203 protein-coding genes, 5 tRNA genes and 2 pseudogenes (1 of these 210 only partly in view) are annotated in these 229,338 nt (G+C 68.9%); 96 read left to right on the forward strand and 114 right to left on the reverse strand.

The genetic code is table 11. From position 1 onward, the window contains the following. The gene (locus GNT64_RS00005; protein WP_156677670.1) at positions 1-744 is read left to right on the forward strand and encodes an SDR family oxidoreductase; all 744 of its coding nucleotides are present in this window, start codon (positions 1-3) and stop codon (positions 742-744) included. 238 nt (positions 745-982) lie between these two features. Here GNT64_RS00005 and GNT64_RS00010 read toward each other — a convergent pair whose 3' ends face one another. Genes GNT64_RS00010 through GNT64_RS00020 form a run of 3 tightly spaced genes read right to left on the reverse strand, consistent with a single transcriptional unit; the run spans position 983 to position 4,769 of the window. Next, positions 983-3,136: a xanthine dehydrogenase family protein molybdopterin-binding subunit gene (locus GNT64_RS00010; RefSeq protein ID WP_156677671.1), complete on the reverse strand. Its 2,154-nt coding sequence runs from the start codon at positions 3,134-3,136 to the stop codon at positions 983-985. Continuing rightward, positions 3,133-4,152, reverse strand: coding sequence for an FAD binding domain-containing protein (locus tag GNT64_RS00015; protein WP_156677672.1), 1,020 nt, complete (start codon positions 4,150-4,152; stop codon positions 3,133-3,135). The genes GNT64_RS00010 and GNT64_RS00015 overlap by 4 nt, the downstream gene beginning before the upstream one ends. Continuing rightward, a complete protein-coding gene (locus tag GNT64_RS00020; protein WP_156677673.1) occupies positions 4,152-4,769 on the reverse strand; it encodes a (2Fe-2S)-binding protein in 618 nt (205 codons plus the stop codon). Before GNT64_RS00020 ends, GNT64_RS00015 begins: the two co-directional genes overlap by 1 nt. Before the next feature lie 398 nt (positions 4,770-5,167). Between GNT64_RS00020 and GNT64_RS00025 the strand changes: the two genes are divergently transcribed. From GNT64_RS00025 to GNT64_RS00040, 4 genes are read left to right on the forward strand one after another with little or no spacing between them, the layout of a single operon-like run. Next, on the forward strand, positions 5,168-6,898 hold the full coding sequence (locus tag GNT64_RS00025) for a tryptophan-rich sensory protein (RefSeq protein ID WP_231639149.1): 1,731 nt from the start codon (positions 5,168-5,170) through the stop codon (positions 6,896-6,898). Beyond that, positions 6,895-7,257 (forward strand): thiol-disulfide oxidoreductase DCC family protein, encoded by a 363-nt coding sequence (locus GNT64_RS00030; RefSeq protein WP_156677674.1) that lies wholly within the window; start codon positions 6,895-6,897, stop codon positions 7,255-7,257. Before GNT64_RS00025 ends, GNT64_RS00030 begins: the two co-directional genes overlap by 4 nt. Beyond that, the gene (locus tag GNT64_RS00035) at positions 7,254-7,748 is read left to right on the forward strand and encodes a DUF427 domain-containing protein (RefSeq protein ID WP_156677675.1); all 495 of its coding nucleotides are present in this window, start codon (positions 7,254-7,256) and stop codon (positions 7,746-7,748) included. The genes GNT64_RS00030 and GNT64_RS00035 overlap by 4 nt, the downstream gene beginning before the upstream one ends. Beyond that, positions 7,742-9,220 (forward strand): deoxyribodipyrimidine photo-lyase, encoded by a 1,479-nt coding sequence (locus GNT64_RS00040; RefSeq protein WP_156677676.1) that lies wholly within the window; start codon positions 7,742-7,744, stop codon positions 9,218-9,220. The genes GNT64_RS00035 and GNT64_RS00040 overlap by 7 nt, the downstream gene beginning before the upstream one ends. Positions 9,221-9,452: 232 nt before the next feature. On the opposite strand, the gene GNT64_RS22140 is transcribed toward GNT64_RS00040, so the two are convergent. Both GNT64_RS22140 and GNT64_RS00050 read right to left on the reverse strand, forming a co-directional pair. Beyond that, positions 9,453-9,587 (reverse strand): hypothetical protein, encoded by a 135-nt coding sequence (locus GNT64_RS22140; RefSeq protein ID WP_277873250.1) that lies wholly within the window; start codon positions 9,585-9,587, stop codon positions 9,453-9,455. 127 nt (positions 9,588-9,714) lie between these two features. Continuing rightward, positions 9,715-10,518, reverse strand: a complete 804-nt coding sequence (locus GNT64_RS00050) for a TetR/AcrR family transcriptional regulator (protein WP_156677677.1) — start codon at positions 10,516-10,518, stop codon at positions 9,715-9,717. A gap of 149 nt (positions 10,519-10,667) precedes the next feature. Here GNT64_RS00050 and GNT64_RS00055 point away from each other — a divergent pair, with 149 nt between their 5' ends. The 4 genes from GNT64_RS00055 to GNT64_RS00070 are packed head-to-tail and all read left to right on the forward strand — an operon-like array spanning position 10,668 to position 13,296. Continuing rightward, complete coding sequence (locus GNT64_RS00055; protein ID WP_156677678.1) at positions 10,668-11,279, forward strand: VOC family protein; 612 nt, start codon at positions 10,668-10,670, stop codon at positions 11,277-11,279. Between the two features lie 37 nt (positions 11,280-11,316). Continuing rightward, positions 11,317-12,660 carry an aromatic ring-hydroxylating oxygenase subunit alpha gene (locus GNT64_RS00060; protein ID WP_156677679.1) on the forward strand — a complete coding sequence of 448 codons (1,344 nt, stop codon included), beginning with the start codon at positions 11,317-11,319 and terminating at the stop codon, positions 12,658-12,660. Between the two features lie 32 nt (positions 12,661-12,692). Then, positions 12,693-13,145, forward strand: a complete 453-nt coding sequence (locus GNT64_RS00065; protein ID WP_156677680.1) for a nuclear transport factor 2 family protein — start codon at positions 12,693-12,695, stop codon at positions 13,143-13,145. A 7-nt stretch (positions 13,146-13,152) separates the two neighbouring features. Then, a complete protein-coding gene (locus GNT64_RS00070; RefSeq protein WP_156677681.1) occupies positions 13,153-13,296 on the forward strand; it encodes a hypothetical protein in 144 nt (47 codons plus the stop codon). Positions 13,297-13,343: 47 nt separating this feature from the next. Here GNT64_RS00070 and GNT64_RS00075 read toward each other — a convergent pair whose 3' ends face one another. The 14 genes from GNT64_RS00075 to GNT64_RS00130 all read right to left on the reverse strand — a co-directional run bounded on the left by GNT64_RS00075 (position 13,344) and on the right by GNT64_RS00130 (position 30,781). Continuing rightward, positions 13,344-13,949 carry a TetR/AcrR family transcriptional regulator gene (locus GNT64_RS00075; RefSeq protein WP_197277191.1) on the reverse strand — a complete coding sequence of 202 codons (606 nt, stop codon included), beginning with the start codon at positions 13,947-13,949 and terminating at the stop codon, positions 13,344-13,346. A gap of 118 nt (positions 13,950-14,067) precedes the next feature. Beyond that, positions 14,068-15,243 (reverse strand): FMN-dependent L-lactate dehydrogenase LldD, encoded by a 1,176-nt coding sequence (gene lldD / locus GNT64_RS00080; protein WP_156677683.1) that lies wholly within the window; start codon positions 15,241-15,243, stop codon positions 14,068-14,070. Between the two features lie 25 nt (positions 15,244-15,268). After that, on the reverse strand, positions 15,269-16,210 hold the full coding sequence (locus GNT64_RS00085; RefSeq protein ID WP_156677684.1) for a LysR family transcriptional regulator: 942 nt from the start codon (positions 16,208-16,210) through the stop codon (positions 15,269-15,271). Positions 16,211-16,307: 97 nt separating this feature from the next. Continuing rightward, positions 16,308-17,591 carry an MFS transporter gene (locus GNT64_RS00090; protein ID WP_156677685.1) on the reverse strand — a complete coding sequence of 428 codons (1,284 nt, stop codon included), beginning with the start codon at positions 17,589-17,591 and terminating at the stop codon, positions 16,308-16,310. Positions 17,592-17,604: 13 nt separating this feature from the next. Beyond that, positions 17,605-19,809 carry a TonB-dependent receptor gene (locus GNT64_RS00095; RefSeq protein ID WP_197277192.1) on the reverse strand — a complete coding sequence of 735 codons (2,205 nt, stop codon included), beginning with the start codon at positions 19,807-19,809 and terminating at the stop codon, positions 17,605-17,607. A 252-nt stretch (positions 19,810-20,061) separates the two neighbouring features. Next, on the reverse strand, positions 20,062-22,353 hold the full coding sequence (locus tag GNT64_RS00100) for a hydantoinase B/oxoprolinase family protein (protein WP_156677687.1): 2,292 nt from the start codon (positions 22,351-22,353) through the stop codon (positions 20,062-20,064). Then, positions 22,353-24,494, reverse strand: coding sequence for a hydantoinase/oxoprolinase family protein (locus tag GNT64_RS00105; RefSeq protein WP_156677688.1), 2,142 nt, complete (start codon positions 24,492-24,494; stop codon positions 22,353-22,355). Before GNT64_RS00105 ends, GNT64_RS00100 begins: the two co-directional genes overlap by 1 nt. Before the next feature lie 102 nt (positions 24,495-24,596). Then, a complete protein-coding gene (locus GNT64_RS00110) occupies positions 24,597-26,288 on the reverse strand; it encodes an AMP-binding protein (protein ID WP_197277193.1) in 1,692 nt (563 codons plus the stop codon). Then, entirely contained in the window at positions 26,285-26,737 is a 453-nt protein-coding gene (locus tag GNT64_RS21445; protein WP_197277194.1) for an acyl-CoA thioesterase, read from the reverse strand. The genes GNT64_RS00110 and GNT64_RS21445 overlap by 4 nt, the downstream gene beginning before the upstream one ends. After that, positions 26,734-27,879: an FAD-dependent monooxygenase gene (locus GNT64_RS00115; protein ID WP_156677690.1), complete on the reverse strand. Its 1,146-nt coding sequence runs from the start codon at positions 27,877-27,879 to the stop codon at positions 26,734-26,736. The genes GNT64_RS21445 and GNT64_RS00115 overlap by 4 nt, the downstream gene beginning before the upstream one ends. Then, complete coding sequence (locus tag GNT64_RS21450) at positions 27,876-28,139, reverse strand: hypothetical protein (RefSeq protein WP_197277195.1); 264 nt, start codon at positions 28,137-28,139, stop codon at positions 27,876-27,878. Before GNT64_RS21450 ends, GNT64_RS00115 begins: the two co-directional genes overlap by 4 nt. Position 28,140: 1 nt before the next feature. After that, the gene (locus tag GNT64_RS00120; RefSeq protein ID WP_197277196.1) at positions 28,141-28,728 is read right to left on the reverse strand and encodes a VOC family protein; all 588 of its coding nucleotides are present in this window, start codon (positions 28,726-28,728) and stop codon (positions 28,141-28,143) included. An 11-nt stretch (positions 28,729-28,739) separates the two neighbouring features. Next, positions 28,740-29,996, reverse strand: coding sequence for an alpha/beta hydrolase (locus GNT64_RS00125; protein ID WP_156677691.1), 1,257 nt, complete (start codon positions 29,994-29,996; stop codon positions 28,740-28,742). After that, positions 29,993-30,781 carry a maleate cis-trans isomerase family protein gene (locus GNT64_RS00130; protein ID WP_156677692.1) on the reverse strand — a complete coding sequence of 263 codons (789 nt, stop codon included), beginning with the start codon at positions 30,779-30,781 and terminating at the stop codon, positions 29,993-29,995. Before GNT64_RS00130 ends, GNT64_RS00125 begins: the two co-directional genes overlap by 4 nt. Before the next feature lie 145 nt (positions 30,782-30,926). On the opposite strand from GNT64_RS00130, the gene GNT64_RS00135 reads away from it, so the two are divergent. From GNT64_RS00135 to GNT64_RS00145, 3 genes are all read left to right on the forward strand, one after another. Further along, complete coding sequence (locus tag GNT64_RS00135; protein ID WP_197277197.1) at positions 30,927-31,658, forward strand: TetR/AcrR family transcriptional regulator; 732 nt, start codon at positions 30,927-30,929, stop codon at positions 31,656-31,658. 87 nt (positions 31,659-31,745) lie between these two features. Further along, the gene (dld, locus tag GNT64_RS00140) at positions 31,746-33,476 is read left to right on the forward strand and encodes a D-lactate dehydrogenase (RefSeq protein ID WP_156677694.1); all 1,731 of its coding nucleotides are present in this window, start codon (positions 31,746-31,748) and stop codon (positions 33,474-33,476) included. A gap of 100 nt (positions 33,477-33,576) precedes the next feature. Beyond that, complete coding sequence (locus GNT64_RS00145; RefSeq protein ID WP_231639150.1) at positions 33,577-34,644, forward strand: aromatic ring-hydroxylating oxygenase subunit alpha; 1,068 nt, start codon at positions 33,577-33,579, stop codon at positions 34,642-34,644. Between the two features lie 28 nt (positions 34,645-34,672). On the opposite strand, the gene GNT64_RS00150 is transcribed toward GNT64_RS00145, so the two are convergent. Both GNT64_RS00150 and GNT64_RS00155 read right to left on the reverse strand, forming a co-directional pair. Continuing rightward, positions 34,673-35,797, reverse strand: a complete 1,125-nt coding sequence (locus GNT64_RS00150; RefSeq protein WP_156677695.1) for an LLM class flavin-dependent oxidoreductase — start codon at positions 35,795-35,797, stop codon at positions 34,673-34,675. A gap of 28 nt (positions 35,798-35,825) precedes the next feature. After that, positions 35,826-37,490 carry an AMP-binding protein gene (locus GNT64_RS00155; RefSeq protein WP_231639151.1) on the reverse strand — a complete coding sequence of 555 codons (1,665 nt, stop codon included), beginning with the start codon at positions 37,488-37,490 and terminating at the stop codon, positions 35,826-35,828. A 177-nt stretch (positions 37,491-37,667) separates the two neighbouring features. Between GNT64_RS00155 and GNT64_RS00160 the strand changes: the two genes are divergently transcribed. Then, entirely contained in the window at positions 37,668-38,579 is a 912-nt protein-coding gene (locus tag GNT64_RS00160) for a LysR family transcriptional regulator (protein ID WP_231639152.1), read from the forward strand. A gap of 9 nt (positions 38,580-38,588) precedes the next feature. Here GNT64_RS00160 and hpaI read toward each other — a convergent pair whose 3' ends face one another. Together hpaI and hpaH (GNT64_RS00170) are read right to left on the reverse strand one after the other, a co-directional pair. Then, positions 38,589-39,383 (reverse strand): 4-hydroxy-2-oxoheptanedioate aldolase, encoded by a 795-nt coding sequence (hpaI, locus tag GNT64_RS00165; protein WP_156677697.1) that lies wholly within the window; start codon positions 39,381-39,383, stop codon positions 38,589-38,591. Next, positions 39,380-40,177 carry a 2-oxo-hept-4-ene-1,7-dioate hydratase gene (gene hpaH, locus GNT64_RS00170; protein WP_156677698.1) on the reverse strand — a complete coding sequence of 266 codons (798 nt, stop codon included), beginning with the start codon at positions 40,175-40,177 and terminating at the stop codon, positions 39,380-39,382. The genes hpaI and hpaH (GNT64_RS00170) overlap by 4 nt, the downstream gene beginning before the upstream one ends. A 275-nt stretch (positions 40,178-40,452) precedes the next feature. Between hpaH (GNT64_RS00170) and GNT64_RS00175 the strand changes: the two genes are divergently transcribed. Both GNT64_RS00175 and GNT64_RS00180 read left to right on the forward strand, forming a co-directional pair. Next, on the forward strand, positions 40,453-41,514 hold the full coding sequence (locus GNT64_RS00175; protein WP_197277198.1) for an aromatic ring-hydroxylating oxygenase subunit alpha: 1,062 nt from the start codon (positions 40,453-40,455) through the stop codon (positions 41,512-41,514). After that, entirely contained in the window at positions 41,507-42,199 is a 693-nt protein-coding gene (locus GNT64_RS00180; protein ID WP_156677700.1) for a TetR/AcrR family transcriptional regulator, read from the forward strand. Before GNT64_RS00175 ends, GNT64_RS00180 begins: the two co-directional genes overlap by 8 nt. Positions 42,200-42,202: 3 nt before the next feature. Here the strand turns inward: GNT64_RS00180 and GNT64_RS00185 are convergent, their stop codons facing one another. Further along, positions 42,203-43,588, reverse strand: a complete 1,386-nt coding sequence (locus GNT64_RS00185; RefSeq protein WP_156677701.1) for an LLM class flavin-dependent oxidoreductase — start codon at positions 43,586-43,588, stop codon at positions 42,203-42,205. A gap of 132 nt (positions 43,589-43,720) precedes the next feature. Between GNT64_RS00185 and GNT64_RS00190 the strand changes: the two genes are divergently transcribed. Next, positions 43,721-44,221, forward strand: a complete 501-nt coding sequence (locus GNT64_RS00190; protein ID WP_156677702.1) for a MarR family winged helix-turn-helix transcriptional regulator — start codon at positions 43,721-43,723, stop codon at positions 44,219-44,221. Positions 44,222-44,279: 58 nt separating this feature from the next. Here GNT64_RS00190 and GNT64_RS00195 read toward each other — a convergent pair whose 3' ends face one another. Both GNT64_RS00195 and GNT64_RS00200 read right to left on the reverse strand, forming a co-directional pair. After that, a complete protein-coding gene (locus GNT64_RS00195) occupies positions 44,280-45,398 on the reverse strand; it encodes a cupin domain-containing protein (RefSeq protein ID WP_197277199.1) in 1,119 nt (372 codons plus the stop codon). A gap of 151 nt (positions 45,399-45,549) precedes the next feature. Further along, a complete protein-coding gene (locus tag GNT64_RS00200; protein ID WP_156677703.1) occupies positions 45,550-45,723 on the reverse strand; it encodes a hypothetical protein in 174 nt (57 codons plus the stop codon). Between the two features lie 134 nt (positions 45,724-45,857). Here GNT64_RS00200 and GNT64_RS00205 point away from each other — a divergent pair, with 134 nt between their 5' ends. Further along, complete coding sequence (locus tag GNT64_RS00205; RefSeq protein WP_156681330.1) at positions 45,858-46,433, forward strand: flavin reductase family protein; 576 nt, start codon at positions 45,858-45,860, stop codon at positions 46,431-46,433. 69 nt (positions 46,434-46,502) lie between these two features. Here the strand turns inward: GNT64_RS00205 and GNT64_RS00210 are convergent, their stop codons facing one another. Continuing rightward, positions 46,503-48,077, reverse strand: a complete 1,575-nt coding sequence (locus GNT64_RS00210) for a carboxylesterase/lipase family protein (protein WP_156677704.1) — start codon at positions 48,075-48,077, stop codon at positions 46,503-46,505. Between the two features lie 73 nt (positions 48,078-48,150). Beyond that, entirely contained in the window at positions 48,151-49,293 is a 1,143-nt protein-coding gene (locus GNT64_RS00215; protein ID WP_156677705.1) for an LLM class flavin-dependent oxidoreductase, read from the reverse strand. A 314-nt stretch (positions 49,294-49,607) separates the two neighbouring features. On the opposite strand from GNT64_RS00215, the gene GNT64_RS00220 reads away from it, so the two are divergent. The 9 genes from GNT64_RS00220 (at position 49,608) to GNT64_RS00260 (ending at position 59,441) form a co-directional block, all read left to right on the forward strand. After that, positions 49,608-50,393, forward strand: a complete 786-nt coding sequence (locus GNT64_RS00220) for a fumarylacetoacetate hydrolase family protein (RefSeq protein ID WP_231639154.1) — start codon at positions 49,608-49,610, stop codon at positions 50,391-50,393. Continuing rightward, a complete protein-coding gene (locus GNT64_RS00225) occupies positions 50,390-51,397 on the forward strand; it encodes an ornithine cyclodeaminase family protein (protein WP_197277200.1) in 1,008 nt (335 codons plus the stop codon). Before GNT64_RS00220 ends, GNT64_RS00225 begins: the two co-directional genes overlap by 4 nt. A 25-nt stretch (positions 51,398-51,422) precedes the next feature. Continuing rightward, positions 51,423-52,529 carry a cupin domain-containing protein gene (locus GNT64_RS00230; protein ID WP_156677707.1) on the forward strand — a complete coding sequence of 369 codons (1,107 nt, stop codon included), beginning with the start codon at positions 51,423-51,425 and terminating at the stop codon, positions 52,527-52,529. Then, positions 52,529-53,080 carry a carboxymuconolactone decarboxylase family protein gene (locus tag GNT64_RS00235; protein WP_156677708.1) on the forward strand — a complete coding sequence of 184 codons (552 nt, stop codon included), beginning with the start codon at positions 52,529-52,531 and terminating at the stop codon, positions 53,078-53,080. The genes GNT64_RS00230 and GNT64_RS00235 overlap by 1 nt, the downstream gene beginning before the upstream one ends. Positions 53,081-53,291: 211 nt before the next feature. Continuing rightward, the gene (locus GNT64_RS00240; RefSeq protein ID WP_156677709.1) at positions 53,292-54,167 is read left to right on the forward strand and encodes a LysR family transcriptional regulator; all 876 of its coding nucleotides are present in this window, start codon (positions 53,292-53,294) and stop codon (positions 54,165-54,167) included. A gap of 91 nt (positions 54,168-54,258) precedes the next feature. After that, positions 54,259-54,729, forward strand: a complete 471-nt coding sequence (locus GNT64_RS00245; protein ID WP_156681332.1) for a formate dehydrogenase subunit gamma — start codon at positions 54,259-54,261, stop codon at positions 54,727-54,729. Next, complete coding sequence (locus GNT64_RS00250) at positions 54,726-56,285, forward strand: NADH-ubiquinone oxidoreductase-F iron-sulfur binding region domain-containing protein (protein WP_156677710.1); 1,560 nt, start codon at positions 54,726-54,728, stop codon at positions 56,283-56,285. The genes GNT64_RS00245 and GNT64_RS00250 overlap by 4 nt, the downstream gene beginning before the upstream one ends. Positions 56,286-56,290: 5 nt before the next feature. Next, positions 56,291-59,140, forward strand: a complete 2,850-nt coding sequence (gene fdhF, locus GNT64_RS00255) for a formate dehydrogenase subunit alpha (protein WP_156677711.1) — start codon at positions 56,291-56,293, stop codon at positions 59,138-59,140. Positions 59,141-59,150: 10 nt separating this feature from the next. Further along, complete coding sequence (locus GNT64_RS00260) at positions 59,151-59,441, forward strand: formate dehydrogenase subunit delta (RefSeq protein ID WP_231639155.1); 291 nt, start codon at positions 59,151-59,153, stop codon at positions 59,439-59,441. 21 nt (positions 59,442-59,462) lie between these two features. Here GNT64_RS00260 and ybaK read toward each other — a convergent pair whose 3' ends face one another. From ybaK to GNT64_RS00275, 3 genes are all read right to left on the reverse strand, one after another. Next, positions 59,463-59,936, reverse strand: a complete 474-nt coding sequence (gene ybaK / locus GNT64_RS00265) for a Cys-tRNA(Pro) deacylase (protein ID WP_156677713.1) — start codon at positions 59,934-59,936, stop codon at positions 59,463-59,465. 3 nt (positions 59,937-59,939) lie between these two features. Further along, a complete protein-coding gene (locus tag GNT64_RS00270) occupies positions 59,940-61,115 on the reverse strand; it encodes an acetyl-CoA C-acetyltransferase (protein ID WP_156677714.1) in 1,176 nt (391 codons plus the stop codon). A 71-nt stretch (positions 61,116-61,186) separates the two neighbouring features. Next, positions 61,187-62,143 (reverse strand): alpha/beta hydrolase, encoded by a 957-nt coding sequence (locus GNT64_RS00275; RefSeq protein ID WP_231639156.1) that lies wholly within the window; start codon positions 62,141-62,143, stop codon positions 61,187-61,189. Positions 62,144-62,273: 130 nt separating this feature from the next. Here GNT64_RS00275 and phaR point away from each other — a divergent pair, with 130 nt between their 5' ends. Beyond that, positions 62,274-62,837 carry a polyhydroxyalkanoate synthesis repressor PhaR gene (gene phaR, locus GNT64_RS00280; RefSeq protein WP_156677716.1) on the forward strand — a complete coding sequence of 188 codons (564 nt, stop codon included), beginning with the start codon at positions 62,274-62,276 and terminating at the stop codon, positions 62,835-62,837. A 24-nt stretch (positions 62,838-62,861) separates the two neighbouring features. Here phaR and GNT64_RS00285 read toward each other — a convergent pair whose 3' ends face one another. Further along, positions 62,862-63,671 (reverse strand): class I SAM-dependent methyltransferase, encoded by an 810-nt coding sequence (locus GNT64_RS00285; protein ID WP_156677717.1) that lies wholly within the window; start codon positions 63,669-63,671, stop codon positions 62,862-62,864. Positions 63,672-63,715: 44 nt separating this feature from the next. Between GNT64_RS00285 and GNT64_RS00290 the strand changes: the two genes are divergently transcribed. Next, positions 63,716-63,910 (forward strand): hypothetical protein, encoded by a 195-nt coding sequence (locus tag GNT64_RS00290; RefSeq protein ID WP_156677718.1) that lies wholly within the window; start codon positions 63,716-63,718, stop codon positions 63,908-63,910. Here the strand turns inward: GNT64_RS00290 and GNT64_RS00295 are convergent. The 9 genes from GNT64_RS00295 to GNT64_RS00335 all read right to left on the reverse strand — a co-directional run bounded on the left by GNT64_RS00295 (position 63,907) and on the right by GNT64_RS00335 (position 73,895). Further along, positions 63,907-65,412, reverse strand: a complete 1,506-nt coding sequence (locus GNT64_RS00295; RefSeq protein WP_156677719.1) for a TadA family conjugal transfer-associated ATPase — start codon at positions 65,410-65,412, stop codon at positions 63,907-63,909. The two genes, GNT64_RS00290 and GNT64_RS00295, sit on opposite strands and share 4 nt — an antisense overlap. A gap of 100 nt (positions 65,413-65,512) precedes the next feature. Continuing rightward, positions 65,513-65,773 carry an ATP synthase F1 subunit epsilon gene (locus tag GNT64_RS00300; RefSeq protein WP_156677720.1) on the reverse strand — a complete coding sequence of 87 codons (261 nt, stop codon included), beginning with the start codon at positions 65,771-65,773 and terminating at the stop codon, positions 65,513-65,515. A 7-nt stretch (positions 65,774-65,780) separates the two neighbouring features. Then, positions 65,781-66,050: a hypothetical protein gene (locus tag GNT64_RS00305; protein ID WP_156677721.1), complete on the reverse strand. Its 270-nt coding sequence runs from the start codon at positions 66,048-66,050 to the stop codon at positions 65,781-65,783. A gap of 36 nt (positions 66,051-66,086) precedes the next feature. After that, positions 66,087-67,538, reverse strand: coding sequence for a F0F1 ATP synthase subunit beta (atpD, locus tag GNT64_RS00310; RefSeq protein ID WP_156677722.1), 1,452 nt, complete (start codon positions 67,536-67,538; stop codon positions 66,087-66,089). 56 nt (positions 67,539-67,594) lie between these two features. Then, positions 67,595-68,476: a F0F1 ATP synthase subunit gamma gene (locus GNT64_RS00315; protein WP_156677723.1), complete on the reverse strand. Its 882-nt coding sequence runs from the start codon at positions 68,474-68,476 to the stop codon at positions 67,595-67,597. A 52-nt stretch (positions 68,477-68,528) separates the two neighbouring features. Next, positions 68,529-70,058 carry a F0F1 ATP synthase subunit alpha gene (gene atpA / locus GNT64_RS00320; protein ID WP_156677724.1) on the reverse strand — a complete coding sequence of 510 codons (1,530 nt, stop codon included), beginning with the start codon at positions 70,056-70,058 and terminating at the stop codon, positions 68,529-68,531. Between the two features lie 2 nt (positions 70,059-70,060). Next, entirely contained in the window at positions 70,061-70,615 is a 555-nt protein-coding gene (locus GNT64_RS00325) for a F0F1 ATP synthase subunit delta (RefSeq protein ID WP_156677725.1), read from the reverse strand. A gap of 182 nt (positions 70,616-70,797) precedes the next feature. Next, complete coding sequence (locus GNT64_RS00330) at positions 70,798-72,966, reverse strand: primosomal protein N' (RefSeq protein WP_156677726.1); 2,169 nt, start codon at positions 72,964-72,966, stop codon at positions 70,798-70,800. Between the two features lie 44 nt (positions 72,967-73,010). Then, on the reverse strand, positions 73,011-73,895 hold the full coding sequence (locus GNT64_RS00335) for an alpha/beta hydrolase family protein (protein WP_156677727.1): 885 nt from the start codon (positions 73,893-73,895) through the stop codon (positions 73,011-73,013). 131 nt (positions 73,896-74,026) lie between these two features. Here GNT64_RS00335 and GNT64_RS00340 point away from each other — a divergent pair. Next, positions 74,027-74,103 (forward strand) — tRNA-Arg (locus GNT64_RS00340). Further along, positions 74,096-75,442 (forward strand): TonB-dependent receptor, encoded by a 1,347-nt coding sequence (locus GNT64_RS00350; protein WP_197277201.1) that lies wholly within the window; start codon positions 74,096-74,098, stop codon positions 75,440-75,442. Before GNT64_RS00340 ends, GNT64_RS00350 begins: the two co-directional genes overlap by 8 nt. Before the next feature lie 142 nt (positions 75,443-75,584). Here GNT64_RS00350 and GNT64_RS00355 read toward each other — a convergent pair whose 3' ends face one another. The 4 genes from GNT64_RS00355 to GNT64_RS00370 form a co-directional block, all read right to left on the reverse strand. Then, positions 75,585-76,493, reverse strand: a complete 909-nt coding sequence (locus tag GNT64_RS00355; RefSeq protein WP_156677728.1) for an SDR family oxidoreductase — start codon at positions 76,491-76,493, stop codon at positions 75,585-75,587. A 13-nt stretch (positions 76,494-76,506) separates the two neighbouring features. After that, on the reverse strand, positions 76,507-77,244 hold the full coding sequence (locus GNT64_RS00360; protein WP_156677729.1) for an SDR family oxidoreductase: 738 nt from the start codon (positions 77,242-77,244) through the stop codon (positions 76,507-76,509). A gap of 110 nt (positions 77,245-77,354) precedes the next feature. Next, positions 77,355-78,239 (reverse strand): helix-turn-helix domain-containing protein, encoded by an 885-nt coding sequence (locus GNT64_RS00365; protein ID WP_197277202.1) that lies wholly within the window; start codon positions 78,237-78,239, stop codon positions 77,355-77,357. Positions 78,240-78,654: 415 nt separating this feature from the next. Then, positions 78,655-79,194, reverse strand: coding sequence for a hypothetical protein (locus GNT64_RS00370; protein WP_156677731.1), 540 nt, complete (start codon positions 79,192-79,194; stop codon positions 78,655-78,657). 245 nt (positions 79,195-79,439) lie between these two features. On the opposite strand from GNT64_RS00370, the gene GNT64_RS00375 reads away from it, so the two are divergent. Together GNT64_RS00375 and GNT64_RS00380 are read left to right on the forward strand one after the other, a co-directional pair. Beyond that, positions 79,440-82,454, forward strand: a complete 3,015-nt coding sequence (locus GNT64_RS00375; protein WP_156677732.1) for a TonB-dependent receptor domain-containing protein — start codon at positions 79,440-79,442, stop codon at positions 82,452-82,454. Between the two features lie 103 nt (positions 82,455-82,557). Next, a complete protein-coding gene (locus GNT64_RS00380) occupies positions 82,558-83,847 on the forward strand; it encodes an aspartyl/asparaginyl beta-hydroxylase domain-containing protein (protein WP_156677733.1) in 1,290 nt (429 codons plus the stop codon). A 335-nt stretch (positions 83,848-84,182) separates the two neighbouring features. Here GNT64_RS00380 and GNT64_RS00385 read toward each other — a convergent pair whose 3' ends face one another. Then, positions 84,183-85,274: a glycosyltransferase family 4 protein gene (locus tag GNT64_RS00385; RefSeq protein ID WP_156677734.1), complete on the reverse strand. Its 1,092-nt coding sequence runs from the start codon at positions 85,272-85,274 to the stop codon at positions 84,183-84,185. Next, the gene (locus tag GNT64_RS00390) at positions 85,271-86,221 is read right to left on the reverse strand and encodes a UDP-2,3-diacylglucosamine diphosphatase (RefSeq protein ID WP_231639157.1); all 951 of its coding nucleotides are present in this window, start codon (positions 86,219-86,221) and stop codon (positions 85,271-85,273) included. Before GNT64_RS00390 ends, GNT64_RS00385 begins: the two co-directional genes overlap by 4 nt. Positions 86,222-86,543: 322 nt before the next feature. On the opposite strand from GNT64_RS00390, the gene GNT64_RS00395 reads away from it, so the two are divergent. After that, complete coding sequence (locus tag GNT64_RS00395; protein WP_156677735.1) at positions 86,544-87,221, forward strand: class I SAM-dependent methyltransferase; 678 nt, start codon at positions 86,544-86,546, stop codon at positions 87,219-87,221. Between the two features lie 34 nt (positions 87,222-87,255). Next, on the forward strand, positions 87,256-87,858 hold the full coding sequence (locus tag GNT64_RS00400; protein ID WP_156677736.1) for a hypothetical protein: 603 nt from the start codon (positions 87,256-87,258) through the stop codon (positions 87,856-87,858). A gap of 153 nt (positions 87,859-88,011) precedes the next feature. On the opposite strand, the gene GNT64_RS00405 is transcribed toward GNT64_RS00400, so the two are convergent. Continuing rightward, positions 88,012-89,685, reverse strand: coding sequence for an aminotransferase class III-fold pyridoxal phosphate-dependent enzyme (locus GNT64_RS00405; protein WP_156677737.1), 1,674 nt, complete (start codon positions 89,683-89,685; stop codon positions 88,012-88,014). Positions 89,686-89,720: 35 nt separating this feature from the next. Here GNT64_RS00405 and asd point away from each other — a divergent pair, with 35 nt between their 5' ends. The 4 genes from asd (at position 89,721) to wrbA (ending at position 92,886) form a co-directional block, all read left to right on the forward strand. Beyond that, positions 89,721-90,614, forward strand: coding sequence for an archaetidylserine decarboxylase (gene asd / locus GNT64_RS00410; RefSeq protein ID WP_156677738.1), 894 nt, complete (start codon positions 89,721-89,723; stop codon positions 90,612-90,614). A gap of 67 nt (positions 90,615-90,681) precedes the next feature. Beyond that, complete coding sequence (locus tag GNT64_RS00415) at positions 90,682-91,872, forward strand: M4 family metallopeptidase (protein ID WP_156677739.1); 1,191 nt, start codon at positions 90,682-90,684, stop codon at positions 91,870-91,872. Between the two features lie 18 nt (positions 91,873-91,890). Next, positions 91,891-92,199: a protealysin inhibitor emfourin gene (locus tag GNT64_RS00420; RefSeq protein WP_156677740.1), complete on the forward strand. Its 309-nt coding sequence runs from the start codon at positions 91,891-91,893 to the stop codon at positions 92,197-92,199. A gap of 87 nt (positions 92,200-92,286) precedes the next feature. Next, positions 92,287-92,886 (forward strand): NAD(P)H:quinone oxidoreductase, encoded by a 600-nt coding sequence (gene wrbA, locus GNT64_RS00425; protein WP_156677741.1) that lies wholly within the window; start codon positions 92,287-92,289, stop codon positions 92,884-92,886. A 157-nt stretch (positions 92,887-93,043) separates the two neighbouring features. On the opposite strand, the gene GNT64_RS00430 is transcribed toward wrbA, so the two are convergent. The 6 genes from GNT64_RS00430 to GNT64_RS00455 form a co-directional block, all read right to left on the reverse strand. Continuing rightward, positions 93,044-93,541, reverse strand: a complete 498-nt coding sequence (locus tag GNT64_RS00430) for a hypothetical protein (RefSeq protein WP_156677742.1) — start codon at positions 93,539-93,541, stop codon at positions 93,044-93,046. Between the two features lie 44 nt (positions 93,542-93,585). Continuing rightward, positions 93,586-94,032, reverse strand: coding sequence for a c-type cytochrome (locus GNT64_RS00435; protein ID WP_197277203.1), 447 nt, complete (start codon positions 94,030-94,032; stop codon positions 93,586-93,588). A gap of 81 nt (positions 94,033-94,113) precedes the next feature. After that, positions 94,114-94,680 carry a methylamine dehydrogenase (amicyanin) small subunit gene (gene mauA, locus GNT64_RS00440; RefSeq protein ID WP_156677744.1) on the reverse strand — a complete coding sequence of 189 codons (567 nt, stop codon included), beginning with the start codon at positions 94,678-94,680 and terminating at the stop codon, positions 94,114-94,116. A gap of 25 nt (positions 94,681-94,705) precedes the next feature. Then, entirely contained in the window at positions 94,706-95,299 is a 594-nt protein-coding gene (gene mauD, locus GNT64_RS00445) for a methylamine dehydrogenase accessory protein MauD (RefSeq protein ID WP_156677745.1), read from the reverse strand. Position 95,300: 1 nt separating this feature from the next. Beyond that, on the reverse strand, positions 95,301-95,858 hold the full coding sequence (locus tag GNT64_RS00450) for a MauE/DoxX family redox-associated membrane protein (protein ID WP_231639158.1): 558 nt from the start codon (positions 95,856-95,858) through the stop codon (positions 95,301-95,303). A gap of 4 nt (positions 95,859-95,862) precedes the next feature. Further along, positions 95,863-97,098, reverse strand: coding sequence for an amine dehydrogenase large subunit (locus GNT64_RS00455; protein ID WP_197277204.1), 1,236 nt, complete (start codon positions 97,096-97,098; stop codon positions 95,863-95,865). A 216-nt stretch (positions 97,099-97,314) separates the two neighbouring features. Between GNT64_RS00455 and GNT64_RS00460 the strand changes: the two genes are divergently transcribed. The 9 genes from GNT64_RS00460 (at position 97,315) to GNT64_RS00500 (ending at position 107,008) form a co-directional block, all read left to right on the forward strand. Further along, entirely contained in the window at positions 97,315-98,181 is an 867-nt protein-coding gene (locus GNT64_RS00460; protein WP_156677747.1) for an urease accessory protein UreD, read from the forward strand. 1 nt (position 98,182) lies between these two features. After that, entirely contained in the window at positions 98,183-98,485 is a 303-nt protein-coding gene (locus GNT64_RS00465) for an urease subunit gamma (protein WP_156677748.1), read from the forward strand. Between the two features lie 10 nt (positions 98,486-98,495). Beyond that, on the forward strand, positions 98,496-98,801 hold the full coding sequence (locus tag GNT64_RS00470; protein ID WP_156677749.1) for an urease subunit beta: 306 nt from the start codon (positions 98,496-98,498) through the stop codon (positions 98,799-98,801). A 145-nt stretch (positions 98,802-98,946) separates the two neighbouring features. Continuing rightward, positions 98,947-100,671, forward strand: a complete 1,725-nt coding sequence (ureC, locus tag GNT64_RS00475) for an urease subunit alpha (protein ID WP_156681336.1) — start codon at positions 98,947-98,949, stop codon at positions 100,669-100,671. Next, positions 100,671-101,201 carry an urease accessory protein UreE gene (locus GNT64_RS00480; RefSeq protein ID WP_156677750.1) on the forward strand — a complete coding sequence of 177 codons (531 nt, stop codon included), beginning with the start codon at positions 100,671-100,673 and terminating at the stop codon, positions 101,199-101,201. Before ureC ends, GNT64_RS00480 begins: the two co-directional genes overlap by 1 nt. Further along, the gene (locus GNT64_RS00485) at positions 101,191-101,901 is read left to right on the forward strand and encodes an urease accessory protein UreF (RefSeq protein WP_156677751.1); all 711 of its coding nucleotides are present in this window, start codon (positions 101,191-101,193) and stop codon (positions 101,899-101,901) included. The genes GNT64_RS00480 and GNT64_RS00485 overlap by 11 nt, the downstream gene beginning before the upstream one ends. Further along, positions 101,898-102,527: an urease accessory protein UreG gene (gene ureG, locus GNT64_RS00490; protein WP_156677752.1), complete on the forward strand. Its 630-nt coding sequence runs from the start codon at positions 101,898-101,900 to the stop codon at positions 102,525-102,527. The genes GNT64_RS00485 and ureG overlap by 4 nt, the downstream gene beginning before the upstream one ends. A 160-nt stretch (positions 102,528-102,687) precedes the next feature. Then, positions 102,688-106,056 (forward strand): hybrid sensor histidine kinase/response regulator, encoded by a 3,369-nt coding sequence (locus GNT64_RS00495; RefSeq protein ID WP_156677753.1) that lies wholly within the window; start codon positions 102,688-102,690, stop codon positions 106,054-106,056. 70 nt (positions 106,057-106,126) lie between these two features. Beyond that, on the forward strand, positions 106,127-107,008 hold the full coding sequence (locus tag GNT64_RS00500; protein ID WP_231639610.1) for a response regulator transcription factor: 882 nt from the start codon (positions 106,127-106,129) through the stop codon (positions 107,006-107,008). A gap of 47 nt (positions 107,009-107,055) precedes the next feature. On the opposite strand, the gene GNT64_RS00505 is transcribed toward GNT64_RS00500, so the two are convergent. The 6 genes from GNT64_RS00505 to urtA all read right to left on the reverse strand — a co-directional run bounded on the left by GNT64_RS00505 (position 107,056) and on the right by urtA (position 114,270). Then, positions 107,056-109,470 carry a TonB-dependent receptor gene (locus tag GNT64_RS00505; RefSeq protein WP_156677754.1) on the reverse strand — a complete coding sequence of 805 codons (2,415 nt, stop codon included), beginning with the start codon at positions 109,468-109,470 and terminating at the stop codon, positions 107,056-107,058. Positions 109,471-109,610: 140 nt separating this feature from the next. Beyond that, the gene (urtE, locus tag GNT64_RS21730) at positions 109,611-110,312 is read right to left on the reverse strand and encodes an urea ABC transporter ATP-binding subunit UrtE (protein WP_156677755.1); all 702 of its coding nucleotides are present in this window, start codon (positions 110,310-110,312) and stop codon (positions 109,611-109,613) included. After that, positions 110,309-111,064, reverse strand: a complete 756-nt coding sequence (gene urtD, locus GNT64_RS21735) for an urea ABC transporter ATP-binding protein UrtD (RefSeq protein WP_231639159.1) — start codon at positions 111,062-111,064, stop codon at positions 110,309-110,311. The genes urtE and urtD overlap by 4 nt, the downstream gene beginning before the upstream one ends. Continuing rightward, on the reverse strand, positions 111,061-112,077 hold the full coding sequence (urtC, locus tag GNT64_RS00520; RefSeq protein WP_156677756.1) for an urea ABC transporter permease subunit UrtC: 1,017 nt from the start codon (positions 112,075-112,077) through the stop codon (positions 111,061-111,063). The genes urtD and urtC overlap by 4 nt, the downstream gene beginning before the upstream one ends. Further along, on the reverse strand, positions 112,070-112,960 hold the full coding sequence (gene urtB, locus GNT64_RS00525; protein WP_156677757.1) for an urea ABC transporter permease subunit UrtB: 891 nt from the start codon (positions 112,958-112,960) through the stop codon (positions 112,070-112,072). The genes urtC and urtB overlap by 8 nt, the downstream gene beginning before the upstream one ends. Positions 112,961-113,079: 119 nt before the next feature. After that, on the reverse strand, positions 113,080-114,270 hold the full coding sequence (gene urtA / locus GNT64_RS00530) for an urea ABC transporter substrate-binding protein (RefSeq protein WP_156677758.1): 1,191 nt from the start codon (positions 114,268-114,270) through the stop codon (positions 113,080-113,082). A 199-nt stretch (positions 114,271-114,469) separates the two neighbouring features. Between urtA and GNT64_RS00535 the strand changes: the two genes are divergently transcribed. The 4 genes from GNT64_RS00535 to GNT64_RS00550 are packed head-to-tail and all read left to right on the forward strand — an operon-like array spanning position 114,470 to position 119,360. Next, positions 114,470-115,933: an agmatinase family protein gene (locus GNT64_RS00535; RefSeq protein ID WP_197277206.1), complete on the forward strand. Its 1,464-nt coding sequence runs from the start codon at positions 114,470-114,472 to the stop codon at positions 115,931-115,933. After that, a complete protein-coding gene (locus GNT64_RS00540; protein WP_156677759.1) occupies positions 115,933-116,721 on the forward strand; it encodes a peptidyl-prolyl cis-trans isomerase in 789 nt (262 codons plus the stop codon). Before GNT64_RS00535 ends, GNT64_RS00540 begins: the two co-directional genes overlap by 1 nt. 43 nt (positions 116,722-116,764) lie before the next feature. Next, a complete protein-coding gene (locus GNT64_RS00545) occupies positions 116,765-117,763 on the forward strand; it encodes a HupE/UreJ family protein (RefSeq protein WP_231639160.1) in 999 nt (332 codons plus the stop codon). 13 nt (positions 117,764-117,776) lie between these two features. Further along, on the forward strand, positions 117,777-119,360 hold the full coding sequence (locus tag GNT64_RS00550) for a tetratricopeptide repeat-containing sulfotransferase family protein (RefSeq protein ID WP_156677761.1): 1,584 nt from the start codon (positions 117,777-117,779) through the stop codon (positions 119,358-119,360). A gap of 138 nt (positions 119,361-119,498) precedes the next feature. On the opposite strand, the gene GNT64_RS00555 is transcribed toward GNT64_RS00550, so the two are convergent. Then, a complete protein-coding gene (locus GNT64_RS00555; RefSeq protein ID WP_156677762.1) occupies positions 119,499-121,973 on the reverse strand; it encodes a TonB-dependent receptor in 2,475 nt (824 codons plus the stop codon). Between the two features lie 259 nt (positions 121,974-122,232). On the opposite strand from GNT64_RS00555, the gene GNT64_RS00560 reads away from it, so the two are divergent. Next, positions 122,233-122,586: a UrcA family protein gene (locus GNT64_RS00560; RefSeq protein ID WP_197277207.1), complete on the forward strand. Its 354-nt coding sequence runs from the start codon at positions 122,233-122,235 to the stop codon at positions 122,584-122,586. A gap of 40 nt (positions 122,587-122,626) precedes the next feature. On the opposite strand, the gene msrA is transcribed toward GNT64_RS00560, so the two are convergent. The 3 genes from msrA to pabB form a co-directional block, all read right to left on the reverse strand. Then, positions 122,627-123,334: a peptide-methionine (S)-S-oxide reductase MsrA gene (gene msrA / locus GNT64_RS00565; RefSeq protein ID WP_156677764.1), complete on the reverse strand. Its 708-nt coding sequence runs from the start codon at positions 123,332-123,334 to the stop codon at positions 122,627-122,629. 80 nt (positions 123,335-123,414) lie between these two features. After that, positions 123,415-124,617 carry a pyridoxal phosphate-dependent aminotransferase gene (locus tag GNT64_RS00570; RefSeq protein WP_156677765.1) on the reverse strand — a complete coding sequence of 401 codons (1,203 nt, stop codon included), beginning with the start codon at positions 124,615-124,617 and terminating at the stop codon, positions 123,415-123,417. Positions 124,618-124,672: 55 nt separating this feature from the next. After that, the gene (gene pabB, locus GNT64_RS00575) at positions 124,673-126,475 is read right to left on the reverse strand and encodes an aminodeoxychorismate synthase component I (RefSeq protein WP_156677766.1); all 1,803 of its coding nucleotides are present in this window, start codon (positions 126,473-126,475) and stop codon (positions 124,673-124,675) included. 80 nt (positions 126,476-126,555) lie between these two features. On the opposite strand from pabB, the gene GNT64_RS00580 reads away from it, so the two are divergent. Continuing rightward, positions 126,556-127,233 (forward strand): MBL fold metallo-hydrolase, encoded by a 678-nt coding sequence (locus tag GNT64_RS00580; RefSeq protein ID WP_156677767.1) that lies wholly within the window; start codon positions 126,556-126,558, stop codon positions 127,231-127,233. A gap of 67 nt (positions 127,234-127,300) precedes the next feature. On the opposite strand, the gene GNT64_RS00585 is transcribed toward GNT64_RS00580, so the two are convergent. Next, entirely contained in the window at positions 127,301-127,723 is a 423-nt protein-coding gene (locus GNT64_RS00585; RefSeq protein ID WP_156677768.1) for an MAPEG family protein, read from the reverse strand. A gap of 192 nt (positions 127,724-127,915) precedes the next feature. Between GNT64_RS00585 and rpmF the strand changes: the two genes are divergently transcribed. From rpmF to GNT64_RS00610, 5 genes are all read left to right on the forward strand, one after another. Further along, positions 127,916-128,095: a 50S ribosomal protein L32 gene (gene rpmF / locus GNT64_RS00590; RefSeq protein WP_156677769.1), complete on the forward strand. Its 180-nt coding sequence runs from the start codon at positions 127,916-127,918 to the stop codon at positions 128,093-128,095. A gap of 28 nt (positions 128,096-128,123) precedes the next feature. Further along, positions 128,124-129,173 (forward strand): phosphate acyltransferase PlsX, encoded by a 1,050-nt coding sequence (gene plsX, locus GNT64_RS00595; protein ID WP_156681339.1) that lies wholly within the window; start codon positions 128,124-128,126, stop codon positions 129,171-129,173. Beyond that, positions 129,170-130,159: a beta-ketoacyl-ACP synthase III gene (locus GNT64_RS00600; RefSeq protein ID WP_156677770.1), complete on the forward strand. Its 990-nt coding sequence runs from the start codon at positions 129,170-129,172 to the stop codon at positions 130,157-130,159. Before plsX ends, GNT64_RS00600 begins: the two co-directional genes overlap by 4 nt. Positions 130,160-130,230: 71 nt before the next feature. After that, entirely contained in the window at positions 130,231-130,545 is a 315-nt protein-coding gene (locus GNT64_RS00605) for an integration host factor subunit alpha (RefSeq protein WP_156677771.1), read from the forward strand. 7 nt (positions 130,546-130,552) lie between these two features. Beyond that, positions 130,553-130,909 carry a MerR family transcriptional regulator gene (locus tag GNT64_RS00610; protein WP_197277208.1) on the forward strand — a complete coding sequence of 119 codons (357 nt, stop codon included), beginning with the start codon at positions 130,553-130,555 and terminating at the stop codon, positions 130,907-130,909. A 65-nt stretch (positions 130,910-130,974) separates the two neighbouring features. Here GNT64_RS00610 and GNT64_RS00615 read toward each other — a convergent pair whose 3' ends face one another. Then, the gene (locus tag GNT64_RS00615; protein ID WP_156677773.1) at positions 130,975-132,285 is read right to left on the reverse strand and encodes an FAD-dependent oxidoreductase; all 1,311 of its coding nucleotides are present in this window, start codon (positions 132,283-132,285) and stop codon (positions 130,975-130,977) included. A 211-nt stretch (positions 132,286-132,496) separates the two neighbouring features. Then, entirely contained in the window at positions 132,497-133,456 is a 960-nt protein-coding gene (locus GNT64_RS00620; RefSeq protein WP_231639161.1) for a CsgG/HfaB family protein, read from the reverse strand. A gap of 255 nt (positions 133,457-133,711) precedes the next feature. Between GNT64_RS00620 and lepA the strand changes: the two genes are divergently transcribed. The 6 genes from lepA (at position 133,712) to GNT64_RS00645 (ending at position 141,457) form a co-directional block, all read left to right on the forward strand. Further along, positions 133,712-135,532 carry a translation elongation factor 4 gene (gene lepA / locus GNT64_RS00625; protein WP_156677774.1) on the forward strand — a complete coding sequence of 607 codons (1,821 nt, stop codon included), beginning with the start codon at positions 133,712-133,714 and terminating at the stop codon, positions 135,530-135,532. Positions 135,533-135,601: 69 nt separating this feature from the next. Next, entirely contained in the window at positions 135,602-135,844 is a 243-nt protein-coding gene (locus GNT64_RS00630) for a DUF2171 domain-containing protein (RefSeq protein ID WP_156677775.1), read from the forward strand. A gap of 452 nt (positions 135,845-136,296) precedes the next feature. Then, a complete protein-coding gene (locus GNT64_RS00635) occupies positions 136,297-137,241 on the forward strand; it encodes a histone deacetylase family protein (protein ID WP_156677776.1) in 945 nt (314 codons plus the stop codon). Between the two features lie 197 nt (positions 137,242-137,438). Further along, positions 137,439-137,564, forward strand: a complete 126-nt coding sequence (locus tag GNT64_RS22145) for a hypothetical protein (protein WP_277873252.1) — start codon at positions 137,439-137,441, stop codon at positions 137,562-137,564. Positions 137,565-137,739: 175 nt separating this feature from the next. Then, on the forward strand, positions 137,740-140,034 hold the full coding sequence (locus GNT64_RS00640) for a TonB-dependent receptor (protein WP_156677777.1): 2,295 nt from the start codon (positions 137,740-137,742) through the stop codon (positions 140,032-140,034). An 82-nt stretch (positions 140,035-140,116) separates the two neighbouring features. Next, positions 140,117-141,457, forward strand: coding sequence for a dicarboxylate/amino acid:cation symporter (locus GNT64_RS00645; RefSeq protein WP_156681341.1), 1,341 nt, complete (start codon positions 140,117-140,119; stop codon positions 141,455-141,457). A 17-nt stretch (positions 141,458-141,474) separates the two neighbouring features. On the opposite strand, the gene GNT64_RS00650 is transcribed toward GNT64_RS00645, so the two are convergent. Together GNT64_RS00650 and GNT64_RS00655 are read right to left on the reverse strand one after the other, a co-directional pair. Continuing rightward, entirely contained in the window at positions 141,475-143,334 is a 1,860-nt protein-coding gene (locus GNT64_RS00650; protein ID WP_156677778.1) for a glycosyltransferase family 4 protein, read from the reverse strand. An 11-nt stretch (positions 143,335-143,345) separates the two neighbouring features. After that, complete coding sequence (locus GNT64_RS00655; RefSeq protein ID WP_197277209.1) at positions 143,346-145,478, reverse strand: glycosyltransferase; 2,133 nt, start codon at positions 145,476-145,478, stop codon at positions 143,346-143,348. Positions 145,479-145,825: 347 nt separating this feature from the next. On the opposite strand from GNT64_RS00655, the gene GNT64_RS00660 reads away from it, so the two are divergent. The 6 genes from GNT64_RS00660 (at position 145,826) to GNT64_RS00685 (ending at position 151,435) form a co-directional block, all read left to right on the forward strand. Continuing rightward, positions 145,826-146,839, forward strand: coding sequence for a glycosyltransferase (locus tag GNT64_RS00660; RefSeq protein ID WP_156677780.1), 1,014 nt, complete (start codon positions 145,826-145,828; stop codon positions 146,837-146,839). Positions 146,840-146,932: 93 nt separating this feature from the next. Further along, positions 146,933-147,946 carry a GDP-mannose 4,6-dehydratase gene (gmd, locus tag GNT64_RS00665; RefSeq protein ID WP_156677781.1) on the forward strand — a complete coding sequence of 338 codons (1,014 nt, stop codon included), beginning with the start codon at positions 146,933-146,935 and terminating at the stop codon, positions 147,944-147,946. A gap of 1 nt (position 147,947) precedes the next feature. Continuing rightward, positions 147,948-148,961 (forward strand): GDP-mannose 4,6-dehydratase, encoded by a 1,014-nt coding sequence (locus GNT64_RS00670; RefSeq protein ID WP_156677782.1) that lies wholly within the window; start codon positions 147,948-147,950, stop codon positions 148,959-148,961. 67 nt (positions 148,962-149,028) lie between these two features. Continuing rightward, complete coding sequence (locus GNT64_RS00675) at positions 149,029-149,316, forward strand: hypothetical protein (protein WP_156677783.1); 288 nt, start codon at positions 149,029-149,031, stop codon at positions 149,314-149,316. 5 nt (positions 149,317-149,321) lie between these two features. Continuing rightward, on the forward strand, positions 149,322-150,233 hold the full coding sequence (locus GNT64_RS00680; protein WP_156677784.1) for a hypothetical protein: 912 nt from the start codon (positions 149,322-149,324) through the stop codon (positions 150,231-150,233). Further along, on the forward strand, positions 150,230-151,435 hold the full coding sequence (locus tag GNT64_RS00685) for a S41 family peptidase (protein WP_156677785.1): 1,206 nt from the start codon (positions 150,230-150,232) through the stop codon (positions 151,433-151,435). Before GNT64_RS00680 ends, GNT64_RS00685 begins: the two co-directional genes overlap by 4 nt. Here the strand turns inward: GNT64_RS00685 and GNT64_RS00690 are convergent. The 5 genes from GNT64_RS00690 to GNT64_RS00710 all read right to left on the reverse strand — a co-directional run bounded on the left by GNT64_RS00690 (position 151,387) and on the right by GNT64_RS00710 (position 158,911). Next, positions 151,387-152,916 carry an efflux transporter outer membrane subunit gene (locus GNT64_RS00690; protein WP_156677786.1) on the reverse strand — a complete coding sequence of 510 codons (1,530 nt, stop codon included), beginning with the start codon at positions 152,914-152,916 and terminating at the stop codon, positions 151,387-151,389. The genes GNT64_RS00685 and GNT64_RS00690 overlap by 49 nt on opposite strands. Then, the gene (locus tag GNT64_RS00695) at positions 152,913-156,137 is read right to left on the reverse strand and encodes an efflux RND transporter permease subunit (RefSeq protein WP_156677787.1); all 3,225 of its coding nucleotides are present in this window, start codon (positions 156,135-156,137) and stop codon (positions 152,913-152,915) included. Before GNT64_RS00695 ends, GNT64_RS00690 begins: the two co-directional genes overlap by 4 nt. A gap of 6 nt (positions 156,138-156,143) precedes the next feature. Further along, positions 156,144-157,295, reverse strand: coding sequence for an efflux RND transporter periplasmic adaptor subunit (locus tag GNT64_RS00700; protein WP_277873253.1), 1,152 nt, complete (start codon positions 157,293-157,295; stop codon positions 156,144-156,146). Positions 157,296-157,459: 164 nt separating this feature from the next. Next, positions 157,460-158,464: an NADP-dependent oxidoreductase gene (locus tag GNT64_RS00705; protein ID WP_156677789.1), complete on the reverse strand. Its 1,005-nt coding sequence runs from the start codon at positions 158,462-158,464 to the stop codon at positions 157,460-157,462. 21 nt (positions 158,465-158,485) lie between these two features. Beyond that, a complete protein-coding gene (locus GNT64_RS00710) occupies positions 158,486-158,911 on the reverse strand; it encodes a DUF983 domain-containing protein (RefSeq protein ID WP_156677790.1) in 426 nt (141 codons plus the stop codon). 86 nt (positions 158,912-158,997) lie between these two features. Between GNT64_RS00710 and GNT64_RS00715 the strand changes: the two genes are divergently transcribed. Continuing rightward, complete coding sequence (locus GNT64_RS00715) at positions 158,998-160,611, forward strand: GMC family oxidoreductase (RefSeq protein WP_156677791.1); 1,614 nt, start codon at positions 158,998-159,000, stop codon at positions 160,609-160,611. A 9-nt stretch (positions 160,612-160,620) separates the two neighbouring features. Here the strand turns inward: GNT64_RS00715 and GNT64_RS00720 are convergent, their stop codons facing one another. Continuing rightward, entirely contained in the window at positions 160,621-162,012 is a 1,392-nt protein-coding gene (locus GNT64_RS00720; protein ID WP_156677792.1) for a GntP family permease, read from the reverse strand. 112 nt (positions 162,013-162,124) lie between these two features. Continuing rightward, positions 162,125-162,427, reverse strand: coding sequence for a hypothetical protein (locus GNT64_RS00725; RefSeq protein WP_156677793.1), 303 nt, complete (start codon positions 162,425-162,427; stop codon positions 162,125-162,127). 220 nt (positions 162,428-162,647) lie between these two features. On the opposite strand from GNT64_RS00725, the gene GNT64_RS00730 reads away from it, so the two are divergent. The 5 genes from GNT64_RS00730 (at position 162,648) to GNT64_RS00750 (ending at position 168,151) form a co-directional block, all read left to right on the forward strand. After that, positions 162,648-163,358, forward strand: a complete 711-nt coding sequence (locus tag GNT64_RS00730; RefSeq protein WP_156677794.1) for a response regulator transcription factor — start codon at positions 162,648-162,650, stop codon at positions 163,356-163,358. 24 nt (positions 163,359-163,382) lie between these two features. Continuing rightward, entirely contained in the window at positions 163,383-164,696 is a 1,314-nt protein-coding gene (locus tag GNT64_RS00735) for an ATP-binding protein (RefSeq protein ID WP_231639162.1), read from the forward strand. Between the two features lie 128 nt (positions 164,697-164,824). After that, positions 164,825-165,520 carry a carbonic anhydrase gene (locus tag GNT64_RS00740; RefSeq protein ID WP_156677795.1) on the forward strand — a complete coding sequence of 232 codons (696 nt, stop codon included), beginning with the start codon at positions 164,825-164,827 and terminating at the stop codon, positions 165,518-165,520. Next, on the forward strand, positions 165,517-167,052 hold the full coding sequence (locus GNT64_RS00745; RefSeq protein ID WP_231639163.1) for a SulP family inorganic anion transporter: 1,536 nt from the start codon (positions 165,517-165,519) through the stop codon (positions 167,050-167,052). The genes GNT64_RS00740 and GNT64_RS00745 overlap by 4 nt, the downstream gene beginning before the upstream one ends. Positions 167,053-167,308: 256 nt before the next feature. Then, the gene (locus GNT64_RS00750) at positions 167,309-168,151 is read left to right on the forward strand and encodes a TorF family putative porin (protein WP_156677796.1); all 843 of its coding nucleotides are present in this window, start codon (positions 167,309-167,311) and stop codon (positions 168,149-168,151) included. On the opposite strand, the gene GNT64_RS00755 is transcribed toward GNT64_RS00750, so the two are convergent. Next, positions 168,135-169,625, reverse strand: a complete 1,491-nt coding sequence (locus GNT64_RS00755; RefSeq protein ID WP_156677797.1) for a hypothetical protein — start codon at positions 169,623-169,625, stop codon at positions 168,135-168,137. The two genes, GNT64_RS00750 and GNT64_RS00755, sit on opposite strands and share 17 nt — an antisense overlap. Before the next feature lie 224 nt (positions 169,626-169,849). On the opposite strand from GNT64_RS00755, the gene GNT64_RS00760 reads away from it, so the two are divergent. Continuing rightward, on the forward strand, positions 169,850-170,305 hold the full coding sequence (locus GNT64_RS00760; RefSeq protein ID WP_197277210.1) for a nuclear transport factor 2 family protein: 456 nt from the start codon (positions 169,850-169,852) through the stop codon (positions 170,303-170,305). 30 nt (positions 170,306-170,335) lie between these two features. Here GNT64_RS00760 and GNT64_RS00765 read toward each other — a convergent pair whose 3' ends face one another. The 6 genes from GNT64_RS00765 to GNT64_RS00785 all read right to left on the reverse strand — a co-directional run bounded on the left by GNT64_RS00765 (position 170,336) and on the right by GNT64_RS00785 (position 175,800). After that, positions 170,336-170,578: a hypothetical protein gene (locus GNT64_RS00765; protein ID WP_156677799.1), complete on the reverse strand. Its 243-nt coding sequence runs from the start codon at positions 170,576-170,578 to the stop codon at positions 170,336-170,338. A gap of 166 nt (positions 170,579-170,744) precedes the next feature. Then, entirely contained in the window at positions 170,745-172,052 is a 1,308-nt protein-coding gene (locus GNT64_RS00770) for an MFS transporter (RefSeq protein ID WP_231639164.1), read from the reverse strand. A gap of 177 nt (positions 172,053-172,229) precedes the next feature. After that, the gene (locus GNT64_RS00775; RefSeq protein WP_156677801.1) at positions 172,230-172,466 is read right to left on the reverse strand and encodes a tautomerase family protein; all 237 of its coding nucleotides are present in this window, start codon (positions 172,464-172,466) and stop codon (positions 172,230-172,232) included. A gap of 13 nt (positions 172,467-172,479) precedes the next feature. Next, complete coding sequence (locus GNT64_RS21460; RefSeq protein ID WP_231639165.1) at positions 172,480-173,586, reverse strand: cupin domain-containing protein; 1,107 nt, start codon at positions 173,584-173,586, stop codon at positions 172,480-172,482. A 43-nt stretch (positions 173,587-173,629) separates the two neighbouring features. Then, positions 173,630-175,060 carry an aldehyde dehydrogenase family protein gene (locus tag GNT64_RS00780; RefSeq protein ID WP_231639166.1) on the reverse strand — a complete coding sequence of 477 codons (1,431 nt, stop codon included), beginning with the start codon at positions 175,058-175,060 and terminating at the stop codon, positions 173,630-173,632. 11 nt (positions 175,061-175,071) lie between these two features. Further along, complete coding sequence (locus GNT64_RS00785) at positions 175,072-175,800, reverse strand: flavin reductase family protein (protein WP_156677802.1); 729 nt, start codon at positions 175,798-175,800, stop codon at positions 175,072-175,074. A gap of 294 nt (positions 175,801-176,094) precedes the next feature. Between GNT64_RS00785 and GNT64_RS00790 the strand changes: the two genes are divergently transcribed. The 5 genes from GNT64_RS00790 (at position 176,095) to GNT64_RS00810 (ending at position 183,212) form a co-directional block, all read left to right on the forward strand. Further along, a complete protein-coding gene (locus GNT64_RS00790) occupies positions 176,095-178,476 on the forward strand; it encodes a TonB-dependent receptor (protein ID WP_197277213.1) in 2,382 nt (793 codons plus the stop codon). A 239-nt stretch (positions 178,477-178,715) separates the two neighbouring features. Next, positions 178,716-179,735, forward strand: coding sequence for a LysR family transcriptional regulator (locus tag GNT64_RS00795; protein ID WP_197277214.1), 1,020 nt, complete (start codon positions 178,716-178,718; stop codon positions 179,733-179,735). Positions 179,736-179,920: 185 nt separating this feature from the next. Continuing rightward, positions 179,921-180,988, forward strand: a complete 1,068-nt coding sequence (locus GNT64_RS00800) for a MaoC family dehydratase (RefSeq protein ID WP_156677805.1) — start codon at positions 179,921-179,923, stop codon at positions 180,986-180,988. Then, on the forward strand, positions 180,985-181,974 hold the full coding sequence (locus tag GNT64_RS00805; RefSeq protein ID WP_156677806.1) for an HpcH/HpaI aldolase/citrate lyase family protein: 990 nt from the start codon (positions 180,985-180,987) through the stop codon (positions 181,972-181,974). Before GNT64_RS00800 ends, GNT64_RS00805 begins: the two co-directional genes overlap by 4 nt. Beyond that, a complete protein-coding gene (locus GNT64_RS00810) occupies positions 181,971-183,212 on the forward strand; it encodes a CaiB/BaiF CoA transferase family protein (protein ID WP_156677807.1) in 1,242 nt (413 codons plus the stop codon). The genes GNT64_RS00805 and GNT64_RS00810 overlap by 4 nt, the downstream gene beginning before the upstream one ends. On the opposite strand, the gene GNT64_RS00815 is transcribed toward GNT64_RS00810, so the two are convergent. After that, on the reverse strand, positions 183,209-184,003 hold the full coding sequence (locus GNT64_RS00815; RefSeq protein ID WP_197277215.1) for an aldolase/citrate lyase family protein: 795 nt from the start codon (positions 184,001-184,003) through the stop codon (positions 183,209-183,211). The genes GNT64_RS00810 and GNT64_RS00815 overlap by 4 nt on opposite strands. 8 nt (positions 184,004-184,011) lie before the next feature. Continuing rightward, positions 184,012-184,833 (reverse strand): 2-oxo-hept-4-ene-1,7-dioate hydratase, encoded by an 822-nt coding sequence (gene hpaH, locus GNT64_RS00820; protein ID WP_156681346.1) that lies wholly within the window; start codon positions 184,831-184,833, stop codon positions 184,012-184,014. A 155-nt stretch (positions 184,834-184,988) separates the two neighbouring features. Here hpaH (GNT64_RS00820) and GNT64_RS00825 point away from each other — a divergent pair, with 155 nt between their 5' ends. From GNT64_RS00825 to GNT64_RS00835, 3 genes are all read left to right on the forward strand, one after another. Next, the gene (locus GNT64_RS00825) at positions 184,989-186,104 is read left to right on the forward strand and encodes a fumarylacetoacetate hydrolase family protein (RefSeq protein ID WP_197277216.1); all 1,116 of its coding nucleotides are present in this window, start codon (positions 184,989-184,991) and stop codon (positions 186,102-186,104) included. Next, positions 186,101-187,756, forward strand: coding sequence for an acyl-CoA dehydrogenase family protein (locus tag GNT64_RS00830; protein WP_156677809.1), 1,656 nt, complete (start codon positions 186,101-186,103; stop codon positions 187,754-187,756). The genes GNT64_RS00825 and GNT64_RS00830 overlap by 4 nt, the downstream gene beginning before the upstream one ends. Before the next feature lie 275 nt (positions 187,757-188,031). Then, on the forward strand, positions 188,032-188,499 hold the full coding sequence (locus GNT64_RS00835; RefSeq protein ID WP_156677810.1) for a hypothetical protein: 468 nt from the start codon (positions 188,032-188,034) through the stop codon (positions 188,497-188,499). A gap of 517 nt (positions 188,500-189,016) precedes the next feature. Here the strand turns inward: GNT64_RS00835 and GNT64_RS00840 are convergent. The 3 genes from GNT64_RS00840 to folK form a co-directional block, all read right to left on the reverse strand. After that, a complete protein-coding gene (locus GNT64_RS00840; RefSeq protein ID WP_156677811.1) occupies positions 189,017-189,310 on the reverse strand; it encodes a hypothetical protein in 294 nt (97 codons plus the stop codon). A 137-nt stretch (positions 189,311-189,447) separates the two neighbouring features. After that, a complete protein-coding gene (locus tag GNT64_RS00845) occupies positions 189,448-190,989 on the reverse strand; it encodes a 2-isopropylmalate synthase (RefSeq protein WP_156677812.1) in 1,542 nt (513 codons plus the stop codon). 165 nt (positions 190,990-191,154) lie between these two features. Beyond that, positions 191,155-191,691 (reverse strand): 2-amino-4-hydroxy-6-hydroxymethyldihydropteridine diphosphokinase, encoded by a 537-nt coding sequence (folK, locus tag GNT64_RS00850; RefSeq protein WP_156677813.1) that lies wholly within the window; start codon positions 191,689-191,691, stop codon positions 191,155-191,157. Between the two features lie 29 nt (positions 191,692-191,720). Between folK and GNT64_RS00855 the strand changes: the two genes are divergently transcribed. Both GNT64_RS00855 and GNT64_RS00860 read left to right on the forward strand, forming a co-directional pair. Further along, positions 191,721-192,401 (forward strand): uracil-DNA glycosylase, encoded by a 681-nt coding sequence (locus GNT64_RS00855; RefSeq protein WP_156677814.1) that lies wholly within the window; start codon positions 191,721-191,723, stop codon positions 192,399-192,401. Positions 192,402-192,458: 57 nt separating this feature from the next. Beyond that, entirely contained in the window at positions 192,459-195,239 is a 2,781-nt protein-coding gene (locus GNT64_RS00860) for a TonB-dependent receptor (RefSeq protein ID WP_231639167.1), read from the forward strand. A gap of 90 nt (positions 195,240-195,329) precedes the next feature. Here the strand turns inward: GNT64_RS00860 and GNT64_RS00865 are convergent, their stop codons facing one another. The 3 genes from GNT64_RS00865 to GNT64_RS00875 form a co-directional block, all read right to left on the reverse strand. Beyond that, the gene (locus GNT64_RS00865) at positions 195,330-197,789 is read right to left on the reverse strand and encodes a TonB-dependent receptor (protein WP_156681348.1); all 2,460 of its coding nucleotides are present in this window, start codon (positions 197,787-197,789) and stop codon (positions 195,330-195,332) included. A 258-nt stretch (positions 197,790-198,047) separates the two neighbouring features. Then, positions 198,048-198,983 carry an NAD-dependent epimerase/dehydratase family protein gene (locus GNT64_RS00870; protein WP_156677815.1) on the reverse strand — a complete coding sequence of 312 codons (936 nt, stop codon included), beginning with the start codon at positions 198,981-198,983 and terminating at the stop codon, positions 198,048-198,050. Positions 198,984-199,022: 39 nt separating this feature from the next. Then, positions 199,023-201,872, reverse strand: a complete 2,850-nt coding sequence (locus tag GNT64_RS00875) for a rhamnan synthesis F family protein (RefSeq protein WP_156677816.1) — start codon at positions 201,870-201,872, stop codon at positions 199,023-199,025. 414 nt (positions 201,873-202,286) lie between these two features. On the opposite strand from GNT64_RS00875, the gene GNT64_RS00880 reads away from it, so the two are divergent. Together GNT64_RS00880 and GNT64_RS00885 are read left to right on the forward strand one after the other, a co-directional pair. Continuing rightward, entirely contained in the window at positions 202,287-205,385 is a 3,099-nt protein-coding gene (locus GNT64_RS00880) for a glycosyltransferase family 4 protein (protein WP_197277217.1), read from the forward strand. A 33-nt stretch (positions 205,386-205,418) separates the two neighbouring features. Further along, positions 205,419-206,399: a class I SAM-dependent methyltransferase gene (locus GNT64_RS00885; protein ID WP_156677818.1), complete on the forward strand. Its 981-nt coding sequence runs from the start codon at positions 205,419-205,421 to the stop codon at positions 206,397-206,399. Between the two features lie 37 nt (positions 206,400-206,436). Here GNT64_RS00885 and GNT64_RS00890 read toward each other — a convergent pair whose 3' ends face one another. Beyond that, positions 206,437-207,363 carry a hypothetical protein gene (locus GNT64_RS00890; RefSeq protein ID WP_156677819.1) on the reverse strand — a complete coding sequence of 309 codons (927 nt, stop codon included), beginning with the start codon at positions 207,361-207,363 and terminating at the stop codon, positions 206,437-206,439. 815 nt (positions 207,364-208,178) lie between these two features. Next, positions 208,179-208,529: an FRG domain-containing protein gene (locus tag GNT64_RS00895; protein ID WP_231639168.1), complete on the reverse strand. Its 351-nt coding sequence runs from the start codon at positions 208,527-208,529 to the stop codon at positions 208,179-208,181. Between GNT64_RS00895 and GNT64_RS22250 the strand changes: the two are divergent. Beyond that, positions 208,505-209,103 (forward strand): annotated as a pseudogene (locus tag GNT64_RS22250) (IS5 family transposase); the annotation flags it as partial. The gene GNT64_RS00895 and the pseudogene GNT64_RS22250 overlap by 25 nt on opposite strands. 365 nt (positions 209,104-209,468) lie before the next feature. Here GNT64_RS22250 and GNT64_RS00910 read toward each other — a convergent pair. Further along, positions 209,469-209,558: transfer RNA gene (locus tag GNT64_RS00910), tRNA-Ser, on the reverse strand. 163 nt (positions 209,559-209,721) lie between these two features. Between GNT64_RS00910 and GNT64_RS00915 the strand changes: the two genes are divergently transcribed. Then, positions 209,722-210,486 carry a DUF1134 domain-containing protein gene (locus tag GNT64_RS00915; RefSeq protein WP_156677822.1) on the forward strand — a complete coding sequence of 255 codons (765 nt, stop codon included), beginning with the start codon at positions 209,722-209,724 and terminating at the stop codon, positions 210,484-210,486. A gap of 62 nt (positions 210,487-210,548) precedes the next feature. Here the strand turns inward: GNT64_RS00915 and GNT64_RS00920 are convergent, their stop codons facing one another. Further along, positions 210,549-211,877 (reverse strand): dihydroorotase, encoded by a 1,329-nt coding sequence (locus GNT64_RS00920; RefSeq protein ID WP_156677823.1) that lies wholly within the window; start codon positions 211,875-211,877, stop codon positions 210,549-210,551. Between the two features lie 41 nt (positions 211,878-211,918). On the opposite strand from GNT64_RS00920, the gene ygfZ reads away from it, so the two are divergent. After that, on the forward strand, positions 211,919-212,626 hold the full coding sequence (ygfZ, locus tag GNT64_RS00925; RefSeq protein ID WP_156677824.1) for a CAF17-like 4Fe-4S cluster assembly/insertion protein YgfZ: 708 nt from the start codon (positions 211,919-211,921) through the stop codon (positions 212,624-212,626). A 13-nt stretch (positions 212,627-212,639) separates the two neighbouring features. Here the strand turns inward: ygfZ and GNT64_RS00930 are convergent, their stop codons facing one another. From GNT64_RS00930 to GNT64_RS00940, 3 genes are all read right to left on the reverse strand, one after another. Continuing rightward, positions 212,640-213,371, reverse strand: a complete 732-nt coding sequence (locus GNT64_RS00930; RefSeq protein WP_156677825.1) for a helix-turn-helix transcriptional regulator — start codon at positions 213,369-213,371, stop codon at positions 212,640-212,642. 303 nt (positions 213,372-213,674) lie between these two features. Further along, a tRNA-Gly gene (locus tag GNT64_RS00935) sits at positions 213,675-213,748 on the reverse strand. Between the two features lie 63 nt (positions 213,749-213,811). Beyond that, positions 213,812-213,888 (reverse strand) — tRNA-Arg (locus GNT64_RS00940). An 80-nt stretch (positions 213,889-213,968) separates the two neighbouring features. Here GNT64_RS00940 and GNT64_RS00945 point away from each other — a divergent pair. Then, positions 213,969-214,490, forward strand: a complete 522-nt coding sequence (locus GNT64_RS00945; protein WP_156677826.1) for a hypothetical protein — start codon at positions 213,969-213,971, stop codon at positions 214,488-214,490. Here GNT64_RS00945 and GNT64_RS00950 read toward each other — a convergent pair. From GNT64_RS00950 to fdhD, 4 genes are read right to left on the reverse strand one after another with little or no spacing between them, the layout of a single operon-like run. After that, positions 214,465-215,028, reverse strand: a complete 564-nt coding sequence (locus tag GNT64_RS00950; RefSeq protein WP_156677827.1) for a gamma carbonic anhydrase family protein — start codon at positions 215,026-215,028, stop codon at positions 214,465-214,467. The two genes, GNT64_RS00945 and GNT64_RS00950, sit on opposite strands and share 26 nt — an antisense overlap. Beyond that, on the reverse strand, positions 215,016-215,558 hold the full coding sequence (locus GNT64_RS00955) for a GNAT family N-acetyltransferase (protein ID WP_338420397.1): 543 nt from the start codon (positions 215,556-215,558) through the stop codon (positions 215,016-215,018). The genes GNT64_RS00950 and GNT64_RS00955 overlap by 13 nt, the downstream gene beginning before the upstream one ends. Further along, on the reverse strand, positions 215,555-216,541 hold the full coding sequence (gene hemB, locus GNT64_RS00960; protein ID WP_156677828.1) for a porphobilinogen synthase: 987 nt from the start codon (positions 216,539-216,541) through the stop codon (positions 215,555-215,557). Before hemB ends, GNT64_RS00955 begins: the two co-directional genes overlap by 4 nt. Positions 216,542-216,583: 42 nt before the next feature. After that, positions 216,584-217,372 carry a formate dehydrogenase accessory sulfurtransferase FdhD gene (gene fdhD, locus GNT64_RS00965; RefSeq protein WP_156677829.1) on the reverse strand — a complete coding sequence of 263 codons (789 nt, stop codon included), beginning with the start codon at positions 217,370-217,372 and terminating at the stop codon, positions 216,584-216,586. Between the two features lie 65 nt (positions 217,373-217,437). Here fdhD and GNT64_RS00970 point away from each other — a divergent pair. Next, a pseudogene (locus GNT64_RS00970) lies at positions 217,438-218,298 on the forward strand (diacylglycerol/lipid kinase family protein); the annotation flags it as partial. A 47-nt stretch (positions 218,299-218,345) separates the two neighbouring features. Here GNT64_RS00970 and GNT64_RS00975 read toward each other — a convergent pair. From GNT64_RS00975 to GNT64_RS00990, 4 genes are all read right to left on the reverse strand, one after another. Then, complete coding sequence (locus GNT64_RS00975) at positions 218,346-221,252, reverse strand: valine--tRNA ligase (RefSeq protein ID WP_156677830.1); 2,907 nt, start codon at positions 221,250-221,252, stop codon at positions 218,346-218,348. A gap of 124 nt (positions 221,253-221,376) precedes the next feature. Then, positions 221,377-221,898, reverse strand: a complete 522-nt coding sequence (locus tag GNT64_RS00980) for a PopZ family protein (protein WP_156677831.1) — start codon at positions 221,896-221,898, stop codon at positions 221,377-221,379. Between the two features lie 15 nt (positions 221,899-221,913). After that, positions 221,914-223,473 carry a TolC family outer membrane protein gene (locus GNT64_RS00985; protein ID WP_156677832.1) on the reverse strand — a complete coding sequence of 520 codons (1,560 nt, stop codon included), beginning with the start codon at positions 223,471-223,473 and terminating at the stop codon, positions 221,914-221,916. A 14-nt stretch (positions 223,474-223,487) separates the two neighbouring features. Beyond that, the gene (locus tag GNT64_RS00990) at positions 223,488-224,135 is read right to left on the reverse strand and encodes a protein-L-isoaspartate O-methyltransferase family protein (RefSeq protein ID WP_156677833.1); all 648 of its coding nucleotides are present in this window, start codon (positions 224,133-224,135) and stop codon (positions 223,488-223,490) included. 207 nt (positions 224,136-224,342) lie between these two features. On the opposite strand from GNT64_RS00990, the gene GNT64_RS00995 reads away from it, so the two are divergent. Next, a tRNA-Cys gene (locus GNT64_RS00995) sits at positions 224,343-224,416 on the forward strand. Positions 224,417-224,503: 87 nt separating this feature from the next. Here the strand turns inward: GNT64_RS00995 and GNT64_RS01000 are convergent. The 3 genes from GNT64_RS01000 to GNT64_RS01010 all read right to left on the reverse strand — a co-directional run bounded on the left by GNT64_RS01000 (position 224,504) and on the right by GNT64_RS01010 (position 225,933). Next, positions 224,504-225,244: a Crp/Fnr family transcriptional regulator gene (locus tag GNT64_RS01000; RefSeq protein WP_156677834.1), complete on the reverse strand. Its 741-nt coding sequence runs from the start codon at positions 225,242-225,244 to the stop codon at positions 224,504-224,506. Between the two features lie 84 nt (positions 225,245-225,328). Then, positions 225,329-225,586, reverse strand: coding sequence for a DUF6894 family protein (locus GNT64_RS01005; protein ID WP_422396613.1), 258 nt, complete (start codon positions 225,584-225,586; stop codon positions 225,329-225,331). A 104-nt stretch (positions 225,587-225,690) separates the two neighbouring features. After that, the gene (locus GNT64_RS01010; RefSeq protein WP_156677836.1) at positions 225,691-225,933 is read right to left on the reverse strand and encodes a DUF5818 domain-containing protein; all 243 of its coding nucleotides are present in this window, start codon (positions 225,931-225,933) and stop codon (positions 225,691-225,693) included. Positions 225,934-226,101: 168 nt separating this feature from the next. On the opposite strand from GNT64_RS01010, the gene GNT64_RS01015 reads away from it, so the two are divergent. After that, complete coding sequence (locus tag GNT64_RS01015) at positions 226,102-226,569, forward strand: EF-hand domain-containing protein (protein ID WP_156677837.1); 468 nt, start codon at positions 226,102-226,104, stop codon at positions 226,567-226,569. Positions 226,570-226,637: 68 nt separating this feature from the next. Here GNT64_RS01015 and rplI read toward each other — a convergent pair whose 3' ends face one another. The 5 genes from rplI to GNT64_RS01040 all read right to left on the reverse strand — a co-directional run. Next, positions 226,638-227,225 carry a 50S ribosomal protein L9 gene (gene rplI, locus GNT64_RS01020; RefSeq protein WP_156677838.1) on the reverse strand — a complete coding sequence of 196 codons (588 nt, stop codon included), beginning with the start codon at positions 227,223-227,225 and terminating at the stop codon, positions 226,638-226,640. A gap of 12 nt (positions 227,226-227,237) precedes the next feature. Continuing rightward, entirely contained in the window at positions 227,238-227,462 is a 225-nt protein-coding gene (gene rpsR, locus GNT64_RS01025; RefSeq protein WP_025292255.1) for a 30S ribosomal protein S18, read from the reverse strand. Positions 227,463-227,477: 15 nt separating this feature from the next. Further along, positions 227,478-227,939, reverse strand: coding sequence for a 30S ribosomal protein S6 (rpsF, locus tag GNT64_RS01030; RefSeq protein WP_156681351.1), 462 nt, complete (start codon positions 227,937-227,939; stop codon positions 227,478-227,480). A gap of 259 nt (positions 227,940-228,198) precedes the next feature. Continuing rightward, a complete protein-coding gene (locus tag GNT64_RS01035; protein ID WP_156677839.1) occupies positions 228,199-228,789 on the reverse strand; it encodes a carboxymuconolactone decarboxylase family protein in 591 nt (196 codons plus the stop codon). An 88-nt stretch (positions 228,790-228,877) separates the two neighbouring features. Further along, positions 228,878-229,338, reverse strand: the end of a protein-coding gene (locus tag GNT64_RS01040) for a M61 family metallopeptidase (RefSeq protein ID WP_156677840.1). 1,507 nt of this gene lie beyond the right edge of the window; the window shows 461 of its 1,968 coding nt (coding positions 1,508-1,968); its start codon lies beyond the right edge, outside the window; its stop codon occupies positions 228,878-228,880.

Below are 229,338 nucleotides of genomic sequence, written 5' to 3' on the forward strand. Positions count from 1 at the left end.
ATGACGACGAAGAGCATCGCTCTGGTTACGGGAGCGAATAAGGGGATCGGACGCGAGATCGCGCGCCAGCTGGGTGCGATGGGACACATGGTCTGGCTCGGCTGTCGCGACGAAGAGCGGGGCCGGAAAGCGGAGGCGGAATTGCGGGCCGAAGGGCATGACATCCGGTTCGTGCAACTCGACATCGCTGATGACGAGAGTGTCCAAGCCGCCTTCAGCACGGTCGAGGCGCAGTCCGCGCACCTCGATGTTCTCGTCAACAATGCCGGTATCGGCGGAGGGCTGGACACTCAGCCGAGCACCGAAGCCGTTGCCGACGTGCAGGCGATGTTCGACGTCAACTTCTTCGGCACGGTCCGTGCGACACAAGCCTTCCTGCCGCTGGTGCGCAAGTCTACCGCCGGACGCATCGTGATGATCAGCAGCGGTCTCGGGTCCATCACCCTGACGGCCGACATGAAGTCACCGACGTGGACTCTCGCGGCGATGGGCTATTCCGCCTCCAAGACAGCTCTCAACATGTTTACAGTGAAGCTCGCCAAGGAATTGCTGGCCGAGGGCGTCAAGGTGAACGCCGCTTGCCCCGGTTCGGTGGCAACGGACATGGGTGGTCCCATGGCACCGCGCTCGGTCGAGCAGGGCGCTGCGATCGCCATTCGGCTCGCCACGCTGGGTTGGATGGGGCCGACGGGGGGCTTCTACCATGATGGCGACGGGCCAAAGATCGAAGCCTACGGCTGGTAAGCAGCCCAGTCGGGGCAACGGCGACGTTGAATTCTGCTCTCGTCACCGTTGCCTCCTGTCGCTACAGCATCATTCGGCGCTCGCTTGGAGAGCGGATCGGCTCACACGATCGAGCATCTGAGGTCGGAAAGCCGAATGGCCGGCCACAATGGCGGATGACGGGTCCTGTGGCGTTCCATCCTCGGAAGGTCGGCGGTTCCGCTTTTCCCCTCACTCTCGTTCCGGTAGCCGGCTAGCGTTATAGCAGCGCCTCGATCCGGAAAGGCATTTCCCGCAATCGCCGGCCGGTGGCGTGATACACCGCGTTGGCGACAGCTGCCGCGCAGCCGGTCATCGCGACTTCGCCCAGCCCCTTTGCGCCGAGCGCGTTGAACAGGTCGTCGGGTCGGTCGACGAAGCCGACGTCGATCTCGCCGATGTCCGCGTTCACCGCGACGACATAGTCGGCGAGGTCGTTGTTGAGCCAGCCGCCGTAGCGCGGGTCGACCTCGGTCGCCTCGCGCAGGCACGCGCTGATCCCCCAGACGACGCCGCCGCGCACCTGGCTCGCGGCAGTGCGCGGCGAGATCACGCGCCCGCAGTCGGCGACGCTGACGACGCGCGGCACGCGGATGCGTCGCGTCCGCGGCTCGACGTGCACCTCGACGAAATGCGCGATGTAGCTGAAGCTGGTGAACTGCGGATAGGCGGGGCCGGAGACCGCCATGCCGCCCTGACGCAGCCGCGCCACCTCCTTCTCGCCCTGTCCGGGACCGACCGTCGTGACCTCGACCTGTACCGACGGACGGCGGACCGCGGCGAGCTGGCGGTGGAGATTGCCCGAAGGCGTGCGCCCGTCGAGCAGTTCGACTATCGCCGCCTTAAGCCGGGTCGCCGCCTGTTCCGCCGCGGTGACTGCGCTTGCGGTTCCCCACGAGCCGGCGGTCACGTGCTGCGGCGCGACCGAGGTGTCGCCGATCGCGATCTCCAGCCCTGCCGGATCGATCGCGAGCGCGCGCACGAGCACCTGTTCGATCGTCGAGCGGATGCCCTGGCCCATCTCGTGCCCCGCAGCGGCGAAACGGGTCTTGCCGTCCGCGCCGACGCGCAACGTCGCGATCGTCGGATGCACGTTCGCCGGGTAGGCGCCGCAGCCGACACCCCAGCCCACCTGCGTACCATCCGGGCGCACCATCGTGCCGGCGCCGAGCGGGCGCCCCTTCCAGCCGAAGCGACGCGCGCCCTCCGTCAGGCACTCGTGAAGGAAGCAGGTCGACAGGGGCTTGTCGTCGATCGGATCGCGCGTCGCGCGGTGGCGCAGGCGGAAGTCTAGCGGGTCGACGCCGAGCTTCACCGCCAGCTCGTCGACCGCGCTGTCGAACGCGAAGGATGACGGATGCGGGGTCGGCGCGCGCATGTAGCCGGGCGCCTGCGTGTCGATGCGGATGTTGGCGGCGGTGCCCTGATAGTCGGCAATCCCGTACATCATCGGTGGCGACTCGTGGTAGTCGGGCGGGAACTGGCCCATGCGCGACTGCTGCTGGTCGGCGTCGTAGCGAACCGCAATCATGCGGCCGTCGGCGTCGGCACCGATCTCGATCCGATGACGGTTCTTCGGCCGGAACGTCGCATTGTGGAAGATCTGGCCGCGCGGGACGACGAGCTTGACCGGGCGCCCAAGCAGCATCGCCGCGCGCGCGACGAGTGCTGTCTGCCGCTGTGCCCCACCCTTCTGCCCGAAGCCACCGCCTACCTGCGGACTCTTCACCACGACCTGCTCGGGGGTGAGGCGCAGCGTGCGCATCAGCGCGCCCTTGACCGTGTTGCTGCCCTGCGTGCCCTCGTAGACGGTAAGCACGCCGCCCTCCCAGATCGCGGTGGTCGACAGCATCTCCATGGGATTGTGGTGCTGCGGCGGGCTGATGTACTCGGCCTTGTGACGGGTCACGGCGCGCGCCATCGCCTTGCCGGCATCGCCTCCGATCGTCGGCTCGACAGGCTGCAGTGCGGCGCCCTTTTCGTCGATCGTCGCGGTGAAGTCGGTGGCGGCATATTTCGCCTGAACGGCCTCCGCCCCCTCGATCGCCGCCTCGAGGCTCTCGGCGACGACGAGCGCGATCGGCTGGCCGCGATAGGCGATGTCGGTGGTGATCGTCGGCGGCGGAGGCGGGCCGCCCGACCCTGCGGCAGGGGGCGGTGGGAAGTCGGCTGCGGTCAGTACGCGCACGACGCCGCGTATGCGCGTCGCCGCCTCGGTCGCGAGCGCCGTGACGCGTCCCTTCGCGATCGTCGCGGGCACCTGCATGGCATAGAGCATGCCCGGCACCGTGAAATCCGCGGCATATCTGGCAGCGCCTAGCACCTTCTCGCGCGCGTCGACGCGGGGGCGGTCGGGGAAGGGCGCGCTGGTCATGCTGCGGTCCTCTGTGCGGCGATCATCAGCGCGTCGGCGACGGTGCGCGCGGCGAGATCGATCTTGAAGCGATTGTGCCGGCCGGGCGTGGCGCCGGTCAGCGCGGCACGACCGGCGGCGAGCGCGCTCTCCGCGGTCAGCCGCTGTCCAGCGAGTGCCGCCTCCGCCGCCGCTGCCCGCCAGGGGCGGGTCGCCACCCCGCCGAGCGCGATCCGCGCCTGTCTGACCACGTCGCCGTCCATGTCTATCGCGACCGCAGCGGAGGCGAGCGCGAAGGCATAGCTCTCCCGATCCCGGATCTTGTGGTAGGTCGATCGCCGGCCGGCGCGTGTTTTCGGCACGACGATGGCGGTGACGATCTCGCCGGGCGCGAGCGTGAACTCGAGGTGCGGCGTGCTGCCGGGCAGCCGGTAGAGATCGGCGACCGGAAGCGACCGCGTCCCCGTCGCGCCCAGGATCTCGACATGGGCGTCAAGCGCGACCAGCGCGACCGGCCAGTCGCCGGGTGACACGGCAGTGCACGAGGCGCTCTGCCCCAAGACCGCCTGTCCGCGGTCGAGCCCGTCGATCGCCGCGCAGCCCGCCCCCGGCTCGCGCTTGTTGCAGGGGTAGGTGGTGCCCGCCGACGTGCCGCCGGCGCCATTGCGGAAATAGAGGCAGCGCGTGCGCTGGAACAGGTTGCCGCCGACGGTCGCCATGTTGCGCAGCTGCTGCGACGCGGCCTTGCTCAGCGATTCGGCCAGCACCGGATAGTCGCGCAGCACGGTGCGATCGGTCGCGACCGCGCTCATCGGTGCCATCGCGCCGAACCGCAGCCGTTCGCCGCCGGTCTCGATCGCGTCAAGCCCGCGGATCGCGGTGACGTCGATCAGGTGCGGCGGGCTCTCGATCGAGAGCTTCATCAGGTCGTAGAGAGTCGTCCCGCCGGCGATGTAGCGCGCGCCGGCACCCGCCGCGGCGAAGGCTTCGATCGCCGCCTGCGGGCTGTCCGGCCGGGTGTATCGAAACGGGCGCATCAGGCCTGCCGCCCTTTGGCAACGACGTCTTCGATCGCGGCGACGATCCCGACATAGGCGCCGCAGCGGCAGAGATTGCCGCTCATATATTCGCGAATGGATGGGCGAGTGGCGGCGTTGCCCTCGCGGACGCACGCGACCGCCGCCATGATCTGCCCGGGCGTGCAATAGCCGCATTGCAGTGCGTCGTGATCGATGAACGCCTGCTGCATCGGGTGCAGCCGGTCGCCGTCGGCCAACCCCTCGATCGTGGTCACCTGTCGCCCGTCGCTCTTGGCGGCGAGCGTCAGGCACGACGCCACGCGGCGTCCGTCGACATGTACCGTGCACGCGCCGCACTGGCCGTGGTCGCAGCCCTTCTTCGCGCCCGTGAGACCGAGCCGTTCCCGAAGCAGGTCGAGTAGCGAGGTGCGGGGGTCGATCGTCACCGGCGTTGCCCGTCCGTTGACGACCGGCACGATGTCGAGTGCCATATCGGAAGGCGGGGCCTTGACGCTCGCGGCTTCGACCTCACCATCGAGGAGCATGAGGGACGAAGCGATTGCAGCCGTGCTGCCCAGCGCCGTCCGACGTGTCACGCCCGACAAGGCACCGTCACTTCCTTCGATACCGTCCATATTCCGCATCCCAATCGGGTCATCTTGTTCGTGGGTGCCGACAACGCTGATGCGACGGCAGGTCCCTTGAAGGAGGGTGGTCTCCGATAGCGTGCTCGTTGGCAAGCACACGATTTTAGAAAGAGACTGGGAGAAGGGAGTTCGCTCACGAATCTTGCCCGTTCCACGGAACCGCGCACGGGCGGCAACTCGTATCGACACGTCGATCCGAGATGAACGGACGGCCAAAGTTGAAAGACCGTCGACGGCCGCTCAGTGACCGCCTTTGGGCCTTTGTGAGGTTGGAACCGTCGGCGTTCGATCGATGCAAGTCGCTTCGCTCACGATAAGGCGGAAATTGCCTCGGCTGCGGGACTTATCCGCTGCCGTTCGTTGGGCAGACGAGGAGTAGCATGCCCATGTCCCATCGCATCCTGATCACCGGCGCGAGCGTCGCCGGCAACACAGCCGCCTGGTGGCTGGGCCGCGCCGACCTCCACGTCACCGTGGTCGAACGAACGCCCGGCTTCCGTGATGGTGGCCAGAATATCGACGTGCGCGGTGTCGGTCGGGAGGTTGTGCGCCTTATGGACCTGGAGCAGGCGGCGCTGGCGCAGGGGACCGGCGAGGAGGGTACCGCCTGGGTTAAAGATGACGGCAAGGTAGCGGCGCAGTTCCTCGCCGCCGATACGGGTGCCGACGGGCCTACCGCCGAGATGGAGATCCTGCGCGGCGACCTCGCCCGGCTGCTCTACGAGTCCGCCCGAGAGCACGCGACCTACCGCTTCGGCGACAGCATCGCGCGCGTCGAGCAGGCCGGCGACGGTGCGACCGTCACCTTCGCCAGCGGGACCGTCGAACGATATGACGCGGTCATCGTCGCCGAGGGCGTCGGGTCGACGACGCGGGAGCTGGTCTTTCCGGGCGAGAACGATCCCCGCTGGATGGACCTGACGATCGCCTACTTCACCATCCCGAGGCAGGCCGACGATGACCGTCTGTGGCGCTGGTACAATGCGCCCGGCGGCCGCAGCGTGTCGCTTCGGCCCGACCGGCACGGCACCGCACGCGCCATGCTGTCGGTGCAGCAGCCGCCGGGCGGCGAGCAGGACTGGGACGTGGATCGGCAGAAGGCGTGGCTGCGCGAACGCTTCGCCGATGCGGGGTGGCAGGCCGGACGCGTGCTCGAGGGGCTGGACTCGACCGACGACTTCTACTTCGACGTCCTGCGGCAGGTGCGATTGCGGCGCTGGTCGAAGGGGCGCGTCGTGCTGACCGGCGATGCGGCCTGGTGCGCGACACCGATCGCGGGCTACGGCACGACGCTGGCGATCACGGGCGCCTACGTGCTGGCGCAGGAATTGATCCGCACGGCGGATGTGCGAGTGGCGTTGGCGGCCTACGAGCGGGTGATGCGGCCGATGGTGGAGGATGCGCAGGGCGTGCCCAAAATCGCGCCGCGGCTGGCCAATCCCCACAGCAAGATCGGCATCCGCCTCCTTCACGGCGCGCTGAGCGTGGCGAGCCATCCCGCCGTGCGCGGCGTCGCCGGCAAGCTGTTCGGCGGCCGCTCGAAGGATGTCGATCTCTCCCGCTACGACACGCCGACCTCCGAAGAACCGCCGATCATACTCCAGTCATCATCGCCAGCGGGTCTCTCGCCGCTGCTGGCTCTCGGTGCTGTCGGCGTGGTGCTTGGCGCGAGCGCGCTCGTCGGCCGGCGCAACGCACCCGACCCATCGCACCCCGGTATCCGCCGCTGGTATCGACGACTGGACAAGCCCGGCTACACGCCCCCCGATGCGGCGTTCGGCGCGGTCTGGCCGATGCTTGAGACCGGCCTTGCGCTCGGGGGATATCGTCTTCTTCGAAAGCCGTCCGGGGCGGCGCGCAACGCGGCAATCGGCCTGTGGCTGCTCAATACCGCCATGATCGGTGGCTGGACCCAGCTTTTCTTTCGCGAGAAGCGGCTGGCGGCCAGCGCGGCTGCGTCGGGGGCGATGGTCGCCACCGGCGCCGCCTACGTCGCGACCGCCGCCAGGGTGGACCGGCCGGCCGCCGCCGCGGCGATCCCGTTCGTCGCGTGGCTGGGCTTCGCGACCTTGCTGGCCGAGCGTATCTGGCGCGACAATCCGGCGGACGGCAGATGAATCGGGTAACGGTCTGGCACGACGGCGACTGCCCGCTCTGCCGGCGCGAGATCGCGCTGATGCGCCGGCTGGACATACACGGCGCCATCGAGTTCGTCGACGCGGCCGGCGCGGCCACGTGCCCGCTCGATCGGGCCGAGATGCTGGCGCGCTTCCACGCGCGCGAGGCGGGTGGGCCATTGTTGTCGGGGGCGGCCGCGTTCGCGGCGATGTGGCGCGCCATTCCGGTGTTGCGGCCGCTCGGCGAGGCGGCGCGCAGCCGGCTGGTCCTGTCGCTGCTCGAGCGCCTGTACCTCCGCTTCCTTCGCGTGCGACCGCACCTGCAGCGATGGCTGTCCCGGCGAGAGGCGCGGGCATGAGGCCGACACCCGATCCCGTCGCGCCCGGACAGGTGAGCGTCTGGGGCTATCCGCGCCCCGCCATCGCCGAACCCAGCGATCGGTGGGTCCGCATCGAGCACCGCGGCATCCTGGTCGCGGATACACGCGCGGCTGTCCGCACGCTGGAGACCAGGCATCCGCCTAGCTGGTACCTGCCGCCCAGCGCCCTGAGCCCCGGCCTGCTGCGCCGTTCGGAGCGACGCTCATTCTGCGAGTGGAAGGGCGACGCGGTCTACTGGCACTTGGCGATCGGCGACGAGCTGCTGCGCGACGTGGCGTGGAGCTACCCGAAGCCGACGCCGGCCTTCGCGGCGTTGCGCAACCACGTGGCCTTCTACGCCGCTCCGCTCGATCGATGCACGATAGATGGCGAGCAGGTGTTGCCGCAGCCAGGCGGCTTCTACGGCGGATGGATCACGTCCGATCTCGCCGGGCCGTTCAAGGGCGTACCGGGCAGCATGGGATGGTGACGGCCGCTCTGCCTCCCGGCCTCCACGACTGGGGGGAGGCGCCGCGCGTACGGGCGTTGAACGGCCGCGCGACGAACGCGGGGGGCCGCTACGTCCTTTGCTGGTTCCAGCAGGCGTTGCGCGCCCGCGACAATCCGGTGATTGACGCGAGCGTCCGGCTCGGCAACGCACTTTCACTGCGCGTCCTGGTCTATCACGGCGTGCGCGAGGACTATCCCTACGCCTCCGATCGGCTGCACCACTTCATCCTTGGAGCGAGCCGCGACCTCGCAATCGGGTGCCGCGAGCGTGGTCTCGCGTGCGTTCAGCACGTCGACCGGGCGGGGCATCGCGAGAAAGGCCTGGTGCATCGGCTGGGTGGCGAGGCGGCCGCGATCGTTCTGGAGGATCAGCCGACTTTCGTTGCCCGCTGGCAGTGCGACCGGGTCGCCGCACGGGCGGCGGTGCCGGTGTATGCGGTGAACGCCGCCTGCCTGGTGCCGCCGGCCGTGCTGGGCAACGACATTCGTGGTCGCACAGCCTTCCTGCGCCGCCATGAGCCCGAGCGTGCCAACTGGATGGAGACGCAGGAGGTGGCGCCGGTGGTCCCCGCTTATGCCGGACCGCTGCCCTTCTTGCCGGACCTCCTGGACGGGTGCGATCTCGACGCGCTGGTGGCCGGCCTTGCGATAGATCACAGCCTACCCACCAGCGTCTTGCACCCGGCAGGGCGACGCGCGGCGGAGGACCGGCTGCGGCGGCTGGCGACGGAGGTGCTGCCGGGCTACGCATCCGCGCGCAACGATGCGACGCGCGCGGACGGCGCGAGCGCGCTGTCACCGTATCTGCATTTCGGCGTGCTGGGTCCACGCGAGATAATGGTCGTGGTCGCTGCCTCCGGGGCGGGCAGCAAGCACAAGGCGAAGTTCGCCGACGAGCTCCTCGGGTGGCGCGAGTGGTTCCACTATCAGGCACGGGCGCTTGCCGCGCCGGAGCGTTACGACCGTGTCGCCACTTGGGCGACCGAAACCCTCGCACGCCACGCGGGCGATCCCAGACCCGAGCTGGAGACGCTGGACGCGCTGATCCACGGCGAGACGCGCGACGAGACATGGAACGCCTGTCAGAAGCAGTTCCTTCTCGACGGATGGATGCACAACAACCTGCGCATGTACTGGGGCAAGCGCATCATCGCGATGACGCCCAGCCCGGAGGCGGCATGGGCCACCGCCTGCTACCTCAACGACCGGCTGAGCCTCGACGGTCGCGACCCGTCGACCTACGGCAATATCGCCGCCATGTTCGCCGGATCTCCGTCCGATCGCGAGCGGCCGATCTACGGGCGCGTGGCGACCCGCGGCGACGGCTCCACCCGTCGCCGGGAGGACGGCGAGGCATGGCTGCGGGCCGCTGCGTCGAGGCAGGCGCCGCGCGTATCCATCCCGGCAGAGGTGCCGGTCGACCCATATCTTACCGGCGAGCCGCCGGTTTGAGCCGTCATTTGGCGGCTTCTTGGACGTGGCGAACGCGGCTGATCGGACGACCGGTTGCGGGTACGCCGCAAGCAGTGCTGGATGTCGTCTTCCGAATATTTCAGCCCGGTGGGAGCGGCGCGGCAGGATATTCAGCCGGGAAGGGCCTGCGCAACGACCGAGCCGGCAAGTCGCGCGGTGGCGAGCAGCTGGTCAAGACCATGCCCGTCACGAGCCTTGGCGATATCGCGGATCACCGCCTCGGCTTGAATGCGAACGTGCGGGCAGCCTCACGCGCCTCGCGATCGTTGGAGCGGATGCCTTCCACCACCAAGCAGCCGCTCGCCACAGGATCGGCGGCATAGAAGCGGGCGGCCTCTTCGAGCACGGCTGCGAGACAGGCGCCGACCGGACGATCAACATTTACGAAAATGGCGTGATCACTCAGTGTTTGACTGTGGCGCTCGGCGCTGCATTCTTTCCAGATGCGTCTCGGCTGCGGCGTATTCCTTTCCTCAAGTGACCGGCCCTTCGCCGACGCTTGCGAGAGCGGCATGGTGGGCCGGGTTCCGCGACGTCAGGGCCAGAGTGCCCTGTGCGAAGAAGTGGGCCATGCTTCGCCACAGGGACTGCAACTCGGTCGTTTCCAGATGGGCCAGCCTGGTTCGACGGAAGCGTTCGGTCAGCAGGATCGTCGTCACGGCGGACTCGAGATAGAAAAGGCCCTCGCGCAACGTCCCCTCATGGGCGTCGGGTATCGCCATATTCAGCTCCATGAGCATTCGATCGGTAATGAAATCGAAATTGCCGAGCAGGCTCGCGACAAGCGCTTCCTCGAAGACGCTGGCGGAATTTGCCAGGAGGAGGACGTAATGGCGCAGATCGCTGTCGGAGGAAAAAGCCGTCTCGAAGAAGAAGCGCAGGTATAGGCCGACGCATTCCTCTGCGGAGCGGGGCACCTTTCCAGAAGCGGAGGGCGCGTCGAAAAGGCGCGTGAATTTCTCCTTCAACTGACCATGTCGGCGCATGACGGCCTGTGTGAAGAGCTCGTCTTTGGAACTGAAATAATAGGTCATAAGGCCGCTGTTGAGGCCGGCTTCCTTGAACACCTCCCTGATGGTCGTGGCGTGGAAGCCGCGCTCCGCAAACACCTTCTCGGCGGCATCGAGAATGATCTCCCTGGTGGCTCCTGAGGGGGGTCGTGCTCGATCTGTGGCTCTGGGGCTTCGCATGCCGGGCTTATAGCGGCGGCCGGATACCGGTTCAAATGAGGCGAGCGCTGCGCTCAAACCTGTCCTTTCTGTCAGGGCATCGTTCATGTGTTGCACATATGTGCAATGCAGGGTATCACCTTAGATGCCAAGCAGCCGTTTCGGTGGCCTGCAGGACATCGTCGTCACGGCGCTAAAGTGTGTCGAAAGCCTGCAGGCTACATCCCGATACTGGTGAAGCGGAGGGGAGAGCAACGATGCGTCGGGTGATCTTTCAGGAAGCCTATTTCGTCAACAGCGTGGAGGAAGCCTCCGCCAAATGGGCGCGCGACTTCGGTGCCGGGCCGTTCTTCGTTGTGCGGAACCAGGGAACCGAGGAGTTCAGCTATCGCGGCACGCCGATCGAGGCCGAGGTGAACTATGCCTTCGGTTATCTGGGCGAGATGATGATCCAGTTCATCGACCAGAATAACGATACGCCCTCCATCTACCGCGACATGTTCGCGCGCGGACAGGAGGGTTTTCACCACATCGCCTACCTCGTTTCGGATTTCGCGGCGGAGCGTCAGCGCCTGCTCGATGCCGGCTACGATCTCGCCACCGAATTGAAGGTGGATGGCGTGAACGCGGCCTATTTCGATACCCGCGAGACGAACCACATCTTCACCGAGATTCATGGCGATCCGCCGCACATGCTGGGCCTGTTCTGGAACTGGCGCCGCTTGCACGAACGCCGTCAGCCGGGCGATCCCGCCTTCATGGACGTGCTTGAGATGCCCACCTATCAGGTCGCCCCCTTGATGGCTGCGGACAAGACGTTCTCGAATGGAGAGGCGCCAAAGAAGACCCTGCGCTACAGCCTGTGGTGACGGCCCTTTCCCAGCTCAAGATCAATGGAGAGACGAGATGAACGATATCTTCCGATCGCCGCTGACGATGGACGGCAAGGATCCGTGCAACCTGCGCGGCGATCCGATCGATGCCGAGCGCTATTTCTCGAAAGAGTTCGCGCAGAAGGAATGGGATCATCTCTGGACGAAGATCTGGCACATCGCCGGTCGCACCAACGAACTGCAGGAAGCAGGTGATTATATCGTTCATGACTTCATGCATGAATCAGTCATCGTCGTGCGGCAGCAGGATGGCGGGCTGAAGGGCTTCTACAATAGCTGCGGCCATCGCGGCATCAGGCTCGTCTCCGGCTCATCCTATGCCGACGAGTTCAAATGCCCCTATCATGGCTGGACCTGGGCGCAGGACGGCTCGCTCGCCTCGGTGCCCGATGCCGACAATTTCGCGCGCGGCAATCCGTGCGGGAAGATCCGGCTGCGCGAGGTGCGTGTCGGCACCTGGGGAGGCTTCGTCTGGTATACGATGAACCCGGATGCGCCAGAGCTGCTCGACTATCTGGCGCCGTTTCCCAGGCTGTTCGAAGGCTATCCGATGGAGACGCTGATCCGCGTCTACCAAGTGAAGATCGACATGCGATCGAACTGGAAGTTCGCGCCGGACAATTTCTCCGAATCCTATCACGTCCGCACGGCGCATCCGCAAATCCCGAGCTTCATCGATCAGGATCACTGGATCGCCCGGCTGGAGATGTTCCCCAACGGCCATGGCCGCACCGTCCAGCCGTTCCGCCCCTCGCTGCGCGATCGCCTGCCGGATGGCGTAGCCAACCCGTTCGACGGGCTGCTGCGCGAGTGGGACATCGATCCTGCCGGCTATCCGGACTTCGAGACGAAGGTGAGCCAGGGCTGGCTCGACATGAAGGCGCAGAAGCGCAGGCTGTGGAAGGCGCGGGGCTTCCACCATTATGAGCATATGGATGACGAGCAGCTGACCGACAGCATCCACACCACCCTGTTCCCCAACATATCGATCACGTTCAACCCGGATTCCATCTTCCTGATGCGGACGGAGCCCGATCCGGACGATCCCAATCGCAGCACCTTCGATTTCTGGGCGATGGCCTTTCCGGTGGAGGGCGCGACCCATTCCGAGACGCCGATGGTGGGTGACGAGAAGCTGCCGCTGGTGGAGGCGGAGCCGCTGCGTCGCTCCTTCGATCAGGGCCGGGGCGTGCCGGAACTGGCCGGCGGCGTGATCGTGCAGGATCTTTACCTGGCCGAGGATGTGCAGCGCGGCCTGCGCTCCCGTGGTTATCAGGAGCCCTATCTCGCCAATTCAGAGACCCGCGTCGGCTTCTTCCACGAAGTGCTGAACGACTATATCGCCGGGCGCCGCTGAGTGCCCGCAACCCTCATCTAGGAGCAGTGGGCATGGCCTTTTCCGGTCCCCTCGAAGATCGTGTCGCCATCCGCGAACTGATGGACACCTATGCCGATGCGGTGAGCCGCACCGACGCCGCCGCCTGGGCCGGCTGCTGGGCGGAGGAGGGCGCCTTGTGGAGCATCACCTTCTATCCGGAAATCGGCACGATCGAAGGCAAGGCGAAGATCGTCGCGGCCTGGATCGAGGCGATGAAGACCTTTACCGGCGACAATTTCGTGATGACTCCGGGTTCGATCGAGGCGGACGGCGATCGCGCGAAAGTGACCGCCTGGACGTCGGAAGCCTATGATGTCGGCGAGACGATCTTCCGCGATCGTGGCTATTACGAGGATGTCTGCGTCAAGGTGGACGGACGCTGGTTCTTCAAGGAGCGCGTCTTCTACCTGCGCCACCGCCAGACCTTTGCCGTGAAACACGAAGATCGCCAGTTCACCCACTGACTGGAGAATGGACGCGATCAGCGTTGAAGGCGGCGATCTGCTCAACCGGCGCATTACGTATCCACCCGCCACGCCTTATGTCGACGGCTACCAGGCGGCAGGTACCGTCGTCGCGGTGGGCGAGAGCGTGCGTCGAATATATGCGGGTTAGGTGGTAGTGACCCGCTACCCACCTCTTCAGCCTGTCCTCGACGGGTGTCAGGCGTCGGCCGAATAGGCCATGCCCAGGATCCCGGCCACCATATAAGCGAGCAGGATCGCGTCTGCCGGCCAGTTGTTGGGCAGGCCGAACAGATCCTGGATGGCGTATCCGCGCACCGCGCTCATGACGATCCGCCGGACCGATTGCAGTGTCTCAGCGGTCACGTCCAGATCGCCGAAGGCGATGCGCCAGACCTCGTCAACGGGCTGCTGGATGCGTTCGATGAAGGTGCCGAGGCGGGCGTGCAGCGCCGGTTCGGCCGCGGCACCCAGCCAGATGGTCAGGGCCGCCTTGAACGTCTGGGAGGAGAAGACGCGGCGATACATGCCGATGATCGCGTCGAGCCGACGCGATGGCGCCAGGGCGCGGAGTTGCGCCTCGTCCATCTCGAAATTGAGCTGGCCGACACTCTCGATGACGGCGAGGAACAGATCGTCACGCGAGCCGAACAGATGCTGCACGGCGCCCCGCGTCACCTGCGCCCGATCGGCGACGCGCGCCACCGTCGTACCGGCATAGCCGCGCTCGCAGACGCAGGCGACGGCGGCGGACAGCAGCGCCTGGCGCGTCGCCTCGCGACGCTGCCGCTGCGTGCGGCGCACGGGCTTGGCGGTTTCGGCCAGTTGATCTTCCCTTCCGCCGGTCGTCGATGCCCAGCTGCTAATCAGGCAGCGCGGCCGGTACAAGCGGCGAGGCGGCTGCCTGCAGGCGGCTTGCCGGTCACCTCCTGTCGGCCACGCGGGCCTCGCCGCGATCGGCCAGAATGTCCTGATCGATATCGGCGATACGGGTGCAGCCGGTCAGCGCCATGGCGACGCGGATTTCCGCCTCCATGACCTGCAGCATCCGCGCGACCCCGCGCTCGCCGCCGCTCGCCAGCGCATAGACCCACGGACGCCCGATCAGCACGCCGTCCGCCCCCAGCGCCAGCATGCGCACCACGTCCAGCCCGGAGCGCACGCCGCCATCGGCCAGCACGCGCAGCCTGCCGGCGATCGCATCCACCACCGCCGGCAGCGCGCGGGCGGCGGAGAGCGCGCCGTCCAGCTGGCGGCCGCCATGGTTCGAAACGACGATCCCGTCCGCGCCGGCATCGGCGGCGGCGCGCGCGTCGTCCGGGTCCAGAATGCCCTTGATGATGAGCGGCCCGCTCCATGATTGACGGATGAAGTCGATGTCGGCCCAGGTGGCGCTCGCGTCGAAATTGTCGCGCATCCAGGCGAAGAAGTCCTCCAGTCCGGTACTGCCCTCCAGCACCGGCGCCACGTTGCCGAGATGGTGCGGACGGCCGCGCAGGCCGACGTCCCACGCCCAGCGCGGATGCATCGCCGCCTGGGCGAACCGCCTGAGGTCGCCCGCAAACCCCGAAGCGCCGGCGAGGCCAGACCGATAATCGCGATAGCGCGCGCCCGGCACCGGCATGTCTACCGTGAACACCAGCGCGCCGCAGCCGAGCGCCGCCGCCTTCTGCAGCAGATCGCGGATGAAGCCGCGATCGCGGATCATGTACAGCTGGAACCAGAAAGGCTGCGATGCGGCCTTCGCCACCTCGTCCAGCGCGCACACCGAGACGGTCGACAGGCAGAAGGGGATGCCCGCCGCCTCCGCCGCGCGCACGGCCTGCGTCTCGCCGCGCCGATGATACATGCCCGCGAGGCCGACAGGCGCGAGCGCGACGGGCATGGCGAGCGTGCGCCCGAACAGTTCGGTCGCGGGATCGACCGGCGAAACGTCGCGCAACACCCGCTGGCGCAGCGCGATGGCCGCGAGATCGGTGACGTTCCGGCCCAGCGTCGCCTCGTCGTACGAACCGCCGTCGACATAGTCGAACAGGAAGCGCGGCAGCCGGCGGCGGGCTTCGGTGCGGTAATCGGCGAAGGACACCGGCGCGGGCATGAACGGATTCTCCGGAAGGGGCGGGCTATTCGCGCGCCCAGGCGGGCGGTTCGCGGAAGGCCTGGCGGATGTGATCGATGAAGGCGCGCGTCTTCAGCGGCAGGTTGCGCCGCTCGATATAGACCGCCCAGATGTGGCTGAGCACGGGCTTGCGATCGGGGAACAGCTCGACAAGCTCGCCGGTCTGGATTTTGTCGTGCACCAGATAGGCGGCGGCGTAGCCGATGCCGATGCCGGCCAGGATCGCGCGCCGGTACATCTCGCCGTGGGTGACGATGAGGTTGCCCGACACCGCGACGTAGCCGACCCCGTCACCGCTGCGGATCGGCCACTTGGCCGCGCTGGCCGTCTCGCTGACCAGCAGGCAGTTATGCTGGGCCAGATCCTCCGGCGTGGCCGGCGTGCCATGCTTGGCGAGATAATCGGGCGAGGCGACGATCCGCCGGTAATTGGGCGCGAGCTTCACCGCCACCAGGCTGGGATCGAGGCTGCCGCTGATCCGGATCGCGACGTCGACGGATTTGTCGATCAGATCCAGCACCTCGGTCGTGATCCGCAGCTCCAAGGTGATCCTGGGATAGCGGGCGAGGAACGGTTCCAGCAGCCCCGCCAGATGGAAGGAGGCGAAGGCCGGCGGCACGGTCACGCGCAGTTTGCCCTGAGGCTCGGCCTGATAGGCGCCCAGTTCCTGCTCGGCCGCTTCCACCTCGTGCAGGATGGTCAGCGCCATCTCGTAGAAGCGACGGCCGAGTTCGGTCACGGAGAAATGCTTGGTCGATCGCAGCAGCAGCTGCCCGGATATCCGCTCCTCCAGCGTCGAGACATGCTTGCTGATCGTCGAGGGGACGACGTTGAGGCGATAGCCCGCCTCCGAGAAGCTGCCGGATTCGACGACCGCCACGAACGCGCGCAACGCGCTGAGATTGTCGATCATCGATTTGTAGACGCTGCCTTCGCTCCTCGTCATCGCATCCTTCTCCGGCCCATGCGGGCGCATGTTCGCCCGGTCATGGTATACGAACGCGCGATCGGCGGAAGCACGGCGTGACGCCCGGTGACGGCGATCATCGCGCCAGGCGGGCGAAGCGAGCAACCGACCGCTCGGGATGGATCGAGAGGAGCGCGACCACCCCGGCCGCGCCGGCGATCGCGGCGACGGCGATCAGCGCATGGCTCCAGCCGTTCACGGGATCGCTGGAGACGAGGAAACCTGTGATCATGGGCGACGGGATGGCCGCGAGCGTTACGACCGAGAAGATGATCGTGATGAGCCGGTTGCGATGATCGTCCGGGCTGATCCCGCCGAGCATCGTCGCGCCGATCGTGAAGATGGCGAGCGGCAGCGCGCTGCCGACGACCACCAGCGCATAGGCGAGCACCGGCTCGTGCACCAGGGCGCCCGCCACGAAGGCGCCGGCGCCGCCGATCATGCAGGCCGCCATCGCCCATCCCAGCGCCTTGCGCGCCGGTACTCCCCGACGAAGATTGCGCTGCGCCAGGAACGAGATCGACAGCTGAATGATCGCCTGCGCGACATAGGCGGCGGCGAGCGCCCAGCCGGTGCCCACGGTGCCGAGCGCCAGCTTCTCGCGGGCGAACAGCGGCAGCCAGGCTATCGCGAAGCCGACCACCCAGTAGCTGCCGAAGCCGACGATCGCGCAGCCGATCACGCTCCGATCGGTCCATATATCGCGCTGCGTTATTCCGGAAGGCGCGGCTGGGGCGCGATGCACGGCCGCCAGCGCGGAATAGGGGCCGTCGCGGCTCAACGACGTCCACAGCGCGAGCAGCGCCACCCCCATCAGGCCGCAGGCGAGAAAGGCCGAACGCCAGCCGAAGCTCGCGACCAGGTAGGAGAGGCTGGGCGCGGCCAGCAGCGATCCCGCCTGCGAGCCGAACAGCACCCAGGCGGTGGGCGTCGCGCGCTCCTCCAGCGCGAACCATTCGTGGCAGGCGTTGATCGCGGTCGGCACGCCGGCGCCCTCGCCCATGCCCAGCACGACCCGGCACAGGACGAGCGTGCCGAACGACGCGGCGAACACGATGGGGAATTGCGAGACCGCCCAGACGAGCAGCAGCGCCGCCATGATGAAGCGCGGTCGCACGCGCGGCGCGGCCAGGAACGCCACCGCGAGCCCGGTCACGGCATAGAGGCTGAAGAAGCTGCTGGCGACGAGGCCATATTGCCGGGCATCGAGGCCAAGCTCGGCCATGATCGCAGGGGCGGCGATGCCGAGTACGGTCTTGTCGAAGTAATTGAGCGTCTGCGCGCCGAACAGCAGCGCCACCATCGTCCAGGCGGTGGTGCGCGGGGTGGCGACCGTTCCTTTAAGGTCGATGGTCGCCACCCCGCGCGGTCCGTCAGAACTTGTAGGCCAGCTCGACGCCGAAGGTGCGCGGCGGGGCCACGGCCCCCTGCGCGGTGCCGAGGATCGGCGTGTTGATGACGCCGCTGGTCCGCGTATCGATGTTGGTGATGTTGCGGACGAAGCCCGTCACCTTCCAGCCGGCGTTCGCCTCATAGCCCAGGAAGGCGTTCAGCTTCGCATATTTCGGCTGGCTGACCAGGTTGATGTTGGCCGGCGTGAAGAAGTAGCGCGTCGTGAGTTCGGCGTCGCCCTTCGCGACGATCGAGCCGGTGGTGAGCGGATACTTGTAGGTGGCCGCGACATGCGCCTGGAAGGACGGCGCGTTGTTCAGCCGGTTGCCGCTGAAGTCGACCGTGGGGAGCAAAGGCCGTGCGCCGTCCGGCCCGACATAATCGCGATAGCGGGCGTGCAGGTACGAGCCCGATGCCTCGATCGTGAAGGCGTCGGTGACGAGCGCGTTGATCTCCGCTTCCAGGCCGTAGATGCGCGCGACGCCGGCGTTGCTGGTGACGACCACCGGCCCCTGCACCTGCAACACCTGCAGGTTGGAGTAATCATAGTAGAAGCCGGTCAGGTTGAAGCGCAGACGGTTGTCGAGGATCGTCGTCTTGAGGCCAGCCTCATAGGCCTTCAGGTCTTCCGGCTCGAACGCGGGGGCGACTGTCGTGACGTCGTAGCCGCCCGACTTGAAGCCCTTCGAATAGCTGGCATAGATCAGGGTGCGCGGATCGATCTGGTACTGGATGCCGATCTTCGGCGTGGTCGACTTGAACGTGACCTTCGGCTCCAGCGTCACCGGCGGCAACGGCGTGTCGTTGCGGGTGGGCGTCCCGATATAGGGCTGGAACAGGCTGAAGCCGTTGATCAGCGCGGCTTCCTTCGTCTCGTTGCTGAAGCGGATGCCGCCCGTAACCGAGAAACCGTCAAATATCTCGTAGGTCGCCTGCGCGAACGCCGCCTTGGCGCGGGTGCGGATCGTGCCGCCGATCTCGACGAAGTCGACGATGTAGCGGTTGGCGCGGGGTGGCAGGCCGAAGGCGTTGTCCAGCAGCAGGCTGTCGAACGGCGACGCCCCGGGGATCGAGCTGTCCTTCTCCCGGAAGTAGAAGCCGCCCGCCGTCACGTGCAGCCGGTCGGAGTCGTAATTGACCTGGATTTCCTGGCTGAACTGATGCGCCGGCTCACCCGCGATGAAGAAGGCGTTGGCGGCGCTGCCGCCGCCGAGCGGCGTGGAGGTCAGCGAGTCCTGGTCGCGGTAGCCGGTGATTGACTTCACCCGGAACGGACCCTCGCCATATTCGACGATGCCGGTGACGGACGTGGTGCGCAGGCGGAAGAAGGGATCGGTCGGCGTCGCGATATCCTGCGGATCGGTCGCGGTATAGCCGCCGAGCTGCTGCCAGGCCGGCGGCGCGCCGGTCGCGCCGACGAGGCCGGTCTGCCCGGACGAGCCGAAATAGTGGAGCGCGGCGTTGCGGTCGCTCTCCTTGTAATATTCGCCGATCACGGTGATCTTCAGCGCGTCGATCGGCTTGGCGACGATCGTGCCGCGCACGCCCCAGGCATCCTTGTCGCCGATCTTGGTATCGGTGACGAGGTTGCGTCCGTAGCCGGCATGCTTGTCGATGAAGCCCGCGACACGGAAGGTCAGCGCATCGCCGGCGATGGGCCCGCTGATCGCGCCCTCGGCGTTGATCGAGCGGTAGTTGCCGACCGCGAGACGGCCGTAGCCGGACCAGTCGTCGGTCGGGCGCGTCGTCGTGATGTTGACGGAGCCGGCGGTTGCGTTGCGGCCGTAGAGCGTGCCCTGCGGGCCGCGCAGCACTTCCAGCGACGACACGTCGTAGAGGCCGCCCAGCTGCGCGATGGGACGCGAGACGTAGATCTCGTTCTGGTTGACGGCGACGGCGCCCTCGGCCGTGGGCACGAAGCCGGAAATGCCGATGCCGCGGATCGTGATCTGCGCGTAACCGTCATTCTCGCCCATGCGGAAGTTTGGCACCAGCGACTGCATGTCGGTGAGCGTGCGGATCTGCGCGGATTGCAGCGCCTCGCCGCTCAGCGCCACCACCGAGATCGGCGTGCGCTGTAGGCTGGTGCTGCGGCGTTCGGCGGTGACGATGATTTCGGCCAGGCCGCCGGTGGACTCGGCCTCGTCGGCGGCCGCGCCAGGGGTCGCGCCCGCCTCGCTGGACACTGCCGATCCGGGTGCGGACGTGGTCTGCGCGCTAGCGGCGGACAACGCCAGCACGGAGCTGGCAGTGGAAAGAATGAAGAGCCCGCAAGGTCTGCGAAGGGCCGCCCGCATGTAATCCTCCCCCACTTATTATCAGATGATTTTCGAAGAGGCCTAAAAGCCTCCAACTCTGTTTTTCTGCTTTAGAAAAGAACGTACCGGCGTTACAGATCGCTGTTGAGAAAACTCCTTTTCCAACTTGGCATGGTCGGATCAGAGAGCGAGGGCGAAGCCGGCCACGGCCGGGTTCGCCTCGGCCGGCGCGATCGCGGTGTGAACCGCCGTGCCGCAGCCGGGGCACAGATACTGGTGGAGATAGACCGGCTCGTCGACGAACGTATCCGCCGGCGCGCGGACGCCCGGCCCGGCATCGCGCGTGTCGCCGACGATGCGGGCGAGATGAAGCCGGTTCGCATCGTCGCCGAGTTGCTGGCCGCAGTGGCGGCAGGCGACCACCGTGCCTTCTCCGCTCGTGCGCAACAGCAGATTGTCGTCGATGAGATGGCCGTCGATCGATCGATCGAGACCGGCCAGTGCCTCGGCCGGCCGTGCGTCGTCGCGGCGCTGGACGGCGATGCGATCACGCAGCGTCTCGGTGGCGGCAAGATCGGCCACGCCGTCGGCTAGTACGACGCCGTAGATCGAGCGCGCGGCGAGCTCGCTCACGAGGCCGTCGGTCACGTCGTCCGCCACGGCGGCGGGTTCGCGCTTCAGCGGGTCGCCATAGCCGCCGCCGCCCTGGCAGTTCAGGTAGAGCAGGTCGCCCGGCTCCAGAACGCTCTCGGCGAAGCATTGGGTGATCTCGGCCGAGCCCGGCAGGTCGGCGAGGCTCGACGGGATCCGCCCCGCCCCGAGGCTTTCGCCGATGCCCGCGCCGTGGACGATCACGTCATAGCCCAGGCTGCCCGGATAACCGCCGGCAAGCCCCGCATTCTGTGCGGTCGCCTTGCCTGACGAGGCGAGCGCGACATGGGCGGGCAGCGAGGTGCCGTGCGGCGTGATCGCCACCGCGCAACTGGTGCCGCCGCGCTGGCGGCCGGGGCCGCCGGTGTCGCATTCCTCGCGCCGCCACAGCAGCAGCAGGGGGTAGAGCAGCTCGGTGATTTCGGCGTCGGGCACGCGCCCCATCGGTATGCAGAACAGGCCGCCGGTGCTGATGCCGTCCGCCCGCGTCCGCGCGCCATAACCACCGGCGACGCTTTCCATCACGACGTTGATGAACGGCGTCGGCTGCTCGTGGCGTTCGTCGACGCCGGCCACGCAGGCGAAATTATAGGTGCCGCAGCAGCTCGCCTGCACGTTCTTGCGCAGCTCCACGCTGCGATCGAGCATCTGCGCGAGACATTGCGAGACGATGTTGCCGATCGTCCAGCCGGTGCCGAGCGGCGCGCGGCTGACGCCGGCCGGGAAGGTGGCGTTGGCCATCGTGCCCTCGGGCGCGATGATGTCGAAGCAGCGCATCAGCCCGCCCGCCGACCACGGGATGTCGCCCGCCAGCATCGGCAGGAAGGCCAGCATGATGCCGCCCCGGCAGCCGCCATACGTGCAGTTGATGACGCCGACCTGCGCGTCGGTGCCGGTGAAGTCGAAGGTGAGGTGATCGTCCTTCTTGGTCATGGTCAGCTGCACGCGGTGCGATGCGCGGTCGCCTTCATAGGCCTGATCCTGGTAGCCGGTGGCGGTCCAGCTGCCGTCGGGCGCCATCCGCAGCTTCTCGCGCAGGCGGTGTTCGGCGTCGTTCATCATACGCTTCATGACCGCCTTGACGACGTCCGGCCCATATTGCTCGATGACGCTCGCCAGGCGCTTGCGGCCGATATTGTTGGCGCCCACCTTCGCGCGCAGATCGAGCCCGATGATCATCGGCACGCGCGACCGGCGGATCCAGAGATCGAGCACGTCGCGCTGCAACTCGCCGCCGCGCACCACCTTGACGGGCGGCGTCGGCAGCGATTCCGCGAACACGTCGCCGTTGCCGATCGGGTGCGATCCGATCGCCGATCCGCCGAGATCGGGCTCGTGGCAGATCGCGCTGGTCCAGGCGAACAGCTGCCCCTCGTGGAAGATCGGCTGGAAGACCAGCACGTCGCTCTGGTGAAGGCCGCCGCCGACCCACGGATCGTTGCAGAGGAACATGTCCCCCTCCTCGATCCCCGGATTGTCGGCACGGTTCTGGAGCGTCCACGACAGAGCGAGGTCGATCGCGCCGACCAGCATCGTGTTGTAGAGGCCGACCTGCACCTGCTGGCCCATCTCGTCATTGATCGTGAAATCGAAATCGTTGGCGTCGGTGACGATCGGCGAACCCGACATGCGCTTCAGCGTCTCGCCCATCTCCTCGGTGACGGACCACAGGCGATGGCGCACGACTTCGTAGGTCAGCGGGTCCAGCGCATCGATCTGCGCCTGCGTGACGCTGTGGACCCTGAGCTTGCTCGGCAGCGAGCGGCGCAGCGTCTCGGGATCGACGGGGCGGCTGACGAAGCCTTCCGAGCCGGGGATCATCAGGCGAAACTCCTCTTTGATGCCAGCGGCACGACCTTGCGTCGCGTCTCGATGTGAAGATTGCCGAAGCGATCGATCTCGCCGCGCATGCCGTCCGGCACGACGACCGAGGTGGTCGGCACCTGGATAACGGCGGGTCCCTCGATCAGATGGCCGGCGCGCAGCAGGCGATAATCGTAGATCGGCGTCGAGACGAAGCCCTTGCGCCCATCGAGACAGACCAGGCGGCGTTCCGCGAGCGCGGAGGAGGGGTCTTCACCCGGCGCCGGCGCCAGTTCCTCGAAATTGGGCTCCACCTTCAGCACGCCGACGCCGCGCACGCGGAAGGTGATGCCGTGGATGCCCGCCTCGCGGAAGCCGCTGCCCTCGCCGTAGAGGCGCGCATAGCGCCGCTCGAACTCGGCGACGCTCTCCTCGACGGCGGCGGTGTCGAGGCTGCCGGCGGCGACCGGAGCCGTGACCTCGCCCAGCTGAAGCCCGTAGCGCATGTCGATCTCGCGATGCACTTCGACGCGATCGAGGGGGATGCCCTGGCGCTTCAGCGCGTCCAGAACCTCGGTCTCCAGCCGCGCGAAATTGGCTTCGACGCGCGCCGGATCGAACGGCGCCGTCATCGGATCGGAATGTTCGCGGACGAGCACGATGTCCGACACGGCAAGGCCGAAGGCTGAGAAGGCCGACGCCACCGGACCCAGCGGCACCACCACCTGGGTGACGCCGACCTCCGCCGCATAGGCCGCGCAATGCGCCGGACCGGCGCCGCCAAAGGCGTAGATGGTGAAGTCGCGCGGATCGTAGCCGCTTTCCACCACGATCTTGCGCAGAAGGTCTCCGGTCTGGGCATTCTGCACGGCGTGGATCGCGGCCGCCGCATCCTCGACGGACAGGCCAAGCGGCTCGGCGATACGGGTGCGGATCGCTTCGATCGCCAGATCCTTGCGGATCGGCCGCAGCCCGCCGAGCAGGCCGGTCTCGGGCAGGATGCCGAGAACCAGATTGGCGTCGGTGTTGGTCGGTTCGGTGCCGCCCGCGCCGTAGCAGGCCGGGCCGGGGCTCGCCTGCGCGGAGGCGGGGCCGACATGGAGGTTGCCGCCCGTGTCGATCCAGGCGATCGCGCCGCCGCCCGATCCGATCGCCTCCACCCGCAAGGTCGGCACGTTGACCGGGAACTGGTTGACGATCGTCGCCGAGGCCCGCACCGGCTCGCCATCGACGACGAGACCGGCGAGGAAGGTGGTGCCGCCGACGTCCGTGGCGATCACGTTCCTGTGGCCCAGCCGCTCGGCGAGGTGGACGCAGCCGACCACGCCGCCCGTGAGAACCCCGCCGATCGTGGTGATCGCGGACGCCGCCGCCTCGCCCGCCGCGATCGCGCCGCCCGAGCTCTGCATGACGAGCAGCGAGCCCCGCAGGCCGCGCCCGCGCAACTTGTCCTCAAGCTCGGCCAGGTAGAGCGCGAGGCCCGGGCCGATCTGCGTGCTCATGATCGTGGTCGAATGTCGCGCGAACTCGCGGATGCGCGGGCTTACCTCGGAGGAGAGGGCGACGAACACGTCCGCGTCCTGCTCGCGGATCAGCTCCCGCAGGCGCTGCTCGTGCGCCGGATTGCGGAACGCCCACAGGAGCGAGACGGCGATGGCGCGGACACCCTGGGCCAATATGTCGCGGATGACGCCGCGCGCCTGCTCCTCGTCCAGCGCCACGACGACGGTGCCGGCGCGATCGATACGCTCGACCACCTCGCGGGCGAGGCGGCGGGGTACGATGCCGCGCGGCTTGGCCTGGCGCATCACGTCCTGCAATTCGTGCTGCGGCCGGCCGAGATAGCGGCCCTCCACATTCATGATGTAGATCGCGTCGCGATGGCCGATCGTGGTGATGAAGCCCACATCGGGCACCTTGCCCATGACGAGCGCGTTCAGCGACGAGGTCGTCCCGTGCGCGATATAGTCGGTATCGCCCAGCAGCGCCTCGGTGGTGATGCCGAGTTCGGCCGCGAGGATCTCCACCGCGTTCAGCACGCCTTCGCCGTAATCGGGCGGGGTGGACGGGGTCTTGGCCGAAACCATGCCGCCTTCCGCGCTGATGGCAACCGCATCGGTAAAGGTGCCGCCGACGTCGATGCCGATCACATGGCCCATCTCGATCCTCTCTCGGCATTCAACGTGCCGGAACGATAGTGTTGTTTATTCGACGCTAATGTCAATAGCGCTTGATGTCTGTGCCGGGCGTCATGCCGGCACTTATGCGGAAACCCCGGTCGGATCGGCGGCGGCGGCCTCGTCGCGCAGCCGCGCGGCGATGATGTCGCGCATCATCGGCTTCGACACCTTGCCAGATGTCGTTTCGGGCAACGTGTCGACCATCTCGATCCGCTCCGGCCATTTGAACTTCGCCAGGCCGTGCGCCTCCAGGAACGCGCCGATGTCCCCGAGCGTCACGGCCGTCATGCCGTCCCGCGCGACGACGAACGCGCATAACCTCTGGCCGTAGAGTGGGTCCGGCATCGCGACGCAGGCGGCGGCGCCGATCGCCGGATGGAGGATCAGGGCGTTCTCCACCTCGGCGCAGTTGATCTTCTCGCCCCCGCGATCGACCACATCCTTCACGCGACCCTCGAACACGAGGTAGCGATCGCCCCCGATCGCGGTGACGCGCATCAGATCGCCCGAGCGATAGAAGCCGTCCTGGGTGAAAGCTTCGTCGTTGCGCTCGGGCGCGTCGTAATAGCCCCGGATCGTGCACGGCCCGCGCACCAGCAACTCGCCGATCTCGCCCTCCGCCACGTCGGTCTCGGTGCCCGGCGTAACGAAGCGAAGCTCGTCGTGCGGCGAGGTCGGCCGCCCGACCGTCGCATCGGCGGCGGCGACCGGATCCTGGCGACGCACGAAGGCGAGCAGCCCTTCGGTCATCCCGAAAATCGGCAGGCACGGCGCGCCGACCATCTCGCGCAGCGGACCCGCGCTGTCGGTGACGACGAAGCCGAACACATTGTCGAACGACAGGCGGTCCACCGCGCCATTCTCTTTCAGGCGGAGCATGTGGACCTTGGCGAGCGCGATCCACGTCGGTCGCCGCTCGGCCAGCACATGCTCGATCTCGGCGAGCGACGGCCCGCCGGCGATCGCCACCTCGCCGCCCAGCATCAAGGCCGGCATCCAGTAGCAGGACATCGGCGCGTTGTGCATGAGCGGGTTGGGCGTGAACGACACGATGTCGCGATCGAAGCCCAGCCAGTCGATCACCGTCTGGATGGTGTAGCGATATTCGTTGCTGAAACGCGGGATGATCTTGGGCACGCCGCTGGTGCCGCCGGAAAGCTGGAACAGCGCGACCTGATAAGGATCGTGGTCGATGCCGGCGACCAGCGCCTTCGCCTCCTCCGCATCCTCGGCCTCGATCAGCCGCTCGAACGATGTCGCGCCTTCCATGTCGCCCGTCGCGCGAACGGTAAGCACCTGCGCGACGCTGGGCACGATGGCCTGCATCCCGCGCGCGAAGGCCACCATGTCGAAGCGGAAATCGTCCGCATGGACGAAGTGGAGCTTCGCCGCCGAATGGTTGCCGAGATAGCCAATCTCCTGCGCGCGGTGCGCCGCGAGCGTGCAGACGGGAATGACGCCGAGCTTCAGGCACGCGAAGACGGCGTAGACCAGCTCCTTGCAGTTCCGCATCTGGAACAGCGCGCGGTCGCCGGGGCGCAGGCCGAGCCGGTGGAGCGCGGCGGCCCCGCGATCCGTGATCGTCTGCAACGCGCGGTAGGTGATCTCCACGCCGGGTTCCGACAAGGCGACGCGATCCGCATGGCGATCGAAGCTGGCGGAGAAGGCGGCGATCAGCGGCTCGTCGGTCAGCACGCCCTCTCGGACATAATGATCGATGGTGGCGTCATCCATGTAGACGACGCCCGGCATCGGGCTTCGGACACGGGTCATGCGGGGCTCCTCAGGTCCACGCCGTTCGCCTGCGCGTCGGCCAGCAGCAGATCGCGCAGCGCTTGGGGCACGGGTCGCGACGTCCAGGCCTCGGCCGCGCGGCAGATGAAGGTGAGTTCGGCGTCGAAGATCGGCTGCCCGCCCTTCGCCGCGGCGATCGCCAGCGAGAAGGTGGACGTGCTGATCCGGATCGGGCGCACGGCGAGATCGACCATGTCGCCGGGATACAAGGGCGCATGATGGACGATCGACGCGGCCTTCATCGGTGCGGGCGCCATCTCGTGATCGATCGCCAGCCGGCGCGCGCGATAGAGGTCGTAGGTCCAGAGCGCGTAGAGATAATAGTTGCCGGCGAAGACGACGCCTGCCGGGTCGCAGTCCGCCCAGGCCACCTGCCGCCGCGCGACGAACGGCGCGGTCGAGACGATGCCGTCGATCGCCTCGATCATGATGTCGCGGCCATGCTGGCGCGACTGTCGCGATAGAGGCGGGCGAAGCTCGGCGCATAGCTTTCCAGCCGCGCATCGTCGACGCGGCCGGTGCGGGTCATGAAGTCGTAGGCGAAGTCGATCGGCTGTTGCGCCATGCCGGTCGCGATCCGCTCATACCATTCGAAGCTGCGCTCGGCCGCCTCGCCGAAGCGGTCGCGGGCCGGCTGGCGCCGCGCCACGAAGGCGGGGAGCGCGTCGGCCACCGCGTCGTTCGCGGCCATCGCCTCGAACAAGGCCTGCGCGTCCTCCATGGCGAGCCGCGTGCCCGATCCGATCGAGAAATGCGCACTGCGGAGCGCGTCGCCGATCAGAACGATATTCGCGTGATGCCAGCGGGCATTGGTGATCGCCGGGAATTGCCGCCAGATCGATCGGTTCTCGATCAGGGGCGCGCCGGCCAGTTCGGGGGCGAACACATCCTCCAGCACCGCGCGGCGATCGGCGTCGCTCATCGCGTCCAGCCCCGCCGCCGTCCACGTCTCGTCGTCACACTCGCCGACGAACGTGCTCATCTCCGGCGTATAGGCATAATAATGCGCGACGAAGCGGCCACCCAGCGCATCGCGGAAGACGAGCGCGTTGGGAGACATGGCGCGGCCCACGCCATACCAGGCGAAATGGTTGGTGAGGATGCGGCATTCCGTGCCGAACGCGTCGCCATGTTCCTGGCGGATGGTCGAGTTCACGCCGTCGGCCGCGACGATCAGGTCGTAGCCGTCGAGATCGCGACTGCTCGCGACGCGCGTGTCGAACGCCACCTCGACGCCGACCTCGCGCGCCGCCTCGCGCAGGATCTGGAGCAGGCGCAGCCGCGCGATGCTGCCGCCGGGCTTGGCATAGTGGATCGGCACGTCGGTGCCGTTGAGGTGGATCACCTGCGCTTCGTCGAAGACCATCGCGGCCGACAGCCGCTCGGTCGTCTCCGGATCCGCCGCCGCCAATTGGCCCAGCGAGCTGCCGCCGAGCGTCACGCCGAAGCCGAAGGTGGCATCGTCCGGGTTCTGCTCGAAGATGCGGACCTGGGCATCGGGCCGGTGCCGCTTGTAGAGGCGGGCGAAGAACAGGCCGCCAGGCCCGCCGCCGACGATCGCGATCCTCATGCGGCGGCGCCTTCGTCGGCGACGATGCGCACCGTGTCGCGGCCGAACTCGGCGATGCGCCCCTCGATCCCGCCGGTGAACGCGCCGTACCAGATCGCCGGCTTGAAGCCGAGTTCGCGCCGGTCGAACACGATGTCTCCATCGCTCGCGATGCGGATGTAGCCGAGCGGAGTGGCGGTCACGCGACAGGCGGAGTTGGCGCGCGCGACATCGGCCAGCGCGCGAAATTCGGGCACGTCGAGAACGTAGATGACGGGCATGTCAGGCGACCTCGTCAAGCTGCGCCGCGACCAGCGCGCCCTTGCGCCGCCACACCGTCTCGATATCGGTCACGGGCGCGCCTCGCTCCTCCTCGATCGCGATTGCCGCCCTGAGCGTCAGTTCCGCGTCCAACCCGTCATGCGTGGTCATCTCGCGCACCTGCCAGGTGAACTCGATCATGTAGCCGTTGGGATCGGTGACGTAGATCGACTCGATGATCTCGTGCCGGACCTGCAGGACCGACAATCCGCGCGCCTCGAGCCGCTCCTTCCACGCGAGCAGCTCGTCCCGCGTCTCCACCCGCCAGGCGGTGTGCACCGATTTGTAGAGCCAGTGGTCCGGCGTGAGCGGGCTCTCGAGCGGCGGGGTGCCGAGATAGTAGAAGAAGGCGATCGTGCTGTCGCGGCCCGCGCCGAAGAACAGGTGGATGAAATCCGGATGATCCTCCGGCCCCCAGCCCACCGCCGAGATGGCGTGGACGATCGGCAAGCCGAGAATGTCGTTGTAGAACTCGACCGTCTCCTTGAGCTTCCAGGTCGGCCGCGCCGTGTGATGCACGCCACCCAGGACCGTCGGCACCTCTGACATTCTTCTTCTCCTCAGCCCTGCGGGACGGCGACGGGGAAGCGAGCGGCGAGCCAGTCGCCCATCGCCTCGCCCACCTGTCGCTTGGGATTGGGTGCGCCTTCCGCGAGCGGCCGGCCGTGATGATCGCCGGCGAAGGCGACGCGGCTCTTGTCGGCCGCGCCGATCATGTCGAACAGCGCGTCCACCTCGCTCGGGAAGGTGGAGGCATCGCCGGTATATTCGATCAGCAGGGTAGGCTGCTCGATCGCGGGCGCGCACCGGGCCATCGACGCGTTGGAGCATAGTCCCGACCAGGTCGACAGCCAGCTCTCGGGCGTGCAGGTGCGGCCGAAGCCGATGCTGCCGTAATTGGATGCGAAGGGGTCGCTCCCCCAGAGCGAGCCGGGGTGGCGATCGGACGGATCGATGCCCAGATCCCAGCAGCGCAGGTCCGCATCGGTGCGCCACACCGGGAAGATCGGCGTGTGCGCGGCGCTCGCCCGATCGTGCGGCGTACCCGTGCCGTCCTTGATGCGCCGGCGCGCCTCTGCCCGCCGGCGGACATGATCGAGCGCGAAGGCGTCGATCCGCGCGATCCGGGCGCGTTGCGCCGCGCGATAGCGTGCGACGAAATCGGGCGCGTAGCGGGCGCCGCCGCTCGGCGCGTAGCCGTTCGCCGCGGCGAACGGATCGAGCGCGGGATCGACCGAGAAGGCATCGCCCTCGTCCGTCACCGAAGGATCGATGCCGTTCATCAGCAGCGCGCCCTGGCCGAGATGGGTCGAGACGAAGATCAGTCCGTCCGGCACCGGCAGGTCGGCGCTTTCCAGCCTGGTCGGCCGACCGCCGGGCGTCCGGGCGATGCGCCGTTCGCCCGGCAGCAGCGCCTGCTGGTTGTAGAACGCCCAGAGCGGCCCGCCGCCCGAATTGCCCACCGCGACGATCCGCTGGAAGCCGCGCGCGCGCAGGAAGGTCAGCGCCGCCGCCAGATCGTAGAGCGCCATCTCATGTTCGAGGCGGATGTCGTTGCCGGTCAGGCGCGGCGCCTGCAGGAACACCGCCACGCCGGCCGCTGCGAGTTCCGCCGCCAGATAGTGTGGCACCAGATGCTCGCGCGGATGGGCGATCACCGCCACCGTCGTCTCGCCGCCCCTCGCCAGCAGGAAGCCGCTGACGATCTGCTTGTCCTGCGTGGGCAGCGGATGCGCCGTCAGCCGCACGCCGTCGGGCAGGCGCGCCGGATCCCAGAAGGCGCCGCGCAGGCCGGCGGTCGGCGTCCGGCCGGTCACTGCGCCATCGCACGCGCCGGCTGGCGGGTATAGCGACCGCTCAGCAGCGCGCCGGCATCGGGCGCGATCGTTTCGAGGCCGAGTTCCTCCAGCATCCGGAAGGCGGTGCAGACCGCCGCCGAGACCACCGGCTTGCCGACCGCGTCCTCCACCGCCGGCAGCACGGCGAGAGACGGCATCTGCACGCAGGCCGAGAGCACCAGCGCGTCCACCTGCGACAGGTCGAGCGATTTCGCGATCCCGATCAGCTTGGCCGGATCGTGCCGCCCCACCGCCAGATTGTCCTCGATCTGGAGCGATATCCGATCGAGCACGGACACGCCTTCCGCCTCGATATAGTCCACCACCATCGCGGTCAGCGGCTGCATATAGGGTGTGATCACGGCGACCTTGCGCGCGCCTATCGCCTGCAGTCCGTCGATCAGCGCGCCCGCGCTGGTGACGACCGGCGCCGCTCCGCCATTCTCCACCGTGCGGCGGTGCAGCCGCTGCTGCGAGGTGCGGTGATAGCCGTGCCCCATGCTCATGATGGCGACGAGGCAGGCATAGCCCATCACGTCCACGCGCGCGTCGGACAGTTCCAGCGCGCAACGGTCGGAATCGCCGTCCATCGCCGCCAGTTCCTCACGCGTGACCTTCTTCATCCGCATCCGGCTGGAGTGGAAGGTGAAGCGTTCGTCGGGGCGCATCGCCTCGCGCGCCCGCAGGATGGCGGGGATCTCGGTCTCCATGGTGGTGTTGGAGCTCGGCACGATCTGACCGATCCTGAACGTCCTGCCCACCACGCTCTCTCCGCCCGTTGTTCTACGCTGGTGTCGAAAATACTACGCACGCGTGAGTTGTCAACATTGGTGTCGGAAGTTCGTGAAAGTCGTTGACCGCATCGCGGCGCCCCGGAAGAAGCCGGGTAGGAGCAAGCGGGAGGCGAGATTGGCGACACGCAATGCGGGGCGGAAGGCGGAAGGCCGCGAGGGGCCGGTCAACAAGCGCCGCCAGCTCGTCGATGGCGAGATCTACAATGTCGCGACCGAGCTGTTCACCCGAAAGGGCTATGGCAATACCAGCCTGCAGGACATCGCCGACGCGATGGGGCTTAGCCGCCCGTCGCTCTACCATTATGTGCGCAGCAAGGAGGACATCCTCGCGCGGCTGGTCAAGGATTTCACGGAGGTGCGGGCCGCCGAGCATTCCACCGTCACCACCGATCCGGCGCTCGATGCGCCGGCCAAGCTGCGTCATCTCGTGGCTTCGACGGTGCAACCTATCGCCGAGCACCCGCTGCGCTTCCGCCTGCTCGACCGGAGCGAGAACGATCTGCCGGCGGAGATGCTGAAGAAGCATCGCGCCGGCAAGCGCGCCGTCCGCGACGCGTTCGTTAGCGTGGTGGCCGAAGGCACGCGCACCGGGCGGTTCCGGCCGGTCGATCCGGTGTCGACCGCGTTCGCGTTGATCGGCATGTGCACGTGGGTCGCCTGGTGGTTCAACCCGGCCGGGCAGGAGGATGTCGCCCGGGTGGTGGCATCGATCACCGATCTGGCGCTGCAATCCGTGCTGGCGGGCGGCACCGACGTGGCGCCCGCCGGCCCCGCCGTCGCGCTCAGGACGATCCGCCACCAGCTGGACATCGTCGAGGCGGCGCTCGGGCCGCTCGATCAAGCCTGACGCGACCGATCGAGCGGCAACGGAAAGAAGCCGTTGCCGCCGCGCCCACTTGGCGCCACGCGATCGAGGCGCGATGTAGACGGCCGCATGCGACAGCCGACCGCAGACAGTTCCGCCTTACCGCTGCCGGACGGGCTGCTCGGACGATTGCGCGCGATCGTCGGGCGACGCCATCTTCTGACCGCGGATCGGCAGACGAGGGCGTTCCGGATCGGCTACCGCTTCGGTGGCGGGCCGGTGCTGGCGGTGGCCGTGCCCGGCACGCTGGTCGAGCAGTGGCGGGTGGCGGTGGCATGCCACGCGGCGGGCGTCATCATCATCCCGCAGGCCGCCAATACCGGCCTGACCGGCGGATCGACCCCGGTTGCCGAAGGCTATGATCGGCCGGTCGTGATCCTCAGCACCCGGCGGCTGAAAGGCATCCGGCCGATCGAGGACGGGGCACAGGTCGTGTGCCTCGCGGGCGCCAGCCTGTTTGAGCTGGAGCGGGTGCTGGCGCCGCTCGGCCGGCAGCCGCATTCGGTGATCGGCTCGTCCTGTATCGGCGCCTCGGTGGTGGGCGGCATCTGCAACAATTCGGGCGGCGCGCTGGTCGAGCGCGGCCCCGCTTATACCGAGTGGGCGCTTTATGCCCGCGCCGAGCCCGATGGCACGCTGACCCTGGTCAACCATCTCGGGATCGCGCTTGGCGGCGACCCGGAGACGATCCTGTCACGGCTGGAGGCAGGCGCGTTCGGCCCGGCCGACATCGTCCGCGATGACACCCGGCGCGCATCCGACGCGGGCTATGCCGCGCATGTCCGCCAGGTCGACGCGGCTACGCCCGCCCGCTTCAACGCCGATCCGCATCGGCTGCGCGAGGCGTCGGGCTCGGCCGGGCGGCTGATCGTGTTCGCGGTCCGGCTCGATACCTTCCGCCAGGATCTGGACCCCGCCGTCTTCTACATCGGCGCGAACGATCCGGCGACGCTCACCGCGCTCCGCCGCGATATCCTGTCCGGCTTCTCGACGCTGCCCGTGACGGGCGAATATATCCATCGGGACGCGTTCGACATCGCCGCCGTGTACGGCAAGGATGTGTTCCTCGCAATCGAGCGGCTCGGCACGCACCGCCTGCCGGCGCTCTTCGCGATGAAGGCGAGGGTGGACACGATAGCGGCGCGGTTCGGCCGGCTGGGCGCGGGCCTGAGCGACCGGCTGCTCCAGGCCGCCAGCCGGCTGTTCCCGCAACATCTCCCGTCCCGGATGCGCGCCTTTCGCGATCGGTTCGAGCATCACCTCATCCTCAGGATGCAAGGGTCGGGCGTGGCCGAGGCGCGCGCCTATTTCGCCGACCGCTTCGATCGGGCGGGCGTGGATGCGGACGTCTTCGAATGTACCGCCGAGGAAGCGCGCAAGGCCTTCCTCCATCGGTTCGCGGTCGCCAGCGCGGCCGTGCGCTACCATGCCGTGCATGCGCGCCGATCCGGCGGCATCGTCGCGCTCGACATCGCGCTCCCGCGCAACACGCTCGACTGGGTGGAGACGCTTCCGCCCGCGATCGAGCGTCGCATCGCGCACAAGCTCTATTACGGACACTTCTTCTGCCAGGTGTTCCACCAGGACTATCTGGTCCACGCCGGCGTCGATCCGCATGCGCTGGAGGCGGAGATGCTGCCGCTGCTGGATGCGCGCGGCGCCGAATATCCGGCGGAGCACAATGTCGGCCACCTCTACGTCGCCAAGCCGGCGCTCGCCGCCTTCTATCGCGCTCTCGATCCGGCGAACGCGTTCAATCCGGGCATCGGCCAGACCTCGCGCAAGGCGAACTGGTCCTGACGGCGCGACGTTGACCTTCCTACGATAGTGTGGAAATGTCGACGTAACCGTAGAGCAATCGGGATCGACGCGGATATCGTCGGCGTCGCGCTGGAGAGTGATGATGCGATATGCGTGGAACGCCTGGTACATGGCGGCGTGGAGCGCGGAGGTCGGCGGGACGATGCTGGCGCGCCGCCTGCTCGATATCCCGATCGTCCTGTTCCGCGACGAGCATGGCGAGGCGGCGGCGTTGCAGGATCGGTGCCCGCATCGCTTCGCCCCGCTGCATCTCGGCCGGGTGACGAACGGCACGGTGCAGTGCGCCTATCACGGCCTCCATTTCGATCGCACCGGCGCCTGCGTCCTCAATCCCAGCGGTGACGGCCATGTGCCCGCGCAGGCCAGGGTGCGCGCCTTCCCGATCGAGGAGCGTCACCATATCGTGTGGATCTGGATGGGCGATCCGGCGCTGGCGGATCCGTCGCTCATCCCCAATTTCTCCTGCATTCCCGAGCAGCCCGGCGAGAACGCGAATATCGGCAACGTGCTGCATGTCCAGGCGAACTACCTGCTTGAAATCGACAACCTCATGGATCTGTCGCACGTCAACTATCTGCATTTCGGCACGCTCGGCAACGAGAGCATGCGCGCGTGCAAGGTCAAGGTCAGCGAACAGGACGGCGCGATCCGGGCCGATCTGTGGATGCCGTCGACGATCGCGCCCACCTACAGCCCGATCGCCGGCCAGACCTGCGACCAGTGGACCAACATGGTGTGGATGGCGCCCACCAGCATGCGGCTGGAATATGGATCGGTGGCGCCCGGTGCCGAGCCCGTGCAGCGCGGCGAGGACATCGCGGTTCACATCGTCACGCCCGAAACGTGGCGGACGACGCACTATTTCTACGGCACATGCGGCGTCTTCGGTCCCGACGACAAGGCCATGGCCGATCTGATCCGCGGCGCGCAGACCAGCGCCTTCGTGACGGAGGACAATCCGATGATCGAGGCGGTTGACGCGGCGATGGACGGCGCCGACCTCTGGTCGCTGCGCCCCGCCATCCTGCCCGGCGACGTCGCGGCGGTGCGTGTCCGCCGGGAGATCGAGCGGATGATCCGGCGCGACAACATGCCGCCCGCGCCGGAGAGCGACGCTGCCGCGACGCCGGGGTTGCAGCTCGCCTGAGCGTCGGTCGCGTCCAGGCGGCGGGCGCCTACATGGCCGGCGAGAATGGCGAACGCAGGCAGGCCCGCTCCATCAGCGGCAGCACATCGCGCACGAAGTGCTGCATGCCGGCCACATAATCCACCCAGGTCAGCAGCACGCCGCCTATCCCGCACTCGGCCAGCAACTCCAGGCGCTCCGCGATCCGGTCGGCGGTGCCCACCAGGGGAAAGCCGCCCGCGCCCGCCACGAAGCGCTGGCGAAAGGCGGCAAGCGCCTCCCGCGGCATCAGCTGCGTCTGTTCCTGCTGCGCCTTCATCCACGCGTCCGCCGCATCCCTGTCCTCATATTCGACCGAGTAGCGGTGGAGGTAGCGTTCGGCGGCATCCTGATCCTCGTCCTGCACGACGAAGGCGTTGGTCCAAATCTGGATGTCGCGACCGAACTCCTCGCGCGCCATCGTCTTGTACGCGTCCACCTGCTCGCGGATCTTCTCCGGCCGTTCGGACTTGATGATGACGAAGCACATGTCGGCATATTCGCATGCGAAGCGCTGCCCGCGCGCCGATCCGCCGGCATTCATGATCGGCGGACGCGGCCGCTGGACGGGCTTGGGAAGCGAGATGCCCTCCAGCACGGTGAAGAACTTGCCGGCGAAATCGAATGCCTGATCGTCCCGCCACAACCGCTCGACGATCTCGGTCCACTCGGCCAGATGATCGTATCGCTGGTCGTGCTCGCGCAGCGCCGCGCCGAACATCTCCAGTTCGGGCTTGTTCCAGCCGCCGACGACGTTCAGCCCGAACCGGCCGCCCGAGATGAGATCGACGGTCACCGCCTGCTTGGCGGCGAGGATCGGATGGATGGTCGGCGCGTGCGAGGTGGCGAACACGGCGGAATGACGCGTCGCCTGGGCGATCCCCGCCGCCCAGGTGAACGGCTCCATGACGTGGCCGGTGATATGATCCGGCTGGCCGGCGACATAGCCCTTCCAGCGGGCATAAGGAACGATCGCCTCGAAGCCGGCATCGTCGGCGATCCGCGCGGTCTCCACCGATGAGGCCCATGTCGCGACATAGGCTTCGGGCACCGTCGTCAGCGCCGCGCCCTTGCCGTTGGTGCAGAATATGCCGACCTTCATCCGGTTGGCGTTGAAGATGGGGTTCGCGGTCATGCGGGTCTCCTCCGGGCGGTGGCGCGGATCAGCGGGTCGCGATCAGGTCGGGCGCGGCATCGGACGCTAGCAGGCGGCGAAGCGCGACCTTGTCGATCTTGCCGGTGGCGCCGAGCGGGATCGCCGCATAGGCGATCCGCTCCGGCAGCCACCATCTGGGTACAAGCGGCGTCAGGTGATCGATCAGCCCGGCGGGGCTCGGCCGATCGTCGCCGGTCTCCACCACCAGCAACGGCCGCTCGCCCCATGTCTCGTCGGGAACCGCGATCACCGCGGCGCGCAGGACCTGCGGGTGGCTCATCGCCATGTTCTCGAGATCGATCGAGGAGATCCACTCGCCGCCGGATTTCACCACGTCCTTGGCGCGATCGACGAGCCGGATGAAACCCTGCGGATCGATCACGGCGATGTCGCCGGTATCGAAGAAGCCGTCTCCGTCCAGCGCGGTCGCGCCAGCGCCGAAATATGTGTCGACGACGATCGGGCCGCGTATCTTGAGCAGCCCAGCGCTGACCCCGTCGCACGGCAGGGCATGGCCGCCTTCATCGACGACCTTGGCGGTGTTCGGAAACACGATACGGCCCTGCACGCTCTTGCGCGTGACGATCGCCTCGCGGGTCAGCGCGCCCTCGTCGCCGACCGGCGCGGTCATCGCGGCGAGAGGCGAGGTCTCGGTCATGCCCCAGCCTTGAACGATCTCCACGCCACGCGCCTCGAACGCCTCGATCAGCGCGCGGGAGACGGCGGACCCGCCGATCAGCATGCGGCGCAGCGTCGTCAGCGAGGCGCCGGTCTCCTCCAGATGGCGGAGCAGCCCCTGGCAGACCGTGGGCACGCCCGCCGCGAACGTGACGCCTTCGCGTTCCATCAGCCTGTGGAGCGATGCGCCGTCCAGCCGCGGGCCGGGCAGGACCAGGCCCGCGCCGGTCATCGGCGCGATGAAGGGCAAGCCCCAGGCATTGGCGTGGAACATCGGGACGATCGGCAGCACCGTATCGGTCGTGCGGAGCGCCAGCCCGTTCGGCTGATTGGCGGTGATCGCGTGAAGAAAATTGGATCGGTGGGTGTAGAGCACGCCCTTCGGATCGCCGGTCGTCCCGGAGGTGTAGCAGAGCCCGGACGGCGTCAGCTCGTCGAAGCCGCCCCACGCCACATCCTCCCGTCCTTCCGCCAGGAATTGCGCGAACGTCATGGCCGGCGTGCCGCCGATCGTGGCGGCGACATCGTCCGCGCCGGCAACCACCAGCAATTCGATCGCGGGCAGGGCGGGCAGGATGGCCGTGACCAGCGGGACGAACTGCGGGTCGAGGATCAGGATGCGGCCACCGCCGTGCGCGGCGATCCAGGCGACCTGATCGGGATGAAGACGCGGGTTGAGCGTGTGCGCGACGGCACCGATGCCCATCGCCCCGTACCAAGCGACGAGATGATCGTCGCTTTTCCACAGCAGGGTGGCGATCCGGTCCGTGCGGCGGATACCGCGCACCAGCAGCGCGGCGCTCATCCGCCGGGCATCGCGCGCGACATCGGCGTAGGTACGGCGCAGCACCGCGCCATCCGCCGCGATCGACACGACCGGCCGGTCGGCATGAGCCGATGCGGCATGGGCGATGATCGTGTCCAGCGTCATCGCCCAGCCCTGCATCGCCCCGGGCAGCGATGCGTCGCAGGTCTCGCTCGGCGGGTTCGTCACGCGCACCGCATCCTCTCTTCTCTCGCCGCAGCGTCGCGGAAGCCCGACCCGTTGAGAAGTGAAAAAGGTAGCATGAGCAATATTCCCAACTGGAACAGCTGGCCTGGGCGAGATACACCTATGATGCCCATGACGACTATGCCCGCCAAGCCACCCCGTTCCCTGTCGCATCGCCGGATGATCGACGATCTCGGTGCGCTGCGGGCGTTCGTCGCGGTCGTCGAGGCGGGCAGCTTCTCGGCGGCCGGGCGCCGGCTGCGCGTGGTGCCGTCCACGATATCGAAGCATGTCGCGGAACTGGAAAGCCGGGTCAGCGGCCAGCTCGTGATCCGATCGACCAAGCGGCTCTCGATCACCGAGCTTGGCAGCCGCTTCTACGACCGTTGTCTCTCCATCCTGCACGAGGTGGAGGAGACCGAGAACGAGATCGGCGAATATAATGCCGAGCCGCAGGGGCTTCTGCGCGTGTCGGCGGCGACCGTCTTCACGACGCGTCACATGACGCCGATCCTCGTCCGCTTCCTCCGCAAATATCCGAAGGTCCGGCTCGACATCTCGTTGTCGACCAGCGCGGAGGACATCGTCGCCGACGGGATCGACGTCGCGATCCGGATCAGCAACAATCTCGATCCCGGTCTGATCGCGCTCAAGCTCGCGCCGAACATGCGGGTCTACTGCGCCGCGCCCGACTATCTGGCGCGGCACGGCACGCCGGGCAGCCTGGCCGATCTCGCCGGCCACAACTGCCTGGTCGTGCGCGGCGTGACCCAATCGGCGCGCTGGCCGCAGCGGCTGGCGGACGGCTCGATCGAGCAGGTGGCGGTCTCGGGCTCGTTCGTGTCGGACAATGGCGATCTCGTTCGCCAGGCGCTGCTGGAAGGGCTGGGGATCGGCCATCTCGCCCGCTTCATGGTGGACGAGCATATCCGCAGCGGCGAACTGGTCGAGCTGTTTCCCGAGAGCCGCGAGCCGGCGAGCAACATCTATGCGGTCTATGCGAAGCGGAAGAACCTGCCGCTCAAGACGCGCGCCTTCCTGGACCATCTGCGCGCCGAGTTCGCCACGCCGCCATCCTGGGCGGCCGCCTGATCGCCGCCGTCAGTAGACCCCGCCCGGGGTGACGGCGGGTGGCGGCGTGGCGGCCCTGAAGCGCGCCGCCAGGGTCTCGGCGCCGCGTGCGAGCAGGGTCACGTCGGTGCCGACCGCGACGAACGTGGCGCCAAGCGCCAGATAGCGGCGCGACAGGGCTTCGTCGGCCATCAACATGCCGGGTGCCTTGCCGGCGGCGAGGATGGTGGCGATCGCCTCCTCGATCGCGCGCTGCACCTCGGCATGGCCGGGCGACCCGAGATGGCCGAGCGAGGCCGCGAGATCGGACGGGCCGACGAACACGCCGTCCACACCATCCGTCCGCGCGATCGCGTCCAGATCGTCCAGGCCGGCGCGGCTCTCGACCTGCAGCAGCAGGCAGATTTCCTCGCTCGCCTCATGCAGATAGTTCGGCGTCCGGTTCCACCGCGCCGCGCGCCCGATCGCCGAGCCCACCCCGCGCACGCCGTGGGGCGGATAGCGGGTCGCCCGCACCAGCTCCGCCGCCTGCTCGCCCGTTTCGACCATCGGGATCAGCAGCGTGCGCGCCCCGATGTCGAGCGCCTGCTTGATGAGCACGCTGTCGCCGACCGGCAGCCGCACCACCGGCTCGACCGGATAAGCGGCGACCGCCTGGAGTTGGGCCAGCAGCAGCGGCAGGTCGTTGGGCGCATGCTCGCCGTCGAACAGCAGCCAGTCGAACCCCGCGCCCGCGCAGATCTCCGCCGTATAGGCGTTGGCGAGCGCCTGCCACAAACCGATCTGCGCCCGCCCTTCGCGCAGGGCCTGCTTGAACGGGTTCACGCGAAATGCACCGAGATGCTGCCGAGCGGGCCGTAATCGGCGTGGAAATTGTCGCCGGGGCGGGCGTGGACGAAGCTGGTGAAGGAGCCGCCCAGAACGATCTCGCCGGGCTCCAGCGCCTCGCCATAATCGTGGAGCCGGTGGGCGAGCCAGGCGGGGCCGTTGGCGGGGTGGTTGAGCACGCCGGCGGCGAGCCCCGTCTCCTCGATCACGCCGTTGCGGTACAGGATCGCGCCCACCCAGCGCAGATCCACCGCATCCGGCCGCACCGGCCTTCCGCCCATGACGATGCCGGCATTGGCGGCGTTGTCCGAAATGGTATCCAGCACCTTCCGCATCCGGCCGTTCGCCTGCACCCGCTGGATCCGCGAGTCGATGATCTCCAGCGCGGGCACCACATAATCGGTGGCGTTCAGCACGTCGAATATCGTGACGTTCGGCCCTTCCAGCCTGCGCGACAGCACGAACGCCAGCTCCACCTCCACGCGCGGCTCGATGAAGCGGTCGGTCGGTATGTCGTGGCCGTCGCGGAACAGCATGTTGTCCAGCAGCAGACCCGAATCGGGCTCGGTGATGTTGACCGAACGCTGCATCGCGCGGCTCGTGAGGCCGATCTTGCGGCCGACCGGCTTGAGGCCGGATGCGAGCTTCAGCTTCATCCACGCGCGCTGGATCGCGTATGCATCGGCCATGTCCATGTCGGGAAAGCGTTCGCTGATCTGCTGGATCTGCACCTTGTCGCGTTCGGCCCGGTCCAGCTCGGCCGCCATCGCGGTGACGTCGGCTTCATCCATGCCCTTCACTTATCCTCTCGTTCGAGCGAACACCCGCCTGCGGCTCCTCGCCAATCGGCGCAGTGGCAACAATCGGCGGTTTGGAAAAGCCATCGTGCGGGATCGGCAACTTTCACAGCGACAGGATGCCGGCAAGGGGGATGATGCTGGACGAGGAGGATAGATCCGGATTCGCGCCTTGCCAAAATCAGGTGTGCACAGCTTCTCAAATTGGACGAACCGTCTATATTCTGCCCGACGAGACGCGCGAGCGCGCTGCCGACGGAGAGATCCCGATGACCTATCTTTGCAACTGCTGGTACATGGCGGCATGGGCGGACGAAGTTCCCGCGGACGGCGTGCTGGCGCGACGATATCTGGAGGAGCCGGTCGTCCTGTTCCGGGACGGCGAGGGCCATGCACGCGCCGTGTTCGATCGATGCCCGCACCGCTTCGTTCCGCTGAGCAAGGGCCGGATCGTCGATGGTGCGATCACCTGCGGTTATCACGGCATCGCCTTCGACGGCGAGGGACGGTGCGTCCTCAATCCGCACGGGCCAATCCTGAAGGGCATGGCCGTCAGGCATTATCCGATCGTCGAGGCGTATCGCGCGTTGTGGATCTGGATGGGTGAGCCGGCCGCCGCCGACCCTTCGTCTCTCCGCGACCTCTCTTATCTCAGCGACGCGCCGGAGACGGCGTTCAGCAAAGGCTATGTCTGCGGCAACGGCAATTACGAGCTGTTCGTCGACAACATCCTCGATCTCACCCATGCCGATTTCCTCCACCCGACCACGCTGGGCGGCGGCTCCTTCACGCGGACGCGCGCGAAGGTGGTCGAGACCGACGACCGGCTGACGATCCGGTGGGATGCGCTCGACGAGGTGCCGACGCCGCTCCAGCAATCGATGCGCGGGCTCGGCCCCGACGATCGCCTCGATACGCGCACCAATGTCGAATGGTCGGCGCCCGCGATCATGAGCCTGGCGACGGCGACCGCGCCGGTGGGAACGCCGTTCGACGGCACCTACCCGATGATCAACGTCCACATCATGACGCCCGAGACCGCGCGCACGACGCATTACTTCTTCGCCTCCAGCCGTACCTTCGCCGTCGACGATGCCGCGCTCAACGAGCGTTTCGCCGAGATGCGCAACTGGATCTTTGCGACCGAGGACAAGCCGATGATCGATGCCCAGCACGATCGGATGGGCGGTCGGGATTTCTGGGAACTCGACCCCATCCTCCTGCGGATCGACGAGGGCGCGGTGCGTGTCCGCCGCAAGCTGGCCAGGATGATCGCCGCCGAGGGTGGACGTGCGACCGAGGCGCGCGAGGCCGTCGCGCTGCATGGATAAGAGCCGCGCGAGCCCGCTCCACCTGATGCTGGTCGAGCCGCCCGACGAGGTCGAGGTCGCGGAGGGCAGGCGGCGGAGCCGCACGCGCGACAGCCTGCTCGCGGCGGCCGAGCGGCTGCTGTTCGGCCGGTCCATCGAGCAGGTCTCGGTCGACGAGATCATCGCCGCGGCAGGCATCGCGAAGGGGACGTTCTACAATCATTTCGAGGACAAGGCGGCGCTGCATCTGGCGGTCACGCGCCGCGTGCGCGCGGCGCTGCGCGGCGAGATCCTGGCGGGGACGGCGGAGGTGACGGACGACGCGCGGCGCATGGCGCGGTCCTTCTGCATCGCGCTCGCCTACCGCTGGAAAGAGCCGCAGCGCGCGCGCTTCCTCGTCTCCAACCAGTTCGCGTTCAATGCGGTGCGCGGCCCCCTCAATCAGGGGATCGCCGGTTTCGTCGCGGCGGGCGTGGCTTCCGGACGCTTCGTGCTGGCGACGACCGAAAGCGGCATCCTGCTGATGTACGGCCTGCTCAACGCCGCCTACGCCCAGGCCGGCTACGATGCCGATCCGTTCGCCAGCATCGCGCGCGCCCAGCAGTTGACCGCGATCCTGCTGCGCGGCCTCGGCCTCCCGCTCGACGAGGCCGATCGCCTCGCCGCGCAGGAGGTGGACCACATCATCCGCCCGATCTTCGACTGAGCGTCAGGCGGCGGGCGCCGCCGTACTTGCATTCACCTTGAAGCGCGCGCCGTAATGATCGGGCGCCAGCCGCGCGCCGGCGCCCGAGAACTTCTCGCGCATCGTGCCGGGCGCATATTCGGTCTTGTAATAACCCCGATCCTGCAACTCCGGCACGACGAGATCGACGAAGGCGGTCAGGTTCTGCGGATCGACCGTGCGGACCAGGTTGAAGCCGTCTATGCCGGTTTCGTCGACCCACTTCACGATCGTGTCGCACACCGAAGCCGTCGACCCGACGATGAACGCCTCGCGTCCGGGAATGCCGGCGAAGCGGCCGAGATCGCGCACGCGCACCTTCTCACCCTTGTTGAACTTGGTCATCGCATCCAGGATCGACTGGATCGCGTTGCCCTCGACATGCTCGATCGACTCGTCCGGGTCATATTTGGACAGATCGATGCCGATCCAGGAGGAGACCATCGCCAGGTTGCCAGGCGTATCGCTATACTCCTCATACTGGCGTTCCAGGTCGCGCGCTTCGGCTTCGGTCGGCGCGACGATCACCGTGGCGGCGTTGAACACCTTGACGCTGTCGGGCGCGCGGCCGGCCGCGACCGCCGCCTTCCGGTAGCCGTCGGTGACGTGCCTGGCGAACGCCATGTCGCTGGAGGAGAGAAATGCGGCCTCGGCGTGCTTGCCGGCGAAGGCGATGCCCTTGCCCGAGGCGCCGGCCGAGTAGAGGAACGGCGTCCGCTGCAGCGATGGCTCACACGGGTGGATGGCGTCGCACGCGTAGGTCTCGCCGGCATGGTGGATGCGGTGGACCTTGGCCGGATCGGTGAAGATGCGCGCCTGCTTGTCGCGCAGGACGGCATCGTCCTCCCAGCTGCCTTCCCAGAGCTTGTAGACGAGGTCCATATACTCGTCCGCCATGTCGTAGCGGCGATCGTGGGGCACCGGCTCGCGACCCATCGCGGCCGCCACCGATTCGAGGATGCCGGTGACGATGTTCCAGCTTACCCGGCCCTTGGTGAGATGATCGAGCGTGGAGAAGCGCCGGGCGAGCAGATAGGGCGGCTCGTAGATGGTGTTGGCCGTGACGCCGAAGCAGAGATGCCGCGTCACCGCCGCCATCGCCGGGATCAGCAGCATGGGATCGTTGATCGGGAACATCGTGCCGGAACGCATCACCGCATCCGGGCGACCTTCGTAGACGTCGTTCGCGCCGAGGCCGTCGGCCAGGAAGATGCCGTCGATCAGCCCACGCTCGGCGGTTTTGGCCAGGTCCGTCCAGAACTCCAGATCGTTGTAATGCTGCCCGTTGGCATTCGGGTGCGCCCACAGGCCGGCCCACGACTGTGCCGGCGTCGCCATGTAAAAGGCGTTGGTCATGATCTGCTTGGCCATGCGATCCTCTCCCGCTTTTGGTAGGGCGCAGCATACGATCCTTGAGTTTGGCATCAAACTCTCGATCGGGAATGTTGGTGTTGCCGGATAGGCTGCCTTCGTTAAGCCGGTTGGGGATGCGAAGGGAGGGCCATGGCCAAAGCCGGGAAAGCAGAGCCGCTCGATCTGGGCGACGTCGACAGGTCGGTCGCTTACTATCTCAGCATCGCGGACGGCCTGTGCCTGCAGACGTTCCTGACTATGGTGGGCGGCCGCGCGCGCAACGCCCGCTACATCATCCTGTCGCTGATCCGGCAGAATCCCGGCGTCACGCAGGTGGAACTCGGCAGCACCAACTTCCGCGACAAGTCATCCATGTCGCCGATCATCGCCGGGTTCGTGGCCGACGGGATCGTGCGGCGCGAGCGGATCAGCCGGGCCGGTCGCCCCGCCATGGCCCTGTTCCTGACCGGCAAGGGCGAGGCGCTGCTCGGGGAATTGCAGCCGATCGCCGAGGATCATATCGCCCGGATGATCGGCATCATGGGCGAGAGCGATCACGCGTCGCTGATCGCGCTGCTTCGCAAGCTCTCGCTGGGGCTGGCCGATCTGACGGACGAACTCGCCCGTGGCCGGGCCGCCGCCTCACAATGAGCGGACGGCGGTATCTTCAGGGCGGATCGGCCGATCGGATCGGTATCCGCCAGCGCGTTCAGTCCACGCCTTCCAGTCGCGGGCCGACATAGCCGGTCTGGCCCGCCTCGGCGCCCAGCGTCAGGATCGGGCCGTCCATCTTCTCCTGCCAGATCAGCGATTCCATGCCGATCTGGAACGGGTGATCCTGGATGGTCAGCACCGTCGATCCCTCCTCGCCCGCGCCATGGGCGTGCTCCGACCATGCCGGTGCCGACAGCATCAGGTCGCCCGCGCGCCAATCGTAGCGCTGGCCATCGACGATGCTCATCCCGCTGCCCCGGAAATGATAGTTGCAGGCGGTCGACGTATGCTTGTGCCCACGCGCCGGGGGCAGGCGCTCCACGCCCGGCGCCCATGACGCCAGGGTCGCGAAGAAGCTGTGCGTGGTGCCGTTCCGACGGCCGGTCGCCGGATTGTACAGCAGCATGATCGTGCGCTTGCCGTCGCCCTCGACCGTGGTCAGGTAAGGCTCGGTCTCGGCGAACGGCCAGACCAGCGCCTTGTTCTCGACCACCTCGATGTCGGTCAGGAACTCGTAGCCACGGAAGCGCGCGCCGTCTTCCAGGATCGCGTGGTCGGGCGCGGTGGAACGCCTGAACCGCACCTCGCCAGACACGCCGTTCACGCTGGTGAACGGGGGCCGCGATTCGGCTGCGTCGGAATAATGGATGCCCAGCTTCTCCAGCACGGGGACGTTCGAGTAGCTGAGCCAGGCCATGACGTCGTCGCCATCGTTGCGGTACTGGCGGCGGATCATCGTCGGGCACGTCCAGACGCTCCACCGCGCGATCGGCAGCTTCTGTTCGCCGATCAGCGCGTGGCCGGTGCCGCCGATCGCGAACTCGACGCGGTTGGCGTTGTCGCGTGGCAGGACGACGCTCTCGCCAGGACGCAGCACGTTGATCGAGATGCCGAGGCCCGGCGCCACGCCGAGGCCGGGCTCGGTCGCCTGCGGATGGATGATGTCGGCGGCGCGCCGCCCGCCCGCCGGAACCGCCAGGCAGGACAGGCGGGCGATCTCCTCCTCGATCCGCTCGCGCGGGATCAGCAGCGGCTTCCAGCTCCTTGGCTCCTCGGGCCGGGGCAGGCCGCTCGCATCCCGGAATGTCGCCTCTTGGCTTGCGTCGCCCATCATCCTGTCCCGTCCATGCCTGTCCGTCCGCCACCCGCGCCGGCGAACTTAGATACTCCCGTGAATGTAAGTGAGGCGCCCGGCGTGGTCAAGCAGGCGTTCGTGCAGGTCCGCCGGGAGGAGGGGCGGTGGCCGGCTTGCCCGACGTCGCGCCTCAAGCCGCGTGCTTGTGCTCGGCCAGCCGGCGCTTCGGAGATAGATCGACGCTGCGACCTACCGCTCCCTCGTCGCGACAGGTCCAATCGGAAGAAGATTTGCTGTCGTCGCCGGGCAGGATGATCTTTCCCGATTGGAACAGGGTTTTCACGCGATCCGACATGCGCGTCATTTTCGAAGTGTCGATCGTCCGTCTATGCTGGGCGGGCACGATATCGGTGCGATATCGGCAGGGTTACTTTCGGGCACGGAGACAAGCGGGTGCGTGACGACGATCATTTCTACGAGCCGCATCTGGGGCATGGAATGGCGCACGATCCGATGCCCGCCATGATCGCGCCACGCCCGATCGGCTGGGTCTCGACCCGGTCGGCGGATGGTGTCCGCAATCTGGCGCCGTTCAGTTTCTTCAACATGTTCAACTACAAGCCGCCCCTGATCGGATTCTGTTCGAACGGCGAGAAGGACAGCGTCCTCAACGCGCGGGAAACGGGCGTGTTCGCGTGGAACCTCGCCACGCGGCAACTTGCCCACGCGATGAACATGTCCTCCTCGGTCGTCCCGCGGGACGTCGACGAGTTCGAGCTGGCCGGCCTCACGCCCGCGCCGTGCCGCATCGTCGACGCGCCGCGCGTCGCCGAGAGCCCGGTCTGCCTGGAATGTCGCGTCACCCAGATCATCAAGCTCGTCGACGAGAATGGCGGACCGACGATCTCGAACCTTGTGATGGGGCAGGTGGTCGGCATCCACATCGCGCGCGACCTGATCGTCGACGGCGTGTACCAGACGACCAAGGCCGTTCCGATCACGCGCGGTGGCGGCACCGGCACCTATTTCGAGATCACTGGGGATGCCGCGTTCGAGATGCCGCGCCCGGCCTGATCCACGGCGGCGACGCCCGCGAGACCCGGGCGGCGCGTGTCGCCGCCCCGATCGCGCGGGCGTCAGGCGTCAGGCGTAGTAGCGGTCGAGCACCGCGAACCGTCCGGTCCGGCCCGGCGGCGTCGCAAGGGGCTTGTGCCGCATCTGCATGGCCGGCCCCGCCGCGCCCTCGAACTGCGGCCAGGATGGCAGGCCGTCGCCGTTCGGATCGGCATCCCGCGCGAAGTTGATCCAGTAGCGCGCGACGATGTCGCCAAGCGCCCGGTCCGCGTCGGTCCAGTTCCAGCCATAGGCGTCGAACGTGCCGAACAGATGCGGCATCTCGGCCCCATGCACCGCGCCGAGCCGCCGCTCGATATAGCGGCCCTCGGGGATCGGCTGCGGCTGCGCCCATTCATAATAATAGACGGGAGCGGTGCCGTGATCGTGCGCCAGCCTGGCCCATGTCCAGTTCTGCCAGCCGAACACCCGATCGGCGATGAGATCGCCGCTGGCGATCGCGGCGGATGCGTCGTCCGAAGCGGAATAGGCCTGCAGCGCCGCGTCGCCATTCTCGCCCATGTCGGCGGCCACATAGCCGCGGAAGGCGGACAGGTCGTTGATCGACGGCAGGCCGCTGGCATCGTCCAGCGCCGATCCGGTCAGCAACGGCACGTCATTGTGGCGACCGGCGGCGATGATCGCGCCGGGCGTGTCGGGCAGGGCATGGCCATCGACGATCGGGTACATCGTATCGGCTGCGCCTTCGCCCAGCGCGCCGCCCAGAGCCTCCATCACCCACGGCCCCGGCTCGTTCGGGATCGGCGCAGACAGGATCGCCTCCACCGGCAGGGCGCGCAGGGCTGCGAGATCCGTTACGCCGAGCGCGTCGCTGACCTGCATGCCACGCCGTTCGGCCGCTTCCAGCGTCAGCAGGCGATCGAACAGGCCGCTGCTTGCCGTCGCGCGGGGGCCGAGAAAGCCGCCGCTGCTGGCGATCACGCGGTGGAACAGCCCCTTCGACAGCGGCGAGGCCATGTGCAGCGAGCAGCTGGCGGAGCCCGCCGACAGGCCGACGATCGTCACGTTGCCGGCATCCCCGCCGAAGGCCGCGATATTGTCCCGCACCCATTGCAGCGCGGCGACCTGATCCATGAAGCCGTAATTGCCCGACGCGCCGTGCGCGCTCTCAGCCGACAGCCAGGGATGCGCGAGGAAGCCGAAGCGGCCGAGCCGGTAGTTGACGGTGACGACCACCGCGCCGCGCGCGGCCAGCCGCGCACCGTCGAACACATGTCCGCCGCCCGGCCCCGCCGTGCCTGCCGACGATCCGAAGATGAAGGCGCCCAGGTGGAACCACACCATCACCGGCCGCTTCTCGCCGGCGTCCGCCGCGTCGGTCCAGACGTTCAGCGTCAGGCAGTCCTCGCTCTGCGGCGGGGTGCCGGGATGGTAGAGCGAATTGTCGGCCGGCAGCGGCTGATGCGCGACGCCGGAGAAGCTGTCCGCCGTGAAGGTGCCGCTCCACGACGCCGCCGGCTGCGGCGGCTTCCAGCGCAACGGGCCGACCGGCGGCGCGGCATAGGGTATGCCGAGGAAGGCGGTTCCGGTCTCCGTCGTCACGCCGGCGATCTCACCCTGGGCGACGATGGTGCGCTCGATCATGGCCTCTCCTTCGGCCCGGTCGTTTGCCGGGCCTGCTCAAACCAAAGAAGCGGGTTCCGCGACGGCTCCGGCCTCAGGCCGGCATCCGCCGCAGTCCGTCCTGCACCAGCAACGGCAGCGTCCGGTCCACGAAGCGGCGGATGCCGTCCTCGAAGCCGACCCAGCCGAGCAGCACGCCGTCGATACCGGCCGACGAGAGCAGCTTCAGCCGCTCGGCGATCCGGTCGGCGGTGCCGACCAGCTCGAACCCGCCGTTGCCCGCCTTGAAGCGGAAGCGGAGGTCTTCCATCACGTTTTTCGGCATGAGCTGGGTGTGCATGCCCTGCAGCTCCATCCAGCCGTCCAGCGCGCGATCGTCGCCATGTTCGACGGCGTAATAATGGAGATAGTCGCGCGCTTCCTGCTCGGTCTCGCCCTGCACCACGTAGGCGAAGGTCCACACCTGCAGGTCGCGGCCATAGTCCTCGCGCGCGGTGCGGCGGTAGAGGTCGACCTCGGCGCGGATCTGCTCGGGATCCTCCGACTTCACGATCACGAACGCCATGTCCGCATATTTGGCCGCGAAATGCCGCCCGCGTTCGGAGCCGCCGGCGTTCATGATCGGCGGGAACGGCTTCTGCATCGGCTTCGGCAAGCTGATGCCGCGCTTGATCGAATAGTAAGCGCCATCGAAATCGAACGCCTCATCCTCGGTCCACAGGCGGCGCAGGATGTCGATCCACTCGGCGGCCTGGTCGTAGCGATCGTGATGATCGCGCATGGCCGCGCCGAACATGTCGAGTTCCGGCTTGTTCCAGCCGGCGACCACGTTCAGGCCGAAGCGCCCGCCCGAGATCAGGTCGATCGTCGCGCACTGCTTGGCGGCGACAAGAGGGTGCACCGTAGGCACGTGCGATGTGGTGAACACGCCGCTGCGGCTCGTCACCTGCGTCGTCGCCGCCGCCCAGGTGTAGCAATCCATGGCGAGCCCCGATCGGTGCCCGGGCTGCTCCTCGATGAAGCCGCGCCAGCGCGCGTAGGGCACGTTGGCTTCGAACCCGGCCTCGTCGGCGATCCGGGAGGTGGCGACCGATTCCGGCCAGCGCGCGTTCGGCGCCTCGGGCACGCTCGTCATGCTGATCCCGATGCCGTTCAGGCCGAACAGGCCCAGCTTCAACCTGTTGTCGTTGAAGAGTGGGTTGGTCTCCGCCCTGGGATCGTCCTTCCAGCTTTTCATCCGGTCCTCTCGCATTATCGTAGCGGCGACAGTGCAGCAGGGAGCGGGCGGCAAGCAACGCATGCGAGGCAGAACTGGTATTCCAGAACGGAAAGAATGACGTTCAACGACGAAGCCGTGGAAACTGCCATACAGCTGAAGAGGGTGTTCCAGAACGGAAACAGTGAATTGCGCCGAGCGACCTACATCCGGCGGTTCGGCCGGCATACAGGACCGAACAAAGGTACGGGGGTGAGGATCGTATGCGCCTGGCAACATGCCGTCATGAGGGAAAGCGCTGGCTGGCGCGCGCCGAAGGGGATGAGCTCGTCCTCTTGCCCATCGAGCATGGCGACAGCCTGCGCGCCCTGCTCGCCGCCGATAGGCTGGACGCGCTGCGATCGTCGACAGGCGAACGGGTCGATCATGCGCAGGTCGAGTTTCTCCCGCCCATCCACGATGCGGACAAGATCTTCTGCGTCGGCCTCAACTATCGCGGACATCTGACCGAGACGGGCACGCCGCTGCCGACGCACCCCTCGCTGTTCATGCGCTTCAACTCCAGCCAGGTGGGGCATGAGCAGCCGGTGATCGCGCCGTCGATATCCACCGAGTTCGACTATGAAGGCGAGCTCGCGGTAGTGATCGGCCGCACCGCGTGGCGGGTGCCGGCGGAACGGGCGATGGAGCATGTCGCCGGCTACAGCTGCTTCGCCGAAAACTCCGTGCGCGATTTCCAGATGCATTCGCGGCAGGCCACGCCCGGCAAGAACTTCCTCATGAGCGGCGCCTTCGGCCCCTGGCTGACCACCGCCGACGAGGTGCCCGATCCCGCCGCGCTGCGGCTGACGAGCCGGCTGAACGGGGAGGTCGTGCAGGACGAGAGCGTATCCGCCCTCGTCTTCGACATCCCGGCGCTCATCGCCTATATCAGCAGCTTCACCGTCCTGCTCCCCGGCGACGTGATCTCCACCGGCACGCCCGACGGTGTCGGCTTTCTCCGCGATCCGAAGGTCTGGCTGAAGCCCGGCGATCTGTTCGAGGTGGATATTCCCGGCGTCGGCCTGCTGCGCAATCGCGTCGCCGACGAGACCGGCATCGCCGGCGGGGTGGCCGCGTGAGCGGGGCCTCGCCGCCGCTGCTGTGGCTGACCGAGGCGCAGGTCGCCGCGCTGGTCGAGGTGAACGACGCGCTGGAGGCGCTGCGCGTGGGTCTGGCCGAGGAGGCGGACGGCGCCGCCAAGGCGATCGACAAGGCGCTCGGCACGTTCCCCGGTGGCGCGCTGCATGCGCTGGGCTCGATGATGCCGCGACGCGGCTACGGCGGCTACAAGACCTGGGCGCACACCACCGGCGGCGCCACCGCCATCTTCTCGCTGTTCGATCTCGCCAACGGCCGCCTGCTCTCGGTGCTGGAGGCGGCGACGCTGGGGCAGATCCGCACCTCGGCGGTGTCCGGCCTCGGCGCGGACCTGCTGTCGTCGCCGGACGCCGACGAGGTCGCCCTGGTCGGCACCGGCGCGCAGGCGCTCACCCAGATCGCCGCGATCGCCGCCGTGCGGCCGCTGAAGCGCCTGCGCGTCTTCAGCCGCACGCCGGACAAGCGCGCCGCCTTCGTCGGGAAGGCGCGTGCGGCCTTCGGCTTCGAGGTGGCGGACTGCGGCACGCTGGAGGAGGCGGTCGCGGGCGCGCCGATCGTCACGCTCATCACCCGCACGGTCGAGCCGTTTCTCGAGGCGGACATGCTGGCGCCCGGCGCGCTCATCATCGCGGCAGGCGCGATCCTGCCCGCCAATGCCGAGTGCAAGCCCGACGTGCTGGCGCGTAGCGGCCGCTTCGTGGTCGACAGCATCGGCAACGCGCAATCCTCGTCTCGCGAACTGCGCGAGCATTTCGGCACCGATCCGGGCGCCTGGTCGCAGGTGCGCACGCTCGGCACGGTGATCCGCGACGGCGCCGATGCGCCGGACGACACGCGGTTCACCTTCTTCAAGCCGACCGGCATGGGCCTGTCCGACCTGTCCGTCGCGATCATGGCCTATGAGCGCGCGCGCGACGCCGACATCGGGCTCGCCATCGATCAGCCGGTTCGGGCCGCGCCCAGGTGGCGCGCGGCCGGCGCCTAGCGACAGATCAGCAGGAGCATCAGCCATGGAAGCGCGAGCCCAATTCGTCGACGTCAGCGGCAAGGCACCCGAAGCGCCGGAGGTCTGGCCGTCGATCGTCATCACCCGAGAGGAGATCGAGGCCGAGGTCGAGCGTCTCGCCAACGCGCCGAAACCGGCCAACGGCGTTCGCTCGACCAATCTCGTCCACCCGCTGGCCAAGGCGCCGGGCCTGGGTCTGGCGCCCGGCATCGACGCGCGCATCGAGGTGTTGAACCCCGGCGAGCACGCGCTGGTGCGCCGCGCGAACAGCAATGCCGTGGGCACCTGCATCCGCGGCACGGGACGTGCCCGGATCGGCGGCGCCACGATCGACTTCACCGCGCACGACGTGTGGAACGTGCCGTCGATGCACCCCGTCATCTACGAGAATGACGGCGACGACATCCAGGCGCGTCTGATCTTCTCGAACCAGCCGATGCTGGAGAAGCAACTCGTCCACTATGCCGAGCAGGCGACCGACGAGGACAGTTCGGAACGGTGGTTCGCCGCCGCCGAGGCCGCGATCCCGGACGGTCCGCGCGCCAAGGACAGCGCGCCCGTGGTGCCGATCGGCGGCGGCGCCTTCCTGATGCCCTACGAGCATCTGGTCGATCCGGACACCGTCACCAACGCGGCGCTGCACTGGCCGTGGGAGGTCGTCGAGCCGAGGCTGAAGGCGGTCCGTGCGATCGGCGACGGCTATACCGGCCGCCGGCTTTACATCCTCTACAATCCCGCGACCGAGCGGCGCAACGGCACCACTCACAGCTTCTTCGCGTCGATCGCCTCCTACCCCGGCAACGTCGTCGATCGCCCCCACCGCCACAGTTCGGCGGCGATCAACTACTGGTTCGGCGGATCGGGCCGCAGCACCGTCGACGGGCAGAAGCTCACGTGGAAGGCGGGCGATCTGATGCTGTCGGCGCCGGGCTGGTCGGTGCACAATCACGCCTCCGGCCCTGACGGCTTCTACTCGCTCACCATTCAGGATCACCCGCTGATGATCGCGCAGGAATCGCTGATCTGGCAGGAGACGATGAAGGATCCGATCAAGAATCTTGGAACGCAGATCGGCTTCCAGACCAACATCGCCGATCTGGTCAACAGCTGATGGCCGACATTCGCCCCCTCTCGCTGGAGCAGATCGATCCGGCGCTGCGCGCGACGCTGCAACCCACGGTCGACCGGCTCGGTTATTTCGGCGCTTTCTTCCAATATGGCGGGCATGTGCCGGACGTGCTCACCGGCTTCATGAAGTATAGCGGTACGCTGAAGGCCGCCTTGCCGGACGACCTCAACGAGACGATCGCGCTCACCGTCTGTGCGCAGCTGGATTTCGCCTATGAGCGTATCCAGCATGAGCGGCTGTCGCTGAAGCTCGGCTTCGCGAAGGACTGGGTGGCGCTGCTCGTCGGCCGACCGTCCCATGCCGCGCTCACCTCCGCGCAGCGGGCCGCGCGCGACCTGGCGCTGGCGATCGCCGGCAGCCGACCCGAACAGGCGCGCGATGCGCTCGGCCGGCTGGCGGCGGAGCAGGGCGAGGCGCAGGCGATGGCCGCGCTGTTCCAGGCGAGCCGCTTCGCCTCGATATGCATGGTCGGCAAGGTGCTGGACATGCAGCTGCCGGTGCCGTCGATCTTCGCGGACGATACGGGCGCCTGAACGCGGGCGTTCGGGGTTCGACACGGAACAGCACGATCGTTTCGTCCTCGGTCGCGCTGGCCATGCGAAAAGCGGATGGATCGTCGGTCGTTCCATGCGCCAGCTGAGAGCGTTCGTATCTCGCGGGCGAGAACGCTGCCGCCCTTCGGGGCTTCAGCCGGCTTCGTCAGCCCGTCTTAGCGTGTCGGGCCAATGATGATAGCTGTTGACCATGCAGCTACGCCTTCTCGAATATCTGGTGGCTCTCGCGCGCGAGCGGCATTTCGCGCGCGCGGCGGAGGCGTGCCACGTATCGCAGCCGACCCTGTCGGCTGGCCTCGTGGCGCTGGAGGAGGAGCTGGGCAAGCGGCTGGTCGATCGGGAGCGGCGCTTCATCGGGCTGACGGCGGCGGGCGAGGCCGTGCTGCCGTGGGCGCAACAGGTGATCGCCGCCTGTCGCGGGCTGAGCGCCGCCGCCAGTGAGACGAAGGGCGCGCTGCGCGGCGAGCTGCGGCTCGGGTCGATCCCCGCCGCGCTGCCGGTCGCCGGCGAGTTCGCGCGGGCGCTTGCGCGGCTGCATCCGGCGGTGAAGCTGTCGATCCGCTCCTGCACCTCGCGGGAGATCGCGCATGGCCTCGCCGCGTTCGAGCTGGATGCGGGCGTCACCTATACCGCGCACGAGCCGCCGCCCCATGTCATCGCCGTGCCGCTGTACGAGGAGCGGATGCACTTCGTGACGCGCGACGACGGGCGCGTGCCAGCCAGCATCGGCTGGGCGGAGGCCATGGCGCAGCGGCTGTGCCTGCTCCACCAGGGCATGCAGAACCGGCGCATCCTGGATGCGTGGCTGGCGGAACGCGGGCTCTCGGCGCATCCCTGCGCCACCGCCGACAGCTATGTCGCCCTGCTGGCGCTGGTCGGCGCGGGCTATTGCGCCACGATCATGCCGGACAGCTATGTGCCGCTGCTGTCGCCATGGGCCCGCGCGATCCCGTTCGACGAGCCGATGCCGCCAAGCCCGATCGGGCTGGTCGTGTCGGAACGGGCGCCACTCGGCCCGCTCGCGTCGGCCGCGCTGGTGACGGCCGAGAGGATGCGGACAGGCTGATAGACGGAGCCTATCACTTATCGTCTCAATCGATTTGACCGCGACGACCGCCGCGCCCGATATTCCGACAGATGAACGGCACTGCGAGGACATGATCGGACAGGAGCCCATCGGGGAGGTGGTGACGCGGCAGGCGGCCCGGCTCGACGGGCGGCGCGGCGCGTTGCTGCCGCTGCTGCACGCGATCCAGCGCGAGATCGGCCATGTGCCGGACGAGGCGGTGCCGCACGTCGCGAGCGCGTTGAACCTCAGCCGGGCCGAGGTGCACGGCGTCGTCAGCTTCTATCATGATTTCCGGCGTCGGCCGGCCGGCGCCCACGTGGTGAAGCTGTGCCGAGCCGAGGCGTGCCAGGCGCGCGGCGGGGCCGCGATCGAGCGGGCGGCGGCGCACCGGCTGGGCGTGGCGATGGGCGCGACGCGGGCGGACGGTCAGGTGACGCTGGAGGCGATCTACTGCCTCGGCCTGTGCGCGACCGGGCCGAACGCGCTGGTGGACGGGCGGCCCGTCTCGCGGATCGATGTCGATGGGGTGGAGCGCATCGCCGCCGAGGTGGGGGCATGACGCGCGTCTTCGTTTCGGGCGACATGGCGTCGGTGGCGCTCGGCGCCGATGCGGTCGCGGCCGCCCTGGCGCGCGCGGGGGCCGAGGTGGTGCGGACCGGCAGCCGGGGGCTGTTCCGCATCGAGCCGCTGGTCGAGGTGCAGACGGCGGAGGGGCGCATCGGCTTCGGGCCGGTCGCGCCGGAAGACGTCGCGGCGGTGCTCGACGGCAGTCATCCCAACCGGCTCGGCGACGTGGCGGCCCTGCCGTTCTTCGCGAGCCAGCAGCGATTCACCTTCTCGCGCTGCGGTCTCGTCGATCCGCTCAGCCTTGACGATTATGCCGCGCATGGCGGCTGGGCGGGGCTGGATGCCGCGCGCGCCCTGCCGCCCCAGCAGGTCGTCGATGTGGTGAAGGCATCGGGCCTGCGCGGGCGCGGCGGCGCCGGCTTCCCGACGGGGATCAAGTGGCAGACGGTGCTGTCGGCGGCGGCCGACGAGAAGTTCATCGTCTGCAACGCCGACGAGGGCGACAGCGGCACCTTCGCCGATCGGATGCTGATGGAGGGCGACCCCTACTGCCTGATCGAGGGCATGGCGATCGCGGCGCATGCGGTGGGCGCGACCCATGGCTATGTCTACATCCGCTCCGAATATCCGTTCGCGATCCGGGTGATGGAGGAGGCGATCCGCCGCGCCGCGCACCGGATCGCCCCGTTCGCGCTGGAGGTGCGGGAGGGGGCGGGCGCCTATGTGTGCGGCGAGGAGACCGCGCTGCTCGATTCGATCGAGGGCAAGCGCGGGCAGGTGCGGGCCAAGCCGCCGCTGCCGGCGGTGAGCGGTCTGTTCGGCAAACCAACCGTGATCAACAACGTGCTCTCGCTGGCGGCGGTGCCGTTCATCCTGGCCGAGGGAGCCGGGCGCTACGCGGCGGTCGGCTTCGGGCGGTCGCGCGGCACGATGCCGGTGCAGCTTGCCGGAAACGTGCGCAACGGCGGGCTGTACGAGATCGGCTTCGGCGTGACGCTCGGCGAACTGGTCAACGACATCGGCGGCGGCACGGAGAGCGGGCGGCCGGTGCGCGCGGTGCAGGTGGGCGGGCCGCTCGGCGCCTACTTCCCCCCTTCCATGTTTCACCTGCCGTTCGATTACGAGGCGTTCGCCGCCGCCGGCGGACTGATCGGCCATGCCGGCATCACCGTGTTCGACGATACGGTCGACATGGCGCGGATGGCGCGTTTCGCGATGGAGTTCTGCGCGGTGGAGAGCTGCGGCAAATGCACGCCGTGCCGCATCGGATCGACCCGGGGGGTGGAGACGATCGACCGGATCATGGCGGGAGGCCGCGGTGGCGACCGGCTGGAGGCGATGCCGCAGATCCGCAACGCAAAGGGCGCGGCGAAGACGGTTGGCGACGAGATCGGGCTGCTGCGTGATCTGTGCGACACGATGAAATATGGCTCGCTGTGCGCGCTGGGCGGGTTCACGCCCTATCCGGTGCTGAGCGCGCTCGATCATTTTCCCGAGGATTTCGGGCTGGGTGCGGTATCATCCCGGCCGGCCGAGGCGGCGGAGTAAGCGGTATGGCATGGATCGGCGAGATCGACCTTGGCACCAAGCCAGCGCCCGTATCCGCGATGACGCTGGTGAGCCTAACCATCGACGGGCAGGCGGTCGAGGTGCCGGAAGGTACATCGGTGATGCGCGCCGCCGCCCTGATGGGCACGACGATCCCCAAATTGTGCGCGTCCGACAATCTGGAGGCGTTCGGATCGTGCCGCCTCTGCCTGATCGAGGTGGAGGGCCGCGCGGGCTACCCCGCCTCGTGCACCACGCCGGTGGTGCCCGGCATGGTGGTGCGCACGCAGACCGAGCGGCTGAAGCAGCTGCGGCGCGGGGTTATGGAGCTGTATATCTCCGATCATCCGCTCGATTGCCTCACCTGCCCGGCGAACGGCGACTGCGAGTTGCAGGATCAGGCCGGTGCGGTGGGCCTGCGCGACGTGCGCTACGGCTATGGCGGCGCCGGCCATCTCGCGGCGGACAAGGACCGGACCAACCCCTATTTCGATTTCGATCCGACCAAGTGCATCGTCTGCTCGCGCTGCGTGCGGGCGTGCGACGAGGTGCAGGGCACCTTCGCGCTGACGGTGCAGGGGCGGGGCTTCGATTCGGTGATCGCGGCGAGCCAGGACGAAGGCTTCCTCGCCTCCGAATGCGTATCCTGCGGCGCGTGCGTGCAGGCATGCCCGACATCGGCGCTGATCGAGAAGAAAGTGGTGGAGGTTGGCACCCCCGACCGCGCCGTCGTCACCACCTGCGCCTATTGCGGCGTCGGCTGCACCTTCCGCGCCGAGATGCGGGGCGAGGAACTGGTGCGGATGGTGCCGTGGAAGGACGGCAAGGCCAATCGCGGGCATAGCTGCGTGAAGGGCCGCTTCGCCTGGGGCTATGCCAACCACAGGGAACGCGTGCTCAACCCGATGATCCGCGCCAGCGTGGACCAGCCGTGGCAGGAGGTGAGCTGGGAGACGGCGATCGGCCATGTCGCGGCCGAGTTCCGCCGGATACAGGCCCGGTACGGCACGCGCAGCGTCGGCGGGATCACCTCCAGCCGCTGCACCAACGAGGAGACGTTCCTCGTGCAGAAGCTGATCCGGCAGGGCTTCGGCAACAACAATGTCGACACCTGCGCGCGCGTCTGCCACTCGCCGACCGGCTACGGCCTGAAGACGACGTTCGGAACGTCGGCCGGCACGCAGGATTTCGACAGCGTGCAGTTCGCCGACGTGATGCTGGTGATCGGCGCGAACCCGACCGATGGCCATCCGGTATTCGCCAGCCGGATGAAGCGGCGGCTCAGGCAGGGGGCGCGCCTGATCGTGATCGATCCGCGTCGCATCGATCTGGTGAAGACGCCGCATGTGGTGGCCGACCATCACCTCGCCCTGCGCCCCGGCACCAACGTGGCGGTGCTGACGGCGATGGCGCATGTGATCGTGACCGAGGGGCTTACCGATGAGGATTATGTCCGCCAGCGCTGCGACTGGGACGAATATGCCGATTGGGCGGCGTTCGTCTCGCAGCCCGAACGCTCGCCCGAGGCGACCGAGGCGCTCACCCGCGTGCCGGCCGGGTCGCTGCGCGCGGCGGCGCGGCTCTACGCCACCGGCGGCAATGCTGCGATCTATTATGGTCTCGGCGTGACCGAACATTCGCAGGGCTCGTCCACCGTCATGGCGATCGCCAACCTGGCGATGGCGACGGGCAATGTCGGGCGCGAGGGCGTGGGCGTGAACCCCCTGCGCGGGCAGAACAACGTGCAGGGCGCCTGCGACATGGGCAGCTTCCCGCACGAGTTTCCCGGCTACCGCCATGTCTCGGACGATGCCACGCGCGGCCTGTTCGAGCAGGCGTGGGGCGTATCGCTCGATGCGGAGCCGGGCCTGCGCATCCCCAACATGCTCGATGCCGCCACCGACGGCGCGTTCAAGGCGCTGTTCGTGCAGGGCGAGGACATCCTCCAGTCCGATCCGAACACCCAGCATGTCGCGGCCGGCCTCGCCGCGATGGAATGCGTGGTGGTGCAGGACCTGTTCCTCAACGAGACGGCCAACTACGCCCACGTCTTCCTGCCCGGATCGACCTTTCTGGAGAAGGACGGCACCTTCACCAATGCCGAGCGGCGCATCCAGCGCGTGCGCAAGGTGATGGAACCGCGCAACGGCCATGCCGACTGGGAGATCGTCCAGCTGGTCGCCAACGCGATGGGGCTGGGGTGGAACTATGCCCATCCGTCCGAGATCATGGACGAGGTGGCGCGGCTGACGCCGACCTTTGCCGGCGTGAGCTACGCCGCGCTCGAACGGCAGGGGTCGCTGCAATGGCCGGCGAACGCGATGACGCCGGACGGCACGCCGACGATGCACGTCGAAGCCTTCGCCAGCGGCAAGGGCCATTTCGTCGTGACCGACTATGTGCCGACCGACGAGAAGACCGGCCCGCGCTTCCCGCTGCTGCTGACCACCGGCCGTATCCTCAGCCACTATAATGTCGGCGCGCAGACCCGGCGGACCGACAATGTCGCGTGGCACCCCGAGGACCGGCTGGAGATCCACCCCCACGATGCCGAGAATCGCGGTCTCAACGATGGCCAGTGGGTCACGCTCCGCAGCCGGGCCGGCGAGACGACGCTGCGCGCGCTGGTGACGGAGCGGGTGGCGCCGGGCGTCGTCTACACAACGTTCCACCACCCGACGACGCAGGCGAACGTCATCACCACCGATTTCTCCGACTGGGCCACCAATTGCCCGGAATATAAGGTGACGGCGGTGCAGGTATCGGCGTCCAACGGGCCGTCCGACTGGCAGCAGAGCTATGAGGCGCAGGCCGCGATCAGCCGCCGGGTCGAACGGCCGCTTGCGGCGGAGTGAGGCGGCGGTGATGTCCACCGAGCAGCGGCTGGCCTATATGGCCGACCAGATCGCGCGCAATTTCGCGGCGCTGGGGCACGAGCGCGCGATCACCGCGACGGCGGACCATATCGCAAGCTTCTGGGATCCGCGGATGAAGCGGCTCGCCTTTGCCCTGCTCGACGGAGAGCGGCCTTCGTGGCTGACGACGGCGGCGGCCTCCGCCCTCCATCTGCTGCGTTCGCGCGGCGCGCCGCCACCGCAGACGCCGGCGACCGAGTTCAACCATGCCGGCGAGATCGGCCATTCCGACGCCGGCTGAGCCGCGTCCGTACCGGAGGGCTCAGGCGCCGAGCGGCGCGATCACGGCGGCGGCGGCGGCGGCGAGGTCCGCCGGGTCCAGGCGGAGCTGCAGGCCGCGCTGGCCACCGTTCACGTACACGAACGGCTCGCGCGCGGCGGCCGCGTCAAGGAAGGTGCGCACCGGCTTCTTCTGGCCGATCGGGCTGATGCCGCCCACCTTGTAGCCGGTCAGCCGCTCCGCCTCGGGCGGCGGCATCATCCCGGCGGACTTGCCGCCCGCCGCCGCCGCCAGCCGCTTCATCGAGAGGGACAGGTCCGCGGCCAGGATCGCGCAGGCGGGCTTGCCGTCGATCCGCACCATCAGCGTCTTCAGCACGCGCGAGGGGTGTTCGCCCAGCGCCTCTGCGGCGGCGAGGCCGATGCTGTCGGCGCCGGGATCATACTCGTAACGATGCGTCGAAAAGGCGATGCCGGCGGCGGCGAGGGCGCGCGTCGCCGGCGTCTCGCCCGCCATCTGTCAGGCGCGCTCGATGCACATGGCGATGCCCATGCCGCCGCCGATGCACAGGGTGACGAGGCCCTTCTTGGCGTCGCGCTTGCCCATCTCGTAGATCAGCGTCGTCAGCACGCGCGCGCCGGACGCGCCGATCGGATGGCCGATCGCGATCGCGCCGCCGTTGACGTTCACCTTCTCCGCATCCCAGCCAAGCTCCTTGCCGACGGACAGCGCCTGCGCGGCGAACGCCTCGTTCGCTTCGATCAGATCGAGATCGTCGATCGTCCAGCCAGCCTTCTCCAGCGCCTTGCGGCTGGCCGGCACCGGGCCGATGCCCATATAGGCCGGATCGACGCCGGCGGTGGCCCAGGACTTCACCGTCGCCAGCACCGGGCTGCCGCGGCGGGCGGCCTCCTCCGCCGACATCAGCACCAGGGCGGCGGCGCCGTCGTTGATGCCGCTGGCATTGGCGGCCGTGACCGAACCGTCCTTGCGGAAGGCGGGCTTCAGCTTCGTCATCGCATCGATCGTCGCGCCCTCGCGGATATATTCGTCCGCCTCCACGATCGTGTCGCCCTTGCGGCCCTTCACCGTCACCGGCGCGATCTCGTCGCGGAAGCGGCCGGCGGCGCGGGCGGCCTCGGCCTTGTTCTGGCTGGCGACGGCGAAGCGATCCTGCTCGTCGCGCGTCACCTGATAGCGTTCGGCCAGATTCTCGGCGGTGATGCCCATGTGGTAATTGTTGAACGCATCGGTCAGGCCGTCGCTCAGCATCGTATCGGCGAGGCTGACGGCGCCCATCTTCTGCCCCGCGCGCAGCGCCTGGGCGTGCTGCGCCATCGACATGCTCTCCTGCCCGCCGGCGACGACGATGGCGGCGTCGCCCGTCTTGATCGCCTGCGCCGCCAGCGCCACCGCGCGCAGGCCGGAGCCGCAGACCTGATTAATGCCGAAGGCGGTCGCCTCCTGCGGGATGCCGGCGTTGATCGCCGCCTGCCGGGCCGGGTTCTGCCCCTGGCCGGCGGTGAGCACCTGGCCGAGCACCACCTCGTCCACGTCGGCCGCCGCGACGCCCGCCTGGGCGAGCGCCGCCTCAATCGCGACGCGGCCCAGCTCGTGAGCCGGCACGCTGGCGAAGGCGCCGAGGAAGCTGCCGACCGGCGTGCGCTTGGCGGCGGTGATGACGACGTCGGACATGATGATTCTCCCCGGCATGGTGGCGCGCTTGGCCGCCGGCTCCTTAGCAAGGCGCCGCCGCCGCCGCCATATCACGCACGCGTCGCCGCGCGCAGCCACTGCGCCAGCGGCTCCCACAGCAGCGTGCGCGCCCGCCCGCCGACGATCATGCCGACATGGCCGAGGCCGAGCGAGAGGGGCGTGCCGATGCCCGGCGCGCTGGCGGCCGGCACGATGCGGTCGCTGGTGGAGATCACGTCCAGCACCGGGCAGGTCAGGCGGGCGGGATCGACCGGCGATCCCGCGACGATCCACTCGCCGCGCCCGGTGCGATCGCCGGTGAACAGATCGACCAGCAGCTCGCGCCCGGCCGCCAGGGTCAGGGGCGGGCCGTCATTGGCCCAATCCTCCAGCGCCACGAAGCCGGGGATCGCGGCCTCGGCCATGGCGCCGCGCCCCAGCCGCTCGAACTTGCCCACCGTGCGGGCGGGATCGAGCCGCCAGAAACTCGTCTGCAGCACCTCCATCGGCATCAGGCCCAGCCGCTCGGCCGCGGGCTCGGCGCTGCGCCACAGGTCGTTCAGGCTGGCGCGCGCCTCGTCCGGGAAGCCGGCGAAGCGCCAGGGCGCCGCGATCGTCACCAGCGCGGAAACGTCCGCACGCGCGGCGGCGGCGATCGTCATCGTGCCGCCCAGGCAGTAGCCGGCCAGCGCGGGCCGCCCGCCGAGCGCCGCGATCAGCGGCAGCAGATAGCGTTCGACATGGCCCGCCACCGAGAGATCGCGCTCGTCCGGCACGGGGCTGCCCCATTCCAGCAGCAGCGGCCGTACGCCCTGGCCGGCGAGCCAGCGGAGCAGCGAATTGTCCTCGGCGAGGTCCAGCACGCCGGGCGGGTTGATCAGCGAAGGCACGAACACCACAGGCGGCCCGGCGCCGCCGTAGTCGCGCAGCACGGCGCGGCCCACCTGCGCAGCGATCGGCCGCACCGGCGGGCGCGGCGGGCGCTCGGCCTCCTGATAGCGTCTCAGACCGGCCAGGGCATCGCGCATCCGCTGCGGCGATGCTGCGGTTTCGCTGCGCAGCAGGGCGATAAACAAAGGCAGCGGGCGGGGCCTGTGTTGCGGTGCGGCATAATCCTGTGCTACCATTCCGGCCTCTAAAGGATGGGATGGGGCGGCCATGGCGAAATCTTCTGGCGGATCGGGAACGGTCATCATCAAGAAATACGCCAATCGCCGGCTCTACAACACCGAAACATCGAGCTACATCACGCTGGAGCATCTCGCCGCGATGACGCGCGAGGGCCGCGACTTCAAGGTGATCGACGCCAAGTCGGAAGACGACATCACCCACAACGTCCTCACCCAGATCATCATGGAGGAGGAGACGCGGGGGCAGACGATGCTGCCGGTAAGCTTCCTGCGCCAGCTGATCTCGCTTTACGGCGACTCCATGCAGTCGATGGTGCCGCAATATCTGGAAGCATCGATGGATGCGTTCCGTCGCAACCAGATGCAGTTTCGCACCGCTATGGAAGGCGCCTTCACCGGCGGCCCGTTCGCCGAACTCGCCAAGCGCAACATCGAGATGTTCGAGGCGGCGACAAAGGCGTTCAAGCCCAAGCTGGGCGGCGCCGAGGCGCCCGCTGCCCCCGCCGCGCATCAGCCGGTGGAGGATGAGGTCGCCGCATTGAAGGACCAGCTGGCCGGCCTGCAGGCGAAGATCGACAAGCTGAGCGGTTGAGGGCCGGGACGGCGGCGGCTCGCCTCAGCCGAGCGGCTTGACGAACTTCAGGGTCATCCGGTCGCTCTCGCCGATGGCGACATATTTGGCGCGGTCGACGTCACCCTGGCTCAGGGTCGGCGGCAGCGTCCACACGCCGTTCGGCCAGTTCGCCGGATCCTTGGGATTGGCGTTCACCTCCGACTCCGCTGCCAGCTTGAAGCCGGCGGCGGTGGCGAGGCGCACCACCGTCGATCGCTTAATATACCCGCTGGTCTTCTCCAGCGCCGCATCCGCACTCTCGGGCAGGCGGTGATCCTCCACGCCCAGCACGCCGCCGGGCTTCAGCGCGCGGTAGAAGTCGACGAAGGCGCGTGCGGCCACATCGTCGCCGGCCATCAGCATGTTGTGCACGTTGCGGAAGGTGAGCACCACGTCTGCCGTTCCGGGCGGCGCGATCGTGGAGGGCGCCTTGACGTCGAAGATCGTCGTCGTGGCCTTGCCGAAGCGCGCGGGATCGCCCGCCAGCAGCTTCAGCGTGGCATCGCGATTCTTGCCGGGCGGCTGGGTGGCGGCGATGTAGTGGCCGCGCGCGGACAGCAGCGGCGCGAGGATCTCGGCATACCAGCCGGCGCCGGGCCAGATCTCCACCACCGTCTGGCCGGGCTTCACGCCGAAGAAGGCGAGCGTCTGGACGGGGTGGCGATATTGGTCGCGCGCGCGGTTGGCGGCGGATCGGGCCGGGCTGGCGACGGCCGCCGCCAGCGCATCGGCCGGCTTCGTCTGCACCGGCGTAGCGGCGGTGGCGGCAAGGGTGAGCGGTGCCAGCAGGGCGGCGAGAAAAAGGTGGCGCATTCGGTCTCTCCGCAACTAGGGCTCCAGGCCATGATGCGGGCCGGATGATCGACATGCAAGGGGCGCTCTGGATCGCGGCGGCGGCATCGGCCGGGCTGGCCGCCATCGCCGCGCTGGCGGACCGTCGCCGCGCCCGCCGCACGCGGCTGGACGCGGTCGGCTGGGTGCCGTGGCCGCTGGTGCTGCTGGCGGCGCTGATGGCGGCGGCCGTGTGCGCCGCGCTGGCGCTGAAGGGCTAGAGGCAGCTTTCCAGGAACGGCTGGTCGAAGCCGAACTGGCGCGCCTTGTCCAGCGTGTACGGGCGCAGGCCCATCGCGCGATACTCGCCCATGATCTTGCCGTCGGCGCCCTCGTCCATATACTCGAACTTGAACAGCTCCTGCGTGACGATCACGGCGCCTTCCATGCCGATCACCTCGGTGATGTTGGTCACGCGGCGGCTGCCGTCGCGCAGGCGCTTCACCTGGATGATCATGTCCACCGAATCGGCGATCTGGCGGCTGATCGCCTCCTTCGGCACCTTGATGTCCGACATCATCACCATGTTCTCCATACGCGCCAGCGCCTCGCGCGGGGAGTTGCTGTGCAGCGTGCACATGGAGCCATCGTGGCCGGTGTTCATGGCGGCGAGCATATCGAAACACTCGGCGCCACGGATCTCGCCCAGGATGATGCGGTCCGGCCGCATGCGCAGCGCGTTGACGACGAGATCGCGGATCGAGATCTGGCCGTTGCCCTCCAGGTTGGCGGGGCGCGTCTCCAGCGGCAGCCAGTGCGGCTGCTGGAGGCGGAGTTCGGCCGCGTCCTCGATCGTGATGACGCGCTCGCCGGGGTCGATCAGCTTGGAGAGCGCGTTCAGCATCGTCGTCTTGCCGGAGCCGGTGCCGCCGGAGATCACGATGTTGAAGCGGCTGGCGCCGGCGATCTTCAGCGCCGTCGCCATCTTGTCCGACATGCTGCCGCCCTTGGCCATCATGTCCAAGGTGATCGGCTTGGCCGAGAATTTGCGGATCGAGATCGCGGTGCCACGCAAGCTCAGCGGCGGCACGATGACGTTGACGCGGGAGCCGTCCATCAGGCGGGCGTCGGCCAGTGGGGTGGTCTGGTCGACGCGGCGGCCGACCTTGGAGACGATGCGCTGGGCGATCTGGAACAGATGCTCCTCGTCGCGGAAGGTGATCGGCGCGATCTCCAGCTTGCCCTTCTTCTCGATATAGGTCTGGTCCGGCCCGTTCACCATGATGTCGGTGATCAGCGGATCGTTGAGCAGCTCCTCCAGCGGCCCCAGACCCAGCAACTCGTCGACCAGCACCTTTTCCAGCGCGAACTGCTCGCGGCGGTTGAGCGTGATCTTCAGCTCGGCCAGCACCTCGCCGATGATCGGGCGGAATTCCTCGGCCAGCTCGTCCTTGCTGAGGGTGGCCGCGGCTTCCGGGTCGATCCGCTCCAGCAGGCGCGGCAGCACCTGCTCCTTGATCTTGTGGACGGAGGCGTCGAATCCTTCCTGCTTGCTGCTGCCGGCCTCTCCCGACGCATCCTGGCGGCTGGCGAGGCGAGCCATCGCGTCCATCGTGACGGGCACGCTGCTCTCGCCCGGGAAGGCCATCGTGTCGAGCGAGGGGAATTGCGCGCCGCCGGTCTCGACAGGAGCGGGGCCACCGCCGTGGAGCGGCCGCGCCACCCCGAAGGAGGGCCGCTGCCCGCCGCTCGAAGCTCCGCTGCGTCGGCCAAAAGCGCTCATCCGTTACACCCTCGATAGACGCGCCGGTTCGGCGCGTGGTCGGGAATGGTGAATAACGGCTAAGCTTTTACGATGTCTTACCGCCGGGCCGGCGGACGCCTCAGGCCTCGGTCGCGGCCTCGGCAAGCACGGTGAGGCCCTTCTCGTTCACCTCGGCGAAACCGCCCTCGACATGGATCCTGCCGGAGACGGTGTTCGGCCCCGAATAGACCGTCAGCTCGCCCGAGCGGACGACCGACATGAAGGGCGCGTGGCCGGCCAGCACGCCGAAATCACCCTCGGTGCCGGGCACCACGACCATGTGGACATCCTCCGAGCGAAGCAGCTTCTCGGGCGTGACGAGTTCGAAGTGGAGGGCCATGTCTGTCCTAGAGCTTTAAGAGCGCCACGATGAGCGCACCAACCGCGATCTGCGTTCCGATGAACCAAGTCAGCAGACGCGAGTGAACCGTCTCGATCTTGGCTTCGAGCCGAGCTTCCGCCTGGGAAAGGTCGGCCCGCAAGAGCTGAACGTCCGATTTTGTCGCCACGCCCTCGACAACGGCCTTGCCGATCGCCGCAGCTATCGCTTCCGCCTGTACCGACGATAGTTCGGCCGCACGAAGCTCCTTTGCAAGGGAAAGAGTGTCGACCGTCATCGACACGATCCTACGCTCTCTCCCCTGACGAGTCGACTATGCCGCTTCGGCCAGCTTCTGCGCCTTGGCGACCGCCTCCTCAATGCCGCCGACCATGTAGAAGGCGGCTTCCGGCAGATGGTCATACTCGCCGTCGACCACGGCCTTGAACGACTTCACCGTATCCTCGATCTGCACGAACTTGCCGGGGATGCCGGTGAACACCTCGGCCACGTGGAACGGCTGGCTGAGGAAGCGCTGGATCTTGCGGGCGCGGCTGACGGTGAGCTTGTCCTCCTCGGACAGCTCGTCCATGCCCAGGATGGCGATGATGTCCTGCAGCGACTTGTACTTCTGCAGCACCTCCTGCACCGCACGCGCCGTCTCGTAATGCTCCTGGCCGACGACCGCGGGCGTTAGCACGCGGCTGGTGCTGTCCAGCGGATCGACCGCCGGGTAGATGCCCAGTTCCGAGATGGCGCGGTTCAGCGTCGTCGTGGCGTCGAGGTGGGCGAAGGAGGTGGCCGGCGCCGGATCGGTGAGATCGTCGGCCGGCACGTAGATCGCCTGCACCGAGGTGATCGAGCCCTTGTTGGTGGACGTGATCCGCTCCTGCAGCGCGCCCATGTCGGTGGAGAGGGTCGGCTGATAACCCACGGCCGAGGGGATGCGGCCGAGCAGCGCCGACACTTCCGAGCCCGCCTGGGTGAAGCGGAAGATGTTGTCGACGAAGAACAGCACGTCCTGGCCTTCCACGTCGCGGAAATATTCCGCGTTGGCGAGGCCCGAGAGGGCGACGCGGGCGCGGGCGCCCGGCGGCTCGTTCATCTGGCCGAACACGAGCGCCACCTTGGAGCCTTCCGGCGTGGGGTTGCCGTCCGCGTCCTTGGCGATGACGCCGGCGTCGAGGAACTCGTGATAGAGATCGTTGCCCTCGCGCGTGCGCTCGCCGACGCCGGCGAACACCGAGACGCCGCCATGGCCTTTGGCGATGTTGTTGATCAGCTCCTGGATCAGCACCGTCTTGCCGACGCCGGCGCCGCCGAACAGGCCGATCTTGCCGCCCTTGGCGTAGGGCGCGAGCAGATCGATCACCTTGATGCCGGTGACGAGGATCGCCGTCTCGGTCGACTGGTCGACGAACAGCGGCGCGTCCGCGTGGATCGGGTTGGTGCGCTCGTGGCTCACCGGGCCGCGCTCGTCGATCGGCTCGCCGATCACGTTCAGGATGCGGCCGAGCGTGTCCGGGCCGACGGGCACGCGGATCTGACTGCCGGTGTCGCGCACTTCCTGGCCGCGGGTGAGGCCGTCGGTGGCGTCCATCGCGATCGTGCGGACGGTGTTCTCGCCCAGATGCTGGGCGACCTCCAGCACGAGGCGGGTCTCGCCATTCTGCGTCTCGAGCGCGTTCAGGATCGCCGGCAGCTCACCGTCGAACGAGACGTCGACGACGGCGCCGATGACCTGGCTGATGCGGCCGGTATAGTTGGTGGTGGGGGCGGTTGCCATGGTTCGGTCCTTGCCTGTGTTCTCTTGGAGCGCCGCGGCGCCGGATGTTCGATGCTTTACAGCGCCTCGGCGCCGGCGATGATCTCGATGAGCTCGGTGGTGATCGCCGCCTGGCGGGTGCGGTTGTAGACGATCGTCAGCTTGTTGATCATGTCGCCGGCATTGCGCGTGGCGTTGTCCATCGCGGTCATGCGGCTGCCCTGCTCCGACGCGGCATTCTCCAGCATCGCGCGGAACAGCTGCACGGCCACGTTGCGCGGCAGCAGCTCGGCGAGGATCGCCTCCTCGTCGGGCTCATATTCCACCGCGGCGGCGGCGACGTTGCCAGTCTCCGGCTTGGCGGCGGGGATCGACACGGGGATGATCTGCTGCTCGGTCGGCTCCTGCACCAGCGCCGACTGGAAGCGTGCGTAGAACAGGTGGGCGACGTCGAACTCGCCATTTTGAAAACGCTGGGTGAGGTCGCGGGCGACCTCAAGCGCATCGCTGAACGCGACGTTCTTGATGTGCGTCTGATCGACCTGGTGGACGATCGTGCCGGGGAACAGGCGGTTGAGGACGAGGCCCTTCTTGCCGATCAGGTAGAAGCGCACCGTCTTGCCCTGCGCGATCAGGCTGTCCGCCCGGCGGCGCGCGGCGCGCACGATGTTGGTGTTGAACGCACCGGCCAGGCCCCGCTCCGACGTGGCGACGACGATCAGGTGCAGCTGATCCTTGCCGCTGCCGGCCAGCAGGCGCGGGCTCTCCGGCCCAACGACGACCTTGGCGGCCAGGCGCGCCATCACGTCGTTCAGGCGCTCGGCATAGGGCCGGCCCTGCTCGGCCGCCATCTGCGCGCGACGCAGCTTGGCGGCGGCGACCATCTTCATCGCCTTGGTGATCTTCTGGGTCGATTTCACCGAGGAAATGCGGACCTTCAGGGCTTTGAGGCTGGCCATTACGGACCCTTAATGTGCGGCCGCGGCGAGAGCGGCGGCCGCGAAAGACAGATCAGGCGAAGGTCTTGGCGAACGCGTCCAGCGCGTCCTTCAGCTTGCCCTTCAGGTCGTCGCCGAGATCCTTGGTGTCGCGGATGCCGGTGAGCACGTCGGCGTGGCGGGCGCGCAGATCGGAGAGGAGCGCCTGCTCGAAGCGGGTCACGTCGCCGACCGGCACCTTGTCCAGATAGCCGTTCACCCCGGCGAAGATCGAGGCGACCTGCTCCTCGAACGGCATCGGCGCGTACTGCGCCTGCTTCAGCAGCTCCGTCAGCCGCGCGCCGCGGTTCAGCAGGCGCTGGGTCGAGGCGTCGAGGTCCGAGCCGAACTGGGCGAAGGCGGCCATCTCGCGATACTGCGCCAGCTCCAGCTTGATCGAGCCGGCGACCTTCTTCATCGCCTTGGTCTGCGCGGCCGAGCCGACGCGGCTGACCGACAGGCCGACGTTGATGGCCGGGCGCACGCCCTGGTAGAACAGGTCCGTCTCCAGGAAGATCTGGCCGTCGGTGATCGAGATCACGTTGGTCGGAATGTAGGCGGAGACGTCGCCGGCCTGCGTCTCGATGATCGGCAGCGCCGTCAGCGAGCCGTTGCCGTTGGCGTCGTTCATCTTCGCCGCCCGCTCCAGCAGGCGCGAGTGGAGGTAGAACACGTCGCCCGGATAGGCCTCGCGGCCCGGCGGGCGGCGCAGCAGCAGCGACATCTGGCGGTAGGCGACGGCCTGCTTGGACAGATCGTCGTACACGATCACAGCATGCATGCCGTTGTCGCGGAAATACTCGCCCATCGCGCAGCCGGTATACGGCGCGAGGAACTGGAGCGGTGCCGGCTCGGACGCGGTTGCGGCGACTACGATGGAATATTCCATCGCGCCATTCTCCTCCAGCGCGCGCACGATCTGCGCGACGGTGGAGCGCTTCTGGCCGACGGCGACGTACACGCAGTAGAGCTTCTTGCCCTCGTCGTCGCCCTGATGCGCCTGCTTCTGGTTGATGAAGGTGTCGATCGCGACGGCCGTCTTGCCGGTCTGGCGATCGCCGATGATTAGCTCGCGCTGGCCGCGGCCGACGGGCACCAGCGCGTCGAGCGCCTTGAGGCCGGTCTGCACCGGCTCGTGCACCGACTTGCGCGGGATGATGCCGGGCGCCTTCACCTCGACGCGGCGGCGCTCGGCCCCCTCGATCGGGCCCTTGCCGTCGATCGGATTGCCGAGGCCGTCCACCACGCGGCCGAGCAGGCCCTTGCCGACCGGCACGTCCACGATCGTGCCGGTGCGCTTGACGACATCGCCTTCCTTGATCTGCGCGTCCGACCCGAAGATCACCGCGCCGACATTGTCGGCCTCCAGGTTCAGGGCCATGCCCTGCACGCCGTTGGCGAACTCGATCATCTCGCCGGCCTGCACATTGTCCAGGCCGTGGATGCGGGCGATGCCGTCGCCCACCGACAGCACCTGACCGACCTCGGACACCTGCGCCTCGTTGCCGAAGCTGGCGATCTGGTCACGGATGACCTTCGAGATTTCTGCCGCGCGGATATCCATTTTCAGCCTTTCATCGCAGTCGCGAGAGTGTTCAACTTGGTGCGGATCGAGCCATCGACCATGCGGCTGCCGACCTTCACGATCAGCCCGCCGAGGATCGCCGGATCCACCTTGAGATCGATCGCCACGTCGCGCCCGGTCTGCTGCCTCAGCTTGGCCTTCAAGGCCGCGATCTGGTCGTCGCCGAGGGGGTGGGCGGAGGTGACGTCGGCCGTCGCCTCGTTGCGGTGGCGCGCCAGCAGCTGGCGGAAGGCGCGGATCACGGCGTCGATCTGATCGAGCCGGCGGTTCTGCGCGAGCACGCCGAGGAAATTGCCGGTGAGCGGATCGAGGCCCATCGCCGGCACCACCGCCGCGATCGCCGCCTTGGCTTCGGTGCGCCCGATCAGCGGGCTGGCGATCAGCCGGCGCAGCTCGTCGGAGCCGGCGATCGACGCCTTCAGCGTCTCTAGGCTGGCCGACACCGTGTCCAGCTGGCGCTCGTCGCGGGCAAGTTCGAACAGGGCCGTCGCGTAGCGCCCGCTAAGGCTTGCCTGAATGCCGCCGGATGTCTCCACGCGCCCGAAATCCCCTAGCTGGAGTGTGCCCCATGCGGAGGGGATCGCCGCCAAGGGCGCCCCCGCACGTTCGCCGGCCGGTTAGCAGGGGGTTCGCGGCGATGCAAGGCGCAAGGATTCTGCCGCGCGGGCCGGCCGGATCCTTCCCGTGCCTAGGAGGATCTCGAACACATGCGAGTATCTCAGACGAAGGAGTAGGGGTCGACGTCCACCGCTACCCGCACGCCCTTGGGCCAATCCAATGCGCCGAGCCAGGCGCGGATCACGTCCTGCACGTCAAGGGTGCGGCGGGCGTGGACCAGCAGCCGCTGGCGGTGGCGGCCGCGCAGCATGGCGAGGGGGGCCGGGGCGGGGCCGTAGACGGCCATGCCCTCCACCTCCGGCGCGCTGTCGCCGATCAGGCGGGCTGCCGCCACCGCCTCGTCGAGCGCCTCGGACGACACGATGATCGCGGCGAATCGGCCGAACGGCGGCGCGCCGGCATGTCGCCGCGCCGCGGTCTCGGCCGCGTAGAAGCTCTCCGCATCGCCCGAGACGAGCGCGCGAATCACCGGCGCGCCGGGCTCGCGCGTCTGCACCAGCACGCGGCCGGGCTTCTCGCCGCGACCCGCCCGCCCGGCCACCTGTGCGATCTGCTGGAAGCTGCGCTCGGCCGCGCGCAGATCGCCGCCGGCCAGGCCGAGATCGGCGTCGATCACGCCCACCAGGGTGAGGTTGGGGAAGTGGTAGCCCTTCGTCACCAGCTGCGTGCCGATCACGATGTCGATCTCGCCCGCCTCCATGCGGTTGACGAACTCGGCCGCCTTGGCCGGCGACCAGAGCGTGTCCGACGTGACCATCGCGGTGCGCGCCTGCGGGAACAGCGCCGCCACCTCGTCGGCGATCCGCTCGACGCCGGGGCCGCAGGCGACCAGGCTGTCCGCCTCGCCGCATTCCGGGCAGGCGGCGGGCGGCGGCATCACATGGCCGCAATGATGGCACGCGAGCCGCGCCGTCAGCCGGTGCTCCACCATCCAGGCGGTGCAGTTCGGGCACTGGAAGCGGTGGCCGCAGGTGCGGCAGAGCGTGAGCGGCGCGTAGCCGCGCCGGTTGAGGAACAGCAGCGACTGCTCGCCGCGCGCCAGATTGGCCTCCAGCTCGCGGACCAGGGTGGGGGCGATCCAGCGGCCGCGCAGCGGCGGATCGCGCAGCAGATCCAGCGCGGCGATATCCGGCATGGTGGCCGGGCCGAAGCGGCGCGGCAGCTTCAGCTCGGCATAGTGGCCGAGCGTCACCTGCTGGCGCGTCTCGATCGCCGGCGTGGCCGAGGCGAGGATCACGGGCACCCCCTCGAACCGGCCGCGCATCACCGCCACGTCGCGGGCGTGGTACATCACGCCATCCTCCTGCTTGAACGAGGATTCGTGCGCCTCGTCCACCACGATCAGGCCGAGATCGGCATAGGGCAGGAACAAGGCGGAGCGGGCGCCGACCACCACCTTCGCCTCGCCCGACGCGATCGCGCGCCATGCCCGCCTGCGCTGCGACTGGCGCAGGTCCGAGTGCCAGGCGACCGGCTGGTGGCCGAAGCGGGCGGCGAACCGCTTGAGAAACGGCTCGGTCAGCGCGATCTCCGGCAGCAGCACCAGCGTCTGCCGGCCGGCCCGGATCGCCTCGGCGACAGCCTCGAAATACACCTCCGTCTTGCCGGAGCCGGTAACGCCGTCCAGCAGGAAGGCCGCCGCCTCGCGCGCCTGCACCGCGGCGACCAGGGTGGCGGCGGCGGCGGCCTGCTCGGCCGAGAGATCGGGGGGCGCGTGATCGGGATCGGGCGGCACGAACGGATCGTCGACCGCCACCTCCACCGGCTCGATCGCGCCGGCCTTCACCAGCCCGCGGATCACCGCATCGGAGACGTCGGCGATATACGCCAGCTCGCGCACCAGCCCCTGGCGCTCGCCGATCCGCTGCAACGCCTGTTCGCGCTGCGGGGTGAGGCGATCGGGCACGGTGCCGGTGGCGCGATACTCGGTCGTGGCGCGCCGCTCGTCGAGCGCGCTGGCCGAGGCGAGCGCCATGCGCAGCACGGCGGCGGGGGCGGCGAGATAATAGTCCGCCGTCCACTCGATCAGCCGGCGCAGCGGTGCGGCGAGCGGCGGCAGATCGTAGACATGGGTGAGCGGGCGCAGGCGATTGTCGCCCACCTCCGCGTCGGAGGGCATCCGCTCCGCTTCCCACACCACGCCGGCCAGCTGGCGCGGGCCGAGGGGCGCCAGAACGATGCTGCCGGGCTCCACCGCATGCTCGCGATCCACCCGGTAATCGAGCGGGCCGATGGCGGAGTTCAGCAGGAGGACGCGGGCGCGGGCCATGCCGCCTAGTTAGGGTGGCGGCGGGCGGAAGGGAATCCCGCCGCTCAGCGCGCGGGCGGCAGCGCCTGCAGCCAGGCGACGATCTCGTTCGCCAATCGAAGGCGCGCGTCGGACCAGCTGTGATCGGTGGCGACGTGGACGAGGGTGACGGCCCTGCCGCCGCCGGCGCGCACCGCCGCCGCCAGGTCCGCGGCCGCGGGGGCGAGGCCGTCGTCGCTGGTGAGCACCAGCAGCGGCCGGGCGGCCAGCGCCGGGGCGGCCTTTGTCCAGTCGAACAGGGCGGCGTTGGCGGCGAGCTCGTCGGCCATCTGCTCGGCCGACGCCGCCAGCGTCTCGCGATTGTCGGCCATGCGGGCGACGAGTTCGGCGCGCGGGGTGCGGCCGGCCGGACCCATGTTGGCCGCCGAGATCAGGGCCGCGCCGAGCAGGCGATGGTCATGCGCCGCCGTCAGCGCCGTCACCCAGCCGCCCATGCTGTGGCCGGCGATCGCCAGCCGCGCCGGATCGATGCCCAGCCGGGCGGCGTGGTCGGGATCGCGGACATAGGCCAGCACCGCATCGGCATCGACGAGGTTCCCGGCGAAGCTGAAGCGGCCCGAGCTGCCCCACGATCCGCGATAATTGGGCAGCACCACGTTCCAGCCGGCGCGGCGCACCGCCTGCGCCAGATCGCCATTCTTCTCGTTGCCGGGCAGGCCGTGGAAGAGCACCAGCGTGGGGTGCGGCCCCGGCCCGGCCGCCAGATAGGCGACGGCGTTGAGCGTGCCGCCGCCGCTCGGCACGTGCAGCACCTCCATGCGGGCCGGATGGGCGGCGTCGCGCGGCGGATCGCCCGCGATCGCCGGCGGAGCGGCCGGCACCGGGCGCGCGGGCGCTGGGGGCGCCAGCAGCGCGGCGATAGCGGCGATCGGCAGGAAGGCTCTCGTCATCGCACCCCGTCTCCTCGCCACCCACGCTACCAGCCCGGCGGCGCTTGCCAAGGGCGCTCCACCGGTGCGTGGAGGGCGGCGCACCTTTAAGGCTGGCGGTGCCGCGGCGGCTTTGCTAGGGGAGCCCCCACGCACTCGTAGCTCAGCTGGATAGAGCACTGCCCTCCGAAGGCAGGGGTCAGGGGTTCGAATCCCTTCGAGTGCGCCAGCCACCCACGTTCGTCACCCGGCCACCCGAAGGCGCCGGCTACCAGCTTCTCGATCTTCTCGACGATCGCATCCGTTACCTCCAGCGCGCGGCCAAGATAGCCGGTCTCGAACGGCGCATAGGTGTCCGACGTGGACGTCTTCCGATGCCCGAGCATGATCTGGCCCTCGATCCAGTCGCGCTCGCCCGGCTCTTGCGCGCGAGATGCGCCATCGATCGGCGTATCAGCTTGAGACCGCCTTCGCCGTCGCCGGGCAGTCCAACGGACTCCTGCGGTTCCGTCGCCGCCGACGTAGGCCAACAGGTGGGCTTCGTCGTGGCCGGACCGGAGGTGAAGGTATATTATGACGGTGGCTATATCGACGACGTGGGTCGCGGCCGCCGCAACGTCAATCGTGCGGACATCTACGGTGGCCGGGCCGATCTGCTGTTCACGCCTGGCGACGCGCTGACGATCCGCCTGTCCGGCTTTGCCCAGGACATCAAGCGCGACGGCAGTTCCTTCGCCGACTACACGTTCGGTGGACGGCCGACCGACAACGCACTGGCGCAGCGGCGCCTGATCGATGAACCGTTCGACCAGCAATTCCGCCTCGGCAGCCTTTCGATCACCTACGATCTCGGCGGCGCTGCGATCACCTCGATCACCAGCTATCAGACGGTCAAAACCCAGCGGGTACTCGATTATTCCGCACCCTATGTGCCGCTGCTGGCGTTTCTCGGCCTGCCGTTCGGTTCGGTCGGGCTGAACCTCACGCCGGAAACCCGAAAGTTTACAAATGAATTGCGCATCGCCTCGCGCGGCAATGGTCGGATCGTCGTCGTGGCCAATGCCGGCAAGGCAAGGCTGTACGGCGGCGAGCTGACGCTGATCGCGCGTCCCAGCCGTGAAGTCACGTTCAGCGGTGCCTTCGCCTATGCCCACGCCCGGCTCGCCCAGGACAATGCCGATCTCGGCGGCCGCGACGGTGATCGCCTTCCCGACGTCCCCGCTTTCACGGCGGCGATCAGCGGTGATTATACCGCACCGTCCGGTAGCGCATTCGCGCCGACGTTCGGCGCGACATTGCGGTTCGTGTCGGATCGCTCGGTCAGCTTCGACAACAGCACCTCATTCCCGCAGTATAGGCTGCCCGACTATACGTCGGTCGATCTGCGCGCCGGTGCCAAAATCGGCCCGGTCGATGCGCAGCTTTACGTTCGCAATCTCTTCGACGAACGGGGGCAGCTGTCCGGATATACGCTGCTGTCGACCAACGGACTGACCAGCGGACTGCCGGCGCAGGTATCGATCATGCAGCCCCGCACGATCGGACTGAGCGGCTCGGTCAAATTCTAACGGCATCAGCAGGCGGGTCGGCGGCGTTCGAACGAGATTGATGACTGTCATCGGTTCACCGTTGTACTTGCGGAACTTGCAACGCAACGTGGCGTGCACTTCGTACATCCATGCGAAGTGCATTGCCGGGGTTTGTACGCTATCAGTCTGGTCGTTGCGCGATCTTGGGGTGCAGTAGCTCCGCAAAGCCGATGCGATGGAGGAACTGTTCGCGGACACGGTCCACGACAGGCATCGTCACCGCCGAGCCATCGTTCGCCGGATCGATCACCGTGCGGAACGGTCGCTTGCCCGCCGGCATGCCGACGATCTGCACCACGGCGCGGCCGATCTCGCCCGGATCGGAGTCCTCCGGATCGGTCGCGGCGAGGGAGGTCTGGATACGCTGCGCAAAATCGTCCGGCCACGCGTCCTCACACTCCTTGGCGCGCGCTTCGTCTGCGGGCTTGCCGGCATTGGGGAAGTGGTTGGTTCCCTTGGTATAGGCGCCGGGAACGATGATCGACGTCTCGATGCCGAGCGGCGCCAGCTCACGGGCGTAGGAGACCGCGATCTGATCCATGCCGGCCTTGGCGGCGAAATACGGCCCCAGCAGCGGCGGGATGCCACCCATCACGCTGGTGCTCGACGTCCAGACCAGCAGGCCGGCTTTGGCCGCTCTCATATGCGGCAGGACCGCGCGATTGAGGCGCTGTGTGCCGAGCACGTTGACGTCGTACAGTTCGGCGAGCTGGTCGGGCGTGAACGCCTCCAGCGGACCGAAGACCATGTGGCCGGCATTATGGACGACGACGTCGATGCGTCCATGTTCGCGCATGATGTCACCGATTGCGGCGTCGATCGAGGTCTCGTCCTGCACGTCCAGTTCGATCGTGCGCAGATCGATCTTCTGTCCGGAGGCCGCGGATGCGATGTCGGCCACAGTCTTGGCATTCTTGCCGTCGGTCCCGCGCATCGAGGCGTAGGCGGTGTGACCGGCGGCGGCGAGATCGGTCGCGATCATGCGGCCAAAGCCGCTGGAAGCGCCGGTGACGAGGATGATGAGGCTCATTGGTCCGTCTCCTTCAGATCGCGCCGCCGTTGACCCGGATCACCTGGCCGGTGATCCAGTGGCTGTCGGGGCCCAGCAGCATGGCGACGGCGGCCGCGATGTCGTCCGGCTCGGCCAGCCGGCCGAGCGGTATCATCTTCGTAACCTGCGCGATCTGCTCGTCGGTCTTGTCGTCGAGGAACAGCTTCGTCGCGACCGGGCCGGGCGCGATGGCGTTCACCGTGATCTTCTTCGCTCCCAGCTCCTTGGCGAGGATGTGGGTCATTGCCTCGACGCCGGCCTTGGTCGCGGCGTAGGCGCCATAGGTGGGCTGGTAGAGGCCGACGACGCTTGACGAGAAGCTGACGATCCGGCCGCCCTCGGCGATGCGACGGGCGCCTTCGCGCAGGCAGTTGAACACGCCCTTGAGGTTGATCGCGAGATGCCGGTCGAAGAGGTCGTCATCGGTCTCGGCGATGGGCGCCAGCTTCATGATGCCGGCATTGTTGACGATGGCATGAACCCCGCCGAATGCTTGCTCCGTCTCGTCGAATAATTGCTCAACGCGATCGGGAATACTGATGTCGGCCTTGATTGCGATCGCGTGACCACCCGCGTTCGTGATCGTATCCACCAGCGCGTTCGCCGGCGCATCGTTGCCCGAATAGTTGATCGTGACGGCCCAGCCGTCCTTCACCAGCCGCTGTGCCACCGCGGCACCGATCCCTTGCGACGATCCGGTGACGATCGCGGCGCGTCTCTGCGTAGCCATGGCCTTGTCTCCCGTTATGCGGTCGACATGGTTACGCTGTTCTGATGGTGTTGTTGCGGGCTTCTCTCCTCTTGCGGCAGGCGCGAAACACTATCGCGCGATGGCGAAAGTCAAGGCGATGCGCGATAGCTGCTCGCCGTCGTGCCGACGTGGCGAAGGAACGCCGTGGCGAACGCGCTGGCGCGGGAGTAGCCGCACCGGAAACCGATCTCGGCAATCGGCAGGTCTGTAGTGCGAAGCAGCAGCCGCGCGTGGGCCATGCGCAGGGTCGTCAGATACGCTGCCGGCCCCAAACCCGTACTCTCCCGAAATCGTCGCCCGAAATGGTGGACACTGATCCCCGCCTCTCGCGCCAGTTCGTCCAGCGTCATGGCACTCTCAAGATGCGCTGTCATATACTCGATCACCCGGGCAAGGCGGCGGTCCGTGATGACGCTGGCGAGGCGGGGGTCGCTATGCAGGTGGCGCCACTGAGCATGCTGCGACAGCAGGTGGGTGACGATCCAGCGTGCCGCTCCAGCCGCATAGATGTCGGGTTCGCCTGCCCGACACGCGGCGAGCAGTGCCACGGCCTGAGCTGCGATCGCATTGTCCCGAAAAGAAAGCGCCGATAGATCGTCGGCGCGCGCATGGCGCCCTGCCTGGCTATATTCGTCAGCAAGCGCGGACAGCAACGAGCCGGGCAGATAGAAGTGCAGCGTCCGGAACGGTGGCTGCCCGGGCAGTGTCCGCCAACGCATTCGCGTGACTTCCCCAGGCGGGGTCATGCCCGCGTTGCCAGGCTGATAGAGTGCGGATTTCCACCGTCCACGAGAGAAAACGCCGATCTCGTGGTGGCCTGACATCGCCACGACGAGCGTGAGATCGGTCTTCAGATGCGTCTCGAATATGTCGCTTTCGCCGATCCCTTCCTGATGATCGAGATGCAGCGAAGTCCACCCCGCCGGAACACTGCTTTCGATCAGTCGGCTTGGATCTGCGGATGCGAACGACATGCTCTCCGACGAACGGACATCTGGCGACGGTTTCGACATAAGTCTGGCTGTTCCAACGAACGATGGTCCCGCGCGTACAATGGGACTTGGCACGGCATCGACCCGTCGGACAACAGTCTGCGCGCGCTTATCTTCTCATCGACCCGTCGATGCGGACCTCTTGGATGGCGGACACGCGGAGCTACAGGTTTACGGCTGAAACGGCGGCCAGCAAGCGGCTGCCGGGCGAGGAGCACAGGGTCAGCCGTCGGCCACATCGTCGAAGACGCCGGTCGATCCGAGGAACCAATCGATCCGGTCGCGGCGTTCGGCGCTCTCGACGTCGGCGGCCGGCGCGTGCGCGAGGGAGACGCCGCCGCCGGCGCGCGGACATGATCGCGATGGCGAGTGTCGCCGCGGCGCCGGTCTCGCGGCCTCAGCGCAGGCGCATGCCGCGATAGCTGCGCCCCTCGACGAACAGGAAGTAGTTGCCCAGAGTGCCCCGGCGGATGCGGATCTTGGCGCCGGCCCTCGGCGGGAAGTTCATCGGATCGGTCGTCTGCCACACGGCGCCGCTCTCATCCGCCAGGCGGATCTCGACGCGGCCATTGGCGGCCGCGCGCGCGCCCGCCACGGTGGTGTTGATCTCGGTGAAGCTGTCGGCCTTGTCCTCGTCGCGCGCGCCGCCGAACAGATCGATTTTCGGCAGGGTAAAGCCGAACAGCGATCGCTTGGCCTTGCGGATGTCCTGCCGGTCGACGATCGTCACGTCCTTGCCGCGCACGGCCTGCTCCAGCGCCGCCGTCGCCTTCTCGAAGCAGGCCACCTTCGCGTTCACGTCGGCCAGGGCGCGACATTCGGTGAGCGAGCGCAGCACACGATCGGACGAGCCGGTCTCGCCGTGCGCGGCGGCGGCCTGGCCCATGACGGCCGGTAGCAGCCCCGCCGCCACGATGATGTTCCAGCGTCGCCGCATCGCCCGCATCCCCCTGTCAGACGAGGTGGACGCTATCCCCTCGCCCCGGCAGCGGCAAGGGTTCGGAAGGGGGGTGTGTCCCTAATGTAACAATGCGACGGGAATGTTGCAGCCGTCGTGCGGGGACGTTGGCGGACGATCTTTTCCGGATTAGCCCTTGGCGCATTGCGGCCGGCGCGTGTCGGCACGCCAAACAGCAAGGCACTGATCCGACGGGAATTCGGATAGAGCCAAGGGGATCGAACATGCTCACTCCATATCGCTCGCGCCTGCTTGCATCGACGCTGTTCGTCGGCGCGACGGTGCTCGCCCAACCGGCCTTCGCCCAGACCGCCGATCCGGCCACACCGCCGCCGGGCGCCACGCCGCAGGAGGCCGCTCCGGCGGCCGAGAGCAGCAGCGGCGACATCATCGTGACGGGCACGCTCATCCGCAATCCGAACCTCGTCTCGTCCAGCCCCGTGTCGGTCACTTCGTCGGAGGAGATCGCGCTCAAGCAGTCGACGGTCGCGGACCGGCTGATCCGCGACATTCCGGGCGTCGCCGCCGGCATCGGCTCGAACACCAACAACGGCAATGGCGGCGCCTCCTTCGCCGATCTGCGCGGCCTCGGCGCGAACCGCAACATCGTCCTGCTTGACGGTACGCGCATCACGCCTGCGAACCTGAACGGCAACGTCGATCTCAACAACATCCCACTCGCCCTGGTCGATCGCGTCGACCTGCTCACCGGCGGCGCCAGCACCACTTATGGTGCGGATGCCGTGTCCGGCGTGGTCAACTTCATCACCAAGCGCGATTTCGCCGGCATCGACCTCACCGTCAGCAACGGGATCACCGAGCGCGGCGACGGCAACCGCTTCCGCGCGGACGTCACGATCGGCGGCAATTTCGACGACGGCAAGGGCAACGCCGTGCTGAGCATCGGCTACCAGCAGGCGGACGAGGTGTTCTTCGCCGGCCAGCGGCCGCGCTCCAACGACACGCTCGATTCGTTCGACGGCACGGCCGCGGGCGCCTCGCAGACGGCGGTTCCGGCGCGCTTCTCCGTGGCGGGCGTCGGCAACCGCAACATCGATCCGACGACCGGCAACCTCGTGCCGGTGTTCGCCTTCTTCAACTTCAACCCGTACAACATCTTCCAGACGCCGTTCGAGCGGTTCAACATCTACGGCGCGGCCCACTATGAGGTGTCGGACTCGCTGGAGGTGTATACCCAGGGCCTGTTCTCGAAGAACACGGTCAACACGATCATCGCACCGTCGGGCGCCTTCTCCAGCCCGGTGTCGATCCCGGTCAGCAACCCGTATCTGCCGGCCGGCGCCCGCGCGACCTTCTGCGCGAACAACGACTTCAATCCCACCATGGCGGGCGTGCAGACGCTGACGCCCGCGCAGTGCGCCCTCGCCGCGACGGCCACCAGCCCGACCGATCCCAACTACAAGGAATTCAGCACCAACCTGTCGCGCCGGGCCGTTGAGGCGGGCGGGCGCGTCAGCCAGTATAAGACGACGATCTTTAACTATCGGGCCGGTCTGCGCGGCCAGATCACGGATTCGATCCGCTACGACGTCTACGGCGCCTACGGCGAGAGTGAGAACACGCAGACGCAGCAGAATTACGTGCTGATTCCGCGCCTGCAGCAGGCGCTGCGGTCGACCAACACCACGGCCTGCCTCGATCCCACGGGCGGCTGCGTGCCCGTCAACGTGTTCGGCGCCGCCGGAACGATCACGCAGGATGCCGTCAACTTCCTCCAGGCCCCTGCCTTCTCCTCGAACAACACGTCGCTGGCGCAGGTGCACGGCGTGCTCAACAGCGATCTGTTCACGATCGGGTCCGCTTCCCAGCCGGTGGCGGTCGCCGTCGGCGGCGAGTTCCGCAAGTACAAGGCGGACATCCAGGCCGACACGCTCGCGCAGAGCCCCGGCGCGCTCGGCGGTGCCGGCGGCGGCATCATCCCGGTGAACGGCGGCTACCGCGTCTACGAAGGCTTCGGCGAACTTATCATGCCGCTGGTCAGCGACGCGCCATTCGCCAAGAGCCTGACCCTGGAGGCGGGCATCCGCTACTCGTCCTACAAGGTGGATGCGGCGGGTTCGCCCTCGTTCAACGCCACCACCTACAAGGGCGGCGCCACCTGGGAGCCGATCGACGGGCTGAAGGTGCGCGGCAACTACCAGCATGCGGTGCGCGCACCGAACATCGGCGAGCTGTTCCAGCCCTCGCAGGTCGGCCTCACCAACCTGCGGACCGATCCGTGCCAGGGCCAGGCGCCGGTGAACAACGCGCTGCTGCGCGCGGTCTGCATCGCGCAGGGCGCGCCGGCCAGCCAGATCGGCGCGATCGACCCGCCGTCCGCCGGCCAGATCAACGCCACCTTCGCCGGCAACCCGAACAACAAGCCCGAGAAGGCCGACACCTACACGGCAGGCGTCGTCTTCCAGCCGGACTTCGTGTCGGGCTTCTCGATCTCGGTCGATTACTACCGGATCCGGATCAAGAACGCGCTCACCGCGCCGACGCCGGGCGACACGATCGCCGCGTGCTTCGGCAATCTGACGGCGGCTAGCGCCACGAGCCCGCTCTGCACGGTGATCCGCCGCGATCCCGCGACGGGCGGCCTCGATGGCGACGCCAGCACGACGCCGGGCCTGCCTTCGCCCACCACCAACAGCGGCCGGCTGGCGACGGACGGTATCGACGTGGTCGCCAACTATCGCACCAACCTGAACGACACCTTCAAGCTCGCCGTCAGCGCCAGCGCGAACTATGTCTTCAGCTACAAGTTCCGCGCGGCCGCAGGCGGGCTCAACCGCGAGTGCGCCGGCTACTACAGCGTGAACTGCCTGCCGGGTAACGCCCTGATCGGTGGCGGTGGCTCTATCCTGCCGGAGTTCAGCCTCAACCAGCGCACCACCCTGAGCGTCAAGAACTTCGACCTGTCGCTGCTGTGGCGGCATATCTCGTCGGTGAAGCAGGAGCCGTTCGACGCGGACGCCTCGAACTTCGGCAGCAACGGGCCGGCATTCGCCGCCTTCCGCAAGATCAAGGCCTATGACATCTTCGATCTCAGCGGGCGCGTCGGCGTGACGGACAATGTCGAGCTCACGGTCGTGGTGGAGAACCTGCTGGACAAGCAGCCGCCGTCGGTCGGCAGCAACATCGGCTCGACGACCTTCAACAGCGGCAACACCTATCCGTCGACCTACGACGCGCTGGGCCGCCGCTTCACCGTGGGTGCCCATCTGAAGTTCTGAGGCGGGGCGACTCAAACAGCCTGGGGGCGGGGGAGCGGCTGACGGCGCTCTCCCGCCCCTTTCGTTTCGGTCATCGGCAGCGCGCGTTCAGATCGAGGTGAGGATGGACCGGGACGAGGTGCAGCGGGCGCTCGCGGCGGCGGCTCAGGCGAGACAGGCCGGCCGGCCGAAAGCCGCCGAGCAGCTCTACCGCTCCATAATCGCCCGCGCGGGCGAGCAGCCGCTGGCGCTGAACGCGCTCGGGCTTCAGGCACTCGGCGCGGGCGACCGTGCCGGCGCGGCGGCGCTGTTCCGCCGGGCGATCGCGGTCGACGCCAACGCGCCCGATCTCTGGATGAACCTCGCCAAGGCGCTGCGTGACGACGGCGACGATGCCGGCGAGCAGGCGGCGCTGGAGGGCGCGCTGGCGATCGACCAGCGGCACTTCATGGCGCTGGTGCGGCTGGCGGAGCTGTTCGATCGCACCGGCGAGGACGATCGCGCCGCCGAACGCTGGGGCAACGTGCTGGCGATGGCCTCGCAGATCGAGCAGCGCAGCCCCGCGATCGAGATGATGCTGGACCATGCGCGCGATCGGGTGGCGCGCCGGCACGCCGCCTTCGCGACAGCGATCGACTTGGGGCTCGCCGCCGCGCGCGCGGATCTGACGCCGGGAGAGGGGCGGCGCTTCGATGCCGCGATCGATCACGTGCTCGGCAAGCGGGCGATCCATGTCAACCAGTGCGCCGGCCTGCACTTCCCGTTCCTGCCGGCCGAGGAGTATTTCGAGCGGCGGCATTTCCCGTGGCTCGGGGCGCTGGAGGCGCGCACCGGCGAGATCCGCGCCGAGGCGGAGGCGCTGCTCGCCGATCCCGCCGCCGGCTTCCTGCCCTATGTGGCGATGGCGCCTGGCACGCCGGCGAACAAGTGGACGCCGCTCGACCGCTCACCGGACTGGGGGGCGCTGCACCTGTGGAAGGACGGCCGGCGCAACGATGCCGCCTGCGCGCGCGCGCCCGTGACCGCCGCCATCGTGGAGGGGCTGCCGCTGATCGACCTGCCGGGCCGCACGCCCACCGTCTTCTTCTCGCTGCTGCGGCCCGGCGCGCACCTGCCGGCGCATACCGGCGTCAGCAACATCCGCACGATCATCCACCTGCCGCTGATCGTGCCGGAAGGCTGCAGCTTCCGCGTCGGCGGCGAGACGCGGCCGTGGCGGGAGGGCGCGGCATGGGCGTTCGACGACACGATCGAGCATGAGGCGTGGAACCGTTCCGACGCGGTCCGGGCGATCCTGATCCTGGATGTGTGGAACCCGTATCTGAGCGAGGCGGAGCGGACGCTGCTGCGGCAATTCTACGCCGTCTCCGACGCCAGCGGCCAGCATCTGGATGCGGCGCGCGTGGCGGACTGAAGATCGAGGCGGGCGGCGACGGTGCCTGCTTCTCACGAGCGATCGTCCGATAGCGGCCTATCGCAAGTGCCGAAGCGCACCGCCGGGTTGCCGGTGGCGGCCCGCAGCCTGCCGGGGCGTTCGGCAACTATCCGCGGTTCGCCCGTTCTGATGATCGCAAAGGAAGCGGCCGACACTGGACGACCGACCGCCTGTGCCCGAGCCGTGGCCCCAGGCGATCGAGGCGAGCGGCTGATCGCCACGTCGGCTTCGCCATACCGGATCCCGAGGAGCCGGCCGACCCGATCTGGCGCCGGCAGGATTTCTGCCCGCCGATCCCGCCGCGCTGAAGGCGCTCAGGCGGCGGCGAGCAGCGGCGGCGCGGCGCTGCTTGGTTCCGGCACGGCCGTCCGCCCGCGCGGGGCGAGGCCGGCGAGGAAGGCGGCGGTGCAGGTGTCCCAATCGTAGCGACGCCCTTCGGCCAGGCAGGCCGCGCGATCGGCGGTGAGGGCGCGGGCGACGGCGGCGGCGAGATCCTCGTCGAGGGCGCCGATCGGGCCGGCGGCGCGATCGCCCGGTCCGCGTCCGCCGAGGCCGATCACGTCGAGCGGGCCGCGCACCGGATATCCTGCCACCGGCACGCCGCTGGCGAGCGCCTCCGCCATCACGAGGCCGAACGTGTCGGTGCGGCTGGGGAAGACGAGCAGATCGGCCGAGGCATAGGCCGAGGCGAGCGCGCCGCCGTGCAGCGCGCCGAGGAAGATCGCGTCGGGGAAGCGCTTCTCCAGCGCCGCGCGCTCCGGACCGTCGCCGACGATCACCTTGCTGCCGGGGACGGCGCAGTCGAGGAAGGCGGCGATGTTCTTCTCCACCGCCACCCGCCCGACGCAGAGCATCACCGGGCCGGGCAGATCGGCCATCGCCGGGTGGGTCGGCGCCGCCGGCGAGAAGGCGGCGAGATCGACGCCGCGCGACCAGAGGTGGGTCTTCGCCAGCCCCTGCCCGTGCAGTTCCGCCGCCAGCGCCGGGGTGGCGCAGAATATGCGGGCCGATGCGCGGTGGAAGCGCCGCACGACCGGCCAGAACCAGCTGGCCGGCAGGCCGCTGCGCAGCGCGACATATTCGGGGAAGCGGGTGTGGAAGGAGGTGGTGAACGGCATGCCCGCCGCCAGGCACCAGGCCCGCGCCGCCCAGCCGAGCGGGCCTTCCGTGGCGATGTGGACGGCGTCCGGCTCCAGCAGGTCGAGCAGGCGGTCCATCTTGCGGCCGCAGCCCATGGCGAGGCGGATTTCGGGATAGCTGGGGCAGGGGATCGTGCGGAAGCGATCGGGCGTGATCGTCTCGACCAGGCAGCCGCGCAGCCGCAGCCGCTCCACCGTGGTCGTCAGCGTGCGGACCACGCCGTTGACCTGCGGCGCCCACGCGTCGCTGACGAGGGCGATCCTCACGCCATCACCGGCTCTTGCGCGGGCTGCGCGCGATGCTGCTGCAGCTGGAGCACCGGCGCGCGCGTGCCGCCTTCGGAGAGGACCGCCCACTCCAGTATCTCCATCGCGCCGTCGGCATGTTCCACCAGCGCGGTGCAGCTCTCCACCCAGTCGCCGTCGTTATAGTAGGTGATGTCGCCGATCTCGCGGATCTCGGCGCTGTGGATGTGGCCGCACACCACGCCGTCGACGCCGCGATCCGCCGCCGCATGGGCGACCGCCTCCTCGAAGCGGGAGATGAACTGCACGGCGTTCTTCACCCGCTTCTTCACGTGGCAGGCGAGCGACCAGTAGGGCAGGTTCAGCCGGCGGCGGACATTGTTGACCAGCGCGTTGCTCTTCAGCAGCAGCGTGTAGGCGCCATCGCCGAGAAAGGCGAGCCAGCGCGCGAACAGCACGATATTGTCGAACACGTCGCCGTGCAGCACCAGCAGCCGGCGCCCGTCGGCGGTGACGTGGATCGCTTCCGGCAGCAGCTCCACGCCGCCGAAGTGCAGGCCGACATAGTCGCGGAAGCTGTCGTCATGGTTGCCGGGCACGTAGATCACGCGGGTGCCGTGCTTGGCCATCTTCAGAATGCAGCGAACGACGTCGTTATGTCGCTGCGGCCAGTACCAGCCCTTCTTCAGCTGCCAGCCGTCGACGATGTCGCCCACCAGATACAAGGTCTCGCACCGTATCGAGCGGAGGAAATCGAGCAGCATGTCGGCATTGCAGCCGGCGGTGCCGAGATGCAGGTCGGAGATCCACACGGTGCGATACTTCAAGTGCGGCCCGTCGTCGTCGCGTGCGCGTGCGTCCGTGCGCAGCCACTCGGGAATGGAAGGCTTCGCCATCGTCTTCATCTTGCGGGCGGAGAGAGCGGGCGCCTGTCGCGCGTGGACCTGGCGCTCTGGCAGGGAAGCCATGGGCAAATAGCCTTTCGCGTTGGGGGATGGCGCGGGCGCCTGCCCTTCGTCGGCTGTGCCAATGACAGAAATTGGCGACTAGTCGATTGCGACTAGGTTACGGTCCTCTGACAGTCGCCGGACGAACAGTGACAGGAAAGAGACGTGCGACATGAATATTACGCGCGCCGGACGTCGATCTGTAACAGATTGAGTGGCAAAGCGGGCAAGAACGGCCGAGGCGGCGTGCCGCGACTGGATCGGACCGATCGGCGCGCGTAGCGGCGGCGGGCGGAACGCGCAACGGCTGTAACGCTGCGCCCAGGCAGAATCGAGGATTTCCATGACCCAGGCTGCTCCGACGATGATGACCGATCAGGTGGCCGCCGCATACGGCCGCTGGGCGCCGATCTACGATCTGGTGTTCGGCCCCGTGTTCCGGCGCGGGCGCAACGCCGCCATCGTCGCCGCCGAGGCGGTGGGCGGGCGCGTGCTGGAGGTGGGCATCGGCACCGGCATCTCGCTGCCCGCCTACAACCGCCGCACGCGACTGGTCGGCGTCGACATCTCCGAGCCGATGCTGGAGAAGGCGCGAGCGCGGGTGCGCGAGTTCAAGCTCGACAATGTCGAGGCGATCGACGTGATGGATGCCGAGCGGCTGGCCTTCCCCGACGGCGCGTTCGACGTGGTGGTGGCGCAATATGTCGTCACCGCCGTGCCCAATCCGGAGGCTGCGCTCGACGAGTTCGTCCGCGTCGTGCGGCCGGGCGGCGAGATCATCATCACCACGCGCATCGGCGCCGAGGCCGGCGTGCGCCGCGCGATCGAGAGGATCCTGATGCCGATCACCAGCCGGCTGGGCTGGCGGACGGAGTTCTCGTGGGCGCGCTACGCGCGCTGGGCCGATACCATGCCGGCCGTGACCCTGGTGGAGCGGCGCAGCCTGCCGCCGCTCGGCCACTTCTCGCTGCTGCGCTACCGCAAGCTGGATGCCGCCGCCGGCGGCAGCCGCGCCGCCTGAGCGCGCCTTCCCCATCCCCGATCACGAGGTTCGCATGACCGGCTTCCTGGATTGCCTGAAGGAACAGCGGTGGGACGATCACCGCTACTATCACCACAATCTGGTCAACCAGAGCCTGCATCTGCTAAGCGCCAGCACCTTCGTGTGCGCCTATATACTGGTCTTCAAGGATCCGGCGCTGGCGAGCCTGCTCGGCTGGTGCGTGGCGATGACGAGCCGGCAGATCGGCCACTTCTTCTTCGAGCCGAAGGGCTACGACCACGTCAACCAGGCGACGCACCGGTATAAGGAGGAGGTGAAGGTCGGCTACAACCTCGTGCGCAAGTGGATCTTCATGAGCGTGTGGGTGCTGATCCCGCTGCCGCTGCTGATCGATCCGAGCTTCTTCGGCCTGTTCGTGCCGCACGAGACCATGACGGAGCTGCTGCGCCACGTGGGCATATTGTGGCTGGGCCTCGCCTTCGGTGGCCTCATGTTCCGCACGGTGCAGCTGTTCTTCATCCGCGACGTGCAGACCGGCCTCGTCTGGGCGACCAAGATCCTCACAGATCCGTTCCACGACATCAAGCTCTACCACAAGGCGCCGGTGCGGCTGCTGAAGGGCGAGCGGATCGACGGGATGGCGCAGGCGCACTGAGGTTCGCGTCGGTCTCACTCGTATCGCGTCGCCGCGGACCTGTTCCGGGGCCACCTTTCACCGGGCGGTGGCAGTCTTGCTTTCGCGTTGCGCTTAGGTCCAGACCCCGGAACAGGTCCGGGGCGACGGGTCGTGAGATCGGGCAGAATGCCCTCAGCCCTCGCGCCGGCCCAGCCGCTCGGCCACCACTTCGCGCAATATGCCGCGCCGGATCGCCTTGTCGGTGAGGCCGGGCTGTTCCCACCACCAGCCGCCGTCGCGCATGGCGCGGGCGGCGGCGACGAAGCGGTCGACGACGACCGCGAAATCCTCGTCCGTATAGTTCAGGCTGAAGATGATGCGGCCGGTGCCGACCCAGCTGAGCGCCAGCCCCTGCGCGCGGAGATGATATTGCAGCATCCAGTTGTAGCGCGACGGGCGGGTGTAGCCGACCGTCCAGATCGTCGCGAGGGCGGCGACGCGCACCGGCAGATCCTCTTCGGCCAGGCGGCGGTTGAGGGTCTCGGCCCGCTCCGCCCAGCGCTCGTCCATGCCGTCGTAGAACGCGCGGATCGCGGCCGTGTCCAGCCGGCGCAGGAAGGCGTTCATCGCCGCCATCACATAGGGATGGGCGTTGAAGGTGCCGCGGGCGAAGCAGATGTCGGCGGGTCGGTCCGCGCGGAAGCGCTTCATCAGCGCGGCGCGGCCGCACAGCACGCCCACCGGCAGGCCGCCGCCCAGCGACTTGCCGTAGGTGATCATGTCCGCCTGCACGCCGAAATATTCCGCCGCGCCGCGCGGGGCCAGGCGGAAGCCGGTGAACACCTCGTCCAGGATCAGCACGATGCCGCTCGCCCGGCAGGTCTCCGCCAGCCGGCGCAGCCACGCGCCATAGGCCGCGCGGTCCACGCCGGCCCGGCGGCTGCTGTCAACCAGCGCGCTGTCGCCGGGGGCCGACTGGTTGGGGTGCAGCGCCTGCAGCGGGTTCACCAGCACGCAGGCGATGTCCGTGCGCTCCGCCAGCACCGCCAGCGTGCGATCGGACATCTCGGCCAGGGTGAGCGTGCGATCGGCCGAGACCGGGTTGCCGATGCCGGGCTGCACATCGCCCCACCAGCCATTATAGGCGCCGCTGAAGCGCACGATGCGATCCCGGCCGGTATGATATTGCGCCAGCCGCACGGCCTGCATCACCGCTTCCGTGCCGGACATGTGGAACGAGACCTCGTCCAGCCGCGATATCGCCCGCAGTCGCGCCACATTGTCCGCCAGCACCGGATGATAGCTGCCGAGCACCGGGCCGAGCGCACCCGCCTGCGCCACCGCATCGGCGATGCACTGCTTGTAGAAGTCGTAGCCGAACAGGTTGACCCCGTAGGAGCCGGTGAGATCATGGAAGACGTTGCCATCCAGATCCGTCACCGTGACCCCTTCGGACGACTGGAAGAAGGCGCCGGTGCCGAGATGCTCCATCACCGGCCCGCGGAACTGGAAGGGCACGCGGTAGCTGCTGGTGAACTGGAGATCGGAGAGGCCCTGCTTCAGCTCGGCCGTCAGCGCGCGCGTCTCGGGATAGCGGGCGCGGTAGAGCGCGGCGAGGGCGTCGAAGTCGGCGCGGCGGCGCGCGGCGATCCCATCCGGCGCGTCGTCGGCGCGGAAGAAGCGCGCGTCGTCATAGCCGTAGAACGGGATCTGGCCGGCGATCCGCTTCGCCATGCGCACATGCCCGCCGAGCCCCGGATGCTTGGCGCGGGAGAGGGCGAGGCGCTTGCGCCCCTTGGACAGAGCGAGCGCGGCGCCGGCGGCGCCCGCGCCCAAGGCGGCGATGGTGGTGAGTCTGTTGGCCATGAGGGCGCTGGCTATTCGGCCTCGCGGACGGGATCATGACAGTTCGCACCGCGATCGCGAAAATCGTGATGCAGGAGGATCTGAATTTCCTGCTCACCAACCGCATCCCCCGTCGCCTGGCGACGCGCTTCATGGGCTGGTTCGCCAAGATCGAGCATCCGCTGGTGCGCGCGCCCTCGATCGCGCTGTGGCGCTTCTTCTCCGATGTCGACATGGCCGATGCGGCGGCGCGCCGCTATCGCAGCCTGCACGCGGCCTTCATCCGCGATCTGGTGCCCGGCGCTCGCCCGGCCGATCCCGATCCGGCGCTGCTGGCAAGCCCGTGTGACGCGATCGTCGGCGCGTGCGGGCGGATCGAGGGCGATCGGCTGCACCAGATCAAGGGCTTCCCGTACCGCCTGCGCGACCTGATGGGCGATCAGGCGGAAACGGCGACGTGGCGCGACGGCAGCTTCGTCACCCTGCGGCTGACGGCCGGCATGTACCACCGCTTCCATGCGCCGCACGACATGGTGGTGGAGAGCGTCACCTACATCTCCGGCGATACGTGGAACGTGAACCCGATCGCGCTGAAGCGGGTGGAGCGCCTGTTCTGCCGGAACGAGCGGGCGCTGATCGCGGCGCGGCTGGCGGGCGGCGGCCTGCCGATCCTGCTGGTGCCCGTCGCCGCGATCCTGGTCGCCAGCATCCGCCTGACCTTCCTCGATACGGTGCGAAACCTGCGCGTGGGCGGCCCGCGCCGGATCGAGACGGCGGCGCGGCTGGCGAAGGGCGAGGAGATGGGCTGGTTCGAACATGGCTCAACGATCATCCTGTTCGTGCCGCCGGGCTTCGCCCTGCACGAGGACGTCGCGGAGGGGCGGCGCATCCGCGCCGGCCAGCCGATCGCGCGGCTGCCGGACGGCGGGACGGGCGCGCAGCCCGATTGACACGCGTGCCCGGCAGGCAGACCTTCGGATCGTCAGGGACGGAGATCTTCACCGAAGGGGCGTGACCATGGCCTGCCGTTGCCTGAACTGCATCGTACCGCCGCATATGCTGCGCCGGCTGCTCGATTGCCGCGAGGAGAGCGTGCGGCAGGCGGCGCTCGCCACCCTGCTCGCCACCGAGCGACTGCGCGGCGCCCGCATGGTGCGCGCGCTGGGCGGCGCCACGCCGGGCGCACCGGCCGGCGGCCGGCGGACGGTCTACGATTGCCGCAACGCCACCGACCTGTCGCTCGCCGTGATCGCCCGCACCGAGGAGCAGCCCGACACCACCGACACCGCCGTGAACCACGCCTTCGACGGGTTGGGCGCGACGCGCGACTTCTACGCGACCGTCCTCTCGCGCGATTCGATCGACGACAAGGGGATGCGGCTGGATGGCTACGTCCACCGCGGCACGAAGTATAACAACGCCTTCTGGGACGGGCAGGAGATGGTGTTCGGCGACGGCGACGGCGTGATCTTCACCAACTTCACCGGATCGCTCGACGTGATCGGGCACGAGCTGACCCACGGCGTCACCCAGTTCGTCGCCGGGCTGGAATATCACGATCAGCCGGGCGCCCTGAACGAGTCGATCTCCGACGTGTTCGGATCGCTGGTGAAGCAGTGGAAGAACGGCCAGGCGGCCGACCAGGCGGACTGGCTGATCGGGCCGGACATCTTCACGCCCGATGTGGCGGGCGACGCCCTGCGATCGATGAAGGCGCCGGGCACCGCCTATGACGATCCCCGGCTGGGCAAGGATCCGCAGCCGGCCGACATGGCGCATTATGTGAAGCTGCCGAACACCGACGAGGGCGACAATGGCGGTGTCCACATCAATTCCGGCATCCCCAACCGCGCCTTCTACCTGACGGCGACCGGCATCGGCGGCAATGCGTGGGAGGCGCCGGGCCACATCTGGTACGAGGCGCTCGCCGCCTCCAACCCCAAGACCGAGTTCCAGGATTTCGCCGACACCACCTACACCAAGGCGACGCAGCTGCACGGCACCGGCAGCCCGGCGCAGCAGGCGGTGCTGGATGCCTGGGCGCAGGTGGGCATCCGCATCAGCAGCGCCGTGATCGCCGGATCGGACGGCGATCGCCCGCCCGGCGACGACGGCGGCCGCAGCTTCGCCGAACTCTCCCGCCAGATCGCCGGGTTGAGCGAGGCGGTGGGCGCGCTTGCCGGCGCGGTCGCCAAGATCAGGCCCTGATTCAGCGGAGCCCGGCCGATGAAGCTCAGCATGACCACCCATGGCGGCTGGGCCGGCCGCTTCGCTCTGCCGGCGCGGATCGACACGGCGGCGCTGGCCCCCGCCGATGCGGCGGAAGGCACCCGCCTCGCCATCGCCGCCGAGGGCGCCTCGCGCGCGGAGGAGGCGCGGGCGGCCGAGACGAAGGCCCGCGCGCCGGAGGCCGAACGCTATGCGATCACGATCGACCATGGCGACCGCAGCGTCTCGCTCACCCTGTCCGAGGCGACGGCCGAGCCGGCCTGCCGCGCGCTGCTGGACTGGATGCGCGCCCACCTGCCGGGCTGATCGCCCGACGCCGGTGCGGCGGATCGCGCCGGCGGTGCGTTGGCGCCATCCGGGTGCCGGTGGTGGCGCCATGACGAGGAACAATCGATGAGCAGGGTGCTGGTTCTCTATTATTCGAGCTACGGCCATGTCGAGACGCTGGCGAACGCCGTCGCCGAGGGCGCACGCGCGACCGGCGCCACCGCGGACGTGAAGCGCGTGCCGGAGACGGTTCCGGACGACGTCGCCCGGCAGAGCCACTACAAGCTCGATCAGGCGGCGCCGATCGCCACGATCGACGATCTCGAACGCTATGACGCGATCGTCGTCGGCACCGGCACGCGCTTCGGCCGCATGTCCTCGCAGATGGCGGCGTTCCTCGATCAGGCGGGCGGGCTGTGGGCGCGCGGCGCGCTGAACGGCAAGGTGGGCGCGGCCTTCACCTCCACCGCGTCCCAGCATGGCGGGCAGGAAATGACCCTGTTCTCGATCATCACCAACCTGCTGCACTTCGGCATGACGATCGTCGGCCTGCCCTACAGCCACAAGGGGCAGATGACGCTGGACGAGATCGTCGGCGGATCCCCCTACGGCGCCACGACGATCGCCGCGTCCGAAGGATCGCGCGCGGTGAGCGCCATCGAGATCGAAGGCGCGCGACACCAGGGCGAACTCGTCGCCAAGGTCGCGAGCAAGCTGTTCGGCTGAGGACGGCGCCGCGAGGAGGATCGCACCCGGCCGCGTTCGCGGCCGCGTGCCCGGTCGTTAGGGCGCAAGTCGTCTGGACGCGAGCGTCGTGGCCCGCACTTTCCGCGATCCTCGCTCCGCGGCGTGGCGAACGGGCGCGGGCGGCCGGGCCTCGCGATCAGCCCCGCCGATCGTAGTCCAGCATCGAGGCCGGCGCGTGGCACCGGCGGACCAGGCCCGTCACCACCTTGCGGCGGAATTGCCGCAGCGGCAAAGCGTTCAGCGGACGCGCGCGGATGGCCGCCACCTCCGCCTGGGTGAAGCGGGCGGCGGCGGGCGGAGCGGACCGCTCGCCGAGATCGAACGTCACGAAGTTCATCACCTGCGCCAGCGTCGCATCGTCGAACTGCGCGCGCGAGACGTTGGGCAGGCGGATCACATATTCGCGGCCCTCCGGCGTGCAGAGGAACCAGCCGGCGACGCCGCGCAGCGACGGCACCGATCTGGGCGGCGACACGCCGAGCGTGCCGTGGCACCCGCCGCAGCGCAGGATGAACTGGGTCTGCGCCGGGCTGAGCGTCACTGCATTGCGCTCAGTCGCGTAATTATCCCCGGCGATCGCGGGCGCGGCGGCGATCGCGCCCAGTGCCAGCCACAGCCACGGCTTCACAGCCACGCTCTCACTGCCGGAGTTTCACAGGCGCAACCTCGCGGGCGATCTCACGGGATCAGCCCCTGCGCGGCCAGTTGCTCCCGCACTGTCTTCATCTCGGTCGCGCTCTTCTTCGGCGCGGCGCGTGCGGCCTTGATCTCTGCGGCCGCGAAGGGCGCTATCCTGGGCGGGCCGCCCGGCAGCTTCGTCACATAGGTGAGCGTCGCGGCGATATCCGTATCGGACAGGCGGGCGAAGGGCGGCATCACGCCCATGATCGGCTTGCCGTCGACCATCATGCGCCCGGCCATGCCGTTCAGCAGCACGTCGATCAGATAGGCGCGCCCCGCCGGTTTCGCGGCGATCGCGCCGGCGCGGCCGGCCACGCGCGGGAACTGGCCGGGGATGCCGGCGCCGGCGGCCTGGTGGCACATCTGGCAGTTGGCGGTGTAGGCCATCGGTGCCGTCTGCGCGGAGGATGGCGCCGGCAGCATCAGCGCCGCCAGGACCAGCACGCCATATCTCGGGCGAAGGCGAGGGACGCTGGCGGCGACTCGACTGCGCTCGGCACAAGGGGCGCGGGCAGGGAGCATCGCTCAACTCGCCGCGCCGACGAGCGCCGCCGTCGAGCAGTGATAGGCCATGTTCGAGGTGCCGAAGCACCAGATGATCTCGTTATTGCCCTGCGGCCGGTAGGCTGGGCTCGCCTCCTCCGTATTGTCGCAGCGGCACTGGCCGCAGCCGGAGGTGCCGCAGCAATCGCGATAGGCGATCAGGTAGCTGCGCTTGTCGTCCGGATTGTAGCAGGTCCCGACCCACGAGGTGAGCGAGGGCGAGGTGCCCGGCGGGCAGGTGTGCACGCCGCCGCCGCAGCAGGTGCAGAGCGATCCGTCGATGGCGCAGTAGCGCCAGTAGTTGCACTCGGTATCGTCCTTGGTCTGCGCCTTTTTCTGGAAGTCGGTCAGGTCCGCGCCGGGCGCCGGCTGGCCGGGGGCGGAGGGCGCCTGCGCGTTCGCCTTGCCGCGCTCCACCGGCAGCAACGGGAAGGCGGGCGCGGCGACCAGCGCCAGCCCCAGCCGGGAGAGGATCGTGCGGCGCGAGGTGCCGCCCGCCAGCCGGCGGACGAAGCGCTCGCTGATGCTGTCGATCAGGTCGTTGGCCATGATGCTGTTCCCCTGTTGGCCGGCGTCAGGCCGCTGCCGTGTCGACGCTGCGCAGATACGCCTGGGCGGATGCGAAGCCCTTGTCGTCGGCGTTGACGAGGCTCTCGACATGCTCGCGGCTGCTGACCAGGCCCTTGGCGGCGATCACCCCGTCGCTGCGGATCAGCACGCCGTAGGGCAGCTTGCCGACGTGGAAGGCGAGGCCCACGGCCGGGCTGTTGGCGAAGGGGTAGCCGGAGAGCTTGTACCTATCGACCATCGCCGCCTGCTCGGCCGCGTCGCCGTCGCCGATGAAGACGAGGTCGATGCCTTCGGCCGAGGCGACGCCCTTGGCGATCGGGATCACCTTGCGGCAGACCGGGCAGCTGGGCGCCACGAACATCAGCAGGGTGCGGCGCGGCCCCATTTGGCCCGGCCCGATGGCGAGCGGCCGGCCGTCTATCGTGGTGGCGTGGACGTGCGGCGCGAGATCGCCGGCGGCCGGCCCGCCCCCCGTCACCAGCGCGCCCATCGGCGCGATCCGCTCGTGCAGCACGCCGATCTGCCGGGCGAGCGCCAGCACCGCGATGGTCAGCAGCGCGACGACGATCCAGAGCAGGAAGGTGGAGGCGATCAGCATGTCAGCGTACTCCGCTGGTGGGGGCGGCGCGGCCGGCGCCGGTGCGGGGCGACGCGATCGATCCGAGGGAGGCGAGGATCTGGCCGAGCAGGAACACGAGGAGACCAGCACCCGCCGCCGTGGCGAGCAGCGGCAGCGGCAGCGCGGGCAGAGGCGCCAGGCCGCCCGCCAGCAGCAGGCCGAGGGTCAGGTTGCGCGCCACCAGCCTCCAGCCGATCGGGCGGGGTGCCGCCGCGGGATCGCAGCCGCAATCGATGTGGCGCCGCCCGCGCGCCAGGTTCGCCGCCATCGCCGCGGCGAACAGCGCCAGCAGCCCGGCGGCCGCCGCGCAGGCGAGCGGCAGCCCGGCGACGAGGCCCAGCGCGATCGCGATCTCCACCGGCGGCAGCGCCGCCGCGACGGGCGCCACCAGCACGTCTGGCAGCAGCCGGTAGGCGGCGACGGCGGCGGCGAAGTCGTCCCGCCGCCGCAGCTTGCCGATCGCGGCCGCCGCGAACAGGCAGGCGACGCCGATCCGCGCCATCGCGGCCACGCAGGCGATCAGGAGGGCGGCGCTCATCCGCTCAGAAGCCCGTCATCGCCATCAGGCCGGGGCGGCCGAGATCGTCGAGCGCCTTCTGCACCTTGCCGGTCTGCGGATCGAGCCGCCAGAACCAGCCGTCCTCCGACGCGACATAGAGCTGCGGGTCCGCATCCTGGCTGACGGCGATCGTGTAGCCGGCGGTCGGCAGTTCGTAGCGGGTGACGAGCGCCTGGGTCGCCGCGTCGATCACCCACACCTCCGTGCCGCTGGCCTTCTGCGTCCAGTGATTGCCCTCGTGCATCAGCACGAACAGCCGCCCGCTGGCCGGATGCCAGGCGAACGGGCGTCGTCCGCCGGGCCGCCACGTCTTCTGCTGGGGCGCGGTGGTGGCGGCGGCGAGGCCGGCGGCGCGCTGCAGCGACCAGCCCTGGCCGATGGTGGAGGTGGCGCCGAGCGTCGCCGGATAGACCATGCCGGTATAGGTGATGAACAGCGCCTTGCCCGCCGCGCGATCGACGATGCTCTCCTCAAACACCGGATCCTTCTCGGCATCGAAGAAGACCGGGCTGTGGGTGATCGTGCCCCGGCCCTTCGCGTCCAGCCGCACGCTGGCGAGCGAGCCGTCCGCGCACAGCGAGGCGAAACCTTCGTCGCGGAACGGGTAGACGAGGCCGCAGCCCGGCGTCTCGACGGTGGAGATCACCTTGCCCGCCAGCAGATCGACGACGATCGCGGAGGCGGCCGGCTCCATATTGTAGACGAAGCCGCGCGTGCCGCTGGCGTTGAGGCTGAAGAATGGGATGCGGCCGGAGGCGATCAGGCGGCCGGGCAGCTTGATCTCCGTCTTCAACAGCAGGGTGGTGCCGTCGTAGACGGACACCATGTCCTGCCGGATGCCGCGATTCTGCTTCGTCCAGATCGTCTCGGAGACGTAGAAGGTGCCGTTGTCCGGCGCCACGGCGAAGCCGGCCGCGCCGGTGGAGTTTACCGTTCCCTCGATCTTGGCGGTGTCGCCGTTGATGATCGTGATACCGCCGCCGCGCGTGGCCAGGAACACGCGGTGCGGCGTGGCCGGCGGCAGGGTGGCGATGTCGCTCGTCTCGCTCTCCAGCAGCGGCGGCGGCGGCTTGGCGGGATCGGTGAGGGTGGGGCTGGCGGCGGGCGGCGCCGGCTTCGGCGGTTCGGCGGCGGAGGGCTTGAAGCCGCCGGCGGCGGCGGGCGCCAGCGTCTGCGCGGCGGCCGGGGCGGTCGCCGCCAGCATTAGCGCGAGCGCCATCCAGGAAGTTGCGGTCGGCCGCGCCATGTCTGTCCCCCGTCCAGCGATGGCGGCGATTTGGCGCCGGCGGCCACCGCACCGCCATGGGTCGTTTGACGTAGCCGGCCGATCGCCCCGCGAAGTGGGCCGGGCGGCGGCGGCGGGAGGCGCGCGGTGCGTTCGTCACTACGTCAAACACCCCATGACTCCGCCGCAAGCGGCTCCTATCGTTCGACAATGGAGCTTTGCCGGCCGCACCCTGCCGATCTGGCGCAAGAGCCGGCGGCCGCGCGCCACCAGCGGGTGGACGGGGCGGCGCGCATCGCCTTCGCGGCGCCCGGGCGGCTGGCCGATCTCTACCAGCGCGCGCCCTGCCGTATCCTCTTCCCGGACGTGGAGCCGAGCGAGCCGGTGGAGGCGGTGTCCGTCACCACCAGCGGCGGGCTGACCGGGGGCGACCGGATCCGCGTGGAGGTGGCGATCGCCGCCGGCGCCGCCGCCACGGTCACGACGCAGGCGGCCGAGAAGCTCTATCGCGTGCTGCCCGGCGATCCCGACATCCGTATCGAGACGCGCGTTTCGGTGGGTGCGGGCGGCTGGGGCGAGTGGCTGGGGCAGGAGGCGATCCTGTTCGAGGGCACGCGCGTGGCCCGCGCCTTCGAGGCCGACGTCGCCGTTACCGGCCGGCTGCTGGCGGTGGAGAGCCTGGTCTTCGGCCGATCGGCGATGGGCGAGGCGATGCGCACCGGCCGGGTGCACGACAGCTGGCGCATCCGGCGAGACGGCCGGCTGCTTTGGGTGGACGCGCTGCGGCTGGAGGGCGACGTCGCCGCCGCCATGGCCGCGCCGTTCGCCTTCGGCGACGCGACGTCCAGCGCCACCATCGTCTATGTCGCGGACGATGCCGCGCGCCACCTGGATGCCGCCCGCGCCCTGATCGCCGGCGATCGCGGCGGCGCGACCAGCTTCGACGGGATGCTGATCGTGCGCCTGCTGGCGGCGGACGCGGCGGCGCTGCGCCGGGCGGTGGTGCGCATCGCCGCGGGGCTGCGCGCGGCGGCGGGCGGTTTCGCCGGCCGGATGCCCGCGATATGGCGCTGCTGAGATGAACCTGACGCCGCGCGAGAAGGATAAGCTGCTGGTCGCGATGGCCGCGATGGTCGCGCGTCGCCGGCTGGAACGCGGCGTGAAGCTGAACCACCCCGAGGCGGTGGCGCTGATCGCCGATCATGTGGTGGAAGGCGCGCGCGACGGCGCGAGCGTGGCGGCGCTGATGGCGTCGGGCGGGCACGTCCTCACCCGCGACCAGGTGATGGAGGGGGTGGCCGAGATGATCCACGACATCCAGGTGGAGGCGACCTTCCCCGACGGCACCAAGCTCGTCACCGTCCACCGGCCGATCCGCTGAGGCGCGCGCGATGATCCCGGGCGAGATCCTGACCGGCGCGGGCGAGATCGCGCTGAACGCCGGCCGCCCGGTCACGCGGCTGACGGTGGCGAACAGCGGCGACCGGCCGATCCAGGTGGGCAGCCACTATCATTTCGCCGAGACGAACCCCGCGCTCGTCTTCGATCGGGCGGCGGCGCGGGGCCAGCGGCTCGCCATCGCCAGCGGCACCGCCATCCGCTTCGAGCCCGGACAGACGAGCGAGGTGGCGCTGGTGCCGTTCGCCGGCGCGCGCGTGGCGATCGGCTTCCGCGGCGACGTGATGGGACCGCTGTGATGCGCGCGGCACATTCCTTCCCGGCACGGAGAGGGAGACTGCGCGAAGCGTGCTGGAGAGACCGTGCGGCGAACGGATCGGCACGCTTGCCGCGCTCCCCCTCCACCAGCTGCGCTGGTCCCCCTCCCCGTGCCGGGGAGGAGCGATCATGACCACCCTCTCGCGCCGGGCCTATGCCGGCATGTTCGGGCCGACCACGGGCGATCGCATCCGCCTGGGCGATTCCTCGCTCCTCATCCGGGTGGAGGAGGATCGCACCGTCTATGGCGAGGAGGTGAAGTTCGGCGGCGGCAAGGTGATCCGCGACGGCATGGGGCAGAGCCAGCGGACACGAGCCGAGGGCGCCGTCGACACCGTCATCACCAACGCCGTGATCCTCGACCATGGCGGCATCATCAAGGCCGATATCGGCCTGACGGGCGGGCGCATCAGCCATATCGGCAAGGCCGGCAACCCGGACGTGCAGCCGGGGGTGGACATCGTGATCGGCCCCGGCACCGAGGTGATCGCCGGCGAAGGCAAGATCGTGACGGCCGGCGGCATCGATGCGCACATCCACTTCATCTGCCCGCAGCAGGTGGAGGAGGCGCTGTACGCCGGCATCACCACGATGCTGGGCGGCGGCACCGGCCCGGCGCACGGCACGCTGGCCACCACCTGTACGCCGGGGCCGTGGCATATCGGCCGGATGATGCAGGCGCTGGAGACGCTGCCGATGAACTTCGGCCTGTTCGGCAAGGGCAATGCCAGCCGGCCGGCGGCGCTGGAGGAGATGGTGCGCGCGGGCGTCTGCGGCCTGAAGCTGCACGAGGACTGGGGCACCACGCCGGCCGCGATCGACTGCTGCCTCTCCGTCTGCGACGCGTTCGACGTGGCGGCGACGATCCACACCGACACGCTGAACGAGAGCGGCTTCGTCGAGAGCACGATCGCGGCGTTCAGGGGCCGCACGATCCACGCCTTCCACACCGAGGGTGCGGGCGGCGGCCACGCGCCGGACATCATCCGCCTGGCCGGGCTGCCGAACGTGCTGCCGAGCTCGACCAACCCGACGCGGCCCTACACCGTCAACACGCTGGACGAGCATCTCGACATGCTGATGGTGTGCCATCATCTCGACCCGAAGATCGCCGAGGACGTGGCCTTCGCCGAGAGCCGCATCCGCAAGGAGACGATCGCCGCCGAGGACATATTGCACGATCTCGGCGCCTTCTCGATGATGTCGTCGGACAGCCAGGCGATGGGCCGCGTGGGCGAGACGATCATTCGCTGCTGGCAGACGGCCGACAAGATGAAGCGGCAGCGCGGCGCGCTGGCGCAGGATGCCGATCAGGCAGGGGCGGAGGCGGACAACTTCCGCGCGCGCCGCTACATCGCCAAATATACGATCAACCCGGCGATCGCCCACGGCATCGCGCACGAGGTCGGCTCCGTCACGATCGGCAAGCTGGCCGATCTGGTGCTGTGGTCGCCGGCCTTCTTCGCGGTGAAGCCCGATCTGGTCATCAAGGGCGGCAGCATCGCCGCCGCGCCGATGGGCGATCCCAACGCCTCGATCCCGACGCCGCAGCCGGTGCACTACCGCCCGATGTGGGGCGGCATGGGCGGGGCGGGCTCCGCCTCGTCGCTGCTGTTCGCCAGCGCGGCGGCGATCGATGACGGCGCCGCGCACCGCCTGAACCTGCGCCGGCCGCTGGCGGCGGTGCGGAACACGCGCGGCGGCATCGGCAAGAAGGACATGGTGCTGAACGACGCCATGCCGCATATCGAAGTGGATCCGGAGACCTACGAAGTGCGTGCCGACGGCGAACTGCTGACCTGCGAACCGGCGGACGTGCTGCCCTTCGCCCAGCGTTACTTCCTGTTCTGATGCTGCGGGCCAGCGCCATCCTGCGCGCCGGCGAGTGGGACGCGACGACGGCGCTCGATCGCGTCACGCTCGATCACGATGCGCGCCACCGCCGGCGCTTCCGCTATCTGGGCGAGGGTGGCACCGATTTCCTGCTCGATCTGCCGGCGGCGGCGGTGCTGGCCGAGGGCGACGGGCTGGCGCTGGACGGCGGCGGCGTGATCGCCGTGGCGGCGGCGGACGAGCCGCTGATCGAGGTGCGCGCCGCCAGCCCCGCGCTGCTGATGCGGCTGGCCTGGCATGTCGGCAACCGCCACCTGCCGGCCGATATCGGCGCGGACCGCATCCGCCTGCGCGCCGACCATGTGATCGCCGCCATGCTGCGCGGGCTGGGCGGCACGGTGGCGGAGATCGTCGCGCCGTTCACGCCGGAAGCGGGCGCCTATGCCGGCCGCGAGGGTGGCGGGCACGCGCATGGCCACGGGCATACGCACGACCACGACCACGATCACGCCCACGCCCATGATCGCGGGCACCGCCATGACCACTGATCGCGCGCTCGCGATGCTGCTGGCGTGGACCTCGCCGAGCTACCCCGTCGGCGCGTTCAGCTACAGTCACGGGCTGGAGGCGGCGGTGGAGGCGGGTGCGGTGCGCGATGCCGCGAGCCTGGTGGACTATGTCTCGGCCGTGATCGCGCGCGGCGGCGGCTGGGTGGATGCCGTGCTGTTCGCCAGGGCATATGAAACGTGGCGCGGGGATGGCGCGGACGACGGGTCGAAGGCCCGCGACGCCGCCATGGATGCGATCGCCGAGCTTGCCGTCGCGTTTCGCGGATCGGCGGAGACGGCGCTGGAGAGCCGGCAGATGGGGCGCAGCTTCCTCGCCGTCACCCGCGCGGCCTGGCCGCATCCTGCGCTGGACGCCTTTGCCGCGCGCCATGCCGGGCGGCCGGTGGCGCACTGCATCGTCGGCGCGCTCGCCTGCGCGGCGCACGGCGCGCCGCTGCGGCCGGCGCTTACCGCGTGGATCCACGGCACCGCCGCCAACCTCGTCTCGGCGGGCGTCAGACTGGTGCCGCTGGGGCAGACGGACGGGCAGATCGCCACCGCCCGGCTGACGCCGGTGATCGAGGACGTCGTCGCCCGCGCGCCGGCCACCGATCCCGACGATCTCGGCACCTCGGCGCTGCTGGTGGAACTCGCCAGCCTGACCCACGAAACGCAATATACGAGGCTGTTCCGCTCATGAACCACCATAGCACGCACAACGGCCCGCTGCGCGTCGGCATCGGCGGGCCGGTCGGCTCGGGCAAGACGGCGCTGACCGACCGGCTCTGCAAGGCCATGCGCGACCGCTACGACGTCGCCGCGATCACCAACGACATCTACACCCGCGAGGATGCCGAGTTCCTCACCCGATCGGGCGCGCTGGTGCCGGAGCGGATCATGGGCGTGGAGACCGGCGGCTGCCCGCACACCGCCATCCGCGAGGATGCCAGCATCAACCTGGCCGCGGTGGACGAGATGGTCGATCGCTTCCCCAGCCTGGAGCTGATCTTCATCGAGAGCGGCGGCGACAATCTGGCCGCCACCTTCTCGCCGGAGCTGGCCGACATCACGATCTACGTGATCGACGTGTCCGCCGGCGACAAGATCCCGCGCAAGGGCGGCCCCGGCATCACCCGATCGGACCTGCTCGTCATCAACAAGATCGATCTCGCGCCGCTGGTCGGCGCCTCGCTGGAGGTGATGGACCGCGACGCGCGCCGGATGCGGGGCGAACGGCCGTTCCTGTTCACCAATCTGAAGGAGGCGGTGGGGCTCCCCGCCATCGTCGATTTCATCGTCGTGGCCGGCGGATTGAAAGCCGTATGACGGCGAGCCGCACCATTTCCGCTCATCCTGAGGAGGGACTGAGCCCGGCGAAGGCCCGTCTCGAAGGACGCACGCTCGGGCCGTCCTTCGAGACGCCATTTCGCCGGGCTCAATGGCTCCTCAGGATGAGCGGGTTCCATTGTTCCAACGAGCGCTAGGCATGGCGCCGGGCCAGCACATCATCCGCGAGCGGCGCCAGTACAACAAGTGGGCGGCCAGCCAGACGATGGAGGATTATGCCCTGCGCTTCACCGCGCGCCGGGCGCGGCGGTGGAGCTACCTGCGGATCGCCGGCACCGCGATCGGCGCGACCAGCTTCCTGGCCTGCGAGGCGATCGGCGGCACGATCACGCTGGCCTACGGCTTCGCCAACGCCGCCGCCGCCATCGCCGCCGCCATCGCGCTGATGTTCGCGGTGGGCCTGCCGATCGCCTACCATGCCGCGCGCGAGGGGCTGGACGTGGACCTGCTGACGCGCGGCGCCGGCTTCGGCTATCTCGGCTCGACGATCACGTCGCTGATCTACGCCAGTTTCACCTTCCTGCTGTTCGCGATCGAGGCCTCCATCCTGTCCGTGGCGCTGGAGATGGCGTTCGGCATCCCGATCGCCTTCGCCCATATCCTGAGCTCGCTGGTGGTGATCCCCATCGCGCTCTACGGCATGAGCCTCATCAACCGCATGCAGACGGTAACGACGCCGCTGTGGCTGCTGCTGCAACTGGCGCCGATTGGCTACATCCTGTTCGCCGCAGGCGAGGACATGGCGGCTTGGACGCGCTTCTCCGGCCGGCTGGGCGCCGCCGACGGATCGGTCGACCTGCTGCTGTTCGGCCTCGCTTTGTCCACCCTGCTGTCGCTGCTGCCGCAGATCGGCGAGCAGGCGGATTATCTGCGCTTCCTGCCCGAGAAGAAGCCCGGCCGCGATGCGCGGTGGTGGGCGGCGATGCTGTCCGGCGGGCCGGGCTGGGTGGCGATCGGCGGGGTGAAGCTGCTGCTGGGCTCGTTCCTTGCGCTCTTCGCGCTGAGCCACGGCGGCACGATCGAGCGGGCGGCGAGCCCCACCGACATGTTCTACGTCGTCTTCCGCCAGATGGTGCCGGGCGAGGCGGCGGCGCTGGCGCTCACCGGCCTGCTGGTGCTGGTCTGCCAAATGAAGATCAACGTGACGAACGCCTATGCAGGATCGATCGCCTGGTCGAACTTCTTCTCGCGGCTGACGCACGCCCATCCGGGCCGGGTGGTGTGGCTGGTGTTCAACGTGCTGCTGGCGCTGCTGCTGATGGAGATCGGCATCATCCGCGTGATCGAGGGCATCCTGATCCTTTACGCCAATCTCGCCGCCGGCTGGATGGGCGCGCTCTCGGCCGATCTCGTGATCTCGAAGCCGCTCGGCCTCAGCCCGCGCCACATAGAGTTCAAGCGCGCCCATCTCTACGACATCAATCCGGTCGGCGTCGGCGCGATGGGGCTGTCGATCCTCGTCTCCACGGTGGCGCTGGCCGGGCTGCTCGGGCCGCTGGCCCACGCCTTCTCGCCGCTGCTGGGGATGGCCGTCGCCTTCGTCGCGGCGCCGGCGATCGCGCTCGCCACGCGCGGCCGCTTCTACATCGCGCGTGCGCCGGGCGGGCTGCCGGAAGGGCAGGGCGATCTCGTCTGTACAATCTGCGAGAATGCGTTCGAACGCAACGACATGGCCCATTGCCCGGCCTATCAGGCGCCGATCTGCTCGCTCTGCTGCACGCTGGAGACGCGCTGCCGCGACATGTGCAAGACGGACAGCCGGGTCGCCGAGCAGGCGACGCACCTGCTGGCCCGCATGCTGCCGCCCGCGATCGTCCACGGCGTGCGATCGACGGTCGGCAGCTTCGTCGCCCTGCAGACCCTGTTCACGCTGGTGATCGGCACGATCCTGTACCTCATCTACGTGCAGTTCGGCGCGATGGTGCCCGATGCGCGCGGGGTGGTGGAGACGACGCTGTGGGTGGTGTTCTTCGCGCTGCTGCTGCTCTCCGGCATCGCCGCCTGCCTGATCGTGCTGGCGCATGACAGCAGGCGCGCCGCCGAGCGCGACACCGCGCACCAGACCGCCAAGCTGGTCGAGGAGATCGCCGCCCACACCCGCACCGACGCCGAACTGCAGAAGGCGCGCGAGGTGGCGGAGAACGCCAATCTGGCCAAGAGCCGCTATCTGGTGGGCGTCAGCCACGAGATACGCAGTCCGCTGAACGCGATCTACGGCTATGCCCAGCTGCTGGAGCGCCGCAGCCCGATCGCGGCGGAAGAGGCGGGGCGCGTGATCCGCCGCTCGTCCGAGCATCTGACCAACCTCGTCGACGGCCTGCTCGACATCTCGCGGATCGAGAGCGGGGTGATCCGGCTGAGCTCGGACACGGTGCCGCTGCCCGCCTTCCTCGATCAGATCGCCGACATGTTCCGCATGCAGGCCGAGGCCAAGGGCATCGAGTTCCGCTATACGCGGCCCGAGCGGATGCCCGCCTTCGTCCGCACCGACGAGAAGAGGCTGCGGCAGATCCTGATAAACCTGCTGTCCAATGCGGTGAAATACACCAAGGCGGGCCACGCCTCCCTCACCGTGCGGTTCCGCAGCCAGGTGGCGGAGTTTGAGATCGCCGACACCGGCCTCGGCATCCAGCGCGAGGATCTGGAACGCATCTTCGAGCCGTTCGATCGCGGCGGATCGGATGCGGCGCGGGCGCAGCCGGGCGTGGGCCTGGGCCTCGCGATCACCCGCGTGCTGGTGCAGATCATGGGCGGCGACGTCTCCGTCACCAGCACGCCGGGCGTCGGCAGCCGCTTCGCCCTGCGGCTGATGCTGGCCGAGCCGCGCGAGCCGCCCGTCGCCACCGTGCGCGCCCGCGCGATCGCCGGCTATGAGGGCCGCCGCCGCACGATCCTGCTGATCGACGACGATCCGCTGCAGCTAAGCGTGCTGCAGAGCCTGCTGCGGCCGCTCGACTTCATCGTCTACGCCGCCTCGACCGGCGCCGAGGGCATCGATCTGGCCGCGCGGTGCCAGCCCGACATCGTGCTGCTCGACATCCAGATGCCGGGCCTGTCCGGCTGGGAGACGGCGGCGGCGCTGCGCCGCGCCCATGGCGAGGCGGTGCGCATCGTGATGGTCTCGGCCAACGCGCACGAGTTCAGCAGGGGCGGGGACGGGCGCGCCGACCATGACGGCTTCGTGATGAAGCCCGTGGCGCTGGAGCTGCTGCTGGACGTGCTGGCCCAGCATCTCGGCCTGGCGTGGGTGACGGCGCCGGGCGAGGAGACGGGCCGGGCCACGGGCGAGGATGGCGCGGAGGCGGCGCTCGCCGATGCGGGGCCGTATGTCAGCGAGCTGCGCCGGCTGGGGCGGATCGGCCACATTCGCGGCATAGAGGCCAAGCTCGACGAGATGGAGGCGGCGCTGCCCGACAGTCGCAGCCTGGCCGAGCGGCTGCGCGGCCGGGTGAAGGCGTTCGACCTCAAGGCCTATCTGAAGATGCTGGAAGATCGTGCCCGTGGCTAAGGCGTACCCAGGTCCGCAAGACGCGCCGGAGGGCGCGGGCCACAAGCCGGCCGATCCCACCCGCGACACCGTGCTGGTGGTGGACGACACGCCCGATTCGCTGCGCTTCCTGACGGACACGCTGGAGGGCGCCGGCATGACCGTGCTGATCGCGACCGACGGCGAGGCGGCGCTGGAGCTGCTGGAGCACGTGACCCCCGACATCGTGCTGATGGACGCGATGATGCCGGGGCTGGACGGCTTCGCCACCACCCGTCGGATCAAGCAGGATCCGCGCTTCGCGCAAGCGCCGATCATCTTCATGACCGGGCTGACCGAGACCGAGCATGTCGTCCACGGCTTCGCCGCCGGCGGCGTCGACTATGTCCACAAGCCGATCGTGGTGGAGGAGCTGATCGCGCGCATCCGCGTCCACCTCGCCAACGCGCGGGTGGCGCAGGGATCGCACGTGGCGCTCGATGCCTCGGGCCGTCTGCTGCTGGCGGTGGACGCCGCCGGCAACCTGCTGTGGAGCACGCCACGTGCCGACGAGGTGCTCGGCCGGCTCGTTCCCGACTGGCGCCGCCCGGCGCTGCCGGCGGCGATCGCGGCGGCGGTGCGGCGCATCCAGGCCGCCGATGCCGACACCGCGACCGCGCGGGTGGACGTGGGCGGCAGCCGGCTGGAGTTCGTGCTGCTGAACCGCGCCGGCCCGGACGAGTGGCTGATCCGCCTGACCGAAGCGCGCGAGGGCGACGACGAACGCATCCTCGCCGCCCGCCACGTCCTCACCAGCCGCGAGGCGGAAGTGCTGCTGTGGGTGAGCCGGGGCAAGCCCAACCGCGAGATCAGCGAGATCCTCGGCATCTCCCCGCGCACGGTGAACAAGCATCTCGAGCAGGTGTTCGAGAAGCTGGGCGTGGAGAATCGCGCGTCCGCCGCGGCCATCGCCGTGCGGACGCTGGCGGGGTAGCAGTGCCCCCTTCCGTCACCCGATCCGGGTGACGGAAGGAAAAGGCGTCAGAAGGCGGCGCTGACGGTGCCGAACACCTGCCGCTCGGCCAGCGGGAAGAAGTTGTAGGTGCCGGAGGCGGCGCCGATGCTCAGCGTGGAGGCTGCGCGCTTGTCGGTGAGGTTGGTGACGTTCACCGCCACGGTGAGCTTCTTTACCACCGATGCGCCCAGCGGCACCTCCACCGCGATCCGGCCGGACATGGTGTAGTAGCCGGGCGACTTCAGATCGTTGGTGAAGGTGGCGAGGCGGGTGCCGAGATAGTCGCCGATCAGCTGCACCTCCACCGGCGCGATATCCAGCGTCGCCACCGTCTTGTTCAGCCAGTCCGGCGATCCCGGCACCTTCTTGCCCGATGTCCGCACGATCGTGCTCGCGCCGGTCCGGTAATCGTCCTGGTAGATCGAGCGATTGTAAGACAGCGCGTTGTAGAGCGAGAAATGCGGGCCGAAGTGCAGGGTGCCGGCGAAGTCGACGCCGTCCGTCTTCACGCTGCCGACATTCTGGAGGATCGTGGCGCCGCTTACGATCGCGGTGATCGTCGTCGTCGGGCTGATCGCCAGCAGGCGGTTGCTGAAATCGACGTGATAGTAGCTGATCTGCCCCTCGAAAGCGGTGATCGGTCCGAGATCGAGGGTGCGGCGGGTGCGGGCGCCCACCTCGTACGTCCAGCTCGTCTCCGGCTTGGTGTTCGCCTTGAAGAACTCGAACAGCGTCTGGCTGCCGAGCGCGAAGGGCGAGAGGCCGGCCGCCGCGCTCGTCTGGAACTGGCGCATGTTCTTCTGCACGTTGAAGAACAGTTGCTCGCTGCCCGTCGCATCCCAGATGCCGCCGACCTGCGGCAGGAAGTAGCGGTGCGTCTTCAGGCCGCCGACCGGCAGCTCGCGCGATCCGGTGAAGGAACCGGGGATCGGCTGCACCGGCACCGCCTGCCGGGCGTGCTGGATCTCGCCCTTGAAGCCGGCCTGCAGGGTGATCGCCGGCGTGATGTGCCAGGCATCCTGCAGGTGATACTGATATTCGTCGACGCGGATCTGGCTGCCATATTGCGTGATCAGCGGCGTGGCATAGTCTTCCGGCCGGTTATAGGGGTTGGAGGGATTGTTGACGTCCACCGCATACCAGCGGCGGAAGGCGGAGGAGCGTTGCCGCTCGTACCAGCCGCCCACCTCGATCTCGTGATTGCCGAGTGTGGCGCGCAGCGTGCTGATCGCGCCGTACCGCTCGATGCGATATTCGGTGGTGCGCGCGGCCAGGCCCGATCCGCCGAAGATCGTGGAGAGGCGGGCGAGATTGGCCGGAGACGTCGGGCTGCTGCCGGCCACCCCCGGATAGTAGAAGGAGAACAGGGTCGGCAGGCCGGCCACGGTGATCGGCCCGGCGACGATGCCGACGCCGCTATTGTGGTGATAGTAGCCGAGGTTGGACCACGTCACGTCGTCCGTGACCTTCCAGTCGTACTTCGCGTAGCCCAGATAGTCGCGGCGCAACGCGGCGCTGTAATAGTTGCGGTAGTTGGCGCCGGCGGCGGTGTAGGCCGGCGACGCGTAGTAAGCGAGCGCCTGGGTGAAGTTCGGGTAGAGGAACGGCCGCGTATAGGGGCGGAAACGCTGCGCCGCCGAGACGACGGTGGCGTCCTCGTTCGGCTCCTCCTTGTCCGAATAGGCGAAGTAGCCGGTCAGCGTGCCGGTCTCATCCTCGTGGACGAACTTGGCGTTGGCCTGGTAGCCGCGCTGCTTGCCGTCGAAATCCCAGGCCTTGGCATATTGCCGCACGCCCGAGACGTAGAGGCGGTTGCCACCGCCGAAATCGCCGCTGTCGATCCGCACGAAGGTGCGCTGCGCATCGTGGCTGCCGAGCGTCTGCGCCACGCGCACGCCCAGATCCTGCGCGGGATCGCTGGAGAAGGTATCGATCGTGCCGCCGAGATTGCTGGTGGAGGGCGTGCCGAGATCGCCGGCGCCGGTGGCGAGCGTGACCCGGCCGACATTCTCCGAGATGATCGCGCGCTGCGGCGAGAGGCCGTTGTAATTGCCATATTGCTGATCGCCCAGCGGCACGCCGTCCAGCGTGTAGCCGAGCTGCTGCTGGTTGAAGCCGTGGATGAACAGCGAGATGTTCTGCTCGTTATTGCCCCACGGATCGGCCGTCAGGTAGGTCACGCCGGGCAGCGTCTGGATCGCCTTCAGCGGGCTGATGCCGGGCAGGATCTTCTGGATCTCCGGCCCGTCCAGCGTCACGACCGAGCGGGTCGTGCGGCCGGTGACGATGATCGCATTGTCGTTGCCGTCGTCGGCCGCGGTGTCCGCCGCGTCGCCGGCGGTCGCCGCGTCCGCCGGGGCGGCGGGCAGGTCGGCCGCATAGGCGCCGGTGGCGGTGGACGCCAAAGCGAGCGCGAGAATCGAGTAGCGGAACGGCGACATGGAACCCCCTGATTGCTGCACGTGCGAGCAGATGCCGCGCGTCTAGGGGGCCGTCGGCGGCATCGCCGTGACGGAGATGTTGCGCGGCTGTGACGTGCCCGATGTTTAACGAAGCGTGGTGCGAAGCCGCGGAGGGTGCGTCAGATATGCACCAGGTGGGCGACGTCCTCTGCGCTGTCCTGCACCGTCGATCCCTCGCGCACGATGCGGCCGCCGTCCATCGCGGTGTAGCGATCGGCGAAGCTCCAGGCGAAATCGAGATACTGCTCTACGATCAGGATCGTGACGCCCAGATCGTCGCGCACGCGGCGCAGCGCCGCCTCGATCATCTGCACGACGCTGGGCTGCACGCCCTCGGTCGGCTCGTCCAGCAGCAGCAGGCGCGGGCGCCCGGCCAGCGCGCGGCCGATCGCCAGCTGCTGCTGCTCGCCGCCGGAGAGGAAGCCACCCTTGCGGGTGCGGACCTCGCGCAGCTTGGGGAACAGATCGAAGATATGGTCCGGCACCGTCGCGCCGCGGCCGGCGGCCGAGAGGCCGGTCTCCAGATTCTCCTGCACCGTCAGCTGCGGGAAGATGTGGCGGCCCTGCGGCACGAAGCCGATGCCGGCGCGCGCGCGGCGGAAGCTGTCCAGCCGACCGATCTCGTCGCCGGCGAAGCGGATGCTGCCGCCGTCCAGCCGCTGCACGCCCATGATCGTGCGCAGCAACGTCGTCTTGCCCACGCCGTTGCGGCCGATCAGCGCCATCACGCTGCGTTCCGGCAGCGCGAGGTCCACGTCCCACAGCACCCGGCTCTGGCCGTAGCCGCTGGCGACGCCGGCGAGGTCCAGCAGCGCGGTCACTCCTTCGTCCGCCCGAGATAGACTTCGGCGACGGCGGCATCGGCGCGGATCTCGGCGACGCTGCCCTGTTTCAGAAACCGGCCCTGGTGCATCACCGTCACCTTGGCGGCGAGCTGCTCGACGAAGCTCATGTCGTGATCGATCACGATGATCGCGTGGGTGCCGGCCAGGCTGCGGATCAGATCGGCCGTGGCCCGCGTCTCGGCCGGCCCCATGCCGGCGGTCGGCTCGTCCAGCAGCAGCAGGTCGGCGTCGGTGGCGACGACCATGCCGATCTCCAGCCACTGCTTCTCGCCGTGGGAGAGCGCGCCGGCGATCGTGTCGCGCCGCGCGGCGAGGCCGGTGGTGGCGAGGATGCGGTCCACCGCCTCGCGCTCGGCGGCGGGGATGCCGAAGCCCAGCGCCTTCCACCAGCGCCGGTCGCTCCGCGCGGCGATGGCGAGATTGTCGGCGACGGAGAGGGTGGGCAGGATGCCGGGCGCCTGGAACTTGCGGCAGATGCCGGCCTGCACGATGCGATGTTCGGGCAGGCGGGTGATGTCGGCGCCGCGGAACAGCACGCGGCCGGCGGTGGCGCGCACCCGGCCGATGATGGTGTCGCACAGGGTGGACTTGCCGGCCCCGTTCGGGCCGATCACCACGCGCAGCTCGCCCGCGTCCAGGGTCAGGCTGAAGCCGTCCAGCGCCTTGAAGCCGTCGAAGTCGACGGTGACGCCGTCCACCTCCAGCAGCCGCTCGGGCAGCGCGGTCACGCCCGCCTCCAGCGCCGGCCGGCGAGGCCGGCGAGGCCATCCGGCAGCAGCGTGACGACGAGGATGAACAGGGTGCCGAGCGCGTAGAGCCACAGCTCCGGAAAGGCGCTGCTGATCGCGTCGCGCGCGATGTTGACGAACAGGGCGCCGGCGACCGCCCCGGCCAGGCTGTTGCGCCCGCCGATCGCCACCCAGATCACCATCTCGATCGAGGGCACCACGCCCACCAGCGCGGGTGAGACGACGCCGGCGTGCAGCGTGAACAGCGCGCCGGCGACCCCGGCCAGCCCGGCCGCGACGGCGAAGGCGACCACCTTGTAGGGCGTCGGATCGTGGCCGAGGAAGCGCACCCGGTTCTCGCCGTCGCGGCTGGCGCGCAGCATCGTGCCGAAGCGGGAGGCGAGCAGCGCCTTCACCCCCACATAGGTGGCGGCCAGCAGCGCGAGCGTGACCCAGAACAGGATGTCGCCCATCGCCGGCGCATTCAGATCGGCGCCGAACAGGCTGGTGAAATCGGTGAGCCCGTTGAAGCCGCCGGTATAGGGCTGCTGGCTGATGAGCAGCGTGGCGAAGGCCAGCGCCAGCGCCTGGGTGATGAGCGCGAAGTAGGTGCCGCCCACCCGCCGGTGGAACACCGACCAGGCGAACAGGGCGGCGAGGCCCGCCGGCACCGCGACGACCGCGACCAGCGCGAAGGCGCCGCTGCCGAACGGCGCCCACCACCAGGGCAGCCGCTCCAGCCCGCTCCACGTCATGAAGTCGGGCATCTCGCCCTCGGCCAGGGTCGCCAGCTTCATGTGCATCGCCAGCGCATAGCCGCCAAGGCCGAAGAACACGCCCTGGCCGAGGCTCAATATGCCGCCATGCCCCCACGTCAGCACCAGCCCGAGCGCCAATATGCCCATCGCGAGGAAGCGGGCGACGAGGTTCACGTCGTAGGGCGAGAGGATCAGCGGCAGCACCGCGCCCGCCGCCAGCAGCGCCCACGGCGCGAGACGCGCCGGGCTACGCATCGAGCGCGCGCGAGCGGCTGGCGATCACGCCCTGCGGCCGGACCTGGATGAAGAGGATGACGAAGGCGAGCAGCAGCACCTGCGCCACGCTGACGTCCACGAAGATCTGCGCCAGCGCGGAGAACAGCCCCAGCAGCAGCGCCGCCACGGTGGTGCCGACGATCGAACCGAGGCCGCCCATCACCACCACGAGGAAGGCGGGCACGATATAGCTCTGCCCCACATTGGGCGTCACCGGGCCGAGCAGCGCCAGCACCACGCCGGCCAGCCCGGCGATGCCGGTGCCGAGGCAGAACATGGCGAGGTCTACGCGGCGCACGTCGATGCCGGTGGCGGCCGCCATCATGCGATCCTGGTTCACCGCGCGCACCAGCAGGCCGATGCGCGTGCGGGCGAGGACCAGCGCCAGCGCCGCGAGCACCGCCGCCGCCACCGCCAGGATGAACAGGCGGGAGGAGGGCACGTTGGCGCCGGCCAGGGTGAAGCCGCCGTCCAGCCAGGCCGGCGCGGTCACGTCCACGCCGATCGCGCCGAATAGGCTGCGCGCGGCCTGCTGGAGGATCAGGCTCACCCCCCATGTCGCCAGCAGCGTGTCGAGCGGGCGGGCGGAGAGGTGGCGCACGAGGCCGATCTGGATCACCCCGCCCATACAGGCCGCGCCGGCGAACGCCACCGGCATGGCGACGAGGATGCCCATCGGCCCCGGCACCGCCAGCAGGGTGAGGTAGGCGAGATAGCCGCCCAGCATCAGCATCTCGCCATGCGCCATGTTGATGACGCGCATCAGCCCGAAGCTGAGCGCCAGCCCCAGCGCCGCCAGCAGGTAGAGCGAGGCGAGGCTGAACCCGTTGAAGATCTGGGTGAGAACGAGGGCGCTATCCACCAAGTCGCTCCGGCGCGGGCCGAAACCCAAGTCTCCCGCCGCGAACGGCACCGCCCGGGCAGGAAGACAGGGATCCCGGCTTGGGCCGGGATGACGATGTGGCCTGGGTCATCGCCGCCTCAGTTCAGCGTGCAGGTCTTGCCGGGGAAGGCGAGGCGATCATAGGGGTTCGGCGCGATCTCCTGATCGGAGCGGGAGATGATCCTGAACTGGCCGGCGGGATCGAGCTGGCCGACATAGGCGCGCTGGTGGAGGCTCTGGTTGCCCGCCAGCCGCACCGGCCCCATCGGCGAGGGGATGGCCGGCATCGCCGCCGCCGCCTTGCGCACGGCGGTGGGATCGAAGCTGCGCGCCTTCTCCACCGCCGCCTTCCACAGATAGACATTCACATAGCCGTGGACCATCGGATCGGTGATCGCCGCGCCCGCGCCAAAACGCTTCTTGTAGGCGGCGACGAACGCCCGGTTCGCCGGCGTCGGCATCGACTGGAAGTAGTTCCAGGTCGCGTAGCTGCCCTTCACCAGCTGCGGCCCCATCGCCTGCGCCTCCTGCTCGGCGATGCTGAACGACATGACCGGGATTTGCGCGGAGGAGAGGCCGGCCGCCGCCATCTGCTTGAAGAAGGAGACGTTGCTGTCCCCGTTCAGGGTGGAGAAGATGATGTCCGGCTTGGCCGCGCGGATCTTGGCGACCACGGCGGAGAAGTCGGTGCCGCCCAGCGGCACATATTCCTCGCCGACCACGGCCAGCTTGCGGGCGGCGATCTGCTTCTTCAGGATCAGGTTGGCGGTACGCGGGAACACATAGTCCGATCCGACGAGGAAGTAGCGTTTCCGGCCCTTCTGCGCCGCCCAGTTCAGCGCCGGCACGATCTGCTGGTTCGGCTGCGCGCCGGTGTAGATGATGTTCGGCGAGCATTCGTTGCCCTCGAACTGCACCGGATACCAGAGCAGGTTGTTGGTCCGCTGGAACACCGGCAGCATCGCCTTGCGGCTGGCCGAGGTCCAGCCGCCGAACACGGTGGCGACCTGCTGCTGCTGGATCAGCTTGCCGGCCTTCTGCGCGAAGGTGGCGGGATCGGAGGCGCCGTCCTCGACGATGGCGACGATGCGGCGGCCCATCACGCCGCCCTTGGCGTTGATCTCGTCGATCGCCATGATCTCGGCATTCTTAACCGTCACCTCGCTGATCGCCATCGTGCCGGAGAGCGACTGGAGGACGCCGACCTTCACCGGCTCCGCCCCCTGCGCGGCGGTGGCGCCTAGCAGGGCGGCGACGGCGAGCGGCAGGCGCTTGGGCGAAGAGATCATGACGGCCCCCAAAATGGTCGATTCGGCGGGCGCGCGATCCCCGCGATCTGCCCTGGCGGACAAGCTAGGGCGTAAGCCCGACCGGCGTATGCGTCATTTGACGTAGACCTCGCATGTGCGAGAAAGCTCATATCGGACGGGCTGATACGGGCGCTCTCCGGTTGCGCTGCATCGCGGCGAAGAAGGGGGCAGGGCGGATATGGCGGCACGCGCGAAGAGGCTGGCTCCGGCGCTCGCGCTGCTTGCCGCAGTGTCGCTGGCGGTGGTGGCGCAGGGCGCCGGGCAGGTGCCGGACTGGCTGGCCGCCAAGATCGCCACCCTGCCGCCCGCCAAGAAGGAGTTCCTGCTGAACGGCGAGACCGGCGGCTTCGCGGCGCGCAAGGACCTGCTGTTCAAGCGTTTCGAGACGAAGACGCCGGCCGAAATCGAGGCCTATGTCGACGGCATGATGGCGGTGGTGGAGGCATCGCGCTTCCACCCCGGCACGGACGAGGCGGCGATCCCGCTCAACACCGCCGATCCGGGCTTCAACGGCTGGCGGGTGAAGCGGCCGGAGGCGTTCGATACGCCGCGCAGCCCCGGCCCGATTAACCTGAACCGTTATCTGGGCGCCGGCCCCAAGCAGGGCATCCCCACCTTCTTCAACCAGCCGGTGGCGCTCAACCCGGCGGACCTGAGGGCCGGCAAGGTGGATGTCGCGATCATGGGCGCGGGGCTGGACATGGGTTCCGGCTTCCGCGGCACCGCCTACGGCCCGCGCGCCATCCGCACCGGCGAGGTGTACAAGGGCATGGGCTTCGTGACGCCGGAGAACATGCACGTCATGGTCTCGCCGTTCAACGAGCTGAATGTGGTCGATTATGGCGATGCGGCGGTGGACCAGATGTCCACCGAGCGCAGCCTGGATCATATCCGCGCGATGGTGCGCGAGATCGCGGAGACCGGCGCGATCCCGATGATCGTCGGCGGCGATCACTCGCTGATGTACGCCGACGCGGCGGGCCTCGCCGACGTCTACGGCAAGGGCAAGGTGGGCATCGTCCACTTCGATGCGCACTATGACGCCAGCCGCTCGGGCGACCATCTGATCAGCCACGGCCAGCCGGTCTACCGCCTTATCAAGGAAGGCCATGTGCCCGGCCGCAACTTCATCCAGGTCGGCCTGCGCGGCTACTGGCCGGACGAGAGCTCGTTCAAGTGGATGCGGGAGCAGGGCTTCCGCTACCACCCGATGGCGGAGGTGGAGAAGACCGACTGGAACACCGTGATGAACCGCGCGGTGAAGGAGGCGCGCGAAGGGCCGGAGAAGATCTTCGTCAGCTTTGACGTCGACGTGCTCGATCCGGCCTTCATGCCCGGCACCGGCACGCCCGAACCCGGCGGCCTGACAATGCGCGAGGCGATGCCGATCGTGCGCCGCCTGTGCGCCGAGACGAACGTCGTCGGTTTCGAACTGGTCGAGACGGACCCGCTCGTCGACCCGGGCTACACCTCCGCGCTGAACGCGGTGCGCATCCTGCGCGAGTGCCTGACCGGCATCGCCATGCGCCGGCGGGGCCTCACCTCCGACCATTATCTGAGCCCGCTGACGACGGATCACGGGCAGGGGCCGTGGCGGCCGCAGCCCGCCGCCGCCCCGGCGAAGCGGCGAAAGGGGGCGTGATGCCGGTGTGGCGCAACATGTGGAGCGATCCGCTGATCCTGTTCCTGCTGATCGGCGGAGGCTTCTTCCTGGCCTACACCCTCGTCACCCGCCACGGTGAGCGGATCGAGGTGACGCGGGGCATGCAGGCGAGCCTCGCCACCGACTATGAGACGATGACCGGCCACCGGCCCGATGCGGCGCAGCAGGCGAAGCTGGTGAGGGACTATGTCGCCAACGAGATGCTGTTCCGCGAGGCGATCGAGCGCGGCCTGCACCTGACCGACAAGGCGACCAAGCAGCGGCTGATCGACCGGCTGCGCTTCATGATAACGGGCACGCCCGCCGAGCCGACCGAGGAGCAGCTGATCAACCATTATTCCGAGCATATGGATCTCTACCGATCGGAGCCGCAGATGAGCTTCGAGCATGTTTATTTCACCGAGCCGCCGGCGGATCCCGCCGCCGCGCTCGCCCGGCTGAACCGCGGCGAGCGGGTGGCGGGCGACGATTTCTGGATGGGCCGCACCTTCCCGAACTACGGCCAGTCGATGATCCGCGGCATGTTCGGCCAGCCCTTCCTCGATGCCATCGGCAAGGCGCCGCCCGGCCGCTGGTTCGGCCCCGTGCGATCGATCCGCGGCGTGCATTTCGTGAAGGTCACGGGCACCGCCCCGCCGGGCTTGATTCCCTATCCCGACATACGCGAGCAGGTGCGGCAGGATTATATGACCGCGCAGACGGGCGGCGCGATCGATGCCGAAGTGAGCAAGCTGGAGCGCAAATATGACGTCGCCATCGATCGCTGAGCGGGCCTGCGCGCGCTCCGTTCATACCGGCGCGGGACGGAGCGTGGCGCGGATCCTCCTCGCCTTGCTCGCCCTTCTCGCCTTCGCCGCGCCCGCGCGCGCCGACGTCTTCAGCCTCGGCCGCTACGATTTCGGGCCGGGCGAGGAGGCCGGCGTCTACGAGCTGACCGCATCCGTGCCCGAGACGGTCGCCTCGCGCCTGCCGGTCGTCTGGCCGGAGGGCTGCGCCGAGACGGGCCACGATCGCCAGACGATGGCCGGCCGCGCGCGCTACGCGTTCGAGATACGCTGCGGCCGGGCGCTCGGCCGCGACGACGTGATCCGCACGCCGTGGCTGGTGGACGGCGCCGCCTTCACCTCCACGATCGCCGGCGCGCCGGTGGAGCAGGCGGTGACGGCGGGCGACGACGGCGCCGTGCTGCCGGTGGGTGCCGCCGGCGGCGCCGAGCGATCGTTCCGCGCGGTGGCGGCCGATTATGGCGTGCAGGGCATCCTCCACATCCTCGGCGGCTGGGATCATCTCGCCTTCGTGCTGTGCCTGTGCCTGCTGACGCGCGGCCGCCAGTTGCTGCTGCTGGTGACGACCTTCACGGCCGGCCACTCGATCTCGCTGGCGCTGGCCTTCTTCGACGTGATCCACGTGCCCGTGCCGCCGGTGGAGGCGGTGATCGCCCTGTCGATCGCGTTCATGGCGCGCGAGGCGCTGCGGGTGACGCCGGATGCGGTGGAGAGCGTGGCGGCGCGGCGGCGCTACATGGCGATCGTCGCCACGTTCGGGCTGCTGCACGGCCTGGGCTTCGCCACTGCGCTCGGCGAGCTCGGCGTTTCCCCGCACGAGCGGGTGGAGGGGCTCGTCTTCTTCAACGTCGGCGTCGAAGTCGGGCAGTTGCTGTTCGTCGGCGTGGTGCTGGCGGCGATGGCGGCGGCGCGGGCGATCGGCCGGGCGGAGCCGGTGCGGGTGGCGGCACTGTACGGCGCGGGCGCGCTCGGCTGCTTCTGGATGCTGGAGCGGGTGGCCGGCTTCGGCCAGCTCGCCGCCTGACCGGCGCCGGCGGATGCAGGATGCCCAGGCGCTGCACCGCGCCGCCGGCGAGGCGCTGGCGCGCGGCGACGCGGCGCGGGCGCGAGCGGCGGCGGCGGCACTCGTCGCACAGGCGCCGGGGCAGGCGGCGGGCCATTTCTTGCTCGGCATGGCGGAGGCGGCGCTCGGCCGGGTCACGATCGGTCTCGCCTCGGTCGATCGCGCGATCGCCGTCGCGCCCACGCCCGAGCACCAGGCGCAGCGCGCCCGCCTGCTCATCCTGCTGCGGCGCGAGGCGGACGCGCAGGCGGCGGCCGATGCGGCCCGCGCGGCCGGGCCGGGCGACGCGCTGACCTTCGACACGATCGGCTGCGTCTATGCCCGCCTCGGCGATCATGCGGCGGCGGCGGAGATGTTCGCCCCGGCCGTGGCGGCGGCGCCCGACACGCTCGATTTCCGCTACAATCTGGCGACGGCGCTGGGCTTCCTCGGCCGCGTGGACGAGGCGGAGGCGGCGTTCGAGGCGATCCTGGCGCGGTGGCCCGGCAGCGCGCGCACCCATTATGCACTGGCGGGCCTGCGCCGGCAGAGCGCCGCGACGAACCACCTGCCGCGGCTGGAGGCGGCGCTGGCGCAGGCGCAAACCGCCGACGACCGGCTGCGCCTGCGCTATGCGCTGGCGAAGGAATATGAGGATGTGGGCGATGCGCCCGCCGCCTTCCGCCACCTCCACGCCGCCAACACCCGGCGCAAGGCCGAGATCGGCTATGATTTCGCGCAGGACGCCGCGATCTTCGACGCGATCGAGGCGGCCTGGGCCGAGCCGCCGCCCGCGGGCGCGACGGATCCGGCAGGCGCGGTGGCCGAGGCGCCGATCTTCGTGCTGGGCATGCCGCGCACCGGCACCACCCTGGTCGATCGCATCCTCTCCTCCCACCCCGACGTCCATTCCGCCGGCGAGCTGCAGGCGATGCCGCTGGCGGCCAAGCAGCTGGCCGGCACCCGATCCCGCGTGGTGATCGACGCGGAGACGGTGCGGATCGCGGCGCGGCTTGATCCGCGCGCGATCGGCGCGGCCTATGTCGCGCGGGCGGGGCAGCACCGCCGGCGGGCGGACGGGCGGTTCATAGACAAGCTGCCGGCCAACAGCCTCTATATCGGCCACATCGCCACGGCCCTGCCGCATGCGAGCATCGTCTGCCTAAGGCGCGATCCGATGGATGTGGTGTGGAGCAACTACAAGAATCTCTTCGCGGCGAACTCGCCTTATTATTACTATTCTTACGATCTGCTCGATACGGCGCATTTCTATCAGCGGTTCGATCGGCTGATGGCGCACTGGCGCCGGCTGTTTCCCGGCCGGGTGCTGGAACTGCGCTACGAGGATCTCGTCGCCGACCAGCGCGGCCAGACGGAGCGGCTGCTGGCGCACTGCCGGCTCGGCTGGAACGAGGCCTGCCTGCGCTTCCACGAGAATGACGCCGCCGTCGCCACACCCAGCGCCGCGCAGGTGCGGCGGCCGCTCTACCGGGAGGCGGTGGCGCGGTGGAAGGCGCATGCCGAGGCGCTGGAGCCGGTGCGCGCCTGGTTCGAGCGGCAGGGCATCGCCACCGGCTGACGGAGGGCGAAGAAGAAAGAGGCCACCGTTACCGGCAGCCCCTTTCCCCTTGCGACCCCGAAGGGAAGCCTGCCGCTTGGGCCACCGCACCTGAACGGGTGATGAGCGCGGCGCTCCCGCCGGCCGCGCTTTACCCTACTAGAAGCGGAAGCGCGCCTCCGCGCCGAACACGCGCGGCGTGAGCACCGACTTGTTATAGTAGCGCAGCGCCACGCCATCGTTCACGCCGACCTCGATCTGGCTGTTGCCGATGGCGGTGACGGCATATTTGTCGAAGATGTTGTTGGCGAACAGACTGAAATCATATTTTTCGGTCTGGTAGGTGAGCGTTGCGCGATGCGTGACGAAGCTCGGGATGCGCTCGCCGCCGCCGCGCAGGCCGACGCTGGAGTAGATGCCGCCGCGATAGACCGCCGTCCAGTTGCCGATGATCTGGGCGTCGTTCGCCAGCGGGTAGGTGTAGGTGGCGCCGACCGTGCCGGAATTCTTGGTCGATCCCGGCAGGCGATCGCCGTCGAACGCGTCGAAGCGGGTCGCGGCTTGCCCCGGCACCTGCCGGGTGACGAGGCCGACGGCGTTCTGCGTGAGGTGCGCGTCGGTATAGGCGTAGGTGCCCTGGATGACGAGATTCTCGATCGGCCGCAGCGTGCCGCTGAACTCGATCCCCTTCGACACCGCCTTGGCGCCGTTTATGGTGATGCCGACCGCGCCGTTCAGCGTCTGGCTCGGCACCTGCACGTCCGTCCACTTGATGTGGAAGCCGTTGACGTTGAAGGTCAGCCGGCGATCGAAGAAGGAACCGCGCACGCCGATCTCGGCATTCTTCGTCCGGTCCGGCTCGAAGGTGAGTTCGTTCGGGAGCGCGCAGACATTCTGCTGAGCCGGCAGCGGCGGCGGCGGGCAAGGCACGACGCGGTTGACGCCGCCGACGCGATAGCCGGTGCTGTAGGTGCCGTAGACGAGCAGGTTCTCGCCGAACTTGTAGGACGTGTTGAGCTTGTAGACATGGCCGGTGCCGTTCTTGACACCGCTGCGGATGCGGCCGGGGTCGAACTGGATCAGCGGATAGGGCGTGCGCCGCCGCCCGCCGCCGGTAAACGGCGTGTCGCTGCCGCCCTGTGAATCCGCCTTGAACTCGAAGAAGCGGATGCCGCCCGTCACCTGCCAGGCGTCGGTGATCTTGAAGCTGGCCTCGCCGAACACCGCCTTCTCGGTCGTCTTCTGATCGATGAAGGAGATATATTCGAGATCGTCGATGCGGGGACTGCGCGTGAAGGCCGCGTAGCCCGGCGTATACTCCGCTCGGAAGTTATCGTACTGGAGCTCGTTGTAGAATCCGCCGACTACGAAGCTGAACGGCCCGCTGAACGTGGAGACGAGGCGGACCTCCTGGTTGATCTGCTCATATTCGGTATTGACCGGCGAGTAGGAGGAGAAGGCCGGGAACAGCTCGTAATCATAATCGAGATCGAGCAGGAGATCGGTGTTGTCGAAGTTGGTCTTGATCTTCTGCTTGGTATAGGCGGTGGCGCTGACGAGTTGCGCGAAGTCGAACAAATTGGCCTCCACCTCCAGCGCCGCGAGGTGGCTCTTGCGGTTCGAAGGCTCAAGGTAGCGCCACGGCCCCTCATATCTTCCGGTGCCGAGCACGCCGGCGCCGTTCGCCTGGCGGCCGTCCGTCTTGGTCTGCTGGAAGGCATAGGTGAAGGTCATCTTCAGATCGTCGGTGGCTTGCAGCAGCAGCTGGTTGCGGGTGGTGAACGTCTTCTCGAAGTTCACGTCCTTCTTGCTCGTGAGGTTCGCGTCCCGCTGCGCCTGCGTGCCGAGCGGCGCGGCGGTGTTGAAGTTGGCGCTGGTGGCGGAGAAGGCGCCGCCCGGCTGCGCCAGCGACGTGCCCGGCGTCTGAAGAAGCAGGTTGTAGTCGATGAAGCCCGGATCGTAATAATAGCCGATCACGGTACGGAAGGCGATCTTGTCCGCCACGATCGGGATGTTGAGCGCGACGTCGCCCTGATAGCCGGCCTTGCCGCTGTGCGACTTGCCGTAGCCTCGCGCATGCACCTCGCCGCCGAACGAGGACGGATCGGTGTTCGGCCGCTTGGGGAGGTAGCGGAGCGCGCCGGAAAGCGTGCCGAGGCCGTAGAGCGTGCCCTGCGGCCCGAGCAGCGCCTCCACCCGATCGATGTCGATCAGCTTGAAGTCGGCGTAGAGCGGCACCTCGCCGAGATAGATGGCGAGCGCGTTGTTCTGGTTCGCGCCGGTGGTGCTGGTGTCGCCGGCACCGATGCCGCGCAGCACGATGCTGCCGGTGGAGCGCGGGCCGGTATCGATCGCCGTCACGCCCGGCGTGAAATCGGCGAGCTTGCGGATGTCGTCCAGCCGCTGCGTCTGGATCTGCTCGGCGCCGACGGCGGTGATGTTGATCGGCGTATCCTGGAGCGAGACGGCGCGGCGCGTGGCCGTCACGACGATCTCGTTGCCCTCGTCCGCCGCGACGGTGCCGACGCTGCTGTCCGTCTGCGCCACCTGTTCCTGCGCCAGCGCCGGCGTCGCGCCGGCGAGCATCGTCGCGGAGAGGAGGAAGATCTTGGTTCGGTTGCCGTGCTGGCCCATGTGTCGCCCCTTTGTCCCTGTCGCTCTCGGGGCACCCTCCCTCCTCGGGGCGGGCGGCGGGCGGTGCCCATCCGTCGCGTGGCTTTTGCCGGTGTCGGTCCGCCCCTTATCGTCATGACCCTAGATACGCGGGCGCGACGGCCAATGGGTCGTTTGACGTAGGCTGTTTGTGTCCGCCGCCGCGCCGGCGTAGAAGGATCGCGCACCCGCCCGCAGATGGCGGGGCGGGAACGACAGAAAAGACACGCAGGAGAAGATGATGACCAGGCTGATCGCGGTGCTCGCCACTGCCATCCTCGCCGTGCCCGCGGGCGCGGCGACCCAGAACATATTCGCCAAGGACGGCGTCTTCGCGAAGGAGAGGGTGGAGGTCGGCTACGCGGATCTCGATCTCGCGCGCCCGGCCGATCAGGCGCGGCTCGACGTGCGGCTGGCGAACGCGGCCGCCGAGGTGTGCGGGCGCGGCCTCGATCGCGTCCACACGACGCTTGCCCAGCGCGCGGCCGAGTGCCGGCGCGAGGTGATCGCCGAGACGCGCGCGCATATCGACCAGCGGCTCGCGGCCAGGGCCGCGCCGATGGGCGCCGTCGCCACCTCGGCGACGCTGAAATAAAGTAGCGGGTGGCGGCCGCGCCGGGCGATCCGGGCGGCCGTCAGCCCTTCGCGCGGACCAGCACCGGCTGGGCGCGGTAGAGAGTGGGGAACGCCTCCTTCAGCGCGGCGACCTTGGGCAGATCGTTGATCCGGATGTAGGCGGCATCGGGGTGCAGCGTCAGATAATCCTGGTGGTAGGCTTCGGCCGGGTAGAAGCCCTGCGCCCGCTCCACCTTCGTTACGATCGGGCGGTTCCACGCCCCGGACTTGCCGAGCTGGCCGATATAGGCGGTGGCGATGCGGCGCTGCGCATCGCTCGTCGGGAAGATGGCGGAGCGATATTGCGTGCCGCTGTCCGGCCCCTGCGCGTTCCGCTGAGTGGGATCGGCCACCACCGAGAAGTAGATCTGGAGGAGCTTGCCGTAGCTCACGACGCGCGGATCATAGGTGATCCGCACCGATTCGGCGTGGCCGGTGGTGCCGGAGCCGACCGTCTCATAGGCCGCATCCGCCCGGCTGCCGCCGGTATAGCCGGACACGGCGGAGGTGACGCCCTTCACGCGCTGATAGACGCCCTGCACGCCCCAGAAGCAGCCGCCGGCGAACACCGCCGTCTCGCTTGGGGCGGTGGACGGCGTGTCGAGCGCCGGCGCGGGTATGCGCACGATCGGCGCGGCCGCCGACACGGAGGAGACCTGGGTCAGCATGCCCCCGGCGAGCAGGGCGGCGCCGGCGGCGGCGAGGAGGCGGGTGCGGGCGGTCGTCATGGATCGTGGCCTTCGGATGGGTGCAGGCCAGATACGTGGGAACGGGGGCGGCGGTTGCAAGGCCGGCCGCCCGGCCCCGCTTACCGCAGCGCCGCCACCGCCGTGGCGATGCGATCGCACGCTTGCGTCAGGATCGCCTCCGACGTGGCGTAGCTGACGCGGAACGCCGGCTCCAGGCCAAAGGCGCCGCCGTGCACGGCCGCCACGCGGCCCTCGTCCAGCAGGTAGCCGATCAGCATCTCGTCGTTGGCGATCACCAGGCCGGCGGGCGTCGCCTTGCCGATCAGGCCGCTCACGTCCGGATAGACGTAGAAGGCGCCCTCGGGGCGGGGGCAGGTGATACCCGGGATCGCGTTCAGCCGATCGACGACGAGATCGCGGCGCACCTGGAAGGCGGCGGCGCGATCCTTGAGGAAGGACTGGTCGCCGTTCAGCGCGGCGGTGGCAGCGGCCTGCGCGATCGAGCAGGGATTGGACGTGGACTGCGACTGGAGCTTGGCCATGGCCTTGATCAGCCACAGCGGCCCGCCGGCGAACCCGATCCGCCAGCCCGTCATCGAATAGGCCTTGGAGCAGCCGTTCACCGTCAACGTCCGCTCGTAGAGGTCGGGCGCGACCTGGGCGATCGTGGTGAAGCGGAAATCGTCGTAGACGATATGCTCGTACATGTCGTCGGCCATCACCCACACGTGCGGGTGGCGGCGCAGCACCTCCGCCAGCGCCTCCAGCTCCGCCTGGGAATAGGCCGCGCCGGTGGGGTTGGAGGGCGAGTTCAGGATCAGCCAGCGCGTGCGCGGCGTGATCGCGGCATCGAGCTGCGCGGCCGTGATCTTGTAGTTCTGCGCCGCACCCGCCGCGATCACCACCGGCGTGCCGCCGGCGAAGTTCACGATATCGGGGTAGCTGACCCAGTAGGGCGCGGGGATGATCACCTCGTCGCCCGGATCGACGGTGGCGACCAGCGCGTTGAACAGGGTGTGCTTGCCGCCGACGTTCACGCTGATCTGCGCGGGCGTGTAGTCCAGCCCGTTGTCCCGCTTGAACTTGGCGGAGATCGCCGCCTTCAGCTCGGCCGTGCCGTCGACATTGGTATATTTGGTCTTGCCAGCGGCGATCGCCGCGACAGCCGCCTCCTTCACGAAATCGGGCGTGTCGAAATCGGGCTCGCCGGCGCCGAGGCCGATCACGTCGATGCCCTGCGCCTTCAGCTCCAGCACGCGGCTGGTCATGGCGAGGGTGGCGGACGGCTTGATGCGGCCGAGGGCGGCGGAGGTGAAGGTCATGGCAATCCCCTGGATGCTTTCCGGCAGTAGATGGCGCTGGGTGCAGGCGGCGGCGCTATAGACCGGCCGTGTCCGCCGGGGCAACGCAAATGGCCGGCATCAGCCCGCGCAGCGCGTTGCCGATCAGGAAGCCGTGCGCCAGATCGTCCGCGCGCAGGTCCGCCTCGTCGGCGCGCCCGTCCGCCAGCAGCCGCGCGCGCAGCACGCCCGGCAGCAGCCCGCGCGACAGCGGCGGGGTGAGCAGGCGCCCGCCCCGATCGACGAACAGGCTGGTGAAGCTGCCCTCGGTGAGAAAACCGTCGCCATCGGCGAACACCACCTCGAAGCGGCCGGCCGCGCGACGTGCCGCGTCGTAGAAGGCGCGGTCGCTGGTCTTGTGGCGCAGGCGGACGTCGAGCGCGGAGACGGGCAGCGGCACGATGGCGACCTGCGCCGGCCCGTCCGGCGTAGCGGGCAGCGCTCCCGTCTCGATCGCGATGGCGCCGCTGCGGCCGAGCAGCAGGCGGATGCGGGCGGGCCGGCGTAGGTGGAAGGTGGCGGCCTGCAGCTCGTTGCGCGCGCCGTGGCGATCGAAGGCGAAGCCCAGCGCCTCGGCCGACGCCTTCATCCGCGCGAGATGGCGTTCGAGATCGATCACGCCTTCCACCGGATCGAAGCGCATCGTCTCGATCAGGTCGAAGGCGCGCGCGCCGGCGGTGACGAAGGCGCCCTTGGCGAGACATTCGCGCCACTCCGCCTCCGCCGTCGAATCCGCGACGACGGCGGAGCCGAGGCCGATCGTGGCGTGGCCGTGGCCGCGGGCGGCATCCGCCGCGCCGATCGCCAGGGTGCGGATGGCGACGTTGAACGCGGCATCGCCCGACGGAGCGATCGCGCCGATCGCGCCGGTGTAGATGCCGCGCCCGTCCGGCTCCACCGCGGCGATCACCTCCATCGCGCGGATCTTGGGCGCGCCGGTGACGGAGCCGCACGGGAAGATCGCCGCCAGCACGTCCACCGCATCCCGCCCCGTCGCCAGTTCGGCGGTGACGGTGGAGGTGAGGGTGTGGAGCGTGGGATAGCTCTCGACCGTGAAAAGCGCCGGCACAGCGACGCTGCCGGGTGCCGCCACGCGGGCGAGATCGTTGCGCAGCAGATCGACGATCATCAGATTCTCGGCCCGCTGCTTGGCATCGCCGGCCAGCGCGGCGGCGGCGGCGGCGTCACGGGCCGGATCGGCGTCGCGGGGCACGGTGCCCTTCATCGGCCGCGCCTCCAGCCGGCCCGCCGCCAGCGCGAAGAACAGCTCGGGCGAGCAGGACAGCAGCAGATGGTCCCCGCTGGAGACGATGCCGCCCCAGCCCGCGCCCGAGGCGGCGCGCAGCCGCGCGTAGAGCGCCAGCGGATCGCCGGCGAACGGCACGTCGGCCCGCAGGCTGAGGTTCGCCTGGTAGATGTCCCCGGCGGCGATCCACCGGGCGACGCGGCCGAAGGCGGCATCATAGGCCGCGCGATCGATACGCGGTCGCGGCGGCCCGGCCCAGGCGCCGGCCGGATCGGGCAGCAGCGCCGGCACGGAGACGGGCGTCCGGCACTGCGCGAACAGGCCGAACCAGAGGAGCGGCAGGCCGCCCGACGCCGCCGGCGCGGGCAAGGCGGCGAGGCGCGGCTCCAGCGCCAGGCCGGCCTCGTAGCCGATCCAGCCGGCGGCGTGCAGGCCGCGCGCCGCCGCGCCGCGCACCCGTTCCAGCGCCGGGCGTATCTCCGCCGCGGTGGTGGCGACGACGATCTCGGCCGGATCGGTGAACAGGCGGGCGGGCGCCGCCCCCTCGGCGCGGGCGTCGTCCAGCAGCACGAAGGGGCGACCGGCCGATATCATCGCGCGAGCGTTGCCCGCGCCCGGCGCGTTCGTAAAGCCGGGCCGCTTGTGTTTGTGGGCGGGATCGGCATGGAGGGGCCATGAACCAGCCCGCCGCCACCGCCAATCCGCCGCTTCGTGCCGTGATCGTGCCGGTCACGGCGTTCCAGCAGAATTGCACGCTGCTCTGGTGCACGCGCACGATGAAGGGCGCCTTCGTCGATGCCGGCGGCGATCTGCCGATGTTGAAGGCGGCGGCGGCGAAACATGGCGTGACGATCGAGAAGCTGCTCGTCACCCACGGCCATATCGATCATTGCGGCGGCACCGGCATCCTCGCCGCCGAGCTCGGCGTGCCGATCGAAGGGCCGCACGAGGAGGATCGCTTCTGGATCGAGCGGCTGGGCGACGACGGCGCGAAATACGGCATCCCTGGCCGCCCGTTCGAGCCGGACCGCTGGCTGGCCCACGGCGATACGGTGACGGTGGGCGAACTGGTGTTCGACGTGCTGCACTGCCCCGGCCACACGCCGGGCCACGTGGTGTTCCACCACCCGCAATCGAAGCTGGCGCTGGTGGGCGACGTGCTGTTCCAGGGATCGATCGGCCGCACCGATTTTCCGCGCGGCAACCATGACGATCTGATCGCGGCGATCACCACGCGGCTGTGGCCGCTGGGCGGCGAGACGGCCTTCGTGCCGGGCCACGGCCCGATGTCCAGCTTCGCGCACGAGCGGCGCAGCAATCCCTTCGTCGGCGATCGGGCGCTGGCCGGCTGACCAGCGGTGAAGTGAACACGCCGGGGTGGCCGCCGCCGGCCCGCGAGCGGCCGAAGCGGGCTGGCGATCAGCCGCCGATGATCGTGGTGACGGGCGCCGCCGGCACCAGATACGGGATCGCGATCGCGTAGAGCGACAGGCCGAGCAGGATCGCGAAGGTGGCGAGGATGCCGATCATCCTGAACGGGTTGGGCGCCGCTCTGTCCATGCCGAAGGCGTGGGCGATACGCGCCAGGATATAGGCGATGGCGACCAGCCACAGCCATGTCGCGCTGCCGTGCGCCAGCTCGATCAGGCCCAGCAGGATCAGGAAGAAGGGCGTATATTCGACGAAGTTCGCCTGCGCCCGCATCCGCGCCAGCAGCTGCGGATGGCCGCCATCGCCGACCGAAACCTTGGCCGCCAGCCGCACCCGGCCGGTGCGCCCGGCCAGCCACAGGTTGATCAGCGTGGCGGCGGCGGCGATGGTGAGGGTGATCGGCAGGATCATGCAGGCGGTCTCCGATGGGCGGCCGAGCCGTCGCACGATGCCGCGATGCTTGCAACATGAAGCGAAATCGCTATAGGGCCTGTCGCTCGCGACGAGCCCGGCCGCTTGGGGTCCGCGGCCAGTAATGGCCGTCGAAACCCGAGTGGCGAAGCTCGTTCCCTCGTTTTCCGACTGAATGGAACAGGTGCCGACATGGCCGTCCCCAAAAGAAAGACCTCGCCCTCCAAGCGCAACATGCGCCGCAGCCACGATTCGCTGACGGTCGAGGCGTTTCAGGAGTGCCCGAACTGCGGCGAGCTGAAGCGGCCGCACAATCTGTGCACCGGTTGCGGCCACTATAACGGGCGCGAGATCGTTTCGGTCGAAGCCTGATCGGTTGATCGGATCGGGGGCAGGGCGGGTGACGGACGTGCCGCGAATCGCCATCGACGCGATGGGCGGAGACTCCGGCCCGGCCGTGATGGTTGAGGGGGCGGCGCTGGCCCTCGCTCGCGACCCCGCGCTGCGCTTCCGCCTGTATGGCGACGAGGCGGCGATCCGCGCCGAGGTGGCCCGCCACCCCGGCCTGGCCGACGCGGCCGAGATCGCCCACGCGCCCGACGTGATCTCCGGCGAGGACAAGCCGAGCCAGGCGATCCGTCGCGCCCGCACCACATCGATGGGCCTCGCCATTGCCGCGGTGAAGGCGGGCGAGGCGCAGGCCGCCGTCTCCGCCGGCAATACCGGCGCGCTGATGGCGATGGCCAAGCTGGCGCTGCGGACGATGCCGGGCATCGACCGGCCGGCGCTGGCGGCGATGCTGCCGAGCCTCGGCGACAACGATCTCGTCATGCTCGATTTGGGCGCGAATACCGAGTGCGACGCGCGCAACCTGGTGCAGTTCGCCGTGATGGGCGCCGCCTATGCGCGGGCCGCGATGGGCATCGATGCGCCGCGCGTGCGGCTGCTGAACATCGGCACCGAGGAGCTGAAGGGCACCGATCAGCTGAAGGACGCCGCCGCCCAGTTGCGTGCCGCCGACTATCTGCCGATCAAGTTCGACGGCTTCATCGAGGCGGATCGGCTGGGTCGCGGCGAGGCGGACGTGATCGTGACGGACGGCTTTTCCGGCAACATCGCGCTGAAGACGATGGAGGGCACCGCCCGCTTCGTGACGGACCTGCTGCGCCGCGCCTTCACCAGCTCGCTGCGATCGAAGGCCGGCTTCCTCATCTCCAAGCCGGCGATGCACCTGCTGCGCGTCCATCTCGATCCGAACAACCATAATGGCGCCGTCTTCCTGGGCCTGACCGGCATCGTCGTGAAGAGCCACGGCGGTGCCAGCGCGCAGGGCGTGGCGCACGCGATCGGCGTCGCCGCCCGCCTGGTCGCCAACGATCTCAGCCGCCGCATCGCCGAGGATCTCGACACCGTGCGCGCCCACGCCGCGACGGCGGGCGTGGCGGCATGAGCGGCGCCGCGACCGTTCGCCGCGCGGTGATCGCCGGCACCGGATCGGCGCTGCCCGCGCGCTGCGTGACGAACGCGGAGCTGGCCGAGACGGTCGACACGACGGACGAGTGGATCGTCGAGCGCACCGGCATTCGCACCCGCTACATCGCCGGCGACGGCGAGACGACGGCGACCCTGGCCACCGAGGCGGCGCGCCGGGCGCTGGCGGCGGCTGGCATCGCGCCGGACGCGATCGACCTGATCGTGCTCGCCACCGCGACTCCGGACCAGACCTTTCCCGCCACCGCCACCAAGGTGCAGGCGGCGCTCGGCATCGACGATTGCGTCGCCTTCGACGTGCAGGCGGTCTGCTCCGGCTTCCTCTACGCGCTGTCGGTGGCGGAGAGCATGATCCGCAGCGGCGGCGCCCGCACCGCCATCGTGATCGGCGCCGAGACGTTCAGCCGCATCCTAGACTGGGAGGACCGCACCACCTGCGTGCTGTTCGGCGACGGCGCCGGCGCCGTGGTGCTGACGGCGGCGGACGTGGCCGAGGGCAGCGATACGCAAGGGATATTGGCCGTTAGGCTGCACGCCGACGGCCGGCACAACGAGCTGCTCTACGTCGACGGCGGCCCTTCCACCACCGGCACCGTGGGCAAGCTCAGGATGAAGGGGCAGGAGGTTTTCCGCCACGCGGTGACGAACCTGGCTGCCGTGCTGCGCGAGGTGAGCACCGCCGCCGGCGTGGAGACGGGCGCGATCGACTGGGTGGTGCCGCATCAGGCCAACCGCCGCATCCTGGACGCGACCGCCCGCAAGCTGGGCCTGGCGCCGGAACGGGTGGTGGTGACGGTCGATCGCCATGCGAACACCTCCGCCGCGTCCGTGCCGCTGGCCTTCGACGCGGCGGTGAGCGACGGACGCATCCGGCGCGGCGACCTGATCGTGTTCGAGGCGATGGGCGGTGGCTTCACCTGGGGCGCGGCCATCGCCCGCTATTGATCGCCGGCGCATTTTGGGCTTGGATCGGCGGCCGAACCCTGGCTGGACACGGATACGGAAAGCAACGGCTGATGAGCGAGACGGAGACCCTCACCCGCGCGGACCTGGCCGAGGCGGTCCATGACCAGGTCGGCCTCTCGCGCGGCGAATCGGCCAAGATGGTCGAGCGCGTGCTCGATCACATGTGCCGCGCTCTCTCGAACGGCGAGAATGTGAAGATCTCCGGCTTCGGCAGTTTCGTGCTGCGCGACAAGGGCGAGCGCGTGGGCCGCAATCCCAAGACCGGCATCGAGGTGCCGATCGCGCCGCGCCGGGTGCTGACCTTCCGGCCCAGCCAGATGATGCGGGACCGGATCGTCAGGGGCGGCGGCGACGGCGCCGCCTGAGCCGATCTTGACGAAAGCCGACACCGCCTTCCGCACGATCAGCGAGGTCGCGAGCGAGACCGGCGTCGCGCAACATATCCTGCGCTACTGGGAGACGCGCTTTCCGCAGCTCCGTCCGCTCCAGCGCGCCGGCAACCGCCGCTACTATCGCCCGGCGGACATCGATCTGGTGCGGCGGATCGACACGCTGCTGAACCGCCAGGGCTATACGATCAAGGGCGTGCAGGCGCTGCTCGCGCGCGACGCACCGGAGCCCGCGCCGCCGCCGCCCGCCCCACGTCCGGAGCTGCTGGCCGAGCTGCGCGCGATCCGCGACGCCATGGCCGATGCTCTGGCGACCGACGGGACCCCGGCGAGGGACTGAGCGCCGGCGTCCGATCCCGCTCATGCTCCGCCCTCGCCGGAGCGACGGGCAGGACGTTCGCCGGATCAGTCGTGGCGGGCGGCCAGCATCTCGGCGACGTGGACGAACTTCTCGCGCGGCGCGCCGTCGCGGGCTCGGGCGGCCTCGGCCGCCTCGATCCTCTGCCAGTCGCGGAAGGTGACGGTCTCCACGCCGCGTTCCGCCAGCAGCGCGTCCAGCCCGGCGCCGCCCGGCTTGCCGCTCGCCCCGCTGAGGTCTTCGGCGATCAGGTCGGCGATCATATAGCCGTCCGGCCGGTTGGTGCCGATCGTGCCGGTCGGCCCGCGCCGCGCCCAGCCGACGGCGTACAGGCCCGGCATCACCCGCCCATCGGTATTGGCGAAGCGGCCGAGCCTCTCGTCATAGGGGATGCCGGGGATCGGCGGGGTGCGGTAGCCGATGCAGCTGACGACGAGGCCGCACGGGATGGCATAGGTCTCGCCCGTGCCCTCCGCCCCGCCGTCGGCCAGCGGGCGGGTCCGCTCCACGATCAGCCGCTCCACCCGGTCCGCGCCCTCGATCTCGACCGGGCGGGCGAAGAAGTCGAAGTCGATCGTCACCGGCCTGTCCGCCGAAGCGGCGGCGAAGGCGCGCAGGTGGCCGACCGACTTGCGCGTGCCCGGCTCCAGCGCGGCATCGGCCGCCGCCGGCGGCAGGTCGGCCGGATCGACGCGCGGCGCGGCGCGGGCGAGGTGGCCGAGTTCGCCGAGCTCCTTGGGCGTCATCGCGATCTGGTGCGGCCCGCGCCGGCCGACCAGGGTGACGCGCGCGATCCGGCTCTCCGCCAGCGCCTCCAGCGCGTGGCCGACGATGTCCGATCCGGCGAACTCCTCCCGCGTCTTGGCGAGGATGCGGGCGACGTCCAGCGCGACGTTGCCGTTGCCGATCACGCAGGCGGCGGCCGCGTCGAGCGGCGGATCGAGCCGGGCGTGATCGGGGTGGCCGTTATACCAGCCGACGAACGCCGCCGAGCCGATCACGCCCGGCAGATCGTCCCCGGCTATGCCGAGCGGCTTGTCCAGCGGCGCGCCCGTCGCCAGCACGACGGCGTCGTAGAGGTCGAGCAGTTCGGCGACCGTCACGTTGGTGCCGACCGAGACGTTGCCGGCGAAGCGCACCGTCTCGCCGAGCGCCACCGCCTCGTAGCGCCGCGAGACGGCCTTGATCGACTGGTGATCGGGCGCCACGCCGGAGCGGATCAGCCCGAACGGCACGGGCAGGCGATCGATGATGTCGACGCGGACGCCGCCGGCGTCGGGCCCGCCGAACTTCCGGTCGAGCGCCTCGGCGGTGTAATAACCCGCCGGCCCCGATCCGATGACCGCCACATGCCGCATCCGCCACGTCCTCTTATCGTTGTGGCGGGAATGGTAGCGGGGCGGGCGGGGTGCGCCAAGGGCCGGGCACCCGGATCCTCCGCGGAACGGGGAGGGGACCGCCGCGAAGCGCTGGTGGAGGGGCAGGGCAGCTCTCGACGATGCGTGGCGCCGCGATGCCCTTCCACCAGCCTGCGGCCGGCCCCTCCCCGTGCCGGGGAGGGATTGCGGCTTACTGTGAGGGGGCGAGCTTGGTGTTCAGCACCCAGCCGACATTGTCGTTCTCGTCGGCCACTTCCCACCACAGGCCGTTCTTGTTGCCGGTCGGGTAGACGATCGTGCCGGCCGGGATGGTGCGGATCAGCGCGCCGCCGGCCGCCGCCGTCCTGCGCAGCGCCACCGGCGCCTGCGCGGTGAACGTCTTGGCGGGCGCGGCTTCGGCGGTGCCGGCGGCGCCGGGCTGGATCAGGCCCAGGCTCGTCACCATCTTGGAATAGGCCTGGATGAAGCTGAGCGTCACGATGCGGCCGATGTCGGTATTGTCGTAGCCGCCGCCCACCGCGCCGCCGACCGCGAGGAAGCCGCCCGCGCCGAAGCCGATATTGTTCTTGGCGGCATAGCCGTCCTCGGTGGCGATCGTCTCGGTGGTGCGCACGTTGGTGAGCGAGAGAACGGTGTTCGCCTCCAGCTTCTTCGACTTGATGCCGCCGAGCAGGCCGCCGAAGCGGCCGCCCACCAGGCCGCCGATGCCGGCGCCCACCGCCGAGCCGCTGACGTTGCTGTTGGCGCCCTGCACCTCCGCCACGAGCACATAGTCCGCCGCCTTGATCTGGCCCTGGCCCACGTTGGAGCGGCGCTGGAGGCCGAGATTGCCGCCGATGTCCCGCTCGCGCTGGGCGGCGTTGAGGCCGGTGCCGCGATCGACGAGGTTGAAGCAGCCGGAGCGGGCGACCAGCACCTTCAGCAGCTTGGAGGGCGGCGCGAGGCTGAACTGCGTCCAGCCGCTGGGATCGTCGCCATCGGCGATCGAGAGGGTGCCGAGCTTGCGCGTGCACTTCGGCACATCGTTGGCCGTCTGCTCCTGCAGCTGCTGGCCGCTGGAAGCCTTCGCCAGCTTCGGCGCGGCGACGGCCGGCGCGATGATGCCGGATGCGGCCGCCGCGGCCGCAAGCATGAGTATAGTCAAACGCATGATCCGATCTCCCCGTTTCGGCGGCGCGTGGCGCGCCTCGTCTTGCCCCCGCTAGCCGCGGCGCCCGTTCCGCGGCTATGACCTTTGTCACACCCCGCCGATCCTTCGCCAAAACCATGTCAGGCGCAAGTCGAACGACGGGGCGGGTGCGACCCGCCGGCGCGCGGGCCGGCATGCGGCGGCAGGTTTGGCATCCCGCCTCCGCGATGCTATCGCCCGCCGCAAAGCTCCTTTCGCATCGGCAGACCCATCCTCGTGTCCACCCCGCTCGACCGCATCCGCAATTTCTCGATTATTGCCCATATCGATCATGGCAAGTCGACCCTCGCCGACCGGCTGATCCAGCGCACCGGGGGCCTCACCGATCGCGAGATGTCCGCCCAGGTGCTCGACAACATGGATATCGAGAAGGAGCGCGGCATCACCATCAAGGCGCAGACGGTGCGCCTGAACTACACCGCGAAGGACGGCCTGGTCTACGAGCTGAGCCTGATGGACACGCCGGGCCATGTCGACTTCGCCTATGAGGTGAGCCGCAGCCTGGCGGCGTGCGAGGGCGCGCTGCTGGTGGTGGACGCGGCGCAGGGTGTGGAGGCGCAGACGCTGGCCAACGTCTACCAGTCCATCGAGCATGATCATGAGATCGTGCCCGTGATCAACAAGATCGACCTGCCCGCCGCCGAGCCGGAGAAGGTGAAGGCCGAGATCGAGGACATCATCGGCATCTCGGCCGAGGATGCGGTGCTGGCCTCCGCCAAGTCCGGCATCGGCATAGACGAGGTATTGGAGGCGATCGTCACCCGCGTGCCGCCGCCGAGGGGCGATCGCGCGGCGCCGCTGAAGGCGATGCTGGTGGACAGCTGGTACGACCCGTATCTCGGCGTCGTCATCCTCGTGCGCGTTGTCGAAGGGGTGCTGCGCAAGGGTCAGCAGATCAAGTTCATGCAGCACGGCACGCTGCACCTGGTCGATCGCGTGGGCTGCATGCGGCCCAAGATCGAGCAGCTGACCGAACTGGCCGCCGGCGAGATCGGCTTCATCACCGCGCAGATCAAGGAGGTGAGCCAGACAGCGGTCGGCGACACGATCACCGATGCGAGGAAGCCCACGGCGGAACCGCTGCCCGGCTTCAAGGAAGTGCAGCCGGTGGTGTTCTGCGGCCTGTTCCCGGTGGATGCCGCCGACTTCGAGAAACTGCGCGATTCGCTCTACAAGCTGCGCCTGAACGACGCCTCGTTCAGCTTCGAGGCGGAATCCTCGGCGGCACTCGGCTTCGGCTTCCGCTGCGGCTTTCTGGGGCTGCTGCACCTGGAGATCATCCAAGAGCGGCTGACCCGCGAATATGATCTCGACCTCATCACCACGGCGCCTTCGGTGGTGTACCGCATGCACCTGAGCCACTCGAAGACCGAGGACGCCAAGGTCATCGAGCTGCACAACCCGGCCGACATGCCCGACCCGAACCGCATCGAGACGATCGAGGAGCCGTGGATCGAGGCGACGATCTACGTGCCCGACGAGTATCTCGGCACGATCCTGAAGCTGTGCCAGGACCGGCGCGGCATCCAGAAGAACCTCACTTATGTCGGCGGCCGCGCGCAGGTGGTCTACGAGCTGCCGCTGAACGAGGTGGTGTTCGACTTCTACGACCGGCTGAAATCGATCAGCCGCGGCTATGCCAGCTTCGACTATCACCAGATCGGCTATCGCGAGGGCGATCTCGTGAAGATGTCGATCATGGTGAACGGCGAGCCGGTGGACGCGCTCAGCATGATCGTCCACCGCGCCAATGCCGAGACGCGCGGGCGCGGCATGTGCGAGCGGCTGAAGGACCTGATCCCGCGCCACCTGTTCAAGATACCCGTGCAGGCGGCGATCGGCGGCAAGGTGATCGCGCGCGAGACGATCGCGGCCATGCGCAAGGACGTGACGGCCAAATGCTATGGCGGCGATGCCAGCCGCAAGAAGAAGCTGCTGGAGAAGCAGAAGGAGGGCAAGAAGCGGATGCGCGAATATGGCAGCGTGCAGATCCCGCAGGAGGCCTTCATCGCCGCGCTGCGCATGGGCGAGGAATAAGGCCCGCTCCGGCGGGACCAAAGCCGCCTCCGATCGTTATCTCGCCTCCACCCAGCAGGAGACGAGACGATGGCTGACCTTTCCCAGATCAAGGAGCATGCCGAGGTGATCGGCGCGGACGGCGTGCATGTCGGCACGGTCGATCATGTGCAGGGCGATCGCATCAAGCTGACGAAGAAGGACAGCGGCGAGGGTAGCCACAAGGGCCATCACCACTTCATCTCGGGCGGCCTCGTCGCGTCGGTCGAGGGCGACACGGTGCGCCTGTCCGCCAATGCGGACGTCGCCATCAGCTTCGAGGAAGAGGAATAAGGCCGGGACCGGGCGATCCGTCCCGGGATCGTCCGGTACGGTTGCTTTGCTGCACCGCAGGGCAAACGAGGTATGATCCCGCCGCGCTCGCGGCGGCACATGTTAGTCGGAGGGAGCGAAATCGCGCTACGTGGGATGAGCAGGCTTAGAAGTGCGCCCAGATGCAGCTCACGCAATCTCGATTGCTCTTTTCGCACTTGCAACATCTCGTGCTGCGATGCACAAAGAGCGTGCCTTTCAGGCATCCTCTCCTAAACTTTCGGGCTGGTCCTTCGGGACCGGCCCTTTTTTTTGGCCAGCGCTTCGGATACGACCTGCCGGCCGCTGTCGAGTCGCATGACAGAATCCGAGGGGAGCCGCCGGTCGAACCGGCAACGACCCGACCGCGGCACGGGGGATCGAGCCGCCTGCGGCGCTCTCCCCCGTCCGACCCCCGATCAGGCCATGGGCGAATGAGCATCGTTGCGGACGACCGCATCCGCGTCGTCCACCATCCCGACTATGTCGCGGCGAACAATCCCGAGAGCCGCTATCGCTGGAACAAGAACGGCCTCGTCCGCGATCTTCTGGCCGCCGAGGGCGCAAGGATCGCGTGGATCGAGCCGGCGCCGATGCCGCTCCGCTGGATCGAGGCGGTCCACGACCCCGCCTATGTCGCCGAGGTGGTGAACGCGCGCGTGCCCAAGGAGAAGGAGCGGCGCATCGGCTTCCCCGTGACGCCCTCTGTCGCGCGACGGGCGGTGCGGGTGCCGGGCGGCACCTATGCCGCCGCGCGCGCGGCGCTGAGCCACGGTTTCGCGGTGAACAGCGCCGGCGGCAGCCACCATGCGCTGGCGGACAGCGGCGCGGGCTATTGTGTGTTCAACGATCTTGCCATCGCCGCCGTGCGGCTGGTGGAGGAGGCGCAGGCGGCGCGCGTGCTGATCGTCGACTGCGACGTGCACCAGGGTGACGGCACCGCCCGCCTCACCGCCGCCCGGCCGGCGATCGCGACCTACTCGATCCACGCCGAGCGGAACTTCCCGGCGCGCAAGGCTACATCGACGGTGGACGTGCCGCTGGCCGACGGCACCGGCGACGCCGCCTATCTCGCCGCGCTGGAAGCCACGCTGGTGCCGCTGCTCGATCGCTTCGCGCCGTCGCTGATCCTCTACCAGGGCGGGGTGGATCCGTTCGCCGGCGACCGGCTCGGCCGGCTGGCGCTGAGCGCGGAGGGGCTGGACGCGCGCGATCGGCTGGTTGCCGGGCTCGCCGGCGGGCGCGGCCTGCCGTTCGCCGGCACCCTGGGCGGCGGCTATGGCGACGACATCATGGCCGTGGCCGAGCGCCACGTCCGCTCCGTCCTCGTGCTGGCCGCCGCTTATGCGGCGGCTGCGCGACGGTCCGTTGCTTCCTGAGCCCAGGGCGGCCGCGTACCGACGCCTCTCGCGGCGCTTCGTTCCGGAGGACAGGCCGCGCTCCATGACAGCCGGGCGCGCTGCCTCGTCGCCCGTGACCCGCCGATTGCGCCCTGCGTCATGCATTTCGACCAAAGTCTCACTGGTCGCCGGCCGCGCGCGTGCGCAGATGCGGGCGGGGCATCTGGGGTGAGGCGATGATCGGGTTGGGCGGTGAGACGGGCAGGAACGACGTGGCGGGCCTGCGCGCCGTGGTGATCGGCCTGCCGGTTTCTCTGGTGATGTGGGCCGGCCTGCTGGACGCGATCCGCGCCGCTTTCTAGCGCGGGGTTCCAGCGGCGGGAGGGGCGGACTGTTGCCCGTCGGACACGGTGCGCCGATCGATCGCCATTCCGGCAACAGGCTGTCACAAATTTATCGCGCAAGCCGCATAGCCGGCCGGAGCAGTTCGATCCCGCATCACCACGATGCGGGCCAGCTTCCCGGGGGTTTAAGCGAGTGTCCTTCCTGATCAGCAAGCGTGTCATCATCGCCGGCCTGTGCGCGGGCGCGTCCCTCTGGCCGGCGATCGCCGCCGCGCAGGATGCGGTACCGCCGGCCACGGCCAGCGGCGAGTTGCAGGACATCGTCGTCACCGCCGAGCGCCGGTCGGAGAATCTCCAGAACGTGCCGGTCTCGGTCGGCGTGCTGCAGGGCGGCGATCTGCGCGCCTTCACCAGCGGCGGCGACGATACGCTGCTCGCCCTCTCCGGTCGCGTGCCCAGCCTGTATGCGGAAACGACTACCGGCCGCATCTTCCCGCGCTTCTACATTCGCGGCCTGGGCAATATCGACTTCTATCTCGGCGCCTCGCAGCCCGTGTCGATCATCCAGGACGACGTGGTGCTCGAGCATGTCGTGCTGAAATCGAACCCGGTGTTCGACGTCGGCCAGATCGAGGTGCTGCGCGGGCCGCAGGGCTCGCTGTTCGGGCGCAACACCACCGCCGGCATCATCAAGTTCGATACGCTGCGCCCGACGCAGGAGTTTACCGGCCGCGCCACCGCCACCTACGGCAGCTACAATACGGTGACGGTGGACGCCGGCGTCGGCGGCCCGCTGGTGCAGGACAAGCTCTCCTTCCGCCTCTCCGGCCTCTACCAGCGGCGCGACGATTATGTCGACAACGCCTTCAACGGCACGAGCGCGGACGGCACGGTGACGCCGCGCAAGAACGCACTCGGCGGCTTCGAGGAAAAGGATGCGCGGCTGCAGCTGCTGTTCACGCCGACCGACACCTTCTCCATCCTCGCCTCCGGCCACGCCCGCGACTATGACGGCACCTCCACCCTGTTCCTGCGCCAGGGGCTGGTGAAGGGATCGAACGATCCGATCGCGCCGCGCACCGTCGTCCGCTACGACGAGGCGCAGAACAATCCGCAGGCCTACAAGACCTACGGCGCATCGGTGAAGATGGCGATGGACTTCGGCCCCGCCGCCTTCACCTCCATCACCGCCTACGAGACGACCCACGGCTTCAGCCGCGGCGATACGGACGGCGGTGCCGCGGCCGACTATCCGGTCGGCGGCGTGCCCAACGGCTTCGGCCAGAGCCAGGGCCAGATCCGCGACCTGGACCAGTGGACGCAGGAGCTGCGGCTGGCGAGCACCGGCGACACCGCCTTCAAGTGGCAGGTCGGCGCCTATTATTTCGACAGCCGGGACATCACCGATTTCTACCAGCGCGCCTTCTTCCTGACGACGGCGGCGCGCAACCCGAACAACTGGGTGCGGCTGCGCAACCGCAACTACAGCTACGCCTTCTTCGGCCAGGCGAGCTACCACGTCGGCGACCTGACGATCACCGGCGGCGTGCGCCAGACGAAGGACAGCAAGCGCACGATCCTGCTGAAGACGGCCAACACCGTCGCCAACGTCTCCACCTATCGCGGCCGGCGCGACGTGACCCTCTCCGACACCAAGCCGAGCTGGGACGTCTCCGCCCTGTACGAGGTGGCGCCGGAGCTGAGCGTCTACGCCCGCGTGGCGCGCGGCTTCCGCGGCCCCACCATCCAGGGCCGCTCGGCCGTGTTCAACGCCGACTTCACGACCGCCGATTCCGAGACGAACACCTCCTACGAGGCAGGCTTCAAGAGCCGGCTGTTCGACAACAAGCTGCGCCTGAACGCCACCGGCTTCTTCTACCGCGTCAAGGACATCCAGCTGAACGGCAACGACGTGAACGGCAACGGCGTGCTGTTCAACGCCGACAAGGCCGACGGCTACGGCATGGAGGCGGATGCCGAGTTCCGCCCGATCCCCAACCTCGCAATCTCGGCCGGCGTCAGCCTGCTGCACACCGAGATCAAGGATCCGAACGTCTTCGCGCAGGTGTGCCAGCTGAACAACATCGTCGTCTGCACCGTGCAGGATTCGACGATCCGGGTGGGCACGAACACCTTCGCCAACATCAACGGCAACCCGCTGCCGAACGCGCCGGAATACAACCTCAACTTCGCCGTGCGCTACGACGTGCCGATCGGCAGCGCCGGCAAGGCGTTCGTCTCGACCGACTGGAACGTGCAGGGCTACACCAACTTCGTGCTCTACCGGACGCGGGAATTCTACTCGAAGGACAATTTCGAGGGCGGCGTGCGCGTCGGCTTCGAGGGCGGCAACGGCGCCTATGAGGTGGCGGTGTTCGCCCGCAACATCACCAAGGAAAAGAACCTGAAGGGCGTGATCGAGAATTACCTCGCCGCCGTCTACAACGAGCCGCGCATCATCGGCGTCTCGCTCTCCGGCAAGTTCTGAGGCCCCTGCGTCGCGGCGGCGGGGCGGCCGCAGAAGCGTGCCTTGCGCCGGCCCGGCCGTGCGGTGCATGGCGATGCCAGCCATGACGATCATCGCCCGATCCGCCGACCCCGCCGTGCCGCCGGTCCGCCGCCGTTGGTACGCGCACCTCTATCTGCAGGTGCTCGCCGCGATCGTCGCCGGGGTGATGCTCGGCCATTTCGCGCCGGCCACCGGCCAGGCGATGAAGCCGATCGGCGATGCCTTCATCAAGCTGGTGAAGATGGTCATCGCGCCGGTGATCTTCCTCACCATCGTCACCGGCATTGCCGGCATGCGCGATCTCGGCTCGGTCGGCCGGGTCGCGGCCAAGGCGTTCGCCTACTTCCTCACCTTCTCCACTGTGGCGCTGGTGGTGGGCCTGATCGTGGCCAATGTGGTGCGGCCGGGCGCCGGGCTGAACATCGATCCCGCGCGGTTCGACGCCTCGAAGGTCAGCGGCTTCGCCGCCAAGGCGCACGAGACGACGGTCGTGGGCTTCCTCACCGGGATCATCCCGGACACGTTCCTCTCCGCGCTGACGGAGGGCAATATCCTGCAAACGCTGTTCGTCGCGATCCTGTTCGGCGTCGGCCTGGCGATGATCGGCGATCGCGGCACACGCCTGCTGGCGGCGCTGGAGGATCTGTCGCTCGCCTTGTTCAAGGTGGTCGCGATCCTGATGAAGGCGGCGCCGATCGGCGCTTTCGGCGCGATGGCCTTCACCATCGGGGCGTACGGCGTCGATACGCTCGCCAACCTCGCCGGGCTGGTCGCGACCTTCTATCTCACCTCGCTGCTGTTCGTGCTGGTGGTGCTGGGCGCGGTCGGGTGGCTGGCGGGGTTCTCGATCCTGCGGCTGATCGGCTACCTGAAGGCGGAGCTGCTGCTGGTGCTCGGCACCTCCTCGTCGGAGAGCGCGCTGCCGAGCCTGATCGAGAAGATGGAGCGCGCCGGCTGCCCCAAGTCGATCGTCGGCCTGGTCGTGCCCACCGGCTACAGCTTCAATCTGGACGGCACGAACATCTACATGACCCTGGCGGCCTTGTTCATCGCGCAGGCGTGCAACGTCGATCTCACGCTCGGCCAGCAGCTGCTGCTGCTCGGCGTGGCGATGCTCTCGTCCAAGGGCGCGGCGGGCGTCACCGGCGCGGGGTTCATCACGCTGGCCGCCACCCTCTCGATCGTGCCGAGCGTGCCGGTGGCGGGCATGGCGCTGATCCTGGGCGTCGATCGCTTCATGAGCGAGTGCCGCAGCCTCACCAACTTCATCGGCAATGCCGTCGCGACCGTGGTCGTCGCGCGCTGGGAAGGGCGGTTCGACAAGGCGCAGTTCGATCGCGCGATGGCCGGCGAGGCGCCGCCCGTGGACCGGCTGCCCGCCGACGCGGTGCCCGCCGGATAGAGCCGGGGCCGCCGCAGCTACCGGCCGCGGCCGCCGCGGCTCATGTCCTGGAAGGTGAAGCGCTCGACCAGGTCCTCGCGCAGCGCCGAGTCGGTGGCCCGCGCATAGCCGATCGCGGCGAGGCCGATCGCGAACAGGCGCGAGTCGAACTCGACCGCGTTCAGCGTGCCGCTCACCTCCAGCACGATCGTGCAGAGCCCGCCTTCGCCCACCTTCCCGCGCGTGCGGTAGAGCCGCTGGCCGGTATCGGCGATCGTCTGCCAGCGCGGCGGGGCCTCTCCACCGGCGTCGGCCACGGTGATCGAGATGTCGCGGCCGGTCGCCTTGTCGCGCACTTCCAGTTCGGCATAGACCACCACCTCCTCGCCGGCCGGCAGATCGGTCTGGAAGGTGAACTCGCCGACATTGCCGCGCATCCACGCGCCGAAGCGTTCGAGATGGTAGAAGGAGCCGACCAGCGCCAGCCGCATCGGGCTGGGCACATAATCGTGCATCAGGATCGGCCGGCTGACGAGATCGCCGAGGGTGAACTTCACGCCCTGCGGCAGCGGCGGATGGATGGTGCGCGCCGGATAGCCGGTCGCGATCTCCTCGCGCACCTTCTCGATGAAGTCGCGGCCGACATCGTCCCAGCTGCGCGGCACGAAATGCTCGCGGATCTGCTGGCGGCGCGCCTCGCGATAGTCGTGATCCTCGATCAGCTTGCGCAGCACCACCACGCCCTGGCGCAGGTTCAGCGGATCGAGATAGTCGACGAACACGCCGCCGACCTCCGGGAGCGACGAGGTGCGCGAAGCGGCGCACGGCACATGGTGGATCAGGCTCTCGCCCACCGGCAGGCCCCAGCCCTCGACGAAGCTGGTGAACACGGTGAAGCGGCAATTGGCGTAGATGCTGTTGAGTTCTGAATCCGAGAGATCGTGGACGATGTGGACGCGTCCATCGAGATAGTTGGTGCCGTCCAGCAGGTCCATCAGGCCGCTGATCCGCCAGCCGCGGCGGCCGACGAACACCAGATCCGGCACGTCCACGCCCTGATCGATCATCTGCCGCCAGGCGTTGACGACGTAGAGGTGGTTCTTGCGCCCCTCCACCGTGGAGACATAGGCCACGTAGGGGCGGCCCTTGATCTTGCGCAGCGCCGCCGGCCAGCTCTCCACGCTGATGTCCGGCACCGTCAGCGAATGGGCCAGCGGCACGGTGCGCATCGGGATGTCGCGCCCGCCATTTTCGCGGAACAGCCTGGCCAGCGTCTCGCGCGTATAGTCCGAGATGGTGAACACGAAATCGACGACCAGCCCCATCTCGCCGACCGACATGGAGAAATCGCGAACCAGATCCGCGTCGCAATATTCGGGATGGGTCACGGGGATGATGTCGTAGACGTAGGCGCCCAGCTTCACGCCGTCGCGCTTGGCGGTGACGTAGCGGTCCATCGTGTTGCCATGGCCCCAGAAGGCGCCCAGCAGGATGATGGTGTTGGCCGGGCGGGGCCGGATGACGTGCGCCTCCGCCTCGCAGCGCGCCAGCATGCCGCGCAGATGCTCGTGATCCACCCGCTCGCCCGAGGCGTAGGCGATCACCTCGCGAAAGGCGGCATTGTCGATCAGCAGGAACTCGCCGTCGCGATACTTGTCGCTGAGATCGTTCAGGATGAAGCCGACGCGCTCGTCCTCATGCTCGATCGCGTAGAGCGCGATGCCGGCCTGCACCCGCTGGATGCCCGACATCGTGGCATGGGCCTTCAGGTAGCCGAACAGATCCTGCACCGAGAAGAGGATGATGTCCGCGCCGTCCAGCTTGCGGATCGCGGCCTCCGGGTCGGCGCGTGCGCCGGCGCCCTCGTTCGTCGAGACGAAATCGATCGTGCGGTCCATCGGAGAGCCTATCAGGTGAAGAGGAACGTCTCGCGCAGCTCGGTCCGCGCGTCCGGCCGGCCGGCCGGCGCGTAGCCGAGCGATTCGAGCGCGACGGCGAAACGGCGGGTGTCGCCGGGGATGGGTTCGGGTTCGAAGTCGGTGCGCAGCATCAGCGTGCAGGTGCCGTCCGCCGCCACCGGCCCCTGGATGCGGAGCAGCGTCCGCGCGGATTTCAGCCGCGCCCAGCGCGCCGGCCCGGTGCCGGATCCGGGCAGGTCGATCGAGATGTCGCGGCCCAGCGCCCACGGCGCCGTCTTGATCGCCAGCAGCACGACGATGTCCTCGCCGGGCGGCACGGAGGTGCCGAAGGTCAGCTCGCCCGATCCGCCGCGCAGCCACGCGCCGCCGGGCTCCGCCTCGTAGAAGCTGGTCGCCATGGCGAGACCCAGCGGGCTGGCGAAATAGCCGGCGACCGGCCTCGGCCGACCCATCACGCCGCCAGGACGGAAGACGCGGCCGTCGTCGAACGCCACCGGCGTGACCGGCGTGACCTGGGGATGGGCCGCGATCATCGCGCGCAGCTTGGCGAGCAGATCGTCGCCCACGTCGCGCCAGCTGCGCGGGACGAACCCCTCGCGGATCGCACGCCGCCGCTCGGTGCGGTAGCGATCGTCCGCGATCATCCGCGTCAGCACGCGCACGCCGTCTTCCAGGTCGGTCGGATCGACATAGTCGACGAAGGCGCCGCCCACCTCCGGGATCGAGGCGACGTTGGCGGCGACGCAAGGCACGCCGTGCACCAGGCTCTCGCCCACCGGCAGGCCCCAGCCCTCGACGAGGCTGGTGAACACGGTGAACATCGCCTTGGCGTAGACCGCGTTCAGCTCCGCATCGGAGAGGCCGTGGACGATGTGGACGCGTCCGCCGAGATTGTCCGTCTGCCGCAGCAGCGCGGTCAGATCGTCCGTCTTCCAGCCCACGCGGCCGACGAACACCAGATCGGGCACGCGCACCCCGTTCTCGATCATGCGCTGCCACGCGCGCACGACGTAGATGTGGTTCTTGCGGCCCTCCACGGTCGAGACGTAGGCGACGTACCGCTCGTTCCGCAGGCCGGCCAGCGAGGCCGGCCACGCGCCGCCGGCGGCCTTCGCCCCCTCCAGCGAGTGGGCGAGCGGCACCGTCTGCATCGGCACGGGGGTGCCGCCCTGCTCGGCGATGAAGCGCCTGAGTTCGGCCTGCGTGAAGTCCGAGTTCGTCATCATGAAGTCGACGACGTGGAGCAGCTCGGCCAGCGCGCGCCAGAAGGCGTTGCTGAGGTTGGCGTCGCAATATTCGGGGTGGGAGGCGGGGATCACGTCGTGGACGTAGGCGACCAGCCGGGCGCCGTCCCGCTTGGCATCGAGGTAGCGGGCGACGCCCTCGCCCAGGCCCCAGAACGAGCCGAGGATCACGATCGTGGTGCCGGCCCCGAAGGAGATCGGCGCGGCGCCGAGTTCCGCCACCCGCAGCAGTTGCAGCAGCACCGCATGGTTGACGGTCTCGCCGCCGACATAGGCGAAGATGTCGCGCAGCGCGGTCTCGTCCAGCCGCAGGAAGGTGGCGCGATCATTCTCGTCCGCGCCGTTGACGATGAAGTGGGCATCCACCGCCGGATCCGCCATCGCCGCGAGGGCGACCCCCACCTGCACGCGCTGGATGCCGGTGAAGGTGCTGTTCCCGGCGAAGGAATTGAAGAAGTCCTGCATCGCGAACAGGATCGCGCCGGGCCGGGCGGTGACGGTGGCACCCACCCGGCGGCGCGGCATCAGCCGTTGCAGCTCCTCGCGCGTCTCCTCCTCCGGCGCGATGCGGAACAGGCGCAGAAAGGCGTCGAAGGCGTCCTCGGCCCGCGCATGCGATTTCAGCATGTGGGACAGGTGCAGCAGCGGATCGGGATCGGTCGGCGCCAGGACGGACGCCTGCGTATAGGCCGCCTCCGCCTCGGCGATGCGGCCGCTCTCCTTCTCCATGTGGCCCAGCTGCACCCAGATCGCCACGTCGTCCGGCTCGTCGTCCAGGTGACGGCGGTAGGCGGCGGCCGCCTCCTGCCACCCGCCCTTGTCCCGATGCGCGTTGCCGAGCTTGCGGAACGTCCTCTTGCGCTTGAAAAGAAACGACATTCCTGCTCCAGAAGCCCAAGCGCCGCGCAGCCGGCGACAGACATACACGATAGCGCGCGGCGGGCAACTCGGGCGGCTGCCCGCCATGTCGGCCTGCGCGGTTGAAATCCGGCGGGGAAGCTGTAGCAGTCGGCCCGGGATGAGGATGGACACGATACCGAGCGGAAGCGGCACGAGCGGGCACGGATGGCGGCGGACGGTCGCCGCGCCGCGCCGCCCCGGCCGCTCGGGGGTGGGCCGGGCCTGATCCTCCTTCGCGCCATCCACCATCAGAGGCGTGCGCGCGCCGTCCGCGGGTCGGCGGCGGCGGGGCCGCGTCGCATCGCCGCTTCAGCAGGGGCTGGAACATGAAGATCCTCTACGTTTCCGTCCACTCCGTGCTCGAGGATGACGAGATCCGCATGTTCAAGCGGCTCGGCCACGATGTCTTCCCGCTGGGCGTGAACTTCGGCTTCCAGGCGGTCGAACCGTTCCGCGATCCCATTCCGTTCAACGAAGGCGAGCATGCGCTGCTCGATCGTTTCCACGCGCTCGGCGGCCGCTTCCGCTACGGCGCGCCCTACGCCGCCGAGACGATCGTGCCGGCCGCCTTCGTCGAACTGTTCGACATCGTCGTGGTGATGCACGATCTCGAAATGATCCTGCGGCACTGGCCGGCGCTCTCCGTCCGTCCGGTCGTGTGGCGCACGATCGGCCAGAATATCGAGGGGCTGGAGGAGACGGCGTCGCGGCTGATGGGGCAGGGGCTGAACATCGTCCGCTACTCCCCGGTCGAGCGCCGGGCGCCGGGCTATTGCGGCGAGACGGCGCTGATCCGCTTCGCCAAGCACGAGGACGATTACGGCCCATGGCTCGGCCATTCGGACCATGTGCTGACCTTCGCCAACCTGTTCCGCCAGCGCTATCCGGCCGAGGCCGAGGCCTATGGGCAGATCGTCGCCGGGCTGCCCACCATGCTCGGCGGCGTCGGCAACGAGGGGATGGACGGGGCGGTCGGCCTGCTGACGCCGGAGCAGCAGAAGATCCATTATGATGCGTGCCGCGGCTATCTCTACTGCTCGGGCCGCGAGGTGCCGTACACGCTCAACTTCATGGAGGCGCTGATGACCGGGATGCCGGTGATCGCCTGCGATTTCGCGCCGCGCGGCGCCTATTACGAGGTGCCGGAACTGCTGGCGGACGGCGCCGGCATCGTCGCGACCAACGTGGCGGAAGCGCGCGATGCGATCGTCCGGCTGCTGGAGGACCGCGATTTCGCCGACGAGACGAGCCGCCTGGGCCGGGCGCGGGCCGTGGCGCTGTTCGGCCAGGCGCACGTCTCGCGCCAGTGGGACGATTTGTTCACCGCCCTGGCCGGCTGAGGCGGCGCGCCGGATCGGTTTCGATATCGGTTGCATTTGGCAGGGTTTGGGCTAGCCGACGGCCCATCGCTGCCACGGTGTACGGGAAGACGGATGACGAAGCGTGCGTTGATCACGGGTGTGACGGGTCAGGACGGCGCGTATCTGGCGCAGCTTCTGCTGCGGAAAGGGTATGAGGTCCACGGGATCATCCGTCGCTCGTCGCATCTGGGCGTGGCGGATCACCGGCTGCGGTGGCTGGGGATAGCGGACCGGCTGAAACTGCACGACGCCAACCTGTCGGACCTGTCGTCGCTGGTGCGGGTGGTGAGCGAGGTTAGGCCGGACGAGTTCTACAATCTGGCGGCGCAGAGCTTTGTCGCGACATCGTGGCGGCAGCCGGTGCTGACGGCGAACATCACCGCGGTGGGCGTGACGAACGTGCTGGAGGCGCTCAGGCTGATCAAGCCGGACACGCGCTTCTACCAGGCGTCCTCGTCGGAGATGTACGGGCTGATCCAGCAGCCGGAACAGTCGGAGACGACGCCCTTCTACCCGCGCTCGCCCTATGCGGTGGCCAAGCTCTACGGCCACTGGATCACGGTGAACTATCGCGAGAGCTTCGGCATGCACGCGTCGTCGGGCATCCTGTTCAACCATGAGAGCCCGCTGCGCGGCGTGGAGTTCGTGACGCGCAAGGTGACGGACGGGGTGGCGCGGATCAAGCTGGGGCTGGCGACGGAGCTGCGCCTGGGCAACATCGACGCCAAGCGCGACTGGGGCCATGCGCGCGACTATGTGAAGGCGATGTGGCTGATGCTGCAGCAGGAGACGCCGGACGACTATGTGGTGGCGACGGGCGTGACGACGACGGTGCGCGACATGTGCCGGATCGCGTTCGAGCATGTCGGCTTGGCGATGGACGACCATCTGGTGATCGACCCCGATCTCTTCCGCCCGTCCGAGGTGGACGTGCTGCTGGGCGACGCCACCAAGGCGAAGGCGGCGCTCGGCTGGGCGGCCGAGACCTCGCTCGAGCGGATGATCGTCGAGATGGTCGAGGCCGATCTCGCCCGCCTCTCCCAACCCGCCGCCGTCACCGAACCGCAGCCTGACATCCAGCCCTGACATGGCCGAGGATGCCGGCACGCCGCTGCCCTTCGTGCGGATTCTCGTCACCGGCGCCGACGGCTTCGTCGGCCGCCATCTGGTGCCGGCGCTGGCCGCGCGGCTGGCGCCGGGCGCGCGCATGGTGCTGGCGACCCGCGAGCCCGGCGCGCGCGGTGCCGGAGAGCAAGGCCGGGCCGGGGAGCGGGCCACGCGCGAGGAGATCGCCTTCGACCTCACCGATCCGGCCAGCGTCGCGGCGGCGGTGCGGGCGGTGCGGCCGGACCTCGTCGTCCATCTCGCCGCGCAGGCGTCGGTCGGCCAGTCGCTGAACGCCGCCGCCGGCACCTGGGCGATCAACGTGGGCGGCAGCCTGACCCTGGCGACGGCGCTGGCCGAGCATGCGCCGGCCTGCACCCTGTTCTTCGTCAGCAGCGTGGAGGTGTACGGCCTCAGCTTCAACGCCGGCGTGGCGCGCGAGGATACGGCGATGTGGCCGCAATCCTCCTACTCGCGATCGAAGGCGGCGGCCGAGTGGATGCTGGCCGACGTGCTGCCGCGAACCGCCCGGCTGATCGTGGTGCGGCCCTCCAACCACAGCGGGCCGGGACAGGACGAGCGCTTCGTCATCCCGGCGTTCGCCGCGCAGATCGCCCGGATCGAGCAGGGCGGCCCGGCCGAGATCGCCGTCGGCAACCTGGATGCCGAGCGCGACTTCATGGACGTGCGCGACGTGATCGCCGGCTATATCGGCCTGCTGACCCGCGCCGATACGCTGCCGCCGCGCAATGTCTTCAACGTCGCCTCCGGCCGCACGGTGCGGATCGCGACGATCCTCGCCACCCTGCGCGGCATGAGCCGCGTGCCGACCACCGTCGTCACCGATCCCGCGCGGGTGCGGCCGAGCGAGGTGCCGCTGGCCGCGATCGACGCGGCCGCGTTCCGCGCCGCGGCGGGCTGGGCGCCGCGCCACGCGATCGAGGAGACGCTGGCAACGATTCTCGACGATCAGCGGGCGCGCATCGCCCACGGCTGACGCCCCGGAACCGCAATGCGAAACGCCGCGTTGGCCGGCCGATCATTGCGTATCAGGGAGATTGACGATGAACAGGCTGATGGCGTTCGGCAGCGCGGCGCTTCTCTCGCTCGGCGTGGCGGCGGCGCCCGCATCGGCGCAGAGCGCGGGGCATATCCTGCGCGGCGCCGGCATCGGTGCGGCCGGCGGCGCGGTCGCCGGTGCGCTGATCCCCGGCCTGTCGGTAGGCGAGGGCGCGCTGATCGGCGGCGCGGGCGGCGCGATCGTCAACACGATCGACAAGGGCCACCACCGTTCCTATCGGCACGATCGCAAGTATCGCGGCCGCTACTATAACCGGCGCCGCTACCGGTAGAGACCGTGCGGCGTCGCGGCGGGCGGGCGCTACTCGCCATCGCCGCCGCGACGGTGGCGGCGCCTACTCTCTCGCGCGCACCGCCGCCGCCGACCGGCACGCTGACGCTGGACATGGACGCGCCGGTCATCTCGATCATGATCGGATCGGTGCCGCTGCGGCTGCGCGTGGACTTCGACCAGCGCGACGCGATTGAGCTGAACGCCGCGGCCGCCGACCGGCTGGGTCTGCCGTTCGAGCGCGGCTCCACCGATGATGTCGGCCGGATCGCGGTGCCGAGCCGCGTGGCGACGGCGACCTTCGTGCTGAACGACCGCACGATGATGGCGACGCTTTCCACCCATGGCGATTGCTGCGCCGGCGTGGACGGCGCGATAAGCCCGGCGCTGCTGCCCTACGCGCTGGTCCGCCTGGTGCGGGCCGCCGATCCGGCACGCCCCGCGCTGAGCTTCGCTATGGAGCGCGACGGGGATTTCGGGCTGCAGGCGCGCCAGCGCGTCGGCCGCGAGGCGGTGCGGGTGAAACTCTCCCTGGTGCGTAACGAGACACTTGCGACGGCATCGGCGGGGGCGATCCTGGCGGCGGCGCATGGCGGGCGGTTCGCCGGCGGCACGCAGGCGGTGCCGGTGATGTTCGGCATTGCGCGTCCGGCCCGGCCGATCGCCTTCGATCGTCCCCCCGTGCTCGCCGGCTTCCGCTTCGATTGGCTGCTGGTGCGCACGGCGGATTTCGGCGGGCGACGCCAGCTGCCGCAGGAGGCTGGCGGCACCGACGATATCGTCGTCCGGCGCCGGGTTCCCCGCCAGATCGACTGGCCGGCGATCGTGATCGGGCGAGACCGACTGGACAGGTGCGGCGAAATCGCCTTCTCGCCCCTTACGCTGACGATGACCCTGCGCTGCGACTTCGCCGGATGACGTGCCGCCTGCTGCTGCTGGCGCTCGCCCTGTCTGCCGCGCCGGCCGTCGCGGCCCCGTCCGCCGCGCAGCAAGCACGCAACTTGCGCGTCTATGACAAAGCCTGGTCGCTCGTCGGCCGGCGCTACTGGGACAGGAGCATGCGCGGGCTGGACTGGCCGGCGGAGCGTGCGCGTCTGCGCCCCCAAGCGCGCGACGCGGAGAGCCCGCGCGCGCTCTACGCCGCGATCAACGCGCTGCTCGAACGGCTCGGCGACAGCCACGTCTACGCGCTCAGCCCCGAGCGCGCCGGCTACGATCGCGAGCGCGCGCGGGGCGATGGGGAGAGCGGCTTCGGCTTCGATGCCTATCAGGCGAACGGCGCCTGGTGGATAAGGCAGGTGCAGGCCGGCGGCCCGGCGGCGGCGGCCGGCATGCAGATCGGCTGGAAGCTGGTGTCTGTGAACGGCCGGCCGGTGGACGTGGACGACCATTTCGGCGAAGGCGACGGGGCCGCGCTGGTGCTGCAGGACGAAGGCGGCGCCACCCACGCGATGACGTTGCGCGGCGCACCGCTGCCGCCCGAACCGAGCCGGCGGACGCGGCGGCTGGAGGGCGGCGTGCTGCTGCTGGCGTTCGACCAGTTCGTCGGCGGCGACGATCGCTGGATCGCGCGCGAGCTTGCCGGGGCTCCCCGCCCGCGCGCCGTGATCCTCGATCTGCGCGAGAATGAGGGGGGCGAGGCGGACGTGCTGGATCGCGTCGCCGGCCTGTTCGTGGACCGGCGCAGCGTGGTGCTGCGGCTGACCGCCCGCCGCACCCGCGACGAGACGACGGCGGGCGCGGGCGCGCGCGCGTGGCTGGGGCCGCTGGCGATCCTGGTCGGCCCGCGCACCGCCAGCGCCGGCGAGGCGCTTGCCGCATTCCTGGGCGAGAGCGGCCGCGCGACGACGGTGGGCGAGCGCACGGCGGGCGCGCTGACGGCGGGCGCGACCTATCGCCTGCCGGACGGGGGCCGGCTGACGGTGGCGGAGCACGACATCCGCACGCCGGGCGGCGCGCGGCTGGAAGGGGCGGGCTATCTGCCCGGCATCGTCGTCGTCCCCACGCTGGCGCAGTTGCGGCGCGGTGCGGATCCGGCGCTGGACCGGGCCGTCGCGGCCGTGACGAACGACTATCCGGCCGGGGCGTCCGCCAGCATGTCGCCGCCGAGCGTGCGGTAGAGCTCGACGAGATTGTCGGCGCGGACCAGCCGGGTGGAGGCGAGCGAGCGACGCGCGGTGTAGAGCGTGCGCTGCGCATCCAGGCTGACGAGGAAGCTGTCTATGCCCTCGCGGTAGCGCGCGTCGGCCAGCGTGTAGCTGTCCTGCGCCGCCTCGGCGAGCAGGCGCTGGGCGGCGAACTGCCGATCCACCGTGCCGCGCCGGGCGAGCGCGTCCGCCACCTCGCGGAACGCCGTCTGGATCGTCTGGCGATAGGTGGCGACGGCCACGTCGCGCTGGGCATTGGCGTAGGCGAGGTTGCCGCGATTGGCGCCGCCGTCGAAGATCGGCACGCTGGCGGTGGGTGTGGCGGACCAGGTGAAGGCGCCGCCGGTGAACAGCGACGACAAAGCGGTGCTGGCGAAGCCGGCGACGGCGGTGAGGCCGATCGTGGGGAAGAAGGCGGCGCGCGCGGCGCCGATACGGGCATTGGCGGCGCGCAGCGTATATTCGGCCTGCACCACATCCGGCCGACGCAGCAGGATGCGCGAGTCGAGCCCCGCGGGCAGCTCGCTTAGGCTCTGGTCGACGCTCTCGATCGAGGCGGGCAGCTCAGCATCCGTCACGGCCACGCCCATCAGCAGATCGAGCGCATTGCGGTCCTGCGCGACGATCGTCGTCAGGTCCGCGCGATCCGAACGGGCCTGCGCCAGCACGGTCTCCGCCTGGCGCAGATCGGTGCGCGGGGCGACCCCGCCCGATAGCCGCGCGCGGGTGAGATCGACGCTGCGCTGGGCGCTCTTCTCGGTATCGGCGGCGATGGCGAGCAGGCTGCGATCGGTGGCGAGCGTCAGCCAGGCGCTGGCGGTATCGGCAACGAGGGTGAGCCTGGCGGCGCGGGCAGCGGCCTCGGTGGCGAGATATTCCTGGAGCGCGGCTTTGCTGAGGTTGCGGATGCGGCCGAACAGATCGAGCTCGAACGCGGCGCCGACATTGGCGGTGTAGACGGTGCGGGTGCCGCCGCCGCCGGTGGTGACGACGGTGCCGCCCGTGCCGGTGCCGCCGGTGCCCGTATCGGTGCCTGTTCCCGTTCCGGTGCCCGTGCCCGTGCCCGTACCCGTTCCGGTCCCGACGGTGGTGCCGGTGGTGGACGTGCCGTTGCCGCCGCCGTCGCTCACTGAGACGCGGGCATTGCCATCGAGCGAGGGCAGCAGGGCGGCGCGCTGGACGCGGTAGAGCGCGCGCGCCGAGGCGATGTTCGCCACCGCGATCGCCACGTCCTGGTTGTTCGCCAGCGCGCGGGCGATCACGCTCTGCAGGCGTGGATCGCGGAAGATGTCGCGGTAGCTGATCGCCGGCAGCGTCGCCTCGGTCTGACGCAGATAGGCGTCGCCGACGGGCCAGCTCGGCGGCACCGGCGGTTCCGGGCGGAGATATTTGGGCTCCAGGCTGCACGCGGCGAGCGCCGCGAGGCTGGCGATGGCGGCGAGGCGCCGGATCATGCCGGCTGCTCCTGCGGCGCGGCGCCCGGCGGGCCGTCGCGCTTCTCGTTCTCTGCTCTCTCGCCCTCCGCCTTGTCTTCGTCCTTCCGCTCGCCGGCGTGGCCGAACCAGCGGCGGACGAGGACGAAGAACAGCGGGATGAAGAAGATCGCCAGCGCCGTCGCCGTCAGCATGCCGCCGATCACGGCGGTGCCGATGGCGACGCGGCTGAGGGCGCCCGCGCCGGTCGAGATCGCCAGCGGCAGCACGCCGAAGATGAAGGCCAGGCTCGTCATGATGATCGGCCGCAGCCGCAGCCGTGCCGCCTCCAGCGCCGCCTCCGCCGGGCTGGCGCCGCGCTTCTCCGCCTGTTCGGCGAACTCGACGATCAGGATCGCGTTCTTGGCGGACAGGCCCATCGTGGTGAGCAGGCCGACCTGGAAGTAGACGTCGTTCTCCAGCCCGCGCAGCGCCACCGCGATCGCGGCGCCGACCAGGCCGAGCGGGATGACCATCATGACCGAGAAGGGGATCGACCAGCTCTCGTACAAGGCCGCCAGGCACAGGAAGATGACGAGCAGCGACAGACCGTACAGGATGGGCGTCTGCCCGCCGGAGAGCCGTTCCTGATAGGAGAGACCGCTCCACGCGACGGACACGCCCGGCTGCTCGGTGGCGAGCTCGGCGATGCGCTCCATCGCGTCGCCGGAACTGTAGCCGGCCGCCGGCTGGCCGTTGATCTCGAAGGCGGACTGGCCGTTGAAGCGGGCGAGGGTGGTAGGCGCCTGGCCCCAGCTGGTGCGGGAGAAGGCGGAGAAGGGCGCCATCGTGCCGGTGGCGGTGCGCACGAACCAGTTGGCCAGATCCTCCGGCCGCGCGCGATAGGGCGCATCGCCCTGCACGTAGACGCGCTTCACCCGCCCGCGATCGACGAAGTCGTTGACGTAGGTGCCGCCCCACGCGGCCGAGAGAGTGGAATCGACCTGGCTCTGGGTAAGGCCGAGGGCGCCGACCTTCTCCTGATCGATCACCACCTGCAAGGTCGGCACGTCCTCCAGCCCGTTCAGGCGCACGTTGGATAGGGCCGGATCGTTGCGCGCCGCGGCCAGCAGCTGCTGCTCGCGCTGCTTGAACGTCTGGCGATCGAGTCCGCCGGTGTTCAGCAGCTCCAGGGTGAAGCCGCTCGACTGGCCAAGGCCGCGCACGGCGGGCGGGCTGGTGGAGTAGAATTCCACGTCGCGCAGTTGCGCCGAGAGCGCCTTGGTCGCGCGCTGGTTGATCGCGTCGGCGTTGTTCTCCTTGCCCTTGCGCTCGTCCCACGGCGCGAAGGCGATGAAGCCGCGCCCGGCATTCTGGCCCGATCCGCCAGGGCCGCCGCCGACGATCATGTACATGACGGAGGTGTTCTTCGGCTCGGACTGGCGGAAGTAGGTCTCGATCGCCTTGGCGGCGTTCAGCGTCCGCTCCTGCGTGGCGCCCGGCGGCAGGGTGAATTGCAGCTGACCGCGGCCCTGATCCTCCACCGGCAGGAAGCTGGTCGGCAGGCGCACGAACACCACCACCAGCAGGGCGGTGATGCCGAGATAGACGAGCATCGCCAGCCACGGCCGGTGGATCACCTTGTCCACGCCGCTGCGATAGCGATCCGCCGTGCGGTTGAACCAGTTGTTGAACTTCTCGCCATATTTGTGGGCAAAGCGGGCGACGCGGTTGCCGCTCTCCGCCCGGTCCTTGTCCGGCCGCTTCAGCAGGGTGGCGGCGAGCGCCGGCGAGAGCACGAGAGCGACGACCACGGAGAGCATCATCGAGGACACGATGGTTATCGAGAATTGCCGATAGATCACGCCGACCGAGCCGCCGAAGAAGGCCATCGGCATGAACACGGCCGAGAGCACCAGCGCGATCGCGATCAGCGCCGTCTGGATTTCCGCCATCGACTTGATCGTCGCGTCGCGCGGGGAGATGTCGTCCTCCTCCTCCATCACGCGCTCGACATTCTCGACGACGACGATCGCGTCGTCCACCAGCAGGCCGATCGAGAGGACGAGGCCGAACAGGGTGAGCGTGTTGATCGTGAAACCGAACAGGGCGAGGATGCCGAACGTGCCGAGCAGCACCACCGGCACCGCGATCGCCGGGATCAGGGTGGCGCGCCAGCTCTGGAGGAACACGAACATCACGATGACGACGAGGATGATCGCCTCGATCAGCGTCTTGATGACCTCCTCGACGGAGAGCTTGATGAAGGCCGTGCTGTCGTTGGGAAAGGCGTATTTGTAGCCGCCCGGAAAGGCCTTGGCGCGCGCCTGCACCTCGGCGCGGACGAGCTCGGCCGTCTTCAGCGCATCCGCGCCCGGCGCCAGCTGCACGGCGATGCCCGCGCCGGGATGGCCGTTCAGCCGGCTGATCGTGCTGTAATTCTCGGTGCCCAGCTCCACCCGCGCGACATCCTGCAGCAGCACGCGGGAGCCGTCCGTCTGCGTCTTGACGATGATCTTCTTGAACTCGTCCACGTTCGTCAGCCGCGATCGGGCGGTGACGATCACGTTGAGCATCTGCCCGGGCGGCGAGGGCTGGGCGCCGAGCTGGCCGGCCGCCACCTGCGTGTTCTGCGCCTGGATCGCCGTCGTCACGTCCGCCGGGATCAGCCCGAAGCTGGCGAGGCGGAACGGATCGAGCCAGATGCGCATCGCATATTGCGCGCCGAACACGTTGACGTCGCCGACGCCCGGCAGCCGGCCGATCGGATCCTGAAGGGTGGAAACGAGATAGTCGGAGACGTCGAACACGCTCGTCCGGTCCGTCTCGTCATAGACCGAGACGACCATCAGGAAATCGGCGTTCGACTTGGTGACGACCAGGCCCTGCTGCTGCACCTGGCTGGGCAGGCGGGGCAGCGCCTGCTGCACCTTGTTCTGCACCTGCACCTGGGCGATGTCGGGATCGGTGCCCTTCTCGAAGGTGACGGTGACGGTCACCTGCCCGGCCGAGCTGGACGTTGCCGAGAAGTAGATCAGCCCGTCGATGCCGGTCAGCTGCTGCTCGATCACCTGGGTGACGGAGGATTCAAGGATTTCGGCCGAGGCGCCGGGGTAGGTGGCGCGGATGTTCACCGCCGGCGGCGCGATATCGGGATATTGCTCCACCGGCAGCGAGAGGATGCCGCCGATGCCGCCGAGCATTATGACGATCGCGATGACCCAGGCGAAGATCGGCCGATCGATGAAGATGCGGGAGAGCATCGCGGATCAGGACTTCGGCGCTTGCGAGGATCCGTCCTTGTCGCCGGCCTGCGGCGCCGGCTTCGCCCGGGAGCCGGCGGGGACCGGGCGGATGGGCTGCTTGTCCTTGATCCGGCCGAGCCCCTCGACGATCACCTTGTCGCCCGGCTTCAGCCCGCCCGTCACCAGCCAGGCGGCGCCGATCGTGCGATCGGCCTTCACCACGCGCTGCACCGCCTTGTTGCCGGGGCCGACGAGCAGCACCGTGGCCTTGCCCTGCGGATCGCGCGAGATGCCGGCCTGCGGCACCAGGATCGCATCCGTCGCCGTCGCCTGCGACAGCTTGGCGCGCACATACATGCCCGGCAGCAGCAGGCCTCTGGGATTGGGGAAGGTGGCGCGCAACGTGACGGAGCCGGTGCTGGTATCGACGACCGGCTCGGCGAATTCGATGCGGCCGGCGGGGCCATAGTCGCTGCCATCCTCCAGCACCAGGCGGACGGCCGCCGAGGACGGCACGATGCCGTTGCCCGAGGCGAGCGCGCGCCGCAGCGCCAGCAGGTCGGCGCTCGACTGCTGGATATCGACGAAGATCGGGTCGAGCCGCTGGATCGTCGTCAGCGGATCGGCCTGGCCGGAGGTGACGAGCGCGCCGACGGTGAACAGCGAGCGACCGATGCGGCCGGTGATCGGCGCCGGCACGCGGGTGAAGCGCAGGTTGATGTTGGCGGTATCGAGCAGCGCGCGCTGCTGCGCCACGGTGGCGGCGGCCTGGCCGGCGGTGGCCTGCGCATCGGCGAAGTCCTGCCGGCTCACGGCCTCGATGTTCGCGAGCGGGCGGTAGCGTTGCGCCCGCGCCGCCGCCGCCACGCGCGCCGCCTCGGCATTGGCGAGGTTCGCGCGCGCCTCCGCCGCTGCGGCGCGGTAGAGGCTGGGATCGATCTGGTAGAGCGTCTGCCCGGCCTTCACGATCGTGCCCTCGGTGAACAGCCGCGCCTTAACGAGGCCGCTCACCTGCGGGCGCACCTCGGACGTCTCGTAGGCGTTCGTGCGGCCCGCCAGCTCGATCGCGAGCGGCACGCGCTGGGTGCGGACCACGACGAAGCCGGCCTCGGGAACCGGCTTCTCCTTCGACTTGTCCTTCGCCGAGCCGCAGGCGGCGACAGCCAGCAGAAGCATTAGACAGGACGCGCGCCGCAACGGTGGCACTTTCATCTGGCGTTCTCGGGAGCGGGGCGCATCGACAATTGGCTAGGTTCGCACCCAACCCCTGTCAATTGCCTGAACTCCCCATGCCGGGCGCGGTTCCGCTGCGCTGCACAACGGCGCGTCGGCAACGCGGATCAGGATATCCGCAGGACCTGCTTGCCGAAGTTCGCGCCCTCGAACAGCCGCCGCAGGGTGGCGGGCGCATTCTCGAAACCGGTCTGCTCGTCCACCTGCCAGCGCAGGCTGCCGGCGAGGGCGAGGGCGGTGAGGCGGCGGCGGATATCCGGATAGTCGGCGGCGTGATCGAACACGATGAAGCCGCCCATGGTGGCGCGGCGCATCACCAGGTTGAAATAATTGCCAGGGCCGGTCGGCTTGCCGCCCGTCTCGTAGCGGCTGATGCCGCCGCAGATCACCACCCGCGCGCCGTGCGCGATCACGCCGAGCATCGCATCGAGGGTGGGGCCGCCGACATTGTCGTAGGCGACATGGACGCCGCCGGGCGCCGCGGCGCGGAGCTGCGCCTTCAGGTCGCCGGCTTTGTAGTCGAGCGCGACGTCGAAGCCGGCCTCCTCCGTCAGCCAGCGGCATTTCGCCTCGCCGCCGGCGATGCCGATCGTGCGGCAGCCGGCGATGCGGGCGAGCTGGCCGACGATCGAGCCGGTCGCCCCGGCCGCGCCCGACACCAGCACCGTATCCCCCGTCACCGGCTTGCCGACCCGGAACAGGCCGACCCAGGCGGTGAGCCCGGTGAGGCCGAGCAGCGACAGCATCGCGGTGGGCGGCAAGGCGGGCTCGACGGCATCGTAGCCCTCGCCGTCCGTCACGACATATTCGCGCCAGCCGGTCATGCCGGTGAGCAGGGTGCCGACCGGCAGCGCCGGATTGCGGCTCTCGATCACCTCACCCAGGCCGATGCCGCGCATCACGTCGCCGATCGCCATCGGCGCGACATAGTCGCCGAAATTCTCCATCCAGCCCTTCTGCGCCGGCTCGAACGCCAGCCAGCGCAGCTTCAGCAGCACCTCGCCAGGGCCGGGCGCCGGGCGGGGCACCTCGACGAGGCTGAAGTCGCCGTCCTCCAGCGCGCGGCCGCGTGGGTGGGCCGCCAGCCTGAACTCGCGCATCGTCTCCGCCATGATCCTCTTGCCCTCTCGTCTTCAGGCCTGCGGCGGCGGACGATCGGCCGGGGGCACGATCCGCCCCTCGCGCGCGCGGTAGACATATTGGCTCGCCACCAGCCACCCCTTCAATGGGCGGAGCGGGGCGAGGCAGGTAACTAGCAGGAATGGCAGGCTGGTGAGCAGGTGCACCCAGAAGGGCGGATCGAAGCGCAGCTGGATCCAGATCGCCAGCACCACGCTGGGCACGCAGCCGAAGCAGATGACGAAGAAGGCCGGGCCGTCCGCCGGATCAGCGAAGCCATAGTCCAGCCCGCAGACCTCGCAGGCGGACCGCATCGAGAGGAAGCCGCTGAAGATGTGGCCCTTGCCGCAGCGCGGGCAGAGACCGCGCACGCCGGTGCGGATCGGATCGAGCCGGGGCCAGCTGTCGGGCCCGGTCTCGGGCGGGGGGACGGGGTCCATGGCTTTCCTTCCAGACAGGCGGGTCAACCGGCGCTCGCCCGAACCGCCGGTCGCGGCTATGCAGCGGACGAGAGGATGGCTCAAGAATGCAGATCAATCGGCCGCGCGGCGACTTCGACTATGTGATCGTGGGCGGCGGCAGTGCCGGCTGCGTGCTGGCCAACCGGTTGAGCGCCGATCCGCGCAACCGCGTGCTGCTGCTGGAGGCCGGCGGCGAGGACGACTGGCTGTGGATCCATGTGCCGGTGGGCTACCTCTACTGCATGGGCAATCCGCGCACGGACTGGGGCTTCCGCACCGAGCCCGAGCCCGGCCTGAACGGCCGCGCGCTGAACTATCCGCGCGGCCGCGTGCTGGGCGGTTCCTCCTCGATCAACGGCATGATCTACATGCGCGGCCAGGCGCGCGACTATGACGGCTGGCGGCAGGCCGGGAATGTCGGCTGGGCGTGGGACGACGTGCTGCCGTGGTTCCGCCGATCCGAGAATCATTTCGGCGGCGAGGACGCGCATCACGGCGCCGGCGGCGAGTGGCACGTCGCCGAGCAGCGGCTGCGCTGGGATATATTGGATGCCTTTCGGGACGCGGCGGAGGCGGCCGGCATCCCGAAGATCGACGATTTCAACCGCGGCGACAATGAGGGATCGGGCTATTTCCGGGTGAACCAGCGTGGCGGCTGGCGGTGGAGCAGCGCCAAGGCGTTCCTCCGCCCGGCGCTGAACCGGCCGAACCTGACGGTGGAGACGCATGCGGTGGTGCAGCGCGTGACGATCGCCGACGGGCGGGCGACCGGCATCCTCTACGCCAAGGACGGCGCGACGTGGCTGGCGCGGGCGGGCGAGGTGGTGCTGGCGGCGGGCGCGGTGGGATCGCCGGCGATCCTGGAACATTCCGGCATCGGCGACGGCGATCGGCTGCGCGCGCTGGGCATCGCGCCGCTGCTGCACTTGGCCGGCGTCGGCGAGAATTTGCAGGACCATCTGCAGATACGCTGCGCCTACAAGGTCTCCGACGTGCCGACGCTGAACATGCGCGCCGGCACATGGCTCGGCAAGGCGCTGATCGGCCTGGAATATGCGCTGTTCCGCAAGGGGCCGATGTCCATGGCGCCCAGCCAGCTCGGCCTGTTCGCGCGATCGAACGCGCGGGTGGAGACGGCGAACCTGCAATATCATGTCCAGCCGCTGAGCCTGGACAGCTTCGGCGAGGCGCTGCACGCCTTTCCCGCGTTCACCGCCAGCGTGTGCAACCTGCGGCCGGAGAGCCGCGGCTCGATCCACGTGGGCGATCCCGATCCGGCGGTGCCGCCGGCGATCCGGCCGAACTATCTGTCGGCCGAGGCGGACCGGATCGTCGCGGCCGAATCGATCGAGCTGACGCGGCGGATCGTGGCGCAGCGGCCGCTCGCCCGCTACCGCCCCGAGGAGTTCCGCCCCGGCGTGGAGATCCAAGGGTCCGAGGCGCTGGCGCGGGCGGCCGGCGACATCGCCACCACCATCTTCCACCCGGTCGGCACCGCGCGCATGGGGACGGACGATGCGGCGGTCGTCGACCCGGAACTGCGGGTGCGCGGGGTGGCGGGGCTGCGGGTGATCGATGCCTCGGTGATGCCGACGATCACGTCCGGCAACACGAACTCGCCGACGATCATGATCGCGGAGAAGGGCGCCGACATGATCCTGAAGGCGCGCCTGGCCTGATCGTCCGCCTCACACCAGCCCGGTGAGATAGTAGACGGCGATCACCAGGAACACGGTGGCCGTCTTGATGCCGGTGAGCGCCAATATGTCCTTATAGGCCTGGCGGTGGGTCAGCCCCGTCACCGCCAGCAGCGTGATGACGGCGCCGTTGTGCGGCAGCGTGTCCATGCCGCCGCTGGCCATGGCCGCTACGCGGTGCAGCACCTCGCGCGGCACGCCCGCCGCGTCGCCGGCGGCTGCGAACTGATCGGCCATCGCCGCCAGCGCGATCGAGAGCCCGCCGGAGGCGGAGCCGGTGATGCCGGACAGGGTGGTGACGGTGATCGCCTCGTTGACCAACGGATTGGGGATGGCGCGCAGCCCCTCCTTCACCACCAGGAAACCGGGCAGCGCCGAGATGACGCCACCGAAGCCATATTCCACCGCCGTGTTCATGCCCGCCAGCAGCGCGCCGCCGACCGCCGCCTTCGACCCTTCGGTGAAGCGGGCGGTAACGGTGCGGAAGGCGGTGGCGACGATCGTCAGGATGCCGAGCAGCAGCGCCCCTTCCACCGCCCACAGCGCCGAGACCTGCTTCACGTCCACCACCACCGGCGCCTTCAGCCCGACCAGCGAGAGGGTGACGCTGTCCCCCGCTAGGCGCGGGATGGCGATCGTCAGCACCAGGTTGGCGATGCCGACCACCAGCAGCGGCAGCAGCGCGACGAGCGGGTGGACGGCCGGCGTCTCGCCGTGCGTGTCCGGCTCGTTCAGCAGGTTGGTGCCGTAGCCCTCGCCGGCCGCGGCCAGGCTGCGGCGGCGCCAGTCGAGATAGAGCAGGCCCATGGCGACGATGAACAGCGATCCGATCAGCCCCAGCACCGGCGCCGCCCAGGTGGTGGTGCCGAAGAAGCTGGCCGGGATGATGTTCTGGATCTGCGGCGTGCCGGGCAGCGCATCCATGGTGAAGGTGAGCGCGCCCAGGCCGATCGTGGCGGGCACCAGCCGCTTGGGAATGTCCGCCCGGCGGAACATCTCGGCGGCGAACGGATAGACGGCGAACACCGCGACGAACACCGATACGCCGCCATAGGTGAGCAGCGCCGTGACCGCCATGATCGAGGGGATCGCCCGCTTCGAGCCGACGAAGCCGATCACGGCCGCCACGATCGCGCGCGAGAAGCCCGATATCTCCACCATCTTGCCGAACACGGCGCCGAGCAGGAAGACCGGGAAATAGAGTCGCAGGAAGCTGCCGACCTTGTCCATGAACAGGCCGGAGAAGGCGGCGGGCACGGCCGCCGGATCGGTGAGGAACACCGCCAGCATCGCCAGCAGCGGCGCCATGATGATGACGCTGAGGCCGCGATAGGCCGCGATCATCAGCAGGATCAGCGCCAGTGCTGCGATCGCGACGTCCATCACCCGGCCCTCTCATGCCACCCCGCTCCGCCCTGTGCAGGCGAAGGTGGGGGATAAGCAAGAGGCGGATCGCGCCCGGCGGCCGCCACGTGGGGGCGCCGGGCGCGGACGATCACTCGGCGGCGGCGGGCGTTCCGGCGAGCGCGACCTGTTCCGCGCGGGCGGCGGACGCCCGGTCGGCGGCGACGCGGGCGTTGTGCGCGGTCTGCCAGTGGCTGATCTTGCCGGCCGGGATGGTGTGCAGCACGGCGCTGCGGTCGCCCCGGGCGATCGGCCGATAGGCGTGGACGGCGCCCTTGCCGGACGGGCCGGCGACGGCGACATGGGTGTCGGCCACGCTGGTGCCGGCGACGGCGGGCGCGGCGGCAAGCGCGGTGGCGGCGGCGAGGGCGGTGAGCGCGAGGCGGGCGAACATGGCGTTTGTCTCCTGATGATGTCTGTTGCCGGAGACGTAGGACCGGCGCTTTGCTGATCCTTCGCGTGGGCGTTACGAAACATGTCCATGTGGCTGGCGCGCCAACGCGGATGGCCGCGCCGTAACAAATCGTTGCGCCGGGCCGGGCGGGGCGCCGGCGGGGCGGCCCGGCGCCGTGCGGCGGTTGACCGTGCCTGCCGGCCTGCCTAACTCGACCGACATGGTTTCACCCGTCATCCTGCTCGTCGAGGACGATCCCGCCCTCCGCACGCTCACCACCCGCGCCCTTCAGGAGAATGGCTACCTCGTCCGCCCCGCATCCTCCGCGCCCGAGATGTGGCTGGCCTTCGACAAGGAGCCGGTCGATCTCGTGCTGCTGGACATCATGTTGCCGGGCACCAGCGGCATCGAGCTCTGTCGCCTGATCCGCCAGAAGAGCGACGTGCCGATCATCTTCGTCAGCGCCAAGGGCAGCGAGACGGACCGCGTGATCGGCCTGGAGCTGGGCGCCGACGACTATATCGCCAAGCCGTTCGGCACGCGCGAGCTGATCGCGCGGGTGCGCGCCGTGCTGCGCCGGGGCGGGCTGGAGCGGCAGCAGGGCGATCGCGGCGAGGGCCTCGCCCGCTTCGACGGCTGGACGGTGAGCTTCCCGCGCCGCGAGCTGACCTCGCCCGGGGGCGCGGTAGTGGACCTGACCGGCGCCGAGTTCGACCTGCTCGCCAGCCTGCTGGACCATCCGCAGCGGGTGATCGCGCGCGAGCGGCTGATCGAGCTCTCGCGCACGCGGCTGGGCGATTCGTCCGATCGCAGCATCGACGTGCTTGTCAGCCGGCTTCGCCGCAAGCTCTCCAGCGCCGGCAAGTCCGCGCCGATCGTCACCGTGCGCGGCGTGGGCTACATGCTCAACGTCGAGGTCGAGCGATCGTGAGGCGCGAGGCGTGAGTCGGGTCGCGTGAGGCGGCTCTGGGCGCGGCCGTCGGTGGGGCTGATCGGCCGCGTCTTCGCGATCCTGCTGCTCACGACCATCTTCGAGTTCGCCGCCAGCACCTATCTGTACGAGCGGGCCAGCCGCTTCTCCGTGCGCGAGGACGAGGCGCGGCGGCTGGCCGAGCATCTGGTGATCGCCCGCAAGCTGATGTCGGAACGCTCGTGGCGCGAGCGGCCGGCGATGGCCGAGCGGCTGACGACCGATCGCTATGACATGCGCTGGGGCGCCAGCTTCCCCGCGCCGCCGCCGGTGGCGCCGGGGCTGGACGAGATGCAGCGGCAGGTGGTGGCGTGGGAGCCGACGCTCGCCTCGTCCGACCTGCGGCTGCGGCTGACCTCGCCGGGGCGGCGCGGCATCGTCGTCGGCGGGCTGCGTCTGGGGGACGGGACGTGGCTGCGGTTCAGTACCGCCGGGCACATCCACGGCTGGGATCTGGCGCTCGGCCGGATCGTGCTGGCGCTGGTGCCGGCCTTCGCGCTGATCGTGCTCGGCGGGCTGATGGTGCGGCGGCTGCTGCGGCCGATGGGCCGGCTGGCCCATGCCGCCGAGCGGATCGGGCTGGGCGGCAGCGAGATGGTGGCGGAGGGCGGCCCGGCCGAGCTGCGCCGCGTGATCCGCGCGTTCAACGGCATGCAGGAGCGGATCCACCGCCTGATCGGCGATCGCACGCAGGCGCTGGCGGCGGTGGGGCACGATCTGCGCACGCCGCTCGCCCGGCTGCAGCTGCGCGCCGACGAGATCCCGGAGCCGGCGATGCGCCAGGCCATGCTGGGCGACGTGGCCGAGATGGAGGGCATGGTCGCCTCGCTGCTCGCCTATCTCGGCGGCGAGAACGATCCCGAGGAGCGCAAGCGCATCGACGTGGCGGTGCTGGCCGCGACGATCGTCGACGATGTCGTCGATCGCGGCGGCGATGCGCGCTACGAGGGCGCCGACCATGTCGAGATGGCGGTGCGCCCGCTCGGCCTGAAGCGCGCTCTGGGCAATCTGGTGAACAACGGCCTGCATTACGGCCAGCGCGTGACGGTGACGGTGGTGGAGGCCGCGGACCACGTCACCCTGTGCGTCGACGACGACGGGCCGGGCATCCCGGAGGCGGACCTCGCGCGCGCCCTCGATCCGTTCACCCGGCTGGATCCCGCGCGCGGCCGCAACACGCAGGGGCTTGGCCTGGGCCTCGCAATCGTCGCGCGGTTCGTGGCGCTGGAGAAGGGCATCGTGCGCCTGAGCAACCGTTCCGAAGGCGGGCTGCGCGCCGAGATCGTCCTGCCGCGCTGAGCGATCGGCCCACGGGGAAGGCAACACTTCCTTACAGCCGTGAGCATGTGCAGCAAAGCATCGTCGCTATCCGGACTCCAAGAGACCGCGACTCCGTCCCGGGCGCGGCACCCATCAGGAGTAGCGACATGAACGAGCTCATCGGACGCGTCTTCAGCTTCGAGAAGCACACCTTCCCCAACCAGAGCGACCTCTACGGCCGCCTCGCCCGCGACGGCCAGAGCCCGAAGGCGCTGATGATCTCCTGCGCCGATTCCCGCATCGTGCCGGAGCACATCATGCAGGCCGAGCCCGGCGACCTCTTCGTCTGCCGCAACGCCGGCAACATCGTGCCGCCCTACGCCACGCAGAACGGCGGCGTCACCTCGACCGTCGAATATGCCGTGCTGGCGCTGGGCATCCGCGACATCATCGTCTGCGGCCATTCCGACTGCGGCGCGATGAAGGCGGTCGCCAACCCGGCGGGGCTGGAGAAGATGCCCAACGTGGCGGCCTGGCTGAAGCACAGTTCCGCCGCCGAGCAGGTGGTGTCGAGCGCCTATGACGATCTCGATCCGGTCGCGCGCGTGCGTGCGGTGAGCCTGGAGAATGTCGTCGCCCAGCTCGCCCACCTGCGCACGCATCCGTCGGTCGCCGCGGGCATCGCCCGTGGCGAGATCGCGCTGCACGGCTGGTTCGTGGATATCAACGAGGGCATGGTGCTGGGCCTGGACGGGGAGACCGGCCGCTTCGTGCCGCTGCGCGAGAGCGATGCGCTGCCGGTCGCGCTGCCGCACCGGCAGCGGCTGGCCTCCGGCGTCGAATTCGCGGCCGCCGCGGAATGACCGCCCCGGCCGCGTCGCTCGTCGGCGGCATGCCCTTTGCCAAGGGGACGATCGTGCGGGATTTCACCGCGTCGATCGTCGTCTTCCTGGTGGCGATGCCGCTGTGCATGGGCATCGCCATCGCCTCCGGCGTGCCGCCGGAGAAGGGGCTGATCACCGGCATCATCGGCGGCATCGTGGTCGGCGCGCTGGCCGGATCGCCGCTGCAGGTGAGCGGCCCGGCGGCCGGCCTTGCCGTGATCGTGTTCGAGATCGTGCGCGACCAGGGTCTCTCCGCACTCGGCCCGATCCTGGTGATCGCCGGCCTGATCCAGATCGCCGCCGGGCTGTTCCGCCTGGGCGGCTGGTTCCGCGCGATCTCCCCGGCGGTGGTGCACGGCATGCTCGCCGGCATCGGCGTGCTGATCGTCGTCGGCCAGTTCCACGTGCTGTTCGATGCGCGGCCGCTGGCGAGCGGACTGGAGAATGTCGCGGCGATGCCGGGCCGCGTGCTCGGCCTGTCGCTGGACATCCGCTCGGCCGAGCTCGCCTTCTTCGTCGGCGTCGTCACGATCCTGTCGATGCTCGGCTGGGAGAAGTTCCGCCCGGCGGCGATGAGGCTGGTGCCGGGTGCCCTCGTCGGCGTCGTGGCGGGCACGCTGGTCGCCTTCTTCCTCGGCCTCGCCGTGTCGCGCGTGCAGGTGCCGGCCTCGATCTTCGCGGCGATCGTGCCGCCGGGGCCGGACTATCTCTCCCGCCTGATCGATCCGACGATCCTGGCGACGGCCATCGCCATCGCCTTCATCGCCAGCGCCGAGACGCTGCTCTCGGCAGCGGCCGTCGACCGCATGCATGACGGCCCGCGCACCGACTATAACAAGGAGCTGCGCGCCCAGGGCATCGGCAACATGCTGTGCGGCCTGGCGGGCTCTCTGCCGATGACGGGCGTGATCGTCCGCAGCTCGGCGAACGTGCAGGCGGGCGCGATGACACGCGCCTCGGCGATGATGCACGGCGCCTGGATTCTGGGCTTCATCGTGCTGCTGCCGTGGCTGCTGCGCGAGATCCCGATGGCGGCGCTCGGCGGCATCCTGGTCGTCACCGGCTGGCGGCTGGTGAGCCTCAGCCACGTGCGCCACCTGTTCGCCCAATATGGCGCGCTACCGGCGCTGATCTGGGCGGCGACCCTGGTGATGGTGGTGACGACCGATCTGCTGACCGGCGTGCTCGTGGGCCTCGGCCTGTCCTTGATCGAGCTGATCCCCCATGTCCGCCGTCTGCGCCTGCGGGTGGACCAGCGGCACGACGAGGCCGGCAGCGAGATAACGCTGGACGGCGCGGCCACCTTCGTCTCGCTGCCGCGCCTGAACGCGGCGCTGGACGCGGTGCCCGAGGGCCGGCCGGTGCGGCTGGACATGGTCGGCGTCGACGCGGTCGATCACACCGCGGCCGAGATGCTCGGCGAGTGGCTGAACCGCAAGCGGGCGGCCGGCAACACGGTGGACGTGGCGGGCGCGCCCGGCCACCTGGCGAAGCTGGCCACCCACTCCTGAGCCGCGCCGGCAATATTTCGTCACGCCGGAGACACGCACCGGACGAGAGGATGTCTGGTGCAGCAACAAAGCGTGCTGCACCGGACACAACCCCAGCCGCAGCGGGGCGCAGACCGATCAGCGCGCTTCTGGTCCCGGCGATATCTGCCTAGTTCGACACGTCCCCGACGATTGCTGCGCCGCCGCATGAGCGGTCGAGACGCGGTCACGGCGCAGGGATGCAGGAGGAACGGGAACCGTAGAAGGGGAATGTTCCATGCGCTACTCGATTGCTCTCGCGGCACTCGCTCTCACGACGGCGGTGCCGGCCACTGCGCAGGATGCGCCGACCGCGCCGTTCAAGGTCTCTGGCTCAGCGGGCCTCGTATCCGAATACCGCTTCCGCGGCGTCTCCCAGTCCGACAAGGAGCTGGCGGTGCAGGGCGGCTTCACCGTCGCGCACGAGAGCGGCCTGTATGTCGGCACCTGGGGCTCGAACCTGTCCGGCTGGGGCACGTTCGGCGGCGCCAACATGGAGCTGGACCTGATCGCCGGCTTCAAGAAGACGTTCGGCAGCGCCACGGTGGACGTGGGCGCCACCTGGTACATGTATCCGGGCGGCTTCGACAACACCGACTTCATCGAGCCCTATGCCAAGCTCTCCGGCACCATCGGCCCGGTGAGCCTCACCGCGGGCGCCGCCTACGCGCCCAAGCAGGAGGCGCTGGGCGCCTGGTATCTGAACGGCACCTCCGCGGCGAACGGCGTCTATGACGATCCCGGCGACAAGAACGACAACCTGTATTTGTGGGGCGACGGCAGCGTCGGCGTGCCGAACACCGGCCTCACGCTGAAGGGCCATATCGGCTATTCGAACGGCAATAAGGGCCTGGGCCCGTTCGCCACCTCCGTCGCCCCGACCGGCGAATATTGGGACTGGCTGGTCGGCGCCGACTATGTGATCCCCAGCCTGCCGATCACGATCGGCGTCGCCTATGTCGATACCGACATCTCCAAGCGCGAGTCCGCCTACCTCCAGCCCAGCTTCTCGCGCGGGCAGGACGGCGCCGGCTCGATCGCCGATGCCGCCGTGGTGTTCTCGATCACCGCGGCCTTCTGAGCGGGCGGGGCGGCACGCCGCCGCCCCTCCGCCACGCGGCGATCCGCGTCGCCGCCAGCACCGCCGCCAGCAGCAGCAGCGGCGCGATATCGAAGCTGGCGCGGTTATTCTCCCACACGTCGAAGCTGCTCGACACGAGGATGACGAAGCCGCCGATCATCAGGATCGCGGCTTCCGTCGCCACCCGCGGATCGGGCCAGCGGCGGGCGCGCACGGCCGCCAGCAGCGCCAGCGCCAGCAGCAGCCCCTCCACAGCGAAGCCGATCGTGACGAGCCATTTGCCATAGGCCATCTGCAGCAGCGGCGCCTGCGGCCGGCCCGGATCCAGCGTGCCGCCGAACCAGGCGACGGGTTGCAGGCCGACGGTCGCGTTCGCCAGCCGCTCCCACGGGGCGATGATCGCCAGGTTGCGCTCCAGCCCCTTGAACTCGCTGGCGGGGCGGTGGAAGTGGTAGATGGAGGTGGCCAGCACGCGGGCGAAGCCGGCCGGATCGGCCCGCAGCGCCGCCCTGGCGTCCGCCGTGCGCGCCGCGCCGATGCGGGTGTAGACGATGTGGTTCCAGTTATAGTCGCCGGTCGACTTGCGCACGGCGTCCAGGCTCGGCTCGCCGGTGGCGGCGATCGGTGGCAGCAGCGCGAGATAGGCGTCCGGCGGCGAGAGGCCGTCGATCACGGCCAGGGGCGAGAGGCGGCCGTCGGCGATCATCGCCCGGCGCAGCGCCGGCGGCAGGCGATCGACCGTGGTGTGATCGATGTTCAACGGCGCCCAGCTGCTGAGCCCGGCGACGCCGAACAGCAGCAGGTTCTTGGCGATCACCGCCGCGATCGCCGCCGCCGGCAGCGCCGCGGCGGCAGCGACCCGCAGCCGTTGGCCGCGCGCGAACAGCAGGCACGCGGCAGCGACGGCGGCGAACACGATCGGGTGGATCATCGATCGCAGCAGCACCACCGCCGCCAGCACGGCGAAGCCGAACGCCAGCCGCCCGGCCGAACGGCGCGCGACGCCGCCGTGCAAGCCCCACAGCGCCATGCAGAGCAGCCACGGCACCAGCCCGTCATAATAGAGCTTCTGCGAGAACAGCAGCACCGCCGGCGACACGCACCACCAGCCGGCGAGCAGCAGTGCCAGCCCCGGCCGCCCGGTGAGATCCCGCGCCAGCGCGTGGAAGGCGAGGATGCCGCCCAAGGTGACGGCGGCGTAGAAGGCGTCCAGCGCCCAGCCGAAGCCGTCCGGCGCCAGCGGCAGGGCAAGGCCGACGATCAGGTTGAACAGCGGCGGCTGGCTGTGCAGATACCAGAGCGTGCGCCACAGATGATCGCGCAGCAGCGCCACGTCGGCGATCTGCATCCAGCTGGCGAGATTGGTCGCATCGAAGCGGCAGCCGAGCGCCAGCAGCGCCAGCCGCGCGCCTGCGTAGAGCAAGGCGAGCGCCCGGCCCGGCCGTGCGAGCAGCCATCCCCAGATTCCGGCCAAGCGCCGCCTCCGATCCGTTCGCTGCGTTCTTAAGGCGGGCTTTGCTAACAAGCCCTTCACCGTGGGGCGGCGGGCGGCCAGGGCGCGATCGTGCGGAGGCTATTGCGCCGCGCGCGACCGCGCGACCCGACGAAAGGAGAGGGTGCGCGGCCCTCCGGAACATGCTCGACCAGGCCGATGCTCGATGGAGTTCGCGCACGCCGTGGCCCAGGGAAAGGACCGCCATGAAGCCGAGAGACCTCGCCTACCTCCTCGATCGCAACGCGCTGGAGGAGCGGCTGATCGCCTATTGCACGGCGGTCGATTCATTGAGCGACATGGACGGGCTGCTCGACTGCTTCACCGAGGACGCCGTGTTCGATCTCGGCGGCATCGGCCTGCCGCGCTTCGAGGGGCGCGAGGCGATGCGCGGCTTCTTCACCCAGGTGTTCGCCGACATGACCCATCACGGCCACGCCTGCACGAACTTCGTCGTCGACCGGCTGGAGGAGAATGAGGCGACCTGCCGCGCCTTCATCATCGGCCTGGGCGCATCGCATGACGGCACCCAGATCCAGGTCTATGTCCGCTACTTCCTCGATTATGTCCGCACCGAGGATGGCTGGAAGATCGCCAGCTTCGCCGAATCGACGATCATGCCGCTGCCGCCGGAAGTGACCGCGGTGCACGCGCGGGACTGAGGCGGGGATCGGGCGCGGGCGCGGCCAGCGTCAGTCCTCCCGGTCGATCGCCGGGAACCCCTCGACGCCTTTGTGATCGCCGAAGCCGCCCTCGCGCAGCGCCTGCGCGGTCCGCGCCGCGCGCGCGTCCGCCTCGCGCACCAGGTCGCGATCCTGCGCGGTGGGGTCGAGCCCGCCGGCGGCGTGGCCGCCGGGGCGGGCGGCGCGGTTCTGCTGCGGGTCTTCGGCCGGGCGATCGGCCTCGGGGGCCTGGCCGGGGCGCTTCTCTTCCATCTGCCTGTCTCCTGTCGCTGCGTCGCCAACGATGCACGCCGCCGCGTCGTTCCGGCGCTGCCGCCGACACGATCGTCGAGGACGGCCGCGGCGGAACCGATGTCATGCGCCTTCGAACACATCGAAACGCGAAATGGTCGTCTATCTTCCGCGCTGGCTGGCGGTGCTAGGATTTCGACACGGCGGTCTTCATCGGTGATCGCGCGCCGGCCTTGCTCAGCAGGGACATCAGCGCGGCTGCGATCAGGAAGCCGGTCAGGGCCGCATAGCCGGCCAAAGCATAGTTTCCGCTCACATCGAAGAGACGCCCGCAAAGGATCACGCCGGCGACGCTGCCCAGCGAATATGCCATGAAGAGGCACCCGTAGAGCGCGGCAAAGGCTTTCGCCCCGAAGTAGCGGCGGATCGCAAATGCCGCGAGATCCCCTTCTGTGCCCAGCGCGAGCCCGAGCATGAAGCCGGCACCCGCCAGCACCGGGAACGACCGCGTGATATCAAGCGCAAGCAGGGGCGTAGCCGCAGCGCCGAGAAGATAGGCGCCCGCGCCGACATATCGGATTGGCAACGCATCCAGCAGAGGGCCGCCGACCAGACGCCCGAAAATCAGCCCCATGCCGTTGGCGGCGACGACGATTATCACGGCACCGTGATCGAGCCCGCGATCGTCCAACATGGCAGCGACATGATATGTCATGCCAAGTCCGCTCGCACAGCCCAAGGCAATGGCGACGATCAGAAGGAGCATCCGGCGATCGCGGATCGCGACGCGGAATGGCGTGTCCGCGTCCCGACCCGTATCGCGCGGGGCGATACCCGTTCCGTAATCGCGAACGCCGACCTTGCCGATCGTCAGCGCGAGGATGCCGCCGGCGAGCATGATCGCGGCCATCGCCTGGTAGGCGACACGCCAGCCATCGGCCACGATGACGCTCTCGATCAGGTGCGCGAATATCGCCGGCCCCAGACCGACGCCAGCCATGGCACAGGCCAGCGCAAGTCCCAGGCGGCGGTCAAACCATCCGGAGACCAAGCTCAGATAGCCGGTCGGGCTCGTCGCGGCACCCAGGGCGCCGATCAGCAGGCAGGTCAGCGAGAAGGCGGTGGCGCTTGAAGGAAGCGCGCTGAGACAGGCGACGGCCGTGGCCAGAGCGATGGTGGCCGCGAGGATGACGCGCGGCGGACCGAAACGATCGATCACGAACCCCTGGACCGGTGCCCCGAAGGCGAGCCCGAGCAGCGCGGCGGCCGTTGCCGCCGACGTAGTGGCGCGGGACCAGCCGAAGTCTGCGGAGATAGGCTTGACGAACAGGGACGTCGTACCGACGAACAAGCCGACCAGGCCGGTCGCGAGGCCGATCAGGGCTGCCACCACAACGCGGATCTGGCGCTGGCGCAGCGGGCGGCGGGGGTCCGCACCCTCTGCTGCGTTCCGGGTCTCGATCACAAGCTGCGTCTCCACTTCGGCCGGGTTCACCAAGACCGGCGAAGCGGCGTGGCATCCGTTCTAGACCATCCGTCCGCCGTCACCGAGCGTCCGCGCCGGTGGGGCGGGGGCAGGGCGCCGGGATCGACCATCTCGCGCACGTCGACGCCGGTCACGTGACGAGACCGGCGGTGTCGATCCTGACGGCGCGGTTGTCGTCGAGATAAATCATGAGCCTGTCTCGGCGCTGCCGGCCGCCTGCCTTGCGGCGAGGGCTTCCGCCCTCTCGGCAAGCGATACGCCGCCGGCGAACCAGGAATGGGGTTCGACTTCCGTCACCACGACGCGGACACTTTCAACCGGCGCGCCAAGCGTCTCGACGATCGTCCGGGTCACGGCCCGCGCCATCGCCTCGATCATCTCACGCGGTCGGCCAGTGGCGATGCGAATGTCTGCGATCGGCATGCCCGCTCCTTTGTCAGCCCGCGCCGCCAAGCACGACGGAGTCGTCGGGCACGAAGCCCTGCTCGCCACCGAGCAACCGGATCGGCTTGTCGTCGCCTTCCTGCCACAGCAGCGCCTCCAATCCGATCTGGAGCGGGTGATCCTGGACGATGAAACTGACTGATCCGCGCTGGCTGCCATTTGCATGCGCGGCCCAGTTGGGGGCCGTATAGGCGATGTCGCCCGCCCCCCAGTAAAGACGCTGGCCATCCACTTCACTGATCTGGTCGCCCTCCATACAGTAGACGATCGCGCTGGAGGTGTGGCGATGCGGAAAGTCGATGACGTCGCCCGGCAGATAGCCCCATGCGGCGAAGAAGGAGTGGGTCGCGCCTTTCAGGCGGCCGGTCGCCGGATTGTATAGCGCGAAGATGCCGCGTCGGCCGAAGTTCCTGTTCTTGTCACCATCGAACATCTCGTGCGCAAACGGAACGATGTCGTCCCATCGCCAATGATGCGCCTGGTTCTCGACAATCTCCGGCGCGACCAGATGCTCGTAGGTCAGCATCTGTGTGCCGTTTTCCAAGAAGATCGGCGGCGGCAGCTTCCGCTCCGGCGAGGCGGCCGTCTCCGATCCGGCCTCAAGGGCTTCCGTATGCGGCACCGCGGGCGCCGCCGCATGCTCGACATAATGGATGCCCATCGTTTCGAGCAGGGCGGCGTTGGAGAAGGTCAGCCACGCAGTCAGTTCGGTGTCGGCGTTGCGATAGGAGAAATAATGCATCGCCGGCGCGTTCCAGACGTCGTTCCGGACGAACCGAATGATCTCGCGACCGATCGTCACCTGGCCGCGCCCGCGCAGGCACAGCGAAACCTCCGCCGCATTATGCCGCATCGGCGCGGTCGTTTCGCCTGGAAGAAGCACGTGCAACTCGCAGGCGATCGTCGGTGCCAGCGCGTGCACGTTGGGCGGCGATTGGGGATGAACCATGCGGACCGCCCTGATGCCCCGGTCCGGCGCCGCCGCCGCCGCGAGATCGTCTATGTGGCGCTCGATATCGGCGCGCCGGACCACGATCGGCGCCCATGGATGCATACCCGGAGCATCGTAGCCGCTGAGATCGGAAAATGTGGCTTCCACGGTGATTGTCCTTGATCTTCTGCCGGGTTCCCGGAGGCGGATGTCAGCCGAGCGCGGCGAGACCCTCTGGCCTGCCAGTCGCGTTGATGATCTGAAGCTGGGTGAACGCCCGCAACCCGTCGTCGCCGGACTCCACGCCGAGCCCGGACTCCTTCGCGCCGCCGAACGGAACGCTTGGCAGCAGCTCCGAATGCTTGTTGATCCACACCGTCCCACAGTCGAGCCGCGGTGCGAGGGCGTCGGCGCGGTCAGCACCCGTCGACCACAAGGAGGCGCCGAGCCCGAAGCTGGATCGGTTCGCGCGGGCGATCGCCTCGTCGGTCGTTCGATAGGGGAGGACCGGCAGCACCGGCCCGAACTGCTCCTCGTCGACGAGCGGGGTTCCCTCCTCCACGTCCCTCACGATGGTCGGGCTGACGAAGTAACCGGATGCCGGCGCGGCGCGCGACGGGAGCACGGTGGCATAGTCGCGCGCACCGGCGATCAGGTTCCGAACCCGGATGAACTGCGCCTCGTTCTGCACCGGGCCCATCGTGGTTGCGGGATCCAGGCCGTCACCGAGGCGCGCGTCATCGGCCAGGGCCGCCAGCCGGTCGCACATGCCGTCGTACATCGACAGGGGTACGTATAGCCGCTTGATCGCGACGCAGAGCTGGCCGCTGTTTCGAAAGGCGCTCTCGAAGATCTTCGGGGCCACGTGATCAAGATCCGCGTCGTCCAGGACGATGCCGGCGTCGTTGCCGCCAAGTTCGAGCGTCAGCCGCTTCAGCGACGCGGCGGCAGACGCCATCACGTTCTTGCCGGTGGCCGTCGAGCCGGTGAAGGACACCTTGGCCACGGCCGGGTGGCTGGTCAGGAGCCCGCCCAGATCGTTGGCATCGGCAATGATGTTGAGCACGCCTGGCGGAAGCAGGTCTTTGATCAGCGCGCCGATACGCAAGGTAGTCAGCGGTGTCGTCGCGGCCGGCTTCAGGATCACCGTGTTGCCGGCGAGCAACGCGGGCGGCACCTTGAAGCCGATGATGCTGATCGGATAGTTCCACGGCGTGATCGCCGCGACCACCCCGAGAGGCCGCCGTCGCGCGACCACGCGGCGGGCGGACGAATCCACCAGTATGTCAGGCGCGAGCGAGCGGGTGGCGAAGTGCCGGAACGCCTCGACCGCGCGCGACACCTCTACTCTCGCCTGCGCGATCGGCTTGCCCTGTTCTTGGGTCAGCAGCGCGGCGAGCATTTCGCGCTCGCGGTCGATGACATCAGCGATCGCGACCAGCATCGTCTGCCGCACCGCGAACGGGGTGTCGCGCCAGAGCGGAAATCCCGCGGCGGCACTGGCGATCGCGAGATCGAGCTGAGCGCGCGACGCACGCGGCGCTCTGCCGACGATCTTCAGCGTTGCCGGATTGACGATGTCCATGACGTCGTCGCCCGGCACCAGTGCTCCGCCGATCAGCAGGCTGAAATGGTCCGTCACTGCTGGTGCTCCTACCGGCCGGGCCACTGCGGAGGATCGATGAACAGCAGCTCCTCCGTCACCGAATAGGCGTCGGCGTAACCGCAGCGGGCGAGGGGACGCGCCTGCGCCGTGTCGAACTTGCCGTCGACGATGTAGTCGCGATTGATGTGAACGCGCACGACCTCACCGAGGATCAGCGTCCAGTTCGTCGCGACCTTGTCCACGCCCGCCAACGTCACGACCTGGGTAAGCCGGCACTCGAAGGCGGCCGGGCTCTCCGCGACGCGGGGCGGCCGCACCAGATCCGACGGGATCTGCTCAAGCGCCGTGATCTCGAACTCGCTATGGCCGGGCCGGGCATCGATCGCCGACAGGTTGACGCTGCGCGCGAGGGCCGCCGTGGGAAGATTGTACACGAACTCGCCCGTCGCAAGGATGTTGCGCTGGCTGTCTTTCACGCCCTGACTGGAGAAGCCGAGCAGCGGCGGCTTGTTACAGAACAGATTGAAGTAGCTGTACGGCGCCAGATTGGCTTTTCCGTCCGCGTCCACGGACGAGATCCAGCCGATCGGCCGCGGTGCCACGATCGCCTTGAGCGGGTCGAACGCCAACCCATGCCCTTCGATCGGCACGTAGCTGTGGAAACGCTCGCGATCGTGCGTCTGGTCGGTGGGGGCCGGTCTCACTGCAAGGTCTCGCTCTCCAACGGTCTGGGCCCGGCCGACTGCCGCCCCCGGCGATCCGACATCGCCGCGCATCCAGGTGGTGCGAAACCTTGGAGGAGATATCGGAACTAACCCCCGGAGGCGGAACCCGCATTTCGCGAAAGTCTCTCTTCTGCGGATCAGCATCGCGCGACGCTGCCGGCCGCGCCCATTACCAGCGCGGCGAAAAACACTCTTTTGCGGGGCATGGGTTGAAGGCGTGCACCGTCCGCAAGATTGTTGCGTGGCTGACGATCAACGGCGTTCGTCCATTTTCGCATACTGCAGATGGCATGTGGAGGGCGGCGAACTCAGAGAGCGGTCGCGGAGAAAATAGAGGGAGGATGTATGAAAAGAGTATCGCGCCGCTTACGTCGGCTACAATTGTCTGCGCTCGGCTCCGCGTCATTTCTAGGGTTGGCCTCTCCTGTCTTCGCGCAGTCGGCGACACCGCCGGTCGCTACCGAGGCTTCGACACCCGTCGCATCCGCTGCCGCTTCTGACGATCCGGCCGTGGCGGAATCCGGGCTGCAGGACATCGTCGTCACCGCGCGCAAGCGGGAGGAGCGGCTGCGCGACGTGCCGGTCGCGATCGTCGCTGTGTCGGGCGCCACGCTGTCGCAGAACAACGTCGTCCGCCTGACCGACCTGACGACGCTTGTGCCGAACTTCCAGCTGTCGCTTGCCGCCGCCGCGCCTGTGGCCGCGATACGGGGTTTCGGCACATACGGCACCACCTTCGCCCAATCGGTCGGCAAGTTCACGGACAATATATCTTACGGCCGCGACGTTCACGCCCGCCTCCCCTTGTTCGATATCGAGCAGCTGGAGGTTCTGAAAGGCCCGCAAGTGCTGCTGTACGGCAACAGTACGACGGCGGGCGCGCTGAACATCGTGACGAGGCGGCCCGGCACGACGTTGAGCGCGGACGGATCGGCGTCTTACGAGTTCAATTACAATGAAACGCAGCTTGACGGCGGCGTCACTGTACCGCTGAACGATTGGGCGAGTGTACGCGCGGCCGGCTTCCTCCAGCGTCTCGACAAGGGCTGGCTCTTCAATACCATCAACGGACGATATGATCCGCGGCTGCGGAACTGGGCGGGGCGCGTTTCGCTTCGGCTTACGCCGGCATCCGGCACCACCGTCGACCTGAAGGCGGAGGTCGATCGCACGGCGGACTATGGTTCGTCGTTTCAGCCGATCACGCAAGGCACCAATCCGGCCCGACAACTTCCGGACGTCACGCTCGATGACCGCCATGTCGATCCCTATAATACGGCCCCGTTCTTCGCCAACGAGTTCCAGAAGGTCAGAAATCAGACCTATCAGATGACCGTGGCGCAATCGATCGGCGATGATATCCTTACCTCCACGACCGGCTACGTCGACACGAGCGTCGCAAGCAACGTCAACAGCCCATCGGGAAATCCGGATCTGGCGGTAGCCCTCTTCATCAAATATCGTCAGTTCAGCCAGGAGCTTCGCTATAGCGGCGAAGTGGGTATATTGTCTTATACTGTCGGCGGCTACTATGAGAATTACCGTTTCGATGGAGTGACGCTGACGAACTTCAACCTTCCATTCTACCGTTTGCCGGCGCCGGCCGTCGGCAAGTACACATCCTTGTACCAGCGCAGCGACAGCTATTCCGGCTTTGCGGATCTGACGGCGAACGTCACCAGCAAGCTGAGTATCAGTGCCGGCGCGCGTTACTCGATCATTCGTCAGAAGAACGATCAATCCGCGCTGGCCACGAACCTGGTCCCGTACATCACCTCCGGAACGACGCGCGATACCTTGCTGTCGTTCGTCAATCCGGCGCGCAACGCCGTGCTGGCAGGTGCGCTCAACTCGATTGTCCACACGTTCGAGGACATCCCTGTGCGGGAAAATCACTTCCAGCCGCAGGTGATAGCCCAGTTCAAGCCGAACAGCCTCACGATGCTCTACGCCAAGTTCGTCAAAGGCAACAAGGTGGGCGGCGTCGACATCAACTATAGCGGATCGGCGGCGACGGGTGCCACGCCGCAGGGCGCCCGCTTCGGGCCGGAAAGCGCCAATTCGTACGAGGTGGGCATCAAGGGCGTTTCCAGCGATCGCAAGCTTGAATATTCCCTCGACGGCTTCTGGTCGACCATCAAGAACCTGCAGACATCGTCCTTCATCGGGAATACGGTGTTCACGACCAATGTAGGCAAAGCACAATCGCGTGGCGTCGAGGCGACCTTATCCTATCGTCCTGTGCCTGACCTGAGGCTCGACGTGAGTGCCAATTACCTCGACACCGAGTTCCAGGACTTCCCTCGCGGCGTCTGCACCGTCGCGCAGGCGAACGCCACGCCTGCGGGGACGGCGTGCCAGCAGAATCTCTCAGGCAGGCCGACCCCCTATTCCTCGAAGTTCAGCGGCACCGTGGCCGCCACCTATACGCGGGAGATCGGTGGCGTTGTCGGAGAGTTCGGCCTGGCGGCACAAGGCCGCACCAGATATAATTCGACGACGACCAGTATCGATCCCCTCGGCGATCAGAAAGGATTCGTCCTGCTCGATGCGAATCTCAGCCTGTCTTCGCTGACGAAGAGCTGGAAATTGTCGCTGTTCGCGCGAAACCTGACCGATTATCAGTTCAAGGAATATGGAACGGCGACGCCGCTGGTGCCGGGTGCGTTCAGTGTGTTCATCAGCCGTGGTCGCACGGTCGGCCTGCGTCTCAGCACTCACTATTGAGCGAGCCGGAAGCTTCAGGCGAGCCGACTGCTCACCCGACGCCTCTCATCGCGCTCGTTCGAGAAACGAAAGACAGAAGTCCGTTTTTCGAAACAAGCGCGCTATCCCGGCACTTTCCGGCGCGCACCCCGCCAACCTTGCTGACGGGGGCGCGATCCCGCCATCGCGCGGCGACGGGAACCATGCTAGGCGAGGCTTGCTCCCGTCAAAGGGGGCGCGGCCATGGGACAGGATATCGTATGACGGCATCGACCGGCGCCGCCGTGTCTTCCCGCGTCGCCACCGATTTCCTCGAACTGGAAGTCTTCGTCGCGGTCGTCGAAGCCGGCGCCTTTTCCGAAGCCGCCCGGCGCCTCGGCCTATCCCCGCCCAGCATCAGCCGGCATATCAGCGCGCTGGAGGCCCGCCTCCGGGCGAAGCTCATCCAGCGCAATACGCGTACCATTCTGGTCACGGAGGCGGGTTCCGTCTTCTACGCCAAGATACGCCCCGTGCTGGAGGATCTTCAGGCAGCAGAGGCGGAGGCCTCAAGTTCAAAGGTCGAGGCGCGGGGGCACCTGAAAGTCTCGCTCAGCGCCGGCGTCGCGCTCAGCTTCATCAATCCAAATCTCCCCGAATTTCTCAGAGCCTACCCGCAGCTCCGGGTCGAGATCATGCTGACCGCCGAACGTCGCGACATGCTGAAAGACGGTATCGACCTCGCCATCGCGAGCAGCAACGATGTCAACATCAACGCCACGCCCGGTTTTACCGCGATCTTCCTGGCCCGCCTGAAGACCGGCATCTATGCGTCACCGGCCTATCTTGCGGCGCACGGCACTCCTGTCGAACCGGCCGATCTCCAGTATCACAACTGCCTGTGCGGGCGGACCGACACGTTCAACGAGCTCTGGCCGATGCAATCGTCCGAGGGCATCAAGCCAGTCCGCGTTCGTGGCAGCCTGATCGCCGACAGCGGCGACCTGCTGCTCGAGGCGGTTCGCAACGACATCGGCATCGCCATGCTGCCGAGGCACTATGTTCAGGCCGCCCTCGTCGAGGGCGAGGTCGTCTCGGTCCTTGAAGGTCATCTCGCCCAGACCCACACGCTCTATGCCATCGTGCCGGACAGGGCCTATCTGGCGAAGAAGGTGGGCGTGTTCGTCGATTTCGTCCGGCGGTGCTTCAATGGCGCGACCACATTGGAAATGGTGGATCCCGGCGCGGGCGAAGACCGGCCCCAGCACCGTGACGGAGAGAGACTGAAAGCCGCTGAATGAACCGCCGTCGCGCACGGCCTGTGGGGGCGAGCTGCCGCTTCGGCCCAGATGGCAGGGTACGAAATTCACTCTTCCGCGACCGCGCGTAGCGCAAGTATTCCGATTCATCGAAGACGATCCGGCGAACGATGCGGCCGTCGGATCACCCGGGCCGGCCGACCAGTAAGAGATCAGGCTTCCCTGCGATGCACGGCAATTTCTTCGAGGATCTGACGGTCGGCAGACGCTTCCGGCATCCGACCCCGCGAACCTTAACCAGTGGCGATGTGGCGCTCTATATCGGCCTCACGGGCGCGCGACAGCCGCTGGCCTGTTCCCGCATACTCGCGCAGCGGATGGGTCATGTAGACTGTCCGATCGACGATCTGCTCGTCTTCAACATCGTGTTCGGCAAGACCGTGCCCGATATCTCGCGCAATGCGGTGGCGAACCTGGGCTACGCCGACGTCCGCTTCCTGGCGGCGGTCCGCGTCGGCGACACGATCCGCGCCGAGAGCGAGGTGATCGGCCGGCGGGAGACTGCCCGCGGCGATGCCGGCATCGTCTATGTCCGCACCCAGGCGTTCGATCAGGACGAAACGCCCGTCTGCAGCTTCGTGCGCTGGGTGATGGTGCGCAAGGCGGCCACGGGCGGAGAGCCGTGCGAAGCCCAGGTGCCGCATCTTCCGACCATGGTTGAGCCGGACCGTATCGTCCCGCCGCCGCCTGTCGATGGCGCCGCGCTGTTCGACGCGTCGCAGTCCGATCGGGGATGGGAAGACTATGCGGTAGGGGAGCGGATCGACCACCCGGACGGGATCACGATCGATCCCAGCGACCATACCCTCGCGACCAAGCTCTTCCAGAACAATGCGCAGGTTCATTTCGACGCGCTGCTCATGTCCGGCACCGGCCACGGCCAGCGCCTCGTCTATGGTGGCTTCGTGATGTCGATCTGCCACGCTCTCGGGTATGACGGGCTTGAGAACGCCTTCGCCATCGGCGCGATCAACGGCGGCACGCACGCGGCGCCGGTGTTCGCCGGCGATACCCTCTACGCCGCGACGCTCATACTCGATCGCTTCGCGCTACCGGGGCGGAGCGACGTCGGCGCGATCAGGATCCGCCGGATCGGGCTGAAGAACGTCCGCCCGGAAGGGCTGGACCTCGCATCGCTCTCGCCCCGCGAGCGGCACCCCGCACTGGTGCTCGACCTCGACCATACCCTGCTTTTCCCGTCATCATCCCTCTTGCGCAACGAGCCCCGCCGATGAGCGACACCGTCCACCCCCGCGATGCTCTCTTCGATGGCGAGGCGGGCCTGCCGACGATCCCGACCTGCGAGCATTTTGCCGGAAGCGACAAGCTGATCCGCAAGGCGTTCGATCTTCAACGCCGGCTCGGCCGCATCTTCGACGTGACATGCGATTGCGAGGACGGCGCCGCCGCGGGGCAGGAGGAGGAGCACGCACGCATGGTCGCGGCGTTGATCGCGTCGGAGGAGAACCCCTTCGACATGGCCGGCGCGCGCATCCACGATCCCGATCACGCCGCGTGCCTGCGTGACGTCGATCTGCTGCTGGAGATCGCGGGCGAACGGCTCGCCTATCTCACGATCCCCAAGGCGACGTCGTTCGAGCAGTTGCAGCGCGTCCTCGATCATATCGGCTCGCGGCGCGAGGCGCTGGGTATCGTCCGCCCGATCCCCATTCACGTGTTGATCGAGACGCATGGGGCGCTGGCCGACGTTGCGAGGATCGCGGCGCTGCCCGCTGTGGAGGTGCTGGACTTCGGACTGATGGACTTCGTCAGCGCGCATGCCGGCGCCATCCCGGCCAGCGCGATGCGGAGCCCGGGCCAGTTCGACCACAGGCTGATCGCACGCGCCAAGGCGCAGGTGGCGGCGGCGGCCCTCGGCCACGGCGCGATCCCGGCGCATAATGTCTGCCTTGACCTGAAGAACGCCGATCAGGTCCATGCCGATGCGCGCCGCGCCCGCGAGGAATTCGGCTTTCTCCGCATGTGGAGCATCCACCCCATGCAGATCGAGCCGATCGTCCGCGCCATGCAGCCCGACTTCACCGAAGTCGAGACCGCGGCAGCGATCCTGTCGGCGGCCGCTCGCGCGTCGTGGGGGCCGATCCAGCATGCCGGCGAGCTGCACGACCGCGCGACGTATCGCTACTTCTGGAACCTGCTCCAGCGCGCGCACGGCGCCGGGATGACTCTGCCGGAGGAAGCGGCGGTGTTCTTCGCATGAGCGGGGAGCATGAGGGCGGGCCGTCGCTCGCCGCGCCCCTGGCGGGCATCCGGGTGATCGACCTGACCACGGTCATGATGGGGCCTTACGCCACCCACCAGCTATGCGCTCTCGGTGCATCGGTGATCAAGGTGGAGCCGCTCGGCGGCGATTCGATGCGCGCCGTGGGTCCGATGCGTAATCCTGCGATGGGGCCGATGTACCTCAACGCCAATCGCGGCAAGAAGAGCATCGCGCTGGATGTGAAATCGCCGGACGGTCTCGCCGTGCTGCACGAGCTGCTCGCCGGGGCGGACGTGTTCGTCTCGAACGTGCGCTCCGGCGCGCTTCGGCGGCTCAAGCTGGACAGTGCGACGCTGCGAGGCAGCTATCCCGGGCTGATCCACGCCGTCGCCAACGGCTTCGGTTCCGGCGGCCGGTATCATGATCGCCCGGCCTATGACGATCTGATCCAGGGTCTCGCCGGCATTCCCTGGGCGGCGGCGGGAGCCGCCGACGATGGAGTGCCACGCTACGCCGCGGCGACCGTTGCCGACAGGGTCACGGGCCTCGTGCTCGCGAACGCCATCCTGGCGGCGTTGTTCGCGCGTGGGAAGGATGGCGTCGGTCGCTCGATCGAGGTGCCGATGTTCGAGACGATGACGAGCTTCGTCATGGGCGATCACCTTGGCGGCCTGACGTTCGAGCCGCCGAACGGACCGCCCGGATATGCACGGCTGCTTACGCCGGGGCGCCGGCCCTATCGGACGAGCGACGGCTTCGTCTGCGCGGTGGTCTATACCGACGCGCACTGGCGGGCGTTCCTCGCGATGATCGGCCGGGCGGAGTTGTTCGACGCCGACGCGCGCTTCGCCACGCTGGGCGATCGTACCGCCCATATCGACGAACTCTATGCGCTGGTCGCGCAGGAGATGCCGCGCCGCACGACGGCGGATTGGCTACGACTGTTGAACGCGGCAGACATACCCGCCGCGCCGATGCACACGCCGCAGACGCTGCTGAGCGATCCGCACCTCGGCGATGTCGGGTTCTTCGAACATGTCGAGCACCCGACCGAGGGCGCGTTGACGCAGATGCGCTATCCGGTGCGCATGGCAGACACTGATCTTCCCGCCGGAGAGCCAGCGCCGCGCATCGGCGCGCACAGCCGATCGATCCTGCGCGACTTGAGCTATGATGACGCGGCGATCGATCGCCTGTTCGCCCGCGGCGTCGTCACCGGCCCTGCGGCGGGCTAACGGCCCTGCCGCCCGCCGGCGAGCTCCCTGAACTGCGTGGCAAGCGCCTTGGTGCCCTGCGCGAAGGTCGCGACATCAGATCCCACTGCGACGAAGCTGACACCGAGTTCCACCGAGCGCATGAACGAGGGCACGTCGCCGGCAAAGATGCCGACCCGTCTGCCCGCGCGCACGACGCGCACGATCGCCTCGTCGATGACGGCGCGAACCTCCGGATGGGTCGGCTGGCCGATCAGACCCATGTCGGCCGCCAGATCGGAAGGCCCGATGAAGACCGCGTCGACGCCGGGCACGGCCGCTATCGCCTCGATGTCGGCGATAGCGCGCCGGGTCTCGACCTGTGGGATGAGGCACAGCTCGTCCGCCGCCGTGTGGAGATAATCCTTCACGCCGTTCCACCGTGACGCGCGCGCCAGCGAAGCGCCGACGCCACGAACGCCGTGCGGCGGATACCGGCTCGCGGCGACGATCGCCGCCGCCTGCTCGGCAGTGTCGACCATCGGCAGCAGCAGCGTCTGCGCGCCGATATCGAGCAGTTGCTTGATGAGCCAGGTCTCCGCCGTCACCGGCCGGACGATGGTCGGTACGTCGCGACAGCCCAGCGCCTGGATCTGCGGCAGGATCGACCTGAGATCGTTGGGTCCATGCTCGCCGTCGATCATCAGCCAGTCGAAATCGGCCTCCGCCGCGATCTCGGCGGTGTAGCCGTTCGCAAGCGCCATGAAGAGCCCGATCGTCGTCCTGCTGCTTTGGAGCATCCGCTTGAAGCGGTTGAGGCGGGGAGGGATCATGCGGCCTCTCAGCTGAAGTGGAACGAGACGGTGCCGCACGGGCCGAAGTCGGCGAGGAAAGTGTCGCCCTTCCTGCCGTCGATCGGGCGAATGAACGAACCACTGAGCACCGTCTGCCCCGCCTCGATGCCGTCTCCATAGCTCGTCAGACGTTCTGCCAGCCACGCGATGCCGTAAGCGGGATGGTTGAGGACGCCGGCCGCGACCCCCGTCTCTTCGACCTGCCCGTTGCGGGCGCAGATTGCGGCGATCCAACGCATATCGAGCGCGTCGGGCCGCTGCGGCCGCCCGCCGGTGACGATTGCACCGTTGGCGGCGTTGTCTGCCACGGTATCGACGATCTTGCGCGTGACCCCCGTATCGGGATCGACCCGCTGCGCGCGCGAGTCGAGGATCTCGATCGCCGGCTGGACGAACTCGGTCGCGTTCAGCACGTCGTGGATCGTGCAGCGCGGCCCGGCGAGTTTCTTCTTCATGACGAAGGCCAGCTCGACCTCGATGCGCGGCGCGATGAAGCGTCCGGTCGGCACCTCGGCACCGTCGGCATAGAACATGTCGTCCAGAAGGTAGCCGGAGTCCGGCGTGGTGATGCCGACCGCAGCCTGCATCGCCCTGGACGTCAGCCCGATCTTGTGGCCCCACACCTCCCGACCTTCTGACCGCTTGATGTCCATCCACGCATGCTGAACGCGATAGGCGTCGTCCATCGTCATGGCGGGATGCTGCAGCGAAAACATGCGGATGGGTATGTGCGTCCGCTCGGCTTCGTGCAGCGCCCTTGCAGCGTCTGCTACCGCATCGGCAGGCAGGGTTTCGACGGGGGCTCTCATCCGGGTGGCAACTCCTTGGGGCGGGTCAGGGCTGGCGCATGCCACCGAAACAGGGCGTCGCGCCGTCCTTCCCGCGCTGCCCGGCAAACGAGGCCGGCGCCCAACTCCGTCGATGTTCGCGTGTGCGGGGACAAGCGCCATCCGGCGGAAATGTCTTGTTCGTCGGCCGGAAGATTGGCCGGGCGGACGCATCCCGCGTTCGGACGGCCAGCGAAAATCTGTTTTCCGCAACCTCTCATGCGCGAATGGCTCCGGGCAGCCTAACCTCGTCACCGTCTGCGCTGTCGATCGATCGGTCGCAGCCTTCGAACCGGCTCTATCGAGGTTTTACAGTGAAGCTTGCCGCAATCATGTCACCGGGCGGGCCGCGATCGGCATTGGTCGTCAACGATTTCGTGCTCGATCTGGCGCGATCCGGCGCGCTGCTGCCGATCGCCCGCTGGATCCCGACATCCACCGACACTCTGATCGCCGGGGGAGCCGAGGGGCTCGACATCCTTCGACGCATTGAGGATGCGCTACGCGCGGCGGCGCAGACGCTTCGCGACGACATGATCGAGACAGGCGTGCTAACCCCCCTGTCGTCCGCGCGGCTGGCGGCGCCGGTTGCGCGGCCCGGCATCCTGCTCTCCCACGCGCGAGCCTATCATTCGCATCTCGCGGAAATGGAAGGTGCCGCGCCACCGCCGCGCTATCCGGCCGGCTTCATCAAGAACGTGCACGCGATCGTCGGGCCGGACGCGCCGATCCGCTTGCCGCGCGCGGCCCCGTCGATGGTGGACTTCGAGGGAGAAGTTTCGATCGTCTTCTCGCGGCGGTGTCATGGCGTGAGCCCTGCCGAGGCGCTGGATCACGTGCTCGGCGTGACGATCGTCAACGACATGTCCGCCCGCGACTGGGTCGAGGAGATGAAGACCTTTCCGGACCGCAACCGGATGGGCAAGCAGTTCCCCACCTTCGCCCCAATGGGGCCGTGGATCGTCACACTCGACGACATCGCCGACATCAACGACCTGCACATGACCACGCGTGTGAACGGGGAAGTCATGCAGGATTCGCGCACGAGCGACCTGATCTGGCCCTTGTCCGACCTGATCTCCTACTACTCGCACTGGTATCCGTTCGAGCCTGGCGACGTGCTGACGACCGGCAGCCCGGCTGGCGTAGGCTATGGTCGCGACCCGAAACGCTTCCTTGAACCGGGCGACGTGGTCGAGATCACGGTCGACGGCGTCGGCACCCTGTCCAATCCGATCGCGGCCGAGTCATGACGGACTGGATCGACCTCTCCGCCGCGGCGATTGTAGCGGCGCGGGATTATGTCCGTGCCGCCAAGCTGCAGGCAGGCGCCGCGATCGCGCCGGACGGCAGGGTGATCGGCACCGCCGCCACGCGATCGCAGCGACTTCTGCACGGCTTCGCATGGATCGCCACGACCGTGGAGGCGCTCGCCGCCCTGGCGGAGTGGGCGGCGCGGGCGCGGGACGGCGGCCGGTTCAGCGAAGTGGACGCACTCGTCCTGCGCATCGCGAGCGGCGAATATCTCGCGCAGCTGCTGGGTGGCGTGCCGATGAGCCAGAACGAGTTGGCGCGCCCGCGCGAACTGGGCCTGGCGGAGGCGGCGGACACTTTGGGCCGCAGCGAAGCGGTCGCCCATTTCCTGGCCGATGGCAACACCGCCGAGGCGCGCGCGGAGCTTGCTCATCGCCTGGCCGAAGGCGAACAGCCCGATGAGCGGTTCGGCGACGAGTTGCTCGATATGATCCGCGACCAGTTCCGCGCCTTCGTCGCCGATCGCATCGCGCCGCACGCCCATGGTTGGCATCTGGCGGACGCGCTCATCCCGCAGCCGATCATCGACGAGATGGCCGCGATGGGCGTCTTCGGGATATGCATCGAGGAGGCCCATGGCGGCCTGGGACTTGGCAAGCTCGCCATGTCTCTCGTGTCCGAGGAACTGTCGCGGGGCTGGATCTGCGCCGGCTCCCTGGGCACGCGATCGGAAATCGCGGGCGAGCTGATCGGTGCCGCCGGAACGGAGGCGCAGAAGGCCCGGTGGCTGCCGGCGCTCGCCGCGGGCGCGGTGCTGCCGACGGCGGTGTTCACCGAGCCGGACACCGGATCGGACCTCGCCGCGGTGGCCACGCGCGGCTACCGCACGCCGGCCGGACGCTGGTCCGTCACCGGCGCGAAGACGTGGATCACGCACGCCTCGCGATCCGATCTCATGACGATCCTGTGCCGCACGGCGCCCGGTTCGAACGGTTACGAGGGATTGTCCATCCTGCTGGCATCGAAGACGCGCGGCAGCGATGCCGCGCCGTTTCCGGACGATGGCCTGGACGGTTCCGAGATTCCGGTCCTCGGCTATCGCGGGATGAAGGAATATGCCCTGGCGTTCGACGGTTTCGGTGTCGGGGACGGCAGCGGCGGAGACGGATTGCTCGGCGGCGTCGAGGGGCAGGGCTTCCGGCAACTGATGCACACGTTCGAAAGCGCCCGCATTCAAACGGCTGCACGCGCCGTCGGCGTCGCGTGGAACGCGATCGACCTCGCGCTGCGCTACGCGCTCGATCGGCGCCAATTCGGCCAGCCGCTGATCGTCTTTCCCCGCATCGCCGACAAGATCGCGCTCATGGTGGCGGAGACGGTGATGGCCCGCGAGCTCACCTACCGCTCCGCACGCCGGAAGGACGAGGGCCGGCGATGCGACATCGAAGCGGGCATGGCCAAGCTCCTCGCGGCACGCGTCGCGTGGGTGAGCGCCGACCTGAACGTCCAGATACATGGCGGAAACGGCTACGCGCTGGAATATGAGGCCAGCCGATTACTCTGCGACGCGCGCGTCCTCAACATCTTCGAAGGTGCCGCGGAGATCCAGGCCCATGTGGTGGGACGCGGCCTGCTCCAGCCTGACCCATGAGGCTCCGCGGATCGCCCAGCCGCGCACGCGGGACATCCTCTCGGTAGCGCAGCGGGCCTTGCGTCCTTCGTGCAGCAGTCACGCTGGCTGAGACAGGGCTGCCCTGCTGACCACTAGATGTCCCAGGCGAATATCGGTTCTGACGGTGCTGTCAGTCTAATGCGAACCCGCCTCTCCATGATGCAGCGGGATCTTTGAAGCTGGCGGCCTAGCTCACGGTCGACCCACTAGGCGCTAGAGTGGCGCCAGCTGGTGGAGTGGCTTAACTCTCGGGCATGAATGACACGCCCGAGCTATACGTCAGCACCTTCAAAGTGCCGGCAAACATGCTGCTGAGCTGGCGGGCCGCCGTCGAGCTTGTGTTCGCCGAGCGCGACCTGAAAGCGGTGCCCCGCGCAGGCCTGGACGGCGTAGTCCAGCACGTGCTCGGCCGTCGCTGGCGCGCCGAGCCGGTCGAATACGTCTACCTCATCGCGCCGCCGCGCGACATCCGCGCCCGCCTGAGCGTCCACGGCTACACTGAGCAGCACTGCCGGTCGGAGTGCCGCTTGATCAACTCGAAGTCACCGCCTCGGCGCATCGCGGCGACAGGCGCATCGTTCAGTACGAGAACGGCACCATCATCGTGGAGGTCGGCGGAGCGCCACTTCCGCAGGCCTTGCCCGTTCTGCGCGAGATCGCTGCCCAAATCGGCGGCTCGCTGCTCAACGGTGTGGGAGGCATCCGCAATACCCGACAGCTAGGTGCCGAGATATTGATGGTGCTGCAACCAAGAGGGCTCCGTACCAGCCGCGGTGATCCTGCCGAGTGCTTCACTGGCTAAGGAGCGTGTTGAACTAGTAACACACCAAGTAATAGTGTAGAAAATCTTGGTGCACTGGCTTGGCGGCCAATCGCACCATAAACAGGTTGTAACCGCAATTAAATTTGGGCTGACCAGACGTGTTACTCGGTCGGTTTAGGTCCTACGACTTCTTCAAGACTGTGCGTGTTTTTGGACTTGATCCGGAACCGCGTGCCTTGGCGCGTGCCGTTCCGGTCGTTTGACCAAAAGCTATTGCCGTGAACAAGAATGAGATTTGGTAGCGGACCTTGTCTGAGCTTCGTCCGCGGGCTGGAACTCCAACGCGATGTTCCTGGAGCTGGCGCGGCGATCGGGCGCCAACATGGGCGAGTATATTCAAGCGGCCGAAGCCTATATGCGGCTGGCGCTGAAGGCGCAGGCGCAATGCCGGGCGACGCTGGAGACGTTGGCCAACACTAAGAACCCGCCCGTCGTGTATGTCCGCCAGCCTGGCTGGCGGTCTCCACCTGGCGGACGGGCGCGGTGACGGCGCGCTCCTGCGGCTGGGCGCGCGGCGGCGCCGGCTCCGGATCGTTCGGCGGCGGCGGCACCGGCTCGGCGATCGAGATGACGCGGAAGACGGAGGGGACGCGGTGCATCACGTCCGTCGCGAGGCCGCTGATAAAGGCATAGCCGATGGCGAGATGGACGAGCGCCACCGCCGCGACCGGCTTGAGGCGTGAAAAGGCAGGCTGATCGACATAGGCCATGACGCATCCCTCCATACGGGTGCGTCGTCGAGGCGAGGGCTTTCGTCTCGCGACGCAGTCTCCGGAAAGAGAGGCTGCGCGCGAGACGATCGGTCGTCAAGCCGTGCGGCAGGCGGGGTGATCCGAAACGGCGCGGCTCAGCCGGCGGCCGCCACGTCCACCGGCTTGCGGCCGCGCTTTACCATCAGCTTGTTGAGTGCGTTCACATAGGCGCGGGCCGAAGCGACGAGCGTATCGTGGTGCGCGCCCCGCCCGCGCGTGGTGCGGCCATCCTCTGCCAGCAGCACTGAAACCTCGGCCTGCGCATCGGTGCCGCCGGTGACGGCGTGGACCTCGTACCGCTCCATCACCGATCGATCGTGCGGCACGATCTGGTGGATCGCGGCGAACAGCGCGTCGACCGGGCCGTTGCCGCGGGTGACGGCGATCTTCTCCTCGCCATCCACCTCCAGGGTCAGGATCGCGCGGGCCGGGCCGGTGCCGCAGTAGATCTCGACCTCCTTCACCTGGATCGCGTCGTGCCCGCGCAGCACCTCGTCGTCGACGAGGGCGACGATGTCCTCGTCGAACACCGCCTTCTTGGCATCGGCCAGCGCCTTGAAGCGGACGAAGGCATCCTGGAAGGCGTTGTCGCCCAGATCGTAGCCAAGCTCGACCAGCTTGGCGCGGAAGGCGGCGCGGCCGGAATGCTTGCCCATGACGAGGTTGGAGGTGGCGACGCCGACGCTCTCCGGCGTCATGATCTCGTAGGTGGAGGCATCCTTGATCATCCCGTCCTGGTGGATGCCGCTCTCGTGCGCGAAGGCGTTGGCGCCGACTATCGCCTTGTTCGGCTGCACCTGGAAGCCGGTGATGCCGGAGACGAGGCGGCTGGCGCGGGTGATCTCGGTGGAGACGATGTTGGTGCGGGCGGGCATCACGTCGGCCCGCACCTTCAGCGCCATCGCGATCTCCTCGACGGCGGCGTTGCCGGCGCGCTCGCCGATGCCGTTGATCGTCGATTCCACCTGTCGCGCGCCCGCCATCACCGCCGCCAGCGAGTTCGCGACGGCGAGGCCCAGATCATTGTGGCAGTGGGTGGAGAACACGGCCAGATCGGCGTTGGGCACGCGGCCGATCATGTCGCGGAACATGCGGCCATAGGTTTCGGGCGTGGCATAGCCCACGGTGTCCGGCAGGTTGATCGTGCGCGCGCCGGCGGCGATCGCCGTCTCGATCGCGCGGGCGAGGAAGTCGGGGTCGGAGCGGGTGGCGTCCTCGGCCGACCATTCGACGTCCGGGCACAGGTTGCGGGCGAGCGAGACGGTGCGGGTGATGGCCTCGATCACCTCCTCCGGGCTCTTGTTCAGCTTCACCCGCATGTGCAGCGGCGAGGTGGCGATGAAGGTGTGGATGCGCGGCCGGCGGGCGTGACGCACCGCCTCCCACGCGCGCTCGATATCGGCGGCGGCGGCGCGGGCCAGGCTGGCGACGCTCGCGCGTTCGCACTGCCGGGCCACTTCGCTCACCGCCGCGAAATCGCCCTCGCTGGCGATGGCGAAGCCGGCCTCGATGATGTCAACGCCCAGCGTTTCCAGCTGCGCGGCGACCTGCAGTTTCTCCTCGAGGTTCATCGAGCATCCGGGGGACTGCTCGCCGTCGCGCAAGGTGGTGTCGAAGATCAGGATGGTGTCGGTCATGCCAGTGTCACTCACGGTGCCTGCCTATGGGCAGGATGGTCTGTTCGGTGCGGAAGACCCCTAGACGCCGTGGCTCGAAGCCCATTGCGGGCCGAGCGAAATCGCGCGCCTAAGGGCGCGTAAGTCGAAGCAGGAGAAGGCCGGCGTGGCGGAACATGGCCGCCCTTATAGCGCAGGCCGGGCGCGCGCGTCCATCCGCTTTCGCCGATCGAGTCGCGCCTTGATCTGGGCGACGGTGTGGCCGCCGGCCACGCGCCACGCGGGCGCGACGGCGGCGAGCGGGCGGACCACGAAGCCGCGTCCGGCGAACGCGGCGTGCGGCACGGCGAGGGCGCCCGGCCGCGCCCGCCGCTGGCCCGGCGGCCAGCGCCCGCCGGACCAGAGGATGATGTCCAGATCCAGCACGCGCGGGCCCCAGCGCCGGCCACGGCGGCGGCCGAACGCCCGCTCGGTCCGCTTGAGCAAGGCGAGCAGGGCGGGCGGATCGAGCGGCGTCCGCACGATCGCGGCGGCGTTGGCGAAACCGCGCCCGGCGGGGCCGAGGGCGGCGGTGTGGATCGTGGGGGATATGGCCGCGACCTCCACCCCCGCCGCCGCCAGCGCCGCCAGCGCGGCGGCGATCACCCGCGCCGGCGAACCGTGGCGGCCGTGGCGCCGGTTCGATCCGAGCGCGATCGCGTAGCGGTGGATCGGTGGTTCCATGCCGGCCCGCCTGCCCTTAAGGCCGCGCGATGACCAGCATCATTCTTGCCGATACCGACGCCGCCGAGCCGCCGCGCGACTGCCCGCTCTGCCCCCGCCTCGCGGAGTTCCGCCACGTCCAGCAGGCGGCGCATCCGGACTGGTTCAACGCGCCGGTGCCCGCCTTCGGCGATCCGGCGGCGTGGATCGCGATCGTCGGCCTGGCGCCGGGCTTGCAGGGGGCGAACCGCACCGGGCGGCCGTTCACCGGCGACTTCGCCGGCATCCTGCTCTACGAGACGCTCGTGAAGTTCGGCCTGGCGGAAGGCGTCTATGCCGCGCGACCGGACGACGGGCTGCGCCTGACCGGCGCGATGATCGTGAACGCGGTGCGCTGCGTGCCGCCGCAGAACAAGCCGACCCCGCTGGAGATCAAGACCTGCCGCGACTTCCTGACGCCGGCGCTGGCGGCGCTGCCCAATCTGCGGCTGGTGGTGGCGCTGGGCGCGATCGCCCACCAGTCGGCGGTGAAGGCGCTGGGCGGGCGGCTGCCAAAGGCGCGCTTCGGCCATCTGGCCGAGCATGCGATGCCGGGCGGGCTGACCCTGATCGATAGCTATCACTGTTCACGCTACAACCAGAATACCCGCGTGCTGACGGCGGAGATGTTCGAGGCGGTGTTCGCCCGCGCGCAGGCCTTTCGCCCGGCGGCCGCCACATTTCAGGCCTGACACATGCCGTCGCATTCGGCTGCTAGACGGGCGCCGACGCTGCGGGGGAACAGAGACGTGATCGATCGCATCGGCCTGGCGGGCCTGGCGCTGCTTGCCGGCGGCACGGCGATGCCGGCGGCGGCGGAGGAACCGCCGCCGGCTAACGCCCTGGCCCCGGCGCAGCCCGCCGGCGAGGATGAGGAGGGCGTGATCGTCGTCAACGGCCAGCGGCGCCTGCCCGGCGCCGTGATCGGCGACATCGCGCCCGAGGTGCAGATCAGCCCGGCGGAGATCCGCTCCTACGGCGTCAGCTCCGTCGCCGAGCTGCTGAACGAGCTTTCGCCGCAGACCGGCAGCGGGCAGGGGCGCGGCGGCGAGGCGCCGGTGGTGCTGCTGAACGGCAAGCGCATCTCCGGCCTGGCCGAGATCCGCGACATCCCGACCGAGGCCATCCAGCGGGTCGACGTGCTGCCGGAGGAGGTGGGCCTGAAATATGGCTACACCGCCGCGCAGAAGGTGGTGAACATCGTCCTGCGCCGCCGCTTCCGGGCGATCACCGCCGAGGGCACCGGCAGCACCTCCACCGACGGCGGCGGCGAGACGGGGCGGGCCGAGGCGGGGCTGCTGCGAATCCAGGGCAACGGAAGGTTCAACCTGAACCTCGACTATCAGAACAGCGCCCGCCTGCTGGAGAGCCAGCGCGACATCGTCTCCAACCCCTCCCGCCGGCCGTTCGACTTCATCGGCAACGTGGCCGCGCCCGGCGGCGGCGAGATCGATCCGGCGCTGAGCGCGATCGCCGGGCAGACGGTGACGATCGCCGGGGTGCCGGCCGGCGCCGCCACGGCCGCGCCGACGCTCGCCCAGTTCGCCGGCCGCGCCAACGCCGCCAACCTGAGCGACGTCACCCGCTTCCGCACGCTGCGGCCCGCGACCGACAGCCTGGCAATCAACGCGACGCTCAGCCGCCCGATCCTCGACGGCGTCTCCGCGACCGTGAACGGCAGCTTCGGCGCCACCGGCAGCGACGGGCTGCGCGGCCCGCCCGGCGCCTCGCTGACCCTGCCGGCGGGCAGCCCCTTCTCGCCGTTCGCCGACGCCGTCGCCCTGTACCGCTATCCCGCCGGCCTCGGCGGCCTGGCGCAGACTTCGGCGGGGGAGACGGCGCATGCCGGCTTCACCCTGAACGGCGCGGTCGCGAAGTGGCAGTGGACCGTCACCGGCAATTACGACCATGCCGAAACCCGCACCCGTACCGAGACCGGGATCGACGTTTCGGCGATCCAGGCGCGGATCGATGCGGGCAGCGCCGCGCTCAACCCGTTCGGCCCGCTGCCGGCAAGCCTGATCGCGGCCCTGCCGGCCGATCGGGCGCGCGCGATATCGAACACCGGCGACGTGCAGGCGATCGTCAGCGGACCGCTGTTCCGCGTGCCGGCGGGCACCGTTTCAACCACGGTGAAGGTCGGCGGGGGCGCGATCGGCTTTGACACGCGTTCGATCCGGTCTGGTGTGGAGCGGTCGGCCGATCTGTCGCGCCGCAGCGGCACCGGCCAGATCAACCTGGACGTGCCGCTGACCAGCCGGCGCGAGAATGTGCTGGGCGCCATCGGCGATCTCTCCGCCAACGCCAATCTGGCGGTGGATCGCCTCTCCGACTTCGGCACCCTCACCACCTACGGCTACGGCCTGACCTGGAAGCCGCGCGACCGGCTGAGCCTGATCGCCTCCGTGACCGACGAGGACGGCGCGCCCACCGTGCAGCAGCTCGGCAACCCGCAGATCCTGACGCCGGACGTGCGCGTCTTCGATTATCTGCGCGGGGCCACGGTGAGCGTCGCTCAGGTAAGCGGCGGCAATCCCGACCTGCGATCCGATTCGCGGCGCGTGACCAAGCTGGGGCTGACATGGAAGCCGTTCGCGAAGACGGACGTGTCGCTGATCGCCAACTATGTGCGCAGCCGCATCCGCAACGTCATCGCCGAGCTGCCGGCGCCCACCGCGCAGATCGAGGCGGCCTTCCCCGATCGCTTCGTCCGCGACGCGGACGGCGCCCTCGTCAGCATCGACGCGCGGCCGGTGAACTTTGCGCGCGAGGACCGCGAGCAGCTGCGCTGGGGCTTCACCTTCTCGAAGCCGCTGAAATCGAGCCAGCGGCTGATCGACGAGTATCGCAAGCTGCGCGAGGCCGGGATCAACCCGTTCGGCGGCCCGGCGCGACCCGGCGGCGGCCCGGACGGCCCGCCAGGCGGCGGGCGGCAGGGCGGCGGGCAAGGCGCGGGGCAGGGCGACGGCCCCGGCGGCGGACGGCAGGGCGGCGGCCCGGGCGGACCCGGCGGCGGCTTCGGCGGGCGCGGGCCGGGCGGTGGCGGCGGGCGGCTGCAATTCGCCGTCTACCATACCTGGCTGTTCCGCGACGACATCCTGATCCGCGATGGCGTGCCGGTGCTCGATCTGCTGAACGGCGCGCCCAGCGGCGCGATCGGCGGCGCGCCGCGCCACCGCGTCGAGGCGCAGGCCGGCTACACCAACAACGGCTTCGGCGCGCGGCTGAGCGTGAACTATCAGTCCGGCACCACGGTGGACGGCGGCACGGCGGCGGTGGCGAACGACCTTCGCTTCTCCAGCCTGACGACGGCGAACCTGCGGCTGTTCGCCAATCTGGGCCAGATCCCGTCGCTGGTGCGGTACGGCTGGGCGCGAGGGCTGCGGGTGAGCCTCTCCGTCACCAACCTGACCAACCAGCGGATCGACGTGCGCGACGCGACCGGCGCGACGCCGATCAGCTACCAGCGCGACTATCTCGATCCGATCGGGCGGGAGGTGCGGATCTCGATCCGCAAGCTGTTCTCCTGACGGCAGGGACAAGGACGCCGCCGGCGCCCGGGATGTGGCGGCCGGCGGCGCGAGGATGCCGGTGGCAGGGGCCACCGGCGGGGTATCCGGTCAGAAGCTGTAGAACAGGCTCAGCCGTGCCGCGCGATCCTCGCCCGGCGTGGCCCAGCCATTGTTGCGGATGGACGTGAAGTAGCGCTTGTTCGTGAAGTTCTGCACGTTCAGCTGCGCCGTCAGTCCGCCCATCACCTCGTAGGAGAGGAAGGCGCGGTGGGCGAGATAGCCCTTGGACTTGAACACCCGCGTCAGCGCCGTGCCGTTGGCGCGGTTCACGTCCGACGCGGCGAAGGCCAGCGGCGCGACGAGCGCGCTGTTGTTCAGCAGGAAGCTACCCTGGTAGGTGAAGCCATAGCCCACCTGCAAACCGAACGGCAGGGTGTAGGTGGTGAACAGGCTGCCCGAGTGGCGCGGCGTGTTGGTGAGCTGCTGGCCCGCCTGCGGATCGCGCACGGCCGCGCTGTTGCCGCACGGATTGGTGATGGTGGTCGTGCCGCCGGCCACTGTCCGCACCAGCCGCCCGGCACCCGCATCTGACAGGCAGAAGTCGGAGACGCTCTGCTTCACCTCGCTGTCCAGATAGGTGTAGTTGGCGAAGATCGCCCATTCCGCCGTGATGTTGCCCGATGCGCCCAGCGCGATGCCGTCCACTCGCGAGTGGCCGTCCGCCACCGGCAGGGTGGGGATGATCGGGTCGTTGGTCGCCACGCGGTAATTGCCGCGATCGTTGCGGAAGGCGGCGGCGGTCAGCTGCAGACGCCGGTCGAACAGGTCGGCCTTGACGCCCACCTCGTAATTCTCGGCCTTCTCCGATCCCACGTCGCACGCGTCTACCGTGGTGCCGGCGGGCGCCCCCACCGGCGTCAGCAGCGCGCCGCAGCCGAGCCGCACCGTGGCCGATGTCGGCACCCGCGCATTGCCGTAGGCGGCGTAGATGCTGACCGTCTCGACTGGCTTGAAGTTCAGGCCGACGCGATAGGAGAACAGGTCGCGCGCATCCTTCTGGCCGCGACCGCGCGTATAGGCGCCGAGGGTGGGGCCGACGACCGTGGAATAGGTATCCGCCCGGAAGACGGATCGGTTATGCTCGTAGCGCAGGCCGAAGTTCAGCTCGAAATACCGGCCGATCTTCGTCGTATCGAACGCGTACACCGCGGCGTTGGTCGTCTCGCCCTGCGACCGGCCGGAGCGGATGAAGTTGATCGCCCCGGCATAGTCGGTGTTCGGATCCAGCAGGGCGATCGGCGGCTGCGCGACGGTGGCGCCGGTGGCGGTGCGCAGCAGGTTTCCGGCGAGGAGCGTGTAATCCTCCTTCGTCAGCGCCACGCCGAGCACCAGCGTATGCTCCAGCCCGCCCGTATCGAAGACCGCCTTGAAATCGGTCTGGTTGTAGAGGAGCTGGTTCTCCTGATCGCGCACGTTGCCGCGCGGCCCGCTCGGATAATAGGTGTTGGGCAGGTTCTGCGCCGGCGTGGCGCCCACGGCCGCCGGGCAGATCGTCGCCACGGTCGGCGTCGCGGCGGCGGCCAGCGGCTGGAAGCCGGTGCCCAGGCAGAACACGCCCTGCGGTGCGCTGGTGTCCGAGTTCTGCTCCACCCGCTGCCAGCGCGTCAGGTTGCGGATCGATACGCGATCGCTGAAATCATGGTGGAAGCGGGCGGTGAGCTGGTCGAAGAAGATGTCCTGCTCGTCCAGGTTGCGGATGCCGAAATAGTCGGAATCGCTCACCCCCGGCAGCGGCCCGTCGTTCACGCCGTTGCGGAAATAGGGCACGCCGTAGACCGGGATATTGTGGTCGCGCTGGTGCACGTAGGAGAGGGTGAGGCTCGTCGGGCTCTCGATGCCGAGCGTGACCGAAGGCGCGAAGCCCCAGCGCTTGTTATATTCGACGTCGCGGCCGGGATAGTCGTTCCGGTGGCCGACCGCGTTCAGCCGCACCGCGATCAGGTCGCTGACGCGGACATTGCTGTCGATCGTGGCGCGATAATAATCGTCGGTGCCGATGCCGGCCGAGAGGATCGTCAGATCGTCCGCCTGCGGCAGCTTGCTAACGAGATTGATCGTGCCGCCGACCGATCCCGATCCGTTGAACACGCTGTTCGCGCCGTTATACACCTCCACCTGCTGGAGGTTGAAGGTCTCGGTCCGGTTGTACTGGGCGCTGTCGCGCACGCTGTCCTGCGTGATGTCGTTGTTGGCGGAATAGCCGCGCAGGTTGATGCTGTCGCCATAGCCGCCACCGCCCTCGCCCGCGCCGAAGGTGATGCCGGGCACCGTCGACAGCACGTCGCGCAGGGTGAGCAGGTTCTGCTTGCGGATCACCTGATCGCCGACGACGGTGATCGTCTGCGGCGTATCGAGCAGTGGACGCGTGGCCTTGGGGCTCTCCACCCGCTCGACCTTGATCTCGTCGACGATCGCGCTGTCGGTGACGGTCATGCCGCCGAGCTTCGCGCCGCTCTCGGCGACGGGGGCCGCGCTCTGCGCAAGCGCCGGCGAGGCCGACGCGAACATGCCGACGCACGCCAGCGCAAGAAAGGACTGCGACGCGCCATGCGCGTCCTCACGATCGATCACGGTACTTCGCCCCCCTCGGCTGCCCCTGGAAGCCGCGTCTGCTATTGAGAGTCGTTCGCAGTGTCAACGGGAGAGAAGATGATGCGAGTCGATATCGCTAATCGCTGATAGCTGGCGGTGAGCAGAACATCAGGGGCTTCAACCGACCAAGGATCGAAGCCGGGATAAGGAGGCCGCCGGCGGGGCCGGACATTGTCAGCCGATCGGGCCGCCAGCCTCCGTCGCGGCGACGGTGCGCCGGACGCCTTCCTCGAAGCTGGTCTCCGCCGTCCAGCCCAGCAGCCGCGTCGCCTTGCGGCAATCCAGTATGTTGCTCCGGGCGTCGGTCGGGCGATCGTCGACATAGGCGATGTCGAACCGGCGGCCCGCCGCCGCCTCCACCTCCGCTATCACCTCCAGCGTGGAGCGGCCGCGCCCGGTGCCGATGTTGAACGTCTGCCGCATCGGCGGCGCGTCCAGCGCAGCCACCAGCGCCTGGCACAGATCGTCGATGTAGAGATAGTCGCGCCGGGTGCTGCCGTCGCCATAGACCATGATCGGCAGTCCCGCCGCCTGCCGTTCGAGGATGGAGGCGATCAGCCCCTGGCCCTTGCGCAGCGTCTGCCCCGGCCCGAACGGGTTCGACACGCGCAGGACCACATGATCGACTGCGCTGTCGCGGGTGAGCATGCGAAGATAATGTTCGGCCATCAGCTTGGCGACGCCGTAGGAGACCAGCGGGTCGGTCGGATGGTCCTCGTCCATCGGCAGATAGCGCGGCGCGCCGTAGATCGTGCCGCCTGACGAGAGGAACACGATGCGCGAGACGCCGCTCGACAGGCAGGATTGCACGAAGCTGATGTGCGGCAGCACGTTGGTGGCGGCATCCTCCACGACCCTGCTGTTGCCGAGTGCCGGGCTAGACGAATTGACGAGGTCGATCGCCTGATCGATCCCCTGGAGCATCGCGTGCACCGACAGGGCATCGCGGAAGTCGAGCACCCGCGTCTCCACGCCGCCGCCGACGATGCGCTGATAATCTGCCGGAAAGGCGCGGCCGAGCGCCACCACCCGCCGATCGCGGGCGAGCAGGTGGCGGACGATCGCCCGCCCGATGAAGCCGTTCGCGCCGAAGACGCCGATGACCGGAATGGCACTCTCCTGATATGCTGCGCCCGGCGCCGCGGACGTCTAGCGGCGGATATCGGGAATGTAGGTGGTCGCATAGCCGTAGCCGGCATCCACGCAGAGCAGGGGCAGCACCCGTTCCAGCGCGTGCAGCACCGTGCCGTCGATCGGCAGCGGCTCGACCGGCATGTCGGCGTCTTCAAAGCCGGCGCGCACGAGCTTGTCGAGGATCGCCGCGCGCGCCCAGAACATCGTGCCGGCGGGAAACTCGATGTGGGCGGGCAGGGCCGCGTTCAGTCCGATCCGCCGGGCCAGCGCCGCCGCGCTCTCCCCGTTCTTCTCCCAGCCGATCAGGAAGCCGTTCTCGGGAAAGACCAGGCCGAGCCGGGCGTCGCGCCGCATCGCGTCGACGATCGCGTCGGCGGCGCGGTGGGTGGGGCCGAGCAGATGTTCCCAGAGGAAATGCCGCCAGCGATCCCCGAAGCCCGGATCGGAGGGCACCATGTGCACGCTGCGCTTGCCGTGCAGGTGGCCGACCACATCGTAGCGGCCCGCGATATGGGTCCGCAGCACGCGCAGAAAGGCGTAGATGTCCCGCCCGACATTGGGGCCGACCTCGACGACGACGCCGCCTTTCGCATAGTCGCGGGTGGCGGTGCGCAGGATCCCGGCCGTTTCCAGGCTGTCGGTGGTCAGGAACAGGTCGGCGCGCAGCCGGTTGGCGGCGAGGGCGGCCAGGAAGTCCGCGATGTTGTCGGCATAGTGGAAGTGGCCGTGCAGCGCGACCGCGCCGTCCGGTGCCGGATCGTCTTCCGGCGCGGCGAGATCCGGGCGGATGATCCGGTGCGTCCAGCGCCCTTCCGGCATGCCGCGTTCGACATAGTGGGCCAGCGGATCGCGGCTGCCGTCGCGGGGAAAATCGGGCGCCTCGTTGCCGTATATGAAGGGGTGGAAGCCCGGCCGCGGCCGGCGCAGGATCACGCCGAAAACGGGCGGCGAGGCGAAGTTGATGTGGCTGGTGCGGTTTAGATAGGTGGCGGCCGACATCGTCTCCGCCGCTGCGTCGTCATGCTCCGCGCCCAGATAGATCGATGCGTCGAACGCCTGCGCATCCTCGATCAGCTGGCGATCCCGCCCCATCTGTTCGAACTTCCGCGCGGCCGCCTGTCCGAGCGCGTCGATCGATCGCGCATAGGCCGCCATGTCGAACGACCGTTCGGCCAGACGCCGCATCGCCGCGCCGCACGCTTCGCGCAGGCCCGCGTCGGCGGCCAGCGCGGCGAGGCGATCGGCGGCGGCGCCGCTGTCCAGATGCGGCACGACGAGGGCGGCCGTCGCCGGATCGGCGGCCAGCAGCTCGGCCGTGCCCGAGGCCCCGTCGAAGCACACTACCGGGATGCCGCGAAACGCCGCGTCGATCGTGACGTTCGGCAGCGGATCGAGCCGCGAGCTCAGGAGCAGCGCGTCGGCGCGCGCGTAGACGGGTTCGAGATCGTCGATCGTCGGGAAGAAGTGGAGCCGGTCGGCCAGTCCGGACCGCTCATACTGCTCGGCCAGCAGCGCGGCATATTCGGTGCCGAGCGCCTGCTCCCACGAGCCGATCCAGATGAAGCGGAACGCGAGTGCGGGATGCTTCGCCCGCAGCGCCGTGGCGGCGGCGATGAACAGATCAATGCCCTTGCGCATCTCGACGGCGCCGAGGCCGATCACGGTGAACGGGCCGTCGCCGCGCTGCCCGTCCGCCAGCAGCGCGTCCAAGGTCGGCGCGGCATCGTCGCCGGCGGCGAACGGCGCCACGAACGGCACTGGCCGGCGGGAACGATCGAACGGAGGGATCGCGCACGGGCCTTGCGGCAGGATGGCGCGGTTCTGCAGCCCGATCTCGCGAAAGGCACGGAAGGAGGAGCGTTCGACGATGCGGGCCGAGAAGACGAGCGCCGCGCACGCCGCGTAGAAGTCCGATCGGATGCCGGGCGCGACCCCGGGCAGGAATTCGTGCACCAGCGCCACCACCGGAACGGCGTGCCGTCGCAGGGCGGTGGCGACCGGCCAGGATTCGATGCTGTTGGCGATCGTGTAGAGCGGCCGGTAGATCGCCGCCAGCCGCTCGGCATAGCGATCCATCTCGTGCCCGTTCAGTATCGCCTCGGGCGGCGGCGCCTCCAGCACGACCGAGGCGACCTCGCGCAGCGCGGTTTCCAGCGGACCGCCACGGCGCAGCACCACGACGATGTCGCAGCGATCCGCCAGCGCGCGGACGAGGTTCCAGGCGAGCAGCGGCGCGCCCGTGTAGCTGGCTTCATGGACGAGCAGCAGGACGGTCGGCCGTCCGCTGTCGGCGGAGAGCGGCGGCATCGCCTGATAGGTCAGCCAGTCGCGATAGGCGCGGCCTTCCTGCCGGCCCCACATCTCGTAGTGGAACAGGCGGTTGAAGCCGGTGGCCGCCACGTCGGCGTGGATAGCGGCATAGGTGTCGGCGTCGAAGGTCGCCGATGGGGTCAACCCCTGCGCCTCGCCGCGCAGCACGTAATGCGTCGCGGGATCGGCCACTGGCTGGTCGTCGGCAAGCTGTCCCCGATAGTGGGCCGCGTCGAACAGCGCGGAGGCGCCGACGATCCGCACCGTATCGTCCAGCTGGACGAGCGCGGCCTTCAGCGAGTCGATGTCGCGGCGGTGGATGCCAACGGCGTGGAGCGCCGTGTCGATCCGGTCGTCCTCCAGCAGGTGCCGGACGACCGTGAGGCGGTCGAGCGGCCGGCCGGCGCGGTCGGCTTCGGCGTCGGTGATCGAGTCCACCCACTGCCGCAGATCGGGTTCCAGCACCGCGAGCATGATCTCGCTCGCGGCGATCCTGCCGTCGACCAGACCCAGATGGGACTTGAACTCGTCCGACAGCATGAACGATGCGAGCACCGGAGCCAGCGGATAGCCGACCGAGCCCTCGACGGCCGATCTCGTTTCCGGTTCGCGAGCGAGGAGGAGCCTGTAGATATTCCGTACGTCTGCGTCGTCGGTGATATGCTCGGCCGCCATCAGGTACGATGGCACGTCACGTCCGCCATCTCGAAAACCTCTATTGCTTCAGGCGCTCTCCGCCCGCCTGCCTGGCCGGACACGGGCCGGCAAACGGATCCATGGCGCACTAGCATCGGGCGGACTGCGGTCAAGCTCCGCCGATCGCGCGCGCGCCGGGCGGCGGCAGGGAGGCAGGGTTCGCGGCGGACACGCCGATTTCGCCAGTGGTTTCAGTCGGCCGCGCCGGTTTGACACCCATCGTGGCCCATGCGATTGCCGCCCGGAAAAGAGCGGCCCGGTGGACGATTGATCGTGGGATCTACAGAGACGGAGGGGCAGGAGGCCCCGGCTGCGATCATACTCTCCGACCACCGGCGATCCATCCTCTCCCTGCTGATCGACGGCGCGCATTATGCGGCGCAGGCCGGCGTGGAGTTCGCCGATCCTGGCGCCGCGCTGGAGCATTTTCTCCACGTCGGCGGGCCGAGCGGCCTCGATCCCTCGCCGACATTCCGTTCGGCGCGCTATATGGATGCCGTTCCGCACGTGCGCGCCGCGGGGCAGAACCCCCTCGTCCACTACCTGTTCGAAGCGGGGGACGAGGCGGCGCTGATCCATGCGCTGGATGGGCTCAGCCCGGCCGCCGTGGCCGATTTCCGCGCCCACTTCGACGCGGACTGGTATGCGCGGCACAATCTGGACGTGGACCTGGCCGTCAACGATCCCTTCGTCCACTATCTGACGACCGGGTGGCGCGAGCGGCGCGATCCGTCGCCGACCTTCTCCACCGCCGCCTATCTGGACGTCCACGCCGACGTGCGGGAAACCGGCATCCACCCGTTCCGCCACTGGGTGCTCCACGGCATCCCGGAGGGGCGATCGAGCGGGATGCCGGCATCCTCCGCACTCGATTCGTGGGAGGGGCTGAGCGTCAGCCAGCAGGCCATCCTCTCGCGCATCTTCGAGATCGGCTATTATCGCGCCCATCTCGCGGCCGGCGATCGCGGATCGCCGCTGGCCGTGCAGGTCGCCTCGGATGCGACGGGCGGCAGCGTCACCCCCACCTTCCACGCCGCCAGATACGTCGCGGCGCATCCCGAGATCAGGGGCGCGGGGCCGCTGCCCTTCCTCCACTATCTGTTCGAGACGGTGGGCGAGGATGCGCTGCGCGACCTGTTCTTCGCCTATCCGGTCGAGGCGTTGGAGGGCGTCTTCGCCCATTTCGACGCCGCCTGGTATCTCTACAGCTATCCCGACGTCGAGGCGTCCGGGCAGGACGCGTTCATCCACTACATGACCGCCGGCTGGCGGCAGAACTACGATCCGACGCGCGATTTCTCGACCCGCGCCTATCTGCTGCGCTATCCGGACATCGTGGAAGCGGACATGAACCCGCTGCTGCACTGGGTGATGTTCGGCAAGGCGGAGGGGCGTTCCGGCGCGTCGTTCGCCAGCAATTTCCGCAACCGGCTATACGCGCCGTCGATCACGGCGATCCTGATCAACGGCGAGGCCGATCCGCTGACGCCCGCGTGCATCGCCGCCGTGCTGCACCAGTCCCACGTTGATCTCGCCATCCTGATCGTCGGCGCACCGCTCTCCGCTGCCTGCCGGCAGGTCGTCGAGGAAGGGCGCGGAGACGGGGCGGTGTCGATCGGCTACCTGCCCGATACCGGCGCGACCCCGACGTGGCGGCTGGTCGAGCAGGCGGCGGAGCAGGCCACCGGCGATCTGCTGTGGATCGTACGGGGCGGCGGCGTGCATGATTTCGAGTATCTGGCCCGCCTGGCATCGAGCTTCGCCGACGGCAGCGTGCAGCTGGGCTTCGGCCGGCGGCTGGAGCCGGACGATGCCGATTATGCGATCGGCGAGGAGGAGCTGGCCCGCCAGATGGAAGGCTGGACGCGGCACGTGACCACCCCCGCCGCCCGATGGTTCCCCGCCCGGCTGGATCCCGACCTGCTGGCCCAGGAGCCGCACAGCATCCTGTGGCGGCGGCGGGCCCTGGACGGAAGCGTGTGGCGGGAGGCGGGCGAGTATCGCCATCTGGGCCTCTGGCACCTGCTGCTCCACATGGCGTCTGGCGGGCAGATCGCCACGGTGCGCGACGCGCTGGTGCGGTCGCCCATGTCGGCGGCTTTGCCCGCCTTGCCCGAGGATGAGGACTTCCGCCGGGATCTCGACCGGCTGTCGGCCGAGGTGCGATCCTTCTGGGCTGTGCCGGGGGGCTCGGGCGATGCGGAGGCGGAGCGGACGAAGCGGCACATATTGATCGTCACGCACGGCATCTTCGCCGGCGGCGCCGAGAATCTGCCGATCCAGCTGGCCAACGAGCTGGTGAAGCGCGGCGTGATCGTGTCGCTGCTGATCTTCAAGACGGACGTCAATCCCGAGATGCGGGCCACGCTGAACCCCGGCGTGTCGATCTACGAATCGGACTGGGTGCTGGAGCATGGCTGCGAGCCGTTCATCCACGATATCGGCTGCTCCCTGATCCACTCCCACGGCGTGATCGGCGAAATGTTCTTCTTCCGCCTGTGCGAGCGGCCGCTGGCGGTGCCCTATGTCGCGACCCTGCACGGCTCCTACGAGGCATCGACCAGCACCGAACTGCCCGAGCGGTTCATCGCCAGGATCGTGCGCAACGTCGATCTGTTCGTCTACACGGCCGACAAGAATCTGGCGCCGCTCCTCCGCAACGGCGTGCGGCCGGATCGGCTGGTGAAGATGATCAACGCGATGCCGGTGGACCCGGCGGCCTTCCCCCGCTCCCGCGCCGAAATGGGCATCGCCGAGGATGCGGTGGTGTTCACGCTGATCGCGCGCGGCATAAGGGAGAAGGGCTGGAACACGGCGGTGAACGCCTTCCACGCGATACGCCAGCGGCACCCGGGCCGGGCGATGCACCTGTGCCTGGTGGGCGAGGGCGACGAGCCCGACCGGCTGGCGCCGCTGCACGCCGGCGATCCCGCGATCAGCTTCCTGGGCTTCCAGCTGCGCATCCACGGCCTCTACCGCATGACCGACGTGGCGATCGTGCCGACGCGGTTCGCCGGCGAATCCTTTCCGCTCTGCATCATCCAGGCGCTGCAGGTGGCCGTTCCGGTGATCGCCACCGACGTCGGCGAGATCGCGTCGATGCTGGAGGTGGACGGCGTGGCCGGCGGCATCGTCGTGCCGGCGAGCGAGAATGACGAAATCTACGACGCGCGCTTCACCGAGGCGATGGAGAGCCTGATCGACGACGGGCGCCGGGCGCGGCTGGCGGAGGGCGCCGGCCTGCTGGGCGCACGCTACGACATGGGCGCCTTCACCGACCAGTATGTCGACCTCTACGAGAGCGTCATGCGCAGGTTCGCCGCGTCGCCGCCCGCCGATCGTGCGGTGGCGGACCCGGTTGACGCCGCGTAGCAACCACCCTGCCGGCCGGGAAGGCACCCTGCGATGACCCTCTATCTCGTGAGTTTCTCCGGCAGGCTGGAGCGGCATGCCGAGGCCGCGCGCAGCGAGTTGCGCAAGTGGGGCGCGACGCGGCTGTGGGACGACATGTGGGTCGTCGAGATGGATGCGAAGCCGGAAGCGTGCCTGCCGGGCTTCGTGGAGACGGAGGCCGCGATCGCCATACCGATCGAGGGCGGCGACATGTTCTTCTCGATCGGGCGGGCGGCCGGCATGGCGGCGCAACTGACCTATACCGAGAAGATCGCGCCGAGAATCCCCGCCACCGATCCGGCACGCGCGCCGCTGGCGGACATACACTATTGCAACGGCGGGGAGGACGTCTTCCGGCGCGCGGTGGACCATTATCTCACCACCCGCCGCCATTCCGTGTGGGCGACCGATCTCTGCCGGCTCATGTCGCGCCACGGCAGCGACAAGGGCGTCGGCTGGCACACCTACACCCCCTTCTACCAGGCGCTGTTCCTCGACCGGCGGGAGACGCTCTCGGCCCTGTTCGAAGTCGGCCTCGGCACCAACAACGAGGATACGCCGTCGAACATGGGGGCGCATGGCAGCCCCGGCGCATCGCTGCGCGCCTGGCGCGACTATTTTCCCGCCGCATCCGTCTATGGCGCCGATGTGGACCGGCGCGTGCTGTTCGCGGAGGACCGCATCCGCACCTTCTTCGTCGACCAGTGCGACGCCGGCACGTTCGACGATCTGTGGGCCGAGCTTCCGGGCGTGGAGTTCGACTTCTTCCTGGACGACGGGCTGCACACGTTCGACGCCGCCCGCCTGACGCTCGCCCAATCGATCGGGCGGGTGAAGAGCGGCGGCTACTATATCGTCGAGGACGTGGCGCGGGGCGACGTGGCGGCCTATCTGGCGATGATCGCGGAGCGGGGCCTGCCGGGCATGTCGATCGACATCAGCCACCCCGCCAACGTGTACGACAATTGCCTTGTGGTGGCGGCCATCCCGTAGACTGAAGAACCGCGCGCGTCCTGTTCAGGACGACGTGTCATGCCTGCCGCGCGTGCACCAGATCGAGCAGGGCGGCATAGGCGCGATCGGTGCGATCGTTCGCGTCCGAGCCGCTATAGTCGCGGAGGAACTGCCGGGTCGAGAATTCGCGGCCCGGCGCGGCGTTCCAGACGTCGGTCACGGCGGCGGCGCCGATCTCCCGCGCGACGATGCCGGCCGGTTCGTAGAGCAGGCCGTGGCAATCCGGCAGCACCACGACGGGCACGTCGGCGACCATCGCCTCAAGCACCACGGTGCTGCCCGTGGTGAGGAGGAGCGCGGCGCGGCCCATCGCATCGGCCAGCGGCTGTTCCGGATCGAGGAACTCGAAGTCCGGGCGGAGCATGTCGAGATGCTCGCGGCCCTCGGGATGGGGACGGACGACGACCCGCTTGCCGGAAGACCGCTGAAGATCGGCCAGGCAGGTGCGAAGCTGCTCATGATGGTTCGAATATTGGCCGGCATACAGGATGTCCCCGTCCGGATTGCGCTCCAGACGCGGCACCAGATCGAGCTTCGGCAGGCCGAGCACGACGCGCGGCTTGGCGACCCTGGCGGCGAAACCGCTGCCGAAGATGCCGATGGTGGGCAGGGCCGGATTATGCTCGTAATCCTCCCAATCCTGATAGAAGCCGTGCTGCAGGCCGATCACGATGCCGGCGCCGGTCATCCCGCCGATCACCCGCTCCGGCCCCAGATTGCACGTGCCGAGCATGAGGATGTCGGGACTGCCGATATCCCCGGCGATCTGGTCCAGCGTTCCGCCGATCAGCGCCCCCGAGCGATCGATCGGGTAGCTTGAGCGCACCGCGAAGGACGTGTCGTAGAGGCCGCGATGGTCGGGATCGCACAGGCGGGGGAAGGTGACGAGGGACACCTCGCCCCCGTCATTCTCTATCCGTCGCAGCAGCGGGTGATAGTTCATCAGGCAGCGGTAGGTGAAACAGCAGAATACGACCTTGATCACTTCATCCGCTTTCCGACTGTTCGGTCCGGTGCGCGCCGGCTTCCTCCCTGGGCGCGATCGGAGCGCGCCCGCATGATCCAGCGGATACCGTAAAATCGGATTTAACAAAGATGTTTCTCGGCGGGGGCGTCGCTAGGGGGCGAGAGGCCGCGGCAGGCCAACATCGCGAACGGACCACAACAGGTGAACAACGGCGTGAGCACCTCGCCCGCGAGCAACCAAGCAAGCCAGCCGAACGAACTATTCTAGACGGAGCATGGCAACGGCTGGAGCTCAGAACGACGGGCGCAGCAACCGGCAGCGATTCGACGCTGGATGCCGTGGGAGCGATCGACGGGGCCGCAGGCGGCGGATGGGAAGGCACGCGCCAGCCGCAACGCCGACAAAGGCGGAAGGCGGCCGGCGCTCGGAGCTGAGCTGGCACACCTTCGCGAGCTTGTGGCGGAACAGCGGACGGCTGGTGAGCCGTCTGATTTCAAGGCTCGGCTACAAGGGCGGCGCCTTACGCTGAATAGCTCTTCGCAATGCGATTGGCGGCGCGATCAAGCTCCGGAAACAATGTGCTGTTCGATACGCCTAAAAGCTCCAACGCCTTTCGGAATTCGGCTTTCGCATCCTTCGAAATCACAAAAAACTGTCTTTTCGATGGGATACGCAAAGTTAATTTTGTGAGAGGGTACAAGGCAGTGAATAATAAATCCGCAAGCTTGGGCTGGTATTTGACGATTTCTTATTTTTGGATGAACGTAGTATGGTTAAAAAGGCTAATATTTCTATATCTGGACAAAATATGTTATTTCTATCATGATAGACTGATGAAGCCTTTTGTAGGCATTGGTATTGTTAAACCGATCAATCTCCGCCTTTTTTGTTGTCCCCTTCAAACGCAATTGACGAAGCCGAATTATGCGGTCCTTCTCAATAGCCGTCATGTTAGCAAGATTTGGGAGACAACTCATTGAGTCACTGTCGAAGTATTTCTCGCGCGCTTCAGGTATGGCAAAGGCGGTAAAGGCACCGTCGCTCTCTTCGCCTTCAGGGCCGGGGTCCGTAGCAAAACATAGCGCAACTAAGGGATTTTGCGACACGTCCATCAACCTTGTCGGCGAGCCGAAGTGCTGCATCCGCACCAAGCGATCAAGCATCGTCTCATCGGCTGAGAACTCGCCGGTGCGGGAGGCCGTGGCGTGATGTGCCGCCCAAATATGGGAGCTGGAGCACCATCTATCGTCGGTTCCGACGATGGAGCGAAGCCGGGGTCTGGGAGATCGTCGCAGTGACGCTGGCCGAGATCATGGCCGACACCGGCCACGACAGCATCGACAGCACCACCGTTCGCGCCCACGTCTCGGCAGCGGGCGGAAAAGGGGAGCTCATCGACGCGCTCTTGGCCACTCGCGGGGCGGGTTCACCAGTAAGCTTCACTGCCTGGCTGATGCCCTCGGACGACCGCTCGCCTTCCACCTGACCGGCGGCGAGGCGGCAGACTGCAAGGCGTGTGGTGCCCTGATCGTCCTGCCCGGCCGCTCAAACCGCCGGGTAAAGATCGAGCATGACCGCGCGCTCTACAAGCAGCGCAACCGCATCGAGCGCATGTTCGGCCACCTCAAAATCAACCGCGCCATCGCCACCCGCTATGACCAACTCGCCAGCAGCTTCCTCGGCATGGTCCACCTCGCCACTGCCAGATACTGGCTCCAATTTTGTCCACGCTGCCTAGCACAGTGTTACGGGGTAAAGCGATCGTGGCTGGAGCGTGTTGACGGGAATTGGCATGACAGGTCAGACACTTACCCCCTGGGGCTCCCGCATAGGCTTTGATGAAATCTCTAACTGCGGGGATGACGCCGTGAACCGCAATCCGACCTTTCCGATCGGATGATTCGGGTTTCCGGGGGGGGGAGCGGATCGCAACTTGGTCGATTTCGACCTACCTCTGTCGCGGATCACGATCCGTGGCAGTCAATCGCCCGCTAAACACCGAAGGCAAGTAGGGCCATAAGTGGGGCCGCTTTCCGCAGCGTCAATTTTATATTTAAAAACAGTACGCTACTAGCGGCGGCTGGCGGAGACGGAGGGATTCGAACCCTCGGTACGGTCTCCCGTACGACGCTTTAGCAAAGCGTTGGTTTCAGCCACTCACCCACGTCTCCGGGTCGGCATCGGAGGGTGGCTATAGCGGGCAAGGCGTGGCGGATCAACGGCCCGTTCGCGGCCTTTTCCGGGCGCGTTCGGCATTGGCCCGCGGGCGTGTTCATTGCAGCGACAGCGTCGGCCGGCTTATGGTGCGGTTCAAGGCTGGGGGATGCGCGGGCGATGGTGATTGGCGGAGTGGGCATCCGGGTGGCGGCGATCGCGATGCTGGCGGCGGCGTTCGCCGGCGCGCCGGTGGCGGCGCAGGTGCGGACGGTGGATCCCTCGGCCGCGATGCAGGGCGATCTCGCGCCCGTGCCGTCGGGCGACGCGACCTACGGCTCGGGCGCCACCGGCGCGACGGCGGCGCCGTCCGGCGGCGCCGTGCTGCCCGGCAGCCCGTCAAGCTCCAGCGACGACAGCCATCCGGTGACGGCGCCCGCCGCCACGCCGGCCGCCACCGGCGCCACCTACCAGCAGGGCGACGTGATGGACGCCGCCGAAGGCGTGTTCGGCAAGGGCGCGGAAGGTCTTGCCAAGATCGTCGAGAAAATCCTGAAGGATCAGGGCGAGCCCAACGCCTATATCGCCGGGCGCGAGGCCGGCGGCGCGTTCGCCGTCGGCCTACGCTACGGATCGGGCGTGATGCACCACAAGATCGAGGGTGACCGGCCGGTCTACTGGACCGGGCCGTCGCTGGGCTTCGACGTGGGCGGCAACGGCGCGAAAAGCTTCATCCTCGTCTACAATCTGTACGACAGCCAGGATCTGTTCCACCGCTTCCCGGCGGCGGAGGGAGCGGCCTATTTCATCGGCGGCTTCACGGCGAGCTACCTGCGGCGCAAGGACGTCGTGCTGATCCCGATCCGTCTCGGCGTCGGCTGGCGGCTCGGCGCGAACATCGGCTATCTGAAGTTCAGCGAGGAATCGAAGTGGATGCCGTTCTGACGGCCGGGTGAAGCCACGGCGGCGACCGTCTTGGATCGGCGTGACGCCTCCCTCCCTCGCGCTCAGGCGGGTGCGTAGGTGCTCTCGAACCGCACCGGCCGGCCGCTGGCCGCGTCGGCCAGCTGCCCCTCCCACATCACCCGCCTGCCGCGGATGATGGTGCCGATCGGCCGCCCCGTCAGCGTCATGCCGGTGAACGGCGACCAGCCGCACTTCGACGCCAGCCAGCCTTCCTCCACCGTCCAACGGGCGGCCGGATCGACGATCGAGAAATCGGCGTCGTAGCCGGCGGCAATGCGGCCCTTGGTGACGAGGCCGAACACGCGCTGCGGGCCGGACGAGGTCAGCTCGATCAGCCGCTGCATCGTCAGCCGGCCGTGGGCGACATGATCGAGCATCAGCGGCAGCAGCGTCTGCACGCCCGGCATGCCGGAGGGGGAGGCGGGATACTCCCTGGCCTTCTCGTCGCGCAGGTGCGGCGCGTGATCGGAACCGAGCACGTCCGGCACGCCCTGGTTCAGCCAGCGCCACAGGCCGTCGCGATGCGCGGCGGAGCGGATCGGCGGGTTCATCTGGGCGAAGCTGCCGAGGCGCGGATAGGCATCCTCGCCCGCCAGGGTCAGGTGCTGCGGCGTCACCTCGCAGGTGGCGATATCCTTGTGGCCGGCGATATATTCCAGCTCGGCGGGCGTGGTGACGTGGAGGATGTGGATGCGGCGGCCGGCGGCACGGGCCAGCGCGATGATCCGCCGCGTCGCCAGCATCGCGCTCTCGTCGTCGCGCCAGACGGGGTGGGAGGCGGGGTCTCCGGCCACGCGCAGGTCTGCCCGCGCGTTCATCCGCGCCTCGTCCTCGGCGTGGATCGCAACGCGGCGGGTGCCGGATGCGAGCACGCGGGCCAGCTGCGCATCCTCCGAGACGAGCAGGTCGCCGGTGGAGGCGCCCATGAAGATCTTGACGCCGGCCGTGCCGGGCATCCGCTCCAGCTCCGCCAGATCGGCCGCATTGGCGTTGGTGGCGCCGACGTAGAAGGCGTGATCGCACCACATCCGCCCGGCGGCGCGGGCCAGCTTGTCCGCCACGGCGGCGGCGCTATCGGTGTTCGGCTTGGTGTTCGGCATTTCGAACACGGCGGTCACGCCGCCCAGCACCGCCGCGCGGCTGCCGCTCTCCAGATCCTCCTTCGCCTCCAGCCCGGGCTCGCGGAAGTGCACCTGGCTGTCGATCACGCCGGGCAGGATGGTGAGGCCGGCGCAGTCGATCGTCTCGCCGGCGTCGCCCGCTACGCCCAGGCCGGCGATGCGGCCGTCGCGCACGCCGATGCTGGTCTCGGTGGGGCCGCCCGGTGTCCAGACGCTGCCGTTCTTCAGGATCAGATCGTAGGTCGTCATCGCCGCTTTCCTCGAAGCCCACCGTTCCCTACCTGTTGGCGATGAGCGGAACCACCCTGATCGATCGCGCCGTCCTCCGCCTCTCGGGGGAGGATGTGCGCGGCTTCCTGCAAGGCCTGCTGACCAACGACGCGGCCGGGCCGCTGCCGGCCTGGGCCGGGCTGCTGACGCCGCAGGGCAAGGCGCTGTTCGACTTCATCCTGTGGGCGGACGGCGCCGACGTGCTGATCGACTGCGAGGCGGGGCAGGCCGAGGCGCTGGCGCGGCGGCTGACGCTCTATCGCCTGCGCCGTCCGATCGCGATCGCGCGCGATCCGGCGCTGGCGGTGCATTGGGCTGCGGCAGGGGAGGCGGGCGTCGCCGATCCGCGGCTGCCGGCGCTCGGCCGTCGCTGGCTCGCGCCGCCGGGCGAGGCCGCGGAGGGGTGGCGCGCGCATCGCCTGCGGCTCGGCGTGGCGGAGGGCGTGGACGAACTCGGCAGCGACAAGACGCTGTGGCTGGAGGCGAACGCGCGCGAGCTGAACGGGGTGAGCTTCACCAAGGGCTGCTATGTGGGGCAGGAGAATACCGCGCGGATGCATCACCGATCCAAGGTGAACCGCCGCCTGGTGGTGGTGCCGACGCGCGAGGCGGGCGAGCGCACGCGCATCCTCTACCCCGATCTGGGGCTGGCGGTGGAGCATCGCCGGGTGGACGCGCTGGAGGGTGCGATCGTGCCCGACTGGCTGGCCGCCGCGCTGGCGGAGTGAGCGTGCGGCCGCGTCAGAGCGGGCCATGCTCGGCGATGAAGCGGGTGACGGCGTGGCTGCGGTTCACCGCCTTCAGCTTGCGGCGGGCATTGTCCACATGGAAGCGGGCGGTGGTCTCCGAGATGCCCAGGATGCCGCCGATCTCCCAGTCCGTCTTTCCCTCCGCCACGAAGGCCAGCGCGTCCCGCTCCCGCGCGCTGAGGCCGGATGGCGTGCGGGGGCGGGGCGGGGCGGCCAGCGGCATCAGCCGTTCCGCGACGATGCCGCCGGCCAGCGACATCGCCTCGACCAGCGCCGGCGCGATATCCAGCGTCGGAACGCCGATGTGGATCGATGCGATCATCTCGTCCCGACCGTAAGCCGTGGCGCAGATCCCGTCCGCCAAGCGCGCGGCGGTGAAGGCGCTCCAATAGTCGGCGAAGCGGCGGCTGCCGTGCGGCGCGAAATCGGAGAAGCGGTAGCGCGTCAGGCCGCGTCTGATCGGCTCCAGCAGCGGGTTCTGCTCGAAGCATATGTAATCGAAGCCGCTGCTGCCGATCCACCCCGCCGCCGCCTGCCGCACCAGCACGCCGCCCGCGCGCCAGTGCGCCGCCGAGGTCAGCCGGCCCTCGGGGCGCTGGTACAGCCTGACCTGCACGTAGCTGGCGCCGCGCGTCGCGAGATCGGCGGCGAACGCCTCCGCCACGCCGGATGCGGTGTTGGCGGCGATCGCCCGCTCGGCCAGGGCAAACACGTCACGCAGCATCGATCGACCTCCGCGCGATATTCAAGCCGAACCGGCGCTGGATGTCATCCACCCGCGTGATGTCCAAAAAGAGACGATCGAAGAAAATCCCCTCGGATCCGAGAGGTGTCGGGCGCGCGCGGCAAGGTTACGCCGCTGCCTCGTCTTCGCGCGCCCGCCGCACCGGCAGGCCAGCGCCCCGGCTCGCCCTGTGGCGAGAGGTATGCCGGCCGCCGCACTTGCGACCCGCGGCGGCCGGCATGCCTGACCTGCATTGCGACGAACGCGGGACGGTCCGGCGCCGTGACGGTGTGATCGGGATAGTGGAGCGGGTGAAGGGAATCGAACCCTCCTAGCTAGCTTGGAAGGCTAGTGCATTACCACTATGCTACACCCGCGCGCGTGGCGACGGGCTGGCCGACGCCGTTCCGCCCGGCCTGCCGCGACAGGGTCGGGAGGAGTGGCGCGCCCGGAACGATTCGAACGTCCGACCCTCAGATTCGTAGTCTGATGCTCTATCCAGCTGAGCTACGGGCGCGTTGGAAGGCGTCTCTAGTCGGCGGCGGGGATCGGCGCAACCCCGTTGCGGTCATTAATGTGACGGCCTAGAGCCGCCGCATGAACCGCCCCGCCACACTGCTGCCGTGCGCGCTGACGGCGGTGCTGCTGCTCGCCGGATGCGCCGGCAGCGTCGCCTCCTACCCCTCGCTGGCGCCGCGCGCGATCGAGCAGGGGAATGCGGCGCCCGCCGCCGCCACCGCGCCTGCGGCGCTCGATCCGGCGCTGCTGGCGCAGGCGGCCACGCTGGTCGCGCAGGCGCGGAGCGGCGATGCCGCGTTCGCGACGGCGGTGGACGGCGGCTGCGCGGCGATCGATCGCGGGCGCGGCGCGGCGCAAGGCGGCGAGGCGTGGGTGGCGGCGCAGCAGGCGCTCTCCGCGATCGAGGCGGCGCGCACGCCGACCACGGCGGCGCTGGACGATCTCAACACGCTGGTGCTGGATCAGGCGCGGCTGGCGGAGGACAGCCCCCGCCCGGTCGATCTCTCGCCGCTGACCGATGCCGCGCGCACCGCCGGCGCGCTGGACGCGGCCCAGGCGGCCCGGCTCGACGATCTCAGGGAAGGCGGCTGCCGGCGCTGACCGGCCCGGCGGCCGCGATCTCCGCCCTGTGGCGCCGCGCCAAAGCGACGTAGCGGGCAACCCCGTCCCGGTGGTGCGCCATCTCCTCCGGCGTCAGATCGCGGACATGTTTGGCCGGGCGGCCGGCCCACATCTGCCCCGCGCCGATGCGCTTGCCCGGCGTCAGCAGCGCGCCGGCGGCGAGCATCCCGTCCTCCGCGATCTCGCACCCGTCCATCACGATCGCGCCGAGCCCCACGAAGCTGCGGTCGTGCAGCGTGCAGCCGTGGATCATCGCGAGGTGGCCGATCAGGCAGTCGGCGCCGATCACGGTGGACCAGCGCTTCGTCGTGACATGGACGACGCTGCCGTCCTGGATGTTGCTGCGCGGGCCGATCGCGATCGCATCCACGTCGCCGCGCAGCACGCAATTGTACCAGATGCTCGCCTCCGCCCCGATCCGCACGTCGCCGATGATGCGGGTGCCGGGGGCGACGAAGGCGGTCGCGTCGATCGCCGGCCGGGCGCCCTCGAACGGCAGGATCGTCACGCCGTCCATGCGGCCCTCTCGATCACGTAGACGATCGTCGGATTATCCTCGGGCGGGAAGCGCGCGTCGTGGAAGTCGAGCGCGTGGCGGCGGGTCAGGCCCAGTCGCTCCATCAGCCCCCAGGAGGCGCGGTTGCGCTCGCTGGTGATCGACACGATCCGTTCCGCGTCGAGACGGCGGAAGGCGAAATCCAGCGAGGCGGCGGCGGCCTCGCGGGCATAGCCCTGGCCCCATGTCTCGCGGGCGATGCGCCAGCCGATCTCCAGCTCTCCCTGCAGCGGCGCGCCCACGGCATCGATCAGCTTCAGCCCGCAGGTGCCGATCGCCACGCCGTCGGCCTTGCGCTCGATCACCCAGAAGCCGTGGCCGCGCTGCGCCTGCAGGGCGATCATGCGATCGATGCGGGCGTCGCTGGCGGCGCGATCCTGCGGGCCGCCGAGATGCTCCATCACGATCGGGCAGGCCGATTGCGCCGCCGCCCAGTCGCGATCGTCCTCGCGCCATTCGCGCAGGATCAGGCGCGGCGTCTCGGCGATCACGCCAGCAGCCGGGCGATATGCAGCGCGTGATAGGTCAGCACGCCGGAGCAGCCGGCGCGGCGGAACGCGGTCAGCGTCTCCAGCGCGATCGCGTCGCGATCGGCGGCGCCGGCCGCGACCGCCGCCTCGATCATCGCATATTCGCCGCTCACCTGATAGGCGAACACCGGCACCGCGAACCGCTCCTTCACGCGGCGGACGATGTCGAGATAGGGCAGGCCGGGCTTCACCATCACGCTGTCCGCCCCTTCGGCTAGGTCCAGCGCCACCTCGCGCAGCGCCTCCTCGCCATTGGCCGGGTCCATCTGGTAGCCGCGCTTGTCGCCCTTCAGCAGCCCGCCGGAGCCCACCGCGTCGCGGAACGGGCCGTAGAAGGCGGAGGCGTATTTGGCGGCATAGGCCATGATCTGCACGTTCCGATAGCCCTCGCCCTCCAGCGCGGCGCGGATCGCGGCGACGCGGCCGTCCATCATGTCGGAGGGTGCGACGATGTCCGCCCCGGCGCGCGCCTGGACGAGCGCCTGGAGGACGAGCTGCTCGGTCGTCTCGTCGTTCAGAACATAGCCGCGGGCGTCCGTCAGCCCGTCATGCGCGTGGCTGGTATAAGGATCGAGCGCCACGTCGGTCAGGATGCCGATCTCCGGCACCGCATCCTTCACCGCGCGGATGGCGCGGCACATCAGATTGTCCGGGTTCAGCGCCTCGCGGCCGTCTTCGGTGCGCAGCGCGCGCGGCGTGTTGGGGAAGAAGGCGAGGCAGGGTATGCCGAGCGCCGCGGCCTCCCGCGCGCGCGCCACCACCAGATCGACCGACCAGCGCGACACGCCCGGCAGCATGACGACGGGATCCTCGACGCCGACGCCCTCGGTGATGAACAGCGGCCAGATCAGGTTGGCCGGCGAGAGGCTGGTCTCCGCCACCATCGCGCGGCTCCAGCCGGCGGCGCGCGCGCGGCGCATGCGGAGGGCGGGAAAACTGGTCATCGTCGATACTCTCCGGGGCGGTCCTCTCTGGCCAAGGCGGGCTTAGCCTGCCTGCCGGCCCGCATCCAGTGCGGCATCCGGGCGGGCCAGCGCCACCAGCCGCAGCCCCGCCGCCGCCGCCCGGTCGATCGCGAGGCTGGTGGGGGCGGAGACGGTGGCCAGCATCGGACATCCGGCCAGCACCGCCTTCTCCACCAGCTCGAACGAGCAGCGCGACGAGAGCAGGGCGAAGCCGCCATCCCAGCCGATGCCCTGCCGCAGCATCGCGCCGATCAGCTTGTCGAACGCGTTGTGCCGGCCGACATCCTCGCGCGCCAGGCGGATCGTGCCGTCCGCGCCGCAGAGCGCGGCGGCGTGGGTGGCGCCGGTGGCGCGGTTCAGCGGCTGGTGATCGCGCAAGGCCCCGAGCGCGGCGAAGATCGCCGCGTCCGGCGCTGTGCAGGCGACGGTGACGGCGGGGAGGGGGCGCAGCGCCTGCTCCAGATTCTCCAGCCCGCACAGGCCGCACGAGGATTCGGACACGCGGTGGCGGACGCGATCGACGACGCGGTCGACGCGTGACGGGGCGAGCGTGACGCGCAGGATCAGTCCGCCGGCGGCGTCATGCGTCGCCACATCCAGGCAGTCGGCCGCGTCATCGATCAGTCGCTCGGCATGGGCAAAGCCGTAGGCGAAATCGGTGAGGTCGGCCGGCGTTGCCATCATCACGGCATAGCCGAGCCCGTTCAACTCGATCGCGACCGGCGCCTCGACGGCCAGCGCGCGATCCTGGGGCATGCGGGTGCCATCCGGCGCGATGCGGGTGAAAAGATGGCGGATAGTGGCGTCCATGGCATGTTCGTAGAGGCGGAAAAGGCGTGATGCACCCGAAACACGCGAAACGACGTTCAGCCGGCATGGACACCCTGCCGCGCTCCGCCACGCTCGTCGTCAATGCGCAGTCGCGAAAGGGGCGCGAGACCTACCGACAGGCCTGCGCCAAGCTGCGCGCCGCCGGCGTGACGATCGATTCATCCCATGCGGTGCGCGATCCCAAGCGGCTCGGCGAATATGTGCGGCGGGCGGTGGAGAGTGGCGCGCCGATGGTGATCGTCGGCGGTGGCGACGGCTCGCTCTCCTCATCGGTCGACTATTTCGTCGGGCATGATTGCGTGTTCGCCCTGCTGCCGCTGGGCACCGCCAACAGCTTCGCGCGCGGGCTCGGCATCTCGCTGGATCTGGACGGGGCGATCGACGTGATCGCCAACGGCCGGCCGCGCCGCATCGATCTGGGCATGATCGACGGCGACTATTTCGCCAATTGCGCGGCGGTGGGCATATCGCCGCTGATCGCCGAGACGGTGCCGCACGGGCTGAAGAAGATGCTGGGGCGGATCGGCTATCTCGGCTGGGCGGCGTTCCAGCTCACCCGCTTCCGCCCGTTCCGGCTGACGGTGGGCGAGGGGCCGGATGCCGAGACGATCGACGCGCTGGAGGTGCGGATCGCCAACGGCGCCTATCATGGCGGCACCGAGCTGGTGGAGGATGCCGAGCTCGACAGCGGCGAGATCGTGGTGCAGGCGGTGATCGGCAACGCCCGCCACCGGCTGATCTACAGCTGGGGCGCCAGCTTCCTGAAAATGCGCGCGCGCAAGCGCACCGTGCGCGAGTTCCACGGGCGGTCGCTGCGCATCGTCACCGATCCGCCGCTGCCGATCTCGATCGACGGCGAGGTGCTGGCGCACACGCCGGTGACGGCGCGCGTCGCCAGGGGCGTGCTGGTGGTGGCGGCGCCGCTGGAGACCGTGTCGGCGGACAGCCCCGGTCAGCCAAGTCGGGCGAGCGCCGCCTCCAGCCGCTCGATCTCGGCGGCGAACGCCACCAGCCGCTCCCTGTTCTCCTCCACCACCTCGGGCTTGGCGCGCTCGACGAAGCTCGGATTGTCGAGCTTCTTCGTGGTGGCGGCGAGTTCCCTGGTCGTCGCCGCGATCGTCTTGGCGAGGCGCGACCGCTCGGCCGCCAAATCCACCACGCCCTCCAGCGGCAGCACGTAGGTCGCCTCGTCCAGCACCAGTTGCAGCGCGCCGCCGACTGGGGCCGGATCGGCACTGATCCCCTCGATGCGGGCGAGCCGGGAGAGCGGGGCGGACTGGCGCTCCAGCCGGGCGCGCGTCTCGGCCGAGGCGTCGCGCACGTGCAGCGGCAGCTTCGCGCCCGGCGGCACGTTCAGCTCCGTGCGGGCGGCGCGCACGGCCGAGACGAGGCGGACGAGCCAGTTCACCTCTGCCTGCGCTGCCGGATCGATCGCGCGCGCGTCCGCCATCGGCCATTTGGCGAGGATCAGGTCGCAGGGCCGATCGCCCAGGGCGTGCCACAGTTCCTCGGTGATGAACGGCATGAACGGGTGGAGCATCACGAGGATCTGGTCGAGCACCCAGCCGGCGACGGCCTTCGTCTCCTCGCCGATCTCGCCTTTGATCAGCTCCAGATACCAGTCGCAGAAGGTGGCCCAGGTGAACTGGTAGATCGTGTTCGCCGCCTCGTCGAAGCGCAGGTCGGCGAGCGCGAGATCGAGCGCCTGCACCGTCCGCACCGTCTCGGCCACGATCCAGCGGTTGACCGGCGCGGCCGCCGCCGGCGGCTCCAGCGACTGCGAGGCGCCGATGCCGTTCGACTGCGCGAAGCGGGCGGCGTTCCACAGCTTGGTGGCGAAGTTGCGATACCCCTCCACGCGCCGCTCATCCAGCTTGATATCGCGCCCCTGGCTCTCTATCGCGGCCAGGGTGAAGCGCAGCGCATCCGCGCCGTAGCGATCGATCAGGCCGAGCGGATCGACCGTATTGCCCTTCGACTTCGACATCTTCGACCCGTCCGGCGCGCGGACGAGGCCGTGGAGGTAGAGCGTCTTCCAGGGCTTCGCGCCCATGAACTCGAACCCCTGCATCGCCATCCGCGCATCCCAGAAGAACAGGATGTCGAAACCGGAGACGAGCACGTCGCTGGGATAGTGGCGGGACAGCATGCTCCCCCTCCCTTTCAAGGGAGGGGGCTGGGGGGTGGGTGACGCCGGACGCCTGTCGAGAGCGGCGTCACCCACCCCAACCCCTCCCTTGAAAGGGAGGGACTCTTCGCCACCGCCCGGCCAGCCGAGCGTGGCGAACGGCCAGAGGGCGGAGGAGAACCAGGTGTCGAGAACGTCGGGGTCACGGAAGATCGTGATCTCGGGCTCACGATCTGGCGGCCAAATTGTTTTTACGACTTGATGCATCTCTTCCTGTTCAAGGATTTGAATGCGATCGGGCGCCACGCCGTAATACTGAGATGCAGACGATCGAATTTCTTCGTCTGACGCGCCAACGAATCCGATATTTCCCGCGATCGATCCACGAGCAGGGTCGTTGTTGACGCTCAGTTGAAGGCCGAGAGCGGGATTAGCGGCTGCAACGGCCGGCCTCTCTGGACCAAAGCAGGCGGGTATGCGGTGCCCCCACCACAACTGCCGCGACACGCACCACGGCTGGATATTCTCCAGCCACTGATACCAGGTCTTCTTCCAGCTTTCCGGCACCACGCGGATGTCGCCGGAGCGGACGGCGTCGATCGCCGGGCCGGCCAGCGCCTTGGCGTCGACATACCATTGGTCGGTCAGCCACGGTTCGATCACCACGCCGGAGCGGTCGCCATAGGGCGTCTGGATGACGCGCGGCTCCACCTTCTCCAGCACGCCCGCCGCATCCAGCGCGGTGACGACCGCCTCGCGCGCGTCCTCCACCATCAGGCCGAGATACGCTTCCGGGATCAGCCCGTCGGCGGTCTGGACGATGCGCGCCTCGGCATCGAGCATGTTCAGCATCTCGGCCGCCTTGAAGCCCGCGCGCCGGCCCACCTCGAAATCGTTGAAGTCGTGCCCCGGCGTGATCTTCACCGCGCCGCTGCCGAGCGCCGGATCGGCATGCTCGTCCGCGACGATCGGGATCAGGCGGCCGGTGATCGGCAGGCGCACGTTGCGGCCGATCAGCGCCAGGTAGCGCTCGTCCTCAGGATGCACCGCCACCGCCATGTCGGCCAGCATCGTCTCCGGCCGGGTCGTCGCGACGGAGATGTGGCCGGAGCCGTCCTCCAGCGGGTAGCGCAGGTGCCAGAAGCTGCCCTGTTTCTCCCGCGTCTCCACCTCGAGGTCGGAGATGGCGGTCTTCAGGCCGGGATCCCAGTTCACCAGCCTCTTGTCGCGGTAGATCAGCCCCTTGGCGTGCAGATCGACGAACACCTTGACGACGGCCCTGGAGAAGCCCGGGTCCATCGTGAAACGCTCGTTCGCCCAGTCGCACGATGCGCCCAGGCGGCGCAGCTGCCGCGTGATCGTGCCGCCGCTCTCCTCCTTCCACGCCCAGACGCGTTCGACGAACTGGTCGCGGGTGAGATCGGTGCGCTTCTGGCCGCGGTCGTTCATCTGCCGCTCGACCACCATCTGGGTGGCGATGCCGGCATGATCGGTGCCGACGACCCACAGCGCATCCTTGCCCTGCAGCCGGGCGTGACGGATCAATATGTCCTGCAACGTATTGTCCAGCGCGTGGCCGATGTGCAGCGAGCCGGTGACGTTCGGCGGCGGGATCAGGATCGTATAGGGATCGGCCTCCGGCCGGGCCGGGCGGAAGCGGCCCTCCGCCTCCCAATGGGCGTACCAGCGCGCCTCGATGGCGGCGGGATCGAAGGTCTTGTCGATGGTCATGGGGGCGCGTCTTAGAGCGTGATCGTTCGGGGTGGAAGCGCGTCGCGCGGCCGGTGAGCGGACCGGGCGGCACGGACGTCGATCCCGCCTGCGGTGCGGGACGCGGCGATCCGGCCGGAAGCGGCTACAGCGCCTTGCCGGTGATGCGGGCGATCTCGCGCGCCACCAGCGACTCGACGAGCTCGGGCAAGCGGGCGTCGAGCCACTCCTTGAGCATCGGCCGCAGCAGCTCGCGCACCAGATTGTCGAGGGTGTTGTCCGCGCCCGGCGTGCGCAGCACCATCGACGACAAGGAGGAGAGCGCCTGGCGGCTGGCGCAAGCGGCGTCCTCCGACACCAGCGAGGGCAGGGGATCGGCGACCGGCGGCGGGGTCGGTGCCGCCGGCGACAGCGGCGCGGCGCGCGGCTGCTCGCGCGCGGGCGGCGGCGTGGCGGCGATCTCGGCGACCGGAGGCGCCGGTGGTGGCGCGGCGGGAGGGACGAGTTCGGTGAGTTCCAGCACCGGCTCCGGCTCCGGCTCGGCTGCGACCGGCTCGGCGCGGGGTCGCGGCCGGCTGCCGTTCAGGGCGAGGCCGTCGTCGGCGATGATGCGCTTGATGGAGGCGAGGATCTCCTCCATCGACGGTTCGGTTCGAAGATCGCCCATGTCCATGCTTATCGATCAGTTTCGCGGGCTTGTCACGGGGGTGCCGGCGGGCGGCGGGGCCGCTTTCGGCGCGGTGACGGGCGTCGTCACCGGCGGCGTGGTGGCGGGGTTCTTCGTGCCCTCGCGGGTGGCCTCCGGCGCCGGCGCGACGGCGGGCTGGGTGGAGGTGAGCCCCACGGTGCGGCTGGCGACCGGCTGCGGCCTGGGGTCGCTGTCCCAATCATTGATCCGGTGGCGGACGCGGCGATAGTTGATGTCCGGATCGTAGAGCGGCCCGCTGTCCAGCCCCAGGTCGCGCGCCTCGGCCTTGCCCATCGAGGCGAGCAGGGTGAAGCCGGCGACATAGGCGTCGCGCCGCGCCGAGACGAGCGTGACGCGGCTGTTGAGCAGTTCCTGCTCCGCGTTCAGCACGTCCAGCAGGTTGCGCGTGCCGACGCCCTGTTCGGCGCGGGTGCCCTCCAGCGCCAGCTCGTTGGCCGAGACGGCGACCTCGGACGAGCGGATCACGTCCTCCGACGCGCGGAAGCGGGCGTAGGCGGTGCGGGTGTCTGCCACCACCGACCGCTCGGTGGCGGTGATGTTCTCCAGCGCCACGCTCTTGGCGGCCTGCGCCTGGCGGACGCGGGCGCCCGGCTCCCCGCCCTGGAACAGCGGCAGCGAGGCCTGCACGCCGGCGGTGGCCGTCTTGTCCCTCTGCACGAACACCGCGCCGACGGACGAATTGCCAAGCGTGCCGAGATAGTCGGTATAATCGGCATTGGCGAAGGCGGAGATGCGCGGCAGGCGCAGGGAGCGGGCGACGCCGATGTCGTAATCGGCCGCCTTGCTCTGCTGGCGGACCGTCTCCAGCGCGGGGTTATTCTCCACGGCAATATCGACCGCGTCGTCCGGGTTCGGCGGGAAGGCGGGCAGCGGCGGCGGCGGCTCCAGATTCTCCGGGAACTTGCCGACGATGCGCAGGTAATTCTCGCGGCTCGCCTCCAGCTGCGCCTGCGCGCTCACCAGCTGGCTGCGGGCGAGCTCCAGCCGCGCGTCGGACTGGGCGACATCGGTGCGCGTGAGATCGCCCACCTCGAAGCGATCGCGCGAGGCGCGGGCGTTCGTCTCCAGCACGCGCACGTTGCCGGCGTTCAGCTCGACGATCGACTGGTCGCGGATCACGTCCATATAGGCGGCGACGGTCTCGCTGAAGAGATTGGCCTCGGTGGAGCGCAGCTGGCCGCGCCCGGCATCCACGCGCGCATCGGCCGCCTTGATGCCGTTGCGCACCTGCCCGCCGCTGTAGACCGGCACCTGCAGGTTCACAGCGCCGCCGGCCGCACGCCGCGGGGCCGAGAAGCTGTTGGCGGAGCGCTTGAGGAACTCGTTGTAATTGCCCGTCGCGGCGAGGTCCGGCAGCCCCTGCGCGCGGGCGATGGCCGAGTTCTCGTCGACCGAGCGCAGGTTGGCGCGCGCGCCGAGCAGGGTGGGGTTGTTGCCGTAGACGCGGGCGAACGTCTCGCGCAGGGTATCGGCGCGGACCGGGCCGGCCGCGCCGGCGGCCAGCACCAGGCCGGCCAGCAATATGCGCCGCATCCGCCCGGCCCCGATCAGAAGCTGAACACCGGCGGCCGGGCGAAACCGGGCAGCGGCACGCCGTCCACATCGGCGAAGGCCGCGGTGCCGAAGCCGCCACCGGCCTTGCGACCGATGACGAGCCGCGCGACGCCGCGATCCGCGAGGCCGGCGGCGAGCCGTCCGTCGGGCGCCAGCTGATCGATCAGCGCATCGGGAATGGCCTCGACCACGCCGTCGACGAGGATCAGGTCGTACGGGCCGGCCGCGGCCCAGCCCTCGGCCAGCGGGCCGATCGCGCCGGTCACGTTCTCGGCCGGCGGGGCGGTGGCGATCGCCGGCAGCGCGGCATCCTCCTCCAGCGCGACGACCGATGCGACGAGCCGCGCCAGCAGGGCGGCCGCATAGCCGCTGGCCGCGCCGACCACCAGCGCGCGATCCGCGGGCCGGGGCGCCGTCGCGGTCAGCAGCCGGCCGGTCGCCATCGGCAGGTTGAGCGAGCGGCCGTCCGCCAGCGGCACCGGCCGATCGGTATAGGCGAAGGCCGCCTGCGCCGCGGGCACGAAGCGCTCGCGCGGCACCTCGCGCATCGCGGCGACCACGCGGGCATCGTTGACGGCCGTCGTGCGCAGCTGGCTCGCCACCATCGCCCGGCGCATCGATTCAAAGCTGTGATCGCTCATGGAACCCCTCATAATGCCACGACGTCCGGCCGTTCCGTCGCACAACTGTCTTAGCCATGCAATACACCATTTCCCGGCGTCCGCTTCTACCCGCTCGGACAGGCGGCGCAACCGGCGTTCGGCCTACCGACCTATATCCGGGGTTTGACACCCGGGGTTTGACAAGGCCGGCGAAACCCATCATCTGCGCGCCCTGCCACGCAGCGCGGCCCGATGGCGGAGTGGTTACGCAGAGGACTGCAAATCCTTGCACGCCGGTTCGATTCCGGCTCGGGCCTCCAGCGCAGCCGAAGATGGCGAACCTCCCTTCCCGGCAGGGAGTAGCGCGCCAAACGTCACCGAAGCCTTTACGATCGGCCGCTCTGCGGTCAGTCGGGGGTCGACGCCGGCAGGTGCAGATAGTCGCAGCTGAAATCGCCGACGCGGGCCAGATTGGCCCAGTTCGTCACCGTCACCGATCGCTGCGTGCGGCTGATCAGGCCCAGCTCCTCCAGCCTCTTCAGGGTGCGGTTGACGTGGATCGGCGTGAGGCCGAGCGCGTCTGCCAGCTGGTCCTGCGTCATCGGCAGTTCGTAGCACAGGCGATCGGCGAGGCCGGCCGCCTCCATCCGCAGGCCGAACTCGCACAGCAGGTGGGCCAGGCGGCTCAGCGCATCGCGCCGGCTGTTGCTGGCGATCCACTCCCGGAAGATCGATCCGTCGACGAGCGTGTCGTACCACATCGCCAGCCCCACATTGGGGAAGCGGAAGGCGACATCGACGATCGCCTCGCGCGGGATGAACGCCACGTCGATCTTCGTCAGCGCCTGCACCGAATGATCGGCGTGGCGCAGCAGCGAGTTCTGCAGATCGACGATATCCCCGCGCATGTGGATCGCTAGGATCGAGCGGCCGCCGCCATCGACGACCTTCTGGCGGAACGCCACGCCGGAGACGAGCAGGCAGGAGGTCGTCGTACTGTCGCCCTGCCGCACGATATAGCCGCCGGGGCGCAGCGTTTCCGCCCGGCACGGCAGCGCCAGTATGGCGTCGCGATCCGCCTCGTCGAGCGGCTTCCACTGCTGTAGCTTCTGCACCATCGGCAGGAGCAGGGGAGTGTCGCGCGTCATCGCCGCCACGCCGCCGGGCTCGTGGCGCTGGCGCCGGCGGGGCGTGCGGCGCGGCTTCGTCTCGATGGGGTCATCGCCGGATGGTCAGGACGCGATGGCAGGATCGGGCGATCGCGATGCGTCGATCGCCAGCGTGATGACCGTGAACAGCAGCGATCCGCCGTCGTCCGTCACCTCCACACGCCACTGGCCGGCGTTCCACAATGTCTCGGGATTGCTCTGCAGCACCTCGCCGGCATAGCGGACCGCCATGAACCGTGCCTCCTGCTCGTTTGCCAGATCGATGCCCTCGGGATCGCTCACCCGTTGACCGTTCACCGAACCGAAGTGGTAGCGTGGCACCTCGGCATTCCTCCCGACCCACCTGCAGCATACGCGCCCGCCCGATCGAAGTTCCCAGTTTCGCCCCCAACCGCCGGACGCGCGGACGATCGCGCGCCGTGCGATCAGGAGAGGCTGCGAACGGGGCCGATCGCCTCCACCCAGATCAGGCTGGCGCCGTAGCGACGGCCCGTGATCTCGACATCCTCGTCCAGCAGGTGCAGCGGTATCGGATCGAGTTCCAGCCAGACGTCGGCATCCGCCCCGTGGAGGGCGAAGGCGCCTTCCTTGGCGATGAAGCGGCCGGTGGCGCGGCAGCGTGCCGCGCCGGTCTCGGCCGCCGGGGGTGGAGCGCGCTCGTCAGGCATAGGTGGACCTCCCGCCGGTGAGCCTCAGGTACGTCCTCTCCGCCGCCAGCCTAACCGTTCGATGCGCCCTTGCAATCGCCTTTCACCGGCGAGTCGCCAATCCGCCGGGGCCGCGTCATTCGCGGTTCAGCTTCGTTCATCGAGGAGGCGGGCGGTTCAGGCGGGAGGATGAGGATGCGGCTCGGTTCATGTCTTGCAGGCGCGCTGGCGGTGCTGGCGCTGGCACAGGCGGCGGGTGCGGCGCCGCAGAAGCCCAAGCGCGCGGCGGGCGACGTGACGCGCGCGCAGATGGTCGCCGAGGTGAAGCAGGTGTTCGATCGCGCGGATACGAACAAGGACGGCTTCATGAGCCGCGCCGAATTCCGCGTGCGGATGGGTGCGGTGCTGAACCGCACGCCGCCCGGCACCGCCGGCGCGCCGACGAAGGAGGAGGCGCAGCGGATGCTGGATGCGGCCGACGCCGCCTTCACCGCGGTGGACAGCAATCGCGACGGCAAGCTCAGCCGGGCGGAGGCGAGCCAGCGCCCGCTCGCCGCCTTTGACGCGATGGACCGCAACCATGACGGCGTGCTGAGCCTGGCCGAGAAGCAGGCCGCGCACGGGCGCCGCGCCGCGCCCGTCGCCGCGCCGCGCTGACGGCAAGAGGCCGCCCGGATCGCTCCGGACGGCCTCTCGTGAACCGGCGAGGCGGCTCGGCGAAGGGCTCAGCCCTGCGCTTCGTCCTCGCGGTCGGTGGCGATCTCGCCGGGCTCGGCGTTGGGATCGTAATCCTCGGTGAAGCCCGATTCCTCGCGCTCGAACATCGAGGCGGCGACATCGACGCCCTGCGCCTGGAGATCGGCCTCTTCCGGCGAGCGGGCGACGTTGATCTTGATTGTCACCGACACTTCCGGATGCAGCTGCACCTTCACCTCGTGCAGGCCGATATTCTTGATCGGCCGATCGAGCACGATCTGGCTCTTGGCGAGCCTGGTGCCGTCCGCCTCCAGCGCCTCGACGAGGTCGCGGGTGGAGACGGAGCCGTAGAGCGCGCCGACGTTGGACGCCTGGCGGATCAGGGTCAGGCTCTTGCCGTCCACGTCCTTGGAGGCGACCTGCGCCTCCGCCTTGCGGTTGGCGTTGTCGGCCTCGATCTGGGCGCGGTTGGCCTCGAACACCTTCTTGTTGGCGGCGTTCGCGCGCAGCGCCTTCTTGCGCGGCAGCAGGTAGTTGCGGGCGAAGCCGTTCTTGACCGAAACGACATCACCGATGGCGCCGAGCTTCTCGACGCGCTCGAGCAGGATCACGTCCATGATCTGCGCTCCTTACTTGACGATGTACGGAAGCAGCCCGATGTGCCGGGCGCGCTTGATCGCCTGGGCGAGCTCGCGCTGCTTCTTGGCCGAAACGGCGGTAATGCGGCTGGGGACGATCTTGCCCCGCTCGGACACGAAGCCCTGCAGCAGGCGCACGTCCTTATAGTCGATGCGGGGCGCGTCCTTCGCGGAGAAGGGGCAGCTCTTGCGGCGACGGAAGAATGGGCGGGCCATAGTCTCTTATCTCCTTCAGGCCGCGCGGTCGTCGCGGGGGCGATCCTCGCGCGGGCCACGATCCTCGCGCGGGCCGCGGTCGCCGCGGTCGCGGTCGCCGCCACGGCCGCCGCCCGGGCCGCCGCGGCGGTCGCCACGGTCGCGCTCGCTGCGCTCGTTGCGGCGCATCATCGCCGACGGGCCGGCCTCATGCTCGTCCACGCGGACGGTCATGTAGCGGATCACGTCCTCGTTGATCGCGGTCTGGCGCTCCAGCTCGGCGACGACACCGGCCGGCGCGTCGATCTCGAGCATCACGTAATGCGCCTTGCGGTTCTTCTGGATGCGATAGGCGAGGCCGCGCAGGCCCCAGGTCTCGGTCTTGACGACCCGGCCATTGCCTTCGTTGACGATGTTGGTGGCGGCTTCCGCCAGCGCATCGACCTGGGCCTGTGCCAGATCCTGACGCGCGAGAAACACATGCTCGTAGAGAGCCATGCTCACGTCCTTCCTTGTGCCGATCGCTGACGCCGCCCCGTGCGGTCGCCCCTCCGGCTTGCTTCGAAGCGGCGGGGCATAGAGAGGTGCGCGCAGAAAGACAAGGACACATCGATCAACCCCGCTCATCCTGAGTAGCGACTGAGCGAAGGCGAAGGCGCGTATCGAAGGACGATGGCGATCCTTCGAGACGGGCCTTCGCCGTGCTCAGTCCCTCCTCAGGATGAGCGGGGGAGGGACAGGCCGGAGCCTGAGGCCGCTACCGCACCACCACCGCCTCGTTGCGCCACGGCGTCACCGGCGCGGTCTTGTCCTGGAAGGCCTCGGGCAGTTCCTCGGTCATGTCCATCACCGCGCCCAGCCGGCCGAAGCCGACGCAGAAGGCCACCCAGCTCGCCAGCTCGACGATCTGGCCCTCGTCGAAGTGTCGCCGCAAGTCGGCGAACAGCGCGTCGCCGATCGAGAGATGGTCGGTGGCGAACCTGTCGGCGTAGCGTAGCGCCACCTTCTCCGCGTCGGTGAGGTCGGGCGCCTCCATCGGCTTCTCCAGCGAGCAGACGAGGGTTTCGTCCACCCCGTCCTCCTGCGCGTCGCGGTAGCGGATCGCCATGCAGCTGCGGCACTGGTTGTGGAAGGCGATGCGCAGGCGGACGAGCTCGATCAGCCGCTCCGGCAGGGTGCGATCGGCCTTGATGCCGGCGCCGAGCGCGATCAGCCCCTTGGCGATGGCCGGGCGGTGCGCGAACATGCGCATCGTGCCCTGTTCCAGCGGCGTCGCCTCGTCGGCGCGGAACATCGCTCTCAGTTCCGGATCCCAGTCGGCGGCGTCGATCTTCGCGATGCGGCTCATGGCTCTCTCCTCGTTCTCGGCCGGGTTGGTGGCACCGATCGGCGGCCGCGTCTGCTGCGCTTTGGGCGAGGGCCGGGGCGATACCGCCCTACCGCCGCGGCAGCAGCAGCCGGTCGAGCGGCGCCTCGCCCTGCGCCACCTTCTCCAGCCGGGGATAGAGCAGGCCGCCCTTGTACGGGATGGATACCGTCACGTAGCGGTCGCCGCGCTTGACGAGCAGCTCGATCGGCCTGGCCGACTTCGCCGCGTCGGTGATCGCCGTCTTCAAGGCGCCGCCGTCGTCCGCATCGTAGGCGCGGCCATCGACGGCGAGGAGCGTGCTGCTGGCGGTGATGCCGGCGGCGAAGGCCGGGCTGTCCCAGATCACCTGCGTCACCTCGCCGCTCTTGTTCAGGACGAGCCCAAGCGAGTAGCTGAAGTCGACGATCTTGCGCGCCGTCTCCTCCGATTTCCAGTAGGCGGTCGGCTCTGCGGTGTAGACCAGGCGGTAGCCGCCGCGCGCGATCCAGTCGAGCGGGGCGGCCCTGGCGACATCGTCCACCCGCGTCT

Source organism: Sphingomonas profundi (genome assembly GCF_009739515.1).
Taxonomy (GTDB): Bacteria; Pseudomonadota; Alphaproteobacteria; order Sphingomonadales; family Sphingomonadaceae; genus Alterirhizorhabdus; species Alterirhizorhabdus profundi.

Bases quoted from the DNA above. Each gene is read 5' to 3' on its own strand.
- GNT64_RS00655 (WP_197277209.1), bottom strand. From the start codon at position 145,478: ATGTCGTTTCTTTTCAAGCGCAAGAGGACGTTCCGCAAGCTCGGCAAC.
- GNT64_RS00980 (WP_156677831.1), bottom strand. From the start codon at position 221,898: ATGGGCGATCTTCGAACCGAACCGTCGATGGAGGAGATCCTCGCCTCC.
- GNT64_RS00305 (WP_156677721.1), bottom strand. From the start codon at position 66,050: ATGACGGTCGACACTCTTTCCCTTGCAAAGGAGCTTCGTGCGGCCGAA.
- GNT64_RS00890 (WP_156677819.1), bottom strand. From the start codon at position 207,363: ATGAACTATCACCCGCTGCTGCGACGGATAGAGAATGACGGGGGCGAG.
- GNT64_RS00420 (WP_156677740.1), top strand. From the start codon at position 91,891: ATGAAGCTCAGCATGACCACCCATGGCGGCTGGGCCGGCCGCTTCGCT.
- GNT64_RS00845 (WP_156677812.1), bottom strand. From the start codon at position 190,989: ATGACCGACACCATCCTGATCTTCGACACCACCTTGCGCGACGGCGAG.
- GNT64_RS00005 (WP_156677670.1), top strand. From the start codon at position 1: ATGACGACGAAGAGCATCGCTCTGGTTACGGGAGCGAATAAGGGGATC.
- GNT64_RS00365 (WP_197277202.1), bottom strand. From the start codon at position 78,239: ATGTCGTTCGCATCCGCAGATCCAAGCCGACTGATCGAAAGCAGTGTT.
- GNT64_RS00110 (WP_197277193.1), bottom strand. From the start codon at position 26,288: ATGACCCGTGTCCGAAGCCCGATGCCGGGCGTCGTCTACATGGATGAC.
- ybaK (WP_156677713.1), bottom strand. From the start codon at position 59,936: ATGGCGGGCGAGACGCCGGCGACGCGCGCCCTCGCCGCCGCCGGCATC.
- GNT64_RS00380 (WP_156677733.1), top strand. From the start codon at position 82,558: ATGGACCGGGACGAGGTGCAGCGGGCGCTCGCGGCGGCGGCTCAGGCG.
- GNT64_RS00810 (WP_156677807.1), top strand. From the start codon at position 181,971: ATGAGCGGGGAGCATGAGGGCGGGCCGTCGCTCGCCGCGCCCCTGGCG.
- GNT64_RS00025 (WP_231639149.1), top strand. From the start codon at position 5,168: ATGTCCCATCGCATCCTGATCACCGGCGCGAGCGTCGCCGGCAACACA.
- fdhF (WP_156677711.1), top strand. From the start codon at position 56,291: ATGGCATGGATCGGCGAGATCGACCTTGGCACCAAGCCAGCGCCCGTA.
- mauA (WP_156677744.1), bottom strand. From the start codon at position 94,680: ATGGCCAACGACCTGATCGACAGCATCAGCGAGCGCTTCGTCCGCCGG.
- GNT64_RS00235 (WP_156677708.1), top strand. From the start codon at position 52,529: ATGGCCGACATTCGCCCCCTCTCGCTGGAGCAGATCGATCCGGCGCTG.
- GNT64_RS00335 (WP_156677727.1), bottom strand. From the start codon at position 73,895: ATGACGAGAGCCTTCCTGCCGATCGCCGCTATCGCCGCGCTGCTGGCG.
- GNT64_RS00950 (WP_156677827.1), bottom strand. From the start codon at position 215,028: ATGGACGGCGTGACGATCCTGCCGTTCGAGGGCGCCCGGCCGGCGATC.
- GNT64_RS00835 (WP_156677810.1), top strand. From the start codon at position 188,032: ATGAATGACACGCCCGAGCTATACGTCAGCACCTTCAAAGTGCCGGCA.
- atpD (WP_156677722.1), bottom strand. From the start codon at position 67,538: ATGGCAACCGCCCCCACCACCAACTATACCGGCCGCATCAGCCAGGTC.
- GNT64_RS00210 (WP_156677704.1), bottom strand. From the start codon at position 48,077: ATGATCGAGCGCACCATCGTCGCCCAGGGTGAGATCGCCGGCGTGACG.
- GNT64_RS00160 (WP_231639152.1), top strand. From the start codon at position 37,668: ATGATCGACGATCTCGGTGCGCTGCGGGCGTTCGTCGCGGTCGTCGAG.
- GNT64_RS00085 (WP_156677684.1), bottom strand. From the start codon at position 16,210: ATGACGAGGAGCGAAGGCAGCGTCTACAAATCGATGATCGACAATCTC.
- dld (WP_156677694.1), top strand. From the start codon at position 31,746: ATGCGACAGCCGACCGCAGACAGTTCCGCCTTACCGCTGCCGGACGGG.
- GNT64_RS00730 (WP_156677794.1), top strand. From the start codon at position 162,648: ATGGTTTCACCCGTCATCCTGCTCGTCGAGGACGATCCCGCCCTCCGC.
- GNT64_RS00555 (WP_156677762.1), bottom strand. From the start codon at position 121,973: ATGGGCCAGCACGGCAACCGAACCAAGATCTTCCTCCTCTCCGCGACG.
- GNT64_RS00405 (WP_156677737.1), bottom strand. From the start codon at position 89,685: ATGGCCAACAGACTCACCACCATCGCCGCCTTGGGCGCGGGCGCCGCC.
- GNT64_RS00815 (WP_197277215.1), bottom strand. From the start codon at position 184,003: ATGATCCCTCCCCGCCTCAACCGCTTCAAGCGGATGCTCCAAAGCAGC.
- GNT64_RS00615 (WP_156677773.1), bottom strand. From the start codon at position 132,285: ATGCGGCATGTGGCGGTCATCGGATCGGGGCCGGCGGGTTATTACACC.
- GNT64_RS00930 (WP_156677825.1), bottom strand. From the start codon at position 213,371: ATGCTGCGTGACGTGTTTGCCCTGGCCGAGCGGGCGATCGCCGCCAAC.
- GNT64_RS00145 (WP_231639150.1), top strand. From the start codon at position 33,577: ATGATGCGATATGCGTGGAACGCCTGGTACATGGCGGCGTGGAGCGCG.
- GNT64_RS00685 (WP_156677785.1), top strand. From the start codon at position 150,230: ATGACGTGCCGCCTGCTGCTGCTGGCGCTCGCCCTGTCTGCCGCGCCG.
- GNT64_RS00295 (WP_156677719.1), bottom strand. From the start codon at position 65,412: ATGAGCGCTTTTGGCCGACGCAGCGGAGCTTCGAGCGGCGGGCAGCGG.
- GNT64_RS00605 (WP_156677771.1), top strand. From the start codon at position 130,231: ATGAGCGAGACGGAGACCCTCACCCGCGCGGACCTGGCCGAGGCGGTC.
- GNT64_RS00480 (WP_156677750.1), top strand. From the start codon at position 100,671: ATGCTGCGGGCCAGCGCCATCCTGCGCGCCGGCGAGTGGGACGCGACG.
- GNT64_RS00100 (WP_156677687.1), bottom strand. From the start codon at position 22,353: ATGATCCCCGGCTCGGAAGGCTTCGTCAGCCGCCCCGTCGATCCCGAG.
- GNT64_RS01015 (WP_156677837.1), top strand. From the start codon at position 226,102: ATGAGGATGCGGCTCGGTTCATGTCTTGCAGGCGCGCTGGCGGTGCTG.
- urtC (WP_156677756.1), bottom strand. From the start codon at position 112,077: ATGCGTAGCCCGGCGCGTCTCGCGCCGTGGGCGCTGCTGGCGGCGGGC.
- GNT64_RS21450 (WP_197277195.1), bottom strand. From the start codon at position 28,139: ATGCCCGTCATCTACGTTCTCGACGTGCCCGAATTTCGCGCGCTGGCC.
- GNT64_RS00885 (WP_156677818.1), top strand. From the start codon at position 205,419: ATGACCCTCTATCTCGTGAGTTTCTCCGGCAGGCTGGAGCGGCATGCC.
- GNT64_RS00250 (WP_156677710.1), top strand. From the start codon at position 54,726: ATGACGCGCGTCTTCGTTTCGGGCGACATGGCGTCGGTGGCGCTCGGC.
- GNT64_RS00550 (WP_156677761.1), top strand. From the start codon at position 117,777: ATGCAGGATGCCCAGGCGCTGCACCGCGCCGCCGGCGAGGCGCTGGCG.
- GNT64_RS00245 (WP_156681332.1), top strand. From the start codon at position 54,259: ATGATCGGACAGGAGCCCATCGGGGAGGTGGTGACGCGGCAGGCGGCC.
- ureG (WP_156677752.1), top strand. From the start codon at position 101,898: ATGAACCACCATAGCACGCACAACGGCCCGCTGCGCGTCGGCATCGGC.
- atpA (WP_156677724.1), bottom strand. From the start codon at position 70,058: ATGGATATCCGCGCGGCAGAAATCTCGAAGGTCATCCGTGACCAGATC.
- wrbA (WP_156677741.1), top strand. From the start codon at position 92,287: ATGAGCAGGGTGCTGGTTCTCTATTATTCGAGCTACGGCCATGTCGAG.
- hpaH (WP_156681346.1), bottom strand. From the start codon at position 184,833: ATGAGAGCCCCCGTCGAAACCCTGCCTGCCGATGCGGTAGCAGACGCT.
- GNT64_RS00015 (WP_156677672.1), bottom strand. From the start codon at position 4,152: ATGCGCCCGTTTCGATACACCCGGCCGGACAGCCCGCAGGCGGCGATC.
- GNT64_RS00115 (WP_156677690.1), bottom strand. From the start codon at position 27,879: ATGAGGATCGCGATCGTCGGCGGCGGGCCTGGCGGCCTGTTCTTCGCC.
- GNT64_RS00635 (WP_156677776.1), top strand. From the start codon at position 136,297: ATGAGCATCGTTGCGGACGACCGCATCCGCGTCGTCCACCATCCCGAC.
- GNT64_RS00675 (WP_156677783.1), top strand. From the start codon at position 149,029: ATGAACAGGCTGATGGCGTTCGGCAGCGCGGCGCTTCTCTCGCTCGGC.
- GNT64_RS00375 (WP_156677732.1), top strand. From the start codon at position 79,440: ATGCTCACTCCATATCGCTCGCGCCTGCTTGCATCGACGCTGTTCGTC.
- GNT64_RS00205 (WP_156681330.1), top strand. From the start codon at position 45,858: ATGGCGCACGATCCGATGCCCGCCATGATCGCGCCACGCCCGATCGGC.
- GNT64_RS00765 (WP_156677799.1), bottom strand. From the start codon at position 170,578: ATGGAAGAGAAGCGCCCCGGCCAGGCCCCCGAGGCCGATCGCCCGGCC.
- GNT64_RS22145 (WP_277873252.1), top strand. From the start codon at position 137,439: ATGATCGGGTTGGGCGGTGAGACGGGCAGGAACGACGTGGCGGGCCTG.
- GNT64_RS00920 (WP_156677823.1), bottom strand. From the start codon at position 211,877: ATGACGACCTACGATCTGATCCTGAAGAACGGCAGCGTCTGGACACCG.
- GNT64_RS00865 (WP_156681348.1), bottom strand. From the start codon at position 197,789: ATGTTCGCGTCGGCCTCGCCGGCGCTTGCGCAGAGCGCGGCCCCCGTC.
- asd (WP_156677738.1), top strand. From the start codon at position 89,721: ATGACAGTTCGCACCGCGATCGCGAAAATCGTGATGCAGGAGGATCTG.
- GNT64_RS00240 (WP_156677709.1), top strand. From the start codon at position 53,292: ATGCAGCTACGCCTTCTCGAATATCTGGTGGCTCTCGCGCGCGAGCGG.
- GNT64_RS00120 (WP_197277196.1), bottom strand. From the start codon at position 28,728: ATGTCAGAGGTGCCGACGGTCCTGGGTGGCGTGCATCACACGGCGCGG.
- GNT64_RS00580 (WP_156677767.1), top strand. From the start codon at position 126,556: ATGAACCAGCCCGCCGCCACCGCCAATCCGCCGCTTCGTGCCGTGATC.
- GNT64_RS00690 (WP_156677786.1), bottom strand. From the start codon at position 152,916: ATGATCCGGCGCCTCGCCGCCATCGCCAGCCTCGCGGCGCTCGCCGCG.
- GNT64_RS00460 (WP_156677747.1), top strand. From the start codon at position 97,315: ATGGAGCTTTGCCGGCCGCACCCTGCCGATCTGGCGCAAGAGCCGGCG.
- GNT64_RS00485 (WP_156677751.1), top strand. From the start codon at position 101,191: ATGACCACTGATCGCGCGCTCGCGATGCTGCTGGCGTGGACCTCGCCG.
- GNT64_RS00585 (WP_156677768.1), bottom strand. From the start codon at position 127,723: ATGATCCTGCCGATCACCCTCACCATCGCCGCCGCCGCCACGCTGATC.
- fdhD (WP_156677829.1), bottom strand. From the start codon at position 217,372: ATGGACGCCACTATCCGCCATCTTTTCACCCGCATCGCGCCGGATGGC.
- GNT64_RS00600 (WP_156677770.1), top strand. From the start codon at position 129,170: ATGAGCGGCGCCGCGACCGTTCGCCGCGCGGTGATCGCCGGCACCGGA.
- GNT64_RS00400 (WP_156677736.1), top strand. From the start codon at position 87,256: ATGACCGGCTTCCTGGATTGCCTGAAGGAACAGCGGTGGGACGATCAC.
- GNT64_RS01035 (WP_156677839.1), bottom strand. From the start codon at position 228,789: ATGAGCCGCATCGCGAAGATCGACGCCGCCGACTGGGATCCGGAACTG.
- GNT64_RS00470 (WP_156677749.1), top strand. From the start codon at position 98,496: ATGATCCCGGGCGAGATCCTGACCGGCGCGGGCGAGATCGCGCTGAAC.
- GNT64_RS00795 (WP_197277214.1), top strand. From the start codon at position 178,716: ATGACGGCATCGACCGGCGCCGCCGTGTCTTCCCGCGTCGCCACCGAT.
- GNT64_RS00570 (WP_156677765.1), bottom strand. From the start codon at position 124,617: ATGACCTTCACCTCCGCCGCCCTCGGCCGCATCAAGCCGTCCGCCACC.
- GNT64_RS00985 (WP_156677832.1), bottom strand. From the start codon at position 223,473: ATGCGGCGCATATTGCTGGCCGGCCTGGTGCTGGCCGCCGGCGCGGCC.
- GNT64_RS00330 (WP_156677726.1), bottom strand. From the start codon at position 72,966: ATGGCCCGCGCCCGCGTCCTCCTGCTGAACTCCGCCATCGGCCCGCTC.
- rplI (WP_156677838.1), bottom strand. From the start codon at position 227,225: ATGGACGTGATCCTGCTCGAGCGCGTCGAGAAGCTCGGCGCCATCGGT.
- rpsR (WP_025292255.1), bottom strand. From the start codon at position 227,462: ATGGCCCGCCCATTCTTCCGTCGCCGCAAGAGCTGCCCCTTCTCCGCG.
- GNT64_RS00010 (WP_156677671.1), bottom strand. From the start codon at position 3,136: ATGACCAGCGCGCCCTTCCCCGACCGCCCCCGCGTCGACGCGCGCGAG.
- GNT64_RS00495 (WP_156677753.1), top strand. From the start codon at position 102,688: ATGGCGCCGGGCCAGCACATCATCCGCGAGCGGCGCCAGTACAACAAG.
- mauD (WP_156677745.1), bottom strand. From the start codon at position 95,299: ATGCTGATCGCCTCCACCTTCCTGCTCTGGATCGTCGTCGCGCTGCTG.
- GNT64_RS00105 (WP_156677688.1), bottom strand. From the start codon at position 24,494: ATGGGCCATGTGATCGGCATCGACGTCGGCGGCACCTTTACCGATGCG.
- GNT64_RS00800 (WP_156677805.1), top strand. From the start codon at position 179,921: ATGCACGGCAATTTCTTCGAGGATCTGACGGTCGGCAGACGCTTCCGG.
- GNT64_RS21445 (WP_197277194.1), bottom strand. From the start codon at position 26,737: ATGATCGAGGCGATCGACGGCATCGTCTCGACCGCGCCGTTCGTCGCG.
- GNT64_RS00190 (WP_156677702.1), top strand. From the start codon at position 43,721: ATGGCCAAAGCCGGGAAAGCAGAGCCGCTCGATCTGGGCGACGTCGAC.
- GNT64_RS00915 (WP_156677822.1), top strand. From the start codon at position 209,722: ATGGTGATTGGCGGAGTGGGCATCCGGGTGGCGGCGATCGCGATGCTG.
- GNT64_RS00270 (WP_156677714.1), bottom strand. From the start codon at position 61,115: ATGTCCGACGTCGTCATCACCGCCGCCAAGCGCACGCCGGTCGGCAGC.
- GNT64_RS00620 (WP_231639161.1), bottom strand. From the start codon at position 133,456: ATGCGTTTGACTATACTCATGCTTGCGGCCGCGGCGGCCGCATCCGGC.
- GNT64_RS00745 (WP_231639163.1), top strand. From the start codon at position 165,517: ATGACCGCCCCGGCCGCGTCGCTCGTCGGCGGCATGCCCTTTGCCAAG.
- GNT64_RS00355 (WP_156677728.1), bottom strand. From the start codon at position 76,493: ATGAGCCTCATCATCCTCGTCACCGGCGCTTCCAGCGGCTTTGGCCGC.
- GNT64_RS00975 (WP_156677830.1), bottom strand. From the start codon at position 221,252: ATGACCATCGACAAGACCTTCGATCCCGCCGCCATCGAGGCGCGCTGG.
- ygfZ (WP_156677824.1), top strand. From the start codon at position 211,919: ATGAGCGGAACCACCCTGATCGATCGCGCCGTCCTCCGCCTCTCGGGG.
- GNT64_RS00725 (WP_156677793.1), bottom strand. From the start codon at position 162,427: ATGTTCGCCCGCCTCGCGCTCACCGCCCTCGCCGCCGCCACCGCGCTT.
- GNT64_RS00175 (WP_197277198.1), top strand. From the start codon at position 40,453: ATGACCTATCTTTGCAACTGCTGGTACATGGCGGCATGGGCGGACGAA.
- GNT64_RS00660 (WP_156677780.1), top strand. From the start codon at position 145,826: ATGAAGATCCTCTACGTTTCCGTCCACTCCGTGCTCGAGGATGACGAG.
- gmd (WP_156677781.1), top strand. From the start codon at position 146,933: ATGACGAAGCGTGCGTTGATCACGGGTGTGACGGGTCAGGACGGCGCG.
- GNT64_RS00035 (WP_156677675.1), top strand. From the start codon at position 7,254: ATGAGGCCGACACCCGATCCCGTCGCGCCCGGACAGGTGAGCGTCTGG.
- GNT64_RS00775 (WP_156677801.1), bottom strand. From the start codon at position 172,466: ATGCCGATCGCAGACATTCGCATCGCCACTGGCCGACCGCGTGAGATG.
- hemB (WP_156677828.1), bottom strand. From the start codon at position 216,541: ATGACCAGTTTTCCCGCCCTCCGCATGCGCCGCGCGCGCGCCGCCGGC.
- GNT64_RS00650 (WP_156677778.1), bottom strand. From the start codon at position 143,334: ATGGACCGCACGATCGATTTCGTCTCGACGAACGAGGGCGCCGGCGCA.
- GNT64_RS00455 (WP_197277204.1), bottom strand. From the start codon at position 97,098: ATGGCGCTCGCGCTAATGCTGGCGGCGACCGCCCCGGCCGCCGCGCAG.
- GNT64_RS00465 (WP_156677748.1), top strand. From the start codon at position 98,183: ATGAACCTGACGCCGCGCGAGAAGGATAAGCTGCTGGTCGCGATGGCC.
- GNT64_RS00215 (WP_156677705.1), bottom strand. From the start codon at position 49,293: ATGAAAAGCTGGAAGGACGATCCCAGGGCGGAGACCAACCCACTCTTC.
- GNT64_RS00055 (WP_156677678.1), top strand. From the start codon at position 10,668: ATGCGTCGGGTGATCTTTCAGGAAGCCTATTTCGTCAACAGCGTGGAG.
- GNT64_RS00395 (WP_156677735.1), top strand. From the start codon at position 86,544: ATGACCCAGGCTGCTCCGACGATGATGACCGATCAGGTGGCCGCCGCA.
- GNT64_RS01000 (WP_156677834.1), bottom strand. From the start codon at position 225,244: ATGACGCGCGACACTCCCCTGCTCCTGCCGATGGTGCAGAAGCTACAG.
- urtA (WP_156677758.1), bottom strand. From the start codon at position 114,270: ATGATCTCTTCGCCCAAGCGCCTGCCGCTCGCCGTCGCCGCCCTGCTA.
- GNT64_RS00370 (WP_156677731.1), bottom strand. From the start codon at position 79,194: ATGCGGCGACGCTGGAACATCATCGTGGCGGCGGGGCTGCTACCGGCC.
- folK (WP_156677813.1), bottom strand. From the start codon at position 191,691: ATGGAACCACCGATCCACCGCTACGCGATCGCGCTCGGATCGAACCGG.
- GNT64_RS00895 (WP_231639168.1), bottom strand. From the start codon at position 208,529: ATGCAGCACTTCGGCTCGCCGACAAGGTTGATGGACGTGTCGCAAAAT.
- GNT64_RS00185 (WP_156677701.1), bottom strand. From the start codon at position 43,588: ATGGCCAAGCAGATCATGACCAACGCCTTTTACATGGCGACGCCGGCA.
- GNT64_RS00705 (WP_156677789.1), bottom strand. From the start codon at position 158,464: ATGGCGGAGACGATGCGCGAGTTCAGGCTGGCGGCCCACCCACGCGGC.
- GNT64_RS00020 (WP_156677673.1), bottom strand. From the start codon at position 4,769: ATGGACGGTATCGAAGGAAGTGACGGTGCCTTGTCGGGCGTGACACGT.
- GNT64_RS00060 (WP_156677679.1), top strand. From the start codon at position 11,317: ATGAACGATATCTTCCGATCGCCGCTGACGATGGACGGCAAGGATCCG.
- GNT64_RS00275 (WP_231639156.1), bottom strand. From the start codon at position 62,143: ATGCGCGATGCCCTGGCCGGTCTGAGACGCTATCAGGAGGCCGAGCGC.
- GNT64_RS00390 (WP_231639157.1), bottom strand. From the start codon at position 86,221: ATGGCTTCCCTGCCAGAGCGCCAGGTCCACGCGCGACAGGCGCCCGCT.
- GNT64_RS00785 (WP_156677802.1), bottom strand. From the start codon at position 175,800: ATGCGCGGCGATGTCGGATCGCCGGGGGCGGCAGTCGGCCGGGCCCAG.
- pabB (WP_156677766.1), bottom strand. From the start codon at position 126,475: ATGATATCGGCCGGTCGCCCCTTCGTGCTGCTGGACGACGCCCGCGCC.
- GNT64_RS00180 (WP_156677700.1), top strand. From the start codon at position 41,507: ATGGATAAGAGCCGCGCGAGCCCGCTCCACCTGATGCTGGTCGAGCCG.
- GNT64_RS00695 (WP_156677787.1), bottom strand. From the start codon at position 156,137: ATGCTCTCCCGCATCTTCATCGATCGGCCGATCTTCGCCTGGGTCATC.
- GNT64_RS00505 (WP_156677754.1), bottom strand. From the start codon at position 109,470: ATGTCGCCGTTCCGCTACTCGATTCTCGCGCTCGCTTTGGCGTCCACC.
- GNT64_RS00040 (WP_156677676.1), top strand. From the start codon at position 7,742: ATGGTGACGGCCGCTCTGCCTCCCGGCCTCCACGACTGGGGGGAGGCG.
- GNT64_RS00840 (WP_156677811.1), bottom strand. From the start codon at position 189,310: ATGGCCTATGTCGATCAGCCTGCCTTTTCACGCCTCAAGCCGGTCGCG.
- GNT64_RS00945 (WP_156677826.1), top strand. From the start codon at position 213,969: ATGAACCGCCCCGCCACACTGCTGCCGTGCGCGCTGACGGCGGTGCTG.
- GNT64_RS00195 (WP_197277199.1), bottom strand. From the start codon at position 45,398: ATGATGGGCGACGCAAGCCAAGAGGCGACATTCCGGGATGCGAGCGGC.
- GNT64_RS00535 (WP_197277206.1), top strand. From the start codon at position 114,470: ATGGCGGCACGCGCGAAGAGGCTGGCTCCGGCGCTCGCGCTGCTTGCC.
- GNT64_RS00200 (WP_156677703.1), bottom strand. From the start codon at position 45,723: ATGACGCGCATGTCGGATCGCGTGAAAACCCTGTTCCAATCGGGAAAG.
- GNT64_RS00260 (WP_231639155.1), top strand. From the start codon at position 59,151: ATGTCCACCGAGCAGCGGCTGGCCTATATGGCCGACCAGATCGCGCGC.
- hpaH (WP_156677698.1), bottom strand. From the start codon at position 40,177: ATGGATGAAGCCGACGTCACCGCGATGGCGGCCGAGCTGGACCGGGCC.
- GNT64_RS00070 (WP_156677681.1), top strand. From the start codon at position 13,153: ATGGACGCGATCAGCGTTGAAGGCGGCGATCTGCTCAACCGGCGCATT.
- rpsF (WP_156681351.1), bottom strand. From the start codon at position 227,939: ATGGCTCTCTACGAGCATGTGTTTCTCGCGCGTCAGGATCTGGCACAG.
- GNT64_RS00415 (WP_156677739.1), top strand. From the start codon at position 90,682: ATGGCCTGCCGTTGCCTGAACTGCATCGTACCGCCGCATATGCTGCGC.
- GNT64_RS00150 (WP_156677695.1), bottom strand. From the start codon at position 35,797: ATGACCGCGAACCCCATCTTCAACGCCAACCGGATGAAGGTCGGCATA.
- GNT64_RS00700 (WP_277873253.1), bottom strand. From the start codon at position 157,295: ATGCTTCTGCTGGCTGTCGCCGCCTGCGGCTCGGCGAAGGACAAGTCG.
- GNT64_RS00645 (WP_156681341.1), top strand. From the start codon at position 140,117: ATGACGATCATCGCCCGATCCGCCGACCCCGCCGTGCCGCCGGTCCGC.
- rpmF (WP_156677769.1), top strand. From the start codon at position 127,916: ATGGCCGTCCCCAAAAGAAAGACCTCGCCCTCCAAGCGCAACATGCGC.
- GNT64_RS00670 (WP_156677782.1), top strand. From the start codon at position 147,948: ATGGCCGAGGATGCCGGCACGCCGCTGCCCTTCGTGCGGATTCTCGTC.
- GNT64_RS00630 (WP_156677775.1), top strand. From the start codon at position 135,602: ATGGCTGACCTTTCCCAGATCAAGGAGCATGCCGAGGTGATCGGCGCG.
- GNT64_RS00065 (WP_156677680.1), top strand. From the start codon at position 12,693: ATGGCCTTTTCCGGTCCCCTCGAAGATCGTGTCGCCATCCGCGAACTG.
- GNT64_RS00750 (WP_156677796.1), top strand. From the start codon at position 167,309: ATGCGCTACTCGATTGCTCTCGCGGCACTCGCTCTCACGACGGCGGTG.
- GNT64_RS00560 (WP_197277207.1), top strand. From the start codon at position 122,233: ATGACCAGGCTGATCGCGGTGCTCGCCACTGCCATCCTCGCCGTGCCC.
- GNT64_RS00740 (WP_156677795.1), top strand. From the start codon at position 164,825: ATGAACGAGCTCATCGGACGCGTCTTCAGCTTCGAGAAGCACACCTTC.
- phaR (WP_156677716.1), top strand. From the start codon at position 62,274: ATGGCGAAATCTTCTGGCGGATCGGGAACGGTCATCATCAAGAAATAC.
- GNT64_RS00760 (WP_197277210.1), top strand. From the start codon at position 169,850: ATGAAGCCGAGAGACCTCGCCTACCTCCTCGATCGCAACGCGCTGGAG.
- lldD (WP_156677683.1), bottom strand. From the start codon at position 15,243: ATGCCCGCGCCGGTGTCCTTCGCCGATTACCGCACCGAAGCCCGCCGC.
- GNT64_RS00720 (WP_156677792.1), bottom strand. From the start codon at position 162,012: ATGGACGTCGCGATCGCAGCACTGGCGCTGATCCTGCTGATGATCGCG.
- GNT64_RS00450 (WP_231639158.1), bottom strand. From the start codon at position 95,858: ATGAGCGCCGCCCTCCTGATCGCCTGCGTGGCCGCGATGGCGCGGATC.
- GNT64_RS00805 (WP_156677806.1), top strand. From the start codon at position 180,985: ATGAGCGACACCGTCCACCCCCGCGATGCTCTCTTCGATGGCGAGGCG.
- GNT64_RS00030 (WP_156677674.1), top strand. From the start codon at position 6,895: ATGAATCGGGTAACGGTCTGGCACGACGGCGACTGCCCGCTCTGCCGG.
- GNT64_RS01010 (WP_156677836.1), bottom strand. From the start codon at position 225,933: ATGCCTGACGAGCGCGCTCCACCCCCGGCGGCCGAGACCGGCGCGGCA.
- GNT64_RS00715 (WP_156677791.1), top strand. From the start codon at position 158,998: ATGCAGATCAATCGGCCGCGCGGCGACTTCGACTATGTGATCGTGGGC.
- GNT64_RS00230 (WP_156677707.1), top strand. From the start codon at position 51,423: ATGGAAGCGCGAGCCCAATTCGTCGACGTCAGCGGCAAGGCACCCGAA.
- GNT64_RS00290 (WP_156677718.1), top strand. From the start codon at position 63,716: ATGATCGACATGCAAGGGGCGCTCTGGATCGCGGCGGCGGCATCGGCC.
- GNT64_RS00360 (WP_156677729.1), bottom strand. From the start codon at position 77,244: ATGGCTACGCAGAGACGCGCCGCGATCGTCACCGGATCGTCGCAAGGG.
- GNT64_RS00315 (WP_156677723.1), bottom strand. From the start codon at position 68,476: ATGGCCAGCCTCAAAGCCCTGAAGGTCCGCATTTCCTCGGTGAAATCG.
- GNT64_RS00830 (WP_156677809.1), top strand. From the start codon at position 186,101: ATGACGGACTGGATCGACCTCTCCGCCGCGGCGATTGTAGCGGCGCGG.
- GNT64_RS00285 (WP_156677717.1), bottom strand. From the start codon at position 63,671: ATGCGCCACCTTTTTCTCGCCGCCCTGCTGGCACCGCTCACCCTTGCC.
- GNT64_RS00990 (WP_156677833.1), bottom strand. From the start codon at position 224,135: ATGAGCGATCACAGCTTTGAATCGATGCGCCGGGCGATGGTGGCGAGC.
- GNT64_RS00710 (WP_156677790.1), bottom strand. From the start codon at position 158,911: ATGGACCCCGTCCCCCCGCCCGAGACCGGGCCCGACAGCTGGCCCCGG.
- GNT64_RS00300 (WP_156677720.1), bottom strand. From the start codon at position 65,773: ATGGCCCTCCACTTCGAACTCGTCACGCCCGAGAAGCTGCTTCGCTCG.
- GNT64_RS00540 (WP_156677759.1), top strand. From the start codon at position 115,933: ATGCCGGTGTGGCGCAACATGTGGAGCGATCCGCTGATCCTGTTCCTG.
- GNT64_RS00050 (WP_156677677.1), bottom strand. From the start codon at position 10,518: ATGAACGATGCCCTGACAGAAAGGACAGGTTTGAGCGCAGCGCTCGCC.
- msrA (WP_156677764.1), bottom strand. From the start codon at position 123,334: ATGACGACCGCCCGCACCCGCCTCCTCGCCGCCGCCGGCGCCGCCCTG.
- GNT64_RS00790 (WP_197277213.1), top strand. From the start codon at position 176,095: ATGAAAAGAGTATCGCGCCGCTTACGTCGGCTACAATTGTCTGCGCTC.
- GNT64_RS00855 (WP_156677814.1), top strand. From the start codon at position 191,721: ATGACCAGCATCATTCTTGCCGATACCGACGCCGCCGAGCCGCCGCGC.